General features: G+C 55.4%; 157 protein-coding genes, 1 tRNA gene, 5 pseudogenes and 1 other annotated feature (1 of these 164 only partly in view). Of the genes and pseudogenes, 79 read left to right on the top strand and 84 right to left on the bottom strand.

Annotation, left to right across the window (positions count from 1 at the left end; translation table 11 throughout):
• Nucleotides 1-189: 189 nt before the first annotated feature.
• The 3 genes from KRAC_RS12590 to KRAC_RS12580 all read left to right on the top strand — a co-directional run bounded on the left by KRAC_RS12590 (nt 190) and on the right by KRAC_RS12580 (nt 2,436).
• On the top strand, nt 190-1,215 hold the full coding sequence (locus KRAC_RS12590) for an SRPBCC family protein (protein WP_007907476.1): 1,026 nt from the start codon (nt 190-192) through the stop codon (nt 1,213-1,215).
• A gap of 167 nt (nt 1,216-1,382) precedes the next feature.
• Nucleotides 1,383-1,973 (top strand): SRPBCC family protein, encoded by a 591-nt coding sequence (locus KRAC_RS61390; RefSeq protein ID WP_052568185.1) that lies wholly within the window; start codon nt 1,383-1,385, stop codon nt 1,971-1,973.
• A complete protein-coding gene (locus tag KRAC_RS12580; protein WP_007907474.1) occupies nt 1,891-2,436 on the top strand; it encodes a hypothetical protein in 546 nt (181 codons plus the stop codon). Before KRAC_RS61390 ends, KRAC_RS12580 begins: the two co-directional genes overlap by 83 nt.
• A 97-nt stretch (nt 2,437-2,533) precedes the next feature.
• On the opposite strand, the gene KRAC_RS12575 is transcribed toward KRAC_RS12580, so the two are convergent.
• From KRAC_RS12575 to KRAC_RS12565, 3 genes are all read right to left on the bottom strand, one after another.
• Nucleotides 2,534-3,487, bottom strand: coding sequence for a sensor histidine kinase (locus KRAC_RS12575; RefSeq protein WP_040442431.1), 954 nt, complete (start codon nt 3,485-3,487; stop codon nt 2,534-2,536).
• A 1,048-nt stretch (nt 3,488-4,535) separates the two neighbouring features.
• Complete coding sequence (locus KRAC_RS12570) at nt 4,536-5,015, bottom strand: GNAT family N-acetyltransferase (protein ID WP_007907469.1); 480 nt, start codon at nt 5,013-5,015, stop codon at nt 4,536-4,538.
• The gene (locus KRAC_RS12565; protein ID WP_157506401.1) at nt 5,015-5,809 is read right to left on the bottom strand and encodes a hypothetical protein; all 795 of its coding nucleotides are present in this window, start codon (nt 5,807-5,809) and stop codon (nt 5,015-5,017) included. Before KRAC_RS12565 ends, KRAC_RS12570 begins: the two co-directional genes overlap by 1 nt.
• A 162-nt stretch (nt 5,810-5,971) precedes the next feature.
• On the opposite strand from KRAC_RS12565, the gene nth reads away from it, so the two are divergent.
• Nucleotides 5,972-6,640 (top strand): endonuclease III, encoded by a 669-nt coding sequence (nth, locus tag KRAC_RS12560; RefSeq protein ID WP_007907465.1) that lies wholly within the window; start codon nt 5,972-5,974, stop codon nt 6,638-6,640.
• 247 nt (nt 6,641-6,887) lie between these two features.
• On the opposite strand, the gene KRAC_RS12555 is transcribed toward nth, so the two are convergent.
• The 9 genes from KRAC_RS12555 to KRAC_RS12515 all read right to left on the bottom strand — a co-directional run bounded on the left by KRAC_RS12555 (nt 6,888) and on the right by KRAC_RS12515 (nt 21,869).
• Nucleotides 6,888-7,421 carry a GNAT family N-acetyltransferase gene (locus tag KRAC_RS12555; RefSeq protein ID WP_007907463.1) on the bottom strand — a complete coding sequence of 178 codons (534 nt, stop codon included), beginning with the start codon at nt 7,419-7,421 and terminating at the stop codon, nt 6,888-6,890.
• A 57-nt stretch (nt 7,422-7,478) separates the two neighbouring features.
• On the bottom strand, nt 7,479-7,970 hold the full coding sequence (locus tag KRAC_RS12550) for a GNAT family N-acetyltransferase (protein WP_007907461.1): 492 nt from the start codon (nt 7,968-7,970) through the stop codon (nt 7,479-7,481).
• Between the two features lie 167 nt (nt 7,971-8,137).
• Nucleotides 8,138-9,472, bottom strand: coding sequence for an IS4 family transposase (locus tag KRAC_RS12545; protein ID WP_007905872.1), 1,335 nt, complete (start codon nt 9,470-9,472; stop codon nt 8,138-8,140).
• A gap of 156 nt (nt 9,473-9,628) precedes the next feature.
• Nucleotides 9,629-10,063 (bottom strand): hypothetical protein, encoded by a 435-nt coding sequence (locus tag KRAC_RS12540; protein ID WP_007907459.1) that lies wholly within the window; start codon nt 10,061-10,063, stop codon nt 9,629-9,631.
• A 233-nt stretch (nt 10,064-10,296) separates the two neighbouring features.
• Nucleotides 10,297-11,031: an ABC transporter ATP-binding protein gene (locus KRAC_RS12535; RefSeq protein WP_007907456.1), complete on the bottom strand. Its 735-nt coding sequence runs from the start codon at nt 11,029-11,031 to the stop codon at nt 10,297-10,299.
• Nucleotides 11,031-12,002, bottom strand: a complete 972-nt coding sequence (locus KRAC_RS12530) for an ABC transporter ATP-binding protein (protein WP_007907454.1) — start codon at nt 12,000-12,002, stop codon at nt 11,031-11,033. Before KRAC_RS12530 ends, KRAC_RS12535 begins: the two co-directional genes overlap by 1 nt.
• Before the next feature lie 41 nt (nt 12,003-12,043).
• Nucleotides 12,044-15,112, bottom strand: a complete 3,069-nt coding sequence (locus tag KRAC_RS12525; RefSeq protein WP_007907452.1) for an FtsX-like permease family protein — start codon at nt 15,110-15,112, stop codon at nt 12,044-12,046.
• Between the two features lie 202 nt (nt 15,113-15,314).
• The gene (locus KRAC_RS12520; protein ID WP_007907450.1) at nt 15,315-18,542 is read right to left on the bottom strand and encodes an ABC transporter permease; all 3,228 of its coding nucleotides are present in this window, start codon (nt 18,540-18,542) and stop codon (nt 15,315-15,317) included.
• Nucleotides 18,543-18,917: 375 nt separating this feature from the next.
• Entirely contained in the window at nt 18,918-21,869 is a 2,952-nt protein-coding gene (locus tag KRAC_RS12515) for an FtsX-like permease family protein (protein WP_007907448.1), read from the bottom strand.
• Nucleotides 21,870-22,183: 314 nt separating this feature from the next.
• Here KRAC_RS12515 and KRAC_RS12510 point away from each other — a divergent pair, with 314 nt between their 5' ends.
• Nucleotides 22,184-22,393 carry a hypothetical protein gene (locus tag KRAC_RS12510; protein WP_169460883.1) on the top strand — a complete coding sequence of 70 codons (210 nt, stop codon included), beginning with the start codon at nt 22,184-22,186 and terminating at the stop codon, nt 22,391-22,393.
• 93 nt (nt 22,394-22,486) lie between these two features.
• On the opposite strand, the gene KRAC_RS71135 is transcribed toward KRAC_RS12510, so the two are convergent.
• Nucleotides 22,487-23,104 (bottom strand): transposase, encoded by a 618-nt coding sequence (locus tag KRAC_RS71135; protein ID WP_007905171.1) that lies wholly within the window; start codon nt 23,102-23,104, stop codon nt 22,487-22,489.
• Nucleotides 23,101-23,616 (bottom strand): helix-turn-helix domain-containing protein, encoded by a 516-nt coding sequence (locus KRAC_RS71130; RefSeq protein WP_007905169.1) that lies wholly within the window; start codon nt 23,614-23,616, stop codon nt 23,101-23,103. Before KRAC_RS71130 ends, KRAC_RS71135 begins: the two co-directional genes overlap by 4 nt.
• Before the next feature lie 176 nt (nt 23,617-23,792).
• Here KRAC_RS71130 and KRAC_RS12495 point away from each other — a divergent pair, with 176 nt between their 5' ends.
• Genes KRAC_RS12495 through KRAC_RS12485 form a run of 3 tightly spaced genes read left to right on the top strand, consistent with a single transcriptional unit; the run spans nt 23,793 to nt 26,454 of the window.
• Nucleotides 23,793-24,149 carry a DUF2089 domain-containing protein gene (locus KRAC_RS12495; RefSeq protein ID WP_007907440.1) on the top strand — a complete coding sequence of 119 codons (357 nt, stop codon included), beginning with the start codon at nt 23,793-23,795 and terminating at the stop codon, nt 24,147-24,149.
• A 4-nt stretch (nt 24,150-24,153) separates the two neighbouring features.
• Complete coding sequence (locus tag KRAC_RS12490; RefSeq protein WP_007907438.1) at nt 24,154-24,555, top strand: SHOCT-like domain-containing protein; 402 nt, start codon at nt 24,154-24,156, stop codon at nt 24,553-24,555.
• A 12-nt stretch (nt 24,556-24,567) separates the two neighbouring features.
• On the top strand, nt 24,568-26,454 hold the full coding sequence (locus KRAC_RS12485) for a DUF4097 family beta strand repeat-containing protein (protein WP_007907437.1): 1,887 nt from the start codon (nt 24,568-24,570) through the stop codon (nt 26,452-26,454).
• A gap of 57 nt (nt 26,455-26,511) precedes the next feature.
• On the opposite strand, the gene KRAC_RS12480 is transcribed toward KRAC_RS12485, so the two are convergent.
• Nucleotides 26,512-27,765 (bottom strand): cysteine desulfurase-like protein, encoded by a 1,254-nt coding sequence (locus KRAC_RS12480; RefSeq protein WP_007907436.1) that lies wholly within the window; start codon nt 27,763-27,765, stop codon nt 26,512-26,514.
• Between the two features lie 245 nt (nt 27,766-28,010).
• Between KRAC_RS12480 and KRAC_RS12475 the strand changes: the two genes are divergently transcribed.
• From KRAC_RS12475 to KRAC_RS12465, 3 genes are all read left to right on the top strand, one after another.
• Nucleotides 28,011-28,979, top strand: coding sequence for an aldo/keto reductase (locus tag KRAC_RS12475; protein WP_007907435.1), 969 nt, complete (start codon nt 28,011-28,013; stop codon nt 28,977-28,979).
• A 172-nt stretch (nt 28,980-29,151) separates the two neighbouring features.
• On the top strand, nt 29,152-29,829 hold the full coding sequence (gene ung, locus KRAC_RS12470; protein ID WP_007907429.1) for a uracil-DNA glycosylase: 678 nt from the start codon (nt 29,152-29,154) through the stop codon (nt 29,827-29,829).
• Nucleotides 29,830-29,922: 93 nt separating this feature from the next.
• Nucleotides 29,923-31,431 (top strand): gluconokinase, encoded by a 1,509-nt coding sequence (locus tag KRAC_RS12465; protein ID WP_007907427.1) that lies wholly within the window; start codon nt 29,923-29,925, stop codon nt 31,429-31,431.
• Nucleotides 31,432-31,677: 246 nt separating this feature from the next.
• On the opposite strand, the gene KRAC_RS69085 is transcribed toward KRAC_RS12465, so the two are convergent.
• The 4 genes from KRAC_RS69085 to KRAC_RS12445 form a co-directional block, all read right to left on the bottom strand.
• Nucleotides 31,678-33,441: an FAD-dependent monooxygenase gene (locus KRAC_RS69085; RefSeq protein WP_083814608.1), complete on the bottom strand. Its 1,764-nt coding sequence runs from the start codon at nt 33,439-33,441 to the stop codon at nt 31,678-31,680.
• Complete coding sequence (locus KRAC_RS12455) at nt 33,438-34,712, bottom strand: beta-ketoacyl-[acyl-carrier-protein] synthase family protein (protein WP_040442429.1); 1,275 nt, start codon at nt 34,710-34,712, stop codon at nt 33,438-33,440. Before KRAC_RS12455 ends, KRAC_RS69085 begins: the two co-directional genes overlap by 4 nt.
• Nucleotides 34,696-36,021 (bottom strand): beta-ketoacyl-[acyl-carrier-protein] synthase family protein, encoded by a 1,326-nt coding sequence (locus KRAC_RS12450; RefSeq protein WP_007907420.1) that lies wholly within the window; start codon nt 36,019-36,021, stop codon nt 34,696-34,698. The genes KRAC_RS12455 and KRAC_RS12450 overlap by 17 nt, the downstream gene beginning before the upstream one ends.
• A 90-nt stretch (nt 36,022-36,111) precedes the next feature.
• Entirely contained in the window at nt 36,112-37,029 is a 918-nt protein-coding gene (locus KRAC_RS12445) for an alpha/beta fold hydrolase (RefSeq protein ID WP_040442428.1), read from the bottom strand.
• Between the two features lie 219 nt (nt 37,030-37,248).
• Here KRAC_RS12445 and KRAC_RS12440 point away from each other — a divergent pair, with 219 nt between their 5' ends.
• Nucleotides 37,249-37,734 carry a nuclear transport factor 2 family protein gene (locus KRAC_RS12440; RefSeq protein ID WP_007907417.1) on the top strand — a complete coding sequence of 162 codons (486 nt, stop codon included), beginning with the start codon at nt 37,249-37,251 and terminating at the stop codon, nt 37,732-37,734.
• 37 nt (nt 37,735-37,771) lie between these two features.
• Here the strand turns inward: KRAC_RS12440 and KRAC_RS79465 are convergent.
• A pseudogene (locus tag KRAC_RS79465) lies at nt 37,772-38,931 on the bottom strand (RNA-guided endonuclease InsQ/TnpB family protein).
• Nucleotides 38,922-40,726 (bottom strand): annotated as a pseudogene (gene ltrA / locus KRAC_RS12430) (group II intron reverse transcriptase/maturase). The pseudogenes KRAC_RS79465 and ltrA (KRAC_RS12430) overlap by 10 nt, the downstream one beginning before the upstream one ends.
• An 827-nt stretch (nt 40,727-41,553) precedes the next feature.
• Here ltrA (KRAC_RS12430) and KRAC_RS12425 point away from each other — a divergent pair.
• The 5 genes from KRAC_RS12425 to KRAC_RS12405 all read left to right on the top strand — a co-directional run bounded on the left by KRAC_RS12425 (nt 41,554) and on the right by KRAC_RS12405 (nt 48,112).
• Entirely contained in the window at nt 41,554-42,786 is a 1,233-nt protein-coding gene (locus KRAC_RS12425) for a substrate-binding domain-containing protein (RefSeq protein WP_040442426.1), read from the top strand.
• Nucleotides 42,686-43,318, top strand: coding sequence for a vWA domain-containing protein (locus tag KRAC_RS12420; RefSeq protein ID WP_157506397.1), 633 nt, complete (start codon nt 42,686-42,688; stop codon nt 43,316-43,318). The genes KRAC_RS12425 and KRAC_RS12420 overlap by 101 nt, the downstream gene beginning before the upstream one ends.
• A 227-nt stretch (nt 43,319-43,545) precedes the next feature.
• Nucleotides 43,546-45,759: a protein kinase domain-containing protein gene (locus tag KRAC_RS61385; RefSeq protein ID WP_007907411.1), complete on the top strand. Its 2,214-nt coding sequence runs from the start codon at nt 43,546-43,548 to the stop codon at nt 45,757-45,759.
• Nucleotides 45,760-45,953: 194 nt separating this feature from the next.
• Nucleotides 45,954-47,516 carry an MDR family MFS transporter gene (locus KRAC_RS12410; protein ID WP_007907409.1) on the top strand — a complete coding sequence of 521 codons (1,563 nt, stop codon included), beginning with the start codon at nt 45,954-45,956 and terminating at the stop codon, nt 47,514-47,516.
• A gap of 167 nt (nt 47,517-47,683) precedes the next feature.
• Nucleotides 47,684-48,112 (top strand): PPOX class F420-dependent oxidoreductase, encoded by a 429-nt coding sequence (locus KRAC_RS12405; RefSeq protein WP_007907407.1) that lies wholly within the window; start codon nt 47,684-47,686, stop codon nt 48,110-48,112.
• Between the two features lie 63 nt (nt 48,113-48,175).
• Here the strand turns inward: KRAC_RS12405 and KRAC_RS12400 are convergent, their stop codons facing one another.
• The 5 genes from KRAC_RS12400 to KRAC_RS12380 all read right to left on the bottom strand — a co-directional run bounded on the left by KRAC_RS12400 (nt 48,176) and on the right by KRAC_RS12380 (nt 54,988).
• Complete coding sequence (locus tag KRAC_RS12400; protein WP_007907391.1) at nt 48,176-50,308, bottom strand: LTA synthase family protein; 2,133 nt, start codon at nt 50,306-50,308, stop codon at nt 48,176-48,178.
• Between the two features lie 204 nt (nt 50,309-50,512).
• On the bottom strand, nt 50,513-51,397 hold the full coding sequence (locus KRAC_RS61380) for a phosphatase PAP2 family protein (RefSeq protein WP_007907388.1): 885 nt from the start codon (nt 51,395-51,397) through the stop codon (nt 50,513-50,515).
• Between the two features lie 39 nt (nt 51,398-51,436).
• Entirely contained in the window at nt 51,437-52,411 is a 975-nt protein-coding gene (locus tag KRAC_RS12390; protein WP_007907386.1) for a diacylglycerol/lipid kinase family protein, read from the bottom strand.
• A gap of 176 nt (nt 52,412-52,587) precedes the next feature.
• Nucleotides 52,588-53,976: a dihydrolipoyl dehydrogenase family protein gene (locus KRAC_RS12385; protein WP_007907385.1), complete on the bottom strand. Its 1,389-nt coding sequence runs from the start codon at nt 53,974-53,976 to the stop codon at nt 52,588-52,590.
• A 130-nt stretch (nt 53,977-54,106) separates the two neighbouring features.
• Entirely contained in the window at nt 54,107-54,988 is an 882-nt protein-coding gene (locus KRAC_RS12380) for a mechanosensitive ion channel family protein (protein ID WP_007907383.1), read from the bottom strand.
• Nucleotides 54,989-55,271: 283 nt separating this feature from the next.
• Here KRAC_RS12380 and KRAC_RS61375 point away from each other — a divergent pair, with 283 nt between their 5' ends.
• The 3 genes from KRAC_RS61375 (at nt 55,272) to KRAC_RS12365 (ending at nt 58,341) form a co-directional block, all read left to right on the top strand.
• The gene (locus tag KRAC_RS61375) at nt 55,272-56,237 is read left to right on the top strand and encodes a methyltransferase domain-containing protein (protein ID WP_007907381.1); all 966 of its coding nucleotides are present in this window, start codon (nt 55,272-55,274) and stop codon (nt 56,235-56,237) included.
• A gap of 113 nt (nt 56,238-56,350) precedes the next feature.
• A complete protein-coding gene (locus KRAC_RS12370; RefSeq protein ID WP_007907379.1) occupies nt 56,351-57,295 on the top strand; it encodes a Rieske (2Fe-2S) protein in 945 nt (314 codons plus the stop codon).
• A 407-nt stretch (nt 57,296-57,702) separates the two neighbouring features.
• Nucleotides 57,703-58,341, top strand: a complete 639-nt coding sequence (locus KRAC_RS12365; protein ID WP_007907376.1) for an RNA polymerase sigma factor — start codon at nt 57,703-57,705, stop codon at nt 58,339-58,341.
• 106 nt (nt 58,342-58,447) lie between these two features.
• On the opposite strand, the gene KRAC_RS12360 is transcribed toward KRAC_RS12365, so the two are convergent.
• Nucleotides 58,448-59,206, bottom strand: coding sequence for a hypothetical protein (locus KRAC_RS12360; RefSeq protein ID WP_007907373.1), 759 nt, complete (start codon nt 59,204-59,206; stop codon nt 58,448-58,450).
• A 347-nt stretch (nt 59,207-59,553) separates the two neighbouring features.
• Here KRAC_RS12360 and KRAC_RS12355 point away from each other — a divergent pair, with 347 nt between their 5' ends.
• From KRAC_RS12355 to KRAC_RS61370, 3 genes are all read left to right on the top strand, one after another.
• The gene (locus tag KRAC_RS12355) at nt 59,554-61,500 is read left to right on the top strand and encodes a S9 family peptidase (RefSeq protein ID WP_040442421.1); all 1,947 of its coding nucleotides are present in this window, start codon (nt 59,554-59,556) and stop codon (nt 61,498-61,500) included.
• A gap of 174 nt (nt 61,501-61,674) precedes the next feature.
• Nucleotides 61,675-62,265 carry a GNAT family N-acetyltransferase gene (locus KRAC_RS12350; protein ID WP_007907369.1) on the top strand — a complete coding sequence of 197 codons (591 nt, stop codon included), beginning with the start codon at nt 61,675-61,677 and terminating at the stop codon, nt 62,263-62,265.
• Nucleotides 62,266-62,403: 138 nt separating this feature from the next.
• The gene (locus KRAC_RS61370) at nt 62,404-63,000 is read left to right on the top strand and encodes a GNAT family N-acetyltransferase (protein WP_007907367.1); all 597 of its coding nucleotides are present in this window, start codon (nt 62,404-62,406) and stop codon (nt 62,998-63,000) included.
• A 26-nt stretch (nt 63,001-63,026) separates the two neighbouring features.
• Here the strand turns inward: KRAC_RS61370 and KRAC_RS12340 are convergent, their stop codons facing one another.
• Complete coding sequence (locus tag KRAC_RS12340; protein ID WP_007907365.1) at nt 63,027-64,292, bottom strand: acetate/propionate family kinase; 1,266 nt, start codon at nt 64,290-64,292, stop codon at nt 63,027-63,029.
• 489 nt (nt 64,293-64,781) lie between these two features.
• On the opposite strand from KRAC_RS12340, the gene KRAC_RS12335 reads away from it, so the two are divergent.
• Nucleotides 64,782-65,747: a hypothetical protein gene (locus KRAC_RS12335; RefSeq protein ID WP_007907363.1), complete on the top strand. Its 966-nt coding sequence runs from the start codon at nt 64,782-64,784 to the stop codon at nt 65,745-65,747.
• Nucleotides 65,748-65,831: 84 nt separating this feature from the next.
• Here the strand turns inward: KRAC_RS12335 and KRAC_RS12330 are convergent, their stop codons facing one another.
• The 8 genes from KRAC_RS12330 to KRAC_RS12290 all read right to left on the bottom strand — a co-directional run bounded on the left by KRAC_RS12330 (nt 65,832) and on the right by KRAC_RS12290 (nt 76,382).
• Nucleotides 65,832-66,671 (bottom strand): cation diffusion facilitator family transporter, encoded by an 840-nt coding sequence (locus tag KRAC_RS12330; RefSeq protein WP_007907360.1) that lies wholly within the window; start codon nt 66,669-66,671, stop codon nt 65,832-65,834.
• 97 nt (nt 66,672-66,768) lie between these two features.
• Complete coding sequence (locus KRAC_RS12325; RefSeq protein WP_007907358.1) at nt 66,769-67,572, bottom strand: hypothetical protein; 804 nt, start codon at nt 67,570-67,572, stop codon at nt 66,769-66,771.
• Nucleotides 67,573-67,895: 323 nt separating this feature from the next.
• Nucleotides 67,896-68,696 (bottom strand): uroporphyrinogen-III C-methyltransferase, encoded by an 801-nt coding sequence (gene cobA, locus KRAC_RS12320; RefSeq protein WP_007907354.1) that lies wholly within the window; start codon nt 68,694-68,696, stop codon nt 67,896-67,898.
• Nucleotides 68,663-69,394 (bottom strand): precorrin-2 dehydrogenase/sirohydrochlorin ferrochelatase family protein, encoded by a 732-nt coding sequence (locus KRAC_RS12315; protein ID WP_007907352.1) that lies wholly within the window; start codon nt 69,392-69,394, stop codon nt 68,663-68,665. Before KRAC_RS12315 ends, cobA begins: the two co-directional genes overlap by 34 nt.
• A 101-nt stretch (nt 69,395-69,495) precedes the next feature.
• A complete protein-coding gene (locus KRAC_RS12310; RefSeq protein WP_007907351.1) occupies nt 69,496-71,247 on the bottom strand; it encodes an NADPH-dependent assimilatory sulfite reductase hemoprotein subunit in 1,752 nt (583 codons plus the stop codon).
• Between the two features lie 193 nt (nt 71,248-71,440).
• Nucleotides 71,441-72,796, bottom strand: coding sequence for a GTPase HflX (gene hflX / locus KRAC_RS12305; RefSeq protein ID WP_007907350.1), 1,356 nt, complete (start codon nt 72,794-72,796; stop codon nt 71,441-71,443).
• Between the two features lie 579 nt (nt 72,797-73,375).
• Nucleotides 73,376-74,608: a cytochrome P450 gene (locus KRAC_RS12295; RefSeq protein WP_007907349.1), complete on the bottom strand. Its 1,233-nt coding sequence runs from the start codon at nt 74,606-74,608 to the stop codon at nt 73,376-73,378.
• Between the two features lie 166 nt (nt 74,609-74,774).
• Nucleotides 74,775-76,382 carry an ABC-F family ATP-binding cassette domain-containing protein gene (locus KRAC_RS12290; RefSeq protein ID WP_007907348.1) on the bottom strand — a complete coding sequence of 536 codons (1,608 nt, stop codon included), beginning with the start codon at nt 76,380-76,382 and terminating at the stop codon, nt 74,775-74,777.
• 639 nt (nt 76,383-77,021) lie between these two features.
• Between KRAC_RS12290 and KRAC_RS12285 the strand changes: the two genes are divergently transcribed.
• The 11 genes from KRAC_RS12285 (at nt 77,022) to KRAC_RS12230 (ending at nt 88,999) form a co-directional block, all read left to right on the top strand.
• Nucleotides 77,022-77,094 (top strand) — tRNA-Ala (locus tag KRAC_RS12285).
• Between the two features lie 179 nt (nt 77,095-77,273).
• Nucleotides 77,274-78,524: a glycoside hydrolase family 5 protein gene (locus KRAC_RS12280; RefSeq protein ID WP_169460881.1), complete on the top strand. Its 1,251-nt coding sequence runs from the start codon at nt 77,274-77,276 to the stop codon at nt 78,522-78,524.
• A 203-nt stretch (nt 78,525-78,727) separates the two neighbouring features.
• Nucleotides 78,728-79,003 (top strand) — a binding site (T-box leader).
• Between the two features lie 491 nt (nt 79,004-79,494).
• Nucleotides 79,495-79,677, top strand: a complete 183-nt coding sequence (lysW, locus tag KRAC_RS12270; RefSeq protein WP_007907343.1) for a lysine biosynthesis protein LysW — start codon at nt 79,495-79,497, stop codon at nt 79,675-79,677.
• Between the two features lie 37 nt (nt 79,678-79,714).
• Nucleotides 79,715-80,581 carry a lysine biosynthesis protein LysX gene (gene lysX, locus KRAC_RS12265; RefSeq protein WP_007907341.1) on the top strand — a complete coding sequence of 289 codons (867 nt, stop codon included), beginning with the start codon at nt 79,715-79,717 and terminating at the stop codon, nt 80,579-80,581.
• Nucleotides 80,581-81,651 carry an N-acetyl-gamma-glutamyl-phosphate reductase gene (gene argC / locus KRAC_RS12260; protein ID WP_007907338.1) on the top strand — a complete coding sequence of 357 codons (1,071 nt, stop codon included), beginning with the start codon at nt 80,581-80,583 and terminating at the stop codon, nt 81,649-81,651. The genes lysX and argC overlap by 1 nt, the downstream gene beginning before the upstream one ends.
• A gap of 19 nt (nt 81,652-81,670) precedes the next feature.
• A complete protein-coding gene (locus tag KRAC_RS12255) occupies nt 81,671-82,501 on the top strand; it encodes a [LysW]-aminoadipate kinase (RefSeq protein WP_007907336.1) in 831 nt (276 codons plus the stop codon).
• Nucleotides 82,498-84,900 carry a [LysW]-lysine hydrolase gene (locus tag KRAC_RS74535; protein ID WP_007907332.1) on the top strand — a complete coding sequence of 801 codons (2,403 nt, stop codon included), beginning with the start codon at nt 82,498-82,500 and terminating at the stop codon, nt 84,898-84,900. The genes KRAC_RS12255 and KRAC_RS74535 overlap by 4 nt, the downstream gene beginning before the upstream one ends.
• Entirely contained in the window at nt 84,897-86,060 is a 1,164-nt protein-coding gene (locus tag KRAC_RS12245; protein ID WP_007907330.1) for a LeuA family protein, read from the top strand. The genes KRAC_RS74535 and KRAC_RS12245 overlap by 4 nt, the downstream gene beginning before the upstream one ends.
• Nucleotides 86,048-87,301, top strand: coding sequence for a 3-isopropylmalate dehydratase large subunit (locus tag KRAC_RS12240; protein WP_007907328.1), 1,254 nt, complete (start codon nt 86,048-86,050; stop codon nt 87,299-87,301). Before KRAC_RS12245 ends, KRAC_RS12240 begins: the two co-directional genes overlap by 13 nt.
• Nucleotides 87,302-87,422: 121 nt before the next feature.
• Nucleotides 87,423-87,911 (top strand): 3-isopropylmalate dehydratase small subunit, encoded by a 489-nt coding sequence (locus KRAC_RS12235; protein WP_007907327.1) that lies wholly within the window; start codon nt 87,423-87,425, stop codon nt 87,909-87,911.
• Nucleotides 87,908-88,999, top strand: coding sequence for an isocitrate/isopropylmalate family dehydrogenase (locus KRAC_RS12230; protein WP_007907326.1), 1,092 nt, complete (start codon nt 87,908-87,910; stop codon nt 88,997-88,999). The genes KRAC_RS12235 and KRAC_RS12230 overlap by 4 nt, the downstream gene beginning before the upstream one ends.
• A 54-nt stretch (nt 89,000-89,053) precedes the next feature.
• Here KRAC_RS12230 and KRAC_RS12225 read toward each other — a convergent pair whose 3' ends face one another.
• Nucleotides 89,054-90,289, bottom strand: a complete 1,236-nt coding sequence (locus KRAC_RS12225; RefSeq protein ID WP_007907325.1) for a 6-phosphofructokinase — start codon at nt 90,287-90,289, stop codon at nt 89,054-89,056.
• Between the two features lie 240 nt (nt 90,290-90,529).
• Here KRAC_RS12225 and KRAC_RS12220 point away from each other — a divergent pair, with 240 nt between their 5' ends.
• Complete coding sequence (locus tag KRAC_RS12220; protein ID WP_007907324.1) at nt 90,530-91,447, top strand: MBL fold metallo-hydrolase; 918 nt, start codon at nt 90,530-90,532, stop codon at nt 91,445-91,447.
• 36 nt (nt 91,448-91,483) lie between these two features.
• On the opposite strand, the gene KRAC_RS61365 is transcribed toward KRAC_RS12220, so the two are convergent.
• Nucleotides 91,484-93,115 carry a serine/threonine protein kinase gene (locus tag KRAC_RS61365; RefSeq protein WP_007907323.1) on the bottom strand — a complete coding sequence of 544 codons (1,632 nt, stop codon included), beginning with the start codon at nt 93,113-93,115 and terminating at the stop codon, nt 91,484-91,486.
• 393 nt (nt 93,116-93,508) lie between these two features.
• Nucleotides 93,509-95,153, bottom strand: a pseudogene (locus KRAC_RS79460) (IS1182 family transposase).
• Nucleotides 95,154-95,273: 120 nt separating this feature from the next.
• Here KRAC_RS79460 and KRAC_RS12205 point away from each other — a divergent pair.
• Together KRAC_RS12205 and KRAC_RS12200 are read left to right on the top strand one after the other, a co-directional pair.
• Nucleotides 95,274-95,480 (top strand): hypothetical protein, encoded by a 207-nt coding sequence (locus tag KRAC_RS12205; RefSeq protein WP_007907322.1) that lies wholly within the window; start codon nt 95,274-95,276, stop codon nt 95,478-95,480.
• Between the two features lie 219 nt (nt 95,481-95,699).
• Nucleotides 95,700-96,248 carry an SRPBCC family protein gene (locus KRAC_RS12200; RefSeq protein ID WP_007907321.1) on the top strand — a complete coding sequence of 183 codons (549 nt, stop codon included), beginning with the start codon at nt 95,700-95,702 and terminating at the stop codon, nt 96,246-96,248.
• 86 nt (nt 96,249-96,334) lie between these two features.
• On the opposite strand, the gene ilvD is transcribed toward KRAC_RS12200, so the two are convergent.
• Together ilvD and KRAC_RS12190 are read right to left on the bottom strand one after the other, a co-directional pair.
• Nucleotides 96,335-98,041, bottom strand: a complete 1,707-nt coding sequence (gene ilvD / locus KRAC_RS12195; RefSeq protein ID WP_007907320.1) for a dihydroxy-acid dehydratase — start codon at nt 98,039-98,041, stop codon at nt 96,335-96,337.
• A gap of 392 nt (nt 98,042-98,433) precedes the next feature.
• Nucleotides 98,434-99,813, bottom strand: coding sequence for a hypothetical protein (locus KRAC_RS12190; protein ID WP_007907314.1), 1,380 nt, complete (start codon nt 99,811-99,813; stop codon nt 98,434-98,436).
• Nucleotides 99,814-100,209: 396 nt separating this feature from the next.
• Between KRAC_RS12190 and KRAC_RS12185 the strand changes: the two genes are divergently transcribed.
• The 5 genes from KRAC_RS12185 to KRAC_RS12165 all read left to right on the top strand — a co-directional run bounded on the left by KRAC_RS12185 (nt 100,210) and on the right by KRAC_RS12165 (nt 107,594).
• On the top strand, nt 100,210-101,928 hold the full coding sequence (locus tag KRAC_RS12185) for a M48 family metalloprotease (RefSeq protein WP_007907312.1): 1,719 nt from the start codon (nt 100,210-100,212) through the stop codon (nt 101,926-101,928).
• 419 nt (nt 101,929-102,347) lie between these two features.
• On the top strand, nt 102,348-103,415 hold the full coding sequence (locus tag KRAC_RS12180) for an ABC transporter substrate-binding protein (RefSeq protein ID WP_007907310.1): 1,068 nt from the start codon (nt 102,348-102,350) through the stop codon (nt 103,413-103,415).
• Between the two features lie 232 nt (nt 103,416-103,647).
• Nucleotides 103,648-104,892, top strand: coding sequence for an amino acid ABC transporter substrate-binding protein (locus tag KRAC_RS12175; RefSeq protein ID WP_007907306.1), 1,245 nt, complete (start codon nt 103,648-103,650; stop codon nt 104,890-104,892).
• Nucleotides 104,893-104,949: 57 nt separating this feature from the next.
• Nucleotides 104,950-106,947 carry a methyl-accepting chemotaxis protein gene (locus KRAC_RS12170; protein WP_007907303.1) on the top strand — a complete coding sequence of 666 codons (1,998 nt, stop codon included), beginning with the start codon at nt 104,950-104,952 and terminating at the stop codon, nt 106,945-106,947.
• Between the two features lie 38 nt (nt 106,948-106,985).
• On the top strand, nt 106,986-107,594 hold the full coding sequence (locus KRAC_RS12165; RefSeq protein ID WP_007907302.1) for a DUF4388 domain-containing protein: 609 nt from the start codon (nt 106,986-106,988) through the stop codon (nt 107,592-107,594).
• A gap of 416 nt (nt 107,595-108,010) precedes the next feature.
• On the opposite strand, the gene KRAC_RS12155 is transcribed toward KRAC_RS12165, so the two are convergent.
• Both KRAC_RS12155 and KRAC_RS12150 read right to left on the bottom strand, forming a co-directional pair.
• Nucleotides 108,011-108,220, bottom strand: coding sequence for a helix-turn-helix domain-containing protein (locus KRAC_RS12155; protein ID WP_007907300.1), 210 nt, complete (start codon nt 108,218-108,220; stop codon nt 108,011-108,013).
• A 179-nt stretch (nt 108,221-108,399) separates the two neighbouring features.
• Nucleotides 108,400-109,708: pseudogene (locus KRAC_RS12150) on the bottom strand (RNA-guided endonuclease InsQ/TnpB family protein).
• 174 nt (nt 109,709-109,882) lie between these two features.
• Between KRAC_RS12150 and KRAC_RS12145 the strand changes: the two are divergent.
• Entirely contained in the window at nt 109,883-112,045 is a 2,163-nt protein-coding gene (locus KRAC_RS12145; RefSeq protein ID WP_040442409.1) for a recombinase family protein, read from the top strand.
• On the opposite strand, the gene KRAC_RS12140 is transcribed toward KRAC_RS12145, so the two are convergent.
• Together KRAC_RS12140 and KRAC_RS12135 are read right to left on the bottom strand one after the other, a co-directional pair.
• Nucleotides 111,999-112,775 carry a 3-hydroxyacyl-CoA dehydrogenase gene (locus KRAC_RS12140; RefSeq protein WP_007907297.1) on the bottom strand — a complete coding sequence of 259 codons (777 nt, stop codon included), beginning with the start codon at nt 112,773-112,775 and terminating at the stop codon, nt 111,999-112,001. The two genes, KRAC_RS12145 and KRAC_RS12140, sit on opposite strands and share 47 nt — an antisense overlap.
• 35 nt (nt 112,776-112,810) lie before the next feature.
• Nucleotides 112,811-113,485, bottom strand: a complete 675-nt coding sequence (locus KRAC_RS12135; RefSeq protein WP_007907295.1) for a carboxylesterase family protein — start codon at nt 113,483-113,485, stop codon at nt 112,811-112,813.
• A 248-nt stretch (nt 113,486-113,733) separates the two neighbouring features.
• Here KRAC_RS12135 and KRAC_RS12130 point away from each other — a divergent pair, with 248 nt between their 5' ends.
• Nucleotides 113,734-115,596, top strand: a complete 1,863-nt coding sequence (locus tag KRAC_RS12130; protein WP_007907289.1) for a MutS family DNA mismatch repair protein — start codon at nt 113,734-113,736, stop codon at nt 115,594-115,596.
• Here the strand turns inward: KRAC_RS12130 and KRAC_RS12125 are convergent.
• A complete protein-coding gene (locus KRAC_RS12125) occupies nt 115,593-116,492 on the bottom strand; it encodes a SirB1 family protein (protein WP_007907287.1) in 900 nt (299 codons plus the stop codon). The two genes, KRAC_RS12130 and KRAC_RS12125, sit on opposite strands and share 4 nt — an antisense overlap.
• Nucleotides 116,493-116,969: 477 nt before the next feature.
• On the opposite strand from KRAC_RS12125, the gene KRAC_RS12120 reads away from it, so the two are divergent.
• The 5 genes from KRAC_RS12120 to KRAC_RS12105 all read left to right on the top strand — a co-directional run bounded on the left by KRAC_RS12120 (nt 116,970) and on the right by KRAC_RS12105 (nt 123,339).
• Nucleotides 116,970-117,398 (top strand): SRPBCC family protein, encoded by a 429-nt coding sequence (locus tag KRAC_RS12120; protein WP_007907285.1) that lies wholly within the window; start codon nt 116,970-116,972, stop codon nt 117,396-117,398.
• 270 nt (nt 117,399-117,668) lie between these two features.
• A complete protein-coding gene (locus tag KRAC_RS12115; protein WP_007907282.1) occupies nt 117,669-119,672 on the top strand; it encodes an acetoacetate--CoA ligase in 2,004 nt (667 codons plus the stop codon).
• Between the two features lie 348 nt (nt 119,673-120,020).
• Complete coding sequence (locus KRAC_RS12110) at nt 120,021-121,223, top strand: hypothetical protein (RefSeq protein ID WP_007907281.1); 1,203 nt, start codon at nt 120,021-120,023, stop codon at nt 121,221-121,223.
• Nucleotides 121,224-121,380: 157 nt separating this feature from the next.
• Nucleotides 121,381-121,644 carry a WD40 repeat domain-containing protein gene (locus tag KRAC_RS75865; protein ID WP_075164207.1) on the top strand — a complete coding sequence of 88 codons (264 nt, stop codon included), beginning with the start codon at nt 121,381-121,383 and terminating at the stop codon, nt 121,642-121,644.
• A gap of 279 nt (nt 121,645-121,923) precedes the next feature.
• Nucleotides 121,924-123,339: an MFS transporter gene (locus tag KRAC_RS12105; RefSeq protein ID WP_007907280.1), complete on the top strand. Its 1,416-nt coding sequence runs from the start codon at nt 121,924-121,926 to the stop codon at nt 123,337-123,339.
• Between the two features lie 70 nt (nt 123,340-123,409).
• Here the strand turns inward: KRAC_RS12105 and KRAC_RS12100 are convergent, their stop codons facing one another.
• Complete coding sequence (locus KRAC_RS12100; protein WP_007907278.1) at nt 123,410-124,663, bottom strand: MFS transporter; 1,254 nt, start codon at nt 124,661-124,663, stop codon at nt 123,410-123,412.
• Nucleotides 124,664-125,144: 481 nt separating this feature from the next.
• Here KRAC_RS12100 and KRAC_RS12090 point away from each other — a divergent pair, with 481 nt between their 5' ends.
• From KRAC_RS12090 to KRAC_RS12080, 3 genes are all read left to right on the top strand, one after another.
• On the top strand, nt 125,145-125,546 hold the full coding sequence (locus tag KRAC_RS12090; protein WP_007907274.1) for a DUF2203 domain-containing protein: 402 nt from the start codon (nt 125,145-125,147) through the stop codon (nt 125,544-125,546).
• A 26-nt stretch (nt 125,547-125,572) separates the two neighbouring features.
• Nucleotides 125,573-126,472 carry a peptide chain release factor N(5)-glutamine methyltransferase gene (gene prmC / locus KRAC_RS12085; protein WP_007907273.1) on the top strand — a complete coding sequence of 300 codons (900 nt, stop codon included), beginning with the start codon at nt 125,573-125,575 and terminating at the stop codon, nt 126,470-126,472.
• A gap of 151 nt (nt 126,473-126,623) precedes the next feature.
• On the top strand, nt 126,624-127,883 hold the full coding sequence (locus KRAC_RS12080; RefSeq protein ID WP_007907271.1) for a glycosyltransferase family 4 protein: 1,260 nt from the start codon (nt 126,624-126,626) through the stop codon (nt 127,881-127,883).
• Nucleotides 127,884-127,969: 86 nt separating this feature from the next.
• Here KRAC_RS12080 and uvrA read toward each other — a convergent pair whose 3' ends face one another.
• Complete coding sequence (gene uvrA / locus KRAC_RS69080) at nt 127,970-131,161, bottom strand: excinuclease ABC subunit UvrA (protein ID WP_007907269.1); 3,192 nt, start codon at nt 131,159-131,161, stop codon at nt 127,970-127,972.
• A 501-nt stretch (nt 131,162-131,662) separates the two neighbouring features.
• On the opposite strand from uvrA, the gene lepB (KRAC_RS12070) reads away from it, so the two are divergent.
• Nucleotides 131,663-132,277, top strand: a complete 615-nt coding sequence (gene lepB, locus KRAC_RS12070; protein ID WP_007907268.1) for a signal peptidase I — start codon at nt 131,663-131,665, stop codon at nt 132,275-132,277.
• Nucleotides 132,278-132,514: 237 nt separating this feature from the next.
• Nucleotides 132,515-133,324, top strand: coding sequence for a signal peptidase I (lepB, locus tag KRAC_RS61360; protein ID WP_007907267.1), 810 nt, complete (start codon nt 132,515-132,517; stop codon nt 133,322-133,324).
• Between the two features lie 43 nt (nt 133,325-133,367).
• On the opposite strand, the gene KRAC_RS12060 is transcribed toward lepB (KRAC_RS61360), so the two are convergent.
• Complete coding sequence (locus tag KRAC_RS12060; protein WP_007907265.1) at nt 133,368-133,997, bottom strand: hypothetical protein; 630 nt, start codon at nt 133,995-133,997, stop codon at nt 133,368-133,370.
• Between the two features lie 53 nt (nt 133,998-134,050).
• Here KRAC_RS12060 and KRAC_RS71125 point away from each other — a divergent pair, with 53 nt between their 5' ends.
• The gene (locus tag KRAC_RS71125) at nt 134,051-134,209 is read left to right on the top strand and encodes a hypothetical protein (RefSeq protein WP_157506393.1); all 159 of its coding nucleotides are present in this window, start codon (nt 134,051-134,053) and stop codon (nt 134,207-134,209) included.
• Between the two features lie 100 nt (nt 134,210-134,309).
• Here KRAC_RS71125 and KRAC_RS12055 read toward each other — a convergent pair whose 3' ends face one another.
• The gene (locus KRAC_RS12055; RefSeq protein WP_007907263.1) at nt 134,310-134,744 is read right to left on the bottom strand and encodes a hypothetical protein; all 435 of its coding nucleotides are present in this window, start codon (nt 134,742-134,744) and stop codon (nt 134,310-134,312) included.
• A gap of 213 nt (nt 134,745-134,957) precedes the next feature.
• The gene (locus KRAC_RS12050) at nt 134,958-136,097 is read right to left on the bottom strand and encodes an RNA-guided endonuclease InsQ/TnpB family protein (RefSeq protein ID WP_007907261.1); all 1,140 of its coding nucleotides are present in this window, start codon (nt 136,095-136,097) and stop codon (nt 134,958-134,960) included.
• Between the two features lie 693 nt (nt 136,098-136,790).
• On the opposite strand from KRAC_RS12050, the gene KRAC_RS12045 reads away from it, so the two are divergent.
• From KRAC_RS12045 to KRAC_RS12035, 3 genes are all read left to right on the top strand, one after another.
• On the top strand, nt 136,791-139,241 hold the full coding sequence (locus KRAC_RS12045) for an endonuclease MutS2 (protein WP_007907258.1): 2,451 nt from the start codon (nt 136,791-136,793) through the stop codon (nt 139,239-139,241).
• Nucleotides 139,242-139,566: 325 nt separating this feature from the next.
• Entirely contained in the window at nt 139,567-140,079 is a 513-nt protein-coding gene (gene mscL / locus KRAC_RS12040; RefSeq protein WP_007907256.1) for a large conductance mechanosensitive channel protein MscL, read from the top strand.
• Between the two features lie 412 nt (nt 140,080-140,491).
• Nucleotides 140,492-141,025, top strand: coding sequence for an adenine phosphoribosyltransferase (locus KRAC_RS12035; RefSeq protein ID WP_007907254.1), 534 nt, complete (start codon nt 140,492-140,494; stop codon nt 141,023-141,025).
• A 60-nt stretch (nt 141,026-141,085) separates the two neighbouring features.
• Here the strand turns inward: KRAC_RS12035 and KRAC_RS12030 are convergent, their stop codons facing one another.
• A complete protein-coding gene (locus KRAC_RS12030) occupies nt 141,086-141,706 on the bottom strand; it encodes a nitroreductase family protein (RefSeq protein ID WP_007907252.1) in 621 nt (206 codons plus the stop codon).
• 214 nt (nt 141,707-141,920) lie between these two features.
• Between KRAC_RS12030 and KRAC_RS12025 the strand changes: the two genes are divergently transcribed.
• Both KRAC_RS12025 and tyrS read left to right on the top strand, forming a co-directional pair.
• On the top strand, nt 141,921-143,057 hold the full coding sequence (locus KRAC_RS12025) for a hypothetical protein (RefSeq protein WP_007907250.1): 1,137 nt from the start codon (nt 141,921-141,923) through the stop codon (nt 143,055-143,057).
• A gap of 419 nt (nt 143,058-143,476) precedes the next feature.
• Entirely contained in the window at nt 143,477-144,700 is a 1,224-nt protein-coding gene (gene tyrS, locus KRAC_RS12020; RefSeq protein ID WP_007907248.1) for a tyrosine--tRNA ligase, read from the top strand.
• A gap of 41 nt (nt 144,701-144,741) precedes the next feature.
• Here the strand turns inward: tyrS and KRAC_RS12015 are convergent, their stop codons facing one another.
• The 5 genes from KRAC_RS12015 to ppc all read right to left on the bottom strand — a co-directional run bounded on the left by KRAC_RS12015 (nt 144,742) and on the right by ppc (nt 153,051).
• Nucleotides 144,742-145,479, bottom strand: a complete 738-nt coding sequence (locus KRAC_RS12015) for a metallophosphoesterase family protein (RefSeq protein WP_007907247.1) — start codon at nt 145,477-145,479, stop codon at nt 144,742-144,744.
• Nucleotides 145,480-145,555: 76 nt separating this feature from the next.
• A complete protein-coding gene (locus KRAC_RS12010; RefSeq protein ID WP_007907246.1) occupies nt 145,556-146,815 on the bottom strand; it encodes an argininosuccinate synthase in 1,260 nt (419 codons plus the stop codon).
• Between the two features lie 2 nt (nt 146,816-146,817).
• Nucleotides 146,818-148,224 (bottom strand): argininosuccinate lyase, encoded by a 1,407-nt coding sequence (gene argH / locus KRAC_RS12005; protein WP_007907245.1) that lies wholly within the window; start codon nt 148,222-148,224, stop codon nt 146,818-146,820.
• A 3-nt stretch (nt 148,225-148,227) separates the two neighbouring features.
• Nucleotides 148,228-149,535 (bottom strand): argininosuccinate synthase, encoded by a 1,308-nt coding sequence (gene argG, locus KRAC_RS12000; RefSeq protein WP_007907244.1) that lies wholly within the window; start codon nt 149,533-149,535, stop codon nt 148,228-148,230.
• A 606-nt stretch (nt 149,536-150,141) separates the two neighbouring features.
• On the bottom strand, nt 150,142-153,051 hold the full coding sequence (ppc, locus tag KRAC_RS11995) for a phosphoenolpyruvate carboxylase (protein WP_007907241.1): 2,910 nt from the start codon (nt 153,049-153,051) through the stop codon (nt 150,142-150,144).
• A 1,250-nt stretch (nt 153,052-154,301) separates the two neighbouring features.
• On the opposite strand from ppc, the gene KRAC_RS11990 reads away from it, so the two are divergent.
• The 3 genes from KRAC_RS11990 to KRAC_RS11980 all read left to right on the top strand — a co-directional run bounded on the left by KRAC_RS11990 (nt 154,302) and on the right by KRAC_RS11980 (nt 158,260).
• Nucleotides 154,302-155,495, top strand: coding sequence for a protein kinase domain-containing protein (locus KRAC_RS11990; protein WP_007907240.1), 1,194 nt, complete (start codon nt 154,302-154,304; stop codon nt 155,493-155,495).
• Nucleotides 155,496-155,670: 175 nt separating this feature from the next.
• Complete coding sequence (locus tag KRAC_RS61355) at nt 155,671-156,978, top strand: FHA domain-containing protein (protein ID WP_007907239.1); 1,308 nt, start codon at nt 155,671-155,673, stop codon at nt 156,976-156,978.
• 148 nt (nt 156,979-157,126) lie between these two features.
• Nucleotides 157,127-158,260 (top strand): serine/threonine-protein kinase, encoded by a 1,134-nt coding sequence (locus KRAC_RS11980; RefSeq protein WP_007907238.1) that lies wholly within the window; start codon nt 157,127-157,129, stop codon nt 158,258-158,260.
• A 50-nt stretch (nt 158,261-158,310) separates the two neighbouring features.
• Here the strand turns inward: KRAC_RS11980 and KRAC_RS11975 are convergent, their stop codons facing one another.
• Nucleotides 158,311-158,793, bottom strand: a complete 483-nt coding sequence (locus KRAC_RS11975; RefSeq protein WP_007907237.1) for a response regulator transcription factor — start codon at nt 158,791-158,793, stop codon at nt 158,311-158,313.
• Between the two features lie 108 nt (nt 158,794-158,901).
• Nucleotides 158,902-161,076 (bottom strand): sensor histidine kinase, encoded by a 2,175-nt coding sequence (locus tag KRAC_RS11970; protein WP_007907235.1) that lies wholly within the window; start codon nt 161,074-161,076, stop codon nt 158,902-158,904.
• Between the two features lie 235 nt (nt 161,077-161,311).
• On the opposite strand from KRAC_RS11970, the gene KRAC_RS11965 reads away from it, so the two are divergent.
• A complete protein-coding gene (locus KRAC_RS11965; RefSeq protein WP_007907234.1) occupies nt 161,312-162,271 on the top strand; it encodes a zinc ribbon domain-containing protein in 960 nt (319 codons plus the stop codon).
• 88 nt (nt 162,272-162,359) lie between these two features.
• On the opposite strand, the gene KRAC_RS11960 is transcribed toward KRAC_RS11965, so the two are convergent.
• From KRAC_RS11960 to KRAC_RS11915, 10 genes are all read right to left on the bottom strand, one after another.
• Nucleotides 162,360-163,277: a dihydrodipicolinate synthase family protein gene (locus KRAC_RS11960; protein ID WP_007907232.1), complete on the bottom strand. Its 918-nt coding sequence runs from the start codon at nt 163,275-163,277 to the stop codon at nt 162,360-162,362.
• A gap of 157 nt (nt 163,278-163,434) precedes the next feature.
• Entirely contained in the window at nt 163,435-164,307 is an 873-nt protein-coding gene (locus KRAC_RS61350; protein WP_157506392.1) for a DnaJ domain-containing protein, read from the bottom strand.
• A 193-nt stretch (nt 164,308-164,500) separates the two neighbouring features.
• Nucleotides 164,501-169,030 (bottom strand): glutamate synthase large subunit, encoded by a 4,530-nt coding sequence (gltB, locus tag KRAC_RS11950; RefSeq protein WP_007907226.1) that lies wholly within the window; start codon nt 169,028-169,030, stop codon nt 164,501-164,503.
• A 424-nt stretch (nt 169,031-169,454) separates the two neighbouring features.
• Nucleotides 169,455-170,576, bottom strand: a complete 1,122-nt coding sequence (locus KRAC_RS11945) for a glycosyltransferase family 4 protein (protein ID WP_040442398.1) — start codon at nt 170,574-170,576, stop codon at nt 169,455-169,457.
• A 130-nt stretch (nt 170,577-170,706) separates the two neighbouring features.
• Complete coding sequence (locus tag KRAC_RS11940) at nt 170,707-171,870, bottom strand: glycosyltransferase family 4 protein (protein WP_007907222.1); 1,164 nt, start codon at nt 171,868-171,870, stop codon at nt 170,707-170,709.
• A complete protein-coding gene (locus tag KRAC_RS11935; protein ID WP_007907221.1) occupies nt 171,867-173,036 on the bottom strand; it encodes a glycosyltransferase family 4 protein in 1,170 nt (389 codons plus the stop codon). The genes KRAC_RS11940 and KRAC_RS11935 overlap by 4 nt, the downstream gene beginning before the upstream one ends.
• An 11-nt stretch (nt 173,037-173,047) precedes the next feature.
• Nucleotides 173,048-173,398, bottom strand: a complete 351-nt coding sequence (locus KRAC_RS11930; protein ID WP_040442397.1) for a histidine triad nucleotide-binding protein — start codon at nt 173,396-173,398, stop codon at nt 173,048-173,050.
• A 32-nt stretch (nt 173,399-173,430) separates the two neighbouring features.
• Nucleotides 173,431-174,720: an RNA-guided endonuclease IscB gene (iscB, locus tag KRAC_RS11925; protein ID WP_007907219.1), complete on the bottom strand. Its 1,290-nt coding sequence runs from the start codon at nt 174,718-174,720 to the stop codon at nt 173,431-173,433.
• 547 nt (nt 174,721-175,267) lie between these two features.
• Complete coding sequence (locus KRAC_RS61345) at nt 175,268-176,626, bottom strand: hypothetical protein (RefSeq protein ID WP_007907218.1); 1,359 nt, start codon at nt 176,624-176,626, stop codon at nt 175,268-175,270.
• A 191-nt stretch (nt 176,627-176,817) separates the two neighbouring features.
• Nucleotides 176,818-179,949, bottom strand: a complete 3,132-nt coding sequence (locus tag KRAC_RS11915) for a helicase C-terminal domain-containing protein (RefSeq protein ID WP_007907217.1) — start codon at nt 179,947-179,949, stop codon at nt 176,818-176,820.
• 310 nt (nt 179,950-180,259) lie between these two features.
• Here KRAC_RS11915 and KRAC_RS11910 point away from each other — a divergent pair, with 310 nt between their 5' ends.
• Both KRAC_RS11910 and KRAC_RS11905 read left to right on the top strand, forming a co-directional pair.
• Nucleotides 180,260-181,021 (top strand): NUDIX hydrolase, encoded by a 762-nt coding sequence (locus KRAC_RS11910; RefSeq protein WP_007907216.1) that lies wholly within the window; start codon nt 180,260-180,262, stop codon nt 181,019-181,021.
• A 94-nt stretch (nt 181,022-181,115) separates the two neighbouring features.
• Entirely contained in the window at nt 181,116-181,844 is a 729-nt protein-coding gene (locus tag KRAC_RS11905) for a cysteine hydrolase family protein (RefSeq protein ID WP_007907214.1), read from the top strand.
• 49 nt (nt 181,845-181,893) lie between these two features.
• Here KRAC_RS11905 and KRAC_RS11900 read toward each other — a convergent pair whose 3' ends face one another.
• Both KRAC_RS11900 and KRAC_RS61340 read right to left on the bottom strand, forming a co-directional pair.
• Nucleotides 181,894-182,583: a hypothetical protein gene (locus KRAC_RS11900; protein WP_007907212.1), complete on the bottom strand. Its 690-nt coding sequence runs from the start codon at nt 182,581-182,583 to the stop codon at nt 181,894-181,896.
• Nucleotides 182,580-183,323: an HAD family hydrolase gene (locus KRAC_RS61340; RefSeq protein WP_007907210.1), complete on the bottom strand. Its 744-nt coding sequence runs from the start codon at nt 183,321-183,323 to the stop codon at nt 182,580-182,582. The genes KRAC_RS11900 and KRAC_RS61340 overlap by 4 nt, the downstream gene beginning before the upstream one ends.
• Nucleotides 183,324-183,944: 621 nt before the next feature.
• Between KRAC_RS61340 and abc-f the strand changes: the two genes are divergently transcribed.
• Nucleotides 183,945-185,579: a ribosomal protection-like ABC-F family protein gene (gene abc-f / locus KRAC_RS11890; RefSeq protein WP_007907208.1), complete on the top strand. Its 1,635-nt coding sequence runs from the start codon at nt 183,945-183,947 to the stop codon at nt 185,577-185,579.
• A 219-nt stretch (nt 185,580-185,798) separates the two neighbouring features.
• On the top strand, nt 185,799-186,575 hold the full coding sequence (locus tag KRAC_RS11885) for an enoyl-CoA hydratase-related protein (protein ID WP_007907206.1): 777 nt from the start codon (nt 185,799-185,801) through the stop codon (nt 186,573-186,575).
• A gap of 29 nt (nt 186,576-186,604) precedes the next feature.
• On the opposite strand, the gene KRAC_RS11880 is transcribed toward KRAC_RS11885, so the two are convergent.
• On the bottom strand, nt 186,605-187,249 hold the full coding sequence (locus tag KRAC_RS11880; protein WP_007907203.1) for a sigma-70 family RNA polymerase sigma factor: 645 nt from the start codon (nt 187,247-187,249) through the stop codon (nt 186,605-186,607).
• Between the two features lie 265 nt (nt 187,250-187,514).
• On the opposite strand from KRAC_RS11880, the gene KRAC_RS11875 reads away from it, so the two are divergent.
• Complete coding sequence (locus KRAC_RS11875; RefSeq protein WP_007907202.1) at nt 187,515-188,288, top strand: 4'-phosphopantetheinyl transferase family protein; 774 nt, start codon at nt 187,515-187,517, stop codon at nt 188,286-188,288.
• A 650-nt stretch (nt 188,289-188,938) separates the two neighbouring features.
• Complete coding sequence (locus tag KRAC_RS11870) at nt 188,939-190,714, top strand: M20/M25/M40 family metallo-hydrolase (protein WP_007907201.1); 1,776 nt, start codon at nt 188,939-188,941, stop codon at nt 190,712-190,714.
• 76 nt (nt 190,715-190,790) lie between these two features.
• On the opposite strand, the gene KRAC_RS11865 is transcribed toward KRAC_RS11870, so the two are convergent.
• Nucleotides 190,791-191,351: a hypothetical protein gene (locus KRAC_RS11865; protein WP_007907199.1), complete on the bottom strand. Its 561-nt coding sequence runs from the start codon at nt 191,349-191,351 to the stop codon at nt 190,791-190,793.
• 293 nt (nt 191,352-191,644) lie between these two features.
• On the opposite strand from KRAC_RS11865, the gene KRAC_RS11860 reads away from it, so the two are divergent.
• From KRAC_RS11860 to KRAC_RS11835, 6 genes are all read left to right on the top strand, one after another.
• Entirely contained in the window at nt 191,645-194,926 is a 3,282-nt protein-coding gene (locus KRAC_RS11860) for a S41 family peptidase (protein WP_007907195.1), read from the top strand.
• A gap of 575 nt (nt 194,927-195,501) precedes the next feature.
• Nucleotides 195,502-200,742: a type I polyketide synthase gene (locus KRAC_RS11855; protein WP_007907193.1), complete on the top strand. Its 5,241-nt coding sequence runs from the start codon at nt 195,502-195,504 to the stop codon at nt 200,740-200,742.
• Between the two features lie 56 nt (nt 200,743-200,798).
• Nucleotides 200,799-204,683: a type I polyketide synthase gene (locus KRAC_RS11850; protein ID WP_007907191.1), complete on the top strand. Its 3,885-nt coding sequence runs from the start codon at nt 200,799-200,801 to the stop codon at nt 204,681-204,683.
• A 5-nt stretch (nt 204,684-204,688) separates the two neighbouring features.
• A complete protein-coding gene (locus KRAC_RS61335; protein WP_007907190.1) occupies nt 204,689-210,202 on the top strand; it encodes a non-ribosomal peptide synthetase in 5,514 nt (1,837 codons plus the stop codon).
• Between the two features lie 111 nt (nt 210,203-210,313).
• The gene (locus KRAC_RS11840) at nt 210,314-211,069 is read left to right on the top strand and encodes a thioesterase II family protein (protein WP_007907188.1); all 756 of its coding nucleotides are present in this window, start codon (nt 210,314-210,316) and stop codon (nt 211,067-211,069) included.
• A gap of 218 nt (nt 211,070-211,287) precedes the next feature.
• Nucleotides 211,288-212,838 (top strand): hypothetical protein, encoded by a 1,551-nt coding sequence (locus KRAC_RS11835; RefSeq protein WP_007907186.1) that lies wholly within the window; start codon nt 211,288-211,290, stop codon nt 212,836-212,838.
• A gap of 29 nt (nt 212,839-212,867) precedes the next feature.
• Here KRAC_RS11835 and KRAC_RS11830 read toward each other — a convergent pair.
• The 11 genes and pseudogenes from KRAC_RS11830 to KRAC_RS11780 all read right to left on the bottom strand — a co-directional run bounded on the left by KRAC_RS11830 (nt 212,868) and on the right by KRAC_RS11780 (nt 226,330).
• Nucleotides 212,868-214,506 (bottom strand): annotated as a pseudogene (locus KRAC_RS11830) (nuclease/transposase family protein).
• Nucleotides 214,507-214,687: 181 nt separating this feature from the next.
• On the bottom strand, nt 214,688-215,428 hold the full coding sequence (locus KRAC_RS11825; protein ID WP_007907182.1) for a cytidylate kinase-like family protein: 741 nt from the start codon (nt 215,426-215,428) through the stop codon (nt 214,688-214,690).
• A gap of 208 nt (nt 215,429-215,636) precedes the next feature.
• Nucleotides 215,637-215,927 (bottom strand): hypothetical protein, encoded by a 291-nt coding sequence (locus KRAC_RS11820; RefSeq protein ID WP_040442393.1) that lies wholly within the window; start codon nt 215,925-215,927, stop codon nt 215,637-215,639.
• Nucleotides 215,928-215,994: 67 nt separating this feature from the next.
• Entirely contained in the window at nt 215,995-217,182 is a 1,188-nt protein-coding gene (locus tag KRAC_RS11815; RefSeq protein WP_052568173.1) for an RNA-guided endonuclease InsQ/TnpB family protein, read from the bottom strand.
• Nucleotides 217,137-218,942, bottom strand: a complete 1,806-nt coding sequence (gene ltrA / locus KRAC_RS11810) for a group II intron reverse transcriptase/maturase (protein WP_007907177.1) — start codon at nt 218,940-218,942, stop codon at nt 217,137-217,139. The genes KRAC_RS11815 and ltrA (KRAC_RS11810) overlap by 46 nt, the downstream gene beginning before the upstream one ends.
• 629 nt (nt 218,943-219,571) lie before the next feature.
• On the bottom strand, nt 219,572-219,970 hold the full coding sequence (gene tnpA, locus KRAC_RS11805) for an IS200/IS605 family transposase (protein WP_083814696.1): 399 nt from the start codon (nt 219,968-219,970) through the stop codon (nt 219,572-219,574).
• A 112-nt stretch (nt 219,971-220,082) separates the two neighbouring features.
• The gene (locus KRAC_RS11800) at nt 220,083-221,615 is read right to left on the bottom strand and encodes a zinc ribbon domain-containing protein (protein WP_007907171.1); all 1,533 of its coding nucleotides are present in this window, start codon (nt 221,613-221,615) and stop codon (nt 220,083-220,085) included.
• A gap of 383 nt (nt 221,616-221,998) precedes the next feature.
• The gene (locus tag KRAC_RS11795) at nt 221,999-222,820 is read right to left on the bottom strand and encodes a carbohydrate ABC transporter permease (RefSeq protein ID WP_007907170.1); all 822 of its coding nucleotides are present in this window, start codon (nt 222,818-222,820) and stop codon (nt 221,999-222,001) included.
• A 13-nt stretch (nt 222,821-222,833) separates the two neighbouring features.
• The gene (locus tag KRAC_RS11790) at nt 222,834-223,790 is read right to left on the bottom strand and encodes a carbohydrate ABC transporter permease (RefSeq protein WP_007907167.1); all 957 of its coding nucleotides are present in this window, start codon (nt 223,788-223,790) and stop codon (nt 222,834-222,836) included.
• A 125-nt stretch (nt 223,791-223,915) separates the two neighbouring features.
• Complete coding sequence (locus tag KRAC_RS11785; protein WP_007907165.1) at nt 223,916-225,286, bottom strand: extracellular solute-binding protein; 1,371 nt, start codon at nt 225,284-225,286, stop codon at nt 223,916-223,918.
• Between the two features lie 432 nt (nt 225,287-225,718).
• A complete protein-coding gene (locus KRAC_RS11780) occupies nt 225,719-226,330 on the bottom strand; it encodes a hypothetical protein (RefSeq protein ID WP_007907163.1) in 612 nt (203 codons plus the stop codon).
• A 208-nt stretch (nt 226,331-226,538) separates the two neighbouring features.
• Between KRAC_RS11780 and KRAC_RS11775 the strand changes: the two genes are divergently transcribed.
• Nucleotides 226,539-227,993: an NADP-dependent isocitrate dehydrogenase gene (locus KRAC_RS11775; protein WP_007907161.1), complete on the top strand. Its 1,455-nt coding sequence runs from the start codon at nt 226,539-226,541 to the stop codon at nt 227,991-227,993.
• Nucleotides 227,994-228,199: 206 nt separating this feature from the next.
• On the top strand, nt 228,200-230,686 hold the 5' portion of the coding sequence (locus tag KRAC_RS61330; RefSeq protein ID WP_007907160.1) for a LuxR C-terminal-related transcriptional regulator. 573 nt of this gene lie beyond the right edge of the window; 2,487 of the gene's 3,060 nt are visible here — the first part of the coding sequence; the start codon lies at nt 228,200-228,202; its stop codon lies beyond the right edge, outside the window.

Raw genomic sequence — 230,686 nt, 5'->3', positions numbered from 1 at the left:
GTCTATCTAACTCCTGTTGCAGAACTCAGGGGCATGGCAGCTATGCTAGCTACGACGTCCCTGTTACTCACCTTCTTACAGACACTTGTTGGACTGTATTTGTAGGCGCAAGTTGTGTTGTTTGTCTTTGTAATGCGTCGGGTGAACAGGTCTGTCGCGCCCCCGCGACACTGAGCAAAGGGGTCCCATATGGTAGAGCATAGTGCATCGGTGACGGTCAAAGCCCCGATCCACCAGGTTTATGAACTCTTTACTCACTTCAATGACTTCCCCAAGTTTATGCGCTTCGTCAAAGAGGTGACCTATTATGACGATCAGCGTAGCCACTGGGTTGTGCAGATGTTGGGGCGTCATGAGTGGGATGCGGTTAACGAGGATTGGATTCCAGACAAGCAGGTCGGTTGGCGCTCAGTTCGCGGCTTAAAAAATGGCGGACGTGTCAAATTCCGTGCGCTGAGCCCGCAAAGTACAGAAGTCGCGGTGTATATCTACTACGTCCCGCCTACGGGTACGCTGGGACGCCTGGGTGAAAACCTGGGGGTGAATAGTTACATCGATACCGTGTTGCAGACCGAGCTGACCCATTTCGCACGCATGGTCGAGGAGTCCCCAGAGGGGGCGCTCGATCCTATGTCATCACACTACCTCTTCAATAAAGAGAGCGTGGTGGCTCGCGGCGAGATGACGGAGCGCCAGCGGCTCTCTATGCAACTTGATCCGATGATGACCACCCAGGCCCTGACAGAACGCGAGCAGCGCATCGCGTTGGAGAAAGATAGTAAGCAGCGCCAGTTCCAGCAGACAAGCGAGGTGACGCGCCTGCGCCTGGAACGTGAGAAGCAGGCACGCGAGGTCTTTCTCAAGAGCCTGGAGGAGGCACGCCAGGAAAAGCTGCAAGCCATGGCTAATGTCATTGCGGATCAGCCCCTGGAAGGCTATGCGCCTCACCCGGTCTATGATACGCTGGGAGGTCGCCACGCGGGCCTGGAGCGCACCAACTTTGGCGATAAGGATTCTGTGCGCCCGCGTTATCCCTGGTATACTCAGGACCCGATGATGTCGCGCTTGCCTCCCAAGGAGAAGAATCCCGAGCAGAAATCGGTCGAGGAACTCTACGAAGAGTCGCCCTGGATGATGCTTATTCGCGGCAATCGCGATGTCTGCATTCTTGGCGACTACTATGAGCCTGGTAGTAGCGCCAATCCATCCCAGTAGGGTTATTATGTAGCGGCAAAGAGAGAGGTTGTGGTTGGTGCGCGAACGCGCACCAACCACAACCTCTCTCTTTGCCCGAAACTTCTCTAGCTTATGATGCGTGCTAAGAGATACATCATTGGTAGTTTGGTAATGTGAGAAGGTGAGGAGATGAGGAGAGATATCTTATGGCGGAACATCATGTTTCCGTCACCGTTCGTGCGCCTGTACGACAGGTCTATACCTTGTTTACGCATTTCAACGATTTTCCCAAGTTTATGCGTTTTGTGAAGGAAGTGACCTACTATGATGATCAGCGTAGCCATTGGGTGGTCCAGGTTGGAGGAAGACACGAATGGGACGCAGTTAATGAGGGCTGGATTTCTGACCAGCAGATTGGCTGGCGCTCAATAGATGGACTGCAAAACACTGGTCGCGTCAAATTTACTCCGGTCGATACTGGACAGACGATGGTGGATGTATTCCTCAATTACACCCCACCTGCGGGCGTCCTCGGGGTCGCCGTCGAGAAATTAGGCATGGACTCGCATTTTCAGTCTGTCTTAGAAGAAGACATACAGCATTTCGCGCGTATGGTTGAGGAGGCGCCCCCAGGCGCGCTTGATCCTATGTCATCGCACTATCTCTTCCACGAGGGGCGCGCGTGGCGAAGCCACCAGCCGCCAGGAAGAATCCATGGCGCACGATCCAATGATGACCGAAGAGCGCCTCCAGGAGCGCGACACAACCATCGCCCGGCAGCAGGCCGCGTCCTATAGCGAGGAGCAGCGTCGCCAGGCAGAAGAGCAGGCGCGTTTACAGCAGGTGGAGCGTGCGAGCGCCGAGCAGGAGGCGGTACTGCGCGAGCAAGACAGGCGCAATCGCCAGGAGGCTGCGGCCCGGCGCGAGCAGGAAGCGGCCATGGAGAAACCCCGCGAGCCACACCCGGTGTATGACACGCTTGGTGGGCGCAATGCCGCCATGGCCAATACTGCCTTTGGTGACCAGGACGCGCGTAACGAGCACTTCCCCCAGTATAATCAGGATCCGATGAAGGCGCGTGCGACCTATGAGGATGCCAGCATGACTCGGATGCCCGTCGAGGGCGAAGAGATTGCCTCACCCAGGGAGAGCCAGATTCATGGGCGCTCCTTCGATGTTGAGGAGGAGAGCCAGCGCCCCCTTGCAGAAGGCAAGACCCGCAGACAGCAGGAGCAGCGCGACTTGGATGACCAGGCATAGGCATTGCAAATTGTAGGGTCCATGCTGGCATGGACCCCGAGGCCCGCCAGTCGATGAGGTTCACGCTCCCCTTGTAGGGTCCATGCCGGCATGGACCCTACAAGGGGAGCGTGAACCAGAAGGTTGAACCCTCTCCTTGGACGCTTTCGACTCCGACGCGCCCACCATGCCGCTCGATGATGGTGCGGCAGATATGCAAGCCAAGCCCAAGGCTTACGCCAGAGCCATTTTGCACGCTGATGCCTGGGACGCGGTAGAAGCGCTGCCAGAGCTGTGCTTGCTCTTCGGTCGATATGCCCGGGCCAGCATCTTGAACCGCGATCTTGGCTTCTTGCGCGGTCGAGGAAATAGCTACGTTGACCCCTGTCTCGGGGGCTGAGTATTTGAAGGCATTGGTCAGGTAGTTGGTGATGACCTGCCCGATCCGGTCTGAATCAGCCTGGATAAGAATTTCCTGTGCGCATGAGGAGTTGTCCAATACAATGAAACGTTTCGGCCAGGCCGCGCGCTGATCCTCGACGGCTTCTTTGATTGTGGTGATCAGATCACACTCTTGAAAGTGTAGTTCAAGGCGATTGGCCTGGATGCGTGAAATATCGAGGAGGTCGCCAACCAGGCGATTTTGTACGCGCACCTGGCGCTCGGCGCGCTCCAACATTTCGCGGATGACGTCGACTTTATTCGAAAAATCCTCTCTGGTGTCATCCAGGCGGAAGGCCTTCAGGCGACGTTTGGCCAGCTGAATATTGCCATTGATAGTCGTTAAAGGCGTGCGTAGTTCGTGGCTGGCGATGCCTAAAAATTCATCCATGCGCTGGTTGGCATCGAGCAAGGCATTGATGTTGTCCTGGGCCTCAGTAAGCTCTTCTATCAGGCGATCACGCTCATTCAGGAGCGTATGCAGGCGTGTTTCTAACGCCTTGCGAGCCTCCTTTTCCTGGTGGAGGGCAAGGTTCTGTTCCTGCTGTATTTTCTCCAGCTCAGCAATACGCACACGCAACGCGCGCACCTCCTGGTAGCTTGCCTCTTCCTGTTGGACTGAACCTTCCAACGGGTCATCTCCTTTGAATAGTTCTGTAACACGCCTGGCTAGTGATGAGCTTATATATCCTGTTTCTCGCAGTTTTTGCTTTATGCCCATGAATGAGAAATCCGTTTGGCAGTAACTGTCCTTTGCTAGCAATCGTTGCCTATTCACTACTATTCTTAATATCGCCAGCACAAATTCAGCATAGTGGGGCGAGGTAATAAAAAGGCTTAAACCTAAGGCGCTTTCAGCAGATGGTATGTGTATTATACCACTTACCTGTGCGGTTTTTCCCTGGCCTGGCGTGTGTTGAGGCTGTTAAGCTATTAAACAAGCAGGATATTTCCAGGCATACATCTGCTTGCCTGCATATAACTTTCTAGCTATTAGACCGACGCAGCGGGAGGACGGCGCTGCTAAAGCACGCGTCTACATATCATGGTACGGGGTATGCTGCTGAGGGAAGCCGTGTTGCGAGGGAGGCTGCGCTGCTAAAGCATGCGTCTACATGTGACATCCCTCGTATCATGATATATAAGCGCGTGCTTATGCTCTTTTAAAAATTAATCCGAGAATGCCTGTGGGATGGCACTGCTCATACTCTTTTAAGAGTGTAATATGCGGAAGAAACATGGATGCCCGATGGATGACTTTGCTGGGAAATTGAGGAACGCGCCCTCTCGGTAGGGACCAGCTTCAGCGCGTCCGAAGGCGATTAATCGCCTGTGGGCGCAGCCCGAAGCGTTCCCTTGCGTCATGTCGCGTTAAAGGGTGTTTCTTCACTGGCCAAAACCGGCTTGCGCCGCACTGCCATAAATGGCGTTCGGACGCGCTAAAGCTGGTCCCTACCGGCTTGGGAAGCCATTTCGTGGGATGGTTTCTTCTCTTTGGGCAACGTGTCTGGACAACATTTCCCAGCAAAATCATCCATCGGGCACCTATGATAATAAGAGATGTTCCGTCTGGTATTCTCGGGTTATTTTTTAAACAACATTAGCAGCGCAGCCCCAACAGCGCAGCTCTCCCCCAGTGCAGCCCCCCCGTAGCGCGCTCCCTCTGATAGTTCATGACGCTATTCAGGGCTATTTTTTACGGCTTTTGTCATATAGACAAAAGGGAAGGCACCTCCGTTTGTGTGTTGCTCATAGGTGTAGCGTGGGATAAAACCAGCGCGCTCGTAGACTTTTTTTGCACGTGTATTGAAGGCCGCGACGCGTAGCGCGAATGTTGTAGGGCGAAAGTGGTCATGGGCAAAGTCCAGGCCGGCAGTTATATAGTGGCTGCCTGTTCCATGCCCTGTGAGATCGGGATGCAAGCCCAGACCTATCTCAAGCACGCCATTTTCGCCTGGCGTGAAGACAAAGAAGCCAATGAGTTGTCCTTGCTCATCATAGACCACAAAGTATCTCTCGGCGCGCTTTTCTGCTGAGAGGAATTCTGCCAGATCTTCAGGGTCCTGCTCCAGATCGTAGAAGTCGTATGGTGGCTCGTAATGCCATGTAGAGATGGCCTGAGCTTCTTTATCGCTCATAGCATGGAATTGATAGCTCATCAGTTCTCTTTCTGTTGTGTCCAGGTGGGTTGCGTACGCAGGCGTTCGTCGATGAGTTGGAGGAAGTGGACGCCTGCGGAGATGGTTTGTAGGGCCGCTCGGGTAGTATGTGGCTGGGAGAAATAGCTGGATACTTGCTGGTGGAAGTGGCGTATGGCCCGGCCGGGGGCCTGGTTCTCTGGTAGGAGGGCGAGCACTTTGTCCTTGGGGAGACTCCAGATGGCGAAGGGCTGGCCTGTCTCGATGGAAAGATAGCTATAGAGGATAGGCCAGACGTTGGTGCAGAGAAAGCGGACGGAGCGTTCAAGCCTGCCAGCCCCGTGGTGGAGCATGTCTTCGGCTGGCTTGCTGATAGCTTTGGGCAGGCGCTTCAGGGTGGCGCGACATTTCTCCAGCGTTTCGGTCTCGCTCATTTCCTGGGCGGGAAGTTTTCCAGCCAGCATATGATAGGTGCCGGGGATGGGCCTGGACCAGTCATCGGGGCGGTTTCCTCCCGCCTCAACAGTGAGAATATAGGTCTGGAAATATTGGAAGGGGGCTGGATTGATGTACGATAGGTCTTCTTGAATGGCTTGTCCAATCGCTAAAGGAAGTTCGCCATAGAACGAGAGAGCCTCTCCGCGCAAAAAGAGCTTAAAATCAATGTCGCTGCATCCAGGGATATAGCCGCCCTTGTAGGCTGAGCCATGCAGGGCCAGGGCGATAAACCAGGGCCGGGTATGTTTGTAGTAAACTTCAGCGGCGGCCAATACAAGGGGGCGGACGAGCAGATCGAGTGGGGTAACATCAAACATGCGCATCTCTCCGTCTGTTGGTAAGAGCTGGACAATCATTATCGGACTGCCATTATAGTACATGCGTTTTATTCGCCGCCACATTCCTGCTACAATGAGGTCAGGCAGAAAGAAGCATAAGATATACTTCTCTACGAGTCCAGAAAGGATGTGTGTAGTTACATGAGTAGTTCCCTCTCATCCGGGGTACAGGTTGGCTCCGGCGAGCAGGTACAGGCCATTATCGACGAGCTGTATCGCCTCTATCCCGAGGCGCGCTATGATCTTGACTTCACGACTCCATTGGAGCTATTTGTTGCGACCCAGCTCGCAGCCCAGTGTACCGACGAACGCGTTAATGCCGTCACAAAGACGCTCTTCCAGAAGTACCGTAGCGCCGCCGATTACGCGGGGGCCAATCAGGAGGAACTGGAGCAGGATATCAAGCCGACTGGCTTCTATCGCAAGAAGGCTAACCAACTGCGTGTCTCCTGTCAGTATCTGCTCGACCATTATGGTGGCGAGGTGCCGGGAACGATGGCGGAGCTGGTGCGTATCCCCGGTATCGCGCGTAAGACGGCCAATGTGATCCTGGGAAATGCCTTTGGCGTGGTGGATGGCTTTATCGTGGATACCCACGTGGATCGGCTCTCAAAGCGTTTTGGCTGGTCGAAGCAGAACGATATCGTTAAAATCGAGCGCGACTTGATGGCGCTGGTGCCGCGCGAGCATTGGTTAGAGGTGGCCCATCGCATTATCTATCATGGTCGCGCAGTTTGTAATGCGCGCAAGCCACTCTGCGCCCAATGCACGCTTGCCAGCTACTGCCCCTCGGCCATGCTTGATCAGTAGTCATCCTTTGGAGGAGCTGATTTCGCGCATAAAAAGAGTCCGCCAGGCTTTTTCCTGCGGACTCTCTGTGCGGGCGAATAGGGAGTGGAGTGTGTAGAACATAGATTCTATGGTGCGTAGTATACCAGCAAAACGCTGAAATGACAAGCCTTATCCTCATCTTTTTTATCCGTCAAGCGAGCAAGCGTTTCACGTGAAACGCCTGAGTTTAATAGGAAGGCCGTATCCTTCTCGACACCTGGGGTCTCTATCCTTCCTCATGCCAGGAAATCTCTGTGAGGTCGATCCAGTAGCGGAGTTTGCGGATGGGCGAGCCTTCGACGAGGGTGGCGTTCTCGAATTGGCCTCCGTTGGCCTCGATCACCTTTTTGGAGCCGATGTTGTTCTCATCGCAGGTGACCAGGGCGCGACTCAGGCCAATTTTGTGCGCCTCTTTTAGCCCAAGGGCGAGCATCTTTTTTCCGTAACCCTGGCGCCGCCTGGAGGGGCGAATTTCGTAGCCGATATGTCCACCAATTTTCAGCAAGAAGTCATTGAGTTCATGGCGTAGCGAGAGGCGGCCAATAAATTCTTCATGTTCTACCAACCAGAAATCCGTGGAGGGCACGGCATAGGGAGAGCGTCGCTGCTGTTGCGCCTGGAGCTGAGCAAGAAAGGAAGTAAAATCGGCTGTGAGGCGCTGCACGTCTTTCTCCATATGGCGTCCTTCAAGTTGAAATTCGCGAATCGCCTCAATAAACTGCTGTTTGTACTCATATGATGGTTCAATTAAACGAAGCATGAGCCGAGATCCCTTCTGTTCTTGCGCTATTGAGTTGTAGAGAAATACGTTTTCGGCTTAGGCCAGCAAAAACTCTAGCTCTATCTCATCCCGAATAGGGATACCATATTCTCCAAGCAAAGGAATGCCTGGTTTAATTTTGCGTGACTCACTGATCGCGTCGCGATGAACCGCGACCAGGGTGAACCCTCGCTTCTGGTAGAAACGTAACGCGTCGATGTTATCATTAGTGGTAATGAGCCAGAGGCGTGAGCAATGCTGGTGTACGGCCTCTCCTCTCGCGGCTTCAAGGAGAGCCGTGCCGATACCTAGACCGGGGAGCAGGCTATTTAGGCTTGTCACCTCGCAGTTATGTTCCTGGATATGATAGGTGAGCAGACCGATGCGCTCACCATCGTGGATGGCGATGAAACCAGGATAGGTCGTGAGGTCATGTGTGACGCCGCGCGAAATCATGATCGAGTCGCCCCAATGTTCGTGTATGAACTGGATCAACCATGCTCGATCTTCTGGCGCGAGGGCGCGAATATAGAATGCTCTCTTTTGCATTGCTCTGAATTCCTGGTCAAGGGAGTAAAAACAATCTATACAAATGTGGTGGATAGTATGGTTAAGTATAGCGCTTTGGGCGGTTGTTGAATAGGGGGAAGAGAAAGTTAAGTTTATTAGTGCATCCGACAAGTTGGAGGGGCCATGCTAGCATGGCCCCATAGGCATTAAGTTAAGAGCCAATCGAGACCATCGAGAAGCAACTGAGCCAAGCAGGGTTCAGTCGAGCGAGGATTGACCCGACAGCCCGACTGCATCATTCGAGAGAGTTGGTCGACCAGCAGGCGCAAACGGCAGAAGCCACCGAGCACTTCCAATCCCTGTAAGGCCAGAGATCGCACCACCGCGGAGGCTTTCACCAAACTGCGCCAAGGATCCTGCCAACACCCAAACAAGAGGAGCCAATGTTGGACCACAACTGCCATCAGTTTGGCATACAGCTCACACAACGCTCGCCAGGGATGTTGCGATCGCCACTCATCAATGTGCCCCTGACTTTTCCAAAGCTTGAAGAGCAGCTCGATCACCCAGCGTTCACGCATGATCACCAAGGCTTGTGCTGGTCCCACATGTTTGGCTGCAGCGTTGGTTACAATGAGTGTCCACGCAGCCAATTCCCATTGCTTAGGACTCACTGCCTGGCCTTTATCAGTCGCCTCTTGCGCCAAGCGCTCGCGTCGTTGTGCTACCACCTCTTCTGGAACGCGTACCATCAGCAGGCGAACGGGCAAGGGGTTCTGTGCTCCTAAGTAGACATGCTTCACCTTGATCTGCCCAATCATGCGAGGCAAGATGCTCTCCAGTTCAATCCGCTTGCCCTCTCGATCCCAAAAGACCGTGTTGGCCTTTGGATGCTGGCAGAAGCGCACCTTCTGCTCGTGAAGTTGACGCAAGTGAGCCAGGCTCCAGTAGCCACGGTCTGCCACGTACAAACTGCCAGGGCGAACCGGCTCTTGACTCAAAGGACCATGTAATTCATGTACTCGTCCTGCCGACAAGCGTGGTCCCATGAGTTGCCCGTGTTTGATATCCCAACGCACATGTAGTTTGAGCGCTGCCTGAGTGCGTTCACTGCTTTCTTGACCCCCTCCACCACATCCAGGCCACAGCTCTTTGAGAGCGGCTGGCAGAATGATGGTTGAACTGTCCTCAACGATCACCTGCTTGAACGACTTGAAGAGCGCAATGGGAGCCGCTTGCACGCTCACGACCTGTTCCACCAATTCCGAAAGCACCGCTTGCAAAAATCTTGCCGCCTCTTGTGTGCAACGCTGATGCAGACCCGAACTGCTGATCTGCACCTGACGAAGCTGAGCTGCCTGGGTCAACTGATCCAGGCTTGCTTGTGGGGTGTGCAAGTGCCCAAAGAGCAAAATTTGGGCAAAATCGGCCCCTGTGAGCTTGCGCTCTCGTTTCACGAAGCCAGTTTCTTTTGCCAATGCATTGGCTCGCTCTTCCAAGACGTGTTTCAATATGCGCTCAAGTTGTGATACACTGGTCATCTGATAGCTCCTTGCTTGATGTATGATGTTTTGATCAATCTTCATCATCTTTCAAGGAGCTTTTTGTTGTCATCTTTTCTTAACTTAATGCCTATGGGGCCATGCTAGCATGGCCCCTCCAACTTGTCGGATGCACTAATAAACTAGTCATTTAAGCTATTGGAATTTTATGTGGCTGATATTAAAAGTAGCACGTACTTCCTGATTAAAAAAGAGGTAGCCCATAATCAGCAAGGGGGCCAGGCTATTGAAGATGAAGGCTACTGGCGTGTAGACATGCATAAGCCAGAGCACGATGTTCTGGATTAAGAGGATTACTTCAAGTGCCAGGGTAGACCAGAAGGCCCAGCGTTTGAGTGTCCAGAGTCCATACACGAGTGCAAAGGAGTAGATGCTCAAGAAAGCTGAAATGACGCCTAAAGTGAGTAAGAAGGCGGCGGTGTGATTGGGCATGCGCCCGAATTCTCGGCTTACACTTACAAAGTTGAGCATAGCGCCGGTTAGGGCCAGGAGGCCGGAGAAAGCCAGGAAGATGGCGATAATGTTAATCCCAATTGGACGTTTACGAGACAGAGTGCTCATATCGCTCATAAGTTATCCCTCCCGTCGTAATAATGCCTATGGACATTGTCCATCCCTATTGCAGACAGCGAACGGAGAACTTGAAAATGTGGATGTATGATCTTAGTATAGCCCTTCAATCCAAAGGGTTGTCTCTTTTCGCGCCTGCGGCGCTCACAAGTAAAGTAGTGCGTGTGGATCGCGCGCATCCGCGCGCGATCCACACGCACTACTTTACTCTAGGATGTATTAGATGTGCACTACTACTCTTGAGGGGCTTCGCTGGTGACGAGGCCATCGTTGATGTAGAGGACGCGGTCGGCGGCCTTGTAGAGGACGGCGTCGTGGGTGGCGATGAGCATGCCGATGCCCTCCTCGTGGGCAATGGTGCGTAGGAGCATGATGATGTCGCGTCCCGTGAGGGAGTCGAGATTGCCGGTTGGCTCGTCGGCGATGATAAAACGTGGTTTGTGGACCAGCGCCCTGGCGAGGGCCACGCGTTGCTGCTCCCCGCCTGAAAGCTCCATGCCGCGATGATGGGCGCGTTTGCCCAGGCCAACGTGCTCAAGTGCCTGTAGGGCCATTTCTGTGCGTTTGCGTCCAGGCACGCGGGCCAGGCGTAGGGGAATTTCGACGTTCTCCTGCGCGGTAAGCGAGGGGAAGAGGTGGGCGTTCTGAAACATCATGCCAACGCTTTCGCGGCGCAGGCGCGCGCGTTCAGTCTCGTTAAGCGTGGAGAGATCTTTCTCCAGGATGGAGACCTTGCCACTGGTAGGATTATCCAGTCCGATCAGGATATTGAGCAGGGTGGTCTTGCCGGAGCCGGAGCGCCCGCGCAGGGCGACAAATTCGCCTGGAAGGACGCGCAGATCGATTCCGCGCAGGGCATGCACGACTCCACCGCCAGAGGAAAAGTCGCGTGTGACGCCCCGGGCCTCGACGATAGTGCTCACGGGGTTGCTGTTTGGCTGCTGAGCGGTCAGTGCTTGTGAATCCATTAGTGTTTCTCTCCCTTCATGGAGGGCTCGGATATGATGTGTCCATTTTTGCCGTTACCATTACCCTCGCTCTGGAGGGGCCAGAGTTCGACATGGTCATCGACGATGCGTACCTCGGCGCGACCATTGAAGGGCAGGCGCTCGATGGCCTCCTTGGGAAGTTGCAGGCGACCCGCACGGTCAATCAGTACCGATTCGCGGTGAGTGCGTGTGGAGAGGCCGATAATGGCGCTGGCCTCCTGCATATGCTCGTGTAGTTCATCTAGCTCGGCCTCGCGGCGCACGGTCTCGGTACTGGTGCGTCCATCGCGGATGGCGATGGTGCGGTCAACGTTGGCCGCCAGAGCCGCGTCGTGGGTAACGGTAACGATGGTCAGTCCCAACTGCTGATTGAGTTCGCGCAGCAGGTTGTAGATAACGTGTGCTGTGACCGAGTCGAGTTCACCTGTTGGCTCATCGGCTAGCAAGACCTGGGGCGAGTTTGCCAGGGCGACAGCGATGGCACAGCGCTGCTGTTCACCACCTGAGAGCTGTTCAGGTTTCTTGTTCAGCTTATCTCCGAGCCCGACCAGGCCGAGGAGTTCACGGGCGCGTTGATTGCGCTGACGGCTTCCCACGCCACTGAGCATCTGAGGGAGGGCCACATTGGCCTCCGCGCTCAATTCGGGCAGGAGATTTCGCCCGCTTTGCTGCCAGACCTGTCCCACGATATAGCGGCGATAATTCAGGCGCTGAGCGGCTGTGAGGCGCGTTAGATCATTGCCTGAGACACGGCAACCGCCCGCGCTTGGCACATCGAGGCCGCTAAGAATATTGAGTAGCGTACTTTTTCCTGAGCCCGAGGCTCCAACGATAGCAATCATTTCACCTGGTGCCACCTCCAGATCCAGCCCTTGCAGGGCCACGACCTCAAGGTCGGCGACTTTATAAATTTTTACCAGATTATCACAAATAATAATAGGTTCCGACATGCTAGCTCCTTAGGTTCCCAATTTATCGTGGGGGTTTGCTCTTAATCCTCATTCAGGCGTAGGGCCTGCCCCATGGATGGTTTTGAGACGACACGAATCATCGTTGTAAGCGCGCCAATGCAGATTATTATTAATGCTATCAGCGCCAATAGCAATTGACTTGAGAAAATTAGCCTGGTAGGTAGTAGGCTCTGGAGCGCATAGAAGGCGTTTCCTCCACCAGACGTTCCGGCCGCGATGGGTGGAATACTGGTGACCGCCAGGGACGGTACGACGGTATAGGAGAGAAGCGCGCCAAAACCTAAGCCGAGGAGGAGCGCCACCAGGTAGATAATAGCCTGCTCCCATGAGAGCACACTGACCACCTGCGCGGGCGTTGTCCCAAGTGCGCGTAGGACCGCGAAACTGGTCAGGCGGGCGCGGGCACTGATCCAAGAAGAGAGCAGGCTGCCAACGAGCGCGAGCAGTAGCGCTGTAGAGGCGCCAATGGTCAGGATACCAATCAAGTTGAGGTAGAGCGGATCATTCTCCATAGAATTATAGAGTGCGCGCCGATCAGCTAGCCCGCCAAGGCGCAGAGGGGTAGCCGTTAGCGCGTTGCGCACCTGCCCCAGCGTGGCCGCGTCATCGCTCGTTTTGAGCCAGATGTGATTGATAGGAAGAGCTGCATCCTGCTTATGTACGATGGAATGATATGCCGCGTTTAAGTCTGTATAGCTGGTCAGGATACCTCCCTGTGCTTGAATCTGGCCATTGGCGGTATCAGAGGCATTATCGATAATGGTAGGAATATGTTCCACTTGTCCAAGAACATAGACATCGAGTGTCACATTATTGAACGTGACCGAGAAGGTTGAACCTGGATGGAGTTGCAGAGTATCCCAGATGACGCTATCGACGAAGGCGGGTATCTTACCTGGTTCATTGGCAACGCGCAACTGCTGCATCATTGTGGTAAGCGATTGCGTTGAGCTCTGGGCGGGCCAGGTGGCTGTCTGTGCAAATGAATCAAGATCGACTGCCTCCAGTTGGAGCGTCAACGTTGGCGAGATGCCATCGGTCGCTCCATTGACCTGGTAATCTGCCGAGGCTGAGACGATACCGGGTATCTGGCGATAGCGCTCTTGCCAGTCCTGGACGGAAACAGGTGGTTGGGCAAGGGTATTGGGTGCCGGGAGGGCGCCGCTGAAATCGGCCCCCGCCTGATAGGCAGCCAGGTCCTGCGTACGCTGTGCCTGAGTCGCGGTAAAAACAAGCGTGAAGATCGCGAAGGCGGTGGCGAGCGAGAGCAGGAGCGTCATGCGTAGCGCCTGCCTGGGCGAGCGCGACATCTGGGCCAGGGCCAGCATCGTGGCGGCTCCGCTCCCGCGTCCCGCCAGGTTCGATCCCCAGCGTAGTAAGACAGGAAAGACGCGCATAAAGAGCAGGACGCAGGCTATGAGCAGGAAGACAGGCGCGATAAGCGCGAGAGGCGAAGAGACCAGGGTCTGAGTGCGAATATCGAGCAGGCCGCCACTGCTAATAGTGGTGATATAGAGCGAGGCAAAGTAGCCAGCCAGGGCGATAATTGCGGCCACGACATCGAGGTAGAGACGCTGCCAGAAGGGGCGGCGCTGCGTGCGCGCGGCCTCGCGTCGTACCGAGAGAACATCCATGTGCGTGGCGCGGTTCAGGGTAAAGAGCAGCGCGAGAACGGCGATACCCGCTGCCAGAAGCGCGTAGGGAGCCTCGGCAATCAGGGCCAGGAGCGGCGCATTGGCGATGAGGTTGAGCGCGTCCTGGTCGATGACTGGCAGCAGCCTATGCGCCATGAGATTTACCAGGGGGAGGGCCAGGAGCATGCCTACGATGAGCGCCAGGACACTGATTAGCAGACCTTGAACGGCGAGTGAGCCAAAGACCTGGCTAGAACTGGCGCCTCGGCTGCGAAGGGTCGCGATAGAGTCTGCCTGGCGATCTACCAGGAGCTCCGACATCATGCTCACAAAGATCAGGATCAGGGCAATGATCTGAAGGGAGATGACGAGGATGGGAATACGCACAATGGAGATGCGATCACGGAACTGACCCAGAATGCCACTGCTATTGCTAGAGTCAACCAGGGGACCGGAGAGCTTCACCTGCTTGAAGTAGGGATAGGGTGGAAGGGTAGTCGCGGTGAGCGAAAGCGCGCCATATTTATTGGCTATCCCGGTCTGGACCAGGTTCATCTGGCTACTAAAGTCATCTAAATTGTTCATCGAGATGCTGGTCGGGTTGATATAGTAGATCCAGTGCAGTGTTACAGGCGAGGTGATAAGCGTTGTCTGGGAGTGGGTAAGCCGGGCCACGCTATCAAAGGTCTGGTAGAGCGTATTATCGCTGACCAGGCCATTGTAATACGTCCACTCGCCAGCCATCGTCGGTTGGAAGCTTGAACTATTCCAGAAGCGGTCATTAGCGGTGATTGGTTTGAAGATACCAACCAGGCGCATGCTAATAGTCGTGTTCTGTGTACTCTGGGATTGTGGATTGAGCATGTAGGGGAGCTGTACCACGACCGTATCGCCCACTTGGGCATGCATGCCGAGTGCGCTCTCGCGTGTAAGCATCAGTTCAAGCTCGCCACTGGTGGCGCTGGGAAGCTTGCCCTCTATGAGTGAGATATGGGCCTGCAATTGCGGGGGCGTCGAGGCGAAGAGCTGTAATTGATTGCCAGAGTGCTGAGGTTTAGGGGTCAGGATACTCATGCCCGGGAATTGCAGGGAGGACTGGACCTGATTAGTCAGATAGGGATGGAGGCGTTGCTGGACCAGGGGATCGACCTGGTTATGCACATCCTTAATCAATTGCGAGGAGAGACCTTGAATGCTGGTATCAATCTGTAACTCGCGATTGATTGGGTCCGCGTTGAGGGTCGAGCGTAATCCCGCTGTATTGGTGACGGTCGAGAGCAATGGGACCGTACACATGATCACAATCGCGGCCATGATCCCCAGCCCGGTCAGCAGTAAGAGAGAGCCGCTTTGACGCCAGCGCCAGCGTGCGAGCGTTGTCACCGCCGAGAACGAGGCGCGTGGCTTTCTCGCGAGCGGTTGCTTTGTCCTTGTCTGAGTTGTACTGGCTGCCATAAATATATCCTTTATGTTCAGTGTATGATATTGATCTCCCCTCCTGTTTTCTGCCGCCTGCGGCGGCAAGGGGGGAAAGGAATTTGGGGACTGGTTTCTCATTCCGCTCACTAACGGTGCTGTGCACCTAGCCTGTCGGCTCAAGTGAGCGGAAAGGAAGCCTCAAACCCCGCCAGAGGCTCTGCCCCTGGACCCCGTTCGCTCAGTCCTGGTTCAGGCGCAGGACCTGTCCCATGGAGGGGCGCGATACCGTGCGGATCATCAGGCCGAGTGCGACGAAAAAGAAAATCACGAGCACACCAAAGGCTAGAAAGAGCGTCGAAGGAAAGATTGGCTGCACTGGAATGATCTGCTGCAACGCGTAAAAGTCTGGCAGTGAGAGGGTGCTCAGGATGCCGATATTCGGCACACCGCTAAAAACCAGGTTGGGGACCAGGGTAAGCGAGAGCAGCATACCCGCTAGAATCCCCAGAAGCACACCTGTTGTGTAGATCAGGCTTAACTCCCAACCAAGCACACTGGCGACCTGCCCCGGCGAGGTTCCCAGGGCGCGTAAGACGGCGAAGTTTGCCAGGCGTGGACGTACGCTCAACAGGGAGGCGAGCAGGTCACCTACGATGGCCAGCAGGAGTGCGATAATGGTGCCCACCTCCAGGATGCCCAGCAGGTTGAGGCTCAGGGGATCGGTGCGCAAGCTATTGAAGATCGCACGCCGGTCATAGACGCCTTGCGTATACTGTTGCGAGCCCAGGCGATCACGCAGAGAGCCGCGCAAATTGGCGAGCTGGGTGGCGTTATCGGTAGTGTGTAGCCAGAAGTAATTCGGGGCCAGGGGCTTGCTTCCACTGGTAAAGCCGCTGTCCTGCGCCTCTTGCTGATAGGCCTTCAGGTAGGTTTGATAATCGACGATGACGCCCGCTGAAGGCTGCGTCTCGTTGGGCAGACCTCCCTGTGTACTATCATTGACAGTCGGAAGGTGCTCTACCTTGCCCACAACCACGCATTTCAGGTCAGCAATATCCAGGTTGCTGACTTGAATCGTAAAGACAGAACCCATATGGAGATTCAGCCGATCCCATGCCAACTGGTCAACGTAGGCCGGAACGGCTCCTTGTGGTCCATGAGGCGAGCGTAGCTGCTGCATCATGGTCGCGAGCTGTGGTTGATCGGGCCAGTAGGCGGTCACGGCAAAGGTGCTGGTATCGACTGCGCGTACCTGAAAAAGCGAGGTGGGGCCGCTGTTATTAGCGGTATTAATCGCGGCTGGACCCGCGAAACCGATGCTGGCGGCGCTTACACCCGGAAGCTTTGTGTACTCCTTTTGCAGCATCTGTTGTGGTGGGATATAGGTGCCATGTACTGGGAGGGGGCCACTAAAGTCCGCACCTGCCTCATAGCTCGCCAGGCTCTGGGCGTGCTGATTCTGCGTCGCCGTGAAGACGCTGGTAAAGATGGTGAAGGCCAGAGCCAGCGCGAGCAAGAGAATCATGCGCACGCTCTGTCCGGGCGCGCGCGAGATCTGAGCCAGGGCCAGCATCGAAGACGCGCTTTTCCCCCGCCCTGCCAGGCGAGCAGCCAGGTTGAGCAGAGCCGGGTAGAAGCGGAAGAAGAGCAGGACCGCGGCGATGATCAGGAAGAGCGGGGCTGCAAGCGAGAGGGGCGTTGCAATAAGGGACCTGGTACGGACATCGAGCAGGCTATTCAAGCCGCTCAGGTAGGTCGAAACCCCAAAGCCACAGAGCGCCACAATCGCGGCCACAATATCCAGGTGCAGCCGCTGAATCAGTCCCCGGCGCGTGGAGCGAGAGGACTCACGGCGCGTCGCCAGGACATCCATGTTTCTGGTGCCATAGAGCGCGATTGCCAGGGTGAGAAACGAGACCAGGGCCACAAGCAGCGCGTAAGGGGCGATCAGTTGGAGCACCTCCCGCTGGCGCTGGGAAAGCACAAGCAGGGCGCTCAAATCGGTACTGGCGAGCTGACTACGTGCCAGGAAGTAAGCTGCGATCATCGCCAGGATTGGACCAATAAGCAGCGCGAGAATGCAGAGCCAGAAGCCCTGAGTTAACAAAGCGACATAGACCTGTCCCCCACTGGCTCCCCGGCTGCGTAGGATCGCGATGGTATCGCGCTGGCGCTCGATTAGCAGTCCCGACATCATGCTAATGAAGAACAGGATCAGGGCAATGATCTGCGCCGAGATGATCGCCACGGGAAGCTGCACGACCGAGAGGCGATTATGGTACTGATCGACCACACCGGGCGCATCCTGACTACTGAAGAGCGCGCTGGTCATAAACATGGAGTTGACATTGGGTATGGAGGAGCTTCCTTGAGAATCGGCACTGAAGGGATTGGTATAGGTATCGTGCCGTGAAAGCAGGTCGCCATGCTGGCGCGTCATATCGGATTGCAGTCCTGAAATATTACTTGAGAAGCTGTCAAACTGGGTGAAATCGACTCTCTGGGGATCGGCGCGGTAGATCCACGTTTCGTCAGGTACTGAGGAAGTGGTGATATGCTCTAGATACGCGGCACTTTGATTATAGAAGAAGGAGACATAGGAATAGACCTGGTCGATATGGTGCGCCTGTGCGAACTGATCATAGGGGGCGAGCAGGAGTTCATTGGCGCCCAGGAACTTATAGACGGGAATATCGCGAGCGCCTACGGAATGTACATCTGGCGTGAAGTCGTTTTGATGCCAGTAGGCGCGTTCTGTCTCAGGGACCGCAAAGATCCCGACCACGCGCGCGGGAAAGTTTAGTGTGTATGTATGCTTTTTGATTTGAGCCTGGAGGTCTTCAGGCGTTGAGACATTTTGCGACACTTCCTCAAAGGGGGCATCCATAACCGTTGTGGTCAGGGTCAGGGATGAACCAACGGCAAGTTTGTTAATGCTGGCAGTATCCGCTGTCAGAATAATCTCATACTCTTTACTATGTACATTGGGGAAGCGGCCTGAGAGCAAGTGCAGATGCTTCCCATCTCGAGGAAATGAGGCGGTATAGTTAGTTAATTCATAGGAGTTGCCGGCAGGGAGTTTGGGCGAGGCAACATAGATACTGTTTGAAGAGAACATCAGTGACGGCTGATCTGACATATAAGGGCCAAGGTGCTGGCGCATCAAGGGATCGAGTACCTTATAGTTCGCCTGTAGAGTCTTGCTAGAGAAGCCCGCTGGACTGAGCCCCAGACTTACCTCGGGTGTATTCACCGTTGTACTGAGGATGCCACGCAGGCCAGCGGTTGTCGTTACAGTTGAATAGAGTGGAATGGTGCAGGCAACTGCGATGGCCGAGATGAGCCCGAGCGCAATAATGAGGAGGAGGAACCAGGTGCGGCTGAGACTCCAGAGCGCCAACGTTACGGTTGGCGGCGTTAGCGTGCGGCTACTCAAACGAGGCGGTGCATGAGTAATACTGGACATCGAGCAGTTCCTTTATCTAGTACTTCCTATCCGAACACCCTGAGCGCGAAGCGCTAGACACGCAAGTGGCGTTGGGTTTCGGAATAAGATCTTAGAGGTTGATGGCTGGCTTGCAATCAGGAGTCGTAGGCGGCAGTACCTGAACGCCAGGAGTCATAAATAAGTACGTCCTGTCCCATAAAAATCTCACGACAAGCAAAAAAAAACTTTCGGTTAAAAGAAGCTAGAGTAACACCAGGCTTGCCGCCTGGCGTTACTCTAGCTTCTTGCTTTAATCTTCGTTCAAGCGGAGCATGTGGGAGAGGGTTGGACGTAGCACCAGGCGAATCATCATCAGGATTGCGAGTACGCAGATGGCAATGAAGAGGCCCAGCGCTAGCCAGAGCGAGGAGGGATAGATGATGTGTGTTGGCACAATATACTGGAGCGCGTAAAACTCGGCCCCCCTAGATAGGTATTCTCGCCACTCACGGGAGTCGTGGTAAAGACAAGGTTGGGCACGACCAGCAGTGCCAGGACCGCCGCGAAGAATATGCCCAGCACCAGCGCGGTGCCGTAGATCGTGCATTGCTCCCAGAAGAGCACCTGGGCAACCTGGCAGGCGTCGGTGCCTAGCGCGCGGAGAACCGCGAAGTGGGTCAGGCGAGAGCGTGCGCTCTGCCAGGCCGCGACAAAATTGCCGAAAAGCGCGAGAACAAAAGCTGTGACCGTTCCAATCAGAATGAGTCCCAGCAACTCCAGCGTCTGAGGATCCTGGTGCAGGGAATCGATCATCGTGCGCCGATCCTCGATGTTGACCAGCGATAACATGGGATCGCTCAAGGCATTGCGGAGCGCCTTAAGGGCTGTGCTTGAGTCCTGGGAGCGCATCCAGATCATATTAGGGGTCGTGATCTGTCCACCGTCCTGTACCTGGTAGCGGTTCATTGTCTCATAGTCAATCAAGACGCCGCTGGGTAGAGGATTACTGAGGTTAAAGGCGGCATCGGTGCTATTGTTAAGCGACTGGATATGGTCGACGCTATCAATAATGACGAGGTGTAGTGTTTGATCGCCGAGCGAGGCCCCATTGATACTGAAGGTACTGCCGACATGCAAGTTAAGATTATTCAACGTTGAGGCATCAACAATGGCAGGAATGCCATCTTTGAAGTTTGCTTTTGCGCTCTTCTCGGCTAATTCATGCATAAGAACTGACAGCGACTTGCTAGAATTGGACGATTGCCAGAGTGTGGTTTGCGCAAAGGTCTGGCTATCGATTGCGAAGAGGCGACCGGGGGTCTCGCCAGTGAGGGTTCCGTCATTGACATAGCCGATGGAGAGCGAGGTGACGCCAGGAAGTGAGCGGTAGCGAGCATAGGTATCTCGCAGCGGCTCTTCGCCGAGGTCGGAGATCTGGGCGGAGAAGTCTGACATCGTCTGATAGTTAGTGACATCGGTTAGGTGTGTATCCTGGGTTGTGGCAAAGATTAGCGACATAAAAGCGAAGGCACAGGCCAGGGAGAGGAGCAGGATCATCTGCAAGGCCCGTTGCGGTGAGCGCGTCATCTGGGCAAAAGCTAGCATGGGCGCTGCTGAGTTCCCCCGCTGAGCCAGGTGTGCCACCAACTTGAGGAGAAGCGGGAAGAGACGCAAAAAGAGCAGCATCAGCGCAATAACCAGGAAGATGGGCACCAGGATGCGTAGCGGTGAAATTACCAGCAGGTAGGTGCCAATGTCGAGCAGACCCGGGAAACTAGAGGTATAGAGCACCAGGATATAGGCCACAAGTGAGACCACCAGGAGGATGACATCCAGGTAGAAGCGCTGCCAGAGCGGTGTCTGTGAGGCACGCGCTGCCTGGCGGCGCTGATCAAGAATATTGCTGTGTAGGGCTTGCTGGAGGGCGAAAAACATAATGATGAGGCTGATGAATATGGCCCCAAGCGCATAGGCCGGGGTAAGGGCGAGCACGGGCAAGGGATTGGGCCAGAGCACATTGAGCGCATCCAGTGTTGAAGTGGGCAGGAGGCGTGGAACAAAGAACGCGACCAGGGCCAGGGCGAGCAAGGGACCCAGCAGTAAGGCCAGCAGGGCCAGGATCAGGCATTGCGTGGCCAGGGTCAGAAAGACCTGGCGCCCGCTGGCTCCCCGACTGCGCAGCATCGTAATTGTGTTGGCTTGATGCCCAACAAGCAGAGAGGTCATAATTGCCACAAAGTAGAGTACGAGAGCCGCAATCGCACCTGAGATAAGGAATATCGGAATATTGGAGACCGAGAGGCGATTTTGTAAGCGCTCTAGAATGCCGGGCTGATTGTAATAGGAGATCGCGGCCCCGCCCAGAAAAATGTTGGAGATATCCAGGGCCTGATTATTGGCATTGCTACCAAATTTATTAGCGTAGATGGCCTGCAAGAGATGTAGCCGTTGCTCCAGGTCGGAGAATTGTAACACTGAGATCCTGGCGATATCGAAATGCCGGTACCAGTAGAGGGAAAATGGTTTCTCTAAGATGATCTGAGAGCCTGGAACCTCGTGTGTAGCCAGCCGATCGGCCTGCTTAAGGAGGGCCGGGAGCGAGAGCAGTAAGGGATAATGGATATTCTTAGGCGGATCACCTTCCGCGGTAGGATCGAGCGTATCTCCATGCCAGTAGGGATCGTTCTCAATTGTTTGAAAGATGCCAACGAGACGAAATTGTAGAGCTCGCGGCGTATACTTTGTGGGATCTGAGCTACTGTCCAATCTACTACTGAGGTTTGTGCTGAAGAGGCTTCCGATATGCAGTGGCTCTTTGGTCAGTTCGTGTGCCGTCTCTTGTGAAAGCGCGATTTCGAGAGGCCCGGACGTGTTTTCCTGGGGGAGGCGCCCCTGGAGCACTTTTAGATGGGAAGATGCCTCTGGTACGTTGACGCCCATAAGAGTAAACGTAGCGACATGAGAAATAGGAAGAGGCGAGATAACAGGCAAATTGAGAACTTGTAAAGTTGCTTGTGGGGGAGCGCTGGTTAAATAAGGGGTCATCTGTTGCGTGAAGGGCTGCCCCAACTGCTGGCTTTGTTGGGCGTACCTGGCGCTGGCAAGGGTTCTGGAACTGACCTGGACCATAAGCTCTGAATTTGAAGGTGTGGCGCGTAGCAGGTCGCGCAGAGCCGCAGTCGTCGTAACGACTTGAAGGACAGGGAGGGCGCAGATGATCATGACCGCGCACACTGTACCCAGGCCGGTCATAAAGAGCATAAAGGCGCTGTGGCGCAGACGCCATAGCGCCAGAGTAATCATAGAAAGAAGCTCAGACTGTCTAGAGCGTGCCGTCATGAGGTGTGGCCTGGTAAGTGTCGTCATCTCGATGTCCTTCGCCTTACAAGTTGTCTATCCTGATTCATAGATGCATTCTCTTATGTATACGAATTTTTCGCTACAATGCTCACGATGGGAAGACCTGTTTCTTTCCCTCTCGATTGAAATAGCACCGGGCAATGCCAGACTGTAAAAAATAGCCCTGTTTTGAACGAATATTGTCAGTGTCTTGATTTTAATTGCCAAATATATTGACATTTATTGTTATTGGATGGTATTATTGCCATGTGGTTAATAGAAAATTCTAGTCAAGTGCAAATATTCGTTAGTTACAAGGAAAGGATGTGCTAGTGATGGGTATGCAGAGACCAGAAGAGATGATGGCGTTGCGGTATCAGGAACTACAGGCGATGGCGGAGCAGTGTTGCTATAGCGATGCCGTGGCACGCCTGCGTGATCCAGGTATGGGTCGGCGTACCATTGCCGGGATGGGGCGCCGTGTCGCCGCCCTGGGTCGCAAGATGGAGGCCATGGGAACGGTCAGAAGCTACGAACTCTTCTTGCGCTAAGGCGAGAAAACCCTGATGGTCGAGAGCATTACTCCCGCCCTTATCGTCTCAACACAAGCGGTCTGGCAGTGTAAACACTGAGCTAGTGCAAGATTACGAAACCTTTTCGGGAAGAGATAAATGTGGCTCATATGCACACCCATAATAGGCACAGACTCGCTCAGCGAGGTGGTGAGCCGAAAGCAGCCCATTGGTTTCGGCCACATTGCGTTTGCCATGCACCCACTTGGGCTCAATTGGATTGAGCCAGGGACTTTTGGTGGGCAGTTGGAAAGGCAAAATCCGTACCCCTTCGTCCGTTTGTTTGACAGCGAGGTTGTGTTTTCTGATCCAGGTGCGCACCATCTTACTCACATGCCAGGAGGCGTTGTCCCAGATGAGGAGCCACTGACGTTTGCCTTGTGCGGCCAATTGCTGACAACACCAGTCCAGAAACTGGATGGTGATCTCACTCACCGGGCGTCCTGTGACAAAACGAAGCCACATCTGCTCTCGCACGGGTTCCTCCGTGGTTCCGTTTTGCCAGAGAACCCCATAGCACGCCAATGCTTTTGGGTCAGGGTCATTCTTTTGCCAGGATTGCTCAACCAAACGGACTGGGTACTCTGGATCTTGCCAGGTGTGAAGGCGTGGAAGAGCAAATCGGCTCCACCAGACCTCGTCGAGGAAGCCAATGGCCCAATCAGAGCGGGGTTGAGCGTACGCGATCAAGCGGTCACGAGCCTTTTTTTTCGTGCATACTGCGGATCGGGGCTGGTAATCCAGTGCTTGGCTCGTTTCCAACTGACGCCCAAGCGCTTGAGCGCGCGGCGGACACTGGCAGCAGTGGTCGGGGCAGCTACGAGTCCTTGTGACAAGCAGATTTGCGCCACCAGTGGGAGAGACCAGAGATTGCGCTCGATCCCAAAATCGCGCGGGCTGCGATGGAGCAGATCGCGCAAGGCTGGCAGATTCTCGTCGGCAATGCTGGTGCGTAGCCGATGAGGGCGACAGGACTCCTTCTTGAGCACGTCGAGCCCCTGCTCGTTGAAGTCTTTGATCACATTGCGCACTGTCTGGTCGTCGCAGCCCAGCTGCCGCGCAATGGCGATGGCTCGCTCTCCACGGGCTGAAGCCAGAAGGATCTGGCAACGGCGTAGCACAAAGGCTGAGCCGGAGCGTAAGTGAGCCTCGATATGGGCTCGCTCGGATTCGGTGAGTGGTCGAATGAAAATGGGTTGCATACCTTCTCATATCGGCTACTTTCCTACTTTCTTTTGGACGATTGCACTAGCAAGTATTTGCATCTGTACGATCCACAAAAAGAACTATATTCCATGTCTCTGACAGGCCATGGCAGTAGGTTGCAAGCGCACCTGCGCAAGTCGGGGCGTGGCGAAATGAGGAGAGAGAAACGCATATGCATCCATTGATTACACGGGATCCCGTTAGTGGAAATGAACTGGTCGTGACGCGGCTGGAGTGCCCCGAGAGTGGTATTGTGATTGAGGGTCAATTTAGCCTGGGATGGATTGGTCGCTTGACGCGAGAGCAGCTGGACTTTGTGGAGCTTATGGTCAAGTACCGGGGGAACATCCAGAAGCTGGCCGCTGAAATGAATGTGGCCTATAACACGGCGCGTAGCCGCCTGGATGAGATCGTCGCCGCGCTGGGTGGAACCCCAGAGGAGACGCGCGTCGACCGCCGGGCTGTTCTCGACCGACTGGCATCCAAGGAGATCAGTGTCGAGGAGGCGATGCGCCTGCTGAAGGGATAGCGCCATGGCTGCGACAAAAGACGAGCGGGAGCAAATTCTGCAACTGGTCGAGACAGGCCAGCTCAGTTCCAGGGAGGCCAGCGAACTCTTTGATGCCCTGGAGGACGAACAAGAGCGCCATGACACGCGTAGCCTGCTCGCAAACAGAAGAGATCGTCTGCTACGGGTGCGCGCGACCACGCTGGGAACCCAGACAAAAGCTGGTAAACAGCGTGTGCATGTAACGGCGACGATACCGGTCAGCCTGGTGCGGGCGGCCCTGCGCCTTGGCGTACAGGTGTTGCCACAGCTCAAAAGCAACAGTGTAGAAGATCTATTGAGTGCGATTGATCGTGGAGCGAGCGGACGTCTTTTAGATCTGCAAGACCTTGAGAACGGCGAGCGTCTCGAGATTTTTATTGAGTAGAGGAGCATTATTATGGAGCAGACATTCGCGGCAAACGGCATCCAGCGTATCGTTCTTATAGACATTTGGAATGATGTAAGTGTGCGTGGCTGGGGCGAGCAAAACATCAAGCTGGAGGCGGATGGACATGTTGAGAGTGTGCAATCCGAGGGGGACACGCTGACCATCAGTGGCAGTTCTGACGACCTTGAGCTATGGGTCCCCTATGAGAGTTCAATCGAGATCAGCAACGCGCATGGAGACACGCAGGTAAGTGAGGTGCAACGCGTGGATCTGCGCCGGATGGGCGGCGATGTCGAGGTGACAAAAATTCATACCGAGGCGTATCTCGAAAGTATCGAAGGCAATCTTGAGGTCAGCGAAGTGCACGGAGACGTCACCTTAAGAGATGTACAAGGCGACGTTGAAATCCATAATGTCGCGACCCTACGGGCTGAGGGCGCGATCCAGGGTAGCCTGGAATGTGATATCGCGCGCCTGGTCGAACTGCAAGAGGTCGCGGGCGACGTGGAGATCAGGGCGGTAGGTGAAGTGAGCGCACGCCAGTGTGCGGGCGATTTTAGTGCTACAGGTATCGATGGCGCGTTGCGGCTGGCAGATGTTGGTGGCGATCTCAATGTTAAGGGCTTCTTAAGCTTACAGGTCAACAACGTCGGAGGTGATGCCTCAACCGCGGGGAATGGCGAGATTACGGTTGGTAATGTCGGTGGGGATCTTGAGGTCAAAGGGGCCTCACAGCTCCAGGTGGGGAACGTCAATGGCGATTGCGCGCTGCGTGGTATCTCAGGTGAGGCGAAGCTGGGCGTGATTGGCGCCGACCTAGATGTGATCAGCGTTATAGGAGACCTGGCCTTTAGCGAGGTTGGAGGCGACGCTTCACTCAAAGCCATTCAGAGAAGCATCAAAGCCGGAAATATCGGTGGAGACCTTGACTTGCACGCTAGTTTTCCGCCGGATAGTGTGGCTCAAATGCACGTGGGAGGCGATGCCGCCGTCACTCTGCCACCTCAGCCTGACCTGACCCTACGCGCATTTGTCGGAGGTGATATCAGTGGACGCGCCGTGGTCGCGAGCCGGACTGGCAACCAGGTAAACCTGGTCTATGGCAATGGATCGGCGCATCTAGATCTGCATGTGGGTGGAGATCTCAGGTTGCGTGGCAACGAAGATCCGCGTAGCAGCAGTAGCGCGGCGGGCGTGTGGGATTGGAGCGACTTCTCCTCTGAGATGGCGCGTATGGGCCAGGAGCTCGGCCATGATATCTCGCGCATGGTCAATGACGCCCTCGCGCAGACAAACGAGGAGCAGATGCGCCGGGCACGCGGTTTCGCCGAGAAGCAGGAACGCATGGCCGAGCGTATGTCACGCCGAGCCAGCAGGCAGGCTGAGCGCGTGAATATACGCATCAATAATCGCGAATGGCATATGGATCGTGGTCGCCTGGAGCGTATCATGGACCAGGCGCGCAAGGCCACAGCGGAAGGCGTCTATGGAGCACTGGACGCGGTAGAGCAGGCTCTGAGAAACCTGCAAATTCCCGTACCGCCTACACCGCCTACACCACCTACACCTCCAGCGCCGCCAACTCCGCCGCAGGCCCCCGTTCCCCCGGCGCCTCCCGTAGCACCTGCTCCTCCTGCACCTCCTCGAAGTCACCTGGAGGATTTAGAGGTCGAGGAACCAGACCTGGAGCACCTGGAGGACTTTGAGGCACCCGATGAGCGGAGCATGCCTGAGGTGCCCGTGGCTGCTGGTGAGGTTGAAGAAGAGGAGAAGGTTGGTACCCCCAAGGCCCCAGTGAATGTCGAGCAGGAGCGCCTGGCGATCCTACGCATGATCGCCGAAGGCCGCGTCTCGCCCGAAGAAGGCGATATGCTGCTCGAAGCCCTGGGAGAGTAAGTTATAATCGTAAAAATACTATGCGGTTGGCGCGCCAACCGCATAGTATTTTTACGATTATTTTTTTAGTGCGCTGAGTGCGCGGCCCAGGCGCTCGATCTCTGTATGAGTGTTGTAGTGGGCGAGGCCAACGCGGAGGAGGCCGCCCTGTTCTTCCAGGCCCAGGCGCGTCATCACTTCAACGGCGTAGTAGTTGCCGTCCCAGACGTTGAAATGCTCGACGGCGAGCTGTTCCGCTAGCTCGCGTGGCCGCCAGCCTTCCAGAGAGAAGGAGAAGGTGGGAACGCGCTCTTGCAATCGTTGGGGATCGGCAATGCCATAGAGCTTGAGGCCGGGCAGTGGTGTCAGCGCCTGCAAGATGGTCTGGCTCAGCTCGCTTTCGTAGGCATTGATGACCTCCATGGCCTGGCGTAGGGCCAGGCGCCGACCGGTGAGTAGCTCCTGGTGCTGATGCGTGAACGAGGCGCCAAAGGTCGTGCCAAGCCAGGCCAGGTACTCCAGGCAACCCAACAGGCCCGCAATAGACTCAAAGCTCTGCGTGCCCGTCTCGAATTTTTCGGGAGGCTCATTATCGGCGGGACGGACCTTGTAGGCCTCCAGCTTTTGCAGCAGCTCATACTTTCCATAGAGGATACCAATATGCGGGCCAAAGAACTTGTAGCCTGAGCAAGCCAGCAGATCACAATCGAGCTCCTGCACATCGATAAAGCGATGCGGCGCATATTGAACGGCATCGATAAAGCAGAGCGCGCCAGCCTGGTGAGCCAGTTCAATGGCCCGCTTGACATCGTTGATGGTCCCCACGGCGTTTGAGGCGTAGCCAATGGCCACCAGCTTTGTACGCGGCGTGACCTGGCGCTCCAGGTCCTGCATATCAAGCGTGCAATCCTCTGGATGAATATCTACCCAGCGGATCGTGCAGCCTCGGTCGCGTGCGATGAGCAGCCAGGGGGCAATATTGGCGTCATGGTCCAGGCGCGTGACAACGATCTCATCGCCGGGCTGGAGCAGAAGCGCAAGACTCCTGCTGATATGGAGGGTCAGGCTGGTCATATTCTGCCCAAAGACAATCTCCTCCGGGCGCGCGGCATTTAAGAAATCGGCCATGGCCTGCCGGGCCTCGTAGACCACAGAGTCTGAGCGTAGGCTGGTCGTAAAGGCCCCGCCGTGATTGGCATTGGTATTGAGTAAATAATGTTGCATGCGGCGCAGTACATCCTGCGCGATCTGCGTCCCACCGGGATTGTCAAAGAACACCATTTCATTATTGAGTGACGGGAAGCGAGAACGTACCGCCTCGATATCAAGCATAGAAACCTCCAATAACTAGCGATCAATCAAGTCCTTCATTCTATCACGCCCAACATCAGGAGATTCTTCGCGCCAACGGCACCAGTCCCCAATTTCTTTTCCCTCTTGCCGCCGCAGGCGGCAGAAACAACGTATATATGGCGTTTGTTAAGACATATAGGCCCATATCTGTAACATGGAAGAAGAGCACCCCGTGTAGAAAACAGTATGGTATGAGAGTGCTTAGAAAGAAGGTTAGAGAACGCATGCATACGCGAACGTTTGGAAAAACTGGCATGGAGATCACTCCCATTGGCCTGGGTGCCTGGGCTATTGGCGGCGGCAACTGGCAATTTGGCTGGGGTTCACAGGATGATAATGAGTCAATCGCGACCATCCATCGCGCCATTGACCTGGGGGTCAACTGGATCGATACGGCGGCTGTCTATGGTCTGGGACATGCCGAGGAGATCGTTGGCAAAGCCCTTCAGGGGCGAGGCGAGAAGCCTTATATCTTTACCAAGTGTGAGCGTACCTGGACTGAGCGGCGCGAAATTGTACCAAGTTTAAAGGCGGCCTCGATCCAGCGCGAGGTAGAGGATAGCCTGAGACGCCTGGATGTGGATGTCATCGACCTCTATCAGATCCACTGGCCACAACCGGAGGAGGATATTGAAGAGGGCTGGAGCACGCTGGTAAAGCTCAAGGAGCAGGGCAAGGTGCGTGCCATTGGTGTCTCAAACTTTAGCGTTGAGCAGATGGAGCGCTGTAAGAAATACGGACCCGTGGAGACATTACAGCCCCCGTACTCGTTGCTCAATCGCGATGCCGAGAGAGACCTCCTACCCTATTGCGAGCGCGAAAATATCGGCGTCATCGTTTACTCGCCCATGAGTTCGGGCCTGCTCTCGGGCCGCATGACGAAAGAGCGTGTCGCGCAGATGCCTGATGATGACTGGCGTAAGAACAGCCCTGATTTCCAGTCGCCCCGTCTTGAGCGCAACCTGGAGCTGGCGAAGATGCTCACCGAAGACATTGGCTTTCCACATAACGTGGGGGCGGGAGTCGTCGCCATTGCCTGGGTCTTGAGCAATCCAGCGGTAACCGGTGCGATCGTTGGCGCCAGGCATCCCAACCAGATCGAGGATCTGTTGCCCGCCGCCGAACTGCGTCTCAGCGAGTTAGAGCTTGATCAAATTGAGCAATTCATGCAGAAACACCCGGTCCAGGTCTGATGAATGTGAGGGCCTGGTCGGGCATCTGCCCGACCAGGCCCTCACATTCATTCTGATATTTATAGTACGTCTGGGGGTAACCGCTATTCAAGAGAGCATAAAGAAGAGTAGAGTAGAGGTATTATCAATACTCATCGCGACATATTACAAGAGAGGATGTTGTAGCGTCATTATGCTCATTAATATTCCTGAGAGCTGGCATGAAGTGCTCAATGGCGAACTGGAGAAGGACTATTTCAAGAAATTAGAGGCGTTCGTGGATAACGAGCGGGCTCATTATGAAGTGTTTCCCCCAGAAGAAGATCTCTTCTCGGCCCTGCGTTTGACCCCCTACGACAAAGTCAATGTACTCTTGCTGGGACAGGACCCCTATCACGACAACAACCAGGCGCACGGCCTCTGTTTCTCGGTGCGTCCAGGCATTAAGCCCCCACCCTCGCTGGTCAACATGTTCAAAGAATTGCGCAATGATGTCGGTTTTCAAATTCCGAACAATGGCTACCTGGTTCCCTGGGCGGAACAGGGTATCCTGATGCTCAATGCCGTACTGACCGTGCGTGCCCACGAACCCAATTCGCATAAGAATCACGGTTGGGAGAAGTTTACGGACGAGATTATCCGGCGCGTCAACGCCAAGGATGACCAGGTTGTCTTCGTACTCTGGGGTGGTTATGCCCAGAAGAAGAAGGCCCTCATCGACACCACCAAACATCGCATCATTGAGTCGGCTCACCCCTCGCCACTCTCGGCGCGCAACGGTTTCTTTGGTAGCCGTCCCTTCTCCGCCATCAACGCAGCCCTGCGCGAAGCGGGCAAGCCAGAGATCAACTGGCAGTTGCCCAATTTATAGTAAGATTAGTGATGTGGTGAAAGTTGCCCGACGCTGCTCAATGCCACAGGCTGCCACAGCGCACCACATCACTAATCTGAGAGATGAAAGACTATGATTGAGAATCAGCAAGCATATATTGCCCCATATGTCCTGGCGCTTGATGTCGGTACCTCTTCGACGCGCGCTTTGCTCTTCGACGCCAGGGGGCAGGGAGTCACAGGCGTTGGATCACAAAAAAAGTATCAATTGACGACCAGCCATGATGGCGAGGCCAGTCTCAATGCGGATATATTGACGGAGGTCGTTGCCACTACCATTGACGAGGTATTGTATCAGATGGGGACGCGGGCCAGCGAGATCAAGGCCGTGGCCCTGGATACCTTCTGGCATAGCCTGGTTGGCGTAGATGCTCAGAATAAAGCGCTCACACCGGTAATCACCTGGGAGGATACGCGCCCGGCATCGATGGTGCAAACACTGGGCGAGCACCTGGACGAGCAGAAGGTACACCAGCGCGTTGGCACCCGCTTTCATGCCAGCTACTGGCCAGCGAAGCTAACCTGGTTGGCGCGGGAGCAGAAAGAGGTGTACAGCAGGATAACGCGGTGGATCTCCTATGGTGAGTACCTGCACCGCATGTTCCTGGGCAAATCAGTGTGTAGCCTCTCGATGGCCTCGGGCACGGGTATGCTCAATATTCGTGAGCGGGCCTGGGATGGCGAACTGGTGCAATATTTAGGGATCAAAGATGGGCAGTTGCCACAGCTTGGCGACTATAAGGATGGGATTACAGGGCTGGCGGACGCATATCAGCAGCGCTGGCCGCAGCTACAAAAGGTGACCTGGTTCCCCGCCCTGGGCGATGGCGCGGTGGCGAATGTCGGCTCAGGCGCGACAACGCTGGGGCGCTGGGCCTTGACGATGGGCACCTCCAGCGCGATTCGCACCATCGTGGAGCCGGAGCAGGTCGTTCCCTCCATGGGTCTGTGGCTCTACCTGGTCGATGGCAAGCGAGCCGTTGTCGGAGGGGCCTTGAGCCAGGGCGGGAACGTGCTCGCCTGGTTGCGAGACACGCTGAGGCTGGAGGATCTCAAGAAAGCGGAACAGCTTGCGCAAGCCATTGAGCCTGATGGGCATGGTCTGACGATCCTGCCCTTTATTTCGGGTGAGCGCAGCCTGGGCTGGCAGGGTTCGCGCCGCATGACGATTGCGGGCCTCTCGCTGCATACGACGCCAGGTATGTTACTGCGTGCAGGTATCGAATCCCTGGCCTATCAGTTAAAGCAGGTCTATGACGAGCTGCATCGCGTGCTCCCGCTTGAGGAGCAGCATGTGCCGCAGGTGATCTGCAATGGCGGAGCGGTCCTGGGTATGCCATTGATGCAGCAGATTCTAGCCGACACACTTGGTGCGCCGATCTATCCCTCACGTGACTCCGAAGCCTCCTCGCGTGGTGCAGCCCTGCTGGCGCTTGAGGCGCTGGGCCTGATCGAGGATATCACAAAGGTCAAACCCAACCTCGGGGAGAGCAAGACACCAGATGCGAAGCTGGGCAGTATCTATCAGCAAGGTCTGGTGCGCCAACAGAAGCTGTACCATATGCTGCAAGAGCCCCTGTAGGGACTATGTGTGAACCTTAACGATGCTGATTGATAAATACTATAAAAAAAGCATTTGTATTGTATGCTTGGCAGCTCTGCCAAGCATACAATACAAATGTAAGATGTCATTTTTGTTGGTAGGGATCCGGTTTACCGGGTCCCTACTAACAAAAATGCGCATTTCATTCATAGTACGGGTTTGCAGAGATGCGATGCTTCCAGCAAGCTTTGCCATGTTGTTATGTCCAATTCAAGAATGTAACATTTATAAATCCAGCAGACGTAACAGGCGGTGCGCGAACGCGGTTGCTTCGTTGGTGCGGAAAACCCCGAGGATGTAGCGGTCAGGGCGCACCAGTAGGTAGAGATCGTGTCGTCCCTGAAAGAGGGCCTGCAGGGAGCCATCAAGATCATAGGCTGGTGTGATATGGGGTGAGAAGTACTGCTTTGAGGGGACGTGGCGCAAGCGCGGAACGAGCACGATATAGCGAGGCTTAAGGCGTGACCAGGCCGGGTGCTGCAAGGGGGCCCCCACCAGGTCCTCCTCGGGGGCGAGCCGGATGAGGCTAAAACCCGGACCAAGCAGGTCATCGAGGGCCAGGGGCTGATGTGCGCGGGTGAGCATCTGAGGTTGGGGTAGGTAGGAGCCAGGGACATGGCGAAAACCTGGCAGGCGTGTAGACAGGATGAGTCCCTGGCTATAGCGGGGCTGCGGTTTGACGCGCATCTCGCGTAGACTCTCCGTAAACGCCGAGATGCGTGCTATGACTCCCCGCAGGAGGAGATCGCGTAGTAGTGCGACCAGGCGGTTGGTGGGCATGATGATTTTGCCCAGGGTGGAGGAGAAGAGAATCATCTCGCGGATGTGTGGCACACGCTCGCCCTGGTAGCTGGCGAGGATCGACTGACCCGCGCGCCGCTGGAGGACGAGCGCGACCTTCCAGCAGAGATTATGTACATCGCGCAGGCCGCTATTCATGCCCTGTCCACCAAAGGGCGGCATCAGGTGCGCGGCATCGCCGAGCAGGAAGACGCGATGATGAGCGAGGCGTGAGGTCATGGTCGCATAGAAGGTGTAGACCGCTTTGCGAGAGATCTGTGCTGGCTTCCCCGAGGACCAGTGTCGCTGGGCTAGCCGCGATTGCCTAATAAGCGCCTGGATGCGCTCCTCGCGTAGCATATCCTCGCTCTGTTCCTGCGGGTGCAGCATAAACTCCCAGCGGCGGCCCTGAGCGGGCGCGGGTACCGTCACCGCGGGCCGTGTGGGATTGCAGAAGAAAATAATGGCGTTCGCGGGATCATCGTCCTCGACACAATCCACGACCAGCCAGCGCTGGGGGGCCTGTCTTGCCTGTACTGGTTTCCTCAGTCTGGCTGCCAGGGGGAGAAGTGCCTGACTTAAGGAGGGGGCGTGCATGATGAGTGCGAGGGCATGGCGTACGGGGCTACGCCCTCCATCACAGGCCAGTAAGAAGGCGCATCGCACCTGGACCTGCTGCTCGCCTGGTGTACGTAGGGTGAGCAAGACCTCGTTCTCGTCCTGTCTAAAGGTGAGCAGTTCATGCTGGAAGCAGATATGCACATGTGGGAAGCGTGCAAGCCCCTGGAGCAGGGCCTGCTCAAAGGTTGGCTGGTGAAAGGTAGAGATCAAGGGGAAGCCATTGCGCTGCTGAGTGGGGGCCACGCGCGCGAGGAGATGAGGTCCTGAGAGATAGTGTGCCTCTGTCCCCAGGCGCATAGAGGGCAGAAGCGCATCGCGTAGTCCTATGGCCTGGCAGATGCGCAACCCCTCGTCGTCAATTGAAATGGCGCGTGGAAACGTGCAGAGCCCCTCGTTGCGCTCTATGAGCAGTGTCGAGACGCCAAGCAGGCCCAGGAGATTGGCGGCAGCCAGCCCGGTTGGACCGGCCCCCACAATGATGACCGAGCTATAGGCTGGTAGCTTGCCTGGAATGGGTGCGTGCCGAAGATGATCCAGGAGATCATCTTCGGCACGCACCCATTCCAGGTGTGGTTCCTCTTGCATCATGGCTCCTGTGTGAATGCCAGGACAACATTGGAGCCGCCCAGGCCGCGACCAGCGACCAGTACCCCTGAAGGTGCGTCCTTGTGCTCGATAGGTCGGGCCTCATTGCGCACCAGGTTCAGGTGGTAGCGTGGATCGGGATCATCGCAGTTGAGCGTTGGGGGAATCACTCCATGCTTGAGGGCCAGGAGCGCGGTCAGAGCGTCGATGGCCCCGGCGGCGGCATAGCTATGGCCAATGCTGGTGCGGGGAACGCTGACCGGGATGCGCTCGCTCTCGGCACTAAAGGCCAGTTTGAGAGCCTCGGCCTCGCCTTGGTCCGAAGCGGGATGCGCACGTCCATCGAGCTGTACATAGGCCAGGTCGGAGGTTTGTAGCCTTCCCTGGTTCATGGCCTGGCACATGGCGCGTGCATACTGAGTGCCATCACTGGAGGGGGCATGCAAGCCCTGGGCCTCATTGGTCTGGCCATAGCCGACGAGTTCGCCATAGATGGTTGCGCCACGGCGGCGAGCGTGCTCATACTCTTCGAGAATACAGATGCCCGCACCTTCGGCCAGAATCAGACCTGTGGCTCGTTGATCGAAGGGCCGATAGGCATTCGGATCATCGCTCGTCGTGCAAACGCCCTGCTGGGCCAGGACGCGCAGGAGCAGGGGATGGAGGAAAGCTTCGCAACCGCCAGCGATAATCATATCCGCGGTATTGCGACGAATGGCTCCCGCAGCCATGCCAAGCGCATTGAGACCGCTGACCGCGTCGTTAACGGGCGTTTTACAGTAGCCCTGGATGTTATAGCGAATAGCGGCCTGCCCAACGTTGGCCACATTGAGCCAGGCGATAGCAGTATAGGCGCTGACAAAGCGCGGCCCCCGCGTGTAGAGTGTATGTAATTGCTTAAGAACAAAGTCTACCCCACCCATAGCATTGGCGATGACGGCCCCTACGCGGCGTGGATTCTCCTGCGCCAGGTCGAGTCCAGCATCCATAATAGCTTCCTGGATGGCGGCAAAGGCGAAGTGCGTCATGCGATCCGTGCGATTGGCGAGCTTGCGGTCAATATAATCTTCAGTCACGAAGTCGCGAACGGCCCCCGCTACCCAGAGAGGCAGGTTGGCATGTGCGTAGCTCTCATGTGGCTCGAGGCGCGTGATGCCTGAGATACCATCGCGGCTGGCCTGCCAGAAGTTGGTGGTTCCAATACTATTAGGGGCGACCACACCCAGACCTGTAACCACTACTCGGCGTTGCTGATTATTAGCCATAATTTTCATTACCCATAGTTTCTTTTAGCCAGTCAGGTTGAGCGAAGACGAGGACGCTATTGACTCCGCCGAAGCCACTAGAATGAGAGAGCGCTACGTTGACGGCGCTTGCGCGAGCGACATTGGGGACATAATCAAGGTCACAGAAAGGATCGGGATGCTCCTGATTGAGGGTTGGGGGCAGCAATTGTTGATCGATAACCATGGCGGTCACGACAGCCTCAATCGCGCTGGCGGCTCCCTGGGTATGCCCGATCATTGACTTGGTAGCGCTGATAGGTATCTTATAGGCATATTCGCCGAAGAGCGCCTTATAGGCCGCGGTCTCCGCGATTTCATTAGGCGGCGTCGAGCTACCATGCGAGTTGATGTAGCCAAGATCGGAGAAGCGCAGTTGGCAATCCTCAATCGCCTGCTCCAGGAGATGGTGGAGGGGCGCGCCATCGGACGGCAAGGCTGTCATATGATAGGCGTTGCTATTGGTGTTAAAGCCAATAATTTCCGCGTAGATGTGTGCGCCGCGGGCAAGGGCGGCCTCGCGCTCCTCCAAAAGAAGCATGCCGGCGCCTTCGGCCATGACAAAGCCGTCACGTTTATGATCATAGGGGCGCGAGGCCTGTTCGGGCGTATCGTTATAGATGGTGCTGAGCGCACCCATGACGCAGAAGACATCCAACCCTATGGGGCTGATCGCGGAATCCGTCCCCCCGGCTAGCATACGCTCTACCTGTCCCTCCTGAATAAGCCAGTAGGCCTCGCCGATGGCATCCGCACCCGCTGAACAGCCAGTCGCGATCACCGTGCTGGGACCATGCAACTGATGATGGGCAGCGACGCTCATGGCGGAGGCGTGTGTCATCAGGGACGTGGCGCTAATGGAATCGTCGGCCAGTCCCTGGAGACCGTCTTTGGTAAGTTGTAGCCAGAGCCGCTCACCCTCTTCTACATAGGACATCGCGCTCCCCACGTAGACACCGAAGTGTTCGCGCTCCTCCTGTGTGAGAGAAGACGGAAGGCCCGCGTCTTGCCAGGCCAGATTGGCCGCTGCAACCGCGAATTGGGTGCAGCGATCCAGGTGTGTCATCTCCATAGGGGTGAGTCCCAGGCGTTGCGGCTCAAAATGCGCGACTTCGCCAGCGATACGTACAGGGAGGGTGCTGGCATCGAAGCGTGTGATGTGGCGAATACCCGATTGACCAGTCACGCACGCCTGCCAGAAATCGTCTTTCCCAATCCCGTTGGGAGCGACAACTCCGAGACCTGTAATGACGACCCGCCGTCTGGAAGGGGCTGAGGAATGGAGCTGTAAGTCATCCATGAAAGATTCTCCCTCTATGTTCTTAGAACCACCAATGAGGAATTACTAAGTGGTGAATCCACCACTACAGGGACAATAGTCAAGAGAGTGTCACAGGGTCTGCGATTGTGGTAACGGGCGTTGTGGGTTTTCTCCTTGTAGAAAGGCCTCAATGAGTGGCGTGACAACTTCGGCCTGCGAATACATAAAGAAGCGCTCGGCTCCTGGTACCACGTGGTACGCGGCACAGTTAGGCAATTGCTTCGCCATCCAGCGCGTCTTGTATTCTGGGGAGAGCGCGTCATCGGCGCGATTGATCAAGAACACAGGCATAGTGAGTGCTGAGATGCGTTGGCGCATCTCAAAATAGTGGATGACAGGTAGGACCGAGTACTTATAAACGAAGGGCCAGCGCGCGATCTTTTGAAACTGCTCCTCAATGAGATGGCGGGGCAGGGCGGGCCTGGTTGTATTGCCTGGCGCGTGAGCCATGATGTAGTTAATGACGGTACGGCGCAGAAACGTGGCGGGGAGTATATACTCGACAGGAGTGCGCACATATAGCTCATGGAGCAGCCAGATGAAGGGATGTGGAGCGATCTGGTAGTCGGCTCCCTGCGCGATGATAGTGAGCGAGCGGCAGCGTTGGGGGTAGCGCGCGGCAAATTCGAGCAGCACCATCGCGGCATCTCCATGCGCGAGCAGGTCCACCTGGTCGAGATGTAAGCCATCGAGGACGCCCCGAAGCTCCTCAACGCGCGCGGCCAGGCTGATGGTCTGTGTGGTGCGTGTCTCGCGCCGGCGGTAGAGGATCACGCGTCGCTGCTGGCTAAGCGCACGGACCTGGCGCGCATAGACAAACTCCAGGTGTTCAAGAATGGGAACCATGACCAGGGGTGTGCCCTGACCGTGATCGATAAGAGGAACGTCAAGGTTGCCAATAGAGGTACGTTGCCATAACGACTCAATATATGCGACATCCTCGTGAAAGGTAGCATCATCGATCTGGGCTGCGGTAAGAGCACTCAAGCAAAACCTCCCTGACACTCCATACTCCTGGTAAATAGAGTGACATCTATGTAATTGGCAGCTATAGTAGGTAACACTGCCCAATCGCTTCCATCTTGCTTAGTATATAATACGACAAAGGTGTGAATGAAAGTATGAGTGGTGTAACACCTCTCCTGTGAAGTGCCTAACAGAAAAAGGACGAGCTGGTATTTTAGAAAAAGGACGAGCTGGTATTAGATGAACGAGAATGCGACGGATTTATCGCACCCCACAGTGCGGCAGTGGATTACGGCCTTCAACGCGCATGATGTGGAGGCTCTGGTGGCTCTCTATGCGGCGGAGGCCGAGCTATTTGATAGTGGTATGCCGGGCCCGCGCCGGGGTAAGAGCCAGATCGAGAACTGGTTTCGCTGGCGCTTCCGTAGCACGCCAACCATTACCTATACAGAGCAGACGACCAGTAGGCGCGAAAGAGATACCTTTGAAGTGACCTGGATGGCCAGCGGGATTGGTCCCCGAGTCCTGGGCCTGGGTGGCAAGCCCTTTCAGTCCCCAGGGAAGAGTGTCTTTGTACTCAAAGAAGAGCAGATCTGGCGCCAGCAGGGAAGCTATGACCACCTGGCCGTAATCCGGCAGATCGTACCCATATTGAACGTCTTGCCGAGGGCCGTGGCGGAGTGGATCTATAGCCTGTATCTCAGGCGCAACGGTGTCAAACATTGACATCCTCCCCACGGCTCAAGCGGGGGGATTCCTCGAATCACTTCGAGGCTTTCCTGCTTCGTCGAGAACTGCCTGGTTTGGTTTTCACCGCTCCAGGTCTTCTGCTCTCTCCACAGGCATGAACCGTGAGTCCCACGGCAAGGATATTGTTTGCTGCATTGATGTCACGGTCGTGATGGACACCACATTCAGGGCAGATCCATTCACGCACATCAAGCGTGAGAGCGTCGAGAAGATGACCGCACTCGAAGCAGCGCTTACTGGAAGGGTACCACCGATCAATCTTGACCAGGGTTCGACCATACCAGTCGGCTTTGTATTCCAATTGGGACACAAACTCAGACCATCCGACATCGCTTATCGCTTTGGCGAGCTTCTCATTCTTGACCATGTTTTTGACTGCCAGCGACTCAACACAGATCGTTTGGTTTTCACGGATCAGTCGTGTCGAGAGCTTGTGCAGGCGCATCACGGCGTCGATCAGCGATATGGGCATGAAGACGCGCTACCTTCTTGCGTGTCTTGTCTCGGTTCTTGCTGCCTTTTTTCTTCTTGGCATGTCGTCTCTGAGCGCGTGCCAGATGCTTCTCATCTTTGGCGAAGAATCTGGGGTTGCCAACAATTTCCCCAGAGGACAAGGCCACAAAGGATTTCAGCCCAAGATCAGCGCCTATCGCCTTCTCATTGGAAGGCAGATGCACAATGTCCTCTTCTACCAGCAGAGAGATGCGCGTAGCGATCAGCCGCATCTTTGGAGATGGTCACACTCGAAGGGATTGCATCGTTTGGCAAAGGACGCGACCACACCATCTGGAGAGGTTCGCTCATCTTGGCAAGCGTAAGAGAGCCATTGCGCCAGGTGAAGGCATTGGCTGTATAGGTAGCCGATTGCGCGTTTCGCTTTTTGTGGAAGGTGGGGTACTTGGCCCGTCCTTCAAAGAAGTTGAGAAACGCTTTGTCCAGGTGACGAAGAGCTTGCTGCAATGGCACACTGGAAACCTCGTTCAACCATTGCGTCTCTTCTTGCTTTTTCAAGTCAGTCAACAGGAGACTCAACTCTTTGTAGTAGAGTCGCTGGTGGTCCTTGTAATAGGCATCGGTTTTCTTGCGCAATGCCCAGTTATAGACGAAACGACAACACCCAAAGGTTTGAGCAAGCATCTGCCGCTGTTCTGGTGTGGGATAAACTAAGCGCATGGGTCGCCCCATCCGCTCGTCTGCAAAACCGAGCATGAAGATTTCTCTTCACTCGGCTCCTCAATCATATGGCCCTTGTTATGGGTACCATGTCTTTGGTCGTGGCAATGTCGGTGGAGAGCACACTTGTTACTCAGTTCCTCTCCTCCTCCCTCACTTTTAGGAGTGATGTGGTCTATCTCGATTTGATCTCCTTCGCGGAACTGCAAATCGCACCATCTACACTTGCCTTGCTGCTTCAGAAGCAGCATCGCCAGTGTTCCTCTCGTTGTTGGGTGGTTTTTCAGTCGTTGGCTCCAATACATGAGGTTTCCGTCATAGGGGCTGGCAGCACCTTTTACTTTGACATGTCGTTGGATCTTCGTCGCATCATGCCTTCTCAGGTCATAATCTTCGGAGGTTGCAAAGATGCTGTATTGGCCTTCGCCTCTCTTCCAGTACCTTTGCCTAATCCAATGTCTGTTTTTGTTTGGGTGCCTACGAATTGCCCACGACCATAGCTGTTGCTGAAGAATGTAGTCACATCTACTGTACTCAGCCTTGGAGCAGACTGTTCTGTAGTAGTTGGACCATCCCCTGATGATGGCAGAAAGTTCCTTAATCAGTTGTCCTTGCGGCGCTGATCTCCGTTTGTTGATTTGCTGCTTCATCTGGGCTATGTGTCGTTTGACGGCTTCTTTGCTCGGTTTGATGATCGTTTTGAAGCCAAGCGGAGTGCCTTGTGAGTTGGTCCCTGTACGGTTCTTTCCTACCGGATATTGCCGGATGGAAAATCCTAGAAACTCGAATCCCACATTTCCTTCATAGGGTGTGAGTGTGTGGGTGATTCTCGTTTTACTTGGCTTCAGTTCCAGTCCCATGTCCTTTAACCAGTCATTGATTCTTGTTTTCACTTCAAGGATGGTTTCTAGCGTTGAATGAAAGACCACTAGATCATCGGCGTATCGTACCATTTGGGGTTTATCCCTTGGGGTCCTCTTTACGCCTTTGAGAGCCTCTTCCAGCCCGTACAACGCTATATTCATGAGTAAAGGAGAGACAACGCCACCCTGCGGGGTTCCGCTGGTTGTAGGTGTGAATTCCCCCTCTGTCATGACTCCCGATTTGAGCCAGGCCTGGACGGCCTGTCTCAGACGTGGATAGGTCTGAAGTTTTTTCAAGAGTGCTGTCTGGTCAATGTTATCGAAACAGCCCCGGATGTCAGCGTCAAGGACATATTTTGCCTTTTTCCGATATCCAGAAAGATTGCTGCGATAGCATCGTGACAGGATCGTCCAGGGCGAAAACCATAGCTGTTCACCTCAAAGCGAGCTTCCCATTCTGGTTCGAGCGCGGATTTCACAAGACATTGTCGTCCGCGCTCATACATCGTAGGAATCCCTAAAGGCCGTTGTTCGTTTTTTCCAGGCTTGGGGATAAATACCCTTCGGACTGGTTTTACTTTCTGCGGCCATTGTTTGGGATGAATGAGCGATGCCACCTGTCGCCTCTGTTGAGGTTTCAAGTTCTTCACTCCATCAACCCCCGCTGTTTTCTTGCCCTGGTTATCCTGTGAGACGCGGCGTACAGCAAGAAGCCTTGCTGCTTCCGATTTCATCAAGAGCTTTTGAAGTTTTTGGACTGCACGTTGATTGCCACGTTGACTGGCTCGGTAGATTCTCTTTTGGATGCGGTAGACATGCTGCTCAAACTTGCGCCAGGGCAACTTGTTCCAAGCCTCACTCTCAGGGTCAATTTTCTTCTTGATCCTGGGTGCTTTCCTATTTGCTATCGTACTTGATCTTCTACTTTCCATACAACTGTGTCCACGTCAGCCTATCCTCTCGCTTTCCGAGAGGCATTCGCTTCTTGGACAATCCTTCCGTCGTGCTGCTTGCGGTTGGCACCTGCTCATGGTATCGACCCCCATGAGAGCAAACACGCGGTTACTCCGTTCCGTTGCTCTGTTTTGCGCTACCGTAGGTGTGCATTCTCCACCGGAGTCCTGACAGATAGGCAATGGAGCTGTACCATCTCCATTGTGTACTCGACTCGTTCCCGTTTTGGGCTGGCTTGTTATCCTGCGTAAGCCAGTTTTCCGTAACGATGGTTCAGTCATGCATTCGTTTTATCTGCCTTGTTAGACAGGCTTCTCACCGTAGTAGCCAGCTAGAAGGTGTCCTCATATCAGGTTTATGAGGCATCCCCCGTTTCATCCCGCTTCACTGATTGAGGGCCAGTCGCTACAGTGGGGATGATGCTATCCATTCCTATCGAATGAGAGAGGAATTGCGCCTCTCGTCAGAGAAACAGTTGTCAGTGTCTTTCAAAAAAAAAACACCGCTGCTCGTCCCCCATTTATCATGGTTTGGAGCAAAACGGGTCGCACGATACAGGCGATACTTGAAAGCGCGTTTCTGTTTCATACGTTACAGTGTAGCAGTTACAGTGTAAAAAGGCAATACCTCTTTCCATCCTCTCTCCCACACAAAAGGAACGCGCCATTCATCCCCATGTTTCAAAACAGGGGTCTTCTGGCACGGTTTGATAAATGTTTTTGGTAGGAGGTGTGGATGGTGCTGGCAGCCTCCAACTGCCAGCACCATCCACACCTCCTACCAAAAATTTAGGAGCAAGATAGATATGTTTCGTGATCGCAAGCAAACACTGCGTGTATCCTCTCTTTTGTGGTATCTGCTGGCTGTTCTTCTTCTCTCTTCTGCCTGTGGTTTGCCCTGGGAGAATGCGCAGACATCGGCCACTCAAGCGAATGGCTTGAACTGTACTCAGCGAAGCTCTACGCCGGTTACCCTCTCGATGTATTATGGCAGCGAGAAAGAGAACTGGATGCGCGATGTCATCGCCGACTTTAATCAGCGTGGCCTGAAGGCCTGCGATGGTCCCATTAGTGTGCAGGCGGTTCCCATCGGCTCCGGCGCCTCTATGCAACAGATTCTTGCTGGCAGCATCAAGCCCGATGTCTGGAGCCCGGCAGGGTCGATCTGGTTGAATCTGCTCAATGATCAGTGGCGTAAGCAGCATAGTAGCGACATCATTGACGGGGGCGCCAATGCGACACCGCCTCTGGTAAATAGTCCTGTCGTGATCGCGATGTGGAAGCCCCAGGCCGAGGCCCTGGGCTGGCCTCAGCGGCCTATTGGCTGGAGTGACATCGCCAAAATCAGCACCGATCCGCGTGGCTGGGCCAGCTACGGCCACCCTGAATGGGGAGATTTCAAGTTTGGTCATACCCATCCTGACTACTCCAACTCTGGCCTGGATGCCGTGATCGCTGAGAATTATGCCGCCGTCAATAAGCGAGGTGCGTTGAGCGAGACTGATATTGAGCAGGCGTGGACAAAAGATTTTGTCGCCAATGTCGAGAGCTCTGTGATTCACTACGGCGACAGCACGGGTTTTTTCGCGGATAAGATGTTCAAGGGAGGCCCGAACTATCTAAGCGCCGCCGTCATGTATGAAAGCCTGGTGGTGGAGGCCAACCAGGGACAGATCTATGGTCACCTGCCCTATCCGGTCGTCGCCATCTACCCCAAAGAGGGAACCTTCTACAGCGACCATCCATTTGCCGTCCTGCAGGCGAACTGGGTGAGCCCGGCCAAAAAGGAGGCCGCCCAGGTGTTGCGCGACTTCCTGCTCGACAAGGCGCAGCAGCAAAAGGCCCTGAGCTATGGCTTTCGTCCTGCCAAACTGGAGGTCCCGGTCGCGGCCCCCCTTGACAGCCAGCATGGCGTTGATCCCAAGCAGCCGCAGAGCGTTGCAGGTCCCCTCGGTCTCGACCGTGAACGCCATCAAAGACTCCTGGAATCAGCAGAAGCGCAAGGTAGATGTGATGCTGATCCTGGACCGCTCAGGTAGTATGAATGATTCTATAGGAGGGAGCAGCAAGATTGAGGCCGCGAAACAGGGACTCAGCGACTTCGTGAACCTGCTGGGTGATAGCGATGGCCTGGGCGTAACATCCTTTAGCGATGAGGCGCAGACGCTCACCCCCGTGGACGCGCTCGGCCCTAAGCGCCAGGACGTGCTGGAACAGATCAAGAGCATTCAAGCCGGCGGCAGCACACGGCTCTACAATACCATTGATGAGCAGTTCGAAGCGCTACAAAGCCAGGCCTCCAGGCATATCAAGGCCGTCATTGTCCTGACGGATGGCCAGGACACCGTGCAGCAGATGAACTTACAAGAACTACTCAATAAAATTAAGCCCACCAGCGACGACCGCAACGCCGGGAATCGCGTCAAGGTATTCACCATCGCCTATGGCAATCCGCAGGATATCGACGAGAACGCATTGAAGCAGATCGCCGAGGCCGGTGGCGGCCAGGAGTACGCAGGCACACCCCAGAATATTCGCCAGGTCTATAACCAGATCAGCGAGTTCTTCTAAGAGTGGTGTGTTAGGGCATAGAGGTTTTCAAGAGGCTGGTCGATGCGGCTATAGCCGCATCGACCAGCCTCTTGAAAACCTCTATGCCCAAATTTCCTTCTGTTTTGTGAACTACTTCACTGTCCTTGCGTATTAGAAATAAATATACTACATTGGTTGTAAACTGCATTGCCAGAGATATATTCGCTTTTCATGCTTTTAAAAATGTCTTCTATAAGGAGCTTGTCATGGCTTCCGATGCACATGAATTTTGCCAGCATTGTGGCGCGGCCTATCCGTCACATGCGCGCTTCTGCCCTCATTGTGGTCATGGGACGAAGGAGCAGAGCCAGTCTCTGCTCGCGGTCCAGCACGCAGTGGTGCTTCCCGCTCCGAATGTGCAACGGGTGCTGAAGGGGCGCTATCGTATCCTCAAGCATATTGGTAGCGGTGGCTATGGCAAGGTCTATAAAGCAGAGGATAGCGAATTTGGCGATCGGCTCGTAGCCATTAAAGAGATGGAGACGAATGGTAGCCTGGAGGAGCTCAAAGAGGCTGAGGAGGCTTTTAAGCACGAGGCGCTCCTGCTGGCCCGACTCACCCATCCTGGTCTCCCCAGTATTTTTGACTATTTTAGCGAGGGTGGACGCTGGTACCTGGTCATGAGCTTTGTCGAGGGAGTGGCGTTGGAGGAGTACCAGGAGCGGAGTCCGCGCAAGCAGGTCAGCGTGTCGGAGGCGCTCCAGATTGGTATTCAGCTTAGCTCCGTGCTGGGTTATCTACATTCGCGCCAGCCGCCCATTATCTTCCGCGATCTCAAGCCCGCTAATGTGATGCGCACCCCTGAAGGGCAGATCTACCTGATCGATTTTGGCATCGCGCGTCTCTTCAAGCAGGGGCAGACGAAGGATACCATCGCTCTGGGATCGCCGGGCTACGCGGCCCCCGAGCAGTATGGCAAGAAGCAGTCTACCCCCCAGACCGATGTCTATAGCCTGGGCGCGACCCTGCATCATCTCATCAGCGGTACAGACCCCTCGCTGACCCCCTTTATTTTCGCCCGCCTGGATGTGCCTGAACACCTGGGGCTGAACGAACTCCTCCTGGCGATGGTGGATACGGATATTCGCAAGCGTCCCGCCAATATGACGGCGGTAAAGCAGGGTTTGCAGCGTATCGCGCGCGAATGCCCTCCCGGTATTTATGCCAGAGTTGGGGTTCCCCACCAGGCCTCTCCTGTACGGCCAGGCCTGGCGCCTCAACCAGCTCCAGTGCCAGCGCGCTCGCGTGGTCCCATCTCGGTCGAGGCTGTGATGCAGCGCAGGCAGGTGTTGCGCCCCTCGGCATATCGCCCGCGCCAGGAGCAACTTCAGGTACTCTCCCCTGTTCAGCCACAGCCCCAGGGGACAAAGATTGAGACCTATTTCTCTCTTCCCAAAAGTAATCCGTTCTCGCGCCGCGCGCTCTTGATTGGTGGGAGCATGTTCGCCGTAGGCGCTGTAGGCTTCTGTGGCCTCTCTTCGTTCCTATTGCAAGCCCGAGCTGCTCTGCCTGGCTCCAAACCTGGAGTGCCCGTATCAGATAAGCCAGGTAATGAAGGGGTATTGCAGAATGGCGCTCTTGCCGCAAGCTGGGCGCCTGATGGGCAACGTTTCGCTATGGCTGAAGCGTCGTCGGAGGGTCTGATCACAATAGGCGACGCCAGTGGCAATCCGCTGTACCAACTAAGCGGGCATACAGGCAAAGTTTCGTCTTTAGCCTGGTCGCCAGATGGAAAATATCTGGCCTCGGGCAGCTATGATACAACTGTGCGTATCTGGGATGTGGGGCAGCAGAATGCAATATATCAATATTCTCAGCACAATAGCCGGGTGATCGCCCTGGCCTGGTCGCCAGATGGAATGTGGATCGCCTCAGCTGATGAGCATAGCCCTGTCCAGGTCTGGAAGGCTCAGCCTGGTTCTTATGGTGACGGTATGTGGACTATTGATCAGTATGGGCCAGCGCAGGCACTCGCCTTTTCTCCAGATGGTAGATACCTAGCTTCTGGCCACGCTGCGAACCATGGAATGGTCATAACCGAGGTGCAGACCCGTAGATCTTTGCCTCCAAGCAGCGGAAGCGCTCAGGCCCTGGCCTGGTCCCCGGACGGCAAGTCTATTGCTTATGCAGACGAAGACACAATCTATGTTGGAACATTCGAAAATGGTAGCATAACGCAGATGTTTGCGTTTCGCGATTACCAGGATCGTGTCTCGGCCCTGGCCTGGTCTCCTGATGGAGAATCTCTCGCCTCGGCCCACTGGAATAGCTCTCTTCAGATATGGAATATGAGCAGCAAGCAAGTACAGAGGGCGTTGAGCATTCCCAACGGAGGGGTGGCTCTTTCGCTCTCCTGGTCAAAGAATAACCAGTTGCTTGCCTCCGATAGTGTAGGAGGGATGCATACCTGGCAATTTTAGCCCATGCCAGCATGGAGCCTACCATGTCGCGCAAGCCCACCACCTGACATACCTTACCTCTGAGCGCCGCAGGCGCGAAGGCCATGCTTATGGAGGGGAATATATCGACCCCGGTAGGATGTTGTGAAGAATGAAGAGTTCTTTACAACATCTTTTTGTGTTTCTGTTGCTTGATGGAGAGGGATCTGGATTCTATGACAAAGCAAGCAAAAATTATAGTCACGATTGGGTTAATGTTGGGGATGGCGCTGACAGCATTGGATACTACAATTGTAGGAACGGCCATGCCGAGCATTGTGGGGAAGCTCGGGGGCGTCACATTATATGCTTGGGTCATTTCTATCTATTTACTTACATCTACTGTTACGGTACCTATCTATGGGAAGCTCGCGGACCTGTATGGACGCAAACTGCTGCTCCTAGGTGGCACGGCCATTTTCCTGGCTGGCTCAATCGCCTGTGGCCTCTCCCAGAACATGGTGGAGTTGATTATCTTTCGCGCCATTCAAGGCCTGGGAGCGGGCGCGGTGCAGCCGCTGGTCTTGACGATTATCGGTGATATCTTTGTCCTGGAGGAGCGGGCGCGAGTACAGGGCCTCTTCAGTGGGGTCTGGGGACTCTCCAGTATCATTGGTCCCGCCATTGGTGGCGTGATCGTGGATCGCCTCTCCTGGAGCTGGGTCTTCTATATTAATATTCCCTTTGGTCTCCTCTCAGCACTCTTGCTAATCATTGCCCTCAAAGAGAACGTCACGCGCTCGAAGCACCGGCTGGACTATATGGGAGCGGCGACCCTTACTGGTTCCGTGGTGGCCCTGCTCTTTGCGATTCAAGAGGGCGGCAGTACCTGGGCCTGGGGTTCGCCACAGAGTATAGGTCTCTTCGCCGTGGCAGTGCTACTGCTGGCGCTCTTCCTCCGGGTGGAGGCGCGGGCGAGCGAACCTGTACTGCCACTCGCGCTCTTCAAGAATCGCTTTGTCACGCTGGCGAGCATCGGCGGCGTGATTTTGGGAACGGTCATGTTTGGCGTCAGCTCATACCTGCCGCTTTATGTGCAGGGCGTGCGGGGTGGCTCAGCGACCGAGGCGGGCCTGATCTTGATGCCGCTGCTCGTCTCCTGGCCTATTGCCGCTGTCCTGAGTGGACGCCTCGTTATGCGCATGGGCTATCGCTTTCCTGCGATCCTGGGCTCTCTGCTGTCAATGGTGGGCGCGCTCTGTGTCGCTCTCTTTAACACGCAGACCTCATATATCCTGGCGATCTTTCCCATTATCGCCATCGGCGCAGGTCTGGGCCTGATCAGCAATGTCTATATTCTCTCGGTGCAGAACTCGGTGCCCTGGAATGTGCGCGGTGTAGCAACTGCGGCCACGCAGTTCTTCCGTACCATGGGTGGCACAATCGCTATTGCGGTCATGGGAACTGTGCTTAACGCGCAAATGGGGGCGCGCTTCGCGACGATCCTGGCTCGCTTCCCTGGAGGAATTAGTCATGCGGCGGCCCAGGACTCTCCAGCCAATCTGCTGGTGCGTCCCGAGACGCGGAGTCTCTTCTCTCCCTCGTTGTTGGCCCAGTTGCAAGATGCCTTGATGCAGAGCCTCTTCTGGGTCTATCTCTTGACCGCGATTGTGGCGGCGGGGGCCGTTATCGTGGCCCTGTATGTGCCGCGCGGTCGTGCCGAGGAGCATGCTTATCGTGAGGCAAGCGTAGACGAGGTACCTGTTTCTGCCCCAGTGGTGCATGTAGATATGGGCTAAGGTGTGAGAGGTATAGTGAAGAGGGATTGGTGGCGCTGCTGAAACACGCGTCTACATATAATGGTACGGGGCATATCGCGCCATTATATGTAGACGCATGCTTTAGCAGCGTCGGCCAACACGGCTCAATACTACCATATACTACGTTGAGAAGAGGTGACCTGTTGATGAAGACACAAATCCTTGATGCCAACGTGCGCTCGTTTCTGCTGCATGAAACGCGCACAGGCAAACTGGCGACAGTATGCGCTGATGGACGGCCCCATGTCGTTCCTGTCTGGTATCACGTGGACGGCGACGACATTATTTTTATGACGGGCGATAAAACCGTTAAAGCAAAGAATATGCGACACGATGGGCGCGTAAGCATGTGCGTAGATGACGAAAACACGCCCTACTCCTACGCCCAGGTCGAGGGAACGGTCAGCTTTAGTGAGGATCCGCAGGAGCTAGTACACTGGGCAACCGTCATCGGTGGCCGCTATATGGGTCAGGATCGTGCCGCGGAATACGGCAAGCGCAACGGCGTGCCGGGGGAGCTGGTGGTGCGTCTGCATCCAACAAAGATTCTGTTCGAAGAGAACATTGCCGAATAATACTACCTATAAACTGAGGAGGGCATCCAGCTGGATGCCCTCCTCAGTTTATAGGTGGTGATGCTAGCGAATGGTATGCGTCTTACGCAGGAGCGCGTCTCCCTGATTGAAGAGATTTCCTTGCTGGATATTGGCCTCGTTGTGGTGGCTATTGCCGCCAAACTCGGCGTTTTCAAGCAGGGTAATCATCTGCAAGGCGAGGGCGTCGCGTTGCGTGGTCAGGCTGGTAATGGCCTGCTCCAGATTCTGGTAGGTTTCGTCATTCGTTGAGGAACTGGCGAGAGCCTGCGTGGAGATCTCAAGCGTTGTCAGGCCGAAGTCACCCACAGGTGCGTTGATCTGTTTGTAATACTGGGCCAGCCGGGTGTAGAAGGAGCGGTTGTTCCGGACGGCGGCTGGGAGCGCCTTCTCGTTCAAGGCTTCAAAGAGTACACGCCCATCATGGCGATAGTCATCTTTGAGGCCCAGTAGGAGCATCATTGTGGGACGTACATCGGTGTGGTCGGCCCAGATGTTATCGTTAATGCCCAGGTGTGCAACGCCGGGACCCACCAGGCCCAACCAGGTGCGGTTGATATCTGGCGCGACATCGCCATGATTCCAGGCAAAACCCGGACTCTCATAGACGCAGGGCTTGCTGCAGTTGGGAGCGCCTGTTGACGCGTAGTAATCGGGCTTGGCGAACAGGGTAAAGTTGGGTGTGCGAGCCGGGTCCGAGGTGATCATATGCAGGGTATTCATCTCGACCGGGTCGGCCAGGTAGTTGGTGAGCTTCTCATCCTGATTGGTAAGCGGGTTGGTCACCTGGAGGCTAGCTGTATCCTGCTCCAGCTTACGCGTCACCTGGTCGCCAGGCTTGGGATTGCCGGTGATGTAGAAGTTAGGGGCGGAATCCGCGTGTACTAAGAAGGGCGTGGTGTTCTGTTTCTGTGTTGCCAGCAGGCCCGTCAGGTTTACGTTGACCTCGCCGATCTGGCTGTAAGAGCAGGGGACAGTGACGCCATCGCAGTTGGCGGGTGTTGGCGCGCCACCCACAAAGTGATCACCCTCGTCGGCAGTGAAGACGAAGAGGGTATTGTTGGCATTGATGCCATCGGCGTTGAGGCGCTGGAAGAACTTGCCAAAGGCCTCATCATACGACTTCAGAGCGCTGACATAGCCCGCCGAGCCTGGGCCATAGGCACCTGCGCCGGCGTGGTTGTCGTGTGCATCTGAGATATAGGCATAGGTGACGGGAATGTTATGCTCCTGCATCGCGGCCACGTAGGCCAGCGACGTGGAAGCACTCATGCCATCAAAGCCTGGAAAACCAACGTTTCCGTTCGCGCTTTGAATCACATTGCCATCCAGGTCGGTGAGAGGCTGGTCGGGACTGATCTGAGGAGCGACATACTTATGGCCAAAAAGCCCCTGATAGTTGGTATAGCCACCCGGCTCGTTAGGAAGTACATCTGCCTGACCTTTCGCGCAGACAGAAGAGCTGTGCGCGCAGTGGACAGCGATACCAACGTAGTCAGCGGTGGCCTGGTTGGGATTGGCCTTCACCTCAGTCGCTTCAGGCGAGTTCGCACCAAAGACGGTAGGAATATCGACGCCAATATTCTCCAGTACCGTATTGGCAGTTGCGACGGCGCCAAAGTTACATCCGGCCCGCGTGTATGAGACCCAGGGAGCTGGTGTATTATTCCCCTTCTCATCCAGCATAGTGTATTTGGTGTCGCTGGGCGTTGTGGTACTGTAATCGTAGAGAGGCGAGGTCCAGTAAGCAAAGGAGACGGCGGGATTGCTTGTGCCATCGGGATTAAAGTAGCGATAGCTATTGCTAATAGGTACACCGCTCCGGTTTGGATAGACGCCTGTCAATGTAGTCAGGATATTGGTTGCGGTATGCGCGATGAGAGGTGTGTGTTGATTTGAGAGCATCGTGCCATGACTGGTAATGAAGTTGAGGAGATTCGGCATCTGCTCCAGGTCTGAAGGGACATTCTGGTTATCGCGCGAGAGGTGTACATTATCGAATTGCAAATAGATAACGTGTTTGACATTGCCCTGGGGAGAATTGATCTGGCAGGTATTCTCTTTGGTTTTGGCAATCGCCGAAGTGGGCGATGCAAAACCGGCTGCCAGCGATAAGAGACACAGTCCTACAAGTGTGACAAGGTGGGGTAGATGGGCGCGCCAGCTAGATGTGCGCATCGTTCCTCCTCTGTTTTCTCTGCTGTTACTGTGAATTACTGTCATACAAATGTTAATGAATTGTTAAATCATTTTAAAGAGTATTTTACATTATGAATACTCTTTTACCACAGGAGAGTATAGCATATAAGGGGGAGAAATAGTAGTATAAAAAGAGAGGGGTATCTGCCCACCTTCTTTTTATACTACTATTTCTCCCCCCCCCTATTTTTCATCATCGTCATCGTCGCCATCGGCATGACCGGGCTGGCGAAGTGGTTTGGCTGCTTCAGGCGAGGTGCCGAAGTGTGGATGGATCCAGGCCTTGGCGCGCAGGTAGAGGGCCATCAGGCCGGTAAACCAGAGGCCGCCGTACATATAGCCAGCCATCACATCGCTGGGCCAGTGCGCGCCCAGGTAGACGCGTGAAGGGCCAATACAGGCGATGAGAAGCAGGCAGGCTGTAATAAGCGTATTGCGTATTTTGCCACTGCGCCAGTTGGAGGCCAGCAGGTAGGTTAGCAGGCCATAGAAGTTGGTATAGTGCATAACGTGGCCGCTGGGGAAGCTGGGTTCGTTGATGACGCGCACCACCGTCACAAGCTCATTCGTGGGTCGTGGGCGCTTGATCACGCGTTTGACAATCGCGTTGAGCAGCGTCGAGGAACTGGTGAGCAGGATAAAGAGAGCTTCCAGGCGGAAGCGCAAGGCCCAGAAGATACCCGCCGCCGCCACGGTCTGGGGCACGGCCCACTTGGGAAAGCCAATCTCTGAGACGCCATAGAAGAAGCGACGGAGCCAGGGTTGACGCCGTTTCTGTAGCTGGGCCGTGATTGTCATATCCCCCGGGAAGAATTGTGTGCGCTGGGCGATAAATGAGAGAATGATAACGCCAGAGAGCAACCAGAGATAGAAGGCCATATACATGGTGCCACGTGAGACTGCTTTCCGGCCTGAATACGATGTCTCCGCCGCTTTGCGCTGTGCCTCATTGACCACGGGCGCCAGGTCCGGCAGTGGCGACGGTGGTGGAGCGGCTGCCTCCTTGGGTGGGGTAACATTGGGTATGATCTTATTAGCTTTATCAAAAAGCCTGAACTTGTCGGGCATACAGTGTACTCCCCTCTAGATGGTGGTGATGCGTGTGTCCTATGTATAGGCACGTCGAGCAGGCGTCAAAGGTTGATGTTGCGAGATATTTGTGCTATCGATCACTCGCTGTGGTATGCGCACACGTAACGCCGCCGGGATAATCTCAATTTTGGCTGGCGTCGTGCCAATCTGTTCGCCATCTGCGTGCAGCGACAAGGGTGCCCTGGCTGTAATATACAGCTTTTTGATGCGCCGGCGTTTCACTTTTGGCTCAAATACGCGCTGCCCCTGGCTGATAGCGATGGCGTGTAGTATGTATTCCAGTTTACTAAAGTTCTGGTAAATAAGAACGTCGAGATAGCCATCATCCATAACCGCCTGGGGCGCGAATTGGAGATGTGCCCCGTAGAAGGGCGAGTTACAGACGCTGACCTGGAGCGCGCGGTAGCTACGCGTATGCCCATCATCAAAGGTGATTTTCACGCGTTCCGGGTGGAAAGAGAAGAGTGTGTGTATTCCATTGGTCACGCCTCGTATCGTCTCGCGAAAGCCTGAGCTTTTGATGTCTTCAGCCGCGGGGAAGAGGGCAGCCTCCAGGCCGATACCGGATACCTCCAGGAAGATCTGGCCATTGATGGAACCCACATCGATACAGCCGATTTTCCCTTCGGCGATGATCTGGCAGGCATCTTCAATATCTTCACTGATATGCAGGCTATGCGCGATATTATTCATAGTTCCGCATGGAAGAATGCCGAGAATGCTTTTACTGCCTATTATGCCGCTAGCGACCGAGTGGAGTGTGCCGTCGCCGCCAGCGGCAATGACGAGTTCAATACCTGCCTGTGCAGCCTCGCGCGCGAGACCCGCGCCAGGATCATCCGCTGTGGTATAGCGTACCTCTGCCTCAATGTTATAGTGACGCAGATTGTTCAGGATGCGATCCTCGATCTCATTCTGTCCTGCCGGGACCGCCTGGTTCGCCATAGGTGAGGAACCGGAGGTCGGGTTGCGTATGATGGTTGCGCGCATAATCTTCCCTCTGCCATACGTGTTCTCTTGCTCTTTTTATGCTCTTATGCGGAAACCAACGTCACTGTCGTGACTAGCGCTTCGCGCTCAGGTTTCCGAATAGGCAGTATCTAGAAGCTCGCTTAGCTCTGCTTATAACACGGATGTGCAGCCGGGTTGGCCTCAGAAAGGCCGGTTTAGCCTTTGCCAGGGGTGGTACGCACGCTGGCCCAGCGAACGCTCTCGCTGAGCGTTGGATACTGGATGGTGGTCGAGGCCAGCTGTTCGACACCCAGATTATTGCGCATAGCCAGGACAATAGGTGTGATCAGATCGTCGGCGCGCTCACCCAGGATATGAGCACCGAGCACCTGGTTCTGCTCGTCGATCAGGAGCTTGATGAGTCCGGTGGTGCGTCCATTGACGATGGCGCGTGCGTTCTCCTTAAACGAGGTACGCCCCACGCGATAGGGGATGCCACTGGCACGTAGCTGCTCCTCTGTGCTTCCCACATGTGCCAGGGGGGGATCGGTAAAGATGACCCAGGGCACCACCTGGAGATTAAAGTTCTGTGGATGATGCGCGAGGGCGTTGCGGGCTGCGGCCTTACCTTGTGCGCTGGCGACATGCGTGAGGCGCATCCCTCCGATAACATCGCCTGCCGCCCAGATATGCGGAACGCTGGTGCGCAGGGTCGCATCTACGAGAATGCGATTGTTGTCTGACCGGACATCCGCTGCCTCCAGGTGTAGTGGGGCCAGGTTGGGTTCGCGTCCTGTTGCCAGCAGTATATCCGTGACATCTAGCTCGCGCAGGCGCCTGGACACGTCTTGAAAGCGCAGGCGTTTCCCTTGAGGGGTAAGCTCGGCCTGCTGTAGTGTAACGCCCGTCTCGATCTGGACGCCCTCCTGGCGCAACACCTGTTCGAGGAGCTTGACCAGTTCGCTATCCTCGTGTTCTAGGAGGGTTGGCTTGCTCTCCAGCAGCGTTACCTCGACGTCGAAGCGGCGGAACATCTGCGCGAACTCAACCCCTAAGGGGCCACCACCAATGATAGCCAAGCTGTGTGGTAGTTGTGGGAGCTTCATGACATCAACATTGGTCAAGAAACCCGTGTGATCCAGTCCCCGAATGGGTGGGGTAATGGTATGACTGCCGGAGGTGATAATGATGCGCGCGGCTTCATAGAGGCGACCGCCTATGCCCATCTCATGTTCTGAGATGAACTCGGCCTCGCCCTCGATAACTTCAATGCCACGCTGGCGCAGCTTCTCGCGTGTCTGGATGGGCGTGCCACCACGAACCTGCTCTATCACGCCCTGGACGTAGCGCTGGATGCCGGGCCAATCTACATCGGCACTGGGTATCTGTATCCCATACATAGCGGCCTGCTGAGCCTGGTGACGGATGCTGGCGATATGCAGGAGGGACTTGGTCGGATCACAGCCATAATTGAGATAGGTTCCTCCCAATTTGTCACGTTCAATCAATCCAACACGCATGCCGTGAGCTGCCGCCTCGTTCGCCGCGCTGCTGCCAGCCGCTCCGGCCCCGATAACCATGAGATCATAGCGCGTAAGGGTCATTGCTGCATCTGCCTTTCTAAAGGTCGTAGAGACAGAAACGCTTGCTGGCATGCCTCTCGCGTTTCTCAGCAGATGCCAGCAAGCGTTATGTATGGTAGGGTTCTATATCACGACTATACAATCGTTTCACCTAGCGTGGTGGTTGATCACGATAGGGTTGCTGTGAGAATGATCTCCGCTGAAGCTGTTCATCGGCCTGTTTCGCGGCGGCTGCCTGAGCGGGACTCATGCCACTTGTTCCGCCTGTCATGCCGCCAGGGGCCATGCCGGGGCGCCCTTCAGGACCATAGGCGCCGGTTGGAGGTTGCATCGGCTCCTGTGCTGTAGTGGGACGACCAAAACGGCCCTCTGTGCGCTGTAGCAGCTGTTGCGCAGATTCACGCCCACCCAGGCCAAAGGCCAGGCCAAAGGCTAGAGCCAGCGCGCCCACGATGGCGGCAAACAGGGTTTGCAGAATGGCTGGCGCGATCTGAAGCTGATAGAGCGCAAGCAAGGTTGCAAGCGCGATAATAGCTACGCGTGTGATGGTCGAGAAGACGCGCGGATTACCAACGCCACTCGATGCTGTCGCTCCTAAAACGAGATCTCCCACAAAGGTCGCGAGGAGCGTGCCCAGGAAGAGCGCGAGAATGGCTACAAAGACGTTTGGAATGTAGGCAACAATCGTACTGAGTAGATTGCTGATTGTAGGCAGTCCGAGGCTGTCGGATGCGGGCACAAGGAAGATCAAAAAGACGAACCAGAAGGCAACTCTACCTAGAAGCCTGGCTACATTTATATCTGTATTCAGGCGTCGCTCCAGGTTCACAAGACCAGCACGCTCGGATGCCGCGTCGACGTTTGCGCGGTGGCAAAGCCAGACTACAGCCTTCTCCAATGCTTTGGCTATGATAAAGCCAATTAAGAGAATTACCAGGAAACCAACGAGTTTGGGGATAAAGGCAAAGACAGCGGCTAAGACCCCCACCAGGGAGTTCCATACTGCCGCGCCCCAATTGCCAATCGTGTTCACTGCAAACTCCTTTCTCTCTCTCATACGAGGATCAGAAAGACGTGTACCTATCGATAGCATATTTAGTATAGTCATTCTCTTATAGTCGTGTTTACGTTGTATTACCTCTGGCATGAAGAAACTTTTCCATAAAGCTGTTCGTGATGTACATGATAAAGGAGTTGCTACGCGTCTCCTCTGCCTTGTGATGTGCTTTTGTAATTGCTCACGCAATTGCGTGTACTGGGTGTCGTGCGCGCAAAAAAACGGGTGTTCCCGCCTGGAAACGGGGGAAGGATGTTGTATGTCGCTTGAGGAAAAGGCCCTGGTTCACACAAGCACGCTCTTCGCCAATCCCTTTGACCTTGCGGACCTGGAAGTATTTGACGATGCCACGCTGCAACGGGTATGTGTGGGTGAGCATGCGAGCGTACCTTTTGAGACCCTGGCCTTGAGCTTGCGTGGTGCTCCTGAGAGCCTGTTGCGGCGCATTGCGCATTGTCTTTCACCTGCTCAATGGGCGCAACTTCAGCATGTGCAGCGCCGCTCCTGCCCCTCACAAGAGGACGTCGAGCACGCGCGACGCCTGCTGCTAGATCGCCTCTTCTGGGAGTTGACGTACTGGAAGACGCCCGAACTGTACGAGGAATTGACGGAGGGTGAGCACCTGCACCCAGAGATCTTTCCGCGTCTCGCGCCAGACATTCGCGCGAAAGAGGTGCTGGATGTTGGAGCTGGGAGCGGACGGGCGACCATTGAGTGCCTGCGTTATGGCGCGGCGCATGTCTATGCAGTCGAGCCTTCTCCGGGTCTACGTTGCATCCTGGAGCAGAAGTTGCGGCATATGCCTCAGCCCTCGCGCTTTGTCTCGTGTAGTGGCAGCTTTGAGGATCTCCCGCTAGAGGATCAGAGTGTGGACCTTGCGCTTTCCTGTTCCGCCTTTACGACGTTGCCGGGACAGGGAGGTGAGCCAGGACTGAGCGAATTGAAGCGTGTAACCCGCGCTGGTGGCAAGATCGTGCTCATCTGGCCTCGGTACGAGGACCGCGCCTGGCTGGAGGAGCATGGCTTTACGTACGTTACCCTCCCTATGGATCAGGAGATGCGTGTTCGCTTTCGTTCGCAAAAAGCTGCCCTGGAGTGCGCAAGGCGTTTTTACACACACAATCACGAGGTTGCGCGCTATGTCCTGACGCGTCAGAGCGCGGACATTCCTTTCTCGGTTATTGGCCTCAATCCCCCGTGTGAGTACTGCTGGCTTCAGGTGTAGTGCCAGCTGCGCAAAGATCTTATCCCGAAACCCAACGTCACTTGCGTGCCTAGCAGCGCTTCGCGCCCAGAGTTTTCGGATCAGAAGTGTATGTTCGAAAGGATGAGAGATACATGGTTGCAGAAACACAGTCTCCAACGACGACAAGCTGGATTGATACGCCACCCCGTAGTCCAGCCTTGCGTAAGTACAATGCCGAGCTTATCGAGCGTATGCCCTGGCTAGAGAAGGTGGCTAACCCGGTCCAGGGCTGGCTCCATAAGCTCTTTGGCCAGCCAGGTGAGCAGTCCTACAAAGTGAAGGATATGCTTAACGGCGTCTGGCTTGGTCACCCGGTGCATCCAGCCATTGTCACGATTCCGCTAGGAGCCTGGACCGCCACGCAGGTACTGGACTTTGCCTGGCTGCTGAATGAAGATGATGGTATCGCTCGTAGCGCGGATATCACGCTCTGGCTTGGCCTGGCAGGCGCGACTGGCGCAGCCCTGACGGGGGCATCGAACTGGGTAGATACCGATGGTCCGGAGCGCCGGACCGGTATCTGGCACGCCCTGCTCAACAGCGGCGTCACAGTACTCAATATTGGCTCGGCGATTATGCGCGTGACGGGACAACGCAAAACGGCAATTACGCTCTCGTCACTGGGGCTGACGATCTCGCTCTACTCGGCCTACCTGGGTGGCGAGCTCGCTTATTCCAGCGCGATTGGCGTCAATCGCGTGGCCCCTGAAGGCGGCTCAGATGATTTTGTGCCTGTGCTAGACGCGGAGAAGCTGGAAGAGAATAAGCTGACGCGTGTGGATGCAGCCGGAATTCCCGCCGTTCTCTACAAGAGTAATGGAAAAACCTATGCTATTGCCGCGACCTGCTCGCACCTGGGTGGGCCGCTGGACGAGGGACGCTGTGAGGCTGGCGTCGTCTACTGTCCCTGGCATAATTCAGGTTTTCGCATGAGCGATGGAAGCGTTGTAAATAGTCCCGCGGTCTACGCTCAGCCTACCTTTGATGTCCGTGTGCGCGAAGGAAAAATCGAGTTGCGTCGTCGCGAGCACGCCTAGCCTGTGGTGCTTTACACAGGGTAAGGGCGTGGTGGTGGGTGGACTCGGCCCATCCACCACCACGCCCTTACCCTATTCCCTTTTTCCCCTTTTCTCATCTACTCTTATCTAACCTCTCTACCTGGATTCTCCGGCTTCTCTGGCTGTTTTGTATACTATAATTTTGTATGTTTAAAGTTTAATGTAGAGTTTATATGCAAAGAATTCTAAGAAATGTCTTAGATTCAATTTATCTAGTTTAGGATCTGATTATAACTACGCACAGCAGGGGTTATCAGGGGTAATTCCTATTGTATTTCTTGTATGGAGAGTATACCCTAATTACAGAGAGCGAAAGAAATGGCCATAAATGGTATGTACATAGATGCTTGCACTGTGGCTGACTAGAGAGAAAGAGGAGGATAAGCGTGCAATATAACCAGAGCTCCACCAGCAATAAACCTTCACTTGAGATGACAGATGCTATTCTTGCAGATCTGATCCTTGCTGGCGACAGTCAAGCTTTTGAAATAATAGTGCAGCGCTATCATACATCGCTGTTCAACTTTATTTATCATTTCCTGGGCGACTATGACCAGGCATGTGATACGTTGCAGCAAGTATTTGTGCGTTTCTACACGTCTTTGCCTCGGCTGGGGACGAGTGAACCCTTCAAACCCTGGCTCTTTCAGGTTGCACGTAATTGCTGCATTGATGAACTCAGGCGCCGGCGCCGCTATGCCATTCAGTTTTCCCAGCTTGAGTCTTCGGGCGAGAATGGCGAGAGCGAGACCTCGCTGTTGAGTGAGATTCCCGATACCAATCCTCTGCCCGAAGAGGAGATTGAGCGCCTGGACATGCAGGATATGCTGCAAAGTGCCATTCAGTCTCTGCCTCCCAAGTTTCGTTCCGTCGTGCTGCTGCGCTACATCTCGCAGCTCAGCTTCTCAGAGATTGGCCAGGCCTTAAGTATGCCAGAGGCGACCGCCAAGACCTACTTCCATCGTGCGAAGAACCTGTTACGCAAGACCCTGGCACCCCAATTTCAAGCCACTTACGCCAGTTGAGTAACGTCATATACATCTGATAAAGGGAATATGGAATAGTATGATGCGCCCGGGCAACCGTAGGTTGCCCGGGCGCATCATACTATTCCATATTCCCTACGGAGGCTTAGAATCCGAGGTAGGAGCGGTATTTATTCCATTGAGCTACGAGGCGGTTGCGCATCTCTGAGCCAGGATAAGGGGCGTAGAATAGCGCGACGACGATACCCGCGACGAGGCCGAAGCGGAACAGTGCGCGTGCACGTGCGCGCTTGCGATGGTAGTGTTTATACTGATCCTGCACAGAGTCTTTGAAGTCTGCCGCGTTGCTGGCCGCGTGGCTCCAGGTATCTCCAGCCTGCTTCGACCCTTTATTAATCAGGTCAACGGTTTTAGAGATCTTAGGGGCGGCTACGCTCTTGTACGATTTGTTAAGGTTCTTCTGGACTTTCTTCAGATTCTTCTGCGCCAGTTTTGTATTGTGTTCGAAGACATCCTGAGCATTCTCAAGACCGCTGCTCAGGGCATCCTGGGCGGTTTCAATGCTCGATGTAAGCACATCCTGTGCCTTCTCCCAGCGGGGCTTAACTTCGTGTTTCATGGTCTTCTTGGCGTTTTTGCGCGCCTTCTTCAGTTTCTTCTCTGCCTGTTGCTGGTTGAGCTTCATCAACCCTTGCGCCAGGCCGATGCCCGCGATGAGCGCAGCCTGGGTTTTGTTCAGGCCAAAGCTCACCCGGTCCTGTACATCAGTATACCTGGACTGAGCGACATCTTTTGCCGTTCCATACTGGTTCTGGGCTGAATCCTTCAGATTACTCACGATACCCTTGGCTTTGTTTCCAATCACCTTCGTCTTATCCTGACTTTTGCCTAAGCCTGTTGCCATCTCTGCTCCCTCCTTTGCTTGTATATCTTTCCGAAGCCTGCTACGTGATTATGCCAGGTACAGCAATGGAGGCCTTAATGCAAGGCATATCATGCCGTGCCTGCTCATGTAAAGGCTTATTCTCTCTCGTTTGAGGCTGGATAGTTAGATAACGCGCCTCAATTGCTTCTTTACAAAGCTGAGGCGTGTAACCCTTGATCTATTGTTATATAGAGCACGCATGAGATAAGCTACTAGTTTCACTATGCACGAGATAAGAAAATATTTCCCTTGCATGTGGTAAGTGAAGCCTTTTTTGTTATACTCTTCTAGAGGTATATTGATAATTTAAAGGAGTGAATATGGCAATGCAAGATTCTTCTGCCATGCTCGCGGGGACGCGCACTGATGCGGTGGTCCCTGGGACACGCATCCCTATTGGGCCGGGGGCGCTCTCCCAGTTACGGACACCCAGCGATGTACACATCAACCCTGATGGGACACGTGTAGCCTTTGTTATTTCTGAATTTGTAGGTGAGGAGCAGCAGCGGCGCAGCCAGATCTGGACGCTGGCGCTCAATGATTCCCAGGCCCGTCCCGTCCCCTTACTACGTGATATAAAGCAGGCGAACAATCCACGCTGGTCCCCTGATGGCAGGTGGCTGGCCTTCGTCGGGGTTGCCGAGGGCGAGCGGGAGAAGTCGCAGCTCTACCTGGTAGATGCGCAGGGTGGGACGCCTCGCCGTGTGTGTACGATGCCGAACGGCATTCTTGATCTGGAGTGGTCCCCTGATGCGTGCTGTCTTGCCTTTACCTCCTTCGAGGGCGAGGAGCAGAAACATGATCCACTTGTATTGAATCTGGGGCGTCATCGTCGCCTCTGGACTATTTATCCGCAGATCTCTATCCCTCAGCCTATTACCTCGCCAGAGCTGAGCGTGTGGGAGTTTTCCTGGTCCCCTGATAGCAGCCAGCTTGCTCTGTATTACTCCACATTGCCGGATGAGAATGGATGGTATGGCGGCCAGGTTGGTGTCGTGACGGCCAATGGTGGCGCGGTACGCCAATTAACCCTGCTGGATCGGCAGGCAAGCAACCTGGTGTGGCATCCTGATGGCAAGCGCCTGGCTTATGTCTCGGGTGACTGGAGTGACCGCTGTCATGGCGCAGGCGACCTGTTCCTGCTGTCCATGGATGGGATCAGCGAGGTGCGTAATCTGACGCCGGGCGCGGAATATAGTGTGCACTGGTGCCAGTGGTTGGCAGGGGGAGAAGAGTTATTCTTCCTTGCCGTTAAGGACCTGACCTATATCCAGGGTATTCACGCTGTGCAGAGTGGGCAGGTGACTATCCTTGAGGAAGACTTTCCCGTGCAGGGTGGGCGCCTCTCGCTCTCCTCTGATGGCGCCACCTGCATCGCTATCCATTCATCGCAGCAAGCGACCCCTGATGTCTGGGCTGGCAAGGTGCAACGCGAGGAACAGCCTCATATCTCCTGGCGGCGCCTGACCCAGGTAAATGCGGTCTTCGAGGCGACCTATGCCCTGGCTAAGAGTGAACGCCTTAGTTATAGCAGCGTCGATGGCTGGCGTATAGACGCGCTCTTTACCCATCCCCTGGTGCGGAAATTTGAGGGAGACCCGCCCTTGATGGTGCTGGTGCATGGCGGCCCCTCGGGCATGTGGCTCGACGACGCCTCGCTCTTCTGGACACAGCTCTTCGCTTCCGCGGGCTATGCCGTGTTTCGTCCCAATGTGCGCGGTAGCTGGGGCCGAGGCGTGAACTTTGCTGATGCCGTCGTAGGTGACATGGGCGGCAAAGATTTTCAGGATATCATGTATGGTGTTGAGTACCTGATTACCGAGGGCATGATTGATCCGAGCCGTATTGGTGTTGCCGGGTGGAGCTATGGCGGCTTTATGACGGCCTGGGCTGTAACACAGACTAACCGCTTCCGTGTGGCGATTATGGGTGCCGGTATTACCGATTGGCATAGCTTCCATGCCGAGTCGAAGCTCTCTGACTGGGATCGCCACTTCCTGGGAGCCGATATGCTCGATCAGCCGGAGGTCTACCGTGAGCGCTCCCCGCTGACCTACGCTGGAAAGATTACGACCCCAACACTGATCTTACATGGCGAAAAAGACACGGTCTGCCCGGTCAGCCAGGCCCACGCCTTCTATCGCGCACTGATGGATGGCGGCGTGCCTGTTGAGGCCGCGATCTATCCGGGCGAGGGGCATGGTGTACGAGGTCGCTCCCACACACGCGATATCGAGGAACGAATTGTGCGCTGGCTAGAGACTTATCTCTAGCAACGGGATGCTCTCCGAGCGAGCGTGAGCCAGAATAATGCACACTTAAATGGTACAGTTGGTAATCAGTGTGCATGTTGTTTTCGGGCTCCTGGTAGGTGGTATGCCCTGACAGCCTGCAGGCTGTCAGGGGCATACCACCTACCAGGAGTGAGTGTGAAAGGATGCAATGTTATGAGTGCAGAGCCGGGCGAGGCGAAACCTATTTTTCTGCCCCTCTTCGAGGAGTTGCGTGGGCAAAAAGTGGTGATCCGCCCCTTTCGGGAAAGCGATGTGGCTCCCTATTATGAGGCGATTGAAGAGTCACGGGAGCATCTGGGTCCCTGGCTCCCTTTCGCAAACTATTATCATTGCGAGGCCGATGTGCTTCCCTGGATTCGTCGTGGCATGGCCGACTGGATCTTGCGCGAGGATTTAAAGCTACACATGTGGGATGCGCATGCGGAGCGCTTTCTGGGCGGATGTGGCATGCACCCACGTGATTGGCGTATCAAGAGCTTTGAGATCGGTTACTGGTTGCGGGCCAGCGCGACTGGAAAGGGATATATGACCGAGGCGGTGCGCTTGATGGTCGACTATCTCTTAGATGTGCTCCAGGCGCAACGCATTATGATTCGTTGTGAGGAGCAGAATCATCGGAGCGCCGCAGTCCCCAGACGCCTGGGTTTCGTCTATGAAGGAACAATGCGCCATGTGATTCCTGGTACTGATGGCACCCTGCGCAATGCGATGATATTTTCGCTTATACCCTCTGATCGCCATTAGCGCATATCCGCCAAAGCTTTTTTGGGGGAAAAGAGAGCGGGGACACCCCGCGCCCCGGCAGGGGAGACCCCTGCACCCCCTTTTGTTGCATAAAAGTAGTGATATGGTGGTTGAACGCGACCTGGAAAGGAGAGGCCCGTGTTCATTGAACACCCGACTTCACTTCCATTGCTGGACGAATTGCGTGGCGAGCGTGTGCTGGTACGCCCATATCGCAGCGCAGACGCAGATGCGCTCTACGCGGCGGTTGAAGAATCACGTGAACATGTGGGGCGCTGGCTTGCCTGGCCGCAGAGCTATAGTTCTGTACATGACGCGCATCTCTCAATTGCGCGCTGGAAGATGCGCCATTTTCTGCGCGAAGATTTCACCTGTTGTATTTATGCCCTGGACGGCGCTGAGCATGGAGGCCAGTTTGTGGGGAGTTGTTCCTTGCGCCCGGTTGAGTGGAGCATCGGCTACTTTGCGCTTGGGTACTGGGTGCGAGCTAGCGCCAGTGGCAGGGGATATGTGACCGAGGCGGCGCGTCTCCTCATTGCCTGGGCCTTTCGGCAGTACCAGGCGCAGCGCGTGGAGATTACCTGCGATGAGCGTAACCTTGCCAGCGCTGCGGTTGCGCGTCGCCTGGGTTTTGTGCAAGAGGCGTGCCTGCGTAACTCTCGGCCAACCATGACTGGTCAACCGCGCAATACGCTGGTCTTCTCGCTCTTGCGCGATGAACACAACCTCGAATAAGCGCTGCGGCCCCAGGGTTTAGCGTGCTAATCGTTGTGGTGTCTTGCCTGGACTGAGTGGGTCTGGGCAAGATGCGCTGGCTCCTGCTGAGCGAGATGCCAGCAGTCACGCGCAATCTCCCAGTCTTCTTCGGTGTGCACGACCAGGACGCGTACCGCCGAGTCGAAGCTGGCGATGTCTGTATCAACGGGGGAGGCATTGTTTTTCTGCTGATCGAGCTTGAGATGCAGATAGGGGAAACCCGCGCAGGCGCGTGCGCGTATCTCTGCCGAGTTCTCTCCCACGCCACCGGTAAAGAGCAGGGCATCGAGTCCTCCCAGGACCGCGACCATGGCCCCGATAAAGTAGCGCAGGCGATACACATAGATATCCATGGCCAGCTGTGCACGCTCGTTGTGTTGGGCCTCCTCCATGACCTGGCGTACGTCGCCAGAAATGCCCGATATTCCGCGCAGGCCTGATTGTTTGTTGAGAAGGGTTTCCAGGCGATCCGTGTCATAGCCATGCTCGCGCTGGAGATAGAAGAGGATGCTGGCGTCGATAGTCCCCGAACGCGTCCCCATCATCAGACCCTCCAGTGGGGTAAAGCCCATCGTCGTCTCGATACTCTTACCATCCTGGATTGCAGCCAGCGAGCAGCCATTGCCCAGGTGACAAGAGACAAGGCGTAGCGACTGGGCATCGCGCTGGAGGAGCTCGCCTGCGCGCCGCGAACAGTATTGATGGCTGATGCCATGAAAGCCGTAGCGCCGTATCCCCTGCTCATAGAGATCATAGGGGAGTGGATAGATCGCGCTGTGAGGCGGAAGGCTACTATGGAAGGCGGTATCGAAGCAGGCGACCTGAGGTACATCCCCCATGAGTTCTTCAATAGCCTGTATCCCCTCGAGATTGGCCGGGTTATGGAGAGGGGCAAAGCTCTTTAGCTGGTCGATAGTCTGTTTGACCTCCGGGGTGACCCAGACGCTTTTTTGATAATGAGGGCCGCCATGTACGACGCGATGACCCACGAGCGTAATCTCGGCTGGCGAGTCAATGACGCGTGCCTCCCCTTGCCACAGCGCCTGGAGCAGTTGTTTGACGACCTGGCCATGTGATCCAGGCTCCAACTCCGAGGTATGCTCTTTGCCTGTGCTCGTCTTAATTTTTAGCTCGACCTGGCCTTTCTCCTTCGTCCAATCGGCATGTGCCTGCCACAGTGGACGGGGTGCCTCGTGAGGCAAGGCGCTATCCACCTCATAGAGACAGCTCTTCTGGCTGCTGGAACCCGCATTCATAACCAGGATTTTCATAGCTATGTTACTGCCTTTCTAAATCTACTCAAATGCGCTCGATAGGTTATGGTCTTGTGGCACTGTTCTCAACATCTGCGGTGTTGAGAACAGTGCCACAAGACCTATTATTATTTATAGCACGTTGAAGTGGTATATCGGGATGTTGAAAAATATCTGTACGTTACGCATTTACAATCTATAGAGGAGCAAAAAATCCTATATTTTTCTGGTAATTTGACTTATACATGAATTATTCTGTGTATATCTGTATCAAATTGTTTTAAAATCGCTGTTAGTAAATATTTAGCTTCTGAAAAAGCTGTAACAAAATGACTTGCTAAATTGATTATCTCATGCATCTGAAAATCTTGGAGAAGCAATCGTCTTTTGTTTTCTTTTGTCTAAACGTCAAATGTAATGTTATGTGCATATGCAGGTGAGCAAACGTGTGAATCATGACCGGGCTTGCTGATCGCATATTTTCCATGGATGTGGTTGGGGAAAGACATGCTACAATCGGAACACCCATTTGTTGAAGCGCGAGGGAAGAGGGCGCGGGCCACGACGCAACGGCGTCGCAAGCGACTTTCTCCAGCCTTCATCTGCATGATCGGTGTGACGCTGCTGGTCATCGTGGGAATTATTTATAGCTCTGCCGAGGCATTAAACGAAGAGCTCTTTCATCTGCCTGTGTCTCAGGAAGAGGGGCTGACGCAGCCGTTTCTGCCAATTACGCAAGAGCGCGTCATTGATGGCTACCATATTTCGCTGTTGAAAGCCTATGCCGATGTCAACCAGGTCGTGGTGCTCTATCGTATCGCGGATGCGAAGGGTAATCCCGTGGCGGCTCAGGATCTGCTGCCTACATTGAGCGCTGCCGGGCAAGAGAAACTCCCCTGGCTCTTCCACGCCGAGGAGGAATGCAAGCGCCTGTTAGCCGGGCGCAGCGCATTTATTTTTGACGCGGCGCGCCTGCCCGTGACTAGTGGGATGCTGCGATTTCACCTGCAAATCAAGCATGTTCCACTTCCGGCTTCTTTAGTGCAAGTCGACGATGCGTTAAAGGTTCCAGTCCCGGTTGTGGACTTTGATTTTACCCTTCCTGTGCATGCAGGGCAGTCATTACAGGTTAATAAAAGCTTCACGCGTGATGGCGAGACCCTGACCTTGACGCATTTGCTGTTGACGGAGACAGGAGCGCGCCTCTTCCTTAAGCTCTCTTCAGCGCACCCGGGACAGAGGATGCAGCTCGCAGAGAAGGGGGTGCAGGTTCAGGTGGATACGAGATACTTTGATGGCTTTCCATCTATGGCGAGTGTAAGTCCCGGTGAGACCTCCTACCTGGTAGAGGATATTTTACGGGATAAGCCGGGTCGCTGGGTGTTGATGGCACGCCCTCGCTTTCCTCATAGCGAGGATGTCATTCCCCTGAGCCCTACCTGGCGGATCTCCTTTGAGATGCAGTATCCCTGAGGAAGACGCTACAAAGCAGGTGCCAGCATGCTTCTACGCTGGCACCTGCTTTGTGTCTGGAGACATGTGTTGTGTATTTTAGGGCTAGGGCTGTTGAGGATTTTGTGGATAGGGTGGATACTGCCCCTCCGGCTGCTGATACTGCGGGTACTGTCCTCCCGGTTGCTGTGGATACTGTCCCCCTGGTTGCTGTGGATATTGGCCTGATGGCTGCTGTGGATACTGTGGAGTTGGCGCTCCATACTGCTCAGCCTGGGGGGACTGAGGGTACTGCCCGGATGGCTGCTGTGGTGGATAGCCAGCAGGAGGATATTGTCCTGGCTGTATGTTTGGCTGGACTATGGTACGAGGCAGCAGTGGAAGCGCGCCTCCGACGATTACTACCAGCATGCCAACAATAAAGATCCAGCCACCGATCAGGAGACTGGCCGAGCTATTGAGTGAGAAAAGTCCGGCTGCCAGGCTTCCCAGCCCTCCCAGGTTGGTGAGACTGCTTTTGAAGGCGTCGACGAAGGTGTTGACACCCGAGGTCGTCAGGCCTGGAACGAGAAACTGGAAAATGAGTCCGACGACACCCAGGCCGATAAGAAGGTATTGTCCCCAGCGTGCCTGGATTTCAGAAGGCATTTTTGCTATGCCGAAGGGATCCTGGCGACGGTAGATGAGTAACGCGACCACGAGCAGGATCACGGCAATAAGTAAGACATTGATCCAGACGCCGCCATTTAAGGCTGCCAGGATAGGACCCTGCAAATCGATGCCGCTTGTTGTCGTCTGGGGAGCAGTGGAGTTGGTAGGAGAACTCATACCCATAGTCATCTCTAAATGAGCGAAGGGCAGAAATAGGAAGGCGACCAGGGCCACGAGCGCGCCAGCCGCCGCGATGAGATAGGAACGATTCCCGGGTTGGGTTAAACTTTGCATGTATTGATATACCTCTTCTCTAAGAGCGTGCTATGCACCGTACTCTCTGTCATACAACCTTGTGAAAACACACGATTCCTCTCTTATAGCAAACCTATTAGCGATATTCCGCCGGAGGTTGCTGCTCAGGGTGCTGAGGAGAGGCATAGGGATCTACTTGTGGCGTGGACGGATAGTTATACCCACTGCCAGGTTGCTGAGGAGACGAGGGAGTCTGCGGTGGATACGGATTGGCTCCAACTGGCGGATAAGCAGGAGGGTATCCCGGCTGCCCGGGTTGTCCCTGGTACGGGTTGGGCACAGAACCAGCCTGAGGCAAGAGAGCCTGGTGCAGCTTAGGATCACGTTGCAAGATCTCTATACCCGCGCTAACAATAACGGCTAACATACCGAGCAGGAAGAGCCAAGCCCCGATGTTATAGGACGCGCTGCTCTCGGTAATACTGGTCAGCAGGCTACTAATGCTTGACGAAGAGGAGCTACCAGTGCTGTTAACTGCATTGAAGAAGGAAGGGTCACTCTTAATAGTAGAGCCAAGATTGCTGACCACGATGAACTGGATAATCAATGCCAGTACGCCCGCGCCCGCCAGACCATAGAGACCCCACTGCGTCTGTGTCTCGGCCGGTGTCTGTCCACCAAAGGGACGAGAGCGATAGATAAGCAGGCAGGACACGACCAATGCTCCCAGGGCTAGGACAGCGCAGAGCCAGATGGCAGCCGCGGGACGGCTGATGAGCGTCGCGTTCAAAGGGAACGCTAAGGCGAGCGAGAAGATGGACGAGCTAATCTTAATATTCCAGGTCACAAACGGGAAGAGCAAGAATGAGAGCAACGCGATCAACGCGCCGATTGCGGAGATAAGAAAATAGCGATTTTTTCGCTCTTTGAGAGCATCCATGAATGCAAGACCTCCAAACTGTCAAATTCAATTGGCGTTGGATGATATTCTACAAAGGTTGTGTAAGGGAGATGTGGATGGAAAACATCTCCAGATGATGAGTTCTGCTTGGAAGCGCGTATCCTCCTTGATGGCATTTGTTGGATAAGGATTTACGCTTTTGATGCAGTAAATGCTTTATCGTTACGCTTCTCGATTATAACTTACTAATAGATAAATATCAATGAACTGCATCACTATTTGCGGGAAAGAAGGGGATGTGATGACGGCAGTGATGGCGGTCTGGCAGCGCCAGACCGCCATCACTGCCGTCATCACATCCCTTAAGAGGCGCGGGAGAGCAGGAGATCTTGAACGGAAGGGAGGGCGGTGATGGCGTGTAGCTCGTGGGCTAGAGAGACGACCTCGCCGATGATCGTGAGTGCCGGAGAGGTAATGTCCTGCTCAAGAGCCTGAAGGGCAATAGACTCCAGGGTGGCAACCAGGGTGCGCTGACGCGAGGTCGTGCCCTCCTGGATGATGGCGGCGGGCGTCTGGGGATTCATCCCGGCCTCTAGCATCTGCTGGGTAAAGCGTGGCAGGGCGCGTACTCCCATCAGGACGACGATGGTGCCCCCTAGCTTCGCCAACGCTTCCCAGTTGATAGCAGGGGCTTCATCTCCACCACGGGCTTCATGGCCAGTCACAATGGTCAGGGAGGAGGCATAGTCGCGGTGCGTCACTGGAATACCTGCCGCGGTTGGCACGGCGATGGCGGAGGTAATACCGGGGATGACCTCAAAGGAGATGCCGGCCTCTCGAAGCGCCAGGGCCTCCTCGCCGCCACGTCCAAAGACATAGGGATCGCCGCCCTTGAGCCGTGCCACGATCTTGCCTTCGCGAGCATACTTAATGAGCAATGCGTTGATTTCATGCTGCTTGAGGGTGTGGTGCTGTGGTTGTTTGCCCACGAAGATGCGCAGGGCCGAAGGATGAGCCTCTTCCAGGAGCTCAGGCGCGACCAGGCGATCATAAAGAATCACCTCCGCTGCGCGTAGACTGCGCAGACCTTTGACTGTAATCAATTCCGGGTCGCCTGGACCTGCCCCGATTAAGAAGACGTGACCTGTTTCTGATTGGACCATGCTTCGTTCCCTCCTTCTTGCAATGCCTGGAAGAGTGTCTCGATTGTCGTTGTGATGCCATATGGCTGGAGTAGCGCGACGGTGATGCTCAAGGCCTCGCTCTGTTCGCCCTTCTCCAGGTGCTGGAGAATAGGTGAGCCATAGAAGGCGCCAAAGAAGTCATCGCGCTGGTCATAGCTCACGCCCTGTGCACGCAGGAGTGTGCGCGCCACGGTCGCCAGTTGCAGATAGAGCTCATAGGCTGAGGGAAAGAGCTGTTCCAGGTGTTGGCGGATGCGTTTAGAGAGACTTGGGCTGGCTCCCTCCGTCGAGACGGTAATGGTGAGTTGACCGCGTCGCAAGATCGAGGGGAGAATAAAATTGCAGCGTGCGGGAACGTCCACGATATTGAGCAATTGCCCGCGCGCCGTGGCCTCCTGCCAGATCGCTTCGATTAAGTCCTGGTCGTTTGTTACCGCGACCACCACAAAGAAGCCTGCCAGATCGCCTACCTGAAAGTCTCTGGCCTGGAAGGTGACCTGGTTTGGATACTGCTGGGCCAGGGCCTGCATTTCTGGACAGAGGCTTGCACTGAGAATGGTGACCTGGGCGCCGCAGGCAAGAAGCGAGGTGGCTTTCTCCGCCGCGATACGATCACCACCGATGACGAGGACTGGACGCTGGCGAACATTGAGCATAATGGGGTAGTAACCGGGCATGAACGCTCCTGTGGTCAAAATAGGGTTACGACTGATTGGTTGCTCTCTCTCGCCCGGGGAGCGCCTTTGCGACCGAGCGAGAAGAGATACGACTGTTAGCGTTAATGCGGAAGCGAGGGCGAGGCCACGCGCTCACGTAGCTGCTCTACCCCGATGCGATGGCAGAAGTCACCAAAGCTTTCCTGGGGCTGGCGCTCCGCTTTCCAGAGCGAGAGCAGGGGCGTGAGTGTCTCCACAATTTTATCGGTATGGATCGATGTTGCATAGAGCGTATTGAGACGTGCATTGGGACGGTCGCCACCGATATACACATTATAGAGGTTTTTTGAGCGGCCAACCAGCCCGATGTCACCCATATAAGGGCGCGCACAGCCATTGGGGCAGCCCGTCATACGCACGCTGAGCGGCTCTCCATCCAATCCAAGCTCGCGCAGAGGAACATCAAGCTGTTGCATGACATCTGGTAGCGCGCGCTCGGCTTCGGCCAGCCCAAGGCCGCAGGTGGGCAGGGATGGACACGCCATGGCGAAGCGATAGGAGCCAACCTTGCTGGGATCAGTCTCGATACCATATGAGCGTAATTGTGCCTCTAGCGCCTCACGATCTGCCATCTCGATATCGGTCAGCAAGATGTTTTGCTGGCCCGTAAAGCGGACGCCTGGCTTGTAATGGCTGATGATGTCGCGTAAGCCGCTCTTGAGTTGGAGCTGCTCGATATCGCGAATACGTCCATTCTGGACATGCAGGCCCAGGAACCAGCGCCCATCGGCCTGCTGGTGCCAGCCCAGGTGATCTTCAACATCATGCAGGTGAACGGGGCTGGGTTCGCGAAGCGTGTAGCCCAGGCGCTCCTCAACCTGTTGCTTAAACCAGGCGATGCCGCGCTCTTCAACGACGTATTTCATGCGCGCATGCTTGCGGTTCTTGCGGTCGCCATAATCGCGCTGCACGGTGACAATCGTCTCGATGACTTTCAGGGCCTCCTCTGGCTTGACATCGCAGAACGGGTTTGCCAGGCGAGGATAGGTCTCAGTCTTGCCATGGGTCGTACCCATGCCGCCGCCAATGACCAGGGTAAAGCCGGCCAGATCTTCGCCATCCAGGATCGCGACCAGGCCCACATCCTGGGTATAGACATCGACGCAGTTGTCACCGGGGAAGGCGACGCCGATCTTAAATTTGCGCGGCAGATAGGTCGGCCCATAGATGGGCTCTACCTCTTCGGATGTAGCGGTAGGCGTCTCAATCTTCTCGCCATCGATCCAGATCTCGTGATAAGCCTGGCTACGTGGGGCCAGGTGCATCGCGATCTCATGGGCGATCTCCTGTACCTGGGCCTGGGCGCGACTGCTTGTGGGAGCCGGGCAGGCCATAACGTTGCGGTTAACATCGCCACAGGCCGCGAGGGTGCTCAGCAGAGTCTCATTGATGCTGGCGATGGCTGGCTTCAGTTCGCCCTTGAGGATTCCATGCAATTGCAGACCCTGGCGCGTTGTAATGCGGATCGTTCCATTGGCGTATTGATTCGAGATATCATCGTGCGCCAGGTACTGTTCGGCTGTGATTGTGCCTCCAGGAATGCGCGTACGCACCATGAACTGATAGGCCTTCTCGGTGTGGGCCGCCTTGCGCTGCTGACGCGCGTCGCGATCCTCCTGCTGATAGATGCCGTGAAATTTGATAAGCTGAATCTGGTCCTCGGAGAAATGCGAGCTCTCACTTGCCAGTTCCTCGGGGAGTTGGCCCCGTAGATGCTGGCTTTCCAGCTTGATATGCTCGACTTTACTACCCTCACCTGGACCAAGATGCTTGAGATCGTTCGCCTGTATTTCGTCCTCGTGGCCTATCGACATAGCTCTTCCCTTCCTGAAAGTGTCCAGCAACCAATAAATACCTGCTTGGCAAAGTTGATATATTAGATCAACAAAATAGATTTAGTTTTGTTTACACTATAGGCTCTAACCATAGGTAATGTCAAGTGTAAGGAAACGAGCGCCGTACACAGCGTCCATGGACGCTGTGTACGGCGCTCGTTTCCTTACACTTTTAGACCGTGGCGTGTTTACGGGGGCGCGTGCTTGCCTGGGGCTTGCAGCGGAAGGCGAAGAAGGGGCTGCTATGATTTTCGGGCATATAGCCGCGAATATGCGTGCCCCCCTCTTCATACTCCTCGCACTCCATGGTGCCAAACTGGTGGAATTGCGCGACCAGGTCGCCCCGGTCGTATGGAATAAGCACATCGAGTGACACAAACTGGCTGACCAGGGCCTGGCTGATGCAGCGCAAGAGATCGGAGATGCCTGTCCCTTTGAGGGCCGATACCTGTACCTGTGGTAGGGTAGCGGCAATGCCCTCCAGCGGGGGGAGTGTCGTACCGGGCTCCAGGTTATCGCTCTTGTTGAGGGCGATAACTATAGGCATGCCCCCAGCACCAATCTCCTCCAGGACCTCCTCCACGGCCAGGATCTGGTGGTTGACATGCGGATGTGAGCTATCTACCACGTGGACCAGCAGGTCGGCAGCATTGACCTCTTCCAGGGTCGCGCGGAAGGCCGCGACCAGCGTGTGTGGTAGGCGCTGGACAAAACCCACGGTATCGGTCAGAAGGAACTCCTGTCCACCCTCGATACGTGCGCGGCGCGTGGTTGGATCCAGCGTGGCAAAGAGCTTATCCTCGGCGAGTTTCTGGGCCCCCGAGAGACGGTTGAGCAGTGTTGACTTGCCTGCGTTGGTGTAGCCGACGAGGGCCACGACAGGCGCGCCTGCATACTTACGACGATCCCGGTGAAGCTGGCGCTGTGAGCGTACCAGCTCAAGCTCTTCCTCAAGCTGCTCCTTCTGGCGGCGCAGCAAGCGTCGGTCGACCTCAATCTGTTTCTCACCTTCACCGCGTTGCTGTGTGCCACCGCGCTGGCGCGAGAGGTGGGACCACTGGCGAGCCAGGCGCGGCAGATCATACTCAATCTGTGCCAGTTCAACCTGTAGACGGCCCTCACGTGTCTGGGCGCGCTGGCCGAAGATGATCAGGATGAGGGCTGTGCGATCGAGTACCTGAACCTCCAGCTTGCGCTCAAGGTTGCGGTGCTGCACAGGTTTGAGTTCCAGGTCAAAGATGACGGCATCGCAGTCGTGGGACTTGACAAGTTCCGCGATCTCATCCACCTTTCCTGAGCCCACAACGGTGCCTGGATGTGGATGAGGGAGACGCTGTACAGCGCGGTCAACACAATTGACACCCGCAGTCTGCGCGAGTTGCTCCAGCTCATCTAACGATTCCTCGACGGGCCAATCATTCTCTGGCGTATCCACACTCACCAGGATTGCGCGCCTGGGGGCTTCTGCCAGTAGCCCTGACATATGTTTCTCTTCGTATACGTTGGCACTATTATATTCTTCGGGCATCGTTGCTCCTTCTCTTCTGCTCTCTACCTTGTTGTTGTTTGTTGTGAAATTTTCTTTGCGCTTTGGCGTGTCAAGCAAGCGTTATATTCCTCTGTGAATGGGCGAAAAGCCGGTATAGTTGTGTCAAGTATGGGGATGTCTTGTATGCGCTGGCGATCCAGGCAATAGATGCCATGAGGAGCGACAGGGCCAGGGTAGGATGGGGGAAAGAAGGTGTCTTTGTAGAGAGACAAAGGGAAAGCGGAAGAAAGAAATGGATCAGGTCTCTTGCGTTCGTTCGCGACAAAGCCTTCTTTACCATCTACCAATATGTGTCTTAGCGCTCGTTTACTGTTACCAGTAATCGGCAAAAAAGATGCCCCGCTGAAAAGCCAGGTCAGCATCCCACGTGGTAGATAAGATTTAGATGAAGGCGTTTATCACTATCGCGTACTCTCCTGATGTGTGTTGATATCTATCATTTATACCTGAAATGGCGGGAAAAGTCAAGTGTTACAAGGGGGCAGTTTTTATATGGTGAGGTACAGTTAACAGCCTGCGGCCGTCAACTGTACCTCACCATACACTCTAAAAAGTTTTTCATGCCAGGACAATGGGGAGTTTACCCAGGCCGCGGAAGACGATGCCTGAAAACCACTGGACTGCTTGCTCATCGGCGATCTTGGCCTGGCTCAGGCGGCGTGCCAGGGAGGCAAAGGCGATCTCGGCCTCCAGGCGTGCCAGGGGCGCTCCCAGGCAATAGTGAATGCCCTGACCAAAGGCCAGGTGATGGTTCTCTTTACGATCCAGGTGGAGGTTATCGGGATCGTAAAATTGTTCAGGATCATGGCTGGCCGCTCCGAGGCACATAATGACGTTCTGCCCGGCGGTGATGTGCTTGTCGCCGATCTGCATATCGGCAGTGGCGACGCGCGAGGTGGCCTGGACCGGGCCATCATAGCGCAGGAGTTCCATAATGGCCAGGGGAGCCTGCTCCGGGTGAGCTTTGAGCCACGCGAACTGCTCTGGATGACGCGCTAGGGCGAGGAAGCCATTGCCGATCAGGTGTGTGGTTGTGCCGTGTCCCGCGGCCAGCAGTAATACACAGTTGCCCAGCAGTTCATCCTCACTCAGTTTGTCCTGTCCCTCATGCGCGTTGATGAGCGCCTGGAGCAGGTCTTCGCGAGGAGTCTGAGCACGTTGGGCGATCAGATGGCGAAAATATTGAATGAACTCGTTGACGCCATAGAGGCCGCGAATAGCATCATCGGCGGAGATGTCTGTGGCTTCAAGAAGTGCTCCAAAGTCGCCTGACCAGATAATAAAGCGCTCACGATCTTCGGGCGGGACCCCAAGCAGTTCGGCGATGACGATGGCGGGTAGGGGATAGGTGAAATGCTCGATTAAGTCGGTCTGGCCCTCAGTCTGCATGGTATCTAAGAGTTGATCCACAAGCTGTTGAATATGCGGACGGATGGCTTCAACGACGCGCGGTGTAAAGGCCTTGGAGACCAGCCCGCGCAGGCGTGTATGGTCGGGGGGATCCAGGAAGAGCATCTGGCGTGTGAGCGCACGTATGGGTGGCTCAATCGCCTGCTGAAACTCAGCAGGGAATCCGCTGGTATCAAAGGTGAAGCGAGCGGCGGTGAAGCGTGGATCGCGTAACGCGCTCAAGACGTCTTTATAGCGCGTCAAGACCCAGCTATGGGCCGCTTCATCCCAATACACGGGATCGTGTTCGCGTAACTGATGATAGAGTGGATAGGGGCTCTCCTGGTAACGTGTTTGCATGACCTCCACCAGGCTGAGGCTGCTTGCGTTTTGAGATGACACCGTCTCTTCCTTCCTTTCACAGATATCCAGTCTGTCAATTGTCGCCAGGGTGTCTCATCTCTTATACGCGCCTGGTAAATCACAGTTGCAGTCTTTTTATGGGGTAAGTGGTGTGCTGTCCTGAGACCGCAGGCCGTCAGGACAGCACACCACTTACCCCATAAAACTATGCTCGCTCAAGGAGCTCGTCATAGCGCTCATCGTAATGGACGATGCGCCCTTCGGGCATCAAGAGCAGCGTATCTGGCTTCAGGTCGCGTACAAACTCGACATCGTGGGTGACGGTCATAATCGTACCGTTATAGGTTCCAAGCGCCTCGCCGACAATTTTACGCGATGTGGCATCCAGGTGGCTGGTAGGCTCGTCGAGTACGAGCAGGTTAGGGCCATCCAGGACCATCTTTGCCAGGGCCAGGCGCGTCTTCTCGCCTCCACTGAGGGTCTGGATCTTCTGGAAGACACGCTCGCCATTGAAGAGGAAGCGTCCCAGAACATTGCGTACGCGCTTCATATTCTCAGGGAGAACCTCGCTGGCCTCGTGCAGTACGGTGTTCTCATAGTCAAGGCCTTCATTCTCCTGCGCGTAGTAGCCCAGGCGTACACGCTCCCCCTGTATAGCTTTCCCTGCATTGAGAGGGGTGAGACCAAGGAGTGTACGCAGCAGCGTCGTCTTGCCCGCGCCATTGAGGCCGACGATGACCAGGCGCTGCCCGCGCTCTACCTCGAAGTTGATCTCGTTGAAAATGACCTTGCTGCCATAGCTCTTGCTGAGCTGGTCGGCCTTAAGCACGAGCTGGCTACTTGGATAGCGTACCGGAAAATCGATCTTGATGCGGCGACTCTCCTGTGGTAGCTCGGACTTGCTGGTCTCCAGTTCAGAGATGCGCCGATCAAGCGAGCGACGCTGACTTACGCGTGTCGCGCCGAAGCGGCGTAGGCGGTCGGAGGTCTTGCGCAGGCGATCAATCTCGCGCTCCTGCTGCTTCTTGTTTTTTTCCAGAAGTGCCAGGGCGTCGCCCGTGACTGAGAGGTAGTGGGTATAGGTTCCCTTATACTCCTCAAGGGCGTGCGAAAACTCATTCAGGCGCAGAATCTTGGTAATGCTGCGGTCCAGCAGGTCCAGGTCGTGCGAGATGATGAGCAGCGCGCCACGATATTCCTGTAGAAACTCCATCAGCCAGCCCGCGGCCTCCACATCCAGGAAGTTGGTAGGCTCGTCGAGCAGGAGGAGTTCGGGCGATTGGAAGAGGAGCCGGACCAGGGCCAGCTTTGTCTTCTGCCCACCGCTCAGAGTATTTACGGAGCGGTCAAGTGTCAGACCTCCGATATTCAGACCCGCGATCAGCTCCTCGCAGCGCGCGTCGGCCTCGTAGTAACCCAGGCGTTCCAGGGCCTCCTGTGCCAGCGAAAAGTGCTCCAGGAGCGTCTCCAGTTCATCGCCAGTGGCGCTGGCGATCTGCCCGGAGAGCTGTTCATACTGCTCGATGGCGCTATCCAGGCCTGTGCTATTGAAGATGAAGTCACGCACGGTACCATTTCCGGCCGTTCCCTCTTCGTGGGCGATATCCTGCGAGAGGTAGCCAAAGGTGCGTGGGCGAGCGATGGTGCCGCTATCGGCCTCCTGCTGGCCCGCGACAATTTTGAGCAGTGAGCTTTTTCCGGCACCATTGACGCCGATCAGGCCGGCTTTCTCGCCAGGTGCGACCGTAAAAGAGACATCATTGAGGATTAAGCGTGCCCCATATGAAAGTTGTAGATGATTGACTTGCAGCATAGCGTTTTCTTATTTCTCCTAAGGCGCTTCGGTTTTATATTTAGACAAGATGGTGATCGGTACATGTTGTTGTAGGCTGGCGTAGGCACGATCTACCAGCGGCAAGAAAAGGGGCAGGGCATGTCTCACCCATGGATATGCGGGAAGCGCAGGCCGCGAGCAAGCAGCAAGACGATCCGCTGCCCAGCGACACACGCCATGGCGAGAGAAATGGGAGGAAGGAAAGAAACTGGAGGTAAGCCAGGTGAAGACACAGCAATAAAAAACCTCTTTAGTGTGAGAGGTCAGCCTCTATGCTGTCGCGTGCCACTTTCCTACCGCATGAGCCCGGCGTGGTCGCTCATGCGGCAATTATTATTGCGAGAGATACACCCGTCATAAGTTTATGCTCGTCCTTGCAGTGCCAGATAACAAAAGTTGAGGTATCTTTTCAAGAATACCATCGACGCTTCCGAAAGTCAATCGCTTTAAAGCTTCTCAAAAGTTACCTGTTACTTTCTATTTCGGCTCGCAAGCGCGAAGGGACTTTGGGTAAGTCTGGAAATTGCACCCTTGCACCATATTGCACCCTAAAAACACTTGAAAATATTCTTGAGATCAGGTATACTTCTATATGTTGTTGCGAAAGCGAACACATATGGGCTTGTAGCGCAGCTGGTAGAGCGTCTCCATGGCATGGAGAAGGTCAGGGGTTCGAGTCCCCTCTGGTCCATTAACAGAAAAACCCGTTCAGGATATCCTGAACGGGTTTTTTATTTGTCCCATTCCACACACCACAAAGTCCTGTTGATTTGGTCCTGACATAGATTTTCTTAACATGTATAGTAGCGAATATGCAAATAATAAGATAGAAGCGTGGTTGGGAGATGTAAGATGCGAAAAGGGCTGTATGTGATAAGAAATAGGCGAACCTGGATGGTTGTTGTCGGGCTGGTAGTATGGGGCATATCCTTCTGGCCAGGTCAGCCATGTACTGGAAAGGTGTTTGCGCGAACAACGCAACCGCGTGTCTTGCCATACAGTGCCATGGCCCATGGACCCTATAGTGTGAAGGGGAACCAGATTCTAGACGCGGATGGCAAGCCCTATCTCTTTCATGGCGTGGCTCGTGATGGACTGGAGTACGATTGTGAGGGGCAAGCTGGTCCATACACCAGGCAGTCCCTGGCGTTGATGGGTACTCCCTCGGGGAAGGATCTCGATATCAATGCCGGGTCATATTGGGCCGGCAACACCGTGCGCCTACCCCTCTCGCAGAACTTCTGGCTCAAGGGCGGAAGTGGCGACGCGAACTGCACCCCAACCAGGTACCAGGCCCTGGTGAAGCGCATTGTGGACGACCTGGCTAGCCTTCAGCTCAATGTCATTCTCGATTTACACTGGGTAGGAGCTAATGGGCAGGTGGGCAAAGGTGGCGCGGAGGCCGCCATGCCTGACACTGATAGCGTTACCTTTTGGCAGCAGGTCGCGAAGGCCTATAAGGGATATCCTGACGTGCTGTTCGAACTCTACAACGAACCCCATATCAGTCCTCAGAAAGCGGCTTGCTGGTTGCATGGCTGCATGATTACAAACGATAAGGCACGCTCAAACGACTGCAATGGCTGTTTTAAATATCTCACCTACCAAGCTGTGGGGATGCAGTCCCTGGTGGATGGGGTACGCCATGCCGGGGCGCACAACCTCGTGCTTGTCGCCGGAACCAACTGGGGCTATGATTTGACCCACCTGCCTACGTATACCGTGCAAGGCGAGAACGTCGTCTATGACTCACACCCCTATAACTATTGGGGGAAACAGCCTGCCGACTGGTATGCTGGCTTTGGCAAGTTTGCTGCCTTCTATCCACTCATGGTAAGCGAGTTTGGCTCGTATGACTGTAGCTCAAACTATGTAGAGCAGTTGCTAGCCTACCTGGATACGCTCCACGTGGGCTGGGTGGCCTGGACATGGGCAGTGGCAGCAAGTAGTGGCGACCAGGTGTGTAGCATCCCGCAGCTTGTTACCGATTATCGTGGCACGCCAAGCAATGCGATGGGGGATGCTATCTATCAGCATCTTCATAGCTATGTGAGCGATTCCGAAACGCGCTGGCTCCTGACCGTCAGCGACCTGCGCACCTTCAAACACAGCGTCCATTAGTGTCCCCTCTTCGGCTCTCGCGCTCAGGGTAATGAGTGTGTGGATGGAAAACGGCTTTGCCGTTTTCCATCCACACACTCATTACCCTGAACGCCATAGGCGCGAAAAGAACAAGTTAGGCGAATTGCTGAAAATTTCATAAAAACCCCTTGACAAAGTGCGAAGGAGCATGTTATAAATTTACTCAGTACAAACAACCACATATGCAAGCGTTGATGGGACGAGTAACAGTTGTCTCTCACGTTCAGAGAGTGGGCGGTCGGTGGAAAGCCCATACGTTGAAGAACTGTGAAAAAGACCCGGATGCTGCGAGAAGAAATCACGTGATGACGTGAGAATAGACCTCGCCGGAGCCCCCGTAATCGGGCAGTGAGCTAACCGTCAGGTTTGCCCCAGGAGGTTGTCACCGCGATGTGACAACAAAAGAAGGTGGTACCACGGGAGCCTTTACGAGAAAGTAAGCGCTCTTCGTCCTTTAGAGAAGGATGGAGGGCTTTTTTGTTTGCCTGAATATCCTGATTATACAGAGAGACAGACAATCGCATACCAATAGGTGTTGATGGGACGAGTAACGGTCAACCAGTGTAGACAGAGAGTGGGTGCTTGCTGAGAAGCCCGCATGCCTGAGCCGCGAAAAAGACCCGGATGCCGCGAGAAGAAATCACGTGATGACGTGAGAATAGACCTCGCCGGAGCCCCCGTAATCGGGCAGTGAGCTAACCGTCAGGTTTGCCCCAGAGAGGTTGTCATTGGAAGATGACAGCGAAAGAAGGTGGTACCACGGGAGCCTTTACGAGAAAGTAAGTGCTCTTCGTCCTTTAGAGAAGGATGAAGGGCTTTTTTATTGGCAATTTTTAGCACTTTGATGAGATGTGTATAGGCATGAGAAAGATCCTGACTCCTCATTGAGCTATGCTGAGTTACGATAACATTGTAAGTTTTGCTAGAAAACACGAAAAGGAGACCCACCATGATTTCTAATCCTGTATTAACTGCTGCTTGCCCCGAGTGCGCCGGAGAGGTGCCTTTGCAGAACGTCCTGGTAGGCGAGATCGTCTACTGCCCCGATTGTAGCGCGGAACTGGAAGTGCTGAACCTTGAGCAGCCTGAGCTTGGCCTTGCTCCCGAGGTAGCCGAGGACTGGGGCGAGTAAACGCCTGGTCAGAGAGTAGAGAGAAGGAGTATCACATATGCGGCTGGCGATTCTGACTTCGCGTATTCGCGTGGAAGAGAAATTGTTGATAGAGGCCTTGCAGAAGCGCGCCATCGACTTTGACGTGATTGACGATGGAAAGCTCTTGCTTGACATCGAACGTGGGAGTGAGGAGTGGCACAAATACGATGCTGTGCTCTGTCGAAGCCTGAGCCAGTCGCGTGGGCAGGCCGTGTTACAGGTTCTGGAGGCCTGGGGCATCCCCACCGTCAATACCGCGACAGTGACCGCGACCTGCAATGATAAACTCGCGACCACCCTGGCGCTTGTACGTGCTGGCGTGTCGACGCCTCGTACGCTGCTCGCCTTCGAAGAGGCAACCGCTCTACAGGGCGTCGAAACGCTGGGTTATCCGATTGTCCTAAAGCCGGTGAGCGGCTCCTGGGGCCGCTTGCTGGCACGTATCAATGATCGTGATGCCGCTGAGGCCGTGCTTGAGCACCAGGAGACCCTGGGCGGGTATCAGCACCAGATCCACTATATCCAGGAGCATATTCGCAAGCCGCAGCGTGATATTCGTGCCTTCGTCGTTGGCGAGCGCACCATCTGTGCCATTTATCGCTCCAGCGAGCACTGGGTCACCAACACCGCCCGGGGGGCGGTGACGAGCAACTGTCCCGTGACACCAGAACTGAACGCGCTCTGCCTGCGGGCAGCGCAGGCGGTTGGTGGCGGTATCCTGGCGGTGGATGTCTTCGAGGATGCCGAGCGTGGTCTGCTAGTGAACGAGATCAATGCCACGATGGAGTTCCGCAATAGCATCGCCCCTACGGGTGTCGATATTCCTTCTGAAATGCTTGAATATGTTCTGGAGCGTGCTGGCGCGCGTGTGGAGGTGTTGTAATGAATCGTATTCGTGCCACGATTGTCGGTGGTTCAGGCTATACCGGTGGCGAAGTAGCGCGCCTGCTGCTCTTTCATCCAGAGGTTGAATTGGCTCAGGTGGTGTCGAGCAGTCGCGCGGGTCAGTACCTCCATAGCGCCCATCCCAACCTGCGTGGATTGAGTACGCTCCGCTTCTCTCATCCAGACGACCTGATGCCCTGCGACGTGCTTTTCCTCTGTCTCCCTCACGGGGCGACGATGGGCGAGATCGCACGCTACCGACAGCTTGCTCCCAGGGTAATTGACCTCTCGGCCGATTTTCGCCTGCGTGATCCCCAGCTCTACCAGCGCTGGTATGGCAATGCCCACCAGGCCCCTGATCTGCTGCGCGAGGCTGTCTATGGACTTCCCGAGCTGCACCGCGAGGAGCTGCGCGAGGCCACGCTGGTCAGCGGAACCGGGTGTATGGCGACAACCGCCATCCTGGGCCTGGCCCCGCTCTATCGCGCGGGCCTGGTGGACGCGAATGTACCGCTGGTGCTGGAGGCCAAGGTTGGTTCATCAGCCGCCGGAGCCAAACCGGGAAATAGCAGTCACCATCCCGAGCGCAGCGGAGCGGTCCGCTCATTCCAACCTACAGGCCATCGCCACAGCGCCGAGCTGATTCAGGAGCTGGGCTTGCTATCTGGTCACGGGAACACTGGCCTGCCGCAGATAGTGGCCTTCTCCGCGACCTCCATTGAACTGGTGCGCGGCATCCTGGTGACGGCGCATGTCTTCACTAAAGAGCGCATTGACGAACGCCAGCTCTGGCGTGTGTATCGCGAGGCCTATCAGCGTGAGCCATTCATTCGCATCGTCAAGGAGCGCACAGGTGTCTATCGCTATCCCGAACCCAAGATTCTGGCGGGTAGCAACTACTGCGATGTGGGCTTTGAGCTGGATGTGGAGCAGCAACGCATCGTGGTCATGGCGGCGCTGGATAACCTGATGAAGGGCGCGGCAGGCAATGCTGTCCAGGCCCTGAATTGTATGTTTGGCTGGGATGAGATGCTGGGGCTGACCTTCCCCGGCCTGCATCCAGTGTAGTGGCGTAGGGAGAAGGATTATGACGCTGGTAATTAAGATTGGCGGCGGCGCAGGCGTCGCGACTGAGAATATTCTGCGCGAAGTGGCGGAGCTGGTGCGGGCCGGGCAGCAGGTGGTGCTCTTACATGGAGGCTCTGACCTGACCAATACTCTCTCCCGGCAGCTTGGGCACGAAGCGCGCACCATTACCTCTCCCAGTGGTATGACAAGCCGCTACACCGATAGCGAGACATTGCGCATCTTCGCCATGGCAGTCGCGGGCCAGATCAATACGGAGCTGGTGGCGCAACTCCAGGGGCAGGGCATCAACGCCCTGGGCCTGGCGGGCATTGACGGTCGTTTATTACAAGCACGGCGCAAGGCCGCCATTCGCTCGATCACGCCCGAGGGACGCGTACAGATTATTCGCGATGACTATACGGGCCAGATCGAGCAGGTGAATGGCGAGCTGCTCCGCCTGTTGCTGGGAGCCGGATATACGCCCGTCATTGCCCCCCTGGCGCTCAGCCACGAGGGCGAGCGGCTCAATGTCGATGGCGACCGCGCCGCCGCCACTGTAGCTGCGGCTCTACAGGCCGAAACCCTGGTCATTATGACCAATGTGAGCGGTCTGCGACGCGATGCAAACGATGCCAGTACGGTCATCGAGCATATACCCGCTGAGAGCGTCGCGGACTATATGGAGTATGCGCAGGGGCGTATGCGCAAGAAGATGCTGGGGGCGCAGGAGGCTTTGCAGGCAGGTGTACAGCGTGTCTGCATTGGTTGTGAGAGCCTCAAGAGTGTGCTTAATGGTGCGGGAACGATAATAGAACACACACATCACCTGGTAGGAAGGAGAGAAGCATGACAATCATAGATACCACGCAGGCCGAGACGAGTATGCAACAGGAGAATCGCTATACCAGTGGTGTGTATGGTAAGCGTCCCGTGACAATTGTGCGCGGAGAGGGAGCCACGCTCTGGGATGCCGAGGGGCGCGCATACATCGATTGTGCCGCTGGCCACGGCGTCGCCAATATCGGACATGGGCGTCCCGAGATCGCAGCCGCGCTCTCTGCCCAGGCACAACGCCTGGTGACATGTCCCGAAATCTTCTACAACGATACGCGGGCGCGCCTCCTGGAGCGCCTGTCCCAGGTCACACCTGCCGGGATAGAGCACTTTTTCCTCTGTAACAGTGGAACCGAGGCTGTAGAGGGAGCCTTCAAGTTCGCGCGCCTGGTCACGGGGAGAACACAGATCATCGCCACGTTGCGCGGCTTTCATGGCCGAAGCATGGGTGCGCTCTCCGCAACCTGGGAGCCGCACTATCGTGAGCCTTTCGCACCACTGTTGCCTGATGTGACGCATATCCGCTACAACAATCTGGAGGCCGCCGAGACCGCGATCAGCGAGCAGACAGCGGCGGTCATCATCGAGCTGGTGCAGGGCGAGGGCGGCGTGCATAGCGCCACGCCTGAGTATGTCGCGGGCCTGGCGCGTCTCTGTCACGAGCGTGGGGTTTTGCTGATCGTGGACGAGGTACAGACGGGCTTCGGTCGCACTGGCAGGCTCTTTGCCTGTGAGCATTATGATCTGCAACCCGATATTCTCTGCATGGCCAAGTCCCTGGCTGGCGGTGTACCGATGGGGGCTATTGGCCTGGGGCCGCGTGTCATGGAGAGCGGCCGTGTCGGTCGAGGCGCGCATGGCAGCACTTTTGGCGGCAATCCCCTGGCCTGCGCGGCGGCCCTGGCGACGCTGGATATTCTTGAGCGTGAGAGCCTGCCCACGAGCGCGGCCCGCCTGGGTGCGTATGCCCTGGGACGGCTTCGCGGCATGCGCTCGCCTCTGGTGCGTGAGGTACGCGGCCTGGGCCTCTTAATTGGTATCGAGCTAAAGCGTCGCGCCCAGCCGTATCTTGAGCAGCTATGCGAGCGTGGCATCCTGGCCTTGCCAGCCGGACCTAATGTCATTCGCCTTTTGCCACCGCTGGTTATCAGCGAGCACCAGCTTGAGCAGGTCCTGGATACGCTCGAGGAGGTTCTGGAGGGAAGCCGGGCGCTGAGTGAGCGCAGTCAACTGGCTCAGGAAGAGGCTGCGTCTACCGAGCCACACCTGGCCGATCCAGAGGTTGCGCTTTTGCATAATATGCTGACTATTCCCAGTCTCTCGCGGCGCGAGAGCGCCCTGGCGCACTATCTCGCCGGACAGGCGCGCCAGTTAGGGTTGTATGCCTCTGTCGACGAGGCGGGGAACTTTGTCGCCAGCACGCACGAGAACCTGGAGGAGCAGCATCCCATTGTCCTGCTCGGGCATATGGATACCGTGCCCGGCAATATTCCTGTACGCTTCGAAGAAGACCTGCTGTACGGGCGTGGCGCGGTTGATGCCAAGGGACCTCTGGCGGCCTTCATCTCTGCAACTGCAAGGGTCCAGCGCGCGGGTACGCCTGCGACACCAATCGTGATTATTGGCGCGGTCGAAGAAGAGGCCGCGACCTCGAAGGGGGCGCGAGCTGTAGTCGGGTGTTACCAGCCCCAGGCTTGCATCATTGGCGAACCCAGTAGTAGCACCGCCGTCACTATTGGCTACAAGGGGCGCTTACTGGTGGAGGGACGTGTGGCGCGTGACTCCAGCCATAGCGCGGGTCCCCAGCGAAGCAGCAACGAGATCGCCGCTGCTTTCTGGGAGCGTATCCGAGCACATGCCGAGCAGTGGAATGCCGAGTACGCTGGTAGCTCTGCCTTTGCCGCCCTGATGCCCTCGTTGCGCAGCATTAATAGCCTGCAAAATGGTATGGAGGATCAGACGCAGTTCCTGATTGGCTATCGCCTGCCGCCGCGCTTTGATATAGCGGAGCTTCGCATTCAGCTACAGGAGTGGGCCGATGCTGATGAGGTGCATATTAGTTTCTCAGGTGAAGAGGTCGCCTTCCAGAGTTCGCGCGTGACTCCCCTGGCCCGCACCTTTGGCCGTGTCCTGCGCGCTGGTGGACATGTGCCAGTCTTCAAGTATAAAACCGGCACATCGGATATGAATGTCGTAGCCCCTATATGGGGCGAGAACATCGTCGCCTATGGCCCGGGCGATTCCAGCCTGGACCACACACCCAACGAGCATATCGCGGTTGCCGAATACCAGCACGCGATTACGGTCCTTGAGCAGGTGCTTCAAGTGCTAGGACGTGAGTCACATGCATCCCTGGAAAGCACAAGTGTCTCGGACAGCCCGGAGAGTAGCGTGGAAGTGGGAGCGGAGTCATGAGAAGCAATATCCGTATTGTCGATACGACCTTGCGCGAGGGTGAGCAGTTCTCGGGAGCCTACTTTAGCGCGGAACAGCGGCGCGAAATTGTGCGTCTACTCGACGCAGTCGGTGTGCCAATGATCGAGGTGCCCTCGCCCATTGCCTCGCCGGAGACCCAGCAGGCGGTGCGCGACCTGTGCGCGCTCAATACCCACGCGCGCATCGTCGCTCATGTGCGCTGTGCCCAAGCGGATGTCCAGGCGGCCCTGGCGACTCCTGTACATGGAATTAATCTCTTCTACGGGACCTCAACTGAGTTACGTTCGTATAGTCACGGGAAGCGCATCGAGCAGATCATCCATGATGCTGTGCCCCTGATCAAGCACATACGCCAGGAGGGGCGCTACGTGCGCTTCTCGGCTGAGGATGCCTTTCGTAGCGACCTGGTGGACCTGCTAACGGTCTTTGATGCCGTGGTGGATGCTGGCGTGTTGCGCATTGGTCTGCCTGACACGGTGGGTATCGCTAAGCCACGCGAGGTTGAGCGCCTGGTTCGCCTCTGCACCGAGCGCTACCCCGGGGTGGGCATTGAGTTCCATGGCCATAATGATACAGGTTGCGCTATCGCCAATACCGTGGCCGCGCTGGAGGGAGGTGCCGATTGCCTGGACACAACCGTGCTGGGCATTGGTGAGCGCAACGGTATTGCCTCGCTCAGCGGCCTGATTTCACAGATGTATATTCATTATCCCGAAATCTTGCGCGGATACGATCTCACCAAATTGCCACTGCTGGATCAGTATGTGGCGGACTGTGTGCATATCGCGATCCCTTTTAATAGTCCGATCACCGCCCCGGGCGCCTTTACGCACCGGGCGGGCATTCATACCAAAGCCGTTCTTAACAATCCGCACGCCTACGAGGTCCTCAATCCCCAGGATTTTGGCCTGGTGCGCAATGTGGAGGTCGGAACGCGTTATACTGGGCGCTATGCTGTTGGGCATCGTGCCGCCGAGCTGGGCCTGCAATTGGAGAGCGAGGCGGTTGCCAGCCTGACTACCGCGCTTAAAGCCCACGCTGAACAGGGTTCAATGAGTCAAGACGAGGTTGACATGTTTATTCTTGCCTGGCAGCAGGCACATATATCAGAGGAGGAACATCTCATATGGGAACACTAGCCGAAGAGATCTTTAGCTACAAATTGGGTCGCCCGGTGGAACAGGGCGAGACCGTCGTGGTCGAGGTAGATCATGTTATGAGCCATGACACCACCTCGCCCCTGGCCATCCAGGCTTTTCGCAAGCTGGCAGGCGTGAGCAGTGGGCGCGTCTTTAATGCTGAGCGTGCCCACGTCGTCTTTGATCATATCATCCCTGCCTCGACCGTTGCCGCTGCCACCCTTCAGCGCGACGTACGCTCGTTCGCACGTGAGCAGGACATTACCATTTTGCAGGAAGGTATCTGTCACCAGGTCATGCCCGAGAAAGGCTTTGTCGTTCCTGGAGCTATCATCGTGGGCGCGGATAGCCATACCTGTACCTATGGTGCCCTGGGAGCCTTCGGGACCGGCATGGGTTCGACCGACATCGGCGTGGCCTATGCGACCGGTCGTTCCTGGTTCCGTGTGCCCTCAACCATCAATGTGCGCCTGGTGGGCGAGTTACAGCCTGGAGTCTATGCCAAGGATGTGACACTGGAGATGGTGCGCCAGGTGGGCGTCGATGGCGCGAACTACCGCGCGATTGAGTATACTGGCGACCTGGTGGAACGTATGTCGATCAGCGAGCGCTTCACCTTCTGCAACATGGCCATCGAGATGGGCGGCAAGGCTGGCCTGGTAGCCCCTGACGAGACGACCCGTGAATGGCTGCGTGGACGTACCGACCAGGAGTACCCCATGCTGGCGCCGCACAACCCACGCTATGAGCGCGTCTTTGAGATTGATGCCTCGCGCCTGGAGCCGCAGATCGCCTGCCCTCCCGACGTAAATAACGTCGTGCCCGTAGGCCAGGTCGAGCACGTCAAAATCGACCAGGTCTTCCTCGGCACCTGCACCAATGGACGCCTGGACGACCTGGCGATTGCCGCCTCGATTCTCCAGGGGCGCACGGTTCATCCCGAGACGCGCATGGTCGTCATTCCAGCATCGCGTGAGGTCTACCGCGAGGCGCTACGCCTGGGGTATATCGATACCTTTGTCCAGGCCGGAGCTTCGGTTGGCACCCCTGGATGTGGACCCTGCATCGGCCGCCATTTTGGCGTCCTGGCTCCAGGCGAGCGCGCCCTAACAACGATGAACCGCAATTTCACCGGACGCATGGGCGACCCCACAGCCGAGATCTACCTGGGAAGCCCCGCCACCGTCGCCGCCACTGCCCTGACCGGCCACATCACCGACCCCCGCGAGTTTTTAAGTTAGTAGTGTGTACTGGGTTGTGGCAGCCGCAGGCTGCCACAACCCAGTACACACTACTAACTCATGTGAGCGCCGCAGGCTCGATAAGTAAAAAAGAACACACCCGAAAGGATAAACATACATCATGGGACGCATCTGGAAGCTTGGTGACAACATCAACACCGACGTTATTATCCCTGGACGCTATAACGTAACCACCGATCCCGCGCAACTGGCGCGCCATTGTCTCTGCGAGGTACTACCGGAGTTCGCGCAGGAGGTACAGACGGGCGACATCCTGCTCGCCGGGCATAACTTTGGCTGCGGCTCCTCACGCGAGCACGCTCCCACCTCCATTCAGGCCAATGGCATCAAAGTCGTGATCGCACGCAGCTTTGCGCGCATTTTCTATCGCAACGCCGTCAATATTGGTCTACCGGTCTTGATCTGTGAGGAGGCGGTCCTGGCTGGTGAGGATGGTCAGCAGATGGATGTAAACCTGGAGAGTGGACTCATCACCAATCTCACGACAGGGCAGCAGTTCCAATCTGAGCCGCTTGACCCCTTCGTGGCACGCATTGTTGCCGCCTGTGGCATCGTCAACTATATTCAGCAGCAAGGAACCCTTCGATGAGCGGTGAGCATGTATCAATGCCACACTCCGGCTTGCGGGTCTGCGTGGTCGCGGGCGATGATGCCGCGCCTGAGGTCGTGTTACCAACGGTGGCGCTCCTGCATGAACTGGTCCCAGAGATCCAGTTTACGCAGGCCCTCAGCGGGCGCGAGGCCCAGGAGCGCTATGGCGAGGCCTTCCCGGCGGAAACGCGCGCCGCGATTGATAGTGCAGACTGCACCCTCTTTGGTGCCAGCGGCGGTCCAAGCCGCCCTGTACTTTGGTACCTGCGTTGGGGGAAACAGACCTACGTCAATATCCGCCCGGTACGCTGGCTCCCTGGCTATCAGAGTCCCATGCGCCAACCGGAGCGCATCGACTATGTGATTGTGCGCGACAATCTGGAGGGGATGTATCCGCCACGCGAGGGTGCGCTTGCCGAGCTTGGTACGCTCGCCAGTAGCGGCTCCTGGTGGCAGACGCCTCCAGTACAGGAGACCGGCGCCTATGCCGTGCGTGTCAGCACCGATACGCAGGCGCATCGCGTCGCTGAAGCCGCCTGCGATATAGCTTTGCAGCGCCTGGCTGCTGGCTACCCTGGTCGTGTAACTCTGGGGGCAAAGTACTCTATCTTGCCACGGACGGACGGTCGCTTCCGCGAGATTGTGCGCGAAAAGGTGCGTGAGCATCCGGAACTTAGTTACCAGGAGTTTTTGATTGATGACCTGGGGCGCAGGATGATTGCCGTGCCTGAGACGCTGGATGTCGTCGTGCTGGGCAATGAGCACGGCGATATCCTGGCTGATGTTGCCAGCGGCTCTATCGGTGGCCTGGGACTCTCGCCCAGCGCCTGCTACGGCGCGGAGTATGCTTACTTCGAACCCGTACACGGCTCGGCTCCCGATATCGCTGGCAAGAATATCATCAATCCTACGGCTATGCTGCTCTCAGGGACTATGTTCCTGGCGCATTATGGATACCGTGAACAGGCCACCCGCCTTGAGCGCGCCATTGCTCGTGTCTACAGCGAGGGCCATGCCTTGCCCGTGGATCAGGGAGGCGGCGCCAGCACCAGCGACTTCATCGCGGCCGTGCGTTCTCTACTCTAAAGCATAAGCGCTATGTGTACATACCACCTCCAGATCTGGAGGTGGTGTGTACTATTATGATATTTGCGTGAGATCCTCCTGTGAGCGATAGCGCCCCTTGATGCACTCAAACCTCGGGCGATAGCGTCCCTCGTGATAGTCTACTGGGTTGACTCTTCGCGCCGGAATGGCTTTGGATGGGATATCCGTACAGATAAATTCGCCGTTGTGGAACGCGGCCATGACCCCGCTCATCCCTTCGGCCACGCTGTTCATGATGACGTTGGCAAAATAGATGGATGCATGCTTGTCGTACACTTCCGGCTCCCCGCTACGCAGCACATAGGTGAGATCAATTGGTAGGAAGCGCACCTCGGGTATGCGCTCGCTCAACTGCTCGGCCAGAATCTCGGCGACATTGACCTTCTTCTTATGCACAAAGGGATCATTAAGTTCATTGCTCTCACTGGCCTTGTCTAGCACAACCCCCTCGGATGCCAGAACAAGCGAGTAGTTCTTCGGATTGTGCTCTCTATCCCGTATCACGAGCTTGCTGAGCCGCTCAATATCGATAGGCACTTCTGGTATAACCAGCCGGTCAGCCCAGGTGACGACCGCCGTCTCAAGCGCGGTAAAGCCAGCATCACGTCCAAACAGGCGAAAGATCGCCGTCTGTCTATGTGAGCTAACAGTCGAACGCACACGGTTGATAAACTCAGCCGCCCGGCTGATCGCCGTTTGAAAGCCGATGCTGTACTCTGTTCCGGGTACGTCGTTATCCATGGTCTTAGGAATCGCCCATACCGGAATTCCGGTGGCAGCGAGCCTTGCGCCATAGTTCAACGTTCCATCACCGCCCAGTACGATCAGGCCATCTAAACCCAGGTAATCCATGTTTGCGATGACTTCTTGCGTTAGATCCACACGCTCATGAGGCTGCTTCCCCTCGCCGTATGACTTCAAGTGTTCTGGCAGGTTGGCGACCCGCGTCCCCAGCGGACTGTAACGCGTTGAATGGAGGATGGTTCCCCCAAGGCGATCAATATCGCGCGTGTTTAACCTGTTCAACGGCATGATATAGCCATTCTTCCAGGTTGCGCGATCATCTTCACGAAAAATAATTTCGCTCTTATCGAGAGAACGGTTCAGGAAGGTGATTCCCTCCCAGCCCGCACGAATCCCGACAACACGTATCCCCAGAGGTTCAGCACGATACACCAGCGCCTTGATTGCGACATTAAGCCCGGGCACATCCCCGCCACCGGTCAACACCCCCAATGAACGAACAGGATTTTTCACGTGTCCTGGCATAGACGGTCCTCTCCCTTTTGTACAGTGGATTTTCATTTGCTCTTCGATCAGTTCCCCGTTGAAAGAAGGAAGAATTGTAAAAATTATACCATCCTTCTAGCCGATAAATTTGTTGTTTTATACAAAAGTGTGCCAAAAGGGGGAGGTATGGATTGAAAATGCCTGGACTTGCGCAATGAGAGACGGTTTTATATACTGTTTTTACTGATTGATTGCTTATTTGCTGGCGGAGGTGCTTCTTTGGCATATATAAAAAGGTTTGAGAGCGTCAAGGGGTTGAGTGGAGATGAGCGCGTGCGTGTCTTTCGTTCCGCCTTCGCTGAGAGCGAGGAGAAGGGCTTGATGGAGGTGGATGCATACGCTATCATCACGCGCGACTATGTGGTGGTGTGCGATACCCTGCTCTGTCCCGAGGATATGGAGGCTGTGCTGCGCGAGGTGCAAGATGAGCTTGCGGGGCGGCAACTCCTGGTCGTTAATAGCCACGCCGATTGGGATCACACCTGGGGCAATAATTATTTTCAGGGCCGCCATGCCGCGCCGATCATCGCTCATGCCTCCTGCCGTGAGCGTATGTTGGCCAAAGAGGCACAGGAGGGTCTGGATGAGTATCAAAAACGCTTTGATTGTTTCCAGCATGTCGTACTGCGCCCGCCCACTCTGACCTTCAATGATCAGTTGACTATTGAGGGCGGCGATCTGACCCTGCAACTCTTGCATACGCCGGGACATCAGCGGGACCAGGTCTCGCTCTGGATACCCGAGCTACGTCTCTTGTTAGCCTTTGACGTGGCGGAGTTTCCTCTGCCATCTCTGGAGAGCGAACAGGCCGCGCCCCTTATGCTAAGCTCGCTTGAGCGACTGTGTGCATTGCAACCTGAGCGTGTCCTCTGTGGGCATGGCAAACGCAACAGCGTTGCGACGCTGACCGGGAACCTGGCCTACTTCCGCGAAATTGAGCGGCGAGCTCGTCTGCTGCTCTCGCAGATGCCACTGCCTCAGTTCAAAGAGAATGAGTTAAAATCCGCACCCAATCTGCTAGGTTTCTCCTTTGAGGAGGCGATTGCGACCCTGGAGGGGCCATGCGAGGATGACAAGTTTTATCGCTGGGTCCATAACCAGAATTGCCGCCATATCTTGCAATGGGTGAGCCAGTGAGAAGCGTGCTTCAGCAGCGTCGGTCTTGAGTGCGTGTTAGATTCGCTGCTGGCTGTAGTTGTCGATCTGCCAGATGCCATTTGGGAGACGGGTCATGGTGCCCTGCCAATCATAGGTATGTGTACTGCTTACTTCGGTTGCTGTGATGATAACCTCGACGCGAAACTGGTTCTGGTTCGCGCCAGACAAAACTTGCTTAAAGGCGATGGATTGCTTCTTTGTATTTGTGAAGCCATCTGTGAATTGTTGAAGGGATATCTTCTGCTTCTTTTGAGGCCCTAGCATCTGATAGGCCTGGTCAAACTGCCGCTGATTGATGTAGTCGTTGTATTGACTGAAGGCGTTCTTGGCATCGTCTACAGTTGGCCCCTGGACGGTTGCGACATTTGCCGATCTCGTGGGTGCTGGCGTTGTGGATTGGACGGGGTCGCCTTGCTGATGCCCGCTAAACGCATAGGCGCCAATACCGATGACTAAGATTAAGGCCACACTAAGCCAGAATACATCCACGCTTTTACGTTTGGGCGGTGTGCGTTGCACTGGTGGCCTGCTCCTGCCTGGTTCTCTCTGTAGGCCTCCAGGTGGCTTAGAGTTGTATGCTCGTGGAGGAACGGAGACTGGCGGCCGGCTGTTGCCTCTATTGCTGACAGGCTCATGGCGGTGCGGCGCTGCTGGACGCAGTGGGAGATCTTGCATGCTCCCTACCTCGCCATGCAGGTGATGTGGAGGCCTCACGGCCTGGTGCTTATTGGAGGAGCGCTGCGCCGGGTAAGACTGTGGTGGCTCGTAGGTAGCCGCTGGACGCGACAGGGGCTGGATGGCCCGGTGAAAGTCACGCGCTAACTCGCTGGCTCGCAGATACCGATCTCCCGGGCGCTTAGCCGCTGCCTTGCTCAGGACCTGGTCCACTGCCCGGGGAATCTTAAAATGGCGCTCATACAAGGAGGGGAGCGCTTTCCGCTCGTGTTGCTCCATCAGGTCAATCTCTCTCCCTTTGAAAGGGAGATCTCCACTCAGCATCTCATAGAGAATGATGCCCAGGGCATAGATATCCACGCTATAGCCGAATTCGCGCGTTCGAAACATCTCTGGCGCCATGTAGGCAGGTGTTCCCAGGACAATATCCGTTCCCGTCAGTGTGACCTGGTCATAAGGATTATTGCTGATGCGGATGCGCGAGATGCCAAAATCCGCTAATACTGCCTGGTTATTTTCATCCAGCAGAATATTGCTTGGTTTGAGGTCACGATGAATAATGCCCTTGCCATGCGCATAGTCGAGCGCCTCACAGATCTGTGCAAGGTAGGTGCTGGTGCGCTCAAGCGAGAGGGTACCTCGCGTTTTGAGAATCCCTTCCAGGCTGCTCTTCTCATACTGCATCACGATATAGGCTAGATCATCCTCTTCGCCATAATCAAAAATGGGCACGATATGTGGATGCTTGAGCCTGGCAATGATGCGAGCTTCGCGGCGAAAGCGCTCGCGGAAGGTGGCAAAATCCTCAACATTCTCGCGCCTGGGTGGTTGCAGTATCTTCACTGCCACAAAGCGCGGCTGTGTCGAGAGCCATTTGGCCAGGTAGATCACACTCATTCCACCCTGCCCCAGGCGCCTGGTCAACTGATAGTCGCCGAGAGTTCTCCCCAATAAATCGTCCTCTGTAATCATTGCACCCCGCCTTTACCGTAACAAAAGCTCTTTTAAAAATTAGCTAGAGAATAAGTTAGCATTCTTTAAAGAGTATCTGTCATTTTCTCCTCTATACACGGTTTCTCTTTGTGGTTAGTAGATGTGGAATTCTACCTCTCTCCTACTAAATAAGACGTAGAATGCGCCAGATTATCCAAAAGAAGTACTGTCGGACTATGTAATGTTGAGATAATGTAGATTGTTTTATGTCATTTTAAGCATCCATAAATTTTCTGATAATATCCTAATCCAACATTCATCTTCTCTTTACATTCCCTCGTTATACTAAGACTGTCGAAAGCTTCTCGACGAGACGATACATAGCTCACAATGATAGGTGTGATTCAGAAAGGGACTCTGTTGGCGAAACGCCTAAAGAGCAAGAGCAGCAAAGCGGGAGAGATGCGGTGACGAAGGTGTCTCTCCCATTTGCCATTGAAACAGGCGCACGACATTCATGGCAGTAGCCGTCAGAACATGTTGGAGATGGGTTTTTCCTTGCCCAAGATAACGGGAAACACGAAGATCGAATGCCCGTACTCCTTGCGAAATGGTGCCTTCAATCCCAGAGCGTTTGGCATATTGTTCTTTGAACGCTTGCGTCGTTTGGCGATTGCGAGCAGCTTGAATCGCCTCATGCTGTTCTTGTGGGCGAAAAACGAGTTGTCGAGGATTCACGGCGGCATGCGTACAGAGGGAACGGACTTGACACACACGGCAATCCTGTTTGCCGAATTGAGCACGGATCACCTCCTTGCCATTGCGGTCTTGCTTGACAGTCCATTTTTTACTCGTTTTTCCTTCAGGACAAGTCACACGCTGCTGGTGCCAATCGATAGAAAAGTGACTGTTATCATAGCTTTGTGGATCTTTCGTCTGCCAATTCCCAGGAATGACCACAGGACCAATCAACTCGATTCCATACTGGCTCTGGCTCCTCACCAGCTGCTCTCCATCTACATAGCCTGTGTCCATCAAATGCGTCTGAGGAAGCAAGTGCTTATGCTCTCGCGTCCTGATGAATCACATCGGTGAGTTCCATATCTTGTGTGGGCGCTGATGTGGTTTCCACATTGATAATGAGATGTGGCGTCTCATCATCGCAGGTTTCCGTCAGATGAACTTTGTACCCGGTCCACACCTGATCACGCTTGATACTCATATGGGCTTGTGGATCGTAGGGAGAAGAAATGAGCCGAGAAGCTGGAGGAATGTTGTCATTGGATCTCCAGCAGATCTTTCCCTCATCCATCCAAAATTGTTGGATCCAGACTTGGCGCAAGATTTCTACGGCTGGGATTTCGCACAGCCACAGTGGTGCATCGGCTTGTCGTATCCACGTGAGCACATTCCACCCATCCTGACCGATTTGTTCGGCCAGGGCTTCGCGTTTTTTGGCTTCTTTTGGCAGGCGGAAGTCCTGCACACGGGATCCATAGCGCTCATACCAGTCCTGTGGCACATGAGCACGTAGCCACTCTGCAACGACGACAGCCAAACTCCCCAGTGCCGCTCGTAGGGTTTCCCCAGCACATTCAATGCGATTCAAGGTGCGGATAGCCGCTTCTACATGTGTCGAATCGGTCCGCTGTTTTCCCCGTTCTTTGAGCCACCCCTGTTGCCGACATACCTCCAAGAGCGTGGTCAGTAACGTCTCCTCTAAACCACCTTTGATCAAGCGGCTACGAAATTCCGAGAGCACGGAAAAGTCAAATCCTGGATCGGTCAGTTCTAAGCTCAATGCGTACTTGATATCAATGCGCTCTCTCATGGCTTCGGCGGCCTGACGATCCGTGTACGCTTCCATATATTGGATCACGCTCATCACTGCGATTCTTCAGGGTTGTTCTGCCAATTGGCCAGTGGTTGGATAGAGGGTTGCAAACTGCTCGTCATCATAGATGGCACCTAATTGATCACGTAACCACATGTAGCGGTTCCCTTTGGGATGCAGGCTTCGGGCCACACGAGCCGTTTCTTCAGGGATGGCAGGCAACTGTTGGGGGGACAGGGACATGATTTTCTCCTTCTCTTCTACATATTCTTGCTGGCTTCTCATTTCCTTTCTATCAGTGTATCCTCTCTCCCTTTCTCAGCCTCAATACCATTCGCCAACAGAGTCGAAAGGATACTGGTCATGAGTCAACAGGTATTTGCGCAAGAAGATTTCTTTATGTATATTCCCGCATTGGATGCTTTGAGGGAGCCTGCACTCATGACCAGCCTGGGTGCGGATCACCAGTTGGAGCGAAACCAGCGCTCGCTTAATACCGAAGAGTGGGTCAAAATTCCGCTCGACGAGTCGCTGGTTGTGTATGCTCATATGTGGGATGAAAAGCAGTAAAATCCACTCTGTTATTTGGTAAATAGGATGGTGGGTCCTGGCAGCATACAGCTGCCAGGACCCACCATCCTATTTACTAACCTCGTGTACAAGTTATTTCTGGGTAGTAGATGTGGGTGATATGATAGGAAATAGGGGGATTTTCCCTCTCAACGCACTCTAGCAAAAAGCTAAAAAGCTCTTCCCAGGTGGGATAAAAGTAGATTGGAAGGTATGAATATGAGCCAGATCGTCGTCACAAATGAGCGTATTGTGAATGCGAAACCCGCCGATGTGTATGCTATCCTCAGCGATTATAAGCGGCGCGAGCAGTTTCTGCCCGAGAACTTCCAGGACTACCGGATCGAGAAGGGGGGACAGGGCGAGGGGACGGTCGTGCAGTATCGCCTGCACGCGGCCAATCGCGAGCGCAACTACCGTATGAAGGTCGAAGAGGTCGTGAAAGGCAAGGTCCTGCGCGAGCGTGATTATGATTCCTCGTTTGTCACCACCTGGACCGTCTCGCCTGAGAACGGTGGCACACAGACGCGTGTGGGGGTTGCCAGCGAGTGGAGCGGTAGCAGCGGTATTGGCGGCTTCTTTGAGCGTACCTTTGCGCCTCTTGGTCTACGCAATATCTATGGTGATGTCCTCGCTCGCTTGAACAGCCGTGTCACGGGCGAGAACCTCCCCGCTGTGAAGGCAAGATCGTATAAGGACCTCTATATTCCCCTGCTGGCCGTAGGCGTGGTCATTGGCTTTATCATCAGCCGCAAACGCGAGAAATAAGATCCTATCGAGCAACAGAAGGGCCGTGGGGCGAACGCGTTCGCCCCACGGCCCTTCTGTTGCTCGATAGGATGAATGAGATGATTTTATTGAGTGATGGCGCCTTCGGAGGCGGAGGTAACGAGCTTGGCGTACTTGGCGATAACGCCGGTTTTGTAGCGTGACTCGGGTGCCTGCCAGTTCTTAAAGCGCGCGGCGATCTCCTCATCGCTGAGGTTGAGAGCGAGCAGGTTGTTGTCCGCGTCGATGGTGATGATGTCGCCATTCTGCACGATAGCGATGGGACCGCCAACCTGGGCCTCGGGAGCGATGTGTCCGACGACCATACCGTGTGTGCCGCCCGAGAAGCGTCCATCGGTAATCAGGCCAACCGTCTCGCCATAGCCCTGGCCAACGAGGGCTGCGGTTACTGCGAGCATCTCGCGCATGCCGGGGCCGCCCTTCGGACCTTCGTAGCGGATCACAACCACGTCGCCATGGGTGATTTTATGGTTCATGATGGCCTCAAAGGTCTCTTCCTCAGAGTTGAAGACCTTGGCGGGACCACGGTGGGTTGTGACCTTCAGGCCGGCGATCTTACAAACAGCGCCTTCGGGAGCCAGGTTGCCCTTGAGGATGACCAGGGGACCACTGGGATGCAGCGGCTGCTCAAGCGGCATGACAATCTCCTGCCCCTGTGCCAGATCGGGGGCGCTCTCCAGATTCTCCGCCAGGGTCTTACCCGTCACGGTCAACACGTCGCCATTGATAAAGCCAGTGTTCAGGAGGTATTTCAGGACGGCCTGTACGCCGCCGACTTTATCCAGGTCCGCCATGGCGAAGCGTCCGCCTGGCTTGAGGTCGGCGAGGTGAGGAACCTTCTTGCCGATGCGTGTAAAGTCGTCGATGGTCAGGGGAAGGTCCATCTGGCGCGCGATGGCGATCAGGTGGAGAACGGCGTTGGTAGAGCCGCCCAGGGCCATGACCAGGGTAATCGCGTTCTCAAAGGCTGCCCTCGTCATGATCTGGCGTGGTGTCAACTGGCGCTCGATCAGGCGTACCACAGCCTGTCCCGCCTCATAGCAATCCATGGCCTTGCGTGCGGTGACCGCGGGCGCGGACGAGCTGCCGGGGAGAGACATGCCCAGGGCCTCAATTGAGGAGGCCATGGTGTTGGCGGTGTACATGCCGCCGCAGGAGCCAGCGCCGGGAATGGCGTTGCACTCGATCTCCTTCAATTCTTCGCGACTGATCTGCCCGGCGCTATATTTTCCGACCGCCTCGAAGACGCTCACGATATCGACGTCATGCCCGCGACAGGTGCCGGGAAGGATGGTGCCACCATAGACAAAAATGCTGGGAATGTCGAGACGCGCCAGGGCCATCAAACAGCCAGGCATGTTCTTATCGCAGCCGCCAAGGGCGATGACGCCGTCAAAACGCTGCGCGTTGCTCACAAGCTCGATAGAGTCGGCGATCACCTCGCGGCTGGGAAGGGAATATTTCATGCCCTCGGTGCCCATAGAGATGCCATCGCTGACGGTAATGGTGCCGAAGATCTGGGGGGCGCCTCCGCCAACGCGTACGCCTTCCTTGACCTTCTCCGCCAGGCGATTGATATGTGAGTTGCAGGGCGTAATCTCGGCCCAGGTGCTGGCGATGCCGATCATTGGCTTCTGGAAGTCCTCATCGGTAAAACCGACCGCGCGCAGCATAGAGCGGTTGGGGGCACGTATCTCGCCCTCAGTAATAGCCTTGCTGCGGCTATTGAGTTCCCTGGAGGTTGTATGCGTAGATTTCTCGGTCTCTGACATGCTGGCAACGCATCCTTTCATGTGGATCGGCTATGACTTGCTGACCAGGAGGATGGGGTGAAGAAATACCGCGTTGTATCCAGGCTGATAGAAAAGCAGGTAGACGTATCAGCAACTTTCCTCATAGGCTGTTCACACCAGAAGGCCGTCATTGGCACAAGGCAATCACTATGACATCGTGGTTGCCAGGTCAGCAAAAAGATATCCGACAGATAGACAAACTGAAAAGTGCTTGGACGCGGGATCGCGCCCTCCTCTGGAATATTGCTGATTATTATACTCCATTTAGCAAAGTATTCAAGGATGTCAAGATATTCTAGTGTATATGGACATGGGGCGTGGGCATTCGCCCACGCCCCATGTCCATATACACTAGAATATCTTAAGGGCTGTTAGCCCCCTATAGGTTGCTGCTGGAGGGTCTCCTTGCGCAGGCGTTCTGACTCGGCCAGGCTGAGCAGGGTCTGGCGATAGTAGGCGGGGAAGGTGTTGCTGGTGAAGATGTGGAGCGCGCTACGGAAGCACCTGGAGGCTTGTTGCAGGTTATGCACACGGTCACCGCTCAGGCGCTGCTTATGCGTATAGCCCAGGCTGACGAGGGTCGAGGCGTATTCGACAAGGTAGACATCGGGGTGATAGGTGCGAAGGGCCTCTTCATAACAGACAATGGCGCAATGCAGGTTGCGGTCGTGCTGCTGCTCATCTTGCCAGGGAAGGGCCTGGAAGATGGCCGCCAGGCGGATATGGGTCGTGGCCCATTCTTCTGGTGTCTGGCTGGGAGAGAAGGTGTGCAGGGCCTGGCGATAACAATTCTTAGCCTGGATGAGGTTCTCCGTGCGCTCGCCTGCCTGGCGCAGGTAGTAGCAGTCACCCCGATGCACATGGATAAGGGCAAGCGTTTCAGAGGGCGTATCAGAGGTAATGTGTAGAAGCGCTGTCTGTTGATACTCAAGGGCCTGCTCAATGTTCTGCGCGGGCTTGCCTTTGGGGCGTTTGAGCAAGGCCTTGCCAAGCAAGGTCTGGAGCTTGAGCCATTCCTCGGGGTGCTCCTTCTGTGTGAAGGTGCGCTGGGCTACCTGGAACGCGGTAATGGCCTGCTCAAGCATTTTATCCTGGCCGCTGAAGCCATATTGCAAGTAAGCGGTTCCCAGGAGTAACTGAGTTTGGGCATGCTGGAGAGGGTAGCGCGCCGGGGTAAAGGTCTTGAGGGCCAGTTTATGCAGGACGATGGCTTCTTCAAGGGCCTTAACCTGGAGCTCCTGCGTGGCATATTGCGCGCCCGAGATGAGGAGTATACCGATTTCGTTGCGCAGGGCTGCGCAGATCTCGGCGCGTGCCTTGGTGTCGGCCTCCGTACGCTTTAAAGCCTCCTGTAGGATCTCTGCCTGCCGCCTGCGTGTGCGTTCAGGCCGGTTGAGGAGAACCAGGTAGCTGCGCTGCTCAAGGTAGACATGCAGCCAATCCGGGATATCAAGCACCAGGCCACCATAGTGATTCACATAGGCGTCGCGTACCGCCTGGCGTGTGCCACCGCGCCTGCGTACCTCCTGGAGCAGTTGCAGGTGAAATTCTAGCTGTTGCTTGAGCTCGGTATGCTCTTCTACGTGAGCTCTAATCAAGCGTTCAAGCTCTTTGTCACTATGATCTTCGGTTAGAGGGAGGTGTCTTTCGAGGTAAAAACGCCCCTTATGCGTATCCTGCTGGTTGCAGTGGAGCCACTCGACGAGCTGCTGAAACAGATTGAAGCGAACGAGGTCATGTGAGTCGGTCATAATGCGATTCCCTCTTCTATCTACCAACGCGGTGTCGCCATCATTTCTGCTTTGTATGACACCGCCTATCCTCTTCTCTACGAACGTTTCCCGAAGGGAGAGCATGCGTAAACCGGGCTGACCATGGAATTGGGGCTTACCTTCTTGCTGTTTGCATGAAGAGTACCTTGCTCTAGTATAACGTATAAAAGATCATAATGGGAATATCTTGATGCAAAAATTATGTGGAGAAGTTGAAGCGTGAGTTCGCAAAGAGCGATTATGGGATACACCAATGAGTGTGTGCTGGTTCATAGTTTGTCGCTGCCGCTTCATTTATAATCTTTTATGGAAGAAAGTATAAACCACTATGTGGCGCCTTTTAAGGTAAAAAGCGGAATGGCTTTGAGGTTAAGAATGAGTACGCTTAATCAGTTTGCGGATGCGGCAAAGTCTCTCATCAATCGCGCTGAAAAAGAGGCGCGGGCGCTGGGGGCCACTGAGTTGGAGCCAGATCATTTCTGGCTTGGTCTGCTGAGTGAGCGCGAAGGGCGCGCGGCTGAGATTCTGAGTCATTTGACGCTTGAACCCGCCAGCCTCTATGCTAATCTGCATGCCCGCTTGACCCAGGATGAGGGGGCGCCAACGGAGGGGAAAATTGGGTTATCCGAGCGTAGCCGGATCGTTGTAGGGCGGACGGTACGTTTGAAGGATACGGCGCTTGGCGTCGTCATCAATCCAGAGCATTTCCTGCTGGCACTCTGGTATGAGGAGCAGAGCCAGGGGGTGAAGATGCTCCAGGAGGCAGGGTTGACGCTTGAGGACATTCTGAGGCAGCCAGGGCTCTCCGCTGCTGACCTGGCCTCCCTCAGACTGGAGGCCCAGGATGTGCCGCCCGCGAAGCCTGATGACGCTTCCAGGCGTCGTATGCGCAGGCTTAACCTGGCCCGACAGTATTACATCCCTTTTGCCTGGTTGGGCTGGATCATTCTTATTTTTGTGCTGCTCCTGGTCTTTGTCGATTCACACATAGACTCCATTGGATATGCACTGCTGGCGCTCTTTACCTCTGAGCCATTTCTCCTTGCCCAGCCACGTCCCGAGTGGTTTCCCTGGCTCGCCTTAGGAACTGTCATGTTTGGCTACAGTCTCTGGTATCTGCTGTGTCTGCCATTACACTGGGTCTATGCCACTGTGCTGCCTCGGCTTGTACGCCAAAAGACATCGCGCTCGCTTTTCTCCTCCACGCTGCGCTGGTTGATGGCGTATAGCCTAAATCATATTTTCAAGTTGGCGCAGTTTCTGCTTTCATTTGAGGTGATCTACGCGCTCTTTATCCTGTTTCCGTCCACCTGGTGGCTGATGAGTACGCTCTATTTCGCGCTTTTTTACCTGGTGCGGGTCTATGTTCTGTCGCGATTTCCTATTACCCTCTTTACCAGATTGGTTCCGGTCCCAGAGGGGCCTTTGAATGAGCGGCTATCGGCATTGCTCAAGCGCACGGGAACGCGCGTCGCAGGCTTTTATGTGAAAGAGGCGAAAGATGCCAAATCAGGGAGCACAACCCTGGCCGCCAATGCGCACCTGATCCAATGGGGACTGCAAAAGCGTATCGTCTTTACCGACACATTCTATCAAAAATTTCCTCTCGATGAGCAGGAGGTGATCCTGGCGCATGAACTGGGACACCTGATTCACCAGGACATTCTGCGGCGTGTGGGTTGGAGAACGCTTTTTAGCGGCCTGACCTTGCTTGCCTGCCAGCAGATACTGTTCGTCACGTTTCCCACAACCACGCGCTTGTACCTTTTCTTCTTGCAATTTGATGGGCAAAGTATGGCGAAAGCGGGGCTCTGTTATGGCATTGGTGTTGGCTTTTTTGTGCTACATCGCTGGCTACGGCGACGCCAGGAATATCGGGCAGACGAATATGCTTTGCAGACAACGCAGAATGTAGAGGCCTTTAAACGTTCGAAGCAGCGCCTGGCCCACTATCGTGTCTGGCCAATCAGTAACTCCCGACTCCAACGGTTAACCTCAACGCATCCTACCACGCAGCAGCGCCTGGCCCACGCGGATGCTTTTGCCCAACGCCAGGCGAAAAGTCCTGCGCCTCTTGCTCCTGCCGAGGCATGATGGCGCTCGCCCAAGGTTAGGAAGGTGGTACGGCCCGGCAACTGCCGGGCCGTACTACCTTCCTAACCTTGAATCCGAAAAACAACGAGTATGAGCAATTAGTTAGATTGAAGCAAGAAGAGGCATTTTGCCATGAAAAAGTTTATGAAAAAGTATATAGGAGTATATTGGAATATATTGGAATTGTGAGCTTATGAGATACATAAAAGAGATAGCCTAATCGTCCTAATCAATAAGCCTTTACAGCTATTCTGTTGATTAAAAGCTGATTAATGAATTAATATTAATTTGTACATTTGCCAATATACTTGCTGTAATAATTTTTAAGTAGATAGCGGCAAGGCAGGATTTGTACAAATGATTCTGTTTTTCTTATATGTATTTTTTTTTGGGAGACAAAGAAAGGCCAGAATACCTTAATGAAATCTTTCCGTACTATTTTGGCAGCACTTATCTGTGCTGTCGTTGCAGGGGGCTTGCTTACATTTAATAGCTCTCCTGTGGCTCATGCAGATGCAAGTACTTGTATCCAATATGGATCATTCAATCGCAGTGTCGCGTATATTGAGGCTCAGGCACATGGATTTTTTACGCAGGAAGGTCTGTGTGTTACCTATAATCAGGTTACGAGCTCTACTCAGCAGTGGAATAGTTTTCTCTCTGGTCAGTACAACATTATTTCGACAACCGCTGATAACGTGGTCAATCAGTATGTGAACAACCAGGTCCCTGCTCAGATTATCGCGGGCAGCGACCAGGGTGTCGCCCTGGACCTGATCGCGAATACTGCGAATGGTATTCACAGTATCGCAGACCTGAAGGGAAAGACTGTTGCGGTTGATGCGTCCACAAGCGGATATGTGTTTGCCCTGGAGAAGATTCTCTCCGCTAATGGCTTGAGCTTGCAGAATGGCGACTACTCGTTGCAGGTTATCGGTGGCACGTCTTTGCGCTACCAGGCGCTTAAAGCGGGCACATATAATGGCGCCCCTGTCTACGCCACCATCTTGATGGCTCCCTTTACAGAGGAAGCCCATTATGATGCTAATCTCACCGATCTAGCGCCTTTCTCTGCGTATACCTCGCCCTATCAGGGTCCCACTATCGCGGTTACCCAGAGCTATGGGCAGGCGAACTCCAGTGTGGTCACGAACTTCCTCAGCGGGTTGATCCTTGGTCGAAAGTTCGCGGCAACTCCCGCGAATAAGGACACTGTCATTGCCGACATCGCCAGCGCCGATAACGTCTCAACGCAGGTGGCAACGGATGTCTACAATGATGCTATCCTCAACGTCGTCACTGGTGAGAATCCTGCCGAGCAGGTAAACATCCCTGGATTGATGAATACCATTGGTCTGCGCCAGCAGTTTGGCGGCTTCAATACGACAGTGAGCAGCGCTCAGTTGGCGGTACCATCCGGATCTTCCGTCAACAACGATCAGTATTGGATTCACGCCTTCGTACAGGCAATGCAGCAATCACACTAGACTGAATGCTCTTTAAGAAAGCATGCTGTGTGTTCTCAAACGCATGGCATGCTTTCTTGAAATTATAGTGAGCATTTAGAAGTACCATCCCTTACCTCGCTATTTTGCAGAAGGACAGGGTCTCTTCTTTTTTCTTTTATCTATCAGGGATATATTGCCTTATGCTTTTGCTGCATTAATAGCAATTTGGACTAATTTTTATCTGTCTGCACTCATTTTTAGGAGGAATAGTGTGTTAACACGTCCTTGTAAGCATATTGAAAAGGCGCTATCTAGCATGCTTGTGGCTTTTATGCTCCTCGCTAGTTTGAGTGCCTGCTCACAATCCACCACTTCTTTTACGGATCAAACTTCGATAAAAATTGGGTACTCTACCTCACTGACAGGCCAGTTCTCTGCTGATGGAAAGGCGCTTCAGCAGGGATTTGCCCTCTGGGCAGAGGCTGTCAACCAGAGAGGTGGTTTGCTTGGTCGCCCGGTAAAGCTTGTCGGCCTGGACGACGGAAGCACCCCTGCACGTGTCACTGCCAACTATCAAACGCTGATCGAGAAAGATCACGTAGACCTGCTCTTTGGGCCATACTCCAGCTTGCTGGCGGTGCCAGCTGCTGTCGTTGCACACCAGCACAATGATACCGCCCTCTTCGCGCCTACAGGCAATGCTCCAAGCGTTTACAAGAAGCATTTTGATAATATCTTCGTTGTTACTCTGCCCTCACAGCAGAATCTACAGGCTTTTTCCTACTTTATCTTATCCTTGCCCCAGAATATGCGTCCTCAGACTGCTGCGTATGTCTCGGTAAGCAGTCCATTTACGACGCCGCAGGTGAGCGCCTCGACGGCTATTTTAGAGCCTACCTTACGGACAGTCTATTCAAAGGTTCCCTACGAAACAAATGCCAATATTGCGCTTATGGCAAAGCAGATCGCGCAATCGAAGGCTGATGTAGTTGTCCTGGGTACCAGCGGCCTTGCAGATTGCCTCACGTTTATTAAGGCATTTAAAGCAGAGCACTATAATCCCAAAGCCATTGTCGCGACCTCTGGGCCGGATGAAGGAGCCCAGTACATCAATGCCGTTGGCTCTAGCACGGCTGAGGGTATGTTTACGCCAAATAGTGGGTGGTATCCTCACGCCGCAACTTATCAGAATGCCCAGTTTGTCCAGGCGTATATCGCCAAGTATGGTGGCTCCTCGCAAGATATTAGCTCAACAACTTCGGAAGCCTATGCCGCGGGACAGTTGTTGGAGCAAGCAGTCACGCAAACGCATAGCCTTGATAATGCCACACTTATCAAGGCGTTGCACTCAAACACATTCAACAGTTTACAGGGGACGCTACGATTTGACGCGAATGGAGCGAACACCATTGGTATTCCCAACTTGTTCCAGTGGCTGCAAGGACAACTTGTCCCTGTATATCCTTTCACCAATGCGCAAGCGAATCCAGAATATCCTAAGAGCAGCTGGTCCTAAGAAATGTCCGTGCGAGAGATTCATCATTGGATGTAGCCAGAGAGGATTGACACTGGAATGTTTACATTCATACGTAATATACGCATCTTCCCGCGACTCTTTATTCTGTTTACAACCCTGGTCGTCATTGCGACACTTTCCATGGTTCTGCTGGGCTCTTTTTACTTGCAGGCGGAGCAGACACATGCTCAGGCGGTAAAGGCGAGTTTCGATTCACAGCAGATTGCGACAACTGAACAAATTAATCTACAGCGCATGAACGCCTTGTTACAAGCACGTTTCGCGCAGATTTTTGCCAGCAACACTGCTATTCTACAAGGCGATCCCTCATTGGCAGCGTCGGGCGCTCTGATTGAAAATGATATTGTAGCTCGTGAGACGGACTTCAATCAGACGCTACAAAACTATAATGTGACCTACAAAATCGCGACCTCCCCCGATATGGGCGTCGTTCGCAATATCCTTACGGGCGACGGCGCGAACAATTATCTGATTGCCAACCAGCAGACGGCACTTGAGAATGTCTCTAACACACAATGGAATGCTTACAAGCAGCTACAGGATCAGGTCTTAGCGCAACTCCACAACCCAAATCTAGAGTATCAACCAGCTTACGCGACGCTCTACCAGGCCAATCTTAAGTTTCAGACCTTGCAGCAAAGCTGGCAGACGGTGGTCGATACGGCTACCACCGTGGGGCAGGCGGTGACCGCTCTGAATAGCTCGGAAATTATGCCCATCCAGATCGCCACAGCCCTGGCTATTCTGCTCATTATTGCCGTTATTGCCTTTACAGCCGCCCTTGTCAACGCGACCATTTCAAGCCCTCTGCGCCAGCTTGCTACTCTAACCACCAGGGTCGCGCAGGGTGATACAAGTCAGCGTGTGCATGTGGAAGGGCGAGATGAGATCCAGATGGTTGCCTCCTCGATGAATAATATGTTGAACAATATTGTTCAGCTTATCAAAGAGGCAGAGATGCGCCATACAACTCTCCAGATGCAGGTTGAACGCCTGATCGGAGAGGTCAGCGGTGCGGGCCAAGGAGATCTGCGAGTCCAGGCCACGGTATCATCAGACAGCCTGGGTGTATTGGCCTCCTTCTTCAACTATATGGTCAGCGAACTGGGTGTTCTCGTCATTAACTTCAAGACCCTGGCGAATGAGGTTGAGCGTGCAACCCTGCAAGCATATGATGATATGGCGCAACTGGTAGATAATGCCGACGAACAAATTGAGAAAATCACGTCAGCGACCACAAGTATTAGCGAGGTGGCAGGCGCAAGCCGGGTGGTGGCTCAGCGTGTCCAGGTGCTCTCGCAAGTAGGAGGTAGGGTATATCAGACGACACAGTCTGGTCGTAATGCGGTGTTACGCACTGTGGAAGGGATGGGGCATATCAACAAGGATGTGCAGTTGAGCGCCGCGAAGGTTCAGCAATTAGCGGAACATTCGCAAGAGATCAGCGACATCGTAAAAATAATTTCTGGTATTGCTCACCAAACAAATCGCCTGGCATTGGATGCCTCTATCCAGGCAGCACTGGCCGGAGAAAACGGCAAAGCCTTCCGTGCCGTGGCAGATGATATTCGTCGTTCGGCTGAGATCGCAAAGACCCAGACTACCAAAATTGAGCGTATCGTGAAGCAGGTTCTCGAAGATATTGATTCTGTAACCCTCTCTATGCAGGATACACAAACAGAGGCTGCAACTGGGGCTCAGTTATCGAGAGAGGCCGGTGCGGCCTTTGAAGCGATCTTCTCCGCTATTGAATACCAGTCTCGTGAAATCGAGATGATTAATCAGACAGCTCAACAGCAGTTGCAGGCCTCCAGTAGCGTCGCACAGGTCATGCGGGGCGTTTCCTCGTCGACCCTACAGAGCAGCCAGAGTATCCGTGAGGAGGCTAAACGCATGGAACGCGTTGCCCAACTGGCCGAGCAGCTCCTGGTCTCCGCTGAGGTCTTTAAGCTGCGTGACGACCAGGACATCTTTGCGCAAACCAACCATGAACACGTTGTGGAACAGCAGGCATTTTCCCAACGTAGCTTTTAGTGAGCGTCTCTTTCAGCATTTGAGTAAAGAGGGCATATGTGGAGAAAGATGTGACGCAGCAACAAGGAAGAATAACTGATAATCTTGCAAGGATTATACAGATTGTTCAGGTAGAGGGCAGGTCCGGAGAATTGCGCGTGGGGCGTGGAGAAGGAATAAATGCCGAGATAGGGAGCATTGGGTTTACCAATGGGCAAATTGTTTTCGCCCAGATTGGATCATATATGGGGCCGGATGCGCTCAATATACTGATAAACTGGGGGAAGTGCGTATTTGTTTTTATTCCCCATCTGACTACGGGACCACTGCAACGACAGACCGGCCCTATTCAGAGCCAGCGCGAGACCTCGCCTATAGTGCCTCAGATGAGGCAATTATCGCCTCCGCAAACAGATCAGCCTAATGCTGCATCTGCGAATAGCGCGGTTCCGCTGACAGCAGTTCCCAGAGCGACGATGTCAGTTATGAAGGCGATTGGAATTATCGAGAAGGCGGGACTCCCACGCTTATATCGCCAGGTCATCTTAGCAATCGATGGTCGCCAAGCAGTCGGAGAGTTAATCAGGTCTATAAACTGTACACCTGAAGAAATGAGCCAGATTTTACAGACACTGGAAGAACTGACGATCATTCGTGTAGTAAGATGATGAGGGGCCTGTGCCTGCTTTGATATGTGCAGCTAGCCTTCAGCATCAAGGTGTGTGTAAAATGGCTTTGCCGTTTTCTACCCACCTTTACTCTGAAGGTTAGCCTGTCTTAGCGCGGTGTCATTCCGATGCTACGACTTGAGCCCATAGTTCTTGCCTCCATAGATCGACAGGCAAAGCTGCACGTGGTAAACTACCACTAGACTTTTAGCCCGTCCTGACAGCAAAAGCTACCTCTCGCAGCGTCTTTTGCTGCCGTTGCGAACACAGTAAAAAGGATCGGTTGTTTCTTTTTGCGCTGTGGAACTTTTCGCGGGGTACACACAGCACAAAGCCAATTAATAAAAGTCTGCGGGGAACGCCTTGGTTTTTGACCTTGGCGTTTCTTTGCATCACCTCCTTAAAAAACTCGAATGTCAGTCCGCAAGGTTCAGCCCCTCAATATCCTTATAGGTAATCTCATATCCCAATCCCTGGGAAAGGGCATTAGCAATCTTTCCAGCGGTCGCCTTGTAAATACTCTTGCCCTTCTCCGCGTCCCCAACGGTTCCTACGTTGATTTTCGCTTCCCTGGCAAGCCTTGCTTTTGACCATCCGAGCTTAACGCGATAATCTTCAAGTTTCATACAGTTAAGCTCTCCGAGAGTTTATTAGATCTTTCCCTAGTATGCCACTGATAAACCAGTAATGTCAATGGTTATGCCTTCCTCTTTGTGGCTTCCTGCTATTGTCGATGGTTATATGGTAAAGTAAATCGTTTTATGGTATACTATGGCTCAGGATATATTGTGTCAGTACCCTACGGCTAAAGCCGAGGGCTTGGAGTTGTGTCTGAACTCCACCGCAATTCAGCATACCTTTTCAGGCGTGCGGCTTTGGCTTCATCGTCCGACACAGAAGGCGCGTACTGACAAGAGGCCCGTTCCTCTCCAGTCTTGCCGGATAAGAAGCGTTCGCATCGCAATGTTTCTTGCACCAACCAGATCGGCATGGAGCGTGTACTGACAATTCTGACAGACGAAGAGCAATCCTTTGTTGGGCCTATTCTCTTTGCAGGTGTGCCCACATTTGGGGCACGCTTGCGAGGTAGAGTTGGCATCGACCTTGATTGCCATACTTCGATGCAAGAGCGCTTTATAGGCAATCATGCTATGCAACTCAGCGAAGGACCATTTGGAGAAGGTACGATTGGCTTTTCGCTGTTTTGCATTTTTGCCTTTGCGTCGTTTGGTACGCTCTCGAATGTCTGTCAGATGCTCCAGTCCAATCAAGCTTTGAGGGTGCTGTAGGACAATCCGCTTACTCACGACATGATTGGTATTCTGCTTCAACCGTCTCTCTCGTCCACTGATGGCAACGAGCCTTCTTGTCGCTGAACGAGTGCCTTTCTTTTGCAGATGTTTTCTCAGTCGTGCGTAGTGGTTTGCCTTGGGGACAATCTGTTTGCCTGAATGGAAGGTGCAATCCCCTTGCATCGTCGCCGTGACGGCAAGGTATCGCATCCCCACATCCACGCCAACGACTTGCTTGTGCGTTTCAGGTGTAGGATCAGCCGTCTCAATTGCAAGAGAGACAAGGAGGTAAAATTGTTTCTTGGGCTTGTCATACCAGAGTTTCGATGCACCAATCTCCGCTCCACGCTGGATCAATGCCACATGCTTATTGTAGCCAGTATAGGGCACGATAACACGTCCCTCAAGGGTCAGGATGCTCACCTGCTGCTCTTTCTTGAAGGTGTAGTCTTTCTTGTACTGATAGGTCAACGTGGGGGAGATGAACTAGGGAGCCTTATCAAGCCCTTTGTAGCGTTTCTTGGTCTTCCCTTCCTTACGATGAACAGCATTGTTCTTGACCTTTGTCCAGAGGGTTTTATACGAGGCACCAACTTGGCGAGGAACAGAACAGGCCATTTGCGAAGGCAGATGAAAACGGAGGCGGATCTCTTCGTAGGTGGCATCTTGCAAACGAACAGCATTGCTCATCTTGCCATGCGCAAAGGCGTACTGGCTCACATAGTTGAGAGAATCCCGATACGCCAGTTGCGTTGTACGTAATGCCTTGAATTGCTCGGGCGTTGTATTTAATTTGAGTTTCGCTGTTACTACCGTTTGCATACGCTAAATTATACCATAGTTTTCATCTGACTGTCAACAATACATGAGCAGATGAGAGCATGTCTACGGCGTATTCCACCCAAGCCACCGACAAAGGAACGCCGCATTCCTCCCCATGCCTGAAAGGGCAGGGGCATCCTGCGGCGTTTTGGGTGAAAGGATTGGGTGACGTCAGTGGCTATCAAGATTCTGCAATCCGCACAGGAAACAGAATACGACTTAACCGGGATTAGCGTTGATCTTAGCAGGAAAACTGGAGTGCTTATTCGGCAATCAAGAAAAAAGTCTGGCAAGAACCATTATGAAGGCCGTCTGAGGCAGGAAAAGATGATAAATGTCGCAATGGCGGTAAGGGGTGATGAAGATGATATTGTACTGTATGATGAAGGTGCTGGCATCAGTGGTACAAAGGGATACGATGAGCGTCCGAAACTTTCCAAACTTTATCTCGATATAGCCAACGACGTTATCGGAAGTGTTGTAGTAGCTCGTGGGGATCGTCTATTCAGGGATAAGCACTTCCGCAATGTGAGTATGTTCACCGAGCTTGCCGAGAAGAAAAAGCTGAAGCTTATCGTGCCGGGACGCACGGTGTATGACTTTACCAAAACAAAAGACTTGCAGGCATTCCAGAAGGAGATGCAGGATGCCTATAACTACCTCACCACGCAAATATTGTACCTGAACGAAACACGCCAGCAGAAGGTTCAGCGCGGGCTTTATGGCGGCGGCCATCTGCCCGCACCTTATGCGATTGACCGGGCTGCATGGAAAGACGAGCAGCGTCCTATCATTTACCGCCCGTGGCTGGATACTTCGATTGAAATTTTCAGGCAGTTTATTGATAACGATTTTTCACTTGCATACATAGCGCGCTATATCGAAAGCCGCCCATGCCTGTTTCCTTACCCCTCGGCTGAAGACCTGCAAAAGTATAATTTCCCCACCATTATGACGAAAGCGAAAGAGGGATATACATTCACGAGCCTGGATTCCATAAAGCATTACCTGAGCAATTTAACGCTGGCCGGATACGCCAAAATCGGAAAAGACGAATTAGGCAATGAAATCCTGCTGGCGGGCGTATTCGAGGCGGCAGTACCTATGGATTTGCTCGCGCCTTCCTATGCCGCCATTACCGGCCATTACCCAGACGGGAACCCCTTTGATCGGTGGAAAGACAGCAGGCGTTCCAGAAAGCACACCAAACAATGGGAATCTGACGCAGTGCTGCATGGCTTTCTTAAAAGCGATGATGGCGCGGTAAGCTTCTCCATTGATAATAGTATCAATAAAACTGTGAAAAGCCGTTATGCCTGCTATCAGGGCGCGGAAATGTATGGAAGTAATCGTATCGGCATTCTTCAGACAAAAGCCGCCTGGTCTATTCCTTGTAAGGAACTGGATGATATTGTCTTAAATCGCCTTTGCGATCTGGTGCTGTATGACAGCGAAATAAGCAACCGGATAAAATCTTTCTGGGAAAGCCAGAAAACGGATCTGGTCGGCGAGTCGCAGTTGCTCAAAACGCAGATAGAAAAAGCAGAGGCTCAGATAAAGCATCTGGATAACCTGCTCACCAATCCGGCGCGGCCTCTGAGCAAACAAACGGAGGGGCGGTATATCACGCAACTGGCTGAGGCTGAATTCTCCCTTGAAAACCTGCTGAAGAAACAAAAAACGCAGAGCGAAAAAGAAGATCCTGAGCGCGTCATTCCTAATTTTTATTATGTGCTTTCACACCTCCCCGTGGAATACAAGAAATTAGACACCGAACAGCAAAAAAAGATGATACGCAAAGTCATCAGGGAAATAAAGCTGAATATTGTATCCAGCCATCTCCTTCTTTTGCACATCGAATGGGAGGCCGGAATAGCTCTACACCCCGATGTCGCCTTAATCTGGCGGGGAACCATGCCGAATACGAACGATGCGTGGACTCCCGAAGAGGATGCTTTGTTGTTTTCCCTTTATCCCGTCGCCTCGCAAACAGAGCTAATGAGCGCCTTCCCGCGCTTTTCATGGTACAGAATATGCGACAGGGCTATAGAGCATGGCATCCGCCGCGCCATTCCCCGCCAGGGCAGGGCGCATGTGAATGTTTACCACCGAACCATGAGCTGGCAGGATCTGGAATCGGTGGCAAACCTGGTAGATGAACCTGAACAGAAAGAGCGTATGCAGGAAATTGCCAACGAGCTTGCGAAAAGCACGCTGAGGGGCGAGCTTTCCGCTCACTGGTGGCTCCCGCTCGATGAAATCAGTTACCTTGACATCGACGAGGGTTACTTTAACGGCGATTCCAATCCAGACGGATCGCACCGTCCAGGCGAATGACCTCGCCATTGAGCATGGTGTTCTCGATGATATGTTTGGCGAGGGCGGCGTACTCGTCGGGGCGGCCCAGGCGCGAGGGGAAGGGAACCTGCTGGCCAAGCGAGATGCGGGCAGCTTCGGGAAGACCCGCCATGAGTGGGGTGTCAAAGATGCCGGGAGCGATGGTCATGACGCGAATGCCCAGGCTGGACAGTTCGCGCGCAATGGGCAGAGTCATGCCCACGATTCCGCCTTTGGAGGCCGAGTAGGCGGCCTGGCCAATTTGACCCTCGAAGGCCGCGACCGAGGCGGTATTGATAATCACTCCGCGCTCACCGTCGTCTCCCACGGGCTGATTCTCGCTCATGGCCGCCGCCGCCAGGCGGATGACGTTAAAGGTGCCGATAAGGTTGACGGAGATGACCTTGCTGAAGTTGGCGAGCGAGTGAATGCCGCGTTTGCTCAGGACCTTTTCAGCGATGCCGATGCCCGCGCAGTTGATGGCGATATTGATCTCGCCACTGTGAGCCTGCGCGGCCTGAATCGCGGTCTGTACCTGCTCTTCATTGGTGACATCGGTTTGGCTAAATATGACCGTGCTCCCTAGCTCGCTCGCTAGAGCCCGGCCGGTTTCGGCGTTGAAGTCGAGGATCGTCACTTTAGCGCCCTCGCCTGCGAGCAGGCGCACGCAGGCGGCCCCCAGACCCGAGGCTCCGCCAGTGACGATAACTCCTTTGTTGGCAATCTGCATGGTTGCTCCCTTTCCTTCCTTGGATAATAAAAAATTTAGCGCGTTTCAGCTACTTTGCTGTGCTCAAGAAGCCAGGAATAGAGTTGTGGATCAGCATAGGCCGGCGTCCAGCTATCATGTCCAGCCTCGGGATAGATAGTCAACTTGACTTTTCCGCCTGCTTGCTCAAGCGCGTCAATCATGGTTTGACTCGCCCTGAGAGGGATGACCGTATCTTTGGCGCCATGGAAGGCCCAGACTGGTACATCGCGCATGTTGGCCACCGTAGTTGGATCACCTCCGCCACAGATAGGGATGGCAGCTGCGAAGTGCTCGGGGTAGGCCGCCACCAACTCCCAGGTACCATACCCTCCCATGCTGACGCCCGTCGCGTAGACGCGATTGGTATCGACCGAGTAGGTCTGGGTTACCTCATCCAGCAGGGCGATCAAGTCTTCCTGTTTCGCGGACCAGGAGGTGTTGTCTGGACATTGAGGCGAGATCAGAATGAAAGGGAAGCGTTCTCCTTCTTCAACCTGCCTGGGCGGACCATACTTTTTGAGCAGGTCCAGATTGTCCCCGCGCTCACCCACCCCATGCAAAAAGAGCACGAGCGGCCAGCGCGTCCCCGCTAACATCTCGTAGCTATCGGGAAGGTGAAGTAGATAGCGCAGGCGGACTGCATTGGTTGCGGTATCGTGCAGGGTCTCTTCCTGTTGTATGCTGTGCATGAATCGGTTCTCCATAGGAGGTTGATGTTGGAACGATCCACCCACTATGGGGCACATCGTTACCAACGGCGTTTTTTATGGATCACTATACTGTTGCACTCTATTCTTATCATATACGAAGGCGACAGTACAAGTGGTATAGCGTCTAACGTATGAGCCGTGCCTGACGGCTTGTGCCTGAGGTACAGGAGTGCTAGACTGCCCTATAAAGCGTACGTTTGTGTACTCATTTTCTAAGGATCGAACGCGTGGAGAAGAAAGAGGAGCGTGTACACCTATTGGAGCGGCAGCTTCAGCGGGTACAGCGTCATATAGAACAATTAGACGCGCGTAGCAATCGCTACTCGTGGATACGGCTGTTTATTTTCTTTGGAGGCCTGGCTGTTAGCCTGGTGGTAGGCTTTTTGCTCTGGTGGCTGGGGATTATCCTGGGGGTGCTCAGCCTGCTGGCCTTTGGCGTTGCCGCTTATTACCATAGCCAGGTCGATAGAAGCCTGGCGCGCCACAAGGCCTGGCTCTTGATCAAATCGACGCATCTGGCGCGCGCTAGACTGGACTGGGAGCATATACCGGCTCCCGCTCCCGCAAGCGGGCAGGAGGATCATCCCTTTGAGTTTGACCTGGATGTGACAGGGAAATACTCGCTGCATCGCCTGCTGGACATGTCCTTCTCCCGCGAGGGGAGCGAGCGCCTGCGCTCGTGGCTTCTGGCAACAGAGCCGGATCTGGAGTGTATACGGACACGCCAGGCGCTGGTTGAGGAACTGCGTCCGTTGAGCCGTTTCCGTGATAAGCTGGTGCTCTTTTCGCTGATCGCGACAAAAGGTAAGACCGGCCAGGTGCAGGGGCAGGAGCTTGTCGACTGGCTAAAGCGTAATCCGCCCTCTAAAGGCGTGCGCCCTCTGCTATGGGCCTCGCTCGTTTTGAATGCCTTTACGCTTATAGACCTGGTGGCGAGCGTGGTCACTAGTACGCCTGCCCTCTGGGTGCTGACCTTCTTTGGTGGGATCTTTTTCCTCGCGCTCACGCAGAAGATCAGGGGCAATATCTTCGAAGATGCGGGCTACATGAGCGACAACTTTGGGGCGCTAGGGTCGGTCTTTGGCTTCCTGGAGAACTACTCCTATGGGCACAACCAGCATTTGGCGCGTTTATGCGCGGCCTTTCAGCAGCAGGGCGAGAATCGACCCTCACGCGTGCTACGCGGCATTGGTCGCATCTCCTCTGCGGCGGGTTTGAAGGCTAATGGGCTGCTCTGGCTGCTGGTGAATCTCTTTTTGCCATGGGATGCATACTGCGCCTATCGCCTGGGCCAGTACAAAGAGCAGATCGTCAAATTCCTTCCTGGCTGGCTGGATACCTGGTTTGATCTGGAGGCTTTAAACGCGCTCGCGACCTTTGCCTACCTCAATCCAGAGTATATCCTGCCCGAAGTGCTGGCGAATGATCAGCTTACACAGGAGAAGGCAACGCTCTTTAGCGCGCACTCCCTTGGGCATCCGCTTATCCAGGATCGTGTTCGTGTGACCAATGATTTCGCTTTTCATAGGCTGGGCGAAGTGGATATTCTGACAGGCTCCAATATGGCGGGCAAGAGCACCTTTTTGCGCACACTGGGCGTCAATCTCTGCCTGGCTTATGCGGGGGGACCTGTCTGTGCCAGCGCGCTGACAACGCGCCTGTTTCGTCTCTTTACCTGCATCCGCGTCAACGACTCGGTGACGGATGGCTACTCCTACTTCTACGCTGAAGTCAGGCGCCTGCGTCAGTTGCTAGATGCGCTGGAGCAGTCTTCTCCCTATCCTCTCTTCTTCTTGATCGACGAGATCTTTAAGGGCACCAATAACCGGGAGCGCCTCAGCGGTAGCCGGGCGTTTGTGCGTGCCATTGTGGGTCATGACTGCTTAGGTGCGATCTCTACCCATGACCTGGAACTGGTCCACCTGGAGGAGGCGGTCCACGACCTGAAGAACTATCACTTCCGCGAGGAGGTGGTTGAGGGGCAGATGGTCTTTGATTATAAGCTACGCACCGGCCCCTGTCCTACGACCAACGCGCTCAAGATTATGCAGATGGAGGGGCTTCCCGTGGAGGAGGTCGACGTGCGCTAGTTCATCATCGCGATGGCCTGGCGTATCATCTTGATATAGTTGAGGACCTCATAGCGGTCTTTTGCCTCCGGAGCCAGTTCGCGATAGGCCATCAGGTCATGCAGGGCGCGGCCATAGTGCTTAAGTTGCAGGTGAAGCAGGCCGCGCTCGCGGCGATGAATGGCGGATTGAGGATGGAGCAAGACCATGAGCTCATAGATCGCCAGAGCTGGCTCGTAGGCATCGCGCTCCAGGTAGATGCGTTTGAGGTTATTGAGCATGCGCCCCAGCATTTGCTTACGCAGGACAGGCTCAAACCAGTGATGATGTAACTTGAGTGGGCGATGGGCGATCCGGCGCACCAGCTCTATACACTCCTGCTCACTAAGCAGGCGTCCCTGGTGGAAGGCATCGATGTAGTAGGTTTCTTCGCCATACTGGCAGCGTGAGATAAAGTGATAGGGCAGGCCAATGCCCTCGATGGAGAGACCAGCGCGGCGCGCGACTTCAATATAGACAAGTGAGAGCGTAAGGGGGATTCCGGCGCGGTTATCCAGGACTTTATTGAGATAGCTATTGTCGGGATTATTATAGTCGCCGGAGTTGCCGCAGAAGCCCTCCTCTGCAAAGATGACCTGATTGAGAGCCTGGAGAAACTCATGTGGCTTGCGTTCGGGTGAGGTGGGCATGGCATTTAAAGGGAGGGTTGGAGAAAGGCCAAGGATTCCCCGGACCCGCCGCGCGAGGGCGTCGAGCTGTGATTGATAGCATGCAATATCTACTTCTGGATACACCAGCTTCGCAATGAGAAGGGCCGCTTCCACCAGGTCTATGGCGGCATCTTCCTGGGCGAGAAGCGATGCGAACGCAGTATAGATGCGTTGTTGTGGGCTTTCCCGCGAAAATCTCTCTGCCATACTCAGGGCATTAAAGCATACCCACTTATGGGTTGCAAGCTGGAAGGGACCTGTGTACCAGGTAGCCCTGGTACTTTCGCCTACGCCACACGACTACGTTTGACCGCATTAGAGGACTTTGATATAGCCAAGTATACCATGAAATAGCTCAGTTCTATCAGAGGCACACGCAGGCGCGAGGAGTCAAGCTCATAACGTGTATATGTGTTAGCTCGCTGCTTTTGATAAATATATCTCGTTTCATAGAAAATACCTCTTTTGGATTCTGTATAGTATTAGTACGCGGAAAGAGGTCGCGGTGCATACATATCCCTGGGGATGTGTCTCTGGTTGCAATAAAAACGGGCGGATTGGCGCGGAACGGGGAGCATAGCTGGAGAATATGAGGCATGTGGATACAGGTAGTATAATTTTGTGCAGGACTCTGGCACGTGACAAGCAAAACTGGATAGCGCAAGAGAAGCAGGAGGAGACGCTGTGCGAGTAGTGAAGACCGTTCTGATCAACCGTCCGGTCGAGGAGGTATTTACCTACGTGACGGATATGTGCAAGGTCACGGAATGGACACCTGCACGCGAAATTCGCCCGGTTAATGATGTTCCCATGGGCGTCGGGGCACGCTTTCTCCAGGCGGGCGAGTTCCTAAATCAGCGTATGGAGTTTACCACAGAGGTAACGCACTACGAGGTGCCCAGGCTGTTTGGCTTTAAAAGCCTGACCGGACCCGTGAATCTAGAGACGACGATCATCTTCGAACCAATCGAGAGCGGTACGCGGGTTACCATGATGGGCGTGGGCGAACCAGGAGGAATGCTGAAATTCGCGCGCGGCCTGGTCTCCACCATGCTTGATAAGCAGATCAATGCCCAGGTTCACAAGCTCAAAAAGAACTTAGAAAAAGCCTGAGCATTGTCTCGCAAGCTCGCCTTGGTAAGTGTGTATGGGTGCATGGCACGGGCGAACGCCCGTGCCATGCACCCATACACACTTACCCTGAGTGCCGCAGGCGCGAAGGTACTTCCCCTGCGGTACCAGAGGTGCATGTTATAATGATGCTGAGATCAATTCTACGCGTTCAGTCAGTGGATTTGCTGCTACGCGTGAGCTAGAGACATCGTGGTAGCTGATCGCTTAGCAATGATGCAAGCGAGCAAGGGAAAGGCAGTGAGCGAGTGTATGGAAAGCGTATTTGAAAGCCAACCTCTCTGGGAACCCTCGGAAGCAGTGAAGCAACAGGCCAACGTCACCCAGTATATGCGCTGGTTGCAGGAGAAGAAGGGGCTGCATTTTCAGACGCGCGAAGCGCTCTGGGAATGGTCCGCGAATGAGATTGAAGCCTTTTGGGGTTCTCTCTGGGAATATTTTTCACTTCAGGCATCGACCCCCTATACAACTATCTTGCACCAACGTGTGATGCCAGGGGCGCAATGGTTTCCCGGTGCGCGTCTCAATTATGCGGAACATGCCTTCCGCAACGCCACCGAGGCACACCCAGCCCTCCTTTTTCGCTCTGAACGGCACGAACTCGTTAGTGTCTCATGGGCGGAACTGGCGCAAAAGGTTGGCGCCATCGCCCAGGCCTTGAGGGATCTAGGCGTAAAACCTGGCGACCGTGTCGTGGGCTATATGCCTAATATCCCCGAAACGGCGATGGCCTTTCTGGCATGTGCCAGCATAGGCGCCGTCTGGTCAAGCTGCTCGCCCGATTTTGGCACCAATAGTGTCATCGACCGCTTTAAGCAGATTGAGCCAAAGGTCTTATTTGCCATCGATGGATATCAATATGGTGGCAAGCGTTTTGATCGCCGCTCCATTGTCGCGGAACTGCAAGAGTCGCTGCCGAGCGTAGAGCATACTGTGCTCTATTCCTACCTCTTTGGCGAGCAGGGAACCCAACCTGCGGCGCTGTCAAATACCCTCTCCTGGCAGGAACTGGCCGCGAAGCCTGCTCCCTTGCGATTTGAGCAAGTTCCCTTTGATCATCCGCTGTGGATTCTCTATTCTTCGGGAACCACTGGCCTGCCTAAGCCCATTGTTCATGGCCATGGTGGTATTCTCCTGGAACACCTGAAGTGCCTGACGCTGGATAAGGATATAAAGCCAGGCGATCGCTTATTCTGGTTTTCAACCACGGGCTGGATGATGTGGAATCTGCTGCTCGGTGGTCTGCTGGTAGGGGCAACGGTCTTACTCTACGATGGTAGCCCGGCTTACCCGGACATGGAAACATTGTGGCAGTTTGCCGCAGATACACAGATGACAACCTTTGGCACCAGTGCGGCCTATATTTCAAGCTGTATGAAGAGTGGTATCGAGCCAGGTCAGACCTATGATTTGCGTCATCTGCGAACTGTAGGTTCGACGGGTTCGCCGCTGACGCCCGAGGGGTTCCGCTGGATCTATGAGCATGTCAAGTCCGACCTCTGGCTGGCCTCAGTTAGTGGTGGCACGGATGTGTGTTCCGCCTTTGTGGGCTGCTCGCCCCTGCTCCCCGTGTATGCGGGTGAGCTTCAGTGTCGTATGCTCGGCGCGAAGATTGAAGCCTTTGATGAAGCTGGAAATGCACTGATTGACGAGGTTGGCGAGCTTGTGATTACGAATCCGCTGCCCTCCATGCCACTCTACTTCTGGAACGATCCCAACTATGAGCGGTATCGCGAGAGCTACTTCTCGCTTTATCCTGACGTCTGGCGCCACGGTGACTGGATCAAAATTACGCCCTCGGGTGGCGCCATTATTTATGGCCGTTCCGACTCCACCATCAACCGGCAGGGTATTCGGATGGGCAGCAGCGAGATCTATCGCGTGGTTGAGAGCCTCCCAGAGGTGCTTGATAGCCTGATTATCGGCGTGGAGATGCCGGGTGGACACTATTACATGCCTCTCTTTGTGGTCTTGCGCGAGGGCGTTGAACTGGACGAGAGCCTGAAGGCGAGGATTAAAACGCAGCTTCGCTCAGCTGTCTCGCCCCATCACGTACCCGATGAGATTCAGCAGATTCCCGAGGTGCCGCGCACTCTGAGCGGGAAAAAGCTTGAGGTACCGATCAAGAAGCTCTTTATGGGTATCCCTGTTGAGAAGGCCGCCAGCGTGGATGCCCTGAGTAACCCCCAGGCGCTGACCTACTTCGTAGACTTCGCGCAGACGGTGGTGGCGCGACGCGAGGATACGGTTGTATAAGCATAACTTCAAATGGTCCTCAGATGTAGTGCATTGTGAGGAGCCTGCGGCTCCCCACAATGCACTACATCTCATAATCAAGGCGAGCGCCCCAGGCGCGAAGCCTGCTTTATCCCGGTTAGCGAGAAATGGGAACAGGTAAAGTGGACGCAGATGCTCATTTAGAGCCGTGCGGCGCAGGGTGATGGGAAGAACGTCCCTCTTGCTACAGACTTTCCCGGGCGTTGTGCTATACTACGCGTGACGTATAGCAAAATGCCTGTCAGCAAGTATATTCCTCCGCGATGCGCCGCTCGTCAGCCGATTTGATGGGGGCATTCAGGTAATTAGTAGAGAGATGGAGTAGGTATGGGTTACGAGCCGAATTCACCAGGCCCCAATTCAACCACAAATGGTCACGCGCGTATAAAGCGCTTTGGCGCGCGCTTGCGTCCATCGGAGATAGGGCAACAGCCTTTCCAGAAGCAGGGTGCGCAGATTCCGCGCGAGGAAACTATTCCAGGTTTCTATGAGCCATCAGGAGCACCCGGTATGCCCCCACAGGGAATGGCGTGGCGTGGTCAGGTAGAGTCTGGATATGGAACCAGCCTTGATTCACCATTGCCTGGCAATTATGGTTCATGGGACTTCTCACCAGAGAATGCATCCTCGCAGGCCGCTTCTTCACCAGCACCATCGTTTCCACCTGTTCCTGGATTTAATCCAACTCCCGAACCTCTCTATGTGCCCCAGAATATTGCTTATAGCCAGAGCGAGGCCCGCCAGCCCTCAATCAGTCCACCTCCTCTAACGCCCCTGACCAGTTCTGCTGTTCCTCCCTCGCCCTGGGGTCAGAAAAAGAAGAAACCGCTGCTGCTGGGGCTGTTGCTAGGTGTGCTACTGCTTGGTGGCTTGAGCTACTACGTGTATAGTTATATGCACATTGCCCACCAGATAAATACGCCAAAGGACCAGGTAGTGACGCCCACAGTCAATGCCCAGGCCACTGCCCTGGCGTCAGCCTATCCCTTTAGTAAAGACCTGGTGCTGACTGATACCCTTAAGGATAATAGCCAGAAACATGGCTGGCAGGAGGACCGCTACTGTACATTTGCCGCTGGCGCCTACCAGGCACGCGAGCCAGAGGCAAATACCTATTATACCTGCCCGGCGCTCAAGACCGCGTTTACCAACTTTACCTATCAACTCACTATGCGGATAACGAAGGGTGAGATCGCTGGCTTAACCTTCCGTGGCGATGATGCCGGCTACAAATACTACGCCTTTATCTTTAATAGCAATGGCAGTTATACCCTGCTTGTCTACACCGGGCGCAATGTCCCTCCACGCTCTCTTTATACTGGTAGCAGCAGCCAGTTTAAGCCAGGTGGCGATAATCAAATTGCCGTTGCGGCTGCTGGTTCCACGCTTCGTCTCTTTGCCAATCATCAGCTTCTGGCATCGGTCGAGGATGCTACCCTGACGCAGGGCCAGATAGGCGTAGCAGTGTATACCCAGAAGAACGAGACGCAGGTGCTCTTTCGCGACGCGAAAGTATGGAAGCTTGCCTGATTTCCAGGCTAACAAATAGACACCAAAGGTGAATTGAACAGTCTAGATGTTATTGTTCAGGTACTTGACGATTGGTTGCGGATTGGTAGCATGAGGAAAATATTAGTGTCAGAAGTTGTTTTCTGTAGAAGAAGTGTAGTTCCTTAAGAAATACCTTGTGCTCTTCAAGAGTAAGGGGTTGACGCATGGCCGAGCGTACAGGTCAGCAGTTTGGAAATTATCGCCTGGTAAGCCTGTTGGGACAGGGCGGGTTTGCCGAGGTCTACCTGGGCGAGCATACTGGGATGCCGCCACGGGTGGTAGTACCCTGGCATACAAGGGACACAAAGGTAATATCAATGCGCCTTCCTGGTCGCCCGATGGCAAATATCTTGCCTCTGGCTCCTGGGACAAGACGGTCAAGGTCTGGTCGCTGAGTTAGCATACCGCGTTACGATGAACTTAACAGCTACCTGGGATGTCTAAGGCGTTAGTGGGATAGCTTCCTTCGCGTACAACTTTTTTTGCCCCTGACAAGTACATGTATTATGTGGATTGCAGCAAAGAGAATATGAATCTGCGTATATTATGAGAAGAGTGGAGGATGGGGTGAGGAGCGCGAACTGTACAGGTATAGCTACAAAGTGGCATCCCGGCTAAAAAGGCTGCATGAAAACGTTTACCCCATTGTGGGTTCTGTGACAAAAGAGAGCGGTAGAAAATGATTTCAGATGTGAGCAAAGATAATAAAGAGCATGCCTCTGGTCCCCCAGGGGCGGTGGAACAGTCACGATTTCCGGTGCAACGTTTTTCGCTTATCGCGGCCATTATCTCAACCCTGCTGATTCGTATTGCGGGCCGTACAAGCTTTGTCATCTTAGGGTTTTACCTGGGCGAGCGCTTCGCTTCGGCGACGTTAGTGGCGCTAGTGCTTGAAGCATTCTATATTACCGAACTCTTGCTATCGCCTGTTGTTGGAAGCCTCTCCGATCATGTAGGTAGACGCCCATTTCTCTTATTCTCCCCTATAATGGCAACCATGGCCACGCTCTGCTTCTTGCTGGCCTCGCGCCTCTACCCGCATCCAAATGTTCATGTCTTGAATGCACACCTTGTATTGTTGCTGGTGATCATCCTGTTTGGACGCCTGCTGGAGGGCGCGACAACTGGTATGAATGTACCTGCGACCCTGGGCTATCTGACGGATATCACGATTGGCTCAGAGCGCCTGCGTATGCGTGCGGTGACGGCCTTTGAGGTGGTGACGGTGGGGGCCATTGGCCTGGCCATCCCCTTTGCGGGAAAGGTCAGTAGTACGCTTGATACCTGGGGCTTCCTGGTTGTCGCGGCATTATATATGCTCACGCTACTCATCATTTTCCTGGGTGTGCGCGAGAGCGTGGAAATTCAGGAACGTACCACATCCCGGCGCTCACTCCTGGAGGGTTTTAAGGTCCTGCGCTATCGCCGAATCTCGACCTTCCTGCCTGCCTGGTTCTCGGTCAACGCCCTGGTGGGAGCGTGGGCGGTACTCATCACCATCATGCTGGCTTATCCTAAACACTCGGCGGCTCTGCGCCATCCTGGACAACTCCTCTATGGCGGCTTTAGCAAGATGGGGTCATCGCTCTGGGTGGGAGGTTTTGCCCTGCTCTTCCTCTGTGGGATGGGCGTATGGATGTTGTTTGTCGCGCGTTTCCGCCGTTCAACCGTGATGCTGATTGGCCTGGTGGGTCTGGGGATAGCGATAAGCGCACTAACGGTGATAAACGGGTTGGGTGAGACAATGGGCGATGTCGTACCAGACCAGTCTACGGTAGTCCTGATCCTGCTAGGTATTGTCGCCCTGGGTGTGCTCTTACTTAGCGGTTTTACTCCTGTGGCATTGATGCAGATGAGCGCCATCGCTGAGTCGATGCGTGGTAAGCGGGGAGCGGTCATGGGCCTCTACTCCGTGGTGCTGGCCATAGGACAGCTTATTGGGACCTCGCTAGGCGGACTCTTTGTCGACTGGCATGGTTTCTATGGCCTGATGCAATTCTCGCTTCTAATGGGTGTGTGCTCATTCTTAAGTGTGCTCTATATGCGTTATCATCGCGATGATCTCTTGCAACCACCCAAGAAGGGTTTGTATTAGAGGTGTGGTTGGAGGTTAGCAGCCGCAGGTTGCTAACCTCCAACCACACCTCTAATACAAAGATAATGTGTCAGGCTCGGCGCAGAGGTGTAAAGGCGGCAAGGAGCGTGATCAGACCCAGGCCGAGCGCGATCCAGACTAACTCCTGACGGGCGCCCAGAGGGAGGAGCAGGAGGCCCCAGAGCGCCTTGCCCACGGGTTCAATGCCAAAAGTGAGCAGGCGAAACGAACTATTTACCCGCCCCAGCAGTTCATCGGGGGCAAGCGAGAGTCTGTAGGAGACGACTACCACGGCATAGCAAGGCCAGAGCAGGCCGATTAGTCCCATCGCAAGGATGAGCATCCAGGAGCCAGAACTCAATACTAGCAGTGTGCTTGCTAGTGTCCAGCCAAGCAGGGAGCCGAGCATGATTTGTCTCATACCCAGGTGCCTTTGTAGCCAGGGCGCGATGGCACCTCCCAGGAGGCCCCCAATCCCGTTGGCGCTGATGACGATACCCAGGGTAAGTGTGTCCAGGTGAAGGGTATCGCGTGCCAGGAGAATCACCGCCAGGGTAATCCCGGCCTGCATAAAATTGATTAGCGTCGTGAGCAGAGCCATCAAGCGGAGCAGGGGCTGGCGCCAGAGAAAGCGCAATCCCACAAGTACCTCATGCAGGAGTGATTGTCGCAGCGGCGCGACGCGTTGCTGCTGAAAAGGCACACGAATACCGCCCAGCGAGAGTACTGAGACAAGGTAAGAGAAGCTATCAGCCATATATGCCAGCATCGTACCTGGCAGTGTAGCGCCTGCGAACTGAATCAGCAGACCTCCAAGACTGGGGCCAACCAGTGTGGCGGTACTCTGGGTGATTTCGCTCAGCATATAGGCTGAGGGGACATCCTTGGGCGCGACTACACGTGGCAGGGCCGAGAGCTGAGCGATACCAAAGAGCACGTTGGCCGTCCCTTCGAGGAAGGCCACGACATAGAGCTGTGGTAGCGTCAGGTGACCGAGATAGAAGGCCACAGGCACAGAGGCCAGGAGGAGCCAGCGCAGCGTATCGCAGGCCAGCATGACCAGCTTACGGTTCCAGCGATCCACCAGTGCGCCCGCGGGCAGGCTAAAGAGCAGGTAGGGTAGCAACTGAATGGCGCTGAGAAAGCCAGCCTGAGCAGGTGAGTTGGTAAAGGCGAGTACAAGCAATGGGAGTGCGAAAAGTGAGACCTGGCTTCCCGTCTCGGAAACAATCTGCCCGCTCCAGAGGAGCAAGAAGGCGCGATTGCGCCATAAGCTAGCCGTGGGTTGAGGTGGCCTGGCTGGCAAGGTATCGATCTGATCCATATAAAGCAAAATCCTTCATTGTGTATCCAGGGAAAAGAGTAAAAAGCTTTGTGAAGATGACTGGTTTATGAGGCACACAACAAAGGGAGGAGCACGACTACGGCCAGGCGGAGCATGCTGGCAGCCCTGTGCTTCTCTTGTGAGATTGAGGCAATGAATGCTTGTTTGAGTTGGATGCCGGCCCGTACTCCAACCGGCTCAGAAGGCTCAATAATGGGGCTGCACTGTGCGGTATCCTCCGACTGACTGCTAGAAAACGAGACGTTCTTCTTACATTTGTTTATAGAGATGAGTATAGCGAAATCCTTCTGGCTGGTCAATGTGAAGGGTCCTGGCGCAATAGAGCAGTTGACTTTTGTGGGGCACTGACACTAGAAACAGGGAGAATGATAAAATGCTAAGCAGGTCAGTTTTCTCTCTGTGATATGACAACAAGCAGGATGTTTTGTTGAAGCCAGCAACAGAGAAGAGGAGGGAGCATATGCCGCACTACTTTACGCGCGCCGAAGCGGAGGCTTTGCTGCCTGCGATCAGTGTGGAGCTAGGCAAAATCCAGGTTCACTATCGCCAGGCGCAAGGGCTAGAGAAGGACCTCGAGGAGATGCAGGTGAAGTCTATGGGCAATGGGCACCACCTGCAAGGCAAGATACTGCATGTTCAGGAGAGCCTGCTGGAGCATGTTCAGGCGCTGCAACAGGCAATGGAAGAGTTGCAGACATTGGGCTGTGAGCTGAAGGACCCGGAAATTGGTCTGATTGATTTTTTGAGCTTACGTAACGGCGAAGAGGTCTACCTCTGCTGGCACCTGGGCGAAGAGCATATCGACTACTGGCATACCCTGGAGGCTGGCTTCGCGGGCCGTCAACCATTTGAGGATGAGTAGTAAGAAGAAGTATGAGAGAGTTTGGTATGACAAGCATTCAACAGGCGCTACAAGAGGGGATACAGCGTTTGCAGGTGCGCGATGGGCGCGGAGGGGAGCAGAATCCGCGCCTGGACGCCCAGGTCTTGTTGGGACATATACTACAGGTGCCACGGGCGACGTTGTACGCCTATCCCGAGCGAGAGCTGAGCGTAGAACAGGAGAAGCGCTTTCGCGAACTCATTGAGCGGCGCGCCCGCAACGAGCCTGTCGCGTACCTTGTTGGCGAAAAGGAATTTTACGGACGCGACTTCCAGGTGGATGCGCGCGTGCTTATTCCCCGTCCCGAGACGGAACTACTGGTGGAAGCCGCGCTCAAGGAGGCGCGACGCCGCCTGGATGCGGGAGAGATGCCAGTTGTGGCCGACGTTGGCACTGGGAGCGGGGTTATACCGATTACCCTGGCGCTAGAGGAGCCACGCCTGCCTGTAATCTATGCCTGCGATGTCTCGGCGGAGGCCTTAGAGGTTGCGCGTACCAATTGCCAGCGCTATGGCGTTGAGGAGCGTGTGATTCTGTTGCAGAGCTATCTCTTGCAGGCCTTGCCCCAGCCCGTAGATATGCTGCTTGCCAACCTACCGTATGTCGGCACAGACGAATTACCACAGATGGCTCCCGACGTATGGAATTATGAGCCACACCTGGCCCTTTTTAGTGGTCCAGATGGGCTAGGCTTATTGACGCGCCTGTGTCGTGAAGCCCGTCAATATGGTATGCTGAGGCCTGGGGGATGGTGTGTGTTGGAAATGGGTTACCTGCATCAAGAGCCACTGACACGCCTGGTAAAGAGTTTATGGCCCAAGGCCGATGTGGCGTGTATCAGTGACTACGCTGGATTGGACCGCCACCTGGTGGTGCGACTACCCGGCAGCAACCAGGTCTCATAACTGATCGCCGTTACTAGAGGCATGATCCTGGGTTATACCCCGCTTCACATATGAGACCGTCAAAAGTGATGTGTTTGCGTGTTTTTATAGAAAAAAGAGTGCGTAGTAGCAATGTACCTTTGCTGTGACGCGTTTAGCGGGGAGAGTCCACATGGCTCTGTTGAGAATCGTTGAGGCTCAAGTGTCATCGTTTAGTTTACCAGACCTGCTCTTAATTCTAGGAGGCGGCGCTGTCGCGTTTCTGCTTTCGTACCTCTTTACCTTTGGGGTCATCAAGTTTTGCACCCGGTTCGATTTGCTGGATCGCCCTACGAAGGATCGCGACCGTATTCATAAGAAGCCAGTGCCACGCCTGGGCGGGGTAGCTATCTTCCTGGCCTTCGTGGTCGCCTCACTCATCTTTTACGCAACCAACCACGAGGTGAAGCCGGATGAGATGATTCGTTTTATCTTATTGATGGCGGCCTCCCTCTTACTGGTAGCGGTCCATGCATATGACGATGTGCGTGGGATGCGTGCCCTCCATAAATTTATTGTCCAGTCGCTCGCGGTTGTGATTATCCTTGGTCCGTGGAACTGGCATTTTTATGGCATCATTCTCTTTGGCTTTAGCAATCCCTTTGGAGTCGCGGTCGAGCATCCGGGTCTCCCCTGGTATCAGCAGCCAATCATCTCTATCTTGATCCATAAACCAGAGATCACCTGGCTGGCGATCCCGGCAGTCATCGTTACCTGGTTCTGGTTTACGGGCATGACCAATACCGTCAACTTTGTGGATGGCCTGGATGGGCTGGCCACAGGCGTAGTGGGAATTACTGGCTTCTTCATTACCATCATTAGTATTTACCTTGGTCAGTACACCATCGGCCTGCTGGCGGGAATCTTCACAGGCGCGGTGCTTGGCTTCTTGCCTCACAACTGGAGCCCAGCCAAGATCTTTATGGGCGATAGCGGAGCGCAGTTTCTTGGGTTTATGCTGGCGGCGCTCTCCATCATGGGCGGAGCCAAGCTGGCCCTGGCGCTCATGGTCCTGGGTGTGCCCATCCTGGATGTCGCTGTGATCATCGTTAGCCGCCTGCGTCGCGGCCAGTCGTTTGCCCAGCCTGATACGACCTCTCACCTCCACTATCGCTTGATGGCTACAGGCTTGAACGCCAAACAGATCTGTTATATCTTTTATGGCCTGACAACGGCCTTTGGCATCCTGGCCTTGAGCCTGCCAAAGGGGGTTAAGATTGTCGGCCTGCTGCTCGTTGGCGCGACGATGCTCTTCCTGACCTTCTGGCTGGACAATCTCCAGAAGCAGCGTGAGGCCTTGCTCAACTCGCCCCGTCCCCCACTCTCTGACGAGCAGGAGTCAAATCCAACTGGAGACGAGCGACATCACGCCCGCTTGCAGACGGAGAGCTAGGCTAAGGCCGTGTGGTTGTCCGACTAAGACAAAGAGAAGGCCCCGGTGCTTGTACAAGCACCGGGGCCTTCTCTTTCTGCTTTCTTCTACGCCATGACTTCGTTGGAGGCCTCGTTGAGCTGGCGAATCATCTCGGTTTCTTCCTCCAGCATGCGCTTAAGGAAGTGCCCGGTATAGGACTGTGGCGCCTGTGCCACTACCTCGGGCGTGCCCTCGGCTATGATGCGACCACCCCCGTCGCCTCCTTCGGGTCCCAGATCAATGATCCAGTCGGCGCATTTGATAACGTCCAGGTTATGCTCAATGACGACAATCGTGTTCCCAGTATCTACCAGGCGCTGTAGGACGCTGAGCAGGCGATCTACGTCGGCGAAGTGCAGGCCGGTGGTGGGCTCGTCCAGGATGTAGAGTGTGCGTCCCGTGGCGCGGCGTGACAGCTCGGTCGCCAGCTTGATGCGTTGAGCCTCACCACCTGAAAGCGTGGTCGCGGGCTGCCCCAGGCGCATATAGCCCAGGCCTACATCCTTTAGCGTCTGCATCTTGATATGGATAGAGGGAACGTTCACGAAGAAGCCAGCGGCCTCCTCAATGGTCATATCCAGCACATCGGCGATAGTCTTGCCCTTGTAGTGGATCTCCAGGGCCTCACGGTTATAGCGCCTGCCGTTACAGACCTCGCAGGGAACATAGACGTCGGGCAGGAAGTTCATCTCGATGCGTACAATGCCCTCACCCTTACAGGCCTCACAGCGCCCACCCTTGACGTTAAAGGAGAAGCGGCCAGGCATATAGCCACGCATGCGTGACTCGGGCACCTGGGCAAAGAGTTCGCGAATGCCGGTAAAGGCGTTCGTATAGGTGGCTGGGTTGGAGCGTGGTGTGCGCCCGATCGGCGACTGATCAATATCAATGACCTTGTCCAGGTGTTCAAGCCCTTCAATGGTCTCATGCTGTCCAGGACGCTCATGGGCGCGGTGGAAGGTATGAGCCAGTTTGCGATAGAGAATATCCGTGATCAGCGTACTCTTGCCTGAGCCTGAGACGCCAGTGATAACGACGAACTTCCCAAGGGGGATGTCGACGTCGACATTCTTCAGATTGTTCTCGTTTGCGCCCCTGATGGTAAGCTTATTACCGTTGCCGGGACGGCGCTCGGCGGGAATCTCGACGCGACGGCGGCGCGAGAGGTAGTCACCAGTGAGCGAGTTGGGATTGGCCACGATCTCATCATAGGTTCCCTCGGCCACAACATAGCCACCATGCTCACCCGCGCCCGGTCCAATATCGATGATATGGTCGGAGGCGCGCATCGTGTCCTCGTCGTGCTCAACCACCAGCAGTGTGTTGCCCAGGTTGCGTAAGCGCGTCAGGGTCTTGATCAGGCGCTCGTTATCACGCTGGTGCAGGCCAATGCTGGGTTCGTCCAGGATGTAGAGTACCCCCATCAGGCCAGAACCAATCTGGGTTGCCAGGCGAATGCGCTGGGCCTCACCACCCGAGAGGCTGGCCGCGGCCCGGCTCAGGGTCAGGTAGTCCAGGCCGACATCGACCAGGAACTGTAGGCGTGCATGAATTTCCTTGAGCACCTGGCGCGCGATAAAGCGCTCGCGCTCGGTCAGGGTCGTCGCGATGAGTTGTCCCCGCGTATCAATTTTTGCCAGGGGATCACCAAGCAGGCTATTGCCCTGCTTGCCATTCTTCTTCGTCTTGCCATTCTTCACAGGTGCCAGGTGAATTGGCTCCCCAGGCTTGACCCCGCTCCGGCTGGCGAGTACATCATCCTCCAACTCCTGGAAGAAGCGCTGAGTGTGTGTGATTGAGAGGCTCGTCACCTGGACGATATTATGTCCCCCCACAGTAACGGCAAGGGCCTCCGGCTTGAGGCGCGCGCCCCGGCAATCCGGGCAGATGCGCGCTGTCATATAGCCTTCAATCTCTTCGCGAATGCCCTCGCTATCGGTCTGCTTATAGCGCCGGTCGAGATTGGGGATGACGCCTTCGAAATGGACATTATAGGTCTTGGTCTGCCCATTCTGAGGCGTATAGCGAATGGCAAGCTGCTCAGGAATGCCGTGCAGGATTTTCTGCTGAATATCTTCGCTCAGGTCCTGCCAGGGGGTATTCAGATCAAAGTCGTAGGCCTTTGACAGGGATTCCAGAATGGCGCTATGCCACTGGCTGCCATTGACGACCTTGCTCCAGGGAGCGATGGCACCCTCAAGAATGCTGACCTCGGGATGGGTCACGATCAGTTCGGGATCGATCTCCATCTGCGTTCCCAGGCCGGTACAGGTGGGGCAGGCCCCGTGAGGGCTGTTAAAGCTGAAGGTGCGGGGAGCGATCTCTGGCAGGCTAATGCTGCAGTAGACGCAGGCCGCCTTCTCGGAGTAGAGCGTCTCCTCACCACCAATTACAGAGACCAGCACGACCCCATTGCCGAGTTTGAGCGTCGTCTCCAGTGAATCGGTCAGGCGCTGGCGGAAGGCCGGGTCAACCTCTTCATGCAGGATCGCGGGAATATCTGGCTCCGCGATATTGTCCTCGTCGCGATGCGCCTCTTTGCTGGCATTGACTTCGTAGAGCGCGGGCCGCTCAGCCACCTTCTTCAGCCCACTCTCCTCGTTCTCCTCGCGCTTCTGTTTGCGAATAACCAGGCGGTCAACCACGACCTCGATGGTGTGTTTCTTCTGTTTATCCAGGTCGATTTCGTCGCTCAGGTCGCGAATCTCGCCATCGACGCGCACGCGCACATAGCCTGAGCGGCGCATCTCTTCAAAGACGTTTTTGTATTCGCCTTTGCGACCCTGAACAAGGGGGGCCAGCAGCATGATGCGTGAGCCATCAGCCAGGCTGAGGACGGCATCCACAATCTGCTGGAGGGTCTGTTGACTGACCTCGCGTCCGCACTGGGGACAATGCTGATGACCGATGCGCGCGTAGAGTAGGCGCAGGTAGTCATAAATTTCGGTAACGGTGCCAACTGTTGAGCGTGGGTTGTGGGTTGTGCCTTTCTGATCGATGGAGATAGCAGGCGAAAGGCCGTCGATGTGTTCAACATCGGGCTTCTCCATCTTGTCCAGGAACTGGCGTGCATAGGCCGAGAGCGACTCTACATAGCGACGCTGCCCTTCCGCGAAGATGGTATCAAACGCCAAACTACTCTTCCCCGAACCCGAAAGACCTGTGATGACCACGAGCTTATCGCGCGGAATGGTCACGTTAATATTCTTTAAATTGTGCTCACGTGCACCACGAACTACTATTTTATCCTGGGGCATAACAATCCAACCGTCCGTCCCTGCAAAACGTAGAATAACTACAGTGCTTATTTTCTCTGTGGGTGTGCCAACGTTTCAACCACAGTGACGTTTAAGCGCCACTGCAACCAATGTGTACCGTAGAAAATACAAACAAACGTTCCATCTAACACTACTATACTGGCGGCTTTGAGTCAAGGGTTATGGGACCGGCTAGAGCAGATTCTTTTTATGCTCTCAAAGGGGAGAGTAAGAGCATTTGCATTATTCCTCCCAATCCATCAAACCCATTCTGTACATATGAGAATCGCTACAGGCCAAAAGGGTCACTACTAGGAGAAAACACTATGGAGCGAGGAATTATTTCTTGGCATGTGACGTGTAATCCGTAATTCTGTCTAAATATGGCTATGTTCCTTTGATGGAAATAGATTACAATAAAAACAGCTTGTAGCAGAGTTGTCTTGGTTGGCTGCAAAGATGTGGCCTGAGAAGAAGGAAGTGACTTTGGTGGAGGTACGTATGGGTGTAAAGCTGAATACTGGGAAGCGCTACCGTTTTGTGCGCGAGCTGGTAGAGACGTTGGCGCTGACAGTATTGCTCTTTCTCGCGATCAACTTCGCGGTGCAGAAATTTGATGTGGTGGGCAAGAGTATGGAATCGCGGCTCCATAATCAGGAGAGCCTGATTGTCGACAAGGCGAGCTATTATGTGCGCCAGCCTGCGCGTGGGGATGTCATTGTTTTTGAGGCGCCCCCGCAACCGACTGCCGACTACATTAAGCGTATTATCGCTGTACCAGGAGATGTGATCTCGGTCGAAAACGGGGGGCCAACCGTTGATGGTGTGCGGCTCAATGAGACATATGTTGATCCCGCCAAAGCAGGGGCCTCACCCACGGATAGACCCGTACATAATCTTCTTGTCCCTCCTGGCTACTACTTTGTGATGGGGGATAATCGCGTTGACAGCTATGACTCGCGGTCGTGGGGGCTGGTCCCGCGTGCTAACATCATTGGGCGTGCGGCGCTCATTTACTGGCCGTTTAAGGCGGATAACATTGGCCTTTTGCCGGATGTCTCATCTGTCTACGCGAAGGTACACCAACCATCGGACGCAATCAATGCCAGGCGCTAATCTCTTATTCCGAAACCCAACCCTCATTCGGGGGCACGCGTCACTTGCGTGTCTAGCGCTTCCCCCATTCGGGGACAAGCGCGCTCAGGGTTTTCGGATCAGAAGTAGCTGTGCAACCAGGAAATAGTACTCTCGGGGGGGCTACGAACAGCACGACGCTACATTTCGTGGTATCCTTCCTGTATACTATGGTGGAACTTATTGATATTATTTGAAACAGTTTAACGAGGAAAGCCCGTGGATGTAGAGCTGGATTTTGAAAAACGTTTCCGCTTAGTGCGTGAAATCATCGAAACCATCGTGTTGACCGTCTTGATGTTTCTGGTGATTCGCCTGGCAGTCCAGAACTTCAACATTGATGGCCAGAGCATGGAGCCGAACTTTCACAATCAACAATTTATTTTTGTCGACAAGTGGTCGTATCTCTTTCATCCACCCCGCCGCGGCGATGTGATTGTATTTGCCGCTCCCCCTGAACCCGACCAGGACTACATCAAGCGCGTTGTTGGCCTCCCAGGCGACGTCATCACCATTCAAGACACGACTGTATTTGTAAATGGGAAGGCATTATCTGAGACATATATCGATCCGCACCGCCAGGGGAATCCCTATGCGCCCATTGTCAACATGGTCATTCCCCAGAGCGATTATTTTGTGCTGGGAGACAACCGCATGGGTAGCTCAGACTCGCGGGCCTGGGGCTGTGTTCCCAAGCAGAATCTCGTAGGCCAGGCCGCCTTTGTCTTCTGGCCCTTAGGACAGGATAACTGGGGGCTGGTCAAGAACGAGAACGGCATCTTTGACCAGGTACCTCAGCCACCCCAGGTCACGAATCCAACCATGTGTCCGGTGAAGCCTGCCCCTGTTCCTGCCACCCAAATCTCTCCCGCGCCGGGTGCGCATCCCTCGCTCCTCTCCCAGGCCGAGCTGCCCGTCACCTTCCTGCTACCCACCCTTCTCGGCGGCTGGTGGTACTGGCAGCAACGCGCCCAGCGCCGCTGCAACGCCAAAGAAGCCCTGGAGCAAGACCAGGAAGAAGAGGTATAAAAAAATCAGCACCGCAAGGTGCTGATTTTTTTATACCTCCTATTTACCCGAGTTGGATGCTCATGTCTCCGTTGTTGAGGGTGATGCTCTTGATGGGGCGCTTGAGTCGGGCCTGGGCGTCGGCGAAGTGTTTGTTGAGCAGCGTCGTGATGTCGTCGGATGAGAGGACCAGGCCGATGGGTCCCTCCAGGGTGGTGTTGGTGGCGACGAGCTTCCCGTCCTGGATCTGGGGTAGGACGGAGATCGCGCTAGCGAAGCCATAGACTGTGAAGCTTAGCCGCACATGATCGGGCGTGATCTGGGTGCTGGGGTTCTGGACCGGGCTATTTGGTGGCAGGTTGAGCACGACCAGGTTGTTGAATGTATCCTGCGAGACTTTCAGGGGTGGAATAGGCACATCGACCCCTGGGGGAAGTGGGGGAAGTCCGGGAATGTTTGTAATATTCGAGGCGTCCGGTACCTGGTTCACGGCTCTTGCCATGGCGGTATCTAACTCTTGCATCGCCATATCGTGAGCGTAGGGGCGTACGCCGAAGGTCCAGATGGCTCCCAGAGCCAGGACCAGTATGATAAGAATAGAGAGACAGCCCAGGGTCAGACCTGCGCGGCCACGCTTACGTGGTTGGGGCCTCTCCTGGACTGCTGCTCCTCTTGGATCTGCGTTTGCTTGCATGTTTCTCTCTCCTGCTAAATTTCTCTGATACTGTGGAAACGGAGCAGGAGGCATTGAGGGAGACATTTGCCCTGGTCTCTGGTAAGAAGTTCCTGCTTGTGGGCCTGGTACTGGCTGTTGCCAGGAGGGTTGTTGTGATGGATCCGCGAGGAACGTCTTTTCCTCATGGGGATTGCCCGGCGATGATGGCTGCCAGGCAGGCGGTGCGCTAGCTTGTACGGTGGCTCCACATTGAGGGCAGAAGCTTGCCTGCCTGTCGATTGGTGCATTGCACTGTCGGCAATTCATATATGTCTCCCCTGTTTATAAAGGTTAACGCTCGCGATGCAAAATCTCGTCCATGGATTGGATGATGCGTTGACGCAGGACCGGGTCTGCGTTAATGGCTTGCGCGACCTGGTTGATGAGTGCCTGTTCTTGCTCTGGTGAGAGATGGTAGCCATATTGCTGGTGGATTGCGACGGCTGCGCCACGGCGTACCTTTTCCTCGTCGCTAAACTGAGGAGGGGGAAGGGTCTGGGTTGCGCGCTCGCTGGTGGTGCCGGGAGGGCTTGCGCCTTGCAGGGGTTGTAGGCCCTGAGCGGCAAAGGCGATCTCGTTGCCAATCAAGTGCGCTGAATGAGGTGTGGCTCGCTCTACATGGACGACGACGCTCTGACTCTCCTCTTGCAGTTGGGTAATAGTGCCCTCCAGGTAGATAACCTCTGGCGCTCCCCAGAAGACACGCTCGCCTTTATGCAGGATCATCGCTTTTTCATCTCCCATCCTTCAATGCAGGTCATATAAAAGCCTCTTCCTGCATGTACGTTTGTCAGGGGAGTAAGTTTCTTCTGCTCCAATTTTCATATGCAAATGTATGCAAGCACACATCCACACAGAATTTTGTTGTTGCTGTTTCAATCTTCGCAGCCTCCAGGCACTGTGCGCCTTTTGGTCTTACACCAAGTCCACAGCCGAGTTTTACGTCGCGTCCGAGCCAGTGCCGCCGACGACTTGATCACTGAGCCCGATCAAGCGAAGAGCTTCGTACAGGATGTTCAACGAGGCATTCCCATCCCTGTCCTGAGGGAAGAGATGGTATGCGCATTGGTGGTTCTGGCACAGGAAGACCCGATTAGAGAGTTGCATGTCTTCCCACCTCCAGCCGCAAGCATGACAGGTCTTACTGGAAGGGAAAAAGCGTCCCACCTTCACCACCTGCCCGCCACGCTGTTCAACCTTCCTGGTGAGCAGGTTCACCAGTTTGCCAAGTGCGGCATCGGAGAACGAGCGAGCCAACTTGCGATTTTTGAGCAACCCCTTGAGATGGAGATCCTCGATACCGACGATCCCATAACACGTGGCAAGCTTGGTCGTCAGTTTGTGGAGCGCATCATCTCGTAGGCAGGTAATGCGATAGTGGAGCCGTGCCACCTGGCGACGGGCTCTCTCCCGGTTCTTTGAACCAGGTTTCCGCCGATGCAGCCGCTTGTTGGCCTGACGCAGCTTTTTGAGGGCCGTGGTGAGGTATTTTTGGTTCTCAAATCCCTCGCCAGTACTCAATGTTGCCAGTCGATTCAAGCCCATATCGATCCCAACGGCTGCAGAGCGTTTGGTGGGCTGTTCATCTGGGACTTCCATCGTGATAGCGATGAACCACCAGTCCGAAGTACGTGTCACCCGCGCCCCGGTGATCTTTCCCTTGAATCGGAGATTCTCGGCCATGTTGACCCAACCGAGTTTGGGTATCCACACGCGGTGATCGCCCACTTCCATCTGATCATTCGCCAGATAAAAGCTTGGTTTACTGCGCTTTTTGCTCTTGAACCTGGGTTTTCGTGCCTTTCCCTCGAAGAAGGCCTTGAAGGCTTTGCCCAGGTCCAGGAACGGCTGATCCGAGGCGTTCTTGGTAATTTCCCACGTCCAAGGGAACTGCTCGCGCCGAATCTCGTTACATTGTTTCTTGAGCTTGAACGTTGTGGGCTTCTCCCCAGTTTCATATTGCCGGATCCATTCCGCGAGCGCCCAATTCCACACAAATCGCGCAACACCTGCTGCTTTGGCAAAGTACACTTTTTGCTCATCAGTGGGATGAAGACGAATTTTGTGGGCTCGAATCATTTTTCAGATCACCTTTTGTATTCTAAGGCCTTTCATGCATGTCTATTTTAGAACATTTCTTCTCTGATGTCAATGGGAAAGAAATGTATGCCACTTGCTATTCTTTGCATACATTCTCCTACCTTTTGGCGAACTGTTGATTCCTCTTTTTGAAATGGCATGGGAGAACTTTCGCGCCTGCGGCGCTCAGGGGTAAGGTGTATGTACGTGGGAAGCAGGGCTTTGCCCTGCTTCCCACGTACATACACCTTACCTGAAGGCTCGCGCAGCGAGCCAAGGAGGATATTAAAAGAGGGAGGAACGCTGTGAAAAAGGCTGCTGGCTTATTGTCGTGAGCGACAATATATGGTATCTTAGTCAAGAGCGGACGGCGGCGAGCAGCATCTTCTATTTTTTGTTAGTAGTGCGGACTGGACAGCAAACCCCTGAAGAGAACACACCCATGATAGTTCTGGCTTAAGACCATATTGCACCCTCTGTTGTGCCATGAGTGAGTGAGTGAGTGAGGGTCGCCAAAGTAATTATTCCGATTTTTTTCCTCGAAGTGCCTCTTCGAAAACCTGAGCGCGGAGCGCTAGCCACGAGAGTGGCGCTGCGCCCCCGAATGGGGGTTGGTTTTCGCATAAGAAGGATGAAGCCGTTGTGCCCACCTCCGGGCGCATAGCCATGTTTAAGGACATTTTCAATACGCATATGCACGAAAAAAGTTTAACGACGCTCGAATACCCCAAGATTCTGGCGAAGGTAGCGCAAGAGGCGGCATTTTCCGCCAGTAAAGAGTTGGTCTTAGCCCTGACGCCCACGCCAGACCTGGATGAGGCGCGGCGTCGCCTGGCATATACAACTGAAGCAATACGCTTGATCGACCTGTATCCCGATGTAGGTGTGCGGGGCGCACACGATATTCGCCCTCTCCTGGTGCGTAGCTCTCGTGAGGGTATCCTGGCGCCTTCCGACCTGGTTGAGGTTCTAGAGACGGTACGTAGCTCGCTGTATGTGGCGCGCTTGCTGGATAAGCTGGAGCCGGAGCACTATCCTCTGCTGCATATGCTGGGTTCGGATATCCCCCAGCGTCCACAGATCGTTCGTCGCATTGAGGAAACCGTGAGCGAGGAGGGCGAGGTCCTGGATACCGCCAGCCCAACCCTGCGAAAACTTCGCTTCGATATTCGCGGCGCCAGTCAGCGCCTGCAAGATCGCTTGCGATCCCTGGTGGGTGAGTATGGCAAGCACCTGCAAGAGCCGATCATCACCATGCGCAATGATCGCTATGTAATTCCGGTGCGCGCCGAGAGTCGCGGCCAGGTGCGCGGCATTGTCCATGACCAATCTTCCAGCGGTGCAACAGTCTTTGTTGAGCCTATGGTCGTGGTCGAGCTTAATAATCGTATCCGTGAGCTACAGGTTGAGGAGAGGCGCGAGATCGAGCGCATTCTACGTGTGCTCTCCGCCGAGATCGGTCACGAGGCCGAGTCGCTCACGGTCGCGGTCGAGCTGCTGGCCGAGTTTGATACCTACCTGGCAAAGTCACGCTACGCGCGTATGACGAGCGCTAGCGAGCCTATTCTCAATGCCGAGGGGCGTATCGATCTGCACAATGCGCGCCATCCCCTCCTGACCGGGAAGGTGGTGCCGACCAATTTCTACCTGGGGCGCGAGTTCCATATGGTGGTTATTACCGGTCCTAACACGGGCGGTAAAACCGTCGCTTTGAAGACCGTGGGCCTGCTGACCCTGATGGCGCAGTCTGGCATGCATATCCCGGCTGACGTGCATTCGGAGATCGCCGTCTTCGAGGATGTGCTGGCCGACATCGGCGATGAGCAGAGTATTGAGCAGAGCCTGAGTACCTTCTCCTCGCACATGAGCCGCATCATTGATATCCTGCGGCGCGTGGAGGCGGTTCAGCAACAAGACGTGCCGGACATTCATGGTCGGCTGGCGGAGACGCTGGTGAAGCGCCAGAACCACCATGTGCTGGTGCTCTTCGACGAGCTGGGCGCGGGTACCGATCCCAGCGAAGGCTCGGCCCTGGCACGGGCGATCCTCTCCTACCTGCTTGAGCGTAAGGTCTCGACGGTGGCGACCACGCACTATACCGAGCTGAAGGCCTTTGCCTACGAGCAGCCAGGCGTCGTCAACGCCTCGGTTGAGTTTAACGTGGAGACGCTCTCACCAACCTATAAGCTGAGCATCGGTCTGCCGGGCCGTAGTAACGCCCTGGCGATTGCGACGCGTTTGGGTCTGGATGAGCCGATCATTGAGAGCAGCCGCCAGTTCCTGGGCAGCTCTGGTGTGCGTATGGAGAACCTGCTTGAGGGTCTGCAAAGCGAGCGCCAGGCGGCCTCTGACGAGCGTTATCACCTGAGCATGGAGCGGGCCGAGGCCGAATACCAGCGCAAGCAATTGCAGGAGGAGCGCCATCGTCTGGAGGAGGAGCGTGTTAAGATCATCAACCAGGCACGGGCGCAGGCGCGGCGTGAACTCGATGAGGTGCAGAACAAGCTGGCGAAGATTCGCGCTACCGCTGATCGAGCCAGCGTCTCCCGCGAGCGTCTGAACCAGGCGCGGGACACCGCTCGCCACCTGGAAGACAAGGTTGCGCTGGTGCCTGAGCCAGCCCAGCCGCGTAAGGAAGATCCGGCGGTTCAGCGCCTGGATGGTCCCTTGCAGCTTGGCGATACGGTGCGTGTGCTCAGCTTTGGCCAGCTCGCCGAACTGGTTGGCCTCTCGCCCGATCATAGCTCGGCTGAGGTGCAGATGGGATCGATGCGCTTCCGCGTTGACGTGGATAACATCGAGCGTGTCAGCAAGCGCCAGGCCTCGAAGGAGCGCGAAAAGAGCGTCATTCCTAGCGCACCCAGCATTGTCATGCCGCGCTACGAGGATCGCCCGGCGGTCTCCATGCAGCTTGACATGCGCGGCTGGCGCGTCGAGGATGCTCTGGAGGAGCTGGAGACCTACCTGAACGATGCTACGATGGCGGGCCTCGCGCTTGTACGCATCCTGCATGGCAAGGGAACGGGAGCGCTACGCTCGGCGGTACGCCAGCAGCTCTCTCATCACCCCCTGGTGAAGTCATTCAATTCCGCGGCTCCCCAGGAGGGCGGCGATGGCGTCACCGTAGTCACCCTCAGCGCCTAGCTTTCGCGCCTGCGGCGCTCAAGAGTAAAGGGGTGAGGGTGAGAAACCCGGCAATGCCGGGTTTCTCACCCTCACCCCTTTACTCCGAAGGCTCGCGCAGCGAGCCGAGGCAGGGGCGATAACTAAAAATCATGTAAATCTAGTCATGAGCATGTATTTTATGCTACGCTGTGGAGAGAATTGGAGAAGGCACGATAGCTAAAACTCGAAGCGGGTCCTGGTCGTGCTACATGCGTAAAGGAACGTTCTCCACAGAACGTTTTCTCTTTTTCCCTCAGATCATTTTCAACATCATTTGTAAGAAACAAAGGAGCGTGGCTGTTTTATGAGTCGTTTCGATACATTTAGAGATTATGGTGAGCGCGGCTGGAAGGCGGGCATGGGGGAGCTGGGTGGCTTCCGCAAATTTATCTTACGCGGCAACGTGGTTGACCTGGCGGTTGGTATCGTTATCGGTGCTGCGTTTACTGGGGTCGTTCAGGAATTAGTTAATGACTTCTTACAACCATTGATTGGTATCATTCTTGCTACAGCAGGCTTTAAGCAAAACTTTAAGGATGCTTATTGGCTTCTGGCAGGCCAGAAGTTTTTCTATGGTAACTTTGTTGGAGCAGTCATTACGTTCTTGCTTACAGCACTGGTCCTCTACTTCTTTGTTGTGCGCCCGGTGACCGCTTTGCAGGATCGCTTTACACCGAAGAAGGAGCCGGAGGCCCCCACCACGCGTGAGTGCCCCTACTGCCTGAGCACCATTCCACTCAAGGCGACACGCTGCGCGTATTGCACGGCTCAACTGCCACCATCTGAAGAGCCGCAACAGGTTGCGGCGCGCTCATAGCGTTTCGCATGCCACTATAGACATCTAGTAAGGGATGTATGCTGGTGGGCTGGCGGAGCCAGCCCACCAGCATACATCCCTTTACCCCTTACCCTGCTTGCACGTATGGGTATCCTGACGCTATACTGCATATGGAAAAGAAAACAGGGACACCATAAACGAGGAACCTGGATTTTCAGTGCGTGCTGAAGAGGGGTACGTCAAGTGTATAATATTCTTGGCGGCCCCTATGTTATTGTTCATTTCTGAACGCTAGTAATGCCTCTCGAAAATCTGAGCGCGCTAGCGCTAGCCGCCCCCATTCGGGGACCACCTAAAGGTGGCACGGCAGCGAGAGCGGCGCTGTGCCACCTTTAGGTGGTTGGTTTTCGCATAAGGAGGCAGAAATTCATGGAGACAGAGGAGATCGCTCATGTCGTCAACATCTGAGCCAATACGCCTGGAAGATCGCATTCGCGACATTCAAGACTTTCCCCAGAAGGGGGTGTTATTCAAAGATATTACCCCCATGTTGCAGGATGGACCGTACTTCCGCGCGGCGATTGAGCGCCTGGCCGCGCACTATTCCGGGGCCGATATTCAGGCCGTTGTCGGTGTAGAGTCACGCGGATTTATTTTTGGCGCCCCTCTGGCGTATCTGCTCAATTGCGGTTTCGTGCCGGTGCGTAAGTTTGGTAAACTTCCGGCGGAGACCATTAACATTGAGTATGCCCTGGAGTATGGCACAAATATTGTCGAGGTGCATAAGGACGCTATCAAGCCCGGGCAGCGTGTCTTGATCGTAGACGATCTGTTGGCGACGGGCGGGACGGTAGAGGCCGCTATCGAGTTGGTTGAGAAATTAGGTGGACATATCGCGGGCGTCGCTTTCCTGGTCGAGTTGAGCTTCCTCAAGGGACGCGAGCACCTGAAAGACCACGACGTCTTCGCACTAATCAAATACTAGGTATATAAAAAGAGACTGTGCGTGATGGCTGGCCATCACGCACAGTCTCTTTTTATATACTTATTCTTCCCAGCCGTACCAGGTGGTTTTCTGGGAAAGGGGAGTTGCGCGGCGCTCCAGGCGGGGGATGGCTGGATAGCCCACGTAGAGGAAGGCCACAATATGGTCTTCGGTTTCGACCCCTAGCCAGCGTTTGACCTGGTCATTATAGGCGGCATCGCCTGTGCGCCACATGACCGCCAGTCCCAGCTCTTCTGCGACCAGCAGCATATTCTGGACCGCTGCCGCCGTGGCTTCGACATTCTCAATGTCCAGGGCCTCGTCGTTGCGGGGAAACTCTGAGACGACGGTGATTATCACTGGGGCGCGCAACGGCTTCAGGCGCTCTTTCTCTAGGCGTGCCTGCACCTGGGTCAGGGGAATATCGCCCAGGCTTGAAAGCAGGGCCTCCTGCATGACCAGTCCTAGCTCTGTACGTGCCTCGCCTGCCAGCACGATAAACTTCCAGGGCTCGGTGCGGTGGTGATTGGGTGCATGGGTCGCGGCCTCTAGAATCTCCTCAATCTGCGCGCGGGTTGGCACCTGCTCTGTCATTTTGCCAATACTGCGCCGTCTTCTTACGGTTTCAATCACGCTCATAGGCTTTACAATACTCTCTATCTCTACTCTTGTCGTTGTCATAAACCTGTCTGCTCGCTTTTGCGCTTATATACATCAGATCAAAAAGGCTATTGAGATATTATAATCCATTACGGCGCGCTTTGCTGATTGCCATGCCGTTTAATTGAGGAGCGCTTAGATGTAATGAAGTTGGGAACAAACTGTATCTTTGCAACGTCTCTAAAGACGAGGAAACTAATGGCTTTGACTTCGGATGAGGTGAAGGAGCATTGATATGGATGCAAAAAAATGGTTTGTTCCTTTCTATGGACTTATTTGGGTGGGGGTATCTCTCTGGCTCAGTGGATGTGGTAGCGTAGTAGGACAGGGAACTCCACCTGCATGGAAGCCCGGTACCCCGACAGCTAATCCTACGCGTGTGCAAATTACACTAGACCTGGTAGGGCCATCTGCGCAGACAAAGCCTGTTGTGACACTGACAAATGCACAGATGGTGCGACAACTCTACAGTACTATCTATGCCTTAGAACAGATGCCAGACAATATCGCCTGTACTGCTGAACGCGGCCCTCACTATATATTAACCTTCCTGGAAGGCGAGAGGGTAGCTGTTTCGGTGCTGGCCCAGAGAGATGGATGTCGCCCCGTCTCCATCAAGGGTGAGGCCGGGGACCGCCGAGCTTCAAACGAATTCTGGGCATTACTGGATAAGGCTATTGACGTAGCGACGCCTGCCGCGAAGCCTCAGAATGTTGCTATTCTGCATACTCTCCAGCCTGAAATGCAGGTTGAGAGCACGCAGATTGCGGATGCTGTTATTGCACAACGTCTCTACAATAACATCCTCAAACTGCAACTTTTAGCTCCGTTTCCTCAGTCTACAGGTCCAGGTTGTCAGGAGGAGACCTATCCTGAGTATCGCCTGGTCTTTCATACTGCGGAGCAGGTGATTTCTTCTCTAATCAATAAAAGCTGTGGCACTATCTCACTGGACGGCAATCATCTATCGCGCACCGGTACCTACAAACGCGATGCTCAATTTGATCAGCTTTTTGCGGAGATGTTGCGCCAGGCCACTTTCTCCCCGGCACGTCCCGATCAGCTAATGCTTCGGATCAATAGCAACACTGGAGATCAACAGAAGCAGGTTAAGGATGTAACACGGCTGTTGAAGCTCTACGACAAGGTGCTGACGCTCCCTACAACGCAGCCAGAGCCGAACTGCCCTTCAGGCGAAGACAAGGTTGCTGGTAAGGCCAGGTACACGAGCCTGAGTTTTACCCAGTGGGATCTGCCTGTTCTCAGTGTTAGTGTCTATGAGGGAAGCTGTAAGCGTATTGACCTGGGATTGACCAGCAAGGTCTTGCAGGGCGACCAAGAGTTCTGGGACTTGCTTCACCATTTAGTGTAAGCGTAGAAGCCAGGCCAGCCTGGCCCCTACAAGGATTATGGGCAGGAAGAAGGACGCGCTATTCAATATTCCACTCATTGTTGGCATAGGGCATACGCCGTAGGTTTGCGTTCAGGCGCTTGTCTTCTCGCTTCTTTTGGCGTGGCAATTGAGAGGCAGTTTCTCTTGACATTCTTGCCCCTTCTTACTATACTCGCGTATATGCAAAACACGACGCTGACGCATCAACAGAAAAGCTATTATTATTACCGGTCTGCCCTTTGGCGAGGGAGAGCGGTAGTTGTTGTGCGTTGCGCAGAAGCGTAAAGAACAGAAATCCGCATACCAGTACAAAGGGCAGAGGTTAACAACCTCTGCTTTTTTATTGTCCTTTTCCCAAATTATGTTTATGGAGCAAGAGTACAAAGGAGACCAAAAATATGTTACAGCAGGAAGCGGGGCATACCGAGCGAGAGCTACTGGCAAGCTTTGAGCGAACGAGCGAGGAGTGGTTCTCATTGGAGGAATTTCAGCGCCTCATGCGGAGTGGCCGCCAGTTACGTATTAAATATGGCGTCGATGTGACCGCCCCGTTTCTGCATCTTGGACATGCCGTCAATCTATGGATGATGCGCAAAATGCAGGACCTGGGCCACAAGGTCATCTTTCTTATAGGCGATTTTACGACGACCATCGGTGATCCAACGGGACGCAATAAACTGCGACCCATCATTCCACCTGAAGAGATTGAGGCCAACGCACAGGCGTTTATTGCGCAGGCCAGGATGGTGCTACGCTTCGACGATCAACACCTGTTAGAGATTAGGCGCAATTCGGAGTGGTATAAGGATATGCCTGTCCAGGAGTTGTTGCGCTTGCTCTCGATGATAACTCATTCGCGCCTCATTGTCCGAGACATGTTTCAGTTGCGCCTGAAGCAAGGATTGGATATACATATGCACGAGTTGCTTTACCCGGTGCTGCAGGGTTACGACTCCTTTGCCCTTGATTCCGACCTGACCATTATTGGTTCTGATCAACTGTTCAATGAGCTAATGGGGCGCTTCTATCAGGAACACCTGGGCCAGTCACCACAGGTCGTTATTACGACGAAGATTACGCCAGGCATAGATGGCAAGGCCAAGCAGAGCAAGAGCCTGGGTAATTATATTGGGCTGGGGCATAGTCCGCGTGATAAGTTTGGACGTGCGATGAAGTTGCCTGATTCCCTGATAGTTACCTACTTTGAGATCTACACTGATATTCCCATGATAGATGTAGAGGAGATCGGTCAACGCGTAGAGCAGGAGCCTATGCAATGCAAGCTACGTCTCGCCTACGAGATCGTCAAGCGCTATCATGGGAAAGAGGTGGCTGAGCAAGAATTTTTCTGGTTCCAGGAGACGTTCTCCGCCCGACAAACGCCAGAAGATATTCCTGAAATGACGCTTGAGAGAGGAATACAGACGCCTTTAGAGTTGCTCAAGCTGTTCTTCAATGGGCAGAAGAGTAACCGCGAACTGCGCCGCTTGTGTGAGCAGGGAGGAGTCTCGCGCAATGAGGAGGTGTTGCGCCAGCCCGAACAAATGCTTGAATTGTGCGATGGGGATGTTTTTCATGTGGGGAAGCGAACCTGGTTTCGCGTGCGGGTGTCAGGGAACTAACACCCGCATTGATGAGGTATAGACCTGGCGTACGGTGTTCTTTATTCAAGGTCCCACTCGTTGTTGGCCCAGTCGGCGTGGGGCATGCCGCGCTCGAGGGAGATGGCGCGGAGGCGTTGGGGATCGAAGGGCGTGCGCCGCAGGTCTACGCTCAGGTGCTTGCCTTCGATGGTAAGGATGGCGTATTCGGCCCAGGGCGGGTTGCGGATGGCGTCCAGGGGGGAGACGCGGTCCATGGCCATGCCAACGCTGCCGGGATTGAGAATGAGTTTATCGCGGTAGCGCCGCCAGAGCTGGGCGTGGGTATGTCCTCCGACCAGGATGGTGGCTGGGGTTTCGCCAAAGATAGCATCAAGCTCCGCTTCGCTAGTGATATCAAGGATGCGCTCGCGGTAGGAGCGGGGAGATCCATGATAGGCCAGGAGGATATGCTGGGGCGAGAGCGGGATCAGAGCGCTGGCCTGAAAGCTGCGAATAAAGACTTTCTGCTCCTCGCTGATCTGCTGCGCGCACCACAGGTCTATGTCCTGGCAGTACTGGCCGAAGCGGGTAGTCTGCTCCTTGATCTGTGGTGTGAGCAGCCAGTCATCGGTATTCCCCATAATGGCGGGCCAGCCCAGGGCTTTGACGCGGTCCAGGGTCTCTCCGGGTTGTGGGCCACCGGCAGCGACGTCGCCCAGGCAGAGAAAGTGATCTATCTGCTCATCCTCTAACTCTGCTATGACAGTCTCCAGGGCGGGAAGATTGCCATGAATATCTGAGAGTATGGCTAAACGCATGGCGCGCCTCCTTGCAAGCAAACTAGGGTATAGTTGTGGAAACAGGCCGCCAGCGGCGACCTGTTTCCACAACTATTTATTCTGCGCCTTTGAGGACTTTGGTGTTGCCGCTGTTGAGCAGGTTCTCCTCCAGCCCGAGGGAGGGGAGAATCTGCGCCTGGGCCTGGGTGTTGAGGGGCAGGCCCCAGAGCTTGATAAAGCCCAGGGCGGCGTTGTGGTCGAACTGGTCGCCACTATCATAGGTTGCCAGGCCGTGGTCATAGAGCGAGTGCTCGGACTTGCGTCCCACTACTGTGCAGTGCCCGCGCGAGAGCTTCATGCGCACGGTGCCGCTGACGAAGCGCTGGGTGCTCTGGACATAGGAGGCCAGGTCCTGGTGCGGGGCGCTATACCATTGCCCGTTGTAGATGAGGCGCGCATACTCGCCCGCGACAATGTCTTTAAAGCGCACCTGGTCGCGGCTGAGAGTGATGGTCTCCAGCGCCTGGTGGGCGGCGTGCAGCACCACAGCGGCGGGCGCCTCATAGATCTCGCGCGATTTGATGCCGACCAGGCGGTTCTCCACATGGTCGATGCGTCCGATGCCATAGGTCCCGGCGACCCGGTTCAGGGTCTCGACGATCTCGGCTCCCTCCTGTTCCTCGCCATTGAGCGCCACGGGAATACCGTGCTTAAAGGTAAGCTCGACATAGGTAGGAGCTTTGGCCTCCAGGGTATCGGGATCACTGGTCCAGGCGTAGACGTCGGCGGGCGGCTCGGCCCAGGGATCTTCCAGGATGCCGCACTCGATGCTGCGGCCCCAGAGGTTCTGGTCGACCGAGTAGGGACTGGCGCTGGTCACCGAGATGGGAATGTTATGCTCGGTGGCGTAGGCGATCTCATTGTCACGCGTCATGCTCCACTCGCGCACGGGAGCGATGATCTTCAGATCGGGCGCGAGGGTGTTGATGGAGACATCGAAGCGTACCTGGTCGTTGCCTTTGCCGGTGCAGCCATGTGCGACGGCGACGGCACCTTCCTGGCGCGCTACCTCTACGAGCAGGCGCGCGATCAGTGGGCGGGCCAGGGCCGTGGCGAGGGGATACTGTCCCTCGTAGATGGCCCCAGCCTGGAGGGCGGGCCAGACAAAATAGCGGATGAAGTCGTTGCGTCCATCAACGACCAGGGCCTTGACGGCGCCGATCTTGCGCGCGCGCTCGGCGATGGCGGAGAGATCGCGCTCATTGCCCACATCGATGGTCAGGGCGATCACATCCAGGTTGTATTTCTCTTTAATCCAGCGAATTGCGACGGAGGTATCCAGTCCTCCTGAGTAGGCGAGTACTACAGTTCCCATACTTATTCGATCTCCAGAATGGCGGTATGTGTTGGTCCGACGAGTGTTTGGATGGCCTGTTTGAAGGCCTGGGCACGTGTTTCCCAGCTTGTGTGTGCTTGAGCAAGGCGCTCCTGGGCCTGCCCAAGATTTAGATTTCCCGCGCCTCCCAGGTGGTTGCGGGCGTGCAGGCGTGCGACGAGCTGCTCCTGGCTCTCGACCGGGAAGGGGACCTTGCTGTCAAGCTGGGCGGTGACCTTTTTGCCCACGATGCGGTAGGCATCGCGGAAGGGCATGCCCTCGGTCACCATCTCATAGGCTTGGTCGGCGGCGAAGAGCTCAAAGGTGCAGGCCGCGAGTGCCCGCTCGGCGTCGACCTCGATATGGCTCATGACCAGCTCACAGATATCCAGGCTCTCTTGTACCAGGTCGAGGGCCGCGAAGAAGGGTCCCTTGGTCTCCTGGTAGTCCATATTGAAGCCCGAGGGGAGACCGCTCACAATGCCGAGAATTTGTTGCTGAAGCGCCAGCATGGTCTGTGTGCGCGCGCGCACCAGTTCCATCACGCCTAGATTGCGCTTCTGAGGCATAATGCTGCTCCCAGTACAGAGCTCCTGGGGAATGCGCAGGAAGCCGTACTCAACCGTTGTATAGAGAAGCACGTCCTGGGCCAGCTTGCTCAGGTCAATCATGATCTGCGAGAGCACCTGGACGACCGCGGCCTCGGTCTTGCCACGGCTATTCTGAGCGTAGATGACGTTATTCTGTACGCGTGCGAAGCCGAGCGTGTCGGCGACCAACTGGCGATCAATGGGCAGGGGAACGCCGTAGCCCGCTGCTGAACCCAGTGGCGATTGATCGTTGAGCGCGTAGACGCTAGCTAACAACTGCTCGTCGTCCAGCAGCGATTCGGCAAAAGACGCGGCCCAGAGTCCCACAGAAGAGAGCATGGCGCGCTGCATATGCGTGTAGCCAGGCAAGGGCACGTCTTGATAACGCTCCGCGAAGGCTAGCAGTGTGCTAGTGAGCGCGAAGAGCCTGGTGCTGACCTGGTGGAGCTGCTCCTTGCCGTAGAGGCGCATATCGACGAGCACCTGGTCATTACGTGAGCGGGCGGTATGGATCTTCTTGCCCGCGTCCCCGGTTCTGGCCGACAGGAAGTTCTCGATGCTGGTATGCACATCCTCGTCGGAGGGGAGAATCTGGAATTGTTTCTCGGCGTCTAGTTCTAGAACGGTGCAGAGGGCCGCGTGGAGAGTCTGGTGCTCCTGCTCGCTTAACACCCCAATCTTATGCAGCATGACGGCGTGGGCGAGCGAGCCCCAGACATCGTGGCGCACGAGGCGAGCGTCGAGGGCGCTGTTCTGCGCGGCCTCGTAACGCTCGACCTTCTCGTTCAAACTATAGCCTTTCTGCCATAGCTTTGTCACGTTTTACAATCCTTCCTGGGTAATTCCTGCCAGCTTATTGCGGCGCGCGATCAGCTCGTAAGGGAGACCGCGTAAATGCGCCGCGGGGGCGCACTCCTTCTGATTAAAGCTGGCGCTATTGATTGAACGCACATCGGGAAAGAAGAGGCCGCTGTGCGAGGAGCGCGAGACGATGTCGATATTGCCCTTGTAGAGGCTGACGACATACTCGCCGCTCACGGCCTGCTGTGTAGTATTGATAAAGGCATCGATGGCGTTCTTGAGTGGGTGGAACCATTCACCGTGGTAGACCATACTTGACCACTGGGCATCTAACTGACGCTTCAAGGGTATCTCTTCCTTGGTCAGGCAGTAAAGTTCAAGATCGCGGTGCAGCTTGAGTAGGATCTGGGCACCGGGAGCCTCGTAGATCTCACGTGACTTCAAGCCCATGATGCCGTCCTCGAACATGTCGATCTTGCCGATACCGTTCTCACCGCCCAGGACATTGAGCTTCTGAATGATCTCGTCCAGGGGGAGTGCCTCGCCATCAAGCGCGACCGGGAGGCCATGCTCCCAGGTAATCTTGAAGGTCGAAGGCTGATTAGCCGCCGTGTGAGGTGGCTTTAGCCACATCCAGATGGAGTCAGGAAGCTCGGTATCCAGGCCGATACCACCACTTGCAATGGAGCGGCACCACATTGTCTTATCATCCCCACCGGCGATCAACTCTTCGACCGGAATACCGAAGTTTTCCATTAAGAGCTGCTCTTCGCCGCGTGTCAGGTCGAAGTCACGCACAGGGACAAAGGTGGGGAGGCCGGGCGCGAAGAGGCTAAAGACATTGTGCATGCGGTACTGGTCGTTCCCCTTCCCGCTAGAACCCTCCATAAGGGCGTCGCAGCCCAATTCGAGCGCCTTCTGGGCAACTTTCTTTGCGATGAGCTGGCGGGTCATTGAGGTTGAGATGGGATAGCCATTGTAGTCTGAGTTGGCCTGAATGGCTTTGGTAAGCCATTGTGTGGTAAACTCCTCGCGGGCGTCAAGCACGATAGGTGTGATGCCCAGCATCTCGGCGCGTTGGATGCCCATGTTAAGCTCTTCTTCACCCTGGCCCACATCTACGCTGATGGCGTAGAGCTTGCTGGCATGATACTTGGCCTCAGCCAGCTTGACACAGAGTGTCGAGTCCAGGCCGCCCGAAAAGGCGAGGGCAATGGTGTTTCCCTGGGGAACGTCAACTGAGTTGACTTTGTGGAGGGCCAGGGCAAGCGCGTCCTGGCTGCTGGTGGTTGTAGCCTGGGTCAGATGTGTCTGATTGTTGGTTACCATCGTGTGTACTCCTTCAAACTGAGAAACTTTTCTGGAAGGAGCGGAGATGATCCCGAAGACCCTGACGACCCTTATAAAAGCTTCGCCAGCTTCGCCCCTTCCGTCACATTTGAAGAAGGGACGAGAGCGTCAGGAAAAACTCCTGTACACACCCGTGGTGCCACCCTATTTGTCTTTCCTTCGATCTGGTAACGAGCAACGATGGAGAAATCTCGATACCCTACGACGCTGTAGCGAAGTCACGAAAGACCACTTTTCTGGTTATGTGCTGCGTGGTAACCGTCCACTCAACCTACTTACCCTTCATATCTCTCCGGGGAGGGATGCAAGTGATTTTCTTCGGTCGACCGCTCACGAAGGCGTTCGAGAAGTGCCTGGCCGTTCCGAACTTCCACTCTCCTTCGGATCGCTGTTGGCTGCTGCTTCTGTACTTCTTTCGCTCAACGCGGGACAGACTCAGTATTTCTGTTACTGTTATTTATGATACAGGTCAGCCCACAAAATGTCAATGGGGAAAAAGTGAGTGTGTGCATGCAACTGTGGCAGAGCCACAGTTGCATGCACACAGTACACAGTACACAGTACCATGAGCGTCATAGGCGTGGATTAGCCGGTATTGCGCAGGCCGGCGGCGATACCGTTGATGGTGAGTAGGACGGCGCTTGTAAGACGAGCACGCTCTAGATCCTGTTCGGTCGCTGTCTCTTCCTCATCTTTGCGCAGCATGAGTGGCCCTCCGAGGGCACGGAGGCGCTGGATGAGTTCGACCTGGAAGTAGCTCAAGGGATCGACATAGGGATTACGCCGTTTGATCGACTCCTGGAGCACACGCGAGGTATCGAGAAGGTTTTCGCCTCCGACGATGCTGATGACCAGCTTGCGGGTGCGCTCATATTCCTCTTGAATTTGCTGGGAGATGCGCTGGCGTAGTACTGGATCCTCCACGAGCGAGGTATAGCGCTGGGCGATATGCATATCGGCCTTGGAGAGCGTCATCTGCAAATTATCCAGGAAGGCGCCCAGGAAGGGCCAGTGACGATACATGTGGCGTAGCAACTCCAGGCGCTCGGGATGATCGGCAATGTATTCTTCCAGGGCGCCCCCGACTCCGTACCAGCTTGGCAGCACATAGCGGCTCTGCATCCAGGAGAAGACCCAGGGGATGGCGCGGAGCTCCTCAATGGCGCGATTTTTTGCGCGCCGCGCTGGACGCGAGCCGATGTTGAGCCAGCCCAGTTCTGAAACAGGGGTTGCTTGCTCAAAGAAGGTGATGAATGCAGGATCATTGTAGATGAGGTCACGGTAGCGCGCGTGCGCCTTTGACGAGAGTTCGCGCATGACGTCTCGCCACTCTTCAGGCGCATGCGGATGGACGTATTTCTCAATGATACGCTCATCAGGAATGCTGGCACGGGCCACGCCTGCTGCCACCAGCTCCATATTGCGAATGGCGATCTCGTAGAGACCATATTTGAAGGAGAGCATCTCGCCCTGCTCGGTAATGCGGATGTGTCCATTGATGGTGCCTGGCGGTTGGCCAAGGACGGCCTCATAGATGGGGCCACCGCCGCGTCCAATGGCGCCGCCACGTCCGTGGAACATCGTAATGCCTATGCTATGCTTACGTCCCAGCGCGGCCAGGCGTAGCTGCGCCTCGTAGAGCTCCCAGCTTGAGGTGAGGATGCCACCATCTTTACTGCTATCGGAGTAGCCAAGCATCACCTGCTGCTGGCGCTGGCAATTGGCCAGGTAGACGCTATAAACGGGATGCGTAAAGGCCTGATCGAGGATATCGGTGCAGTTATGGAGGTCCTCGATGGTCTCGAAAAGCGGAACGATAGGCAGGTCGTCGAGGCCAAACTCCTTGCAGAAGAACTGCACTTCCAGTAGATCGCTCAGGCTGTTCGACATGCTGATGATATAGCAGCTAACGGCGCGCTTACCGTATTCATCGCGCGCCTGGCGAATAGCCTGGAAGGTGTGAATGATATGCCAGGTGTCGTCACTGAGCTTGAGTCCGGGGCGCGTCAACACGCGTGGGTCCTGGAGAAGTTTTTCCAGGATGCGCAGGCGTGCTGGCTCATCCAGGGTGTGATAGTCCTCCTGACAGAGACCCGTGAGCTGAAGTAACTCGGCGACGGCGTTGGCGTGTCGCGCGCTATGCTGGCGTACATCCAGGGCCACAAAGTAGAAGCCAAAGAGTTCGACCTGGCGTATCAGGTGCGCAAGATAGCCTCGGGCCAGTTCGGTCTCGCCATCCGCCAGCAGGCTATCCTGGATCAGGCGCAGTTCCGTCAGCAGCTCTTCCGCGCTTGAGAAGGCGATGGAGGGCCTGGCTTTCTGCCTGGACTGCGGGGCAAAGGTCTGAGTATAGGGTTCGGTCGATGAGGGAGGCGTGATCGTGGCGCCCAGGCGTTTCCAGATGAAGGAGAGCTTGCGCCGATAGGGTTCGAGGGCCGTTTGTGGACCCAGCTCTTGATCATATTGTGGCAACAGGAGCTCGTCACGCTCGATAGCCTCCTGAAGTTCTGGCGTAATACGTGTGTGCGAGAGAGACTGTGAGTATTCCTGGGCCAGGAGTTCGATGGTGTCGCGATAGTGATTGATAATGTGTTCGCGCTGAAGGCGGAGCGCGGTATGCATGGTTTCGGGTCCGACAAAGGGATTGCCGTCCTGGTCACCGCCAATCCAGGAACCCAGGCGTAGGAAGGGTGGAACCTGGGCCTGGGGATAGACCTCGTGCAGTAGATCCTCAAACTCGGCGTAGAGGTCGGGCAGGGCCTGGTAGAGCACCTCATCCAGGTAGTAGATGCCCATCTTGATCTCATCAATGGGCTGTGGGCGTACCCGGCGGACCGCGTCTGTGCGCCAGAGCAGGTCGATTGTGCCTTCCAGGTTATGCTGCCAGCTTTTTTGCTGGCGCGGCGTTTTGATCTTCCCGTGGTCACGATCCTCAAGCAGGCCCGCGATGCGGCTGGTTTTTGTGATCAGACTGCGGCGCGTGGCCTCGGTGGGATGAGCCGTAAATACCAGTTCGATGGCAAGTGAGTCGAGGAGCTGCTGAAGTGTCTCCTGGCTGAGCTGTTGCTCTTTGAAGAAGGCGATCAGCGCCGCAAGCGAGCCACGCTGAGGTGTGTGGTCGGGTGTCTCCTCGTAGACCTGGCGACGCCGGATGCGGTGGTATTGTTCGGCTGTATTGACCAGGTGGAAATAGACTGTAAAGGCGCGAATGACATCAACTGCTGTGCCCAGGTCACAGGTCGCGACAATGTGTGTAATTTCCTGGTTGAGCTCATGAATTTCTGCGTGCAGGCGTTGGGCTTCTGTGTCGCTGGCATGCGCAAGAAGATCGGCGCACTCGCGCAGGCGCTTACAGGAGATGCGCAACCGTTCGACGGTATCGAAGACGGTGTATCCGCCATAGCGCTTGATGGCCTGCCCCAGTGCATCGCCCAGGGTGCGAATATCGTACCGCAGGGGAGCATCTTTTTCGCGGCGAGTTTCTTGTTCTAGCATATGGCACATCTTCCAATTCAAATACTAGCGCGGCCTCTATTGCCACTGACATGCTGGCTCGTCGTTGCGCCCTCCTCATTTTATCATACACAAGATGCGCGTATTATGCTCCAGAGGAAGATGTGTGGGTGGAAAGAAGGCGAAGCCCTCTTTCCACCCACACATCTTACCTAGAGGCTCGCTGCGCGAGCCGAGGTAAATGCTATATGCGGAATGGATAAAGTGCACAATTTTTGTCGTGGTGAGAAGGCTTTATATGGATATCGCGCACTGCTTAAAGGGTTGGGTGATTGCTTTTTAATGGATTGTGTTTGTGCAAATTGCACATAAATAATGGTGGGAACTTCTCGTAAAATAGCTATTTAGAAATGGAGCGCTGCTATTTATACTTATAGCAGGTAGGCGAAAGGTTACGTTTTGGCGGATTCGTACAAAGCGTACAAAAGGTGACTATCAAGGGTGATAGGCACAGCTAGGAACCATTCTCCAATCACAGGAATGGTCTGGCTCGGCGGCGAGTTGTTTCTTGTGAGGTATCGTGCTCAGATATGCTGAATTCTTAAGAGTGTCTGGAGCGCCCGCAGGGTGAATAGAAGCAGTGTCCTTCCAGCGTTCTTCTTCTTCCGCAGCATTCCATGAGTAGTTGGCCGAAAGGCTGTGATGGGAGAGTCCTCATTTTGAGGCTCTCCTATTTTTTTGCTTTTGGCGTGGTCTCTTCGGGTCTGGCAACCGGTGAAAATGCAACTTCATCCTTCTGTCGCACGTTTCAATTACAACATGTGGCTAGAAAGCGCAACTAAAGTGCAATCTCTGTTGGGTCAAAACCTTAGCAGGACGGCGTTTATATTATGTCAGTCCTAAAAAAGAGCGCATTTCAAGGCTGATATGATAGAATACGCTGTCAGAAGCCTTCGCATCTCTGGAGAGGAGGGAGCAAAAAGGGTAAACTTTTGCTTTCTCTCAGGTGCGTGAATACTGAAGATAAAGAGCGGTTTGATCGCCATCATGAAGGTATATAGCCAGCCTGATCTCTGATTGTACCTGGCCTAAAAAAGCATGTTCTGCATGTTTTATTAAAAAGGGGCAATGGAGCGAGGTAGGAATGGCTGTATACTCCCATGACATGCGTAAGCAGATGGTGTATAATGAAGCCGCTAATATGGGATGGATATTGTCAAGTGGAGCAAAGTATTTGCCTTTGTTCCCTTACTCTGCCTGAAGGCATGAGGGTGTCTCCACAAAGGGGTATTATGAACGGCGACATGATTGGTCACATCATCAGGGATCGCTATAAGCTCATTGACGAACGGGGAAGAGGGAGTTTTGCAACTGTCTATGTTGCTCGTGACCTCAAGAGCAATCATATTTACGCCGTAAAAGTCATGCACCTGGATCTCTCAAGCGACGAGGACTTATTGGCACGCTTTCAGCGAGAGGCGCATATTCTTTTGCATCTGAATGATCCTCACATTGTGCGCATTGTTGACTATGGCAATGATGGCAATATGCACTATATTGTGATGGATTATATCGATGGTCAGAATTTGAAGTATTATATGATCAATGATGGTTTGATGGACCCGGTCCGGGCCATTGGGTATGCACGTCAAATCGCTGAGGGATTGTGTATCGCACATAAACAGGGTGTTGTGCATCGCGATATCAAGCCGCAAAACATCCTTATTAATACAAGCAATCTTGTGAAGATCACCGATTTTGGCCTGGCGCGTGGTCGCGAAACGGTCACGTTGACTCAGTCTAATGTCTTTATGGGGACCGCTAATTATATCTCGCCAGAACAGGCCGAAAGCAGCCGTTCGGCTGATACACGCTCTGATCTATACTCAATTGCTGCAGTCTTGTTTGAAATGCTTACGGGTCGTCCCCCCTTTCAGGGGGATACCGCAGTGGATATTGTGATCAAGCAGATCAATGAGAAGGTGCCCTCTATCTGTCGGCTTCGCTCGGATTTGCCGATGGAGACCGATCTCTTTATGCAGAAGGCACTCGCAAAGACACCGGATGAGCGTTATGCAACCCCCCAGGAATTCATTGCGGCATTGGATCAATTGCTTGAGCGCTTGCAGGCGAGTGGCGTTGGACGTCCATCTGGCGCCGTAGCCGCGGCTTCACAGCAGCGCGAGGCCCGCCTGGTGGCGCTTGCGAATGGTCAGCCCTATGCTCTCAAGGGTGAACTGCTTGTAGTGGGGCGGCACGATCCGACACTAGGTATATATCCCGACATCGATCTGGAGCATAAGACCGTTGGGCGAAGACACGCGTATCTGCGTAGGCAGCAGGGAACATATACGGTAGAGGATCTGAATGCCCTGAATAAGACGCGCCTGAATGGAGAGATTTTAACGCCGCATGAGGAGCGTAAGCTTAAGGATGGTGATATTCTCCGCTTCGGCAATGTCGAGGTACGCTTTGAATTGCGATAGCTGTTGTGTGTCGGCTGGCCTGAGTTTGTTGCACACAAGCGCGTCGCAATCGTAGGGGTGCCCGCAAGGGTGCCCGATTGAGTTCGGGTGGCAGCTGTTCGTGACTGGAGAAATGACTGGCTCCTTGTCGCGACGAGACTACTTCTGCCGCCCCTACAATCAGAGGGGTGAATTTATGAAAGAGGCCAAGCACATTTTTGCATTAGGGGTTACTTTGCCTGTAAACACGCCAATAATTATAATCGCCATTCTTGTTCTCGCTGTTGTTATCTTGATTGCCGCCTTCTTGCTTATTCGCAGTAGTGGCAAGAAAAAGGCTGAGGCTTCTAGTGCAAGCGACTGGCAGAGCCAGCAGCAGCCGGGCTGGGGCCAGGGCGGAGAGAACAACGCCTGGAACCAGTCACAACAGCAGCAGCAGCAGCAGCAGCAGCAAGGAGGTTGGGGAGCGCAGCAGCCACAGCAGCAGGGAGGTTGGGGAGCGCAACAGCCGCAACAGCAACAGAGCTGGGGAGCATCAGCTGCGCAGCAGCCGCAGCAGCAGCCGGGCTGGGGCCAGGGCGGAGAGAACAACGCCTGGAACCAGTCACAGCAGCAGCAGCAGCCGGGAGGTTGGGGAGCGCAACAGCCGCAGCAGCAACAGGGTTGGGATGCAGCGCAACAGCCACAGCAGCAGCAACAGGGTTGGGATGCAGCGCAACAGCCACAGCAGCAACAGGGTTGGGGGGCGTCAGCCGCGCAACAGCCGCAGCAAGGTAACTGGGGAGCCTCCCCAGCAAGCGCAGCTCCGCAGCCTGCTAATCAGTGGGGCAATCCAGCGACCGGCGCGGGTTCACAGCCTTCCTGGAACGCGCCAGCGGCCACACAGGAGCCCTGGAACCAGGGCCAGCAGCAACAGGGGCAGGAAGCCTGGAACCAGGGGCAGCAACAGCCCTGGGGAGCACAGGCTCCTCAGTCGCAGTCCGCGCCTGCGTCCTTTGGTGGCTCCAATCCCTCCTGGAATCAGGCTGCATCTCAGCCACAACAGCCGCAGCAGCAAGGGGCCTGGGGCGCTCAGCCTGGTGGGGCACCCGCGTGGCAACAGGGTGCCGCGGGACCCAATACCCCGGGAATGCAGCAGGATCAGACCGTGTTTGCCTCCGATGCCGATAGAACCGTGCTCCGCCCTGGTGGCCAGGCTGGTGGCCTGGGTATGGTACGTGTTGAGGAAGGTAAAGAGCCTGGCCGTATCTACGAGGTGCGCAAGGATAGCTTGAGCATTGGCCGTAGCCGCGAGAGCGATATCTTCCTGGAAGACCTGGCTGTCTCACGTCTGCATGCCTCTATCGTGAATATGGGCAATGGCAACTATGCCTTGAAGGATGAGGGCAGCGCGAATGGCACGAAAGTCAATGGGCAGCTGGTGAATAAGTACCAGACGTATCAGTTGCAGGAAGGCGACCGCATTCAGCTGGGACAGACAGTCCTGGTCTTTGCCAGGCGTTAGTCCCGCTTCTCTTGCTTGAGAGCGCGAAACATGGTACGTTTGTAGTACAGCACAAAAATCTACAGAAGGAACATAGATACTGCCACGTAGGCACGAAGTGCCTCTTGTATACAAGGTGCATGTTATTCCTGCGTGGCATTGCGATACAATGGAGCAAGACGATCTTATTGGAACAACGCTTGGCAACTATCGCATTCTTGCCAAGCTTGGGCAGGGAGGCATGGCCCGCGTCTATAAGGGATTTCAAGAGAACCTTGATCGCGAGGTTGCGATTAAAGTGCTTCCGCCCTGGTATGCCGCGGACCGGAGCTTTGTAGAACGTTTCAATCTAGAAGCAAAACTTGTTGCTCGCCTCTCCCATCCTAATATCGTAACAGTTCATGATGCCAGTGAATATAATGGGCATCTCTATATTGTTATGCAATTGGTGACAGGCGGGACGCTGAAGAATCGTCTTGATATGTTGCATAGTGAAGGGCTGGTAATGGATATTACCGAGGCCGTTCCTATCTTTACGCAGATCGCGAGCGCGCTCTCCTATGCGCATGAGCAAGGCATTATTCACCGTGATGTCAAGCCAGTGAATGTGCTAATGGATGCGGATCGTCCAATCCTCTCTGACTTTGGTATAGCAAAGGTCGTTGCCGTCACGCAGAGCAACCTGACGCGTCCGGGAGCTGGCGTAGGCACGCCTGAATATATGTCGCCTGAACAGTGCCAGGGAGGTTCCGTGGATGGTCGTGCAGATATCTATGCCCTGGGTGTGATGCTCTTTGAGTCCTTGACGGGGTTTACCCCATTCAGGGGCGATAACTATCCAGCCCTGGCCCATAGTCATATCTATGAGCCGCCACCGCGTCCCACATCCTTCAATCCGCATATCCCGGCCCCAATTGAGCATATCATTTTAACGGCCCTGGCGAAAAATCCCCAGCAGCGCTATCAACGCGCCAGCGATATGGGGGATGCACTCAGTAAAGCGCTTAGTTCACTACAAGCTGGGCCGGCAGCTAGCTATCCAGCAGCTAACGCGCCAGCGAATCCCTACTATGCTCAACCCAGTGCCAGTGCCTATACGCGACCACAGCAACCGGCTGCTCCTGTGGCTGAGAGTCGCCAGGTGGCGATGTATCCCTGCCATTATTGCCAGCATTATAATAAGCCCAACATGCGCTTCTGCACGCGCTGTGGAGCGCCCATGAACCAGTGTGCCTCGTGCGGTACGATGAATCCAGCTAATAATCGCTTCTGCACGGCGTGCGGCCAACCCCTGATCGCCTAGTCGTGGGGCGTAAAGAGATTGATTTTGTGCTCTAGCGGCGTCGGGCCATTTTAGGTCAGGCGATCACTGGGATTGGCGCGGAGCCGCTCAAGCATTTTGCGGCGCTCTTCAAGGCGTTTGTGTTGCAGCATCAGGCGTTGTTCGGCTGTTAGTGAGAGGATCGTGCGCACACGCTCAACAATAATGCTGGGCTGAGTGGGTTTGGTAATATATTCGATGGCCCCCTCTTCGATGCCCTGGAGTTGTTCAGATAAATTAACGAGGGCGCTGAGAACAAGGACGGGAATGGGGGGATTGGTCTGATGGCTATGCAGCCAGTGCAGAACGTCCCAGCCAGAAACCGGGCGCATGACCAGATCCAGGATGATCAGGTGGGGGCGAAACTGGGGAATAAGGTTGATGGCCTCCTGCCCATTATAAGCGGCCTGCGTTGCAAAACCATTGTGCTCTAAAAAGAAACATAAAACCTGTTGAATGGCTGCCTCGTCCTCGACAACCAGGATCCTGTGTTTCGCTGGAGACTCGTTCTGCATCTTTCTTGCCTCTACTCTCTCCAATTTCTATTTGGTGGTGTGCTGGGCCTCGCAGCCGCAGGCTACGAGGCCCAGCACACCACCAAATAGAAAGAAGTTGCAACGAGATTAACTATTCAAGGCATAGGTTGGGCGTGAGCGACGGAGTGGGAAGCGGACCTCTGCAACTGTATACTCCGCCGTCTCCCCGCTGGTTTGCTCACCTTGTTTGGTGCTGGCGGGACGGGTGATGGTCTCGCGTCGCAGCGCAAAGCGGCCACCGAGGTCGCCAATCAGGTTCTTGATAAGGGAGAGACCCAGGCCCTCGCCGCTCTCGCCTGGCTCCTCCTGCTGCTCATGCTCGGCTGATGGCCCCTTGCCGCTATCGAGTACCTGGATGGCGACATATCCATCCTCTTCCTCGAAGCCGCGAATAATGACGGTGCCGCGTGTTACATCGGCCATGCCATGCTTAATCGCGTTAGAAACCATTTCGTTAATGACCAGGGCGAGGATGGTTACGGCCCGGGAAGGAATAACCACGGGACAGGTCTCGACCTGGAAGGAGATGCGCTTCTCGGGCGGACTAAGGTTGGCGTTAGCAACGCCCACAATCTTGCGCGCGATATCGTCGACGCGCGCCTCGCTGACATCTTCATGTGCGAGCAGGTCATGGGTGGCGGCCAGGCCTTGTACACGGTTGACGCTCTCCGCCAGAATATGGCGTACCTCGGGTGACCTGGTGCGTCGGCGCTGAAGCGAGAGAATACCCGCGACCGTGGCCAGGTTATTTTTGACGCGATGGTGTAACTCGCGCAGGAGCACCGATTTCAGTTCGAGTCCACGCCGCGTCTCTTCGTAGAGACGCGCATTCTCGATGGCGATGGCGGCCTCATTGGCGAAGGTAACGACGAGCTGCATCTGCTCAGGACTGAGAAGGTGACGATGGCTACTGTAGATGCAGATACAGCCCAGCACCTTCTGCTTAACCTTAAGCGGGACACAGAGTACCGAGTGGATCTCTGATGAGAGTGTCGGGTCATCATGAATAAAGCAATGCTCGTCGGCATGGAAGCAGTCTACCGCCATGCTGGGACGCCCGGTCTGGACGGTTCGACCGGCGCAACACTGGCCCACGCCAATCTGGAGATTGCTCGCCTGCTCGGGATTCAGCCCATAGTGTGCCAACGCATGCAGGCGTCGCCGGTCGGGATCGAGTTCAAAGATGCACGAGCGCTCGGCACCTGAGAGATGCACGGCCTGCGTGGTGATAATCTGCAATACCTCTTCCAGATTGAGCGTGGAGGCGATGATATAGGAGACGCGGTGAATGGTGGCGAGTTCGTGTACCTTGCGGCGTAGCTGCTCGTCGGTCTGCTCATAGAGACGGCCATTCTCGATATTGATGGCGATGATGCCCGCAATTACCTCGACAAAGTTAACCTCGTCGCGGGTGAACTCGCGCGGCTCGCTTGATTGCACGCTGATAACACCGATGAGGCGTTCGGCGGTGCCAAAGAAGATGATGGGGAGCGCCATCACGCCCCGGTAGGGGGTACTGTATGAGCGGGCCTCGGTGGCGAAATTGGGATCGCCCAGGGCGTCGTTCGAGTGCAAGGGGCGGCCCTTATCGGCGACCCATCCACTGTAGCCTTCACCCAGGCGCAGAATGAAGTGCATACCACCCAGGGGACGTGGTCCATTGGTTGCACGCAGGGTCAGGACACGTTGAAGCTCATCATAGAAGAAGATGGAGCAGAGATCGACATTCAGCTCCTCGGCAATTACCTGTGCTGTGTTTTCGAGGGTTTGGTCCAGGTCCATAGCAGAGTTGCTGTAGCCATTGACCCGCTGAAGCGCGAGGAGGCGATGCTCAAGCTGCTGCGTTAAATGTGTGGTGCTCCTGGCCTGCTGTTCCACGACATGCTGGAACCCTCGTGTGAGGGCGAGGGCGCTTTTATTGTGTAGTTGGTAGAGGTATCCAAGCGTGGTCACAAGTTCTTCGGGATGCTCCTGAAAGATGTGCTTGATCTCGGTAGCTGCGGCATCCACAAAACTCTGGATCTCTTGCAGTCGCGTATCGAGCTTCTCATCATAGGTGACGAGTCGGCGTCCTACCTGCTCAAAGCGCGCGGTGAGGGATGACTCATCGTGATCTTGTGTGCCGATGAGCGTCTGAAAGAGCTGCCACGCGTCGTTCTCATTTTCTCGTCCTTGATGCCCATCCCATGCGTGTTGCAGGCTCATTTTTAAGCGCGGCAAGTGAGGTGCCAGTATCTGTTCTACATTAACGCCTTGTGTCACGTTTTTATCCTAGCTTCCAACTATCCCACGGTCTCTATGGCCTGGATGTTTACTTGATGTATCACCTTTTGTCAATAAGTGTATTGTAAAGGTGACGTCTAAAGGTGTCAAGTAGACGGCGAACTGAGGCCGTCGCCTCGCATAGTTCTATTGGTGATTACAAATATGATGATGCTTCGTCATATCAAATGAACACTCTTTCATAAGGGGCTACGCTTTTCGAGAGGATTTATCTATGCGATGTATGAATTGTGGTTTTCCCGTTTCTCCTTCGCGCACGAGTTGCCCGCGTTGTGGCGCCGCCATAAATCAAGGGAACGATGGTAGAGTGCAAGGTGGGCAGGGGCCAGGCGCTCCTACGCCAATGGGGAACGGTATGTATCCGCCAGCTGCGAGCGCGCCAGTTGGACAGCCTGTGCCGGGGCAGCAGTGGCAGCAGGGACCAGGGGGAGGAGCTGGCGGTGCTAGTTATAATCCGCAAATGCAGCAAATCTTTGCCAACAATGGCCGCCCTGGTCCTCAGCCCTATGCCTCTCCTCCAGGCTTCAATGGCCCGGCCGGTCCGATGGCCTCGACGAATGTTGCTCAGCCACGGGCTCCCCAGCGCTCGTCGCGCCTGCCTTTGACCATCGCTGGTATCAGCGTATTCATCGGCGCGATCATGCTAGTACTGGTGTTTATTTTTGCGTCTGCGTTTTCGCAGGCTTCGAATGATAATCACAAGACGACGGTGTTACCAAGCCCGACAAGTGCTCCTCAGCAGGTCGTGAGTGGCACAACTCCGACCCCAGATGCTCAGGCCACGCCAACGGACACGGCCCCAACACCAACTCCCACTACAGATCCCGGGCAGTACCCCGCTTCTCAATACGTCAGCGACGCCCAGATGGCTCACGACGTGGATACGCAGTCCGCCAAGCCGGTAAATCCAGGGGACACCTTTCAGGCGGGTCAGAAAATGTATGTGACCTTTGGACTGCCTGCGGGCAAGGGCGGGGCAGCCTGCTTGCAGTGGTACATTGGCGACCAGCAATTTACTACCTATCCTATCGCGGTCAAGGCAACTTCTACCAGGACGTACTCCTACGCTATTACAGGTGGCAAGGGACAAGGTCACGTGGAGATCTACTGGGCCTCCTCGACCGCCTGTAGCGATAAGCAATTGGCACAGAAAGTTAATTATACCGTGCAGTAGCCTTATTGTGGCTCCGACGCAGCGAACGAGGCTGGGGACGACGACGCAGCGTCGCCCCCAGCCTCGGGCCATTACTGCTTAATATTGGCTACACGTGTGCTGCATCCATGGGCGTAGTTGCCAGGAGACGCGATAGTTGTTCGCGTTCAGAGGGGCTAAGTGGTTGCAGGGGCATGCGTGGCCGCCCGCCATAGCCGTTAAGGATCTCCAGAGCCGCTTTCAAGCCCGGGACGCCATAGGTGGTGGTTACTGCCGTATTGGTGGGAATCAGGCGCGCCTGGAGCGCGCGAGCTTCCTCCAGTTGCCCTGCCTCAAAGAGGGCTTGTACCAGGCAGACCTCGTGGGGAAAGATATTGGCCAGCGCCGCAATGGTGCCAGCAGCGCCAATCGCCAGGGAGGGTAGCAGGAAACTGGCACTTCCAGCGAAAACGCAGAAGTCTATTGGGGCCTGGGCGACGATGCTGGCCATTTTGGCAACGTTGCCGCTGCTGTCCTTGAGTCCAATGATGTTTGGATGCTCGGCGAGTTGGCAAATAAGACTGACATCCATGTCGAGGCCGGCAGTGTTGGCGGGCATGTTGTAGAGCAAAATTGGTATAGGGCTGGCGTCGGCAACGGCGCGATAGTGTTTTAGTAGCGCCTGAGAATCCATGCGGCCACGAAAATAAAAGGGTGGCAGGACGAGCGCAATGGTGGCGCCGGAGTGTGCCGCGAGCTGGCAATGGGCGATGGTTGTTCGTGTTGCTTGATCGCCACAACCAACTATCAGGGGAAGCGTGTCTGGGCTCTCATCCATAACCTCTCGTGCCGTGGATACGAGTTGCGCACGCTCTTCAGAGGTCACATGGGCCGCTTCGCCGTTGCTGCCTAAGAGAACATAGCCCGCGATGCCGCTCTCCTGGAGGGCTCGCATATGCCTCTGCAAGGTGAAGAGGTCCAGGTTCTCCTGCGCGTCGAAAAAGGTGGGTAGCGGGGGATAGACACCGTTCGGTAGTAAGGTCTGCACGGTACGCCTCCTGTGCTGAGGATGAGTGCGTGAAGCCACTCGGGACGATGAAAATAAAAATAGATGTGTCGAGCAAATACTCTATGACAGTATAAAGAGCATTGTAGCATACACAAAATTTGAGTTGGCTCGACACCTCATTGGTCCTGTTAGGTTTTTAATGGAGGAAGCCCAGGGCCATGATGCCTACAACAACGACAAGGACTATGATGGCGCTGATCCAAACGAGACGCTGTGTCTCCAGTTTTTTGCGTAGCGTGGTTACACGGTGATTTTCCGCCGGGCACCACTGTGACTGCCCACAATAGGGACAGAGGGGGAAGAGTTCGTAGGGAGGGCAGCGATCATCCCTGGTGTGATGTGGTTTGCTATAGGTATATGCACCGATCTCGTAGCGAATTTGTTCGCTTTCAAAAATAGCCTTGCAGTGGCTACAGCGCAGCAACAGATATTCCTGCCAGTCGCGCGCGTGACATTTTGGGCAGGTCTGGGGCAGCTCTCCTTTGTGACCAGAGTAACTCCAGTGATGGTGACAGCGATGACAGTAAAACTCATCATCCGTGGAACGGCGTGGGGCATTGCCACGTAACAGCCCCTGCTCAGCCAGGGTCAGGGCCTCGTCTGATGAGAGGATATAACTCATTTCCCCCAGATCGACCACCATTGGCTCACCAACCCTGTAGGCGGGGAAGGCATAGTGACGCTGGCGATCTCGCCTGGCACCCGGAGAGACCTCGTGCTTATTGCCACGGGCTGCCCCCCCAGGCGTGTATGCACTTCTGGCCTGTCCTGGGATGGTTGTGGCGCCGTTCCCCCGCTTGCGTTGGGCGTCATAATTCTTGCGTTCTTCCGGATTATTAAGGGCCTGATAAGCCTTCAAGAGTTCGCTCATACGCTCATTGGCGTCCGCGCTCTTATTGCGGTCGGGGTGATATTGTAAGGCCAGCTTCTTAAAGGCTTCCTTGATCTCGGCTGGCGTAGCGCTTGGGGCCACACCCAGAACGGCATAATAATCTTTCTCTGACTTCATATCTTTGTCGTTAATCTCGCTGCATGCTGGTCTGCGCGGTGGCAGGCTAAACATTTATTCCTCTATTGTATAACGGCAGAAGTCCAAAATGGTTGTATGGAGAAAATTTTTCAGTGGATCGTACCGGAGGAAAAGAAAAGAGAGGATGGGCAAGTGCTCATCCTCTCGCGGATCAACCAGGGAGAGTAAGGGATTATTTGGTGGCGATCCGATTCTGCGTCTCTTCGCGCCCACCTACAAAGTGGGAAGCGTTCTGGTGCGTGTTCTCAGGCTGGACGCGCCAGATGCGCGGCAGGACAAACTCCCACTGTTCCAGCAATCGCTGCGCGTGGCTGCTATGCGTCTTGCGCGCGTGCCAGTCGATGACGGTGCGCAAGGCATCGCTCTCCTGGGCGTCCTGTACGCGTGCGAGTTGCGCGGCTGCCAGGTTGCAGCGTGTGGGGAAGGAGCCATCCATATCGAGCACATAGGCCACGCCTGAGGACATGCCAGCGGCAAAGTTGGGTCCGGTCTCACCCAGGACCACTACCATACCACCAGTCATATATTCACAGGCATGCGCACCCACGCCCTCGACCACCGCCAGCGCGCCGCTATTGCGGACGGCGAAACGCTCGCCAGCGCGACCCGCCGCGAAGAGTTGACCGCCCGTTGCGCCATAGAGCACGGTGTTGCCGAGGATCGTGTTCTTGTGCCCTTCGTAGGGTGCCTCCGCGGTCGGGAGAATCACGATCTGGCCGCCAGTCATGCTCTTGCCAACATAATCGTTGGCCTCGCCATTGAGGATCAGACGCATGCCGGGCATGCAGAACGCGCCAAAGCTCTGGCCCGCGGCCCCATGGAAGGTACAGGTAATGCTGTTGCGCGTCAGACCCTCATTGCCGTAGCGCCGCGCGATCTCGCCTGCCAGGACGGTGCCTACGGAGCGATCATAATTGGCGATAGGATGCTGAGTGAGGATGCTGCGCTCGCCATCCAGGGCGCTCTCAACCTCCGTTAAGAGTTCCTGCTCAACGCGAGCTGGTGCGTCGTGCGTATGCCTGCCGGGTTCAGAGTGTATGGGGAGCGAGACCAGGAGCGAGGTAAGATCGATGGTGGCATCGGGCGCGCTCTCCAGCAGCTCGGTGTGTCCGATCAGGTCTTCGAAGCGAGCAATTCCAAGCTGAGCCATGAACTCACGGACCTCTTCGGCGACCAGGGTCAGGTAGTTGACCAGGAACTGGGGGCGCCCGGTAAACTTGGCCTTCAGATCCTCGCGCTGCGTGGCAATGCCCGCTGGACAGGTGTTGAGATGGCACTGACGCGCCATATCGCAGCCTAGAGTGACCAGGGCCGCTGTGCCAAAGCCAAACTCCTCCGCGCCCAGAAGCGCGCCGATGATCACGTCACGGCCGGTCTTGAAGCCACCATCAACGCGTACTTTGATGCGCTTACGCAGGCCGTTGCGGACGAGCACCTGTTGCGCCTCGCTTAATCCTAGCTCCCAGGGCATGCCCGCGTGCTTGATAGATTGCAGGGGCGAAGCGCCAGTGCCACCATCATTCCCGCTGATGAGCACGTAGTCCGCATGGCCTTTGGCGACCCCGGCGGCGATGGTGCCCACGCCCAGGCAGGAGACCAGCTTGACACCTACTTTGGCTGTTGGATTAACCTGGTGCAGGTCGTAGATGAGCTGTGCGATATCCTCAATGCTATAGATGTCGTGATGGGGTGGCGGCGAGATGAGCGAGACGCCAGGCTCGGTATGGCGCAGGCGCGCGATAAAGGGTGTGACCTTGGCAGGGGGAAGCTGTCCGCCCTCACCTGGCTTAGAACCCTGAGCCATCTTGATCTCGATCTCTTCCGCGCGTACCAGGTACTCGGTGGTGATGCCAAAGCGGGCCGAGGCCACCTGTTTGATCTTGCTGCTGACGGGATAGCCCTCCAGCGTCTCGTGATACCAGGCCGGGTCCTCGCCACCTTCGCCGGTGTTGTTGCGTCCGCCGATGCTATTCATGGCGGCGGCGATAGTGCGATGCGTCTCAGGGCTGAGCGCGCCCACGGACATCGCGGAGACCACAAAGCGCGCGCGAATCGACTCCATCGACTCAACCTCTGCCAGAGGGATAGGTTGGCGAGTGGTAAAGCGTAGCTGGTCGCGCAGGTTGGTCGCGGGACGCTGATAGACCATACCAGTGTACTGGCGATAATCCTCTGTCAGGCCAGTCTGAGCCGCCTTCTGGAGCGAGCGAATGATGAGCGGGTTGTAGGCGTGATACTCGGCATCGCGACGGAAGCGGAAGCGACCCATGTCGGCCAGCTTGCGCTTGCGCACGGCTGGACCCGTCGCCGGGGCCTGCCGCTCTTCTTGAATTTTCGCGACCTGCTTGCGTATCTCTTCATTGACCTGGGCGAAGGAGACCTTGCCGTAGCGGGCCGCCGAGTCGGTAAAGCAGCGCTCAACCAGTTCAGGAGCCAGGCCTAGGATCTCAAACTGGCCCGCGCCAATGATATTGCGCAGGGTAGAGATACCCATACGCGCCATGATCTTGCACAGCCCATCCTCAATTACGTGTCGGTAGCGTGCCACGGCCTCCTCGGGCGTAATATGCTCCAGGCGACGCTCTCCGGCGAGCGCGCGTACGCTTGCCAGCGCCAGGGTGGGGACGACAGCTTCGGCGCCGTAGCCAAGCAGGACTGCGATCTGGTGCACATCGCAGACTGTGCCAGTCTCGCAGATTAAGGAGACGCGTGCGCGTAGCCCATGTTTGATCAAGGTATGGTGAACCGCGCCTACCGCGATAAGCATGGGTAGGGGTGGCTGCTCTAGAGTTGCGTCCTGGTCACTCAGGACTAAGAGAGTCGCGCCATTCTCAATGGCTGCGAGCGCCTCCTGCTCCAGGCGATCCAGCGTCATCTCAACAGTGTTGTCTGGATGGGTAATATCCAGGGTGGTCTTCAGTGTTGCGGGGCGCAGGTGGCTCTGGATGGTATCGCGCAGAATGCTCAACTGCTTCTCGTCCAGGATCGGCGAGGTGAGACGGACCAGGCGTGCGTGCTCGGGAGTCTCTGTCAGCAGGCTCTGGCGAGGCCCGAGGTAGCTATCCAGGGACATCACAATTCGCTCGCGGAGCGGGTCAATGGGAGGATTGGTGACCTGGGCAAAGCGCTGGCGGAAGTAATCCGAAAAGGTGCGTGAGATGTTAGAGAGCGCGGCAAGCGGGGCATCATCACCCATGCTCCAGGTTGGCTCTTTATTCTCGGCCAGGATTGGCCTGAGCACCATTTCGACATCCTCATGCGTATAACCGAAGAGCTGCTGATGCGCGAAGAGTGTCTCGGGATCACTGGCTACCTCTTCTGACGAGGTCGTTTCCAGTTCTGCGAGATGCAGGAGATGATCCTCCAGCCACTGGTGATAGGGCTGGCGCTGCGCCAGGTCGCTCTTGACCTCGGCGTTATGGAGTACTTTATGCGCGACCAGGTCGGCGGCGATAATCTCGCCGGGTCCCAGGCCGCCCTTCTCGGCGACATTCTCTGGATCGCATGGGACCACGCCAGCCTCGGAGGCGACGATAAGCAAGCCATCGCGGGTCAGGGTATAGCGGGCGGGGCGCAGGCCATTGCGGTCCAGCGCGGCCCCCACAATGCGCCCATCGCTAAAGACCAGGGCGGCGGGTCCATCCCAGGGTTCCACCAGGCCCGCGTGATACTCACACCATGCGCGCTGGGCCTCGTCAAACTCGGTGTCCTGCTCCCAGGCAGGGGGCACAAGCATCTGCGCGCTATGCAGCAGGTCACGACCAGAATATGTCAGAAGCTCAAGCGCGTTATCGAGCTGAGCCGAGTCGCTGCCAGTGGCGGGAATGACGGGTAGAAGGTCAGCGATCTTTTCCTGCCAGAGCGGGGACGCCAGCGCCTTCTCGCGGGCCTGCATCCAGTTCCGGTTGCCCTGAATGGTATTGATCTCACCATTATGCGCGAGCAGGCGGAAGGGCTGGGCCAGCGGCCAGGAGGGCAGGGTGTTGGTGCTATAACGCTGGTGAAAGACAGCCAGCGCACTCACGTAGTCGGGATCAACCAGGTCCAGGTAGAAGCTCGCGAGCTGGTTGGGGGCCAGGAGACCCTTATAGATGATAGTGTTGCGTGAGAGCGAGGCGATGTAGCAATCCTCAAGCTTTTCCTGTGCGAGGCGCTGTTCTATAAGACGCCGTGCGTGGTAAAGCGCTCGGTCATACGTTTCAAGGCCAAGCTGTTCAGGACGAGAGATGATGACCTGGCTGATGGTTGGAGCCGAGGCGCGCGCGCGGGTTCCCAGGATGGCGTAGTTGATAGGAGGTGTGCGCCAGGTAAGCGCTGGTATGCCCACTTCTTGTAATGTCTGCATAATGATCTGGCGACTGTGCTCATAGGCCTGGGGTGCGCGTTCCTGTTGGGGTAAAAAAAACATGCCTACGGCGAGATCTTGAACAGAGGAAGGGGCGATGTGCTGCCGTTCTAGCTCGGCATAAAAAAGCGGCAGGGGAATTTGTGTCAGGATGCCTGCACCATCGCTTGTCTCGGCGTCAGCATCCTGTGCTCCACGATGGGTAAGGTGTGTAAGTGCTGTTAGAGCGGTTTGCACGAGGGCATGATCGGCCTCGCCTGAAAGCCGGGCGAGAAAACCGGTGCCGCATGCATCATGTTCCCAGCGGGGATCATAGAGCGGATAGGTGGTGTGTTGTGCGGTGTGTTCGTGCTGCATGCAGTGTCCTCCCAAATAGATAATCACGGTCTAAGAGGGTACTGGGCACCTGCGTTGGAGCCTGTTTGTAGCGACGATCAAACAGCGAACGTCGTAGTCATTGCTGTGAAGCTGTGCATAGTTCCCTTGTGAGGGGCTGGTCTGGTTTTGTAGGCGAAGGTTGAGTGCGCAAGGCCCTGACCTTGCGGTATGGCAGCACCGGAGTATGAGCAACTTAGCCCAGGGGGTAAGGCAACATCACCTTATTAGAGCAAGTATAACATAGGGCCAAGAAAGCATACAAGGGTAAGAAAAGCTTTTTCTTGCTTGGTTGGTAGAAAATAAGGAAATTGTGCCAAAGGAGGGATGTGTTGTGGCGATTGCGCAGCAATCGCCACAACACATCCCTCCTTTTTGGGGAAGCGCCGAAGGCGCTGAGAAAATGTTAGACGGGCGTTGCCAGCATCTCCTGGTAGACATCATAGGTCTGTTTCGCGATCTGCTCCTGCGTATAGTTCTCAAGTACGCGCTGGCGACCGCGTTTGGCGAGATCTTTGTAGAGGGCGGGGTCATCGAGGAGCTTGCGCACACAGGCGCTCAGCGCATCGGCGTCACCCTCCTTAAAGACCAGGCCAGCATCACCAAGCACCAGGGGAATCTCGCCTGAACTAGAGCCAATAACTGGAGTTTCGCAGGCCATGGCCTCAATCAGGACGCGGCCAAATTGTTCCGTCCAGTTGGGGCGACTCAGCGAGGGGAGGACGTGAACGTCGATCTCCTGCATGGCGCGCGGAATTTCATAGGTGGGTAGGCTCCCCTTGAAGGTGACACGCTCGGCAACGCCCAGTTCGGCAGCCTGCTTCTCCAGCACTTCGCGCATGGGGCCGACCCCGATAAAGACGGCCTGACAGTAATCAGGGAGTTTGGGGAGGGCCTCAATCAAGGTAGGCAGGCCTTTGGCCTCGACCAGGCGCCCCACATAGCCAAGGAGGAAGGGTTCGCTCGCTTTATGCTCTCGTGGAGGCAGCGTACGCTGGTAGATGCTCGGGTCAATGCCAAACTGGCGAATGACATGCAGGCTACCCTTATAGCCCTTACGTCGCAAGACATCGGCAGCATCCTGGTTCCCCGCCAGGGCCGTGGTGGCGTGCTTGAAGTTGTAAAGCTCCATCTGGCGGAAAGGGAGGGGATATTCGCGGTAGAGGTTCTGGAAGGCGAAGAAGAGGGGGCGCGCCTTATGCTTGACCGCCAGGCGTGTGGCGTGATAGGTGGCGAAGTTGTATGGCTCCTCATCAATATGGACGATGTCTGGCCGTACCTCGCGCACGATCTTGCCCAACTCGGGATAGTAGTGCAGGTGATAGCGCCCATTGAAGCGCATGGGGGTCTCGATCATGCGGTAGCCACTGGTATAGAGTCGTTCGAGGTTTAGCTTACTGCCATCGTCATGCAGCCAGTAAGATGGTGTGGCCAGCGTCAGGTCGATGTCTGGACATTTCGCCAGTTCTTCGAGCTTTTTCTGCGAGGTCCCCCCGACGAGGGCCTTCGAGATCATCAGTACACGCATATCTATTTCTCTTTTTTGTTTGCTAAGTAGGGACTGCTCGCCACTGCGTGGCTCGCAGAGTAGGTATTGGTAGTGTGAGTGATTGCGTAACATGCCGCAGGCATGTTACGCAATCACTCACACTACCAGGTTATTTTTTCAAGTGTGTATGGGTGCGCCTGTAGGCCTGTTCGTAGACACTGAGTGTCTGCGTCGCTGTCGTGTGCCAGCTAAAGGCTTTGGCGCGTTCAAGCGAGCGGGCGCTAAGGTCGGAGCGAAGGGTTTCATCAGTAAGGACGCGATACATGGCATCTACAAACTCATTCAGATTGTCTGGATCGATCAGGAGCGCGGCATCGCCCACCACCTCGGGCAGCGAGGTGCGGTTTGAACATACCACCGGGGTACCACAGCCCATGGCCTCCAGGGGATCGAGTCCAAAGCCCTCGTAGAGCGAGGGGAAGGCAAAGAGTCTGGCCCCGCTATAGATAGTGGGCTTATCTTCATCTTCGACAAAGCGACAGATGACCTGCTTCTCAATTCCCAGCTCGCGGGCCACAGGACGTGGATCGGGGAAGAAAGGTCCGCTCTGTTTATCGGGATTACCGGAGATAAAGAGCTGTAAATCGGGATCGCCCAGCCGCGTATAGAGTTGCGCGAAGGCTCGCACCAGTTGCGGGACGTTCTTACGCTGGTCGATTCCCCCCAGATAGAAGATATAGCGCTCGTTGAGGCCATAGCGCGCCCTGGCCCGAGCCAGCACTTCGGGATCACGAATGGGCTGGAACTGCTCGCCAGCAGCCTGGTAAATGACGTGAATGCGCTCCTCCGGTATTTTGAGTACCTCAATAATGTCTTGCCGGGCATGCTGAGAGATCGTAATCACCTCGGTCGCGTTATGTGCGGCTCTGGCGGCCAGGTTCATATACGCCTGAACCTTCTTGTTGGGCAGATAGGCCGGGAGACGCAAGGGAATGACGTCATGAATGGTGACAACCGTAGGCACGCGTGGCAGGAGCGGCGGTGCGAAATAGGGAACATGCATCACATCGACCCTGGCTTTGCGTGCTGCGGTCGGAGCCGTCACCTGCTCCCAAAAGATTTTGCGCAGGTTCTCGTTGCGCTGCACGAAGGCTGGCACAGGTTGCACAACATAGGGATAGAATGAAGTCGTATTGCTGGCTGGCTGAGGCCCGAAAAGGACGTATTCATTCTGACTATCGATGGTGCTGAGCGCATCGAGCAGGTGGAACATATATTGTCCAGTCCCGGACGCGGGATGCTGGTAGAAAAGCGCGTTTATACCTATTTTCATGAAAGGGCATCCTCGTCTGAGAAATTGGTTTTCCCCTCATAGAGGCGTTGATATACTGAGAGCATTTTACGGGCTGATTGCTCCCAGGTAAACTTTTGGGCCTGCGCATAGCCCTTCTGGCGTAGGTCATTGCGTAACTGTTCGTCACCGCTCAGGCGTGCAATTGCATATGCAAGCTCATCAATATTATGAGGATCGACGAGGAGCGCGGCATCACCCGCGACCTCGGGAAGGGAGGAGACATTGGAGGTGATGACAGGCGTGCCACAGGCCATGGCCTCGACCGGCGGAATGCCAAAGCCCTCAAAGAACGAGGGAAAGGCGAAGATCTGCGCCATGCTATACAGGTGTACCAGCTCCAGGTCGCTCACACGGCCCAGGAAGCGCACGCGCTTCTCTAGTTTGAGTTGCTGCACCAGTTCGCGTGTCTCGTCGTAGAGCCAGCCCTTTCCACCTGCAATCACCAGCATCGCGGGGGCCTTCTTCTGCTGGTAGAGCTGATAATACGCCTTGATCAGACCCAGGTGATTCTTGCGTGGCTCCAGGGTTCCCACGGCCAGCAGAAAGGGGGCTTTCAGACCAAACTTATTGCGTGTAGCTTCAAGCAGCATGGGATCGGTGACGCGCTTAAAGTAGCTGCCAACGCCATTAGGAATCACGGTCAACTTTTCACGCGGTGCCTGAAAATGTTTGATGAGTGTACGGCTGACCTCGTGCGAGACCGTAGCGATGACATCCGCCTCCTCCAGGGCCTCGGGAACAACTTTTTTTAAGTAGGCAGCCAGCGAAGGAGCGGCGTATTCGGGGTGCTCAAGAAAGGCTACATCATGAATGGTGACGACCTTGCGCGTCTTCTTGGGAAGTGGTGGTAGCACAAAGTCCGGGCCATGATAAATATCTGTGGCGCCTGTAAAGATGGTCGCGGCGAGTGGTACACGCCAGCGATACCAGAGAATATTGAGATAGCGGTCCGGGATGAGCACACTGCGTCCACGCACCCGCTCTCCCTCTGGGAATGGTTGCTCCTGCGTTAGGCGCCCACTGGTCAAAAGTGTATACGCGTTGGTGGTGTCCTGATCAAGCATCGCGTCCACCAGGCGACGGACATAGGTGCCAATGCCTGCCCCTTGCCTGATGGCCGCGGTATAGTCAATTGCAATACGCATGAACAATTCCTTTATCTTGGAGGAAAGGGTGGCCAACCCATTGGCTTGCCGCCAAGCAGGTGGAAATGCAGGTGAAGTACGGATTGTCCTGCATGAGGGCCTACATTGGTGACGAAGCGGTAGCCATCCTCCAACTTGCGCTCGTGGGCGATCTGTTTGGCGACGGTAAAGATCTGGGCCAGGACCGGACCATCGTCTGGCTGAATGTCGCTCATAGAGGCGATATGACGCGTGGGAATGACCAGGAGATGTACGGGGGCCTGGGGATGAATATCTTCAAAGGCGACGACATGATCATCCTGGTAGACAATTTTGCTCGGTATCTCGCCCGCAACAATTTTACAGAAGAGACAATTCTCCATCTAAAAATTGCGCCATGCGGGGGCCCCTGGCTTTAGCCATGGGGAGGAGCATGGCGCACTCCTTTCTGTGTATACTCATAGCCATCGGATCGTTGCACACAACGCATATATTTGGGGTGAATATCGACCTTCTCCAGTCGGAATGAAGGCCGATGACGAATGGCTATCCGTCCTTCAAATGGTCCTTTGGGCGTTATGGCTTTGACCATATCACCCGTTTGATACCCAAGAAATTTCTTTTTGCGCTCTTTGTGCTGCTTGGGGAATCCATACTTGTCAGGCACACACATTTGCCTCCTCCCATGCCCTGTCGCTTTGATTCGCAGTGGGATGACTCCCTTCTGCACAAGCACATCAGGCGTGCTCTTGCCTACGCAAGCTGCATCGAGCCAGTGGGTTTTGGGGAGTCCTCGCGTGGTACGATTCCACTTCGTCAATCCACCGCTCCCACACTCGACAGGCAAGCCGAGAGCTTTCAGCCGTTCGAGCAAAGCACATCGTGTGCTATTGACAGTGCTGGCATCCTTGAGTGGCTTTTTGACCTGAGCGAGAAGACGCTTGAGCACGTCAGGTTTCTTTTGCAAGAAGACTTCGATCTCCTGAGTGCCTTTGGCAGTATTGCATGCTTGGCAAGCCAAGGTAAGATTGCTTATCCTGTTTGTTCCACTACGGGCACGTGGATGGATATGCTCTACCTGAAGCGGAACATCTTGTTTGCCACAATAGGCACACGTGCGTTCCCATTTTTCCAGCAAGTATTCCCTGACCTCATAGCCTTGCAAGGTTCCTTGTTGATATTGCACGCCTGCAATGTCGGGATTCTCCATCAATTGCATATCAAACTTCACAAGCTCCTGACTGAGAGCGGCAATGGGAGCATATCGACACAGGCGAGCTACCCACGTCAGAATGTTGGCAAGGCGACTTTCTAACGATGGTGGCAACCATCCCTTCTTCCTGCGTCGATTGTCAAATCGCGGCTTGCGGTAGCGTGTTTTACGCTGCCTACGCCCCTGGCGACTTGCACGACGACTATCAAGACTATCTTTAATGGCATGCCCTCGATGTGAGAGTTCAGCCGCGAACACAATGTGACCGTTAGTGTCGTTCACCAGGGCAATTCCCGTCGTTTTACTGCCTGGATCGAGTTTGAGGCGCAAGGGTTGTACCTCTGGCTGTTCTACCACCCGTTTGAGCACAATGGTAAACGGATAACGTCTAAAGACGGCTGCTTTCCCTTGCCTGAGCAAGCGCCTCGCGTGTCCTGGATGCACCGGATTTAAAGGTTTATAGTCACTATCAATCACAAAAACATTGCTCACGTTGAGCCTCTACTTTCGTAGGTAATGTTTGCCTCGACAATGATAGAGGGCGGTACTTTTCCCTGAGCACTGCATAGACCCCGCTTTGCTGTTTAACCCAGAGATTCTAGAGCTACCGGCTGGCACGCACCTGTAGGTAGGAACTTTAACACTTCTCCTCTATCGTAGCCTGATAACCTCCTGCCTCGCGCAGAAGGCCCATGGCTAAGCCTGGACAGGTCCGAGCTTGCTTTCACAAGCTCATGCCTTTAGGCATGGGGTACCTGACCAAGCTTATCAACCTTTCAACGTGGCACGACGCTGCTGAATACCCTCAAGGGCACAAGGCACGCATCTACCTAGTGGCACGACGCTGCTAACCCCCATTTGGGGGCAAGCGCACGCGTCTATATATAATAGACCACTAGACAGTACTATTCTCTATGAGTATACGCGCTATAGGCTACCCGTGGCACGCTTGTAGCAAGCGAGAGGGAGTTGCCTGCTGGCTTCCCCCTCTCGGGACCGCGTTCGCGGTAGTCGCGCACAGAATAACTCTGGTTGCTGGTTAGTTTGTCGTCTGTTCGTGGGCCTCTGTTGGGACTGGAGCTTCCGCCGAGACGGCTGGCTTCTCCTCCTCGGAGGGAGTGGAAACTGGTGTGGTGCCCTCTGGCTGCTGGTCTGCGCCTGTCTTTTGTTGCCCATTAGCTGGCTGATGGTGACTCGCGTTAAAGTCGCCATGTAGCGAGGGATCGTTATACTGCGGCAGGTTCATCTCCAGGCGAATGGCTTTAATGGCCTGGTACACGACGCCTGGCTTGGCCGAGAGCTTCTCCGCAAGGATTTTATGGACGCCAACGGGGGGAATGGGGAGCAGCGGCAGGTAGGCCTCTTTGATGCGTTCCAGCTCTTCATTGCTCCCTTTATAGGTCTGTACCTCCCACCAGCTCGGCATATGCTGCCGGTCGCGCAGGTCCTTTATAATTTTCTTGACCGTTTTTTTGGGGATACCTACCTCGGTGGCGATCTGGGTGCGGATACCATCATATTCCGAGGGCTTCGCGAGCTCTAGATAGCGCTGCTCAACCTTCTCCACTTGTTCGGTCGAAGGCTCAAAGGGCTGAGGCGGTGGAATCTTTTCGCGTTTGGGCTTAGCAATTGCCGTTGCGGGGCGTCCAGGCTTGCCTCTGGGAGGGCGATTGGGCATGGGGCGGCCTTGTCCTGGTCGCTCGGGTCGGGGACCACGTCCCGCGCCGTTGTCATAGGGAGGACGTAGGCGCTGGCCATAGGGGCCTGGCTGGCTCTGATCGCCGCCCTGGCGATAACCACCGGGGCCACGATTATACCCGCCTTCGCGCGGACCGCCACCTTGATACCCTTCGCGATACCCGCCTGGGCCACGATTGTACCCGCCTTCGCGGTAGCCACCGGGACCACGGCTGTATCCACCCTCGCGCGGACCACCTTCACGATAGCCGCCCGGTCCACGCTGGCCATATCCACGCTCGCCGTGATGTGCCTCGTCTGGCCCGTGCTCTTGCGGATGCGCTCCAGGAGCAGATGGGGGCGATGGTGGTGCGTTAAAGCTATTTGGCTGTTGTGTATGTTGTGTCTCGCGTGGTCCAGAGGGTAGCTGTGGTTTGGGGCGTGCTGGCTGGTCGGGCTCTGCGACCTTAATATCATCCAGGGCATCAAACCAATGACTGGTACCACTTTGCTCAGGCTTAGCTTTCGGTTTGGGTGGTGGTGGTGTCTGACGTGTTGTACCTGGGCCAACAGGTCTGTTAGCTGGTGCGGGCGGTGCATTTTTCGCCGCTAATTTTTCTTTCCTGACCTTCTGCGTGCAATCGGGGCAAGTTACTTCTTTAGCATTTGCCGACTGAAACCACTTGCCGCAGGTGATGCATCGCATCTTAATTTTGCTCATGCGCGAACTCCCCTGTACCATCAGAATAAAACAACGTGTCGCGTGTCGGAATGCACTTTCTATTGTAGTTGTTCGCGGGGGCTTTGTCTACCGTTGGTATTTTAGGGGCGTTTGAGCTTATGGTGATGCATATCTATCAATTGATAAGCTTTATTGCATGTCAGAAGGAGAAGGCGCCAGGGAGGAGCACTCTATCCCACTGGCGCCTTCTCTTTAAAGAAGCTCTGGACGTCGCGCAGGTTGGATGAGCGCTGTGCGGGTGGCAGCGCGTTGAGCACGAGTTTGCCATAGCCCTTGGTATGCAGACGCGTATCCAGGATGGCCATGACGCCCGTGTCGCTACGCGTGCGTAGCAGGCGGCCAATGCCCTGCTTGAGGCGCAGGACGGCCTGTGGCAGGACATAGGTCCCAAACCAGTTCTCGCCCCGGGCTTTCATCTGAGCGACGCGGGCCTCGTGGACCGGGTCGTCGGGTGGATCAAAGGGGAGCTTGTCGATGACGACAAGGGAGAGGGCGTCGCCCGCGATATCCACGCCCTCCCAGAAGCTTTTTAGGCCGAAGAGGACCGAGCCTTTCTCCTCGCGGAAGCGCCGCGTGAGTTCCATGCGCGTCATCTCGCCCTGTTTGAGGCAGGGGAGATTGAGGTTGAGCAGGTGCTCTTCCATGATGTTGTAGGCGAAGTCGAGCATGCGCTTGCTAGAGAAGAGCAGGAAGGCGCGCCCCTGCGAGAGCCTGACCAGGGAATACATCTCGCGCGCGATGGCAAGCTGATAGTCTTCCACTCCGTCACCAAAGGCGGGCGCGGGCAGGTGGCGCGGCAGGTAGAGCAAGGAATTGCTCTCGTAGTCAAAGGCCAGGGGCAGGATGTTCTCCTGGACCTCAGGACGCTCCTCCGGCTCCAGGCCAACGCGGCGACGGAAATAGTGGAAGTTTGCCGCGCGTTCCTCGGGACTGGAGGCCGTCGGATTGACGGTCGCCAGGGTTGCCGAGGTGCAGATAACGTTGCACTTATTGAAGAGGCGCTCCTTGAGCCAACTGGTGACGTCCAGGGGCGAGGCCGAGGCCTGGAGGAGTGCGCCTCCACGTCCCCCCTCTACTCGGTCAACGTAGTAGACAAATTTGTCGGTCTCCGCGACCGAGAAGACGGTGCGCACGTTCTCGGAGAGGTTTTGAACCCGCTTGAGCAGCTTGTCATAGAGCTGCCCCTCTTTCTCTGGCAGGTCCTTGGGGCGCTGTTTGCGCAGAGAGTCCGCCAGGTCTGAGAGGGCAGAGGCCAGGCGCAGGCCCTCTTCCAGCGGTTGCTCTAAGTTCATACGCCCTTTATAGCCGGGATCGGCGACCTGTTCCAGGCGCATCCACATATTCTGCGCGGCGCGGAAGGCATCATCTTGCAGGCTGACCTGGCTATGATCTTTGAGCATACGCTGGGCCAGCAGGGTCTGTACCTGCCCCGGACTGATGGTAATCGTAAAGGAGCGCGTGGCCTCCTCTTCAAGATGGTGGGCCTCGTCCAGGATGATCACATCGCGTTCTGGCAGCAAGAAGCCGCCCATGGCTGCGTCCAGCAGCAGGAGCGTATGATTGACGACGATGACCTGTGCTCGCTCGGCGCGCTCGCGCATCTGGCGCACATAGCAGTCTGAGAAATAAGTACACTTGCTCCAGGCGCACTGGTCGCTATCTGTGGCTATACGCCCCCGTACGTCGCCTGCTAGCTGAAAGTCCAGCGTCTCGAAGTCGCCAGTAAAGGTCGACTCGGGATCATTGACCATGTCGACCAGGCGCTGAAACTCCTTGTTTTTGGTATAAAACTGCATGCCGACGCGCTCGGTCTCCATGCGGTCGATGCAGAGATAATTATTGACGCCTTTGACCAGGGCGGCTTCAAAGGGCTGAATGTGCTTCTGGACAAAGGGAATATCTTTGTAGAAGAGCTGTTCCTGGAGGGCCTTATTGGCTGTGCTGATGATGGCAACCTTGCCAGAGCGTACGACGGGAACCAGGTAGGCCAGAGACTTACCCGTACCGGTGCCAGCCTCGATGATCGCGGGAATGTTCTGTGTGAGGGCGCGCGCCACGGTGCGCGCCATCTCGATCTGGGCCGGGCGCTCTTCATAGCCTGGTAGGCGTCGCGAAAGCACGCCACCCTGGCAGAGATCGGCCGTAATCTGGCGATAGAGCCTGGCGGTCTCCGAACTCTCGCCTTCGTCCTCGTCAGGCTGCCTGGGTTCAGGCGTACTGGCCATGGTCGTAAGCGGCAGTGAGTGGGGAATCGCGGCTGGCCTGGCCACCTCCGCAGTTGCCTCGGCCTCACTCTGCTTGCGCCGCGTGATGCGTAACGTTGCGGGGGCTGGCTTTTGTGCCTCGCTCTGCTTGTTGACTGGTTGGAGCATTGGTGGGTTCGCCAGCAGTGGTGTCCGGGCTGGCTCTTCAGGCGTGGGTTCCGGGGCGACTGGTGTCGGTAGTGGTGTCGTTGGAATGGATCTGGGGGTGGCCAGGGGCGTGGCCTCCTGGATCGGTTGATGCATCAGGGCGCGGATATAGTTATCAGCCAATGATTGAATACGGCCAAAGCGTTCCCGGGGCTTACGCTCAAGCGCGCGCACCAGGACATGCTCGATATAGGGTGTAATCTTAGGATTTAGCGTGCTGGGCATAGGGAAAGCGGTTTCTTCCTGCTGGCGTAGGAGTTCATCACGTTCAGTTGCCTCATAGGGACGGCGTCCGCAGAGCCATTCGTAGAGCATAACCGCCAGGGCGTACTGGTCGCTGGCATCGTCGGGCGTACCTCGCAAGTGTTCGGGGGCCATATAGAGGAGCGCCCCTGGTTCAGGTGTAAAGGGAGCATCGGGCGTAGGAAGCTGAAGCGCGAAATCGGTCAGGAGAATCTCGCTATTCTCGCTCATCAGCAGGGTCTCGGGATACAGATTGCCGTGAATGACATGATGGGTATGGGCGTAGTTCAGAGCTGAGGCGCTCCGCGAGATCGCCAGGCGTACTTCATCGGGAGCGTATTGTTTCCCTGGTACAAACTGCTCGCGAATGTTCTGCCCCGCCTGGTAGTTCATGACCAGGTAGGGGTGCTCGCCATCCAGGCTTGCGTCCACGGTTCTGATAATATTGCGGTTGATCAGCTTTTTTAGCTGTTTGGCGCGTGCGAGAAAGGCTTCTTGTGCCTGTGTGTCGCTGAGAGGAGCATGGAACTTCTTGATGAGGAGCGTCTTTTTGCGCTGCTGACTCAGGTAGGTGGTGCTGGTTGGCCCGGTATGAAGTGTGGTGGTGATGGGATAAGAGCCGATTTGTTGCAGCTCGACTTCGGACATGATCTCCTCGCTTCCCCCGAAATATGAACATCTGTTTGGTGCGCATGTGCAGTATAGCACAGCGAGGAGTGAGGAACAATGCCGCTACCTATTGGGGTCCTTATCCTCTCGTGTAGGTCAAAAGCTATGCCTACTTGACAGGTGCTCATATTTACAGTACTATTAGTGTATATTCTACACTAATAGGCCATATGCTGACTTTCTGCCTGCTCGAAGGGAGCGCTCATTGGTGTAGAGGGTGTAACAGGAGATTGAGTGTCGAGTTTGTATAACAGTATTATACACCAGAAGACCGTAAGAAGTGAGACAGATGGAAGAGCAAAGTACAGCAAGTAATGGGCTGCAAGAAAGCGGGCATGATGAGCCTCAGGGGCGGGAGGTAGTGGCGACGAGCGAGACCGAGGCGCATAAATATGATGCCAGCAAGTATGAGCGTCCATCGGTCACCGTGGACGTTGTCATGATGAGCCTGCGGCAGAAGGACCTGCAAGTACTGCTTGTCAAGCGGCGATCATGGCCGTACGAGGGCATGTGGGCCATTCCTGGTGGCTTCGTCAATATCGACGAATCGTTGGAGGATGCGGCCAAGCGTGAGTTACAAGAAGAGACGCAGGTGGAGAATGTCTACCTGGAGCAGCTCTATACCTTTGGCGAGCCTGGGCGCGATCCACGTACGCGGGTCATCACCGTCGTATACTTTGCCCTACTGGATTCGGAGCGTCTCCAGGTCAAGGCCGCGAGTGATGCAGTAGATGTCGACTGGTTTCCGGTGTATGACCTACCGCCGCTGGCCTTCGACCATCAGCAGATTCTGGAGTACACGCTTAACCGCCTGCGTGGTAAGCTCGAATACACCACGATTGCCTTTAACCTCTTGTCAGAGCAGTTTACGCTGCGTGAACTGCAACGTGTCTACGAGATCATTCTGCATAAGAAGCTGGACAAGCGGAACTTTCGTAAGAAAATCCTCTCGACTGGTATCCTGGAGGACACGGGCGCGAAAAAGATGGAGGGTACGCACCGGCCTGCCCGCCTGTACCGCTTCAATCCGGCAGCCGAGCACGAACTATAAGTTCTCTTGCTGGTGTCGTGCTTGTGAGCAACTGCAGGCTGCCCACAAGCACGACACCAGCAAGAGAAAAGGTGACTAGGAGGCATAGACGAGCATGGCTCAATCAACTCTTCCCGAGAACTTTATTGAACAGGCAACTCCCTTCCTGCAGGAACTTGTCAACTGGGAGCGCGAGCTGCCCTCGCTTGCCTGGGGTGATTTTGTGACCGAGGCGCAAAAAGGTCGTGTGACCCTCTTTAGCGTGGATATGATCAATGGTTTCTGCCACGAGGGGGCACTGGCCAGTCCACGCGTGAAAAATATTATTCCAGCGGTCTCCGCTGCCATCAAGGGGGCCTTTGGCATTGGCGTGCGCAACTTTGTGCTGGCCCAGGATTGTCACCTGGAGGATGCCCCAGAGTTCGCGAACTTTCCCCCACACTGCCAGGTAGGCACTACCGAGGCCGAGACCATTCCTGAGCTGCTGGAGCTTCCCGCCGCCGATCTCTACACAGTCATCCACAAAAACTCGATCAATGCCTTCCACAACACCGAATTGGGGGCCTGGCTAAGCGAGCATCCCGATCTGAGCGTGGCCGTGATTGTTGGCGATTGTACCGATCTTTGTATTCACCAGATGGCCCTGCACCTGAAGCTACACGCCAATGCCCAGAATCGCCCCCTACGTGTGATTGTTCCCGAGAATGCTGTGCAGACCTATGATATGTCCGTAGAGACCGCGCAACAGGTTGGCGCTCTCCCGCATAATGGCGATTTTATGCACCTGCTCTTCCTCTATCATATGCGGCTCAACGGCGTTGAGGTCGTGCGCGAGATCAAATAGCCTTTCCTCGGTATGCTGGAAGCCAGGCGTGGAGAGCAATTTTATGGCGCTACTCTCGCGTGGCTTCCAGACGTGCTGTACAATACGCCACCTGCGATGGGGTCCAGCCAATATAGTCGATGCGCGTCCCCAGAGGGGTATCAAGTAGCGTGCCCTCGACCGTGATGGGTGTATCGCTGGCGCGATCCCAGAGCACTGGTAAGCCCGCGCTTATCTTCTTCGTCACTGGCAGGGGATAGAGGCGGTGAACATAGGCATCCAAGGGGTGGCTGGGAACATGCAGGACCTCGCGTCGCCAGATAAGCTGGCGCTTCTCCATTATTTCCTGGCTCTCGTCGTCCTGTTCTCCCATACTTTTTCCCTGTATGGCGTAGACAAACTGGTGCGCCTCCTGGGGACTGAGCGTGACTCGCTCGACATAGTGGTTACCCATGTTCAGGACCGCAAGCGCCTGCGAGCCATGATGGAGCAGGCGGCGGAGCCATGGCGCGGGATTGACCAGGTGCGCGCCCCATTCCTGGGTGACAATCGTGGCGCCGCGCCACTGGTGCCGGCTGTGAAAGACCTGGAAGAAGGCCTGTTTGTCTTTAAAGTCACACTGGCACTCTTCCCAGGATGGATATCCGCGTCGTTGTACCTCGCGCCTCACATAGCCTACCAGCGAGGTCGCCATAGCGGTGGCTCCCAGCGCAAGACCGGTGAGAAGCAGGTTGCTGCGTTTAGTAGCGAAATTGATCATGAGTGGGGAACCTCCAAGTGATCGAGCAGTTCAAAGAGAGAAGTGACTACGAGACAATCAACCTGGTGCGAATGGAGCTTCTGGTGGCGGTCCAGCAGGACCGGCGTGATGCCAACCGAGCGAGCACCAAGGATATCCTGGACATAGGTGTCGCCGATATGCAACGAGAACTCTGGAATGGAGTTGGCGCGTGCCAGGGCCTCTTCATAGAGCATAGGTGAGGGCTTGGCGTGCCTGGTGGTCGCGGAGATGAGGACGCAATCAAAATACTGCGAGAGCCGCAATGTGTGGAGAATGGTGTTAAGGGCTGATCCCCAGTCCGAGATGATGCCCAGGGTATATTTATGGGCTTGCAGTGCCTCCAGTACAGGCAAAACATCGTTATAGAGTTGCCAGTTGCTGGGCTTGTCAAACTCGCGTGTGATGGTATGCGCGAGCTGATAGAGCCGCTTCTCGTCATGCTCTTCGACGAAGGGGCGCAACAAATTCATATAGTACCCGGTCCAGAAATCGAGAATATCTTGCTCACTGGCCCAGGTATGGCGATTGAGGCGTTGGTGATGATGGAAGTAACCCTCAGTCTCTTGCATACGCCCTTTTACATCATCGATATGAATATGTAGATCGAGACTACGCCCAACCGCGTGACAGATTTCGGGCGTCGAGAGGGTGGGCTGAAGGAGTGTGAAGCCCGCGTCGAAGAATACGGTACGAATAGCTTGTGGCTGCTCAATAAGCATGATAAGACCTTTACTTTCCTGGCGGCAATCATCGTGGTTATGTGCAGTCTAGCACGCGCTAAAAGGCCGTGTCAATAAGTGCCAGTATGCTTCACAGGGCCTTCTATTCCTCCTCTGGTGCCAGCTCCGGCTCGCAAGCTCGCCTCGGTGTAAGGTGTGTCTGGTGGGGTGCTGGCCCCGCCAGCACCCCACCAGACACACCTTACACCTGAGCGCCGCAGGCGCGAAGGAATAATAGCTTGACCATGCACTGGCGTGTATGTTACGATATATGTATGAGTTATCCAATGTCGGACCTGGTGGACTACACCCAGGTCTCATCTCCTCCAGGTAAATATCAATCGCATGATATTGCCGCATAAGCCTGGCGCTTCTGCTTATGCGGCGGAATCGTAGCGCGGATAAAAGGGTATGCCCGTTGCCATTGTGCGCGGCTAAGCATAGCCTTAGTATTCCCTTGTGTGCTGCTTTTCCTCCCCTTTGTTTTTCTCTTCATAAGCTCACTGTGTGCGCTCCCTTCTCTGCATAGGTAGTTTTCTGCCTGCCAGGTTACCCTCTGTTTTTACCCATCACGGCATTTTTTCTGCCCTGTTTTTTCTGTTCAGAAGGAGACACCTACCTATGTTGCTAGTCAATTTTTCCCGGGTGCGCAAAGACTACGGTGGCAATCCCGTCTTTCGCGATATCGATCTTGAAATTGTAGAGAGAGAGCGTATCGGCCTTGTCGGTGAGAATGGCAGTGGCAAGTCAACCCTCTTTAAGCTGCTCTGTGGCCGTGAAGATCCAACGTCCGGCACAATCTCTCGTAAGCGCAATTTGACCATCGGTTATCTCCAGCAGGAGATCGACGAGGCTCAGCTAGAGCAGAGCGTCTTTGACGTAGTCGCGACCAGCAGCCCTGAGTTACAGACTTTATCCACGAAGATGAAACGCCTGGAGGCGCAGATGTCCAGCGTGGAGATCATGGATGATCCTGAGCGGATGGAGCGTATTCTCTCCGACTATAGCGTCACGCAGGAGCGCTACGATGCGTTGGGCGGCTATACCATTGAGCATCGCGTCGAAGGAGTCCTCTGTGGCCTGGGCTTTCCTCTCTCCGAGCATAAACTGCCGGTGAAATCCTTCAGTGGGGGCGAGAAGAAGCTTATCAACCTGGCGCGTATCCTCTTGCAGATGCCAGATCTGCTCTTGCTCGACGAGCCAGATAATCATCTCGATCTGCACGCCAAGGCCTGGCTGGAGCAGTATATTCGCGACTATCCTGGTACTGTACTGATCATCTCACATGATCGTCATCTGCTTGATCGCTCGGTGAACAAGATCTATGAGCTAGAGGATGGCGAGATCTCGGTCTTTGCAGGTAACTACAGTGCCTATGTCGCCGAGCGCGAGCGGCAGCTCCAGCGCTTGCAAGAGCAGTATACCGTGGAGCAGAAGGAGATTCGCCGTCTCAAGCACAGCATGCACCGACTCAAAGAGTGGGCGAAGATGAATCCCAAGTTCGCTGGCCGGGCCGAGTATATGGCCAAACGCGTCGAGAAGCTGAAGCAAGAGGCGGTTGATAAACCTATCTTTGAGCGCGACCGGATCAAGGTCGATCTCAATGGTGAGCGGAGTGGCAAGCGCGTGCTGGAGGTCAAGCAGCTTAGCAAGGAGATCGGCGGGCGCCTGCTCGTCAAGCCTTTTGACTTTACTGTTCTCTATGGCGAGCGCATCGGCATCGTGGGCCACAATGGCGCGGGCAAGACAACGCTGCTCAAGACGATGATGGACCTGCTACCTGCGACAACGGGAACGGTGAAAATCGGCGCCAGCGTCGTCACCGGCTACTACTCGCAGGAGCAGGAGACACTACCCTTTGAGAGCACGCCCCTGGACTTTGTGCGCCGCCTGAAAAAGCTCACCGAGGGCCAGGCCATCGCCTTCTTGAGCCGCTTCCTTCTCTCTGTGGAGGAGGTGCGAACACCTATTGGTAACCTGAGCGGGGGGCAGAAGAGCCGCTTGCAGATCGCGCGCCTGATGTTACAGGAAGCCAACTTTCTGCTTCTTGATGAGCCGACCAATAACCTGGATATTGCCTCAACCGAGGTCCTGGAGGAGGCGCTGCTCGACTTTGAAGGCACGGTTCTGATGGTCTCGCACGACCGCTACTTCCTTGATAACATCGCCACTAAGATTCTGGAGATCGGACTGGATGGGCAGGTGCGGGCCTATCCCGGCAACTACTCATACTATGCCGAAAAACGTGCTGGCTAGTCATATAGCTGAGATAAAGTACAACACCACCTGTTTCCCATATGGCATAATATGGGAAACAGGTGGTGTCCCTTTCTTTCACACAAAGAAATACCTTGGAATTTGATGTGTGGTGTGATGCGGCAGGATGCCAGAGGCATCCTGCCGCATCACACCACACATCAAACTTCTGCGAAGCACCGTAGGTGCTGAGGAGTACTCTCAAGAGGAGGCGCTAAAATGAGCTATGAACTCATTGAGGTCGCGTACGAAGAACAGTTCGCGACCATTACCCTCAACAATCCAAAGCGGCGCAATGCCCTCTCCCTCAAATGTATGCAGGAACTGACCACGGCTCTGCGGGAAGTGGGGGAAAGTCCGGCGCGTGGCATCATTCTGGCCGCGAACGGCCCCGCCTTTAGCGCGGGCCATGACTTCGCCGATATGGCTAATGGCGACCTGGAGTTTATGCGCAAACTGTTGCGGACCTGTACGACGATGATGAATACGCTTCAGGAGATTCCTCAGCCTGTGCTGGCGCGTGTGCATGCTATCGCGACCGCGGCTGGCTGCCAACTGGTAGCTACTTGTGATCTGGCGGTGGCCTCGACGGAGGCCGCGTTCGCCACGCCGGGTGGTAAGGGTGGCTGGTTCTGCACGACACCTATGGTCGCGCTCAGTCGCAACATCGGGCGCAAGAGGGCCATGGAGATGCTGCTGACCGGCGATCCCATCGATGCGCAGACCGCCGCTGATTGGGGCCTGGTCAATCGTGTAGTGCAGCCTGAACAGTTAGAAGAGGAGTCGCTGCGCTTGCTGGGAGCGGCGACGCGTGGAAGTTTCTTCTCAAAAGCGCTGGGGAAACAGGCATACTACGCCCAGATGGAGATGCCGCAACCGCTGGCCTACTCGTATGCCATGGAGGTGATGGCGGCCGCCTCGCAAATTCCTGACGCGCAGGAGGGCATGCGCGCCTTCCTGGAGAAGCGCAAACCCCAGTTCGATGAGCGGTCGTAGCCTCAAGCGTGGTCGCGTCGCATGAGCGATCACGCGACCACGAAGTAGCGACGCAGGCGTCTACGCGTGAAGGAGAGCGAGGCGCGCAGCCTGTTCTCATCGACCTTGTCGCCGGGCCAGTTGTAGCTGACGATATCTTTTCCAGCCAGCTTAAAGCTGAGTGCGAGCGACGCCGGGTCGTCGTGACGCTCTTTGAGCGAGCAGATCATTGCCTGTTGCTGGCGGTGCGGCAGCTGAATGACCAGGGTGATAAGTTTGCGCGTGCATTCTGCGATGGCCTCTTTCTGCTCAAAGATCGTGACCGGGTCCAGTATACTCTCGCTCTGGCTCAGGGGTGTGTACTCCTGGCTGACTTCATTCTGCTCATCAACGGGCAGGGGGATGACCTCCTTATGTTGCTGGCGGATGCGGTTGATGGCCTCGTTGTGGGCGATGCGCCTGATATATGCCTTGAGATTATCCACCCTGGTCTTCTGGAGCGTTTGCCATAGCTTGACACGTGTCATCTGTGCGATCTCGTCGATCTCCATATCCAGGACCTCGGCTCGCGTGGCTGAGCGAATTACCGCCTGGCGTGCCAGGGTCAGGATGTAGCTATTGTAGTCTTCCAGGATGCGTTCAATCGTGTCTAGACCTATGCCCACGGACGTCTCGGGATTGCTTAAGGTACACATGCTCTTCTCCTTATATCGGTGCTCCTCTATGATCAGAACTGCGCGATGTGCTTATGTGGATCTTTGATGGACAGGAATGCCAGGTGAGCCGTGATTCTCTGACCCTCAGGAGCGTGCCCAATGTGCGTTTTGTTTTCCCATGTAAATGATAGAATGGAGCGAACGCATTGAACACCGTGCATACGGGGCATACAGGGGACAAATAGAGGACATCTCCCACTTTCTTTGAAGACGTGTATTTTTTTATGAGAAGATAGTACAAAATATGAATACTCTTACCTGGAGACGACCGGCCTCTCTGCCACCTATCACCCAGAATGAGGTACATATCTGGCGCGTGCATCTGCCTCTGGCGCCTGCGCGCTATGCGGATCTCTGGCAGGTGCTCAACGAAGAGGAGCGCGAACGCGCCCGGCGCTTCCACTTTGAACGTGATCGACAATGCTCTGTCACGGCTCGGGGTATCTTGCGCTTGCTTCTTGCCTGGTATGGCGTAGGTGAGGATGGGGCGGAACTGAAACCAGCGAGCCTGAACTTCCGCTATAATGCCTATGGCAAGCCAGAGGTATCAGGCGCGCGACTGGCCTTTAACGTTACTCACTCAGGCGCCATGATCCTCCTGGCGTTTAGTCCACTTCAGCTCCTGGGGGTTGACGTGGAGTACATGCGCGCGCAGAGTGACCTGGAGAGTCTGGCCCGGCACTTTTTCGCTCCTGAAGAGTGTGCCACGCTGCTGGCTCTACCTGCCGAGCAGCGCGTTCAGGCTTTTTATAACTGCTGGACGCGCAAGGAGGCGTATATCAAGGCGCGTGGCCTGGGCCTCTCGCTGCCCCTGGACTCCTTCACCGTCTCGCTCAAGCCTGGCGAGCCAGCGGCTCTTCTCGCATGCACAGATGATAAGCGTACGCCAGCCGACTGGAGCCTCTTCGCGCTCGATCCAGGCCAGGAGTATGCTGGTGCCCTGGCCGTTTGTCCTGGCTCCAGCCCCTGCGTTGTACGCTGCTGGGACTGGCACGACGCCCTCTTTACAGGTTTATAGGATGTGGCATTGCCCCGCCACATCCTATAAACCCTGCGAGCCACGTAGTGGTAAGAAGTCATAATTTGTAGAGAATCAGCAAAGCGAATGACGGACGATAGGAAGTCGTCCGTCATTCGCTTTGCTGATTGGTAAGAGTATGAGGGTGGGTGGTCTATGCTGATCTGATTAATCATCATAGTGCGACATAATGGGTATCCTTTCTGCTGGCGTTCGTGTTGTAAGGGGCGTGTAGGCTTGCCAGGCCCGCCACTTGCTGGCGAGACCACGCGCCCCTGAGATCTTATTCCGAAACCCAACGTCACTCGCGTGTCTAGCGCTTCGCGCTCAGGGTGTTCGGATATGAAGATACTGAAAACGGACAAGGATATGAGCAGTTGTCAGTACTTGAGTGGTTCATTACACGGACGCGCTACGAAACCGGGGGGACGATGCATCATTTGCACTCTAGTTATACCGGAGAACTGATGCGCGCTGTGCTGTTTTCTTCCGTTCTCTTACTCGACGCTCTCTATAGGTGGGACTCGAAATGCGCCTCTTGTTGCGATGTAGTACGCATGTTTTCCCGTGATGGCGTCGCAAATTCTCTGGATGTTATGCTATTATCTTCTCTAAAAGTATCTGGGAATGCTCCCAATTGGAGGTAAGGCATGCAGCGGCTTGATTGGTTTGCGGACGTGAAGGCATATACCGAGCGGCTGGTGGCGATTCGTGGTGTCAGTCCTAGCGAAGAGGAGAACGTTGTTGCCAGTGAGATCCTGGCCTTGTTGCATAAAGATGGCCTGGAGTCGCTCTATACGGCGAGTGGCTTTGATCTAATCCAGGATGACCCTTATGGGCGCAAGAATGTCTATGCCTTCCTGCGTGGGCAGGGGCCGGAGACGCTGATCTTGCTGGGCCATTTTGACACTGTGGATACCGCCGATTATGGCGACCTGGAGCCGTTGGCCTTGCAGCCCACGGAACTGGCGTGGCATATAGATGAATTGCTCCCTCCTGATGTTGCCCTGGAGGGTGAGCGGAGCGACTGGCTCTTTGGGCGAGGCGTTGGCGATATGAAGAGTGGCGTCGCCGTCAATATCGCCTTGATGCGCCACCTGGTCGCAAACAGTCACGAGAGTCCGCTCCCATTTTCGGTGCTGATGCTAGCGACTCCCGACGAAGAGAACGAGTCTGCGGGCGTCTTGCAGGCGGTGCGTTTCCTGGTGCGCTGGCGCGAGGAGCAGCAATTGCGTTACCTATTGCAGGATCCTCAGACGGATCGAAGAAGTAGCCCGGTAGCTCAACAGTCGTTTCCCACATCCAGCCTGGAGCAGCAAGAAGAGTATAACAAGGAAAAGCTGAACATGTCAAGTTTTTTTGCACTAGGCGTGCTCAATACCGATTATGCCTCCGCGCTCTATCCCGGTGATCCACATCGCTATGTCTATGGTGGTACGGTTGGTAAGCTCCTGCCAAGCTTTCTCTGTATTGGGCGCGAGTCACATGTCGGCGCGCCCTTCGCCGGACTGGATGCCAATCTGCTGATGGCCGAACTGATCCGTGATCTAAGCATGAATGACGAACTATGTGACACGGGCAAGGGACAGCGCACGGTTCCTCCGGTAACACTTCACGCCACCGATCTCAAGCAGCACTATGATGTCCAGCTCCCCTTCGCGGCCTATTTCTACCTCAACGTTCTGACGCTGACCAGTGGCCCTGAGGAGTTACTACAACGCCTGCGCCAGGTCGCTCAGACGGCGCTAGAACGGCTCTTGCAGCGCGTAGATGAGACAGAGCGTCGTTGGCGGAGTGCTACGGGCCAGTCCGGGCATATTGAGCCTCGGCGCGGCATCATTGTGAGTTATGCGGAGCTGTACGCGGAGACGGTGCGCCGCCTGGGCGAGAAGCGCGTACGCCAGGCGCTCGACGAGACCTGGCAGCAGTTGCCGCCGACTCTGGATAAGCGCGAGCGCTCGCTACATCTCGTGCAGCGGCTCTGGTCGCTGAGCAACCTTCGTGGTCCCGCGGTCGTCATCTATTACGCGCCGCCTTACTATCCCCATGTTCCTGAGAGCGTTGGCCTCTTATCCGAGGCCATCGACGAGGTGGTGCATGCGCATCCTGAGCAGCACCTGGCGCGGCGCGAGTTCTTCCCTCTCCTCTCCGATATCAGTTACCTTCAGCTCGATGAGCAGATGGATATCAGGGCCTTAACCGCCAATATGCCGATCTGGCGCGAGGACGAGGAGGTGCCGCGCCCTGGCGCCTATAGTCTGCCGCTACGCTTGATGCAGCAGCTACAGCTTCCTGTCTTCAACTGGGGTGTGCATGGGCGTGGTGCGCACCAGCGCGACGAGGCCGTCTTGATGTCCTACTCCTTTGGTGCCCTGCCCCAGTTGCTCTACGAAGTCATTCAGGTCCTGGCTCAACGCCTTAAGTAGGGTCCCATGCTGGCATGGACTTGTCTACCTCACTGAAGGTATCCTCCAGCGGGAAAAGTCCATGCCAGCATGGACACTACAACTTGGCCTGGGCGTTATTTTTTATGGTGAGCTGGCCTGTACTCTGTTTGCGGGCTTTGCGCTTGTTGGTGAGCGTGAGCACTCCGCCAGCAATCGTGACAAGCATAAAGAAGATGGTGAGCAGAGAGCCAATCCCCAGGCTTACACCTGCCTGCATTTGCGCCGGGTAGACCCCCTGGATGCGGAGTGTGACCAGGAAATAGGACCAGAGGTAGAGGACCAGGCTGGCGATGCCAAGCGTCGTAATGATCTCGCCCGCCCAGCGTGAATGATAGATCTCTTCAGATGTATTGGACTTTGTATTCTGTGTCAGCGTGTAGAGCGCGATACCAATGATGGCGAGCAGGAGGAGCACGCTGAGCCAGACCACGCCCAGGGGGAGGGTGAACCAGGCGCCATTGCTGGTAAAGTCTCCAGCCGTAATGGTAATACCCCGCTGGCTGCCCGCCATTTGATAGCTAATGGTGCCAAAGGGCAGGAAGAGAAATGTGAAGGCGGCGATGAGCGCGCCAAGGCTGGCAATAAGATAGCTACGAGACTCAGGTCGTGTAAGCATGGAGAGAGAGTCCTTTCTGTTGATGACTAGTTGCATTATAGAGAAATATTATTGAGAGTTCAAATCTTCTATCTATCCACCTGGGCTTCCCTCCTCAGGAGGGAATATGTTGCACCAGGAGAGCAGCCTGGTGCACGTTGGAACAGAGGATATGGCTGTGATACAATGTGCACGGTTCTACCTGCGCACCGCTCTCTCTGGCCGCAACTTTTCTCCCGGTGCTTCTGCGGCATGCTCAATATTGATAAGTGTGCATAAGTTGGGTAGGTGTGCATAAGTTGGAAGGAGGCCGTATGCCAGTTCAAGGATATATTCGCTATCCCCACATTTTTCAAGACCAGATTGTGTTTGTGACTGAAGATGATTTATGGGTTGTGCGTGACGAAGGTGGGCGGGCCGAACGCTGGACAGCCGGTGTCGGTGAGGTCAGCCATCCGCGTTTCTCCCCCGATGGCAAGTTTCTCGCATTTGTGGGCCGCGAGGAGGGTCCCAGCGAGGTCTATGTAATGTCCGCGACGGGCGAGCCTGCGCGTCGCCTGACGTTCCAGGGAGCCACCTGCCGCGTGCTTGGCTGGTCGCCCGATGGTCACGAGATCCTCTATGCTAGTAACGCCGGGCAGTTTACGCCTCGCTTCCAGACAATCTTTGCGATTTCGCCTGAGGGTGGCCTGCCACGTGCGCTCTCGTATGGTATGGCGAATGCTATTTCTTATGGCTCACAAGGTGGTGTCGTCCTGGGGCGCAATATCCGCGAACCAGCGTACTGGAAGCGCTACCGTGGCGGCACGGTTGGGCATCTCTGGTGCGATGTGGAGGGCAATGGTACCTTTCAACGCCTGCTCGCTCTCGATGGTAACCTTGCTGATCCCTGCTGGGTTGGTGAGCGTATCTACTTCCTGTCGGACCATGAGGGCGTTGGCAACATCTATTCCTGTACGCCTGCTGGTGAGGATTTGCAAAGGCACACCACACATCATGATTTCTATGCGCGCAGCCTGGCAAGCGATGGCCAGCGCCTGGTCTATCACGCAGGGGCTGATCTCTACCTGTTTGATCCCCAGACGGAGGAGACGCGCCAGGTGAGCGTGCAGATGCCGAGTATGCGTACGCAGCGCAATCGCAAGTTCGCTACGGCCAGCCATTACCTGGACACCTATGCCCTGCATCCTCAGGGCTATGCCGCTGCCTTTACGACGCGTGGGAAGGCCTTTACGATGGGAAACTGGGAGGGATCGGTCCTCCAGCATGGTGAGTCAGATGGTGTGCGTTATCGCTTCCTGGAGTGGCTGAATGATGGCCAGCGCCTGATTGCGATCAGCGACGCCACGGGCGAGGAGCGCCTGGTGATCTTCAATCCCGAAGATGCAAGCGAGCCACGCGTATTGGCTGAGGCTGAGTTCGGTCGCGTGGTGAACCTGGCTGTCTCCCCAACTGATGACGTGGTGGCAATCACCAATCATCGCCAGGAACTGCTCGTGGTCGATCTGGAGATTGGTAGCTTGCGTGTGCTTGATCGCAATGAGTATGCGCGTATCGCGGGCATCTCCTGGTCACCGGATGGCAAATGGCTGGCGTACGGCTTCGCCATCTCGGGCCAGAAAACTGCCATCAAGCTCTGTGAGCTGGAGAGCGGCGCTACACACCAGGTAACCGATCCCATTCTGGAGGATGTCTCCCCCGCCTTTGATCCCGAGGGGAAGTTCCTCTACTTTATCGGTGCTCGCCACTTTACGCCCCAGCACGATAGCCACCAGTTTGAGTATAGTTTCCCCCGTGGCTCTAAGCCCTACGCGATCATGCTTAAACGTGACCAGCGCTCACCCTTCATTCCCGAGCCCAAGGCTCCTGGCGAGAAAGAGTCATCCGCGAACGCCAAGTCCGAGGAGAATGGCTCGACGCTTGACGGCAAGGCGCAGGAGAATGGCACGCTGAACGAGAAAAGCAATGGCGAGAAGGCCAAAGAGGGCGAGGAGAAGAAACCAATCACCATTGACCTGGAAGGGATTAGTGAGCGCGTGCTACCCTTCCCCGTGGGTGAGGGGCGCTATACCGCCATTCGTGGCATCAAAGGCAAGGCCCTCTTCTCTTCCTGGCCAATGGAGAACACCGTTCCCGATGAGCCGGACCATGCCCATCCCAAGGGGGTTATTGAGAGTTACGACTTCGAGAACTACAAGACAGAGAAAATTCTAGAAGGCGTGGGCGGCTTCGATCTCTCGCGTGACGCGAAAACGTTGATCTACCGCTCGCACCATCGCATGCGCGTGCTGAAAGCAGGCGAGAAGCCTAAGACGGAGAATGGCGGCACTAATCGCGAGACAGGCTGGTTGGACCTGAACCGCATCAAGGTCTCTGTTCTGCCTGCCGCTGAGTGGCGCCAGATGTTCGCCGAGGCCTGGCGTTTGCAGCGTGAGCAGTTCTGGAACGAGGATATGTCTGGTATCGACTGGCAGGCTGTGTATGAGCAGTACGCGCCCCTGGTCGAGCGTGTCAGTTCTCGCTCAGAGCTCTCGGATCTCTTCTGGGAGCTGCAAGGCGAGCTTGGCACCTCTCATTCCTATGAAATGGGGGGCGAGTACCGCAAAGCGCCTCACTATCACCAGGGCTTCCTGGGCGTTGACTGGTCGTATGACGCGGAGAAGCAGCGTTATCTCATTACGCGCATCGTCAAGGGTGATACCGCCAATAGCCATGAGACCTCGCCACTGACCCTGCCGGGGCTGGAGGTCGCAGTTGGCGATGCTGTCCTGGCGATCAATGGTCAGCGCGTGAGTTCCGAGCGCACGCCGCAGGAACTGCTCGTGAACCAGGCCCGGCACGAGGTGCAGTTGACCATAGAGGATGCGGAGACGCAGGAGATCCGTACCGTTACCGTGAAGACCTTGCGTAGCGAGTATCCCGCGCGCTATCGCGAATGGGTGGAGGAGAACCGCCGCCGTGTCCATGAACTGTCAGGTGGCAAGGTTGGCTATATCCATATCCCCGATATGAGTACACATGGCTTCTCCGAGTTCCACCGTAGCTTCCTGGCGGAGTATGACGCGCTAGGCTTGCTGGTGGATGTACGCTGGAATGGCGGCGGCAACGTCTCTGGCCTGCTCTTAGAGAAGTTGGCGCGTCGCCGCATTGGCTATGACTTCCAGCGCTGGGGACAGCCAGATCCCTATCCCCAGACCTCCCCTCGCGGTCCCATGGTGGCCCTGACAAACGAGCATGCTGGCTCCGATGGCGACATCTTCAGCCACAGCTTTAAGTTGATGGGGCTTGGCCCCTTGCTAGGCAAACGTACCTGGGGAGGCGTGATTGGTATTCATCCTCGTCATCGCCTGGTCGACAATACCGTGACGACCCAGGCCGAGTTCTCCTTCTGGTTCAAGGATGTGGGCTGGAATGTCGAGAACTATGGCACCGATCCCGATATCGAGGTGGATATCGCGCCTCAAGACTTTGCCCGGCAGGAAGATCCGCAGCTTGAGCGCGCGGTATCTGAAGTGCTGCGTGTAATCGACGAATTTAAAACGCTCGAACCCCAGCCCGGTGAGCGTCCGCGTTTAAGCCGTTCTCTACACCTTTAATAGAGCTTATAGAGAGGAAAAGGGAGGAGCCAGTGTTTGCGCGCAAACACTGGCTCCTCCCTTTTCCTCTCTATAAAAACGCGACGCGATGGCAGAGGTTTTTCTTATACCCAAAATAGAGGAACGAAACAGCGCTTTTTTGGTGGTAGGATGTGGTACACTGAAGAACAACAAAGCACTATTACGCTTCAAGAATCACGGTGCAAATACCTGTTTCTTGTGTATTGGCACTGTTGACCTGTCCATGATACGATTATAACATTGTTGCTAGTACTGCCATTTTTGGCTATATATATTATATATAGCGTTTAACTATTTTTGCCTTCTAGAGTTGGCTGCATACGCTTTACACGAGTAGTGAAAAATATGCACTATACACCGAAGGCGAACAACATGATTGGTTGCCAGGCTTGTCTGGCGCAAGCAAGAAAGGGGGCCTGCCTGTTCCTGATCTTTTCGCTCAAGAGCTTTGTACCCCTAACTCAGACGAAGCGTGAAACGTGTTCTTATTGCTTATATTCCTAGTATAGTAGCAAGAAGGCAGGAGTTGTCTTCTTGCCAGGAAGCATTAAACCTTGAGTAAACGTATTTCAATTTCAACGCTGGATATTGCCAACTGGGTTGATTTGCTTCAATGGAGAGTCGAGCATCAGCCTGAGCAGCGGGTCTACTCATTCCTTGCCGATGGGGAGAACGAGAAGGGGCATTTTACCCACGCCGATCTTGATCTCTACGCCCGAACAATTGGTTCACTCCTCCAATCCCATGCCGCGAGTGGAGCGCGTGCCTTATTGATCTATCCCTCTGGACTGGAGTTTATCGCCGCATTCTTTGGTTGCCTCTATAGTGGAATTATCGCTGTTCCAGTCTATCCTCCGTCCGCCACTCGCTCCGACCGTACCCTTTCCAAGTTCCGGGCCATTGCCCAGAATGTACAACCCGCTGTCATTTTGACCACTACCGCCCTCTCCGCCCGCGTCCAGGGCCTGCTAGATCAGTCACCAGAGTTGCAACATATTCCTGTGGTCTCAACTGACACCCTATCAACCGATCTGGCTCAACAGTGGTCAAAGCCTTCGGTAAATGGCGAGACGCTGGCCTTCTTCCAGTATACCTCTGGTTCGACTGGCCTGCCTAAAGGCGTGATGGTTACGCATGATAATCTGCTCCAGAACTCTGTGCTGGTTGAGCAGTATTGTCAGCATCCCGACGATGCGCATGGCGTCATCTGGCTGCCCCTCTACCATGATCTTGGTCTGATTGGTGGCATCTTGCAGCCGCTCTACGCGGGCTATGCGTCGACAATCATGTCGCCAGCCGCCTTCTTACAGCGCCCCATTCGCTGGCTGCGGGCTGTGTCTCAGTATAAGGCCACGATCAGTGGTGCCCCTAACTTCGCCTATGACCTCTGTGTCAGCAAAATTTCTGACGAGCAGAAGGCCACGCTTGATCTCAGTCACTGGGAGATCGTCGCCAATGGTGCGGAACCGGTACGCTCAGAATCAATGGAGCGCTTCGCCGAGGCCTTTGCCTCCACTGGTTTCCGACGCAATTATTTCTATCCCTGCTATGGGCTGGCTGAGGCGACGCTGGTGGCTTCGGCTGGACACAAGGGAGTTTACCCGCTGGTGCGCTCCTTCTCGGGCGAGGCCCTGGAGCAGAACCAGGCTCAGAAAGTGGCACCTGAGGAGAAACATAGCCGCACCCTGGTCAGTATCGGCAATAGCCTGCCTATGCAGCGCCTCCTGATTGTAGACCCTGAAACCTTCACTGAGCTACCGCCTGAGCGCGTCGGCGAGATCTGGATCTCTGGTCCTAGCGTGGCTCAAGGCTACTGGCAGCGTCCAGAGGAGACGGAGCAGGTCTTTCAGGCGCATCTCGCCAATGGCGAGGGCCCTTTCCTGCGTACCGGTGACCTGGCCTTTAGGCATGAGGACGAGCTCTTCATTACTGGCCGCTTGAAGGATCTGATCATTATTCGTGGTAGTAACCATTATCCCCAGGATATTGAGAAGACGGTTGAACACGCGCACCCGGCCATGCGCACCAATGGCAGCGCGGCCTTCTCATTGGAGGCAGCGGGCGAGGAGCGCCTGGTGATCGTGACTGAGATTGAGCGCCAGTATCTCAAAAAAGATCCCGCAGAGATCTTTACCACGCTGCACCAGGCTATTGCCGAAGGCCATGATCTTCAGGTCTATGAGATTGTGCTGCTCAAAACTGGTACTCTGCCCAAGACCTCCAGTGGGAAGGTGCAGCGACGAACTACGCGCGAGAGTTTGCTCGCGAACGATCTCGATATTGTGGCGCGCTGGAAGCTGGAACTGCCATCAGAGGCTCCCCAGGCGAGCGAGCTCTCCCCTGAACTTCCTGAGATACGCGAGACCGAACCTCTCTCGGCTCCCACAAAACGTGCTGTGGAGATCGAGGCCTGGCTGCGTACTCAGGTGGCTTCACTGCTTAACCTTCGTCCCGAGGTGGTCGATGCCCAGACACCCTTCGCGCAGTACGGCATGGATTCCGTGCATGCCGTGACCCTCTCGGCGGACCTGGAGGATTGGTTAGGACGTGAACTTTCGCCGACCGTGGCCTATGATTATCCCAATATCGCGGCCCTAGCCCGGCACCTGGCAGGAGATGAGAAGCCTCAGACACGTGAAGAGGTCCAGCCTGCTGAGGCGCGTGAGCGTGCGCAGGAACCCATCGCGATTGTGGGTATTGGCTGTCGCTTCCCCGGTGCGGAAGGGCCTGCCGGTTTCTGGCAGTTCTTGCGCGAGGGTGTCGATGGGATCTCCGAGGTGCCAGCCTCGCGCTGGAACGTCGACGAGTACTACGTGGCGGAGCGTGCCGTTCCTGGCAAGATGAACACGCGCTGGGGTGGTTTCCTCAAAGAGGTCGACAAGTTTGATCCCTATTTCTTTGGTATCTCGCCACGCGAGGCGACCGCCATGGATCCCCAGCAGCGTATCCTACTTGAAGTGGCCTGGGAGGCCCTGGAAAACGCCGGAATTCCCGCCGAGCGCCTGGCAAACACCCAGACGGGCGTCTTCGTGGGCGTGAGCAGTAACGACTATGCACGCCTGCAATTTAGCGATCCTACCCTGCTGGATGCCTATACCGGGACCGGTAATGCGCATAGCATCGTGGCCAACCGCCTCTCGTACCTGCTGGACCTGCGTGGACCCAGTATGGCCATCGATACGGCATGCTCCTCGTCGCTGGTGGCGGTGCACCTGGCCTGCCAGAGCCTGCGTACTGGCGAGTCCGAGGTGGCCCTGGCGGCGGGCGTAAACCTGATTCTCACGCCTGAACTGACCATTACATTCTCGCAGGCGCATATGATGTCCGAGTATGGGCGCTGTCGTACCTTTGATAACGCGGCGGATGGCTATGTCCGTGGCGAGGGCTGTGGCGTCGTTGTGCTCAAGCCACTCTCGGTGGCTCAGCGCGATGGTGACAACATTCTGGCCTTGATTCGCGGCTCGGCAGTCAACCAGGATGGGCGTAGCAATGGCCTGACCGCGCCCAATGGCCCCTCGCAGGAGGCCGTTATTCACCAGGCGCTGCGCAACGCGGGCGTCACTCCTGGCCAGATTAATTATATCGAAACGCATGGATCAAGTACGCCGCTGGGTGATCCCATTGAGGTCGATTCACTCAAGAATGTGTTGATGGAGCAGCGGGCCGCGGACCAGCCGTGTATTATTGGATCGGTCAAGACCAACATTGGACATTTGGAGGCCGCGGCAGGCATCGCTGGCCTGATCAAGACTGTGCTGAGCCTGCATCATGGCGAGATCCCGCCGCATCTGCACTTCCAGAAACTGAACGAGCATATCTCGTTTAAGGGCACGACGTTTGCTATTCCCACGCAGCGTACACCCTGGCCGGAGGCGCAGCGACGCCTGGCTGGTGTAAGCGCCTTTGGCTTTGGTGGCACCAATGTGCATGTGGTGCTGGAGGGTGCTCCCGCTCAGGAGCCCGCGACCAATGCCGTTGAGCGTGGCGCGCATGTCTTGCCCCTCTCCGCACGCAATGAGCGAGCTTTGAAGGAGCTGGCTGGACGCTATGCTACCTTCTTGAAAGAGGAGCCTGTCGCTTCGCTGGCGGATATCTGTTATACCGCTGCGACGGGGCGTATGCATTTTGCGCAGCGCCTGGCCCTGGTGGCAACCTCTCAAGAGCAGTTGCGTACGCAGCTTTCAGCCTTCGCCGCGGGTCAGACCGTCACGGATGGCGTGACTGGTCGCGTGGCGCAGGGCGGTCACCCACGAATTGCCTTCCTCTTTACGGGCCAGGGATCACAGTATGTGGGTATGGCGCTTTCCCTCTATGAGACGCAGCCTACCTTCCGTGCAGCTCTGGAGCGCTGTGACCAGATCTTACAGAAATATCTCTCGCAGCCGTTGCTCTCCGTGCTCTATCCCAACGAGGGGGCCTCCTCACCGCTGGATGAGACCGCCTTTACGCAGCCTGCGATCTTCGCCCTGGAATACGCGCTCGCCGAGCTGTGGCGCTCCTGGGGAATCGTACCCGATGCCGTCATGGGGCATAGCGCGGGTGAGTATGTCGCCGCCTGTGTCGCGGGGGCCTTGAGCCTGGAGGATGGCCTGAAGCTGATTGCCACACGTGGTCGCCTGATGCAGGAGCTGCCCGAGCGCGGCCAGATGGTGGTCGTCTTTGCCGCTCCCGAACGGCTTGATGCTTATCTAGAGCCGTATCGCGAGCAGGTCTCTATCGCGGCCATCAATGGCCCCTCCAATACGGTACTCTCTGGTCGGGGCGAGGCGCTTGCAGCCATCGTCTCTCGCCTGGAGCAGGATGGCTTGAAGACGCATCCTATGACGGTCTCGCATGCCTTCCACTCGCCAGTGATGGAGCCAATGCTTGACGCCTTTGAGCGTGTCGCGGGCGAGGTCCATGCCAGTCCGCTACGTATCCCGCTGGTGAGTAACCTGACGGGCGAGCTCCTGCCAGTTGGCGAGGTGCTCGATGCTGGCTATTGGCGACGGCATGTGCGCGGTGCCGTGCAGTTTAACGCTGGAATGCAGACCCTGGCGGCTCAGGGCTATACGCTCTTCCTGGAATTGGGACCGAATGCGGTGCTTGGCAATATGGGTAAGCGCTGCATTCCAGAGACAGAGGCAACGTGGCTGACCTCGTTGCGCAAGGGTCAAGATGACTGGCGCGTACTGGCTCAGAGTGTTGCGGCGCTCTATACGCAGGGCGCGGCTATCGATTGGAGCGGTTTCGAAGGCGACTATACGCGCCAGCGCGTTCCGCTGCCCACCTACCCCTTTGAGCGTGAACGTTTCTGGCTGGAGCTTCCCGCCAGTCGCCCGGCTCAGCAGGCACCAGCATCTGAGCCAGTTGTTGCGCAAGAAGCGTTCCTGGCGGGACATCCCCTGCTCCGTGCGCATACCGAGTTGGTTTATCCAGCTGGTACACACGTCTGGGAGAGTGTCCTGGACCCACGCAGCCTGTCTTTCCTGAGCGGACACCGCATCCAGGGGGCGATAGCGGCTCCGGTCTCGCTCTACATTGAGATGGCCCTGGCTGCTGCACTTGAAGCCTTTGGCGCAGGTCCACATACCCTGGCCGAGATCGAGCTCAAGAAGCTGTTGATCGTGCCGGAGCAGGGGGCGCAAAAGGTGCAGGTGGTGCTCTCCGCCACGGCGCCAGAGCAGGCCGTGTTTCATGTCTATAGTCATGCCGCCGGTCTCCCCAATCAACCTCGTCAGGACTGGACACTACACGCGTCTGGCAAGATCGCCAGCGCGGTTGAACGGCCAGTTGCTGAGGCTGTGACCAGGTAAATTGAACAGGAAGGATGTTCCACCCTCCTTTTTCTTTAAAGGATAATGTGGCGCTTATGAATAGACAGAGTCACAACCAGGGGATTACATTTGGTCTCATCTTCTTTGCTAGTAGCGAGACGACTCATGACCACGACAAATACCGCCTGGTTATCGAAAGCACAAAATACGCGGACAGCCACGACTTCTCATCGGTGTGGATCCCTGAGCGGCACTTCACCCGTGATGGCTGGCTGTATCCCAATCCCGCCATTTTACAGGCGGCATTAGCGCGTGAGACCCGGCAGATTCAACTGCGCGCTGGGAGCGTCGTGTTGCCGCTGCACAATCCACTCCGCGTCGCTGAGGAGTGGGCGATGGTCGACAATCTTTCTGGGGGCCGTGTGGGTCTCTCCATCGCCTCTGGCTGGCATCCTAATGACTTTGCGCTCTTCCCCGATCATTATGAGCGGCGCAACGAGGTGATGTACGAAGGCATCGAGACGGTGCGCAAGCTCTGGCGAGGCGAGTCCGTGCAGGTCAAGGGTGGCGATGGCAAGATGGTCGATATTCGCACCTATCCCACGCCTATCCAGCCCGAGATTCCCATCTGGGTGACCGCCGCGGGCAACCCTAAAACCTTCGCTAAAGCGGGTGAGATCGGCGCCAATCTCCTGACGCATATGTATAACCAGAGCGTCGAGGAGCTGGGCGAGAAGATCAAGATCTATCGCGACGCACGCGCCGCTCATGGCTATGACCCGCAGACCGGGCAGGTCTCGGTTATGCTGCATACCTTCATCGCGGAGAGCGAGCAGGCCGTCAATGACCTGGCCAAGGGTCCCTTCTGCGATTATTTGCGCTCGGCAGCCTATCTTCTGAACGCCGTTGCCTATAGCCGTGGACAGCAGGTGGACCTGGCGACGCTCTCTGAGGAAGATGTCAACGAGTATCTGAGCTTTGTCTTTGAGCGTATGATCTCGACGCAGCGTGTGCTCTTTGGTACGCCTGAGAGCTGCCTCCCCCTGGTGCGCCAGTTGCGTGCCGTGGGGGTCAACGAGATCGCCTGCCAGCTCGATTTTGGTATAGAGACCGAAGTCGTAATGGCGAGCATGTCCCATCTCAATCGCCTGCGTGAGCTCAGCGCTGAGGAAGAGCCTCAAGGGCCAGAGCCAGAGCCCAGCTCATACACTCTTGATTCCTTTGCGCCTTCCATGCCTGAGCAAAGCAATGGGCTTGCTTTCAATGGCAACTCACAGCCGAATGGTCATCATGGTGCGGCATATACCGAGGCAAGCGATGAGAGTTTGCAGGCAGTTCAGCAGCGCTGTCAGGAGGAGGTCGCGCTTGATGCCTTCTATCAGCGCCTGGAGCAGCATGGTATTGAGTTGAATGAAGACTATCGCAGCATCCGTCAACTCTGGCGGCGCGATGGTGAGGCGTTGGGGCGCGTTAGCCTCTCACCTGCCTTCGAGAGTGAGCGTGAGCGTTACCAGGTGCATCCCGCCCTGCTCGATTCATGTCTCCAGGTTCTCACCTCTGCGCTTCCCCAATCCCTTGGCGCGGGTGAGGGTGTGCTGTACCTTCCCGTGGGTTTGCAGAGCTTCACGCTGCATGAACGCCCCAGCAAGATTGCCTGGAGCCATGCGACCCTGGATCAGCAGATTCGCCCAGATGCGACGACCCTGGAGGGTCATGTACGCGTCTTCTCCGAGGATGGACGTCTGCTGATCGAGGCAAGGGGCATTCAGCTCCAGAGCTCGACTCCGCTGGCACAGCCCGCACCCGTGGTCGATCTCTCCTCCTGGCTGTATGAACTGCGCTGGGAGAAGCAAGACTTCGCCGCTGGCGAACAGACAAACAGGCCCGAGGAGCGTTCGGGCACCTGGCTGATCTTCGCGGATCGCCAGGGCGTGGGTCAGCGCCTGGCACAGCACTTGCAGGCGCGTGGCCAGCAGTGCGCGCTTGTCCAGGCGGGGAGCCACTATGGCGCGCTTGGCTTGGGCCGTTACCAGGTTCAACCCGCGCAATTGAACGATGTACAGCGCGTTATCAGTCGCGTCCAAGAGACCTTTGCGACCCCGCTGCGGGGCGTAGTACATCTCTGGAGTCTAGACTCGATGCCAAGCGAGCAGACAACAGCGCAGACGCTTGAACACGATCTCACGCTGAGCACGACCTCCGCGTTGGGCGTGATGCAATCCCTGGCACAGAATACGAGTGCGCAGCTCCCGCGCCTCTGGCTGGTCACGCGCGACGCCCAGGCCGTGACCTCCGATAATGCCGCGCTGGCGGTGGCGCAGTCTCCGCTCTGGGGCCTGGGACGAACCTGTGCTATGGAGCATCCCGAGATCTGGGGTGCGCTCATCGACCTCTCTAGCCAGGAGGGCATTGAGGAGGGCGCGCAGCAGCTCTATGCGAGCCTGCTTGACACCAGTCGCGAGGACCAGGTGGCCTTCCGCCAGGGCGAGCGCTATGTCGCGCGTATGGTGCGTAGCCACGACTTCGTCGCGCGCGACCTGCATATTCGCGCGCAGGGCAGCTACCTGGTGACTGGTGGTCTCTGGGGCCTGGGCTTTGAGGTTGCGCGCTGGCTGGCGCAGAAGGGCGCTCGCTCGCTTATTCTCGCGGGGCGCACCCAGGTGCCGCCGCGCTCCGAATGGGATCGTATCCCGGCTACGGATCGCCTGGCGGGTCTCGTTCGCGGCATTCGCGAGCTAGAGGCCGAGGGCGTGACGGTTCACTGTGTTCAGCTCGACGTGACGGACGAGGCGCAGTTACGTGCCTTCCTGGCCGATCATATGCGCCAGGGCCATCCCCCCATCAAGGGTATTCTGCATGCCGCCTCTGTCTGGCAGGATGCGCAGGGACAGCCCCTGGTCAAACCGCTGATCAACCTGGATGCCTCCGCCCTGGACGCGGTCTTCCGTCCCAAGGTCATCGGGAGCTGGCTCCTGCATACGCTCTTTCAGGAGAGCCGCCTGGACTTCTTTGTCTCCTTCTCGTCGGGTGCCTCGCTCTTTGGCTCTGCCGCCCAGGGCAATTATGCGGCGGCGGGTGCCTTTATGGATAGCCTGGCGCACTACCAGCGGGCACAGGGCCTGCCCGCCATCAGTATCGACTGGGGCGCGGTCTCCGAGATTGGCTTTGGCGCGACCGCCGAGGGTCAGCGCGTGCATGAGTACTGGGAGAGCCATGGCATCCAGCGTATCTCGCCTCGTGATGTCTTGGCCGCGCTCGAACTGCTCATCCCACAACAGGCCGCCCAGGTTGGCGTGCTAAAGCTCGACTGGCAACTCCTGCGCGAGTTCTATCCCCAGATTGCGGCCTTACCGCTGGTCTCCTACCTTGTTGAGGATACAAGCGAGCAGTTAGCACCGCGGACGCCGACATCGACGGGGAGTGGGATCGATGCCATCCTGCGTGCCACTGACTCTGAGCGCCTGTCGTTGCTAGAGCAGTATCTCAGCGAGCAGGTCGCGGCTGTGCTGCGTGTTCCGGCCGAGCGCCTGGATAGCGATCAGCCACTCACGACCCTGGGCCTGGACTCGCTAATGGCGATTGAACTGAAGAATCGTCTTGAGCAGGCGCTGGGGGTGCGCGTTCCGATTGTCACATTCCTCCAGGGGCCAAGCATCGCGCAGTTCGCGAGCCAGCTCCTTGAGCAGTTGCCTACTGTGACCACGGTAGCCGTGGAAGCACCTTCTCAGCTGGAGGAGGCGCTCAACCAGGACCAGGCTCAGCAGTTGCTGGATCAGCTCGACGAGCTCTCCGATCAGGATGTAGATGCCTTGCTGCAACAAATGCTTGCGGAACAGGGTGAGCAACCAGCCGCAGCCCAGGCTCAGGATACTGGTAAGATGAGCCCGCAGGAGGCGGCCGTGCTCCTGACTCAGCTTGATCAGTTACCCGAAGACCAAATAGACTCCTTGCTCAAACAGATGGTACAGGGAGAGGAATAAAACGAATGAGTGAAGCGTCCAAGAAACTTGCAGGTCTTTCTCCCGAACAGAAACGAGCGCTTCTGGAGCGCCTGCTCCGTGAAAAAGCCGCGGCGAAGGCCGAGCCAGAGTGGGCCGCGTTGTCCCAGGGACAGCGCGCCCTCTGGTTCCTCTATCGCCTCGCTCCCGAAAGCGCTGCCTATAACCTGCTCTACTCCGCGCGCATTCAAGCCGCGTTAGATATCCAGGCACTACAATCCGCCTTCCAGGAGCTGGCGCGTCGCTACCCGATCCTGACTTCGACCTATGCCACCAGGGAGGGCGAGCCTGTCCAGTATTTCCAGCGCCAGCAGGAGATCCTCATCGAGCGCATCGATGCCTCCTCCTGGTCTGAAGAGGCGCTCAAGCAGCGCCTCCTCGTAGAAGGCAATCGTCCCTTCAATCTGGAGAAGGGGCCTATCATGCGTATTCAGCTCTTCCAGCGCGCGGCCCAGGAGCATATTCTGGCGCTCACCGTGCATCATATCGCGCTGGATTTCTGGTCGCTTGATATTCTGATTGATGAACTCTATCTACTCTATGCCACACGGGTTGAGGGATCACAGGCGGCGCTTCCCGCCGCAGGCCCTGCTTTTACGGAGTATGTCCGCTGGCAGTCTGAGCTGGCGAAGAGTCCAGAGGGCGAGCGTCTCTGGTCCTACTGGCAGGAGAAGCTGGCAGGCGAGCTGCCACTGCTGAATCTGCCTTTGGATCGCCCCCGTCCACCAGTGCAGACCTATCGTGGCGCCTCGCATAGCTTCCCCTTCAGCGCTGACCTGACGCGCAAGCTACGCACCCTGGCTCAGTCTGAGAAGGCCACGCTCTTTATGATCGTACTGGCGGCCTTTAAGACTCTGCTCTATCGCTATAGCCATCAGGATGATGTGCTGGTGGGGACGCCCATGCTCGGTCGCAGCCGCGCCGATCTGGAGAAGATCGTCGGCTACCTGGTCAATCCAGCCGCCTTGCGCACCAGCCTAGCGGGCAATCCCAGCTTTAAAGAGCTGCTGAACCGGGTGCGCGAGACTGTTACTGAAGCTCTGGAGCACCAGGACCTCCCTTTCCCGGTCATCGTTGAGCGCTTGCAGCCCAGGCGCGACCCTAGCTACTCGCCGATCTTCCAGTCACTCTTCATCTGGGACCGCCCTCGCAAGCGCGACGAGAGTGAACTGGCCCTCCTGAGTCAGATGAGCAGCAATGGGCAAAATGGCTCCCATGCGCATAATGGCGCGAATGGACATCATGCGGTCGCCTTGCCCGCGCTCAAGCTGGAGCCGTATGTCATGGGTCAGCAGGGCGCGCCCTTTGACCTGACCCTGACCATCTTCGAGATGGATGGTGGCCTCTCCGCCGATTTTCGCTACAACGTTGATCTCTTCGATGATGCGACGATCGAGCGTATGGGTGGACACCTTCTGGTGCTGCTGGAGGGTATCGTGGCTCAACCTGAGCAGTCTATCCTCTCGCTTCCGCTGCTGACCGGGGCGGAGAAGCACCAGGCCCTGGTTGAGTGGAACGCGACCGAGGCCATCTATCCAGAGCAAGCCAGCATTCCCCAACTCTTTGAAGAGCAGGCTCAGCGCACCCCCGATGCTGAGGCGCTGGCTTATGAAGGCAACTCGTTGACCTATCGTGAGCTGAACCGACGCGCGAACCTGCTGGCGCGTGAACTACGTTCGCGTGGCGTCAAACTCGATACCCTGGTTGGCGTCTGTATGGAGCGCTCCATCGAGATGGTAGTGGCATTGCTGGGTGTGCTAAAGGCTGGGGGCGCCTATGTCCCGATGGATCCCGCCTATCCACAGGAGCGCCTGGCCTACATGCTTGAGGATGCCGCCGTGTCAGTCCTGCTAACACAATCGGCGCTGCTTGAGCAACTGCCGCAACATAGTGCTCGGGTGCTTACACTGGATGCCAACTGGGGCGTGGAGAACGGTGCCGAGCTGGATAATCTTACGCTCGACCTTCGCCCAGAAAACCTTATCTACATGATCTATACCTCTGGCTCGACGGGCAGGCCCAAGGGTGTTATGAACACGCATCGTGGTGTCTGCAACCGTCTGCACTGGATGCAGCAGGAGTATCACCTGACTGCTGAGGATCGTGTGCTGCAAAAGACGCCCTTCAGCTTTGATGTCTCGGTCTGGGAGTTCTTCTGGCCCCTGATCAGTGGCGCCACGCTCGTCATGGCTCGCCCCGGCGGGCAGTCGGATGCGGCCTATTTGGCGACGCTCATTCAGGAGCAGCGCATTAGCACGCTGCACTTTGTGCCCTCGATGCTGCATGCCTTCTTGCTGGAGCCCGATCTAGAGGTGCGCTGTCAAAGCCTTAAGCGTGTCATCTGTAGCGGCGAGGCCTTGACCTATGAATTACAGGAGCGCTTCTTCACCCGCCTCAAGGCGCAACTACATAACCTCTATGGCCCAACCGAGGCCGCGATTGATGTGACCTACTGGGCCTGCCAGCCTGGCAGCAAGGAAACGGTAATTCCGATTGGCCACCCCATTGCCAACACACAGATCTATATCCTGGACGAGGCCCAGCAGCCTGTCCCTGTGGGTGTCTCAGGCGAGCTATACATTGGTGGTGTAGGCGTCGCACGTGGCTACCACCAACGCCCCGAGTTGAACCACGAGAAGTTTATTCCCGATCCATTCAGCAAGTCTAAGGGTGCGCGCCTCTTCCGCTCGGGCGACCTTGCGCGTTATCGCCCGGATGGCGTGATCGAGTTCCTGGGTCGTATCGATCACCAGGTCAAGATCCGTGGCTTCCGTATCGAACTGGGCGAGATCGAGGCCGCGCTAAGCCAGCATCCGAACGTGAAAGAGGCTATCGTCATCGCGCGCGAGGACATGCCTGGAAATAAGCGCCTCGTGACCTATCTCGTCCCCGAGCAGGTGGGTGAGCATATCCCTGCCGTGAGCGATTCGCCTTTGCTCTCGCCCCAGGAGGCAGGCCTCACGCTTGAGGAACTGCGCACCTTTCTTGGTCAGCACCTGCCCTCTTATATGGTTCCCTCGGCCTTCCTCTTCCTGAGTGCCTTGCCACTGACACCAAATGGTAAGGTGGATCGCAAAGTCCTGCCCGCGCCCAATAGCGAACGTCCTGAACTGGAAGAGCAGTTTGTCGCGCCCCGGAACGCGGCGGAGCAGAAGCTGGCGGAGATCTGGACTGAGGTGCTGGGGCTGAGCCGCGTCGGTATCCACGACAACTACTTCGACCTGGGCGGAGCCTCCATCCAGAGCCTGGAGATTGTCGCCAAGGCCAAAGAGGCTGGCATTGACCTGCCGCTGGAGAAGCTCTTCGAGTTTCAGACCATCGCTGAACTCGTCAGCGTCCTGGGGAGTGCGCCTACTTCACAGACAATTGCACTGCCTGAAGTCACGGTTCAAGCCACTGCCGAGGTCGAGCTTCCTACTGTAGAGGAGCCTGCGGCACCAACGCAGCCGGAACCGAAGCCCGCGCAGGCTGAGGCCTCGCCGACGCTACTGATGAATACAATAATCGAGAGCCTGGGTACCTACTTGCCGCCCAAGGTCGTTACCTCGGACGAGATGATCCAGGGCTGTGTCAATCCCATTCGCTTCCCCTTTGCGCGCCTAACCGGTATCAAGTCGCGCCGCATGGCGGGCGAGACCGAGTTCTCGATTGATATTGCGCGCCAGGCCGTGGCAGATTGTCTTGAACGCTCAAAGTACAATCCTGAAGATATCGACATGATCGTCAGCGGGAGCATCTCGCGCTGCGACGCTCCGAACTTTAGTTTCTCCTTTGAGCCAAGCACGGCGATACGTTTGAAGCATCACTTTGGCCTGAAGAACGCCATCGCCTTTGATATCGACAACGCCTGCACAGGTCTCTTTACAGCTATCAATATTGTCGATTCCTTTCTCAAGGCCGGTCTGATACGGCGCGGTATTGCCGTGAGTGGTGAGTATATCACGCATATCGCGCTGACCGCTCAGAAGGAACTGGAGGGCTTCATGGATTCGCGTCTCCCTTGCCTGACAGTGGGTGACGCTGGCGCGGCGGTCCTCCTGGAGCGTGCTCCCAACCAGAAGGTGGGCTTCCACGAGTTCGATATGTTCTCCCTGGGTCATTACAGCCGTGACTGTATCGGTAAGGTAACAGATCGCGAGCATGGCGGCTCGATCATGTATACCGATGCTGTCAAGGTCTCGGCGGTCAATATGAAGCACGCGGTCGCTCACGCGGCGAACGTCATTGCAAGCTCAGGTTGGCCCAGCGATTCCTTCCAGCATGTGATTATTCACCAGACCTCTAGCACGACGATTCGCGACGCGGCGCGTGAAATCAATAGTCACTTCGGCAAAGAGATCTGCACGCAGGAGAATGTAATCAACAACATCGCCGAGCGTGGGAATACCGCGACCACGACGCAGATGATTGCCATAGCTGACCATATTCGTTCGGGTCGCATTCAGTCAGGCGATAACGCGGTTCTGGGTATTACCGGCTCGGGCGCGACCATCGGAGCCGCCATTTATACCTTCGATGACCTGCCTGAGCGCATGCGCCGTGTCGACGCGGGCGAAAAGGTGCAGAAAGTTCCATCTGAACAGCGCCACACGGTTCCTCTCCTTTCACCGACGCGACGCGTGCGTGTGGAGAGCATAGGCACGCTGCCAGCTCAGTCTCCTGTGAAAAAAGAGGCGTTGGCCCTGGTTAACGCCGCCGCCGAGAACTGCCTGGCCGCTTCCTCATATGATCGCAAGGATATCGACCTGGTGATCTATGCCGGTGTCTATCGCGACGAGTTCTTAAGCGAGCCTGCGATCGCTGCATTGAGCCAGGGTGACCTGAAGATCAATGAAGAGGTCGAGAAGGTGACGGATAAGAAGACCTTTGTCTTCGATGTCTTCAATGGCTCGATTGGCCTGCTAAATGCCTGTCATACCGCGATTGGCATGATCCAGGCTCAGAAGGTCAGCAACGCGCTGGTCATGGCCTCGGAGATCGAGAATAATCGCGAGTATCGACCGGATGTGTTGCGTGGCATCGAGGAGACTGGCTCGGCCATGATCCTGGCCGAGAGCACCGATGGACAGAGCGGGTTTGGAAACTTCGTCTTCAAGTACTTCACGGACTACCTTGGAGCCATCAATTCCCACACCGAACTGCACAACGGCAAGATGACGCTCTCCGTTGCGACCGATCCCCGTCTCCAGGAATACTACCTGCAATGTATTCAGGAGACGGTGCAGGAGCTTCTGGCGCTTGAGCAACTGGACCTGGAGCGGGTAAAGGTTATCCTGCCGCCCCAGATCTCGTCCCAGTTTATTGCCGACCTGGGCAAGACACTGAATGTAAGCGCCGAGAAACTGGTCGATGTGCAGGCGGAGCACGATCTCTTTACCTCGTCGCTCCCCTACGCGCTTGAGCAGGCGTGCCAGCAGAACCTGGCACGCCCGGGCGATATCGGCCTGATCATCTCGGTTGGCGCTGGCATTCAGGTTGGTTGCGCTACCTATTACTTCTAAGCCCATACCAGCCTGGGTAAGGGGAGGTGGCGGGTGGGGCAGCCTACGGCTGCCCCACCCGCCACCTCCCCTTACCCAGGCGCGAGAAGCATTGTTGTTTGAGGATGGAGTATGGCTTCCAATATCGAAACTTCTTCCTGGATTACCTGTACGCAGGATACTGAGACGCGCCTGCGCCTCTTCTGTTTTCCCTATGCTGGTGGTGGTGTGGCCTTCTACCGGCGTTGGCCTACATCTCTGCCACGCGAGGTTGCGCTCTGCCCGGTTTACCTTCCTGGACGTGAGCAACGCATCGAGGAGCCAGCGTTTACCTCGCTGGAGCAGCTTGTCGCGACACTCATTGAAGTCATGCAGCCCTATTTGCATGAGCCTTTTGCCTTTTTCGGGCATAGTATGGGTGGCTTGATCGCATATGTGTTGGCGCGCTCGCTTCAGGAACAGAGCTTGCCCCTACCACGTGCTCTCTGCCTCTCAGCGATAAAAGCTCCTCATCTCCCAGCGCGTCGGGAACCGCTGCACACGCAGCCACTGCCTGGGTTCCTGCGTTCGCTCTATCGCCTGGGGGGGACGCCCCTGGCCGTGCTCCAGAACGCGGAACTGATGCGTTTAATGTTGCCAACCCTGCGTGCGGATTTTACCCTCTACGAAACCTATACTCTCACCCCCTCTATCTCCCTGACCTGTCCCATTATCGTCTATGGTGGTGTGCAGGATACGCTGGTCAGCCGCGAAGAATTAGAGGGCTGGCGGCCATATACCAGCGCCTCGTGTACTGTGCGTCAGCTTCCCGGTAATCACTTCTACCTGCATTCCGCCCAGGACCTACTCCTGCCCCTCCTGGCCCAGGACCTCCTGGTCAACCTATAGGGTAACGTCGTCGAGAAAAAGAGCATACTTACTTGATAGGCAACCGTTTTCTTCCTCGCCAAAAAGAATAGTCAGGGTAAGTTTTGTTTTCTAGTACTTCTGATCCGAAAACCCTGAGCGCGAAGCGCTGGGCACGCAAGTGACGTTGGGTTTCGGAATAAGATCTTAGCCAGTTTTTCAGTGAACCAGCAAAAGCGCGAGGCAAAGGAAGTTGACCCATGAAATCACCACTGACGCTGCGTTGCTATGTGCGCGAGACAGAGATGCTCTACGACTTTGAGGTGCTTCAAGCCCTCTTTACTGCCCTGACGGAGCAGGGCTACTACCTCGTGGCCGAAGAGGAGTTTGAACCCTCATTTCGTGTTTGGTGGAGCACCATGTGTGCTCGCCCGTCCCGCCTCGATACCCTGCCTGCCGAGCGTCAGCGGCTCTTATTGCACTTGCGCCAGAGCGGACTCTCTGCCCAGTTGCGCTGCGAACTGGCTCTCTACCATACCCTGCGCGAGCCGCACCTGGTCTGCCGTGCTTATCACGGTGAGCACCTCTTCTCCTTTGATATCGATTTTATGCCGGGTGGGCCAACGGGAACACCCCTGGTATTGTTGAGCATTGAGCCTGAATACCTGACCGCCGCGCATGGCGAGGAGCGCGCGCGTATGCATGCGCTCTGGATTGCGGCGCTCAAGGCTCTCTACCAGCATCTTCACCCCATTTATGGCTGGGTACACGACCTGGATTTTGATCGTCCAGGCTTTGCCTGGGCTATGGATATTGATCCCGAGCACGTAGAGGAACGGACGGCGCTCGATGCTGTCCTGCGCAATGACGCTGCCGCGGGACACCTGCGTTTCCTCTCCCTGGCCAATATGCTTGGGCCAGAACTGGTAGCGCACTATGGCCGCGAGCGCATCTTGATGACGCCAGCCTGGCACCTTGAGCCGCTGGAGGACGGTGGAGTCCTGCTTCTGCCTGAGCCATTCTCCTGGGACTATGTGCCTGTCTGGAACGAGGCCGAGCAACACCTGGCAATCGCTCCGAGCGAGAGTATCACGGTTGCCCATCTCGCCGCGACCCTGCACTCGCATGGCCTGCTCAAGCATATCTCTGTGCCTCGGCTAGAGCAGGCGACCGCGAAGAGCTGCCTCTTTGATATCCTGGCTGTGTTGCTTCCCCAGCGTTATGTGACCCTCAAACGCCACTACCAGTATCGCGAAGAGGATTACACGCGCTTGCTGCTCCACCTGGCGCGTGTCACGAGTGGTGAATGGGAGCCTGAACAGGTAAGTACCTTCTTCCTGGCTGACGAGGCTCTGATCGAGTTTGAGTGCGCTGGTGAGTCCTTCTACTGGCGCTTCCCATTGCCTCAAGGGTGTGCTGGCGTGGCTCCGGGCTTTCTTGAACACCTGCGCCAGTTTGCGCGTTCGCGCCTCGCGGGTACGTTCTTGCCGTTACGTGGCAAGGGACATGGCCTGACGTACTTTTATCTCTCCGCGCGTGCCTGGAGGGAATTGGAATACATGCTGCCCAGGCTTCGTAGCGGATGGCCCTCGCTCTCGGTCTTGCGCTCGCTCTTCCCCCGACTTTCCTCCACGCATTGGCGCCAGTTGCGCGAGCATGTCGAGGCGCATACGCGGGCGGAGGAAGCAGAAGCCTGTGAAACGAGCGCACCTGGCGAGTCCCATAAGCGCACTGACCGCCCCTGTCGCGAATGCGCCACACGGCACCTGGAGCGGTGTCGCCTGGTCAGCGAGCCACTCTGGAACGTGTAGGCTGATACCTCCCCTGAGAGCTCCCCGTGCTAAAGCAGCGGGGGTTCCAGGGGTTCGGCCCACGCTTCCCGCTCTTCCCCCCGAAGGAGATGAGCTGGCTCTAGTGGTGGTTCCCCTGACCTTTTGGGCAGACGCGCTCCGGCTCTGGTCAGACCAAAGCTTCGGGGCAGGCTCTGCCCTTCTTTCGCGCGTTGTGCTGTACGCTCGTGTGCTGCCCGCAGGCGCGCTTCCGCACCTTCCCAATACGCCTGGTATCGGGCACACGAGGGAATAGGGTCTGCTGGATCAAGGTAGGCGGCAAGATACGCCGAATACAGGTCACGTTGGACGGGACCCACGCCACAGGAGCACTGATGCCAACGCTGAGAGAGCGGCTTCTTCACCCGCTTGCCACATCCGTGACACCATTGGCTCAGCGCCGTCGTGCGTGTGGGAACGCGCGACCAGGGTGCCGCCCGTGCTTGCAACGGTGCGTCTCAACCATTCTATAAACATCCCTGGGGCTCGCAGTCCCACACTCTTGCCAAACTGCTTTTGCCATGCCTTGTAGGAAATCTTTTCGAGGATGATGGTCTTGCCCAGCTTCACCACTTGATGCACCTTGCGCCCATGCAGGCTCTTGCGGTGCGCTGCCAGCTTGCGCTCTTTGGTCGCTTTGCGTCGTCGGGTGGCCTGGTAGCGCTTACTCTGTTTCCAGCGCAGCTTCTTGTTGCCCTGCTTCTTGATGCGCCCCTTCTCGTCGTAGTTCTCAGGGTTGGCTGCCCGCCGCTGCCGGTCCATCTGCCGCTGCAAGCGACGAATGGCACGGGCCTGGGGAGCCAGTTCGGCACAGAACACCTCCAGGCTTGCCTCTCCCTCCTGGGGAACGAGCGCCAGGGTCGAGGGTCCCACATCGCCTCCAATGATCCCCTTGCCGATGGTGTGCTTGGGTTTGTGGTGAGGCTTGCCCTCCAGGGCCAGTTGCACGAAATAGCGATAGCCCTCGGCATCGGCTCCCTCCGCCCTGGAACTACTGGCAGGACGCTGGATGAGGCGAGCATACTTGATGCGGTGCCTGAGCCCATGGGTCACCACTTCATCCTTCCAATCGATGAGAGCGGGCAGCCGGTCTCCGTTCCAGAGCAGATACCCTGCCTTTCCCTCCTCGGGTGGTTGCAGGACAAAGCGCAGGCTGGTGTCGTTGCGCTTGTTCTCAATGCTGGAGAAGCCGCGTCCTCGGCTCTTAAAACGCACCCGTCTCGCCTGGCCCAGGCAGACGCGGTTGAGGGCGCGATAGGCGCGGGTGGCCAGGGTTTGAGCCAGCACCGCCTCGATATGTTCCGCAATCCAGCCGACGCGCAAGCCTTTGACCGCTTCATGCAGAGCGGCTTCAGAGAAACTATACCTCTTGCGCAAAGCGGAGAAGGCGGCGGCTCGTTCGGCTTTGTGGGTGCGAGGAAGGGCACGAGCCTCTTGCCAGGCGAGGTCAGCCCGCATGCGGCGCAGGCGCCTCTGTCCTTCGGAGAGGATGGCATTGTAGAGCTGACGAGCGGCTTCCAGGTGAGCGCGCAGACGAGCGGCTTGCCCTGCATTGACGACCAGGGGCAGTTCGAGCAGAAAGGTGGGGGTGGCAGGCCGTTTCTCCTGCTGTTCCTTCTTCTTGCGTTGCCCCGGGCATTTCTTTGGCATGCCTGCTCCTCCTTCAATCTCGTACGTGCGATCGATCCTCGCACGTCTATTGTACCAGAGAGTCGTGAAGAACGCAAGTTCTAGAAGGCTGGCTTTTTCCGGTCCTCACGCTCACGCGGGGGTGGCGATTCATCCCCGGCATCAATGACCGGGGCTTTCTCGCCACCTTCTCTGTAAGCTATTAGCTCGTGGGCGGGCGAATATCACCAGGCTGGCCTGGATAGCGGGTTAAGCCTGCTTTTGGTCCAAGCTCGTTGGTTGGGATATGGAGCCGCTTAGCTTTGCGCTCGACCCCCAGGGTGATAAGGTCCGTTACTGTATCCAGGTCGAGTATACCGCTATTGATGACCAGGTCGTACAGGGCAGGATCATCTGGATTGCGTCGATACTGCGTTTGTAAGTAGCGTTCGCGATCATGGTCTTTCATCTGGATGCGTGCCTCGGCATCGCCCTTCCCTAGCCCTTCGCGCTGCATCACATATTGGACGCGCAGATCAAATGGCGCGACGATTCGCACATGAAATACGTCACGTCTGCCCGCCAGGAGGACCTGCGATCCTCGTCCGACGATGATGACGTGCCCACGTGCTATAGCTGCCTCGACGACCTTTGTGAGCGCTTCGCGGTAGACCCGTGTATTGGTGAGTACAGGTTGCGGCTCCAGCGTGAACATCGCAGGCTGTAAGACACGCATACTGTTGATGAGATAATTAACGAGTGACTCGCCTCGCTCATCATGCTCCTCTGCCTCCAACTCTGTGATATTAAGTTCCTGCGCGACCCGGATCAGAATCTCGTGGTCTACCAGTTCCCAGCCCAGGCGGTGCGCCAGGCGCTGTGCCACCTCACCACCTCCACTACCATACTCACGCGAAATGGTGATGGCACGCATCTGTGCGATCTCGGCATGATTCTCTGGCATATGTTCGGCTTCTTTCTTAACGAGCTACTGCCTTGTTTGACAAGCATTTCGCGACGACGTAACTCCGATTGTTCTGACCTACAAGGGTGTGTTCCTACATAAGCATATGTCTATCGTAAAACTTCTTACTATTCTATGTTCTCTTTGATTATATCTTTTTGGCTAGTTGTGCTTCCTCTTCGTTATGGAGGGGACTAGGCTCCTCTTGCTATGTTCCACTTATATCACGTTTGGGCGGTACTCTTCCGATGACAGTATGCAGCGTCCAGCGCGCCTGGAACTGTGGCGAGAGGAGTTCGATGGTGAGGTCGCGATGCCATTGCGCCAGCTCTTCCCGGGTTGCCAGGTTCCAGTGCTGGACCAGGGGCGCGAGATAGAGCGCCATCCAATGCCAATCTCGTGCGAACAGGTGATATCCTGGTGTTCCCGTGGAGAGGTCAATAATGCTCGCCTGGTGTTGTACGTCACGCCAGCCAGCCTCGTGCAGATGCCTCACCATTTGCGCCCCGGTGCAGAGATGGTGCCCCTCTCGCTGGAGCAGTGTGCGTAGTGACGACTCCCCACGGCTACAAGCCGGGGGCTTCTGGAATGACTCGGCTGTGTCGTCCCACAGCGTGAAGACCATCTTCTAAGATATTGAGACTCCCATTGTGGTCGCGGTGGATGACCAGACCGCACTGGGGGCACTCATACACCCGTACCGACAACGGCATCGGTTGGCGATGACCGCAGGCAGAGCACGTCTGACTCGTATAGGCCGGGTTCACGCGCACCACCTGCCGTCCAGCTTCCTCCGCTTTGGCTTGCAGGCGTGTGAAGAACATTGACCACGAGGCATCAGCGATCGATTTTGCCAAGTTCGGATTCTTGACCATGTTGCGCACCACCAGGGCTTCCACCGCGAGAAAGCCAAAGCGGGCGATCAGCTTGCTCACTTCCTGTTCGATGAAGTTCTTGCGTCGGTTGGCGATGCGTTCATGAGTGCGGGCAACCACTTTGCGCTTGTGCGCTCGCTCCTTCGTGCCTTTGGGCGCACGGGCGAGCTTGCGCCCGGCACGAGCCAGCTTGGTCTCATCCTCACGGAAAAAGCGAGGATTGGCAATCGCTTCTCCTGTCGAAAGATACGCAAAGGTTTTTAAGCCCACATCAATTCCAACGGGTTCCGACGTGTGGGGGAGACGGCTGGCTTGCAGGTCGTTTGCTCTCAACTCCACGGTAATACTGACAAACCATTTGCCCGTCGGAGTCCGTTTGACGATCGCGGTTTTCGGCGTACCCTTGATTGCTCGATGCATCACCATCTTGACTGGGCCAAGTCTGGCCAGTTCCAGTGTCCCCCGGTTCTTTTTCCCCTGCCTATGGATCTTGAAACTATTGCCAAACTGTTTGAAGGTCAGCGAATGATAGCGAAAACGCGATTTGAAGCGAGGAAAGCCAGGCATTTTGCCTTCCTCCACGCGTTGAAAAAAGGCGTCAAAAGCCAGATCAACGCGTTTGACCACATCCTGGAGCACCTGATAGGGCACTTTGGCCAAATCAGGGCGCACCTCTTTGCATCCGGGCAACTCGGCGCATTGATCTTCATAGGAGAGAGAAATCCCGGCCATCCGATAGGCACTTTTGCGTTCATCGAGGGCGGCGTTGTAGGTCTCGCAGCACAAGACAAGCCATGCCTCTAAGATCCGCTCCTGTTTGTGGGTTGGATAAACTAAGCGCATGGGTCGCCCCATCCGCTCGTCTGCAAAACCGAGCATGAAGATTTCTCTTCACTCGGCTCCTCAATCATATGGCCCTTGTTATGGGTACCATGTCTTTGGTCGTGGCAATGTCGGTGGAGAGCACACTTGTTACTCAGTTCCTCTCCTCCTCCCTCACTTTTAGGAGTGATGTGGTCTATCTCGATCTGATCTCCTTCACGGAACTGCAAATCGCACCATCTACACTTGCCTTGCTGCTTCTGAAGCAGCATTGCCAGTGTTCCTCTCGTTGTTGGGTGGTTTTTCAGTCGTTGGCTCCAATACAAGAGATTTCCGTCATAGGGGCTGGCAGCACCTTTTACTTTGACATGTCGTTGGATCTTCGTCGCATCATGCCTTCTCAGGTCATAGTCTTCGGAGGTTGCAAAGATGCCGTGTTGGCCTTCGCCTCTCTTCCAGTACCTTTGCCTAATCCAATGTCTGTTTTTGTTTGGGTGCCTGCGAATTGCCCACGACCATAGCTGTTGCTGGAGAATGTAGTCGCATCTACTGTACTCAGCCTTGGAGCAGACTGTTCTGTAGTAATTGGACCATCCCCTGATGATAGCAGAAAGCTCCTTAATCAGTTGGCCTTGCGGCGCTGATCTCCGTTTGTCGATTTGCTGCTTCATCTGGGCTATGTGTCGTTTGACGGCTTCTTTGCTCGGTTTGATGATCGTTTTGAAGCCAAGTGGGGTGCCTTGTGAGTTGGTCCCTGTACGGTTCTTTCCTACCGGATATTGCCGGATGGAAAATCCTAGAAACTCGAATCCCACATTTCCTTCATAGGGTGTGAGTGTGTGGGTGATTCTCGTTTTACTTGGCTTCAGTTCCAGTCCCATGTCCTTTAACCAGTCATTGATTCTTGTTTTCACTTCAAGGATGGTTTCTAACGTTGAATGAAAGACCACCAGATCATCAGCGTATCGTACCATTTGGGGTTTATCCCTTGTGGTCCTCTTTACGCCTTTGAGAGCCTCTTCCAGTCCGTGCAACGCTATATTCATGAGTAAAGGGGAGACCACGCCACCCTGCGGGGTTCCGCTGGGTGTGGGTGTGAATTCTCCCTCTGTCATGACTCCCGATTTGAGCCAGGCCTGGACGGTCTGTCTCAGACGTGGATAGGTCTGAAGTTTTTTCAAGAGTGCTGCCTGGTCAATGTTATCGAAACAACCCCGGATGTCGGCGTCAAAGACATATTTTGCCTTTTTTCCGATATCAGAAAAGATTGCTGCGATAGCATCATGACAAGATCGTCCGGGGCGAAAACCATAGCTGTTCACTTCAAAGCGAGCTTCCCATTCTGGTTCGAGCGCGAATTTTACAAGACATTGTCGTCCACGCTCATACATCGTAGGAATCCCTAAAGGCCGTTGTTCGTTTTTTCCAGGCTTGGGGATAAATACCCTTCGGACTGGTTTTACTTTCTGCGGCCATTGTTTGGGATGAATGAGCGATGCCACCTGTCGCCTCTGTTGAGGTTTCAAGTTCTTCACTCCATCAACCCCCGCTGTTTTCTTGCCCTGGTTATCCTGTGAGACGCGGCGTACAGCAAGAAGCCTTGCTGCTTCCGATTTCATCAAGAGCTTTTGAAGTTTTTGGACTGCGCGTTGATTGCCACGTTGACTGGCTCGGTAGATTCTCTTTTGGATGCGGTAGACATGCTGCTCAAACTTGCGCCAGGGCAGCTTGTTCCAAGCCTCACTCTCAGGGTCAAGTTTCTTCTTGACCCTGGGTGCTTTCCTATTTGCCATCGTACTTGATTTTCTACTTTCCATACAACTGTGTCCACGTCAGCCTATCCTCTCGCTTTCCGAGAGGCATTTGCTTCTTGGACAATCCTTCCGTCGTGCTGCTTGCGGTTGGCACCTGCTCATGGTATCGACCCCCATGAGAGCAAACACGCGGTTACTCCGTTCCGTTGCTCTGTTTTTCGCTACTGTAGGTGTGCATTCTCCACCGGAGTCCTGACAGATAGGCAATGGAGCTCTACCATCTCCATTGTGTACTCGACTCGTTCCCGTTTTGGGCTGGCTTGTTATCCTGCGTAGGCCAGTTTTTCGTAACGATGGTTCAGTCATGCATTCGTTTTACCTGCCTTGTTAGACAAGCTTCTCACCGTAGTAGCCAACTAGAAGGTGTCCTCACATCAGGTTTATGAGGCATCCCCCGTTTCATCCCGCTTCACTGTTTGAGGGCCAGTCGCTACAGTGGGGATGATGCTATCCATTCCTATCGAATGGGAGAGGAATTGCGCCTCTCGTCAGAGAAACAGTTGTCAGTGTCTTTCAAAAAAAACACCGCTGCTCGTCCCCCATTTATCATGGTTTGGAGCAAACGGGTCGCACGATAGAGTCTGAATTGGTAGGTTTTGGTTGGCTTCTTCTCTTTTTGGGGTTTCTCTCGCTTAGACATGTTTTTGCTGCTCGATATAGTGTTTGATATTGCTCAAGGGAGTGCCACCAGTTGTGCCCACAAAATACGAGTTTGTCCACAAGCTCGGCAATTTTCGCTTGAGGGCGACAAACTCCTGCCGAAGCAAGCGAGAAGATCGCCCTTTGATCAGCTTCACCAAACGATGAATCCCGAATTGAGGATCAACGTCCACAAGCAAGTGAACATGGTCGGGCATGATCTCCAGTTCTTCGATCTCTGCCCGACATTCCTGACACACCTGTCCAATGATCTCTTTCAAACGAGTTTCAATCGGCCCGATCAGGACTTTGCGCCGATATTTGGGGCACCAGACCACATGATAGTGGCAGCTATAAAACACGTTTCGATTGCTCTTGTACGTTTCACCCATCGAAAACAGCATACAGCAAAGAGGTATCTACTGTGACACTCCGCATCGGCTAAAGCCGAGCAGCTTCTGACACTGTGCCGTAGTCGGGTTCGTGAGACAGGTGGCGTAGCCACTACTCAAAGTGAACCCGTAGTTGGGACGCAATATCTGGGAAAGACGCGCCCATCCGGCGCCTTCTCCCCTGGGCGGTGCCATGCCCGTTGGCATGATCTCCACGCCTGGCCGCAGGGATGGATGGTCCCATCTGGCGTTTGGCATCCTGGGAGATCCCAACACCTGAGTCTTTCGACTCCCTCTTCGCACGTTGCGAACGAGCATGAGGCTTTTCCTTCAACGGTTCTTGCGTCCGCTCGATCAAGCGCTGTCCGACACGGATACTGGCATTGCGGTCGGCATGATCGCGCATCTGGCATTGTGGGCACAGACAGAGTGCGGCACCGGAGGTGTAGCCTTCCACAGGGTGTCCCTGGTTATAGCGAATGACAGCGGCGTGACAGCGATGGCATTCTCTGCTCGTATTGCGCGGATTCACACGGCAGGTGATGATGCCGCCTGCATGCCAGGCTTTGTACGTTGCATAGCGGAACAGGCGCCCCTTCATCCAGTAGGCGCGTTTGCTATTGCTCCGGCGCGAATACGTGCCCTTCTCCGGTTGCAGGGTGCCCAGATGTTCAAAAACCAGGATGCTCGCCTTGTGCTCGCTGGCGAACTGGACAATGCGAGCGCTCACCAGATGTGCGATCTGCTCGTCCACGTGCCTGATTTTCGCCCAGAGGTCGGCATTGTCCTGTTCGTTCTCGGCGATGAGACCAGTCTGAGATCGGTTGCGTGCAATGCGTCCAAGCAGTTGTTTCCTACAGCCCGATACCGCTGTGCCATTTCCGATGAAGGAAGTAGCCAGGATGGTGCCGTCAACTGTCTGGACACTGCACACAGCGAGATGCTTGTCGAGATTGAGATCCACCGCACAGAGACGTGTCTGGGCGGTGGTGAGTTGCTCTCCGCTCTTTGCGGGAGTCTCGAAGGTCTTCTCAATGGGAGTATGCAGCCACCAGCGATCCCCCTTGCGAACAAGCTGTGGACTGCCCATCGCGTACCCATCGGGGAGATCGCGACCGAGGATGTGGACTTTGAGCCAGGACCAGCACGAGCCGGTCCAGACTTTGAGCACGATACCATGCCTATGACGCTCACGCCAAAGGCTTGCGTAGAAGGGAACCGACTTCTTCCATGATCGGGGTGGGACTGGTGGCCGCTCCCGAAACGGCCTCTTCTTGCGCTTTTTCGTGTGTTTGGCTTCGTGTTTCTGCTTCCGTGCTCGCCATGTTTTGAGGGAGGAGAAAAATGCGCGGGCCGAACCAAGGGCCGCATTGATGGCGGCGCGTCTGAACATCGCCGGGATATCTGGCGCGAGATCGGTGAGCGGCATGATCGGATGGGGGCTAGACTCCGTTGCATGCGTGAGTTTCTCCAGGGCCGTGAGGGCCTGCTTGTTTTTGAGGGAAAGGAGACCCTCGTGCGCCTGAATACAGTCGAAATAAAAGGCCACGACACGATTGAAGAGGGCCTGATTTGCCGCGAAGTAGGCAGCATACTGCGGCGGATAGTGCAACGCCTGCCTGATGGTTTTCGTGGCTTTTGCCATTTTCAGGACCTCCTCTCACAAAATAGATGGTATCTCTCGTAGAGAATACTCTGCTGATGTGAAATTGTCAAACATGTGTTCTATGAGTACTAGATTTGATAAGGGCTAAAGCCCAATAACACGCCTCACCACGGTCTAAAGAACCGTGGCTTGCGGCGGGCTAAAGCCCTATCCTGTCAAGATCATTTGTTCAAACGACGCATGCCCCAATGCCCCTGCCCCAAACAAGGACTCGCTTGTATCCCCATGGCTAGAAGCCAGGGGCTTTACGCTCGGTTGGGTAGAAGAGATGTGGCGTAAAAATGCCTCCGACATTTTTACGCCACATCTCTTCTACGTCTGCGAAGCGCCGTAGGCGCCGAGAACACTTAAGGAAAAGTGCCTTAGCCTTTGAGGCCCCCACTCACGCCCTTGACAAAGAAGCGCGAAACAAAGGTGTAAAGCAGAACCGCGGGGAGCGCATACAGCATGGCATAGGCCGCGAGCTGTCCATAATTCACCTGTCCATAGGCCCCGAAAAAGGTATAGATATGAACCGAGGCAGGTAAGAGGTCCTGATTTTGCAGGATAATGAGTGGCACAAAGAAGTTTGTCCAGGCGCCCAGAAAGCTCCAGACGCCCACAACGGCGATACCCGGCGCCGCCAGTGGCAAGAGAATATGGGTGAATGAACCCAGGATAGAGGCGCCATCAATCCAGGCCGCCTCCTCTAATTCCAGGGGAACGGAGTCCAAAAAGTTCTTCATAAGCCAGATGCTGAAGGGAAGCGAGCTAGCGGTGAAGAAGAGGATACAGCCCAGGAGTGTATCTTGCAGATTCAACACAACGTACATTGCGTACAGCGGTGTGACCAGGGCCAGGATTGGCAGCGCACTGGCGAAGAGAATTAAATACATGATCTGAGCTTTGAAGGGGAATTGATAACGCGAGAGGGGATACGCAGCCAGCCCGGAGAGGAGGATGACCAGTACCATTGTCGAGACGGCCATAATGAGGCTATTCATGAATGGCTGAATGACGAGGCCATTGCTGATGATGTCGATATAATTGCTTAAGTTGAGGGCCGTAGGAAGCGTAAGCGTCAATTGCGCGTTGGGATTGATGCTGGCAAGTACGGGCCAGAGCAGCGGGATTAAGAATAACAGCCCTATCACCGTCAGGATCAGGTAGAGCAGCGAGGGAACGATAATACGGCGGATAACCATGCTCGGATCTCCTTTAGATGTCGATACGCAAGATACGAATATAGAGGAGCGAGAGGATCGCGCCTACGATAATGATCAGGAGTGCGATAGCGCTACCATAGCCAATCTGGTAGAACTGGAAGGCCTGGCGATACTGATAGATGGTAAGCAGCTCATTATTAGTTGTGCCACCACCTGTCATCACATACACAAGCGTAAAGTCCGACAGCGTTGCAAGTGTGATGAGGAGCAAATCCGTTGCGATAGACCCCTTAATGAGAGGGAGTGTTACATGATAAATCTTGGCCCACACACCTGCGCCATCGATAGACGCCGCTTCATACATATCTTGAGGAATGCTCTCCAGGGCCGACGCATAGAGTAGCATGGAGAATGCCGTCCCTCGCCAGATGTTGGCGATGATAATCATTGGCAGGGGATATTCTTGTACCCAGGCATGCTGCGGCAGCGTCAAGTTTGCTATTACCGTGTTAAGCAAACCTGGAGAAAGGACACTCTGTGGCCCACCTGCTAGAAAGGCCTGCCAGATAAAGCCCGCGACGACATCCGGAATAACCCAGCAGGCGATGATAATCCCACCCAGAATCGCACGAAAGACGTGGTTCCGCTTCTGCATCATAAGCGCAAGCAGCAGACCCAGCAGTGCCTGACCAATCAAGGCCGAGCCAACCAGGTAGATAATGGAGACACGGAAAGCATTGAGAAACTCTCCATCACTCAGGATGCGCGCGAAATTCTGTAGACCCACCCACTGAGGAGCCTGCGCGCCCACGCCAGTCAGGGCCATATTGGTAAACGAGGTATAGACGGCCCAGATGGCGGGGCCGAGCATAAAGATAAGAATAATCAGAAACGCAGGCGCGAGGAAAAGCAGACTTGTGCGCAATCGCTTTCTACTGGCGCTCGTAACAACACGCTTTGGTGGGGATGCCGTGGTCTCAACTGACACGGCGGGAGTTTTTACCTGCATCGTTGCCGCTCCTCAAATACTATAGTTACCCATCTCTGTAAGCTTACGCTGTGGTGGTGAGCTGGCTTGGCCAGCTCACCACCACAGCATAAAACTTGGCGAAGCACCGCAGGTGCTGAAAGTGCTTAACCTCTCTTTTCTACCTTATCGTCGCCCGCAATACTCTTGACCGCGTTATAAAAAGCGTTCATGGCATCACTGGAGCTTTGGCCCTGCATGACGTTCTGCATGGCCCGGTCGATCTCAACTGAGATCTTGGGATAGGCCGGGAAGCCCGGGCGGAATTGCGTAACGGCGACCAGGCCGGTGAAAAAGTCCGACAGGGGGAGATTCTTATAGTCAGCGACGTCGGCAACATCTTTGCGTGGCGTAATCTGAGATGCTTTCACATCATAGAATGCCAGGTTATCTTTGTTGAATGCCGTTTTGATAATGTTGAATGCATCGCTCTTGTGCTTTGAGTTGGCGCTGATGGAGTAGGCCCAGCCGCCAGAGAGCGTGACATACTGAGGATCCTGGCCATTTTGTGTAGGCATTTTGGCGACCCCTAGCGTTTTCTGCCAGGCGGGCCATTCAGCGGCGCCGCCCTTCTGCCAGCTTCCAGGGAGCCACGAGCCATCAATATCGATTGCCAGCTTGCCCTGCGGCATAAGCTGCTGAGCAATTGTATTACCCGCCTGGGTATTAAGGGCGATATCATTGGTGGGGCCTAGTAAGCTCGATGAACTGTAGACCTGTTTAACAAAGTCTAGCGCATCCTGGAAACCTTTGCTCGAAGCAATCCATTTGTTGGTGTCGTAATTGTAGAGCGGGTCTTTGGTGCCGTAGAGCAGCATTTCAAAGCCCTGCATGGTCGAGGCCTCGTCCATGGGGATGCCCGAATAGAGGTTCATCGGCACCACTCCTGGGACCTTGGCTTTAACCGCGCGTGCGGCGGTCAGGATATCGGCCCAGGTCTTAGGCTGCCAGTCGGTGGGCAGGCCTGCCTTCTGGAAAATATCTTTGTTGTACCAGATGCCGCGCACATCGGTGCCATCCATGATGCCATAGTTCTTGTTATTGAAGGTGGTAATCTTCTGCATGCTGGGGAACCACTGCTGCTTATAATCTGGCCACGAGTTGATATAGTCGTCGAGGGGGGTCAGGTAGCCAGCGGTCACATCCGAGCTAATGAGGAAGCTATCTTCGCGCACAATATCGGGGGGATTGTTTGAACGGAGCTGAAGCGCCAATTTTGTATAGTAGCTGCCCTCATCGGCAATGATGGGTTGTAGTTGCAGTTCAATTTTGGGATTCGCGGCCTCCACCTGCTGCTTGACGCGAGTCCACCATTCCTGTTCATAGTAGGGTGGAGGTCCAAATTGCTGGTAGGCGACACGGATCACGGTTTTGCCATTATCACTGGAGCCACCACAGGCGGGCAACGCGATAAGACCTACAAGAAATAAACAGAGTACCAGTAGATGTAAATTCAGTCCTTTGAAGCGAGACTTCATGACTTTTCTCCTTTGTTCCTCTTGACAACATTGAAGGAAAAGACATCACTGTCTTGATGATGGAGCAACACTCTGGAACAAGCAACCATTGAAGACGAAGAAAAGCTCCATATGGGTAGAGGAAAATAGACACTCCTTTCTCTGGTGAGTATGTGCTTTAAGCACGAAACATGTGAAAGAAGAGGCTCTAGTGCCTGCTCAATAGACAGTTATCTATAGAAAGCAAGCGTTCAAATATACTTTAGTGTTGGTATTATGATAACGTTGTCTTTAAATATATGTCAAGGCAAAATGGACTGGACGTGCCAGGAAAATACAAAATGATATTAACGCTTGAAGTGTGTCGTAATGTTGGAGTATATTGAGCAGAAGTATGTCGTAGAATCTCATGAAACACAGTGAGAATCAGTCATGGTGAAGACGTAGTCGGCGTTAGCTTTCGTGTATCATCAGGATATCAAATGTGGCCTGGGGGATGGCGATGATCTCCGGTGTCTGCGTGCCAACCGCTGATAGCTGAGGGCAGCTAAAGCTTCCTTGCATACGATTAACATTAGGCTGGATGGCAGGCTCGTCATGTATAATGGTTAGCTGACAGCGAATGCCTGCTTGCAGTTGGAGATCCCAGGCTCCTCCTTCGTGTCCAAAATCCAGGCGTACATCGCCTCCATTGATAGGCCCTTCCAGGGTATATGTCCTGGCGCCTTCATATCCATAGAAGGCGATGATGAGACTGTGATCCTGGTCCTGGAGGAAGATGGTAAACTCCTTCAAGCCGTGACGAAGCTTGGAGGTGAAGATATGGCTCTGCCAGGCATAGCTGCCGTGCTTAGCGCCCGTGATGTGAAGGGTCACGCTACTGCTCTGTGGACTGCGCATTCCCGTCTGAATCCAGGTTGGTATCGGAGTTTGCGTGTTTGCGCTGGCGCTTGTGTCATTGGTTGGGGCACATCCGGTGAAGAGAAACAGGCCAATGAGCAGCAGGAGATAGCGCCTCAGATGCTGGCTGGTCTGCCAGGCAGGCGAACAAGCTTGGATGCGCATGTTACTGCTTCCTCTCCCTCCATGAGTGTGAGCCACGCTGCTCGCGTGAGAGTAGATAGTGTGGAGTCGCTTATCGTGCTACATTTTACCATACACGCAACGCGAACGGGTGCTGATGAAAAGGTGGTTCAGCAGTCTCTGGCGACATATGCTATACTGACGTTGGTGTTTTTACCAGCTAAACAATTCGAACGATGGAGTTACTCGTATGTCACAGAATGTACCGATAACTGTTGCGTCTGGAGATGGCATTGGACCAGAAATTATGGATGCCACTCTAAGGGTAATTAAAGCAGCAGGAGCACGCATAGATATTGAAGAGATAGAGGTTGGAGAAAAGGTCTATCTACGCGGTATCAGTGCCGGTATTGAGCCCAGTGCCTGGGAGTCGCTTAGTCGCACCAAGGTATTTTTGAAGGCCCCGATTACCACTCCCCAGGGCGGTGGCTATAAAAGCTTGAACGTTGCCGTGCGTACCGCTTTCTCCCTCTATGCAAATGTACGCCCCTGTGTCGCGTATCATCCCTTTGTCGATACCAAGCATCCTGGTATGGATGTGGTGATTGTTCGCGAGAATGAAGAGGACCTCTACAGCGGCATTGAGTACCAGCAGACGCCCAACATGATGGAGAGCCTGAAGCTCATCAGCCGTCCAGGTAGCGAAAGGATTATTCGCTATGCCTTCGAGTATGCGCGTAGCAATAATCGCAAGAAGGTCACATGCTTTATGAAGGATAATATCATGAAGCAGTCTGACGGCCTCTTCCACAAAGTGTTTGACGAGATCGCCGCCGAGTATCCCGACATCGAAAACGAGGCCTGGATCGTCGATATCGGCGCCGCCAAACTGGCCGATACTCCCAATGCCTTCGACGTTGTCGTGATGCCAAACCTGTATGGCGATATTCTCTCCGACGTCGCGGCCCAGATCGCGGGCTCCGTTGGCCTGGCTGGCTCTGCCAATATTGGCGAGGGCTGTGCCATGTTCGAGGCCATCCACGGGTCGGCTCCCCGCCGCGCGGGACAGAATCTCGCGAACCCTTCCGGCCTGCTTCTGGGAGCTGTATTGATGCTCGTGCACATCAATCAGCCAGAGGTTGCGACCGCTGTGCATAACGCCTGGTTGCGCACGTTGGAAGATGGCATTCATACCTATGATATCTATGCTGATGGTGTGAGTAAGCAGAAGGTCGGCACCCGCGAGTTCGCCGATGCGATCATTGCGCGCCTGGGTCAGAAGCCTGAGCAACTCAAGGCCGTGAGCTATTCTTCCAAGCCCGCGCAGGAGCGCAAGACGCAGGCCACAAAGGCTCAAGTTCCCACCCTCAAAGAACTGGTCGGCGTCGATGTCTACCTCGATTGGAGCAAGGGGAGCGCAGAAGAGTTAGGTAACGCCTTTAAACAGGTCAGCGGTGAGGGCCTGGAACTGAAGCTGATTACCAATCGCGGAGCCAAAGTATGGCCCAATGGCCTACCATATACCTTCTGCACCGATCACTGGCGCGCCCGTTTCCAGGCGCCTGAGATTGGCACAAAGATTGAGCATGCTCAGATCATCTCGCTTCTGGAGCGTGTGCATGCGGCTGGATTCGATTGCATCAAGACGGAAAACCTCTATAACTTCGACGGCAAGCCCGGCTACTCCCGCATTCCCGGCGAATAATCACTCCTAGCACAAGACTGAAAAGGATGAGGCACCTATATAGGTATCTCATCCTTTTTTCTGTATAGTGAGATGCGGGAAAGATTTTCATGCCTTTTTTATATCTTACGCATAGACAGTTACCTAATCACGTGCTACACTCCACTATTAGGTAACTCTGTTTCTTCCTGTTACCGATCTATATTTGCATTGGAGAGACGACAGGTATGGCACGCACCCAGATTCCTACAGCCTCCTATGATCGCTTGCTTTTGCTTGATAGCGCGGGAAGCCCACTCTCACATATCGCCATAGGCTCCCCTGAGTGGTATAAATGGTTGCAAGATGAGCAACATGCCTCCTTCGCCTATAAAAGCGATAGTGGCAACTTTACCGCTCGACGTGAGCAGCTACGCCGGGGTTGGTATTGGTATGGGTATCGCAAACGCGAGAACAAGCTCCACAAGGTTTATCTAGGGAAGTCAGAAGAACTCTCCCTTGAGCGCCTGAGCCTGGCGGCGCGTGCTCTTTCGGGACAGAGTCTGGCCCAGGAGAATCTCAAGCGTCGGCAGGTGGTGGAGGAGCTACTTACAACTATAGAACCTGGAGATAAGCGTGCCGCCCTGGATGTAAGCGATGAGGTTGCCTCGCCCCACAAAGATGATGTCGGGGGCATGGTGGCCAGCAATAAATACTATTTGCTCTCCCAACTGACGCCTCTGGTTGGGCGTGACCAGGAGGCACATGAGGTCGCTGAACTGCTCCGCGCTACGCATGTGCGATTGTTGACCCTGACGGGAACAGGAGGGATTGGGAAGACGCGCCTGAGTTTGCAGGTTGCGACTGAGCTTCTTGATACCTTTGCCGATGGTGTCTATCTCGTTCTCCTGGCGACGGTGACGGTTCCCCGCCAGGTGCCCATATTTATTGCCAATGCCCTCGGCCTGGGCGAGGCCGGTGAGGGAGCGCTTGTGGAACGCCTGTATGCCTTCTTGAAGGAGAAGCGCTTACTCCTGATCCTGGATAACTTTGAGCAGGTGATCGCCGCTGCTCCGCAACTGGTGGAGCTGCTGGCGCGTTGTCCACAAGTGAAAATTCTTATGACTAGCCGGGCTGTTCTGCACGTGGTGGGCGAGCAGGAATATCCAGTGTTACCCCTGCCGCTTCCTGTCCAGGACCAGGTGGATACGCAAGTTCTGGCTCAATCCGCGGCGGTACAGCTTTTTGTCCAGCGGGCGCAAGCGGTGCAGCCTGGCTTTCGCCTTACGGCTGAGAATGCGGCGACTATTGCTGCTATTGCGCGCCGCCTGGATGGTTTGCCCCTGGCTATTGAATTGGCGGCGGCTCGCATGAAGGTCTTTTCCCCCCAGGCCCTGCTTCAGCGGCTGGAGAAGCGTCTTCCTCTCCTGACGAGCACCACTCAGGATGTGCCTGAGCGTCAACAAACGCTGAGCAATACCCTAGACTGGAGCTATGATCTCCTGGCGCCACGCGAACAGCGTTTATTTAAACGTCTCTCCATTTTCGCAGGCGGTTGCACGCTTCCTATGATCGAACATCTCCATGCATCGCTCGAACAAGCGCTGGGGATCGATCAGGAACGCCCACTCTTACTGGATGACCTCACCTCTCTAATCGACAAAAGCCTGCTTTCGCGTGTGGAGCAGGAGGATCACGAGGCCCGCTTCTTTATGCTGGAGATTATTCGCGAATATGGTCTTGAGCGATTACAGCAGGAAGAGGATGTTGTAGAAGTGCAGCGTGCATACGCATATTACTGGCAGCAGCAGGCCCTCATGTCTGAAAAGGATATGGATCGCCATCAGGATCAGGAGATGTGGCGCATTCGCCTGGAGCATAAAAACCTGCGAACCGCTCTCATCTGGTTTGCGCAACAGGGGCAGTGGGATGATGCCTTGAAGCTGGCCTCTGCCCTCTGGTGGTTCTGGTGGGCGAAGGGCTATATCGGTGAGGGACGACGCACGCTTGAGTGGTTGCTCTCCTCGGCCAAAGAGGTGAGCCCCTTCTGGCATGCCAAGGCCTTGAGTGTGACAGCACTTATGATCGCCCTCCAGGGTGAATATAAACAAGCTATTGCGCTGGCTGAGAAAAGTCGGGTGATCTTTGCGGAACTTGAGCAAGAGTTTGGGCAGGGGATGGCGCTCTGGACGATTGGCCACGCCTATGTCATGATTGGGGAGGGTGAGCAGGCGCGAACCGCGCTTGAGGCCGCAGGGGCGCTCGTGCGCAATAAGGGGCATCGCTGGGCTAATGCCGCCGTTCTTGAACGCTTGGCCTCTCTTGCGCGCGACGAGGGCAACCTGGAGCAGGCTCTCTCCCTCTGCGAGCAGAGCCTGGCGATTCATCAACAGGCGGGATCGACCTGGGGACAGGCCCGTGCTCTCTGGATGCTGGGCCTTATTCACTTCTCACGCGCCGATCTGCTTAAAAGTACCCTGGCGCTCGAAGCCTGCATTGAGCGTGCTGGTCGCGTGGGAGATCGCATCAGTATCTCCTACGCCTCTGTGCTCTTAGGTGTCCTGAAAGGTCTCTACGGCGATATGCAGGAGGGAGACGCGCTTATTGAGCAAGGCTTACAATTGGCGCGTGACCTGGGTGACCAGCGTGGAATGTCCTGGGGCTTGACGCTGTTGGGATGGAGCTACGCCCTCCAGGGCGAATATACCCGTGCGCGTGAGTGTCAGGAGGAGAGC

The organism is Ktedonobacter racemifer DSM 44963 (assembly GCF_000178855.1).
Classification (GTDB): Bacteria; Chloroflexota; Ktedonobacteria; order Ktedonobacterales; family Ktedonobacteraceae; genus Ktedonobacter; species Ktedonobacter racemifer.
This window is presented reverse-complemented; position numbering and strand designations above follow the sequence as displayed.

Bases quoted from the DNA above. Each gene is read 5' to 3' on its own strand.
- KRAC_RS12590 (WP_007907476.1), top strand. From the start codon at position 190: ATGGTAGAGCATAGTGCATCGGTGACGGTCAAAGCCCCGATCCACCAG.
- KRAC_RS61390 (WP_052568185.1), top strand. From the start codon at position 1,383: ATGGCGGAACATCATGTTTCCGTCACCGTTCGTGCGCCTGTACGACAG.
- KRAC_RS12580 (WP_007907474.1), top strand. From the start codon at position 1,891: ATGGCGCACGATCCAATGATGACCGAAGAGCGCCTCCAGGAGCGCGAC.
- KRAC_RS12570 (WP_007907469.1), bottom strand. From the start codon at position 5,015: ATGAGCTATCAATTCCATGCTATGAGCGATAAAGAAGCTCAGGCCATC.
- KRAC_RS12565 (WP_157506401.1), bottom strand. From the start codon at position 5,809: ATGTTTGATGTTACCCCACTCGATCTGCTCGTCCGCCCCCTTGTATTG.
- nth (WP_007907465.1), top strand. From the start codon at position 5,972: ATGAGTAGTTCCCTCTCATCCGGGGTACAGGTTGGCTCCGGCGAGCAG.
- KRAC_RS12555 (WP_007907463.1), bottom strand. From the start codon at position 7,421: ATGCTTCGTTTAATTGAACCATCATATGAGTACAAACAGCAGTTTATT.
- KRAC_RS12550 (WP_007907461.1), bottom strand. From the start codon at position 7,970: ATGCAAAAGAGAGCATTCTATATTCGCGCCCTCGCGCCAGAAGATCGA.
- KRAC_RS12545 (WP_007905872.1), bottom strand. From the start codon at position 9,472: ATGACCAGTGTATCACAACTTGAGCGCATATTGAAACACGTCTTGGAA.
- KRAC_RS12540 (WP_007907459.1), bottom strand. From the start codon at position 10,063: ATGAGCGATATGAGCACTCTGTCTCGTAAACGTCCAATTGGGATTAAC.
- KRAC_RS12535 (WP_007907456.1), bottom strand. From the start codon at position 11,031: ATGGATTCACAAGCACTGACCGCTCAGCAGCCAAACAGCAACCCCGTG.
- KRAC_RS12530 (WP_007907454.1), bottom strand. From the start codon at position 12,002: ATGTCGGAACCTATTATTATTTGTGATAATCTGGTAAAAATTTATAAA.
- KRAC_RS12525 (WP_007907452.1), bottom strand. From the start codon at position 15,112: ATGGCAGCCAGTACAACTCAGACAAGGACAAAGCAACCGCTCGCGAGA.
- KRAC_RS12520 (WP_007907450.1), bottom strand. From the start codon at position 18,542: ATGTCCAGTATTACTCATGCACCGCCTCGTTTGAGTAGCCGCACGCTA.
- KRAC_RS12515 (WP_007907448.1), bottom strand. From the start codon at position 21,869: ATGACGACACTTACCAGGCCACACCTCATGACGGCACGCTCTAGACAG.
- KRAC_RS12510 (WP_169460883.1), top strand. From the start codon at position 22,184: ATGCAGAGACCAGAAGAGATGATGGCGTTGCGGTATCAGGAACTACAG.
- KRAC_RS71130 (WP_007905169.1), bottom strand. From the start codon at position 23,616: ATGCAACCCATTTTCATTCGACCACTCACCGAATCCGAGCGAGCCCAT.
- KRAC_RS12495 (WP_007907440.1), top strand. From the start codon at position 23,793: ATGCATCCATTGATTACACGGGATCCCGTTAGTGGAAATGAACTGGTC.
- KRAC_RS12490 (WP_007907438.1), top strand. From the start codon at position 24,154: ATGGCTGCGACAAAAGACGAGCGGGAGCAAATTCTGCAACTGGTCGAG.
- KRAC_RS12485 (WP_007907437.1), top strand. From the start codon at position 24,568: ATGGAGCAGACATTCGCGGCAAACGGCATCCAGCGTATCGTTCTTATA.
- KRAC_RS12480 (WP_007907436.1), bottom strand. From the start codon at position 27,765: ATGCTTGATATCGAGGCGGTACGTTCTCGCTTCCCGTCACTCAATAAT.
- KRAC_RS12475 (WP_007907435.1), top strand. From the start codon at position 28,011: ATGCATACGCGAACGTTTGGAAAAACTGGCATGGAGATCACTCCCATT.
- ung (WP_007907429.1), top strand. From the start codon at position 29,152: ATGCTCATTAATATTCCTGAGAGCTGGCATGAAGTGCTCAATGGCGAA.
- KRAC_RS12465 (WP_007907427.1), top strand. From the start codon at position 29,923: ATGATTGAGAATCAGCAAGCATATATTGCCCCATATGTCCTGGCGCTT.
- KRAC_RS69085 (WP_083814608.1), bottom strand. From the start codon at position 33,441: ATGATGCAAGAGGAACCACACCTGGAATGGGTGCGTGCCGAAGATGAT.
- KRAC_RS12455 (WP_040442429.1), bottom strand. From the start codon at position 34,712: ATGAAAATTATGGCTAATAATCAGCAACGCCGAGTAGTGGTTACAGGT.
- KRAC_RS12450 (WP_007907420.1), bottom strand. From the start codon at position 36,021: ATGGATGACTTACAGCTCCATTCCTCAGCCCCTTCCAGACGGCGGGTC.
- KRAC_RS12440 (WP_007907417.1), top strand. From the start codon at position 37,249: ATGAACGAGAATGCGACGGATTTATCGCACCCCACAGTGCGGCAGTGG.
- KRAC_RS12425 (WP_040442426.1), top strand. From the start codon at position 41,554: ATGTTTCGTGATCGCAAGCAAACACTGCGTGTATCCTCTCTTTTGTGG.
- KRAC_RS61385 (WP_007907411.1), top strand. From the start codon at position 43,546: ATGGCTTCCGATGCACATGAATTTTGCCAGCATTGTGGCGCGGCCTAT.
- KRAC_RS12410 (WP_007907409.1), top strand. From the start codon at position 45,954: ATGACAAAGCAAGCAAAAATTATAGTCACGATTGGGTTAATGTTGGGG.
- KRAC_RS12405 (WP_007907407.1), top strand. From the start codon at position 47,684: ATGAAGACACAAATCCTTGATGCCAACGTGCGCTCGTTTCTGCTGCAT.
- KRAC_RS12400 (WP_007907391.1), bottom strand. From the start codon at position 50,308: ATGCGCACATCTAGCTGGCGCGCCCATCTACCCCACCTTGTCACACTT.
- KRAC_RS61380 (WP_007907388.1), bottom strand. From the start codon at position 51,397: ATGCCCGACAAGTTCAGGCTTTTTGATAAAGCTAATAAGATCATACCC.
- KRAC_RS12390 (WP_007907386.1), bottom strand. From the start codon at position 52,411: ATGCGCGCAACCATCATACGCAACCCGACCTCCGGTTCCTCACCTATG.
- KRAC_RS12385 (WP_007907385.1), bottom strand. From the start codon at position 53,976: ATGACCCTTACGCGCTATGATCTCATGGTTATCGGGGCCGGAGCGGCT.
- KRAC_RS61375 (WP_007907381.1), top strand. From the start codon at position 55,272: ATGTCGCTTGAGGAAAAGGCCCTGGTTCACACAAGCACGCTCTTCGCC.
- KRAC_RS12370 (WP_007907379.1), top strand. From the start codon at position 56,351: ATGGTTGCAGAAACACAGTCTCCAACGACGACAAGCTGGATTGATACG.
- KRAC_RS12360 (WP_007907373.1), bottom strand. From the start codon at position 59,206: ATGGCAACAGGCTTAGGCAAAAGTCAGGATAAGACGAAGGTGATTGGA.
- KRAC_RS12355 (WP_040442421.1), top strand. From the start codon at position 59,554: ATGCAAGATTCTTCTGCCATGCTCGCGGGGACGCGCACTGATGCGGTG.
- KRAC_RS12350 (WP_007907369.1), top strand. From the start codon at position 61,675: ATGAGTGCAGAGCCGGGCGAGGCGAAACCTATTTTTCTGCCCCTCTTC.
- KRAC_RS12340 (WP_007907365.1), bottom strand. From the start codon at position 64,292: ATGAAAATCCTGGTTATGAATGCGGGTTCCAGCAGCCAGAAGAGCTGT.
- KRAC_RS12335 (WP_007907363.1), top strand. From the start codon at position 64,782: ATGCTACAATCGGAACACCCATTTGTTGAAGCGCGAGGGAAGAGGGCG.
- KRAC_RS12330 (WP_007907360.1), bottom strand. From the start codon at position 66,671: ATGCAAAGTTTAACCCAACCCGGGAATCGTTCCTATCTCATCGCGGCG.
- KRAC_RS12325 (WP_007907358.1), bottom strand. From the start codon at position 67,572: ATGGATGCTCTCAAAGAGCGAAAAAATCGCTATTTTCTTATCTCCGCA.
- cobA (WP_007907354.1), bottom strand. From the start codon at position 68,696: ATGGTCCAATCAGAAACAGGTCACGTCTTCTTAATCGGGGCAGGTCCA.
- KRAC_RS12315 (WP_007907352.1), bottom strand. From the start codon at position 69,394: ATGCCCGGTTACTACCCCATTATGCTCAATGTTCGCCAGCGTCCAGTC.
- KRAC_RS12310 (WP_007907351.1), bottom strand. From the start codon at position 71,247: ATGTCGATAGGCCACGAGGACGAAATACAGGCGAACGATCTCAAGCAT.
- hflX (WP_007907350.1), bottom strand. From the start codon at position 72,796: ATGCCCGAAGAATATAATAGTGCCAACGTATACGAAGAGAAACATATG.
- KRAC_RS12290 (WP_007907348.1), bottom strand. From the start codon at position 76,382: ATGCTGCAAGTCAATCATCTACAACTTTCATATGGGGCACGCTTAATC.
- lysW (WP_007907343.1), top strand. From the start codon at position 79,495: ATGATTTCTAATCCTGTATTAACTGCTGCTTGCCCCGAGTGCGCCGGA.
- lysX (WP_007907341.1), top strand. From the start codon at position 79,715: ATGCGGCTGGCGATTCTGACTTCGCGTATTCGCGTGGAAGAGAAATTG.
- argC (WP_007907338.1), top strand. From the start codon at position 80,581: ATGAATCGTATTCGTGCCACGATTGTCGGTGGTTCAGGCTATACCGGT.
- KRAC_RS12255 (WP_007907336.1), top strand. From the start codon at position 81,671: ATGACGCTGGTAATTAAGATTGGCGGCGGCGCAGGCGTCGCGACTGAG.
- KRAC_RS74535 (WP_007907332.1), top strand. From the start codon at position 82,498: ATGACAATCATAGATACCACGCAGGCCGAGACGAGTATGCAACAGGAG.
- KRAC_RS12245 (WP_007907330.1), top strand. From the start codon at position 84,897: ATGAGAAGCAATATCCGTATTGTCGATACGACCTTGCGCGAGGGTGAG.
- KRAC_RS12240 (WP_007907328.1), top strand. From the start codon at position 86,048: ATGGGAACACTAGCCGAAGAGATCTTTAGCTACAAATTGGGTCGCCCG.
- KRAC_RS12235 (WP_007907327.1), top strand. From the start codon at position 87,423: ATGGGACGCATCTGGAAGCTTGGTGACAACATCAACACCGACGTTATT.
- KRAC_RS12230 (WP_007907326.1), top strand. From the start codon at position 87,908: ATGAGCGGTGAGCATGTATCAATGCCACACTCCGGCTTGCGGGTCTGC.
- KRAC_RS12225 (WP_007907325.1), bottom strand. From the start codon at position 90,289: ATGCCAGGACACGTGAAAAATCCTGTTCGTTCATTGGGGGTGTTGACC.
- KRAC_RS61365 (WP_007907323.1), bottom strand. From the start codon at position 93,115: ATGATTACAGAGGACGATTTATTGGGGAGAACTCTCGGCGACTATCAG.
- KRAC_RS12205 (WP_007907322.1), top strand. From the start codon at position 95,274: ATGAGTCAACAGGTATTTGCGCAAGAAGATTTCTTTATGTATATTCCC.
- KRAC_RS12200 (WP_007907321.1), top strand. From the start codon at position 95,700: ATGAGCCAGATCGTCGTCACAAATGAGCGTATTGTGAATGCGAAACCC.
- ilvD (WP_007907320.1), bottom strand. From the start codon at position 98,041: ATGTCAGAGACCGAGAAATCTACGCATACAACCTCCAGGGAACTCAAT.
- KRAC_RS12190 (WP_007907314.1), bottom strand. From the start codon at position 99,813: ATGACCGACTCACATGACCTCGTTCGCTTCAATCTGTTTCAGCAGCTC.
- KRAC_RS12185 (WP_007907312.1), top strand. From the start codon at position 100,210: ATGAGTACGCTTAATCAGTTTGCGGATGCGGCAAAGTCTCTCATCAAT.
- KRAC_RS12180 (WP_007907310.1), top strand. From the start codon at position 102,348: ATGAAATCTTTCCGTACTATTTTGGCAGCACTTATCTGTGCTGTCGTT.
- KRAC_RS12170 (WP_007907303.1), top strand. From the start codon at position 104,950: ATGTTTACATTCATACGTAATATACGCATCTTCCCGCGACTCTTTATT.
- KRAC_RS12155 (WP_007907300.1), bottom strand. From the start codon at position 108,220: ATGAAACTTGAAGATTATCGCGTTAAGCTCGGATGGTCAAAAGCAAGG.
- KRAC_RS12140 (WP_007907297.1), bottom strand. From the start codon at position 112,775: ATGCAGATTGCCAACAAAGGAGTTATCGTCACTGGCGGAGCCTCGGGT.
- KRAC_RS12135 (WP_007907295.1), bottom strand. From the start codon at position 113,485: ATGCACAGCATACAACAGGAAGAGACCCTGCACGATACCGCAACCAAT.
- KRAC_RS12125 (WP_007907287.1), bottom strand. From the start codon at position 116,492: ATGGCAGAGAGATTTTCGCGGGAAAGCCCACAACAACGCATCTATACT.
- KRAC_RS12115 (WP_007907282.1), top strand. From the start codon at position 117,669: ATGGAAAGCGTATTTGAAAGCCAACCTCTCTGGGAACCCTCGGAAGCA.
- KRAC_RS12110 (WP_007907281.1), top strand. From the start codon at position 120,021: ATGGGTTACGAGCCGAATTCACCAGGCCCCAATTCAACCACAAATGGT.
- KRAC_RS12105 (WP_007907280.1), top strand. From the start codon at position 121,924: ATGATTTCAGATGTGAGCAAAGATAATAAAGAGCATGCCTCTGGTCCC.
- KRAC_RS12100 (WP_007907278.1), bottom strand. From the start codon at position 124,663: ATGGATCAGATCGATACCTTGCCAGCCAGGCCACCTCAACCCACGGCT.
- KRAC_RS12090 (WP_007907274.1), top strand. From the start codon at position 125,145: ATGCCGCACTACTTTACGCGCGCCGAAGCGGAGGCTTTGCTGCCTGCG.
- prmC (WP_007907273.1), top strand. From the start codon at position 125,573: ATGACAAGCATTCAACAGGCGCTACAAGAGGGGATACAGCGTTTGCAG.
- KRAC_RS12080 (WP_007907271.1), top strand. From the start codon at position 126,624: ATGGCTCTGTTGAGAATCGTTGAGGCTCAAGTGTCATCGTTTAGTTTA.
- uvrA (WP_007907269.1), bottom strand. From the start codon at position 131,161: ATGCCCCAGGATAAAATAGTAGTTCGTGGTGCACGTGAGCACAATTTA.
- lepB (WP_007907268.1), top strand. From the start codon at position 131,663: ATGGGTGTAAAGCTGAATACTGGGAAGCGCTACCGTTTTGTGCGCGAG.
- KRAC_RS12060 (WP_007907265.1), bottom strand. From the start codon at position 133,997: ATGCAAGCAAACGCAGATCCAAGAGGAGCAGCAGTCCAGGAGAGGCCC.
- KRAC_RS12055 (WP_007907263.1), bottom strand. From the start codon at position 134,744: ATGATCCTGCATAAAGGCGAGCGTGTCTTCTGGGGAGCGCCAGAGGTT.
- KRAC_RS12050 (WP_007907261.1), bottom strand. From the start codon at position 136,097: ATGATTCGAGCCCACAAAATTCGTCTTCATCCCACTGATGAGCAAAAA.
- KRAC_RS12045 (WP_007907258.1), top strand. From the start codon at position 136,791: ATGCACGAAAAAAGTTTAACGACGCTCGAATACCCCAAGATTCTGGCG.
- mscL (WP_007907256.1), top strand. From the start codon at position 139,567: ATGAGTCGTTTCGATACATTTAGAGATTATGGTGAGCGCGGCTGGAAG.
- KRAC_RS12035 (WP_007907254.1), top strand. From the start codon at position 140,492: ATGTCGTCAACATCTGAGCCAATACGCCTGGAAGATCGCATTCGCGAC.
- KRAC_RS12030 (WP_007907252.1), bottom strand. From the start codon at position 141,706: ATGACAACGACAAGAGTAGAGATAGAGAGTATTGTAAAGCCTATGAGC.
- KRAC_RS12025 (WP_007907250.1), top strand. From the start codon at position 141,921: ATGGATGCAAAAAAATGGTTTGTTCCTTTCTATGGACTTATTTGGGTG.
- tyrS (WP_007907248.1), top strand. From the start codon at position 143,477: ATGTTACAGCAGGAAGCGGGGCATACCGAGCGAGAGCTACTGGCAAGC.
- KRAC_RS12015 (WP_007907247.1), bottom strand. From the start codon at position 145,479: ATGCGTTTAGCCATACTCTCAGATATTCATGGCAATCTTCCCGCCCTG.
- KRAC_RS12010 (WP_007907246.1), bottom strand. From the start codon at position 146,815: ATGGGAACTGTAGTACTCGCCTACTCAGGAGGACTGGATACCTCCGTC.
- argG (WP_007907244.1), bottom strand. From the start codon at position 149,535: ATGGTAACCAACAATCAGACACATCTGACCCAGGCTACAACCACCAGC.
- ppc (WP_007907241.1), bottom strand. From the start codon at position 153,051: ATGCTAGAACAAGAAACTCGCCGCGAAAAAGATGCTCCCCTGCGGTAC.
- KRAC_RS11990 (WP_007907240.1), top strand. From the start codon at position 154,302: ATGAACGGCGACATGATTGGTCACATCATCAGGGATCGCTATAAGCTC.
- KRAC_RS61355 (WP_007907239.1), top strand. From the start codon at position 155,671: ATGAAAGAGGCCAAGCACATTTTTGCATTAGGGGTTACTTTGCCTGTA.
- KRAC_RS11980 (WP_007907238.1), top strand. From the start codon at position 157,127: ATGGAGCAAGACGATCTTATTGGAACAACGCTTGGCAACTATCGCATT.
- KRAC_RS11975 (WP_007907237.1), bottom strand. From the start codon at position 158,793: ATGCAGAACGAGTCTCCAGCGAAACACAGGATCCTGGTTGTCGAGGAC.
- KRAC_RS11965 (WP_007907234.1), top strand. From the start codon at position 161,312: ATGCGATGTATGAATTGTGGTTTTCCCGTTTCTCCTTCGCGCACGAGT.
- KRAC_RS61350 (WP_157506392.1), bottom strand. From the start codon at position 164,307: ATGAAGTCAGAGAAAGATTATTATGCCGTTCTGGGTGTGGCCCCAAGC.
- gltB (WP_007907226.1), bottom strand. From the start codon at position 169,030: ATGCAGCACGAACACACCGCACAACACACCACCTATCCGCTCTATGAT.
- KRAC_RS11945 (WP_040442398.1), bottom strand. From the start codon at position 170,576: ATGCGTGTACTGATGATCTCGAAGGCCCTCGTCGGGGGGACCTCGCAG.
- KRAC_RS11940 (WP_007907222.1), bottom strand. From the start codon at position 171,870: ATGAAAATAGGTATAAACGCGCTTTTCTACCAGCATCCCGCGTCCGGG.
- KRAC_RS11935 (WP_007907221.1), bottom strand. From the start codon at position 173,036: ATGCGTATTGCAATTGACTATACCGCGGCCATCAGGCAAGGGGCAGGC.
- KRAC_RS11930 (WP_040442397.1), bottom strand. From the start codon at position 173,398: ATGGAGAATTGTCTCTTCTGTAAAATTGTTGCGGGCGAGATACCGAGC.
- KRAC_RS61345 (WP_007907218.1), bottom strand. From the start codon at position 176,626: ATGAGCAAAATTAAGATGCGATGCATCACCTGCGGCAAGTGGTTTCAG.
- KRAC_RS11915 (WP_007907217.1), bottom strand. From the start codon at position 179,949: ATGTCCGAAGTCGAGCTGCAACAAATCGGCTCTTATCCCATCACCACC.
- KRAC_RS11910 (WP_007907216.1), top strand. From the start codon at position 180,260: ATGGAAGAGCAAAGTACAGCAAGTAATGGGCTGCAAGAAAGCGGGCAT.
- KRAC_RS11905 (WP_007907214.1), top strand. From the start codon at position 181,116: ATGGCTCAATCAACTCTTCCCGAGAACTTTATTGAACAGGCAACTCCC.
- KRAC_RS11900 (WP_007907212.1), bottom strand. From the start codon at position 182,583: ATGATCAATTTCGCTACTAAACGCAGCAACCTGCTTCTCACCGGTCTT.
- KRAC_RS61340 (WP_007907210.1), bottom strand. From the start codon at position 183,323: ATGCTTATTGAGCAGCCACAAGCTATTCGTACCGTATTCTTCGACGCG.
- abc-f (WP_007907208.1), top strand. From the start codon at position 183,945: ATGTTGCTAGTCAATTTTTCCCGGGTGCGCAAAGACTACGGTGGCAAT.
- KRAC_RS11885 (WP_007907206.1), top strand. From the start codon at position 185,799: ATGAGCTATGAACTCATTGAGGTCGCGTACGAAGAACAGTTCGCGACC.
- KRAC_RS11880 (WP_007907203.1), bottom strand. From the start codon at position 187,249: ATGTGTACCTTAAGCAATCCCGAGACGTCCGTGGGCATAGGTCTAGAC.
- KRAC_RS11875 (WP_007907202.1), top strand. From the start codon at position 187,515: ATGAATACTCTTACCTGGAGACGACCGGCCTCTCTGCCACCTATCACC.
- KRAC_RS11870 (WP_007907201.1), top strand. From the start codon at position 188,939: ATGCAGCGGCTTGATTGGTTTGCGGACGTGAAGGCATATACCGAGCGG.
- KRAC_RS11865 (WP_007907199.1), bottom strand. From the start codon at position 191,351: ATGCTTACACGACCTGAGTCTCGTAGCTATCTTATTGCCAGCCTTGGC.
- KRAC_RS11860 (WP_007907195.1), top strand. From the start codon at position 191,645: ATGCCAGTTCAAGGATATATTCGCTATCCCCACATTTTTCAAGACCAG.
- KRAC_RS11850 (WP_007907191.1), top strand. From the start codon at position 200,799: ATGAATAGACAGAGTCACAACCAGGGGATTACATTTGGTCTCATCTTC.
- KRAC_RS61335 (WP_007907190.1), top strand. From the start codon at position 204,689: ATGAGTGAAGCGTCCAAGAAACTTGCAGGTCTTTCTCCCGAACAGAAA.
- KRAC_RS11840 (WP_007907188.1), top strand. From the start codon at position 210,314: ATGGCTTCCAATATCGAAACTTCTTCCTGGATTACCTGTACGCAGGAT.
- KRAC_RS11835 (WP_007907186.1), top strand. From the start codon at position 211,288: ATGAAATCACCACTGACGCTGCGTTGCTATGTGCGCGAGACAGAGATG.
- KRAC_RS11825 (WP_007907182.1), bottom strand. From the start codon at position 215,428: ATGCCAGAGAATCATGCCGAGATCGCACAGATGCGTGCCATCACCATT.
- KRAC_RS11820 (WP_040442393.1), bottom strand. From the start codon at position 215,927: ATGGTGAGGCATCTGCACGAGGCTGGCTGGCGTGACGTACAACACCAG.
- KRAC_RS11815 (WP_052568173.1), bottom strand. From the start codon at position 217,182: ATGCTCGGTTTTGCAGACGAGCGGATGGGGCGACCCATGCGCTTAGTT.
- ltrA (WP_007907177.1), bottom strand. From the start codon at position 218,942: ATGGAAAGTAGAAAATCAAGTACGATGGCAAATAGGAAAGCACCCAGG.
- tnpA (WP_083814696.1), bottom strand. From the start codon at position 219,970: ATGGGTGAAACGTACAAGAGCAATCGAAACGTGTTTTATAGCTGCCAC.
- KRAC_RS11800 (WP_007907171.1), bottom strand. From the start codon at position 221,615: ATGGCAAAAGCCACGAAAACCATCAGGCAGGCGTTGCACTATCCGCCG.
- KRAC_RS11795 (WP_007907170.1), bottom strand. From the start codon at position 222,820: ATGGTTATCCGCCGTATTATCGTTCCCTCGCTGCTCTACCTGATCCTG.
- KRAC_RS11790 (WP_007907167.1), bottom strand. From the start codon at position 223,790: ATGCAGGTAAAAACTCCCGCCGTGTCAGTTGAGACCACGGCATCCCCA.
- KRAC_RS11785 (WP_007907165.1), bottom strand. From the start codon at position 225,286: ATGAAGTCTCGCTTCAAAGGACTGAATTTACATCTACTGGTACTCTGT.
- KRAC_RS11780 (WP_007907163.1), bottom strand. From the start codon at position 226,330: ATGCGCATCCAAGCTTGTTCGCCTGCCTGGCAGACCAGCCAGCATCTG.
- KRAC_RS11775 (WP_007907161.1), top strand. From the start codon at position 226,539: ATGTCACAGAATGTACCGATAACTGTTGCGTCTGGAGATGGCATTGGA.